Source organism: Streptomyces sp. NPDC002580, from assembly GCF_042889485.1.
In the GTDB taxonomy this organism is placed as follows: domain Bacteria; phylum Actinomycetota; class Actinomycetes; order Streptomycetales; family Streptomycetaceae; genus Streptomyces.
Genome location: NZ_JBIAQZ010000002.1, coordinates 1 through 226,936, shown reverse-complemented (window position 1 = coordinate 226,936; position 226,936 = coordinate 1). Strand labels below are relative to the sequence as shown.

The following is a 226,936-nucleotide window of genomic DNA, read 5'->3' as shown; positions in this document are numbered from 1 at the left end:
GGCTTGGCGGCCGGCCTCGGCGTGGTCGCGGAACGGGTCGCCGAGGGCGGCGAGGTGCTGCCGGTCATCGGCGTCGCGACGAGCGTCGTGGCGGCGACCTGGTTGACCGCCACCCCCTCGTCGGTGTCGCTGACATCGGTCAGCTGCCAGGTGCCCTCGCGGTCGGCCTTGAACTTCAGCTCGTGGTGCGCCACGAAACCGGTCGTCTTCGGCTCGTCGCCCTTGGCCTCGTCGTACGTCAGCGTCGTCGTCTCGGTGACGACGGCGGTGGCGTGACGGCCCTTCACCTTCGTGCTGTCCAGCGACACCGTCGTGTTGGCCGCGCTGTACTTCTCGCCGAGCGACGCCAGACGGGCCTTGCGGCTCTCCAACTGGGAGAGCGCGGCCTTCTCGGTGCGCGTCTGCGTGGAGGACAGCCGCACGTCGCCGGAGAACCGGGAGGTCTTCCGCTTGCCGTCGGCGTCGTCCACCAGGGCGTCGGTACGGTCGGTGAAGACCGCGTCCGCCAGCCGCTGGAAGGTGGCCTTCGTCGACGCGTCCACCTTGGGTTCGGCGACATTCGCCGCACCAGCGGACCAGTTGGGCAGCAGAGCTGCGCCGGCGACGACCGACGCGGCCGCCGCCGTGACTATGGTCGTGCGTTGCCGCTTACGGCTCAGTTTCCTTGATTTCAATGGTGTTCCCCTCTACGCCGGTATTCGCTACCGGAGCCGCATCCTCGCACGGCGTGTGTGGCTCCTGTGAAGGGGGTTGGCAACTGCTGCGCGTTGACTGCGTTTGTGCGTTTTCCGGTCCGTTCGCGTGAGTGCCTCGGTGGAGTGCGGCCCGGGTGCCGCCTCGGCTGGGGCGCCGCTCGCGCGTCGCAGGGGATGACCTCCGTGGGGCGGCGTCCCCCTATGAGTTGGTGACCCGAGCACGTCGGTGACCTCCGCGCCTCGGCGGCCTCCGCGGGTGGGTGGCTTCCGTGAGGCGGCGGTCGGCGCGGGCGGGCGCGGTGACGGGGGCCGTCGGCGCCGTCGACGACCATGACCGGCGGCCCCCACGTACCCTGGTCACCGTGGCAGCAACCCCCTTGCACCGCGTGGCCGTGCTCGTGCTCGAGGGTGCGAAACCGCTCGATGTCGGTATCGCCGCGCAGGTGTTCACGACCCGCGCGAGCATGCCGTACGAAGTGCGGGTGTGCGGCGCGGAACCAGGTCTGGTGACCGGCGGCGACGGCCTGTCGTACCACGTCGCCCACGGCCTCGAACAGCTCGCCCGGGCCGACATGGTCTTCGTCCCCGGCTACCGGGCACCGGACCGCGAGGACCCACCGCGCGCCGTCGTCGAGGCGCTGATCGACGCCCATGACCGTGGTGCCCGCCTTGCCGCCATCTCCACGGGCGCCTTCGCGCTCGCCGCCACGGGACTGCTCGACGGCAGGCGCGCCACCACGCACTGGCACTACACGCGGGCGCTCGCGGCGAAACATCCGCTCGTCAGGGTCGACGAGAACGTCCTCTTCGTCGACGAGGGGAGCGTGCTCACCTCGGCCGGCGCAGCCTCGGGCATCGACCTGTGCCTCCACATCCTGCGCGGGGACCTCGGTGTCGCCGCGTCGAACCACGCCGCCCGGCGGCTGGTCGCGGCCCCCTACCGCAGCGGCGGCCAGGCGCAGTACGTGCCGCGCAGCGTGCCCGAACCGCTCGGCGAGCGATTCGCCGCCACCCGCGAATGGGCCCTGCACCGGCTCGGCGAGCCCCTTTCCCTCGAAGCGCTCGCCCAGCACGCGGCGGTGTCGCCGCGCACCTTCTCGCGCCGCTTCGCCGAGGACACCGGGTACACGCCGATGCAATGGGTGATGCGCGCCCGCATCGACATGGCCCGGGAACTGCTGGAGCGCTCGCAATGGAGCGTCGAGCAGATCGCCGCGGGCGTCGGCCTCGGCACCGGTGCCAATCTGCGCCTGCACTTCCACAAGATCCTCGGCACCAGCCCGAGCGAATACCGGCGGACCTTCACCCAGGGCGAGTGACCCGCGGCCCGTGCCACACGGCGTACGACGGGGTGGCGCGATCCTTGCGGACCATGGCGATCTCGCCGCTGTCACCGCCCGCGGCCGCGCGCGAACCTGGGAGGGAACCGCAGGGACACCATTCATGACGCAGGGACACGAATCATGACTCGTATCGCCATCAACGGATTCGGCCGCATCGGACGCAACGTGCTGCGTGCGCTGCTCGAACGCGACACCGACCTGGAGGTCGTCGCGGTCAACGACCTGACCGAGCCCGCCACGCTCGCGCGGCTGCTCGCCTACGACTCGACATCGGGCCGGCTCGGCCGCCCGGTGACCGTCGACGGGGACACCCTCGTCGTCGACGGCCGGCGCATCAAGGTACTCGCCGAGCGCGAACCGGGACAGCTGCCCTGGGCCGAGCTCGGGGTCGAGGTCGTGCTGGAGGCCACCGGCCGGTTCACCTCGGCCAAGGCGGCCGGCGCCCACCTCGACGCGGGTGCGAAGAAGGTCCTCGTCAGCGCGCCGGCGGAGGGCGCCGACGTGACGCTGGCGTTCGGTGTCAACAACGACGCCTACGACCCCGCCGTCCACACGATCGTCTCGAACGCGTCCTGCACGACCAACGCCCTCGCGCCCCTGGCCGCGGTGCTCGACGAACTCGCCGGGATCGAGCACGGGTTCATGACGACGGTGCACGCGTACACCCAGGAGCAGAACCTTCAGGACGGGCCGCACCGCGACGCCCGCCGCGCGCGTGCCGCCGCCGTCAACATCGTGCCGACCACGACCGGCGCGGCCAAGGCGATCGGTCTGGTGCTGCCCGGCCTCGACGGCAAGCTGTCGGGCGACTCGATCCGCGTGCCGGTTCCGGTGGGCTCGATCGTCGAGCTCAACACGACGGTGGCCCGCGACGTGACGCGCGACGAGGTCCTGGCGGCCTACCGCACCGCGGCGGAGGGACCGCTCGCCGGGGTCCTCGAGTACTCGGAGGACGCGCTCGTGTCGTCCGACATCACGGGCAACCCGGCGTCGTCGATCTTCGACTCGGCGCTCACCCGTGTCGACGGCCGCCACATCAAGGTGGTCGCCTGGTACGACAACGAGTGGGGCTTCTCCAACCGGGTGATCGACACGCTGCAGCTCCTCACCACCGGCTGACCCGACACCACGGTGGCGCCGCGCCGGTGACCGCCGGGGACAAGAAGGGGACAGGGGACCGGGGAAAGTGGCCTGTGGACGGGCGTGCGGTCGGCGTCCGTCCACAGGCCCGTGATCCGTGGGAAACCGCTCGACAGGCCCGGCCGCGACAGGCCATGATCCACACCCGTGACCACGACCGAGAATTCCCTGATCCGGGCAGCCGCCTCGAACAACGCCGGATGGTGCGCGGTGATGAGCCGATCGCACGGCTCGGCGGGCCGGTTCGGGCCGCAGACCTGGGCCTCCCCGACCCGCACCCCGCCGTACTACCCGGACGCGGTGACGCTGGTGCCGGGTGCCGACCCGGTCGCCGTGGCGGCCGGGATCGACGCGACGCCCGGAGCGTCCGTCAAGGACAGCTTCGCCGACCTCGATCTGACGGGCGCGGGCTTCCACGTCCTGTTCGAGGCGCGGTGGATCCATCGTCCGGCGGGCGCGCCCGCCACCGTCCCGGATCTCGCCTGGGACGTCGTGGACGGCCCGGAGGCACTGCGTGCCTGGGCGCTCGCCTGGGACGACGGAGACGGCGACGCGGACCTCTTCCGGCCCGAACTGCTCGACGACCCCTCCACGTTCGTGCTCGCCGGACGGTCCGCGCACGGCCGCGTCGTCGTCGGGGCGATCGCGAGCCGCAGCGACCAAGTGGTCGGCGTCTCCAACATGTTCGCGCCGGACGGCGGCCTCGACACGGCGTGGCCGGTCGTGCTGGAGGCGGCGCACCGGTTGTTCCCCGGCGTGCCGGTGGTCGGCTACGAACACGGCGAGGCCCTCGAGGCCGCCGTCCGCCACGGCTTCGAGCCCATCGGCCCACTGCGGGTCTGGCTGCGTTCCTGACCGGCGAACCGCTGGAACGGGACGGGCGCTCGCGCCGCAGGGGCCGCTCGTGCCGTCCCGGCCGGCCGGGGGCGACAGAACGCGCCGCGTCCGTCCCGGTGCGGAACCGGATGGGGGACCGGACAGGGACCGGACGGGTGCGGTGCGTGCGCGGGGGTGGGGCCGGTGGCGAGGTCCTCGGCGGAGCGGGCGGCCGAGCCGGGACACCGGGTGGCCCCTGGGCCTTCCGCCGGCCGTCGTGCGGCAGGATGGGGGGATGAGCGTAGTCAAGATCAACGTACTGACCGTGCCGGCGGAGCAGCGCGAGACGCTGGAGAAGCGCTTCGCCTCCCGTGCCCACGCCGTGGAGAACTCCGACGGGTTCGAGTGGTTCGAACTCCTCCGCCCCGTCGAAGGCACCGACAGCTACCTCGTCTACACCAGGTGGGCCGACGAGAAGTCCTTCCAGGCGTGGATGGAGGGCCCGATGAAGGCCGCCCACCAGGGCGGTGACGCGCAGGGCGCCGAGCGTCCCAAGCCGGCGGCGAGCGGATCCACGCTGTGGTCCTTCGAGGTCGTGCAACAGGCGTCGCCGAAAGCGTCGTAGACGGATCGTCACGTGAACGGCCGCCGTCCCCTGCGGGGGCGGCGGCCGTTTCGCGTTCGCGGCCGAAGAGGCGGTGCCGAGCTGTTGACGGTGCGAGGGGTTCTCAGTTTACTGACGTAGAGTGAAACAGAGTTTCCTTTATGGAAACGTCGCTCGGTGGTTCGAGGTTCGGCCGCGGGGACCGGGGCGGGCCGCCACCGCGTACGCCGACCGGTAGGACACACGAGATCGGAGCACTCATGGCGCCTTCCCCTCGCCGCCTCGCGTCCGGCGCACGACGGGCCCTGATCGGCTTTCTCGCCTGCGCGGCGCTGCTCGCCGGGTCCGGCGGTCTGACCCGCGCCGACGCCGCGGACAGCCCGACCGTCTATCCGACGGCGGACTACTCCACCGCCGTCGGCCAGGACCCGGCGGACGTCTACTACCCCTCGGCCACCACCCAACGGCTTCCCGTGGCCCTGCTGTTGCAGGGTGCGAACGTCGACAAGTCGGCGTACGAGGGGTTCGCGCGTACGGTGGCCGCCTTCGGTTTCGTCGTGGTCGTGCCCAACCACACGAGGGCCGTGTACGGGGTGCCCGGACTGTGGGCCTCCTCCGATCAGGGGCTCGCGGCCGTCGCCTGGGCCGCCGCCGAGAACGCCCGCACCGGCAGTCCCCTGGCGGGGCGCGTCGACGCCGGAACCCTGGTCCTGCTCGGCCACTCCTTCGGCGGTGCGGCGGGGCTCGCCACCGTGCGGGGGCAGTGCGCCCCGCCGTTCTGCTTCGGGCCGCCGACGGAAACGGTCAGGCCCGCCCAGCTCAAGGCGGCCGCGTTCTTCGGCACCAACAACGCGCCCCCGGGCGGCGGAACGGTCCCGCCGGTCGACAACACGGGAGTGGCCCTGGCCCTGGTGCAGGGAGCCGCGGACGGCGTCGCCCCGCCGGCCGCCGCCCGGGCCACCTACGACGTCCTCACCGCCGCGCCCAAGGCCCTCGTCACGGTCGCGGGAGCCAATCACTACGGCGTCACCGACCTGCAGAACCCGCCCGGGGCCCTGCCCGACCCCTCGTCCCAGACCCTGGCCCAGGTCGACACCATCCGCACCTCCGCCCGGTGGTCGGCGCTCTTCCTCAGGGCGAGCCTGGGTGACGCGCTCGCGGCCTCCTACGTACGGCAGTGGGGTGACGCCGTCGACGACGGGGTGAGTGTCCAGCAGGTGTACTGACCCGCCGGCCCGGTTCGTGCCCGGTTCGTGCCGGACTGCGGGGCCTCAGCGGCCGGCGGCCCGCCGTCGGAGCCGGGCGGCGCCCCTGCGCCGTTCCTTGCGCAGTTCCCGGAGATAGGCCTGCGCGTCGACCTGGACGGTGTGCCGGGTCGACGCGACGTAGCGGCGGGTGAGCCGCGCGCGATACGACGCCGTCTCCTGGCGCATCCGCTCCGGTCCGGGCAGCGCGCACCGGCCCTCCAGCAGATCCGCCACCCAGTGTGCCTGCGCCTCCGCGAGCGGCATGATCGCGCCGAGGGGCTGGACGAGCCCGATGAAATAGAGGCCGGGACGGTCGGGCGGGACGACCCGGTGGTAGAGGTCGATGTCGTTGCCTGCCGGGTCGATCACCTCGTCCTTGAGGAAGGGGAACGCGATGTCGTAGCCCGTGCAGTGGACGATCGCGTCGAACTCCTCCGTGCTCCCGTCCTCGAACGTCACCCGGTCCCCCGCCAGCCGTACGGGAGCGGGCTTCACGGCGATGTCGCCGTGGCCGAGGCGGGACAGCAGGTCGTCGGAGATGGTGGGATGGGCGCTCAGGACCCCGTGCCGGGGCGTGGGCAGTCCGTAGTCCTCGAGCCGGCCCCGGCTGAGCCGCAGCAGGAGCCGCAGGCCCAGAGCCTGGAGGGGCAGCGGTGCCCTCGCCAGCCAGGAGCCGGTGAGATGGTCGGTGGGGACGCCGAACAGGTACTTGGGCAGGATGTGCGCGCCGCGCCGCATGGAGAGCACCGTGCGCCGGGACACCCGCGAGGTCTCCACGGCGATGTCGCACGCCGAGTTGCCGATGCCGAGGACGAGGACGCGCCGGTCGGCGAAGGGCTCCGGAGTCCGGTAGTCGTGCGAGTGCGTCTGCGCGCCGGTGAACTCCTCGGCCCCCGGCAGCGGCGGGTGCGGCGGACGGGCCTTCCAGTGATGGCCGTTGGCGACCAGGACGGCCCCGTAGGTGCGCTCCGTCTCATCGCCCGAGTCGCGCCGCCGGGTCGTGACGCTCCACAGCCCGCCGGGAACCGGTTCCACCCGCACCACTTCGGTACGGAAGGAGATCGACGGCCGCAGCCCGAAATGGTCCACGAAGCGGTCGAAGTACCGGGCGATGTGGAAGTGGCTGGGGTAGACCGGACAGTCCTGCGGCATGGGAAAGCTCGCGTACTCCATGATCTGGCGCGAGGTGTTGATGTGCAGCGAGCGGTAGGCGGACGACATCCCGTTGTCGTTCAGGTAACGCCAGTTGCCGCCGACGTCGGATCCGGTCTCGTAGCAGTCGTACGGGATGCCGCGCGCCGCGAGCACCTGGCAGGCGGCGATCCCGGACGAGCCCGCCCCGATCACACACACCCTCTCCATGTCCGCCCCTTCCTGTGACCACCCGGTCACATGACCGGGTGGTCACAGGCTGCTGCCGGATGCGGGACTCTGTCAATGCCCCTGACGTGAGTGGGAGTTCAGGCGTTCAGAAGTGAACAACCCCGCTCGTCCGCCTCGTTGACAGGGTGCGTCCCCCGCACCGACCATGACCGGGCGGTCACATGACCGCCCGGTCATCCGCAGGAGCGCTCATGCCCACATCCACCTGGACCCGACTGTCACCGGTGCGCCGCGAACGGGTCCTGGTCGCCGCGATGGACGAGTTCGGCACCCACGGCTACTCCACCGGAAGCCTCAACGTCATCGCCCGCGAGGCCGGCGTGGCCAAGGGATCGCTGTTCCAGTACTTCGAGGGCAAGCTCGACCTGTTCGCCTACGTGGCCGAGCAGACCTCCCTGCGCGTCTACGCCGCCATGCGGCCCTGGCTCGACGGGTACGACGGCTCCACGGAGTTCCCCCGGTACCTCACGGACGCCCTGGAAGCCTGGCTCGACTACTTCGCGTGCCATCCGCTGGAGCGCGGGGTCACCGCCGCCACCAACATGGAACTCGACCCCGCCGTCCGCAACGCCGTACGCGTGCCGGTGCAGGACATCTACCTGGCCGGGCTGCGCCCGCTGGTCGAGCGGGCGGTCGGGACCGGCGACCTGCGCAAGGGTGCCGACGTCGACGCCCTGCTCTCGCTGCTGCTCGTGCTCCTGCCGCACCTCGCGCTGGTGGCACACACGCCGGGCCTCGAAGGACCGGTGCGACTGGTCGGCGAACACCCGGAGATCCGCCGGGCGAACATCACGCGTCTGGTCGGTCCCCTCCTCGCCGACTTCGTGCCGAAGGAGTCCTGATGGACGCGCCCGACTACGACGTACTCGTCATCGGCTCCGGATTCGGCGGCAGCGTCACCGCTCTGCGCCTCACGGAGAAGGGGTACCGCGTCGGTGTCCTGGAGGCCGGCCGCCGCTTCGCCGACACCGACCTCCCGCGTACGTCCTGGCGCGTGCGCGACTACCTCTTCGCCCCGCGCCTCGGCTGCACGGGCATCCTGCGCATGACCCTGCTCGGCGACGTGCTGGTCCTCACGGGCGCGGGCGTCGGAGGAGGCTCCCTCGGATACGCCAACACGCTCTACGAGCCGCCCGCCACCTTCTACGAGGGCTCGCCCTGGGCGGCGATCACCGACTGGCGGAGCGAACTCGCGCCCTACTACGCGCAGGCCCGCCGCATGCTCGGCGTCACCCCCAACCCCCTGCTCACCGACGCCGACCGGCTCCTGCGGGACACCGCAGGAGATCTCGGCTGCGCCGACACCTTCAGGACCGTGCCGGTCGGCGTGCACTTCGGGCCACCCGGCACCGAACCCGGCGCCCGCGTGGCGGACCCGTACTTCGGCGGGGCAGGACCCGACCGCAACGCCTGTCTGCACTGCGGCGCCTGCATGACGGGCTGCCGGCACAACGCGAAGAACACCTTGCCGAAGAACTACCTGGGCCTGGCCGAACGCGCCGGTGCCCACGTGCTGGCGCTGCGGACCGTCACCGACGTCACCCCGGACGGAGACGGCTGGGCCGTCACCTCGGTCCGCACCGGTGGCGGGCCGCGCCGAGGAGAACGGACACTGACCGCCCGGCACGTCGTCTTCGCGGCGGGGGCCCTCGGCACCCAACGGCTGCTGCACCGGCTGAGGGAGAGCGGCTCCCTGCCGCGGGTGTCGCCCCGGCTCGGACAGCTGACCCGCACCAACTCCGAGGCCATCCTCGGTGTCCGGTCCCGGGACCGGAACGCGGACTACAGCCGGGGAGTCGCCATCACCTCCTCCGTGCACCTGGACGCGGACACCCATGTCGAAGCCGTCCGCTACGGCCGGGGAAGCAATCTGCTCGCCCTGCTCGGCGCGATGCTCGTCGACCCCGTCCCCGGCCGCCCCCGGCTGCTCGCGGGACTGGCCGCGATGGCACGCAACCTGCGCCGGCTGCCCGGTCTGCACAACCCGCGCCGCTGGTCCGAGCAGACCGTCGTCCTGCTGGTCATGCAGTCCCTCGACAACTCGGTGACGACGTACCTCCGCCGCACCCTCACCGGCCGGCGGCGGCTGACCAGCCGGCCCGGGGAGGGCGCTCCCAGCCCGACCTGGATCCCGGCGGGGCACCGCGCGGCCCGCCGGGCGGCCGAACGCGTCGGCGGACAGGCCTGCGGCACCTGGGGCGATCTGTTCGACGTCCCCACCACCGGGCACCTCATCGGCGGGTGCACCGTCGGCGAGGACCCGGAGACCGGGGTCGTCGACCCCTACCACCGGCTGCACGGGTACCCGGGTCTGCACGTCGTCGACGGTTCCACGATCTCGGCGAACCTCGGTGTGAACCCCTCCCTCACCATCACCGCCCTGGCCGAGCGGGCCGTCGCCCTGTGGCCCAACCACGGGGAGGACGACGTCCGGCCCGAACCCGGCCTGCCCTACCGCGGGGTGCGGCCGGTCCCCCCGAGGAACCCCGCCGTGCCCGCGCACGCACCGGCGGCGCTGCGGCTCGCACCCCCCACCGGAAAGGACCCCCTGTGACGCCCTACCCCGAGGAACCCTGGCACCTGGCCGGCCAGATGTACCTGTCGCTGTGGCTGGTGCCGGCCCGCGAACTGCCCCGGGTGGCGGACGGCACCCGGCCGGTCACCGTCGCCGGACGCGGTGTGGCCGGCGCCGCCTGGGTCGTCTACGAGAACGACAGCGTCCTGCACTACAGCGAACTGCTCAGGGCCGTCCTCGTACGGGACGGCCACCGCCCGCGTGTCTGCATCACCGACATCTGGGTGGACAGCGCCGCGTCGATGACGGGGGGCCGCGAACTGTGGGGCATCCCCAAGGAGATGGCGGACTTCGACATCGACCGGACCGACGGGGTGCGGGCGGGCGCGGCGACGGAGAAGGACGTCCTGACCACCGCCGCCTTCGCGCCCGGCCGCCGGATACCGGGGCGCTGGCCGCTCAGCTACCGCGTCGCCCAGACCCTCGACGGCGCGCTGAAGACGAGCCGTGTCCGCTCGCGGTCCACCGTGCGCACGGCACGGGCGAGCTGGACCGCCCACGAGAGCGGCCCGTTGCGGGAGTTGAGCCGCCGGCCGCCTCTTCTCAGCCTGGCCCTGGAGGACTTCACCCTGCGGTTCGGGGACGGCGCTCCCACGGCCGTCACCCCGTCGGCCGCACAGGACCGGGACCGCGGTCCCGGCCGGTGAGAGGTCCCTTCCCGGATCGCGGACGGCGAGGCCGCTTCGGCGGTGATGTCCGAGCAAGGGCGTGTGACCCATGGGGAAACCCTGAGGCGTGAGGGAAGGGAGCGTGCGATGGTCTCGACCGCGCTGGTGGCGACCGGAGTTGTCCAACTGCTGCTCGCCTGGGCCGCGTCACGGAGGCGAGGCGGCCCGGGGCGCTGGATCGCCGTCCTCGGCGTCGCCCTGGCGTACGACTCGCTGGTCGTGGCCACAGGGGCGGCCGTGGGGGAGGGCGCGGTTCTGGAGGCCCTCAACACGGGCCGGTTCCTGGTGCACGCCGTCCTGACCCCACTGGCCGTCGTGTGCGGGGCGCTGCTGCTCGGACCGGACCGGCGTACGGCGCGGTGGGCCTGGGGGGTCGCCGGAGCGCTCTCGGTGCTCGGGGTTCTCACCACCCTGCCCGGCCTCGAACTGGAGCCCCGCACCTGGGCGGACACCCTGCGCTACACCGACGCCGGCGACGCGGGGGCTCCCGTCGCCGCGGTCCTCGCGATCCTGGCGCTGCTGGTGATCGGTCTGGTGACATGGAGACGTCATGGGGTGCCGTGGGTCGCCCTGGGCGCCCTCGCCGTCTTCGTCGCCTCCGCGCTCGCGTTCAGGGTGCCGCCCCTGGGCAACCTCGGTGAAGCGCTCATGCTGGCCGGCCTGCTGGCCGCCCGGCGCGACCGGCGCCTCGACGTGAACGGGACTCCCGCGCCCGCGCCGGCCGCGCGCTGAGCCGCCGGGCCGCCCCGGGTGGCGGTCGGGCCGGCGGAGTCGTGCCGCAGCGGTACGCGCGGTTCCGCGGCAGACGGGTGCCCCCGCCCGGAGGGCGGGGGCACCGTGTGACGCCCGCAGGCTGCTCAGCAGGCGTTGGTCAGGAAGGAGGAGATGGCGCTGCCGGAATATCCGCAGGTGAACGGGGTGAAGCGGGTGTCGTTGTTCAGGTAACGCTTGAACCAGGACACCATCACCCGGGAGGTGGTGGTGTTGGACGCCGCGGGCGCGCCGTGCGAGGCCCTGGACATCTCGACGTACTCCTTCTGCCCGGCGAGCGTGTTGTAGAAGGGGATCGCGTGGCTGCTCGGCGCTGCGACGGTGTCCGACTGGCCGCCGACGATGGCCACCGGCTCGCTGACGTTGTTCCAGGTCTTGTCACTGTCCCAGGGGGCCAGCGGCACAGCGGCCTTGACCAGGCCGGTGGTGTCCGCCGCCAGCGCCTCCAGGCTCCCGCCGCCACCCATCGAGTGACCCATCACCCCGCGCCGGGTGCCGTCGGCCCGCGAGCGGACCGCGGTCGGCGCGGAGTTCACCGCCCAGTTCAGCGCGGCCAGCAACTGGGTTCCCCGGCTGGCGGGCTGGTCGTAGACGGAGTTGGTGTCGATGCCGACGACCACGAATCCCCAGGACGCCAGTCGGGGGCCGAGCCAGCTGATGCTGGACCAGGAGGCGGTGAAACCGGGGGAGACGGCGACGACCGGGTAGGTGCCGGCCGTGGAGGGGTAGTAGACCTGGCCCCCGCCGAAGCCGCTCTGGCCGGTGACGGCGGCGCTGGTGACAGTGAAGCTGCCGCTGCCGGTGATGTTGGAACTGGTGGGGGCCTGGCCGATCTCGTCGGCCGTCGCCGTTCCGGAGGAGCCGAACATCAGACCTGTCGCGAGGCCGAGCGACAGCGTCAGCGTCGTCAGCGCGCGCATCAGGCGGGAACGCCCGGCCCGGGCGGGCGCTTGCGGGGCGGGGGGTGTGGGGGAGGTCTGCCGATTCACAGCTCGTCACGTCCTTGGTGGAGGTGCGGGGGATGTGGGGGATCCGGAGCCTGGCGGCGGTGCTTGGCAGTGCTTGCCGGTACTTCCGGTGACTGCTGGGACTGTTCGCGCGGTGCCGTGTCCCGTCACTGTCGTCGTCGCGGCTCTTCGTCGCGGTTCGGTGACGGGGTGGTTGGCGGGTGGGGTGACGGTACGTCGGGAGGCGCGTGGGGCAGGTGTGGCGCCTGCCTTCACCGTGCCATTGTGGGACCGGGCGGGCCGGCTGGCATCGGCGAAATCACCGGTGTCCGGCGGACGGCCGTGTACGCCGGACGGCCGCGAACGACCTGATAAAGCGCCATATCCCTCTGAAGTGATGAACCGTCAGCTCGCGCTAGTGGTCCCGCAGCAGCGACCCCGCGCCCGTCACCCGGTCGGCGACGCCGTTGTCGCGCAGTGCCATCCACCAGGTGGCCGCGTTGATGGCGATCACCGGCAGCCCGAGCCAGCGCTCGGCCTCGTCGGCCAGGGTGACCATGGACAGGTTGGTCCCGCACTGCACGAGCGCGTCGACACCGTCCAGCCGGGCGAGACCGGTGAGCGCCTCGCGCAGCTCGCGTTCCTCGACATGGGCGATGGACACGGCCGTCGGACAGCGCAGGCCCCTCACGCCGACGACGTCGAAGCCGAGCTCGGTGAAGAACCGCCGGACGTTGGCGTCACCCACCGGCTGGTAGGGGGTCAGTACGGCGACGCGTCGCGCGTCGAACAGCCTCAGGGCCCGGTCGCAGGCCTCCGCGCCGGTCGCGACGCGCAGCCCGGTGGCGTCGTGGATCTGGCGGACGAAGTCACGATTGCCCTGGACACCGCCCCAGAACGTCTCGGCGGACATCCCCATCACCATGTAGTCGGGCTCGCAGGTGAGCACGCGTTCGCAGGCGGCGCCGAGTTCGGCGCGGATCTGCTCCAGCAGGCGCTCCATGCCCGCGTCGCCGGACATGTCCTGGTCCCGGATGTGGATCCGGGAGAAGTGCGAGGTGACTCCGGGCACGGCCATCCGGTGGAAGTCCGGCTCGACGATCGTGTTCGTACTGGGGGCGATGACGCCGAACTTGTGGCGCCAGCCGAGGACGTCCGTCATGGGGTCACCGTTCCGGGGAGGCGGGCCAGCCGCGGTGCGGGGCCGGGCAGCGAGCGGGCGAGCCGCACGGCGGTGACCAGCAGCGCCGCCTGGGTGAGGGTGTTGCAGGACTGCTCCACCCACTGCAGGGCGACGCTCTGGTCCGGACGTCCGGCGAGCGGACCGAGGACGTACATGCCCAGGAGCCACAGGCCCGCGGCGGAGGCCGCCCCCGTGTCTTTGGCCGCGCGGGCGAGCAGGATCAGGCGTACACCGCACACGGTGACCGCCGCGACGGTCAGCACCATGACGGGCAGGGTCGATCGCAGCACCACCGACAGCGCCGCGAACAGCGTCCAGGCCGCCGCGAACCCCCACGACGGCGGAGCGCGGCGCGTGGTCCCGCGTGGGGAGGGGACGGGGGACGGCAGCGACAGAAGGGCGTGGGCCAGTACCAGGAACCCGAGCGCGAGGAGAGGGAACAGCGCCTTGTCCATGGGCTGGACGTCCGGACCGTCCAGGGCGACGACGAGCTTCCAGACCGCCTTGGACAGGCCTCCCGCCAGGAGCAGAGCGGCTCCGGCGAGGGCGGTGGGAGCCGCCCGGGGCGCGGTCCGGGCGATCGGCCGGACCAGCAGGATCGCCCCGGCTCCCGTCAGGAGGACCGGCACGAAGTCCTGCAGGGCGAGCGACACGGGGTAGTCCACGGCCGCGCTCATCGGGGTGTCTCCTCGCCGTGCCGCGCGCCCGAGGTCCGCTCCGTGACGGCTTCCGGGCCGGCGCCCCGGCCGGGCAGGGTCGCCGGCAGCACGCCCCGGGTGCGGAAGGCCGAGGCCGCGAACCGCGCCGCGGCCTTGCGGCGGGTCAGCCAGGCGACCCGTCCGCCGTTGCGGGTACGGTCCGCCAGCACGCGGTCGGCCAGCCAGGGGGCCACGGTCCCCACCCGGTCCGCGAGGATGTCCAGCACCTTCCGGGCCGCCGCGTACTGCGCGGCGTCGTAGTCGTGCACGAGCAGGTCGGTCACGACCATGCCCGGCGACAGGCACAGCGCCCGTACGTCGTGCGGCTCGGTCGCGGCCCGCTCGTCGAGGTCCGCGGCCAGGGCGCGGGTCAGCTGGGTGACCGCGCGTTTCGTGGTGCCGTACGCGCCGAGGCCCGGCAGGACGCGGCCGTCGGAGCCGAGGCCCTCCATGTTCCACAGGCGGCCCCTTCCCCGGGCGAGGAACCCGTTCAGGGCCACCGTCGAGCCGTGGGCCGTGCCCAGCAGGTTCGCGCCGACCACGGCCTCCAGCGCGCCGTCCGGCAGGTCCCACAGGGCCCGCCGCGCGGTGGTCACCCCGGCGTTGTTGATCCAGACGTCGACGTGTCCGAAGGTGTCGTGGGCCGCGTCCCACAGCGCCCGCACCTGATCCCGGTCGGCGACGTCCGCCGCCCGCCCGAACAGTCGGTCCGCCGGGGCGTCCAGGGAGCCGACGGCCTCCCTCACCCCGCGCGTCGCACGTCCGTTCACCACGACGCGGCAGCCGCGGTCCAGGAACGCGCGGGCCAGGCCGTGGCCGAGGCCCCGGGTGCTTCCCGTGACCACCACGACGGGTGCCGGTGTCCTCACGTCGCCTCCCAGTCCAGGACCCCGTGGATCACGGCGGCCAGCACATTGCCGTCGAAGAGTTCCCAGGTGACGGCGAGTCGTCCGCCCGCGGTCATCCCGGGCGTGGCGTCGAGCGCGAACTCCCGGCCCCTGACCTTGTGCACGTCCCCGTCGGTGAAGTGCCAGACCGGGTAGTTGGCCCGGCCGAACGCCTGGGCGTTGCCCCAGGCCCGGGGGCCCTCCCAGAACTCGCGGGTGCCGTCGCGCCGGCGGACGACGGTGAACGCGCGGTCGACCCCGCCGCCCGTCCAGCGGACCCGGTGCTCGGTACGCAGCAGGTCCAGCGGGGTGAGCCGGTCCTCCACCTCGACGGTGCCCAGCGGCTTCTGGTCCGCGCCCCAGACCTCGCACGTTCCCCGGAAGGCGCCGGGGTCCTTCGTGGGCAGGATCCACGGCACGGGGCCCGCCAGGGTCTCCGCCGCGAGGTGCGCGTCGACCACGGACCGGGTGGCCGGATCGTCGGCCGTGGCGCCGGTCGTGCGGCGGTACAGGCCGTTGAAGCAGCCCACCACCGTCCAGCCCTGGTACAGCACGGACGAGTAGACCTGGGTCTCGCCGTCCGGCAGCACGTGGTTCCAGGTGTTGAGGTCGACCTGCCAGCCGGGCCCGTAGTAGTGGGCGTCCACGAAGGAGCCGTAGGGTTGGCCCGTGCCGTGGAAGTCGGGGCCGTGGTAGACGCGGTTGTCGTCGGCGTCGGTCACCGCGAACGCGAAGGGCGCGGCCAGCCGGAACCGGCCGGCGAGCGGTCCGCCGCCCTCCAGGCCGCCGTCCATCCGGTAGACCGTGCGGCCGTCGTCGAACTCGGAGGAGCGGCGGATGTCCTCGAAGCCGCACCAGGTGCCCGTCGCGTCGAACAGCGAGGGCCTGCCGTGCCATTCACCGGCGATGCGCCGCTGCCAGGCGCTCGGGGCGGGGGCGCTCATGATGCCTCCCGCGGGGTGTCTCCCGGGTGCCCGGTGATCAGAAGACCGCGCAGCGCGTCGGTGGTGGCCGGACCGAGGAGCCGGTCCACCCGCGCCCAGACCGGGTCGACCTCGCGGCTGAACAGAGCTGTCCGCAGCCGGTGGTCCCGGTCGGCGAGATCGGTGTCCTCGACTTCCTCGGCGGCCTCGGGCGGGAACGCGCCGGCGAGTGACAGCCACTGCTCCAGGTAGGTCTCGGCGAGCGGGGTCACCGCCCGCAGGGCCGCGTCGTCGGCGCGGTGCACCAGCATCCACGGGGACATGAGGGCGCGCTGGCGCGGGCCGACCGCGGCGGGGGACAGCCCGTCGATCCGTGCCGCGCTGTCGTGGGCGTCCGTCAGCGGGCCGTAGACGCTGTCGGTGTAGACGGGGTGCGAGGCGAGGTCGGCCCGTTGGACCAGGTCCAGGTGGAAGGCGTAGTCGTCCCCGGTGTGCACGGCGTCGAGCGTGAAGTGCGGCAGCGCGCTGTCCGCGGTGCCGAACGCGAACACCATGTGACTGTCGAGGCCGACGGCCGGGACGACCAGGGAGATGTGCACGACGGACGCCACGGGACCGGTTCCGGTGAAATACCGTACGGAGCCGACCGGTCCGGGGAACGCCTCACCCGTCAACAGGGCCCAGGGGGTGGGGAGTTCGACCACCCCCGTGGCGCTCGTGAGGCGGTCGAGGACGCGGGCGGACAGGGCGGCCGGAGGGGTCGGTCCCGTTCCGGCCGACGGGGGAGCGGACAGGGCGGTCGGGGGAACGGCCGCTACTTCTGGGGTGGTTGAGGGGGTCGAGGGGACCGGAGAAGTCGGGGCGGTCGGAGGAACGGTAGGGAAAATCGGGGAAGTCGGGGGTGTCTGATCCGGCATCTGGGGTTCACTCTCCGGACGGGCGCGGTTCGGGGCCGTCGTCCTTCTCGGGGCCGGGCGCCGACCGGGCGCCCTCGACCGTGGGGTGGAGGCCGTGCGCCTTCTGCTCCCAGGCGCGGGCGAACTCGGGGACCTCGCGCCGCCCGGGGGAGGCGATCACCGTCGACGTGCGCGCGGGCACGTCACCGGTGATGCGGTCGCCCTCGTCCACCATCCAGCCCTTGGCGGCGAGTTCCTGTCTTCTGCGCCGGTAGGCGACCGAGATCAGGTCGGAACGCAGATGGAGTTCGGCGCCGAGGTCGGCGGGCAGCAGTTCGGGCCGGGTGGCGTCCACCACCGGCGCGTCCTGGCCGAAGATGCGGTACACGCGTTTGCGGGTGTTCGCGTCGGCCCAGGAGCCCGTGAAGAAGTCGCGCAGGGCCACCCACTTGACCAGGGTGGTGGTCTCGTCGACCGGGATGTTCGTGTCGTAGATGATCATGTTGCCGAACGGCAGCCGGACATGCAGCTTGACCAGGTTCGGCAGCATCCAGCCCGCGGTGCTCACCACCGGGGGGCGGTCCCTGCCCTGTGAACGCCGGTCCTGGTAGAGCTTCGACCACAGGCCCCTGGCGGCCGGCGGGTGCATGGAGACGGTGGCGAACGCCGACCACTCGTCGGGCTGTTCGAGCGTGTACTCCTCGACCTCCGGACGGTCCGGGTTGCCGAAGGAGCCCGCGTGCACGAACGGCGTGTGCGCGATGTCGCAGCCGTTCTCCAGCACCCGCTCGTAGTTGGAGTTCCACAGGTACTCGCCGGTGACCGCGCGGAAGCGGCCGCCGTCCTCCGACAGCTCCTCGAACTCCGGCCACTCGGGCATGGGCGGCCGCTGTTCCTCGGGCAGATCGCCGAGGAACACCCAGACGAATCCGTAGCGTTCCCGTACCGGATACGCGTCCACCCGGGCCTTCCTCGGGATGGCGCGACCGGGCAGGTTGGCGGGGATCCGGCTGCACGCGCCGTCGGGCTCGAAGCGCCAGCCGTGGTACGGGCAGACGACGCGGTCCCCGGCGAGGGTGCCGCCGGACAGGGCGGCGCCGCGGTGCGCGCACAGGTCCGAGAGGGCCACCGCACGGCCGTCCCCGGTGCGGTACAGCACGAGGCTCTGTCCCAGACAGGTCACTTTCAGCGGCTTGCGTCCCACGCGGTCGGCGAACTCGACCGCGTACCAGAAGTTCTTGAGCATCCGTGGCGCTCCTCGGCGTCGTTCTCGCTTCCTTGGCGGGTCTGTGCCCGCGGGGCCGTGCCGGGCCGGTGCGTGGGGGTCAGCGGCGGTGGACCGCGGCCAGTCCGGGGTGGGGCGGGCGCAGCAGTCCGTCGAGCCGGGTCCGCGCGGCCGGGTCGTCGCGCAGGCGCGCGACGCAGAACGAGGTGATCAGCCTGGCCAGCAGGGCTCTGGCGGCGCCGCCGTCCCCGGGGCCGGGGCGCTCCAGGAACCCGCGGGCGCCGGTGGGGTCTTCGGGGTGGCAGGCGGTGAAGTGGTTCGCGTCCGCGAGCGTCGCCCAGACGTTGCCGCCCGCCGCTTCGGGGACGGCCTCGTGGAAGGTGCGGGACACCGGATCGGCGGATGCCGCGCCGTCCGGCCGCGTGTAGCGGTCGGCGCTCGCCGCGATCACCCCGTCGTGCTCCCCGGACAGCAGCAGCACGGGGGCGCCCCCGCCCGCGGGCAGGACGGTTCCGGCGGGCCAGCCGAGGAGATCGGCGACGACGGTGTGGGCCCCGTAGGCGAACACCCCTCGTACACCGGGGGTCAGACCGGCGGACTGGAGGGCCACCGTGCCGCCGGCCGAGTGCCCGCCGAGGACGATCCGGTCCGGATCCAGCAGCCCGGCCAGCGGCGGCCTGGTACCGAGTTCCCGTACGGCGCCCAGCATCGCCCCGATGAGCGGGCTGGTCGGCCGTGAGCCGTAGCCGGCCGGCGTCGCGGCCTCCAGGTCGACCGCCGGGGTGAGTCCGTGCGCTCCGGCGAACAACTCGCCCACGAGATCGGCGGTGACGGTGACGACGCCGGCCGAGGCGAGCTCGACGGCCAGCCAACGGTACGCGTCCTGACCGACGTTGATGCCCGGGAGGAACAGCGCGACGGGGTGGGGCGCGCCCGCGGGGTCGGCCGGGATCTCGCCGGAGAGCCGCTCGGCGTCGGAGCCGGTCGGCCGGGCCGGATAGAACACCCGCAGATGGGCGGTGTCGAAGGGCTCCTTGAGCCCCGGCACCCGGCACGCCCACCACAGGGCGCGGACGGCGGTCATACGGGCCTCGGCAGTTCCCGGTCCCCGCCCCACAGGGCCCGGACCAGGCGGTCGGTGGTCTCCTCGCCGAAGTAGCGCACGCCCATCGCGTTGGCCGGGTCGCGTTCGGCGATGTTGCGCCGGGTGGCCAGGTCGGCCGCCGCCAGCGCGTCCCGTTCGCCCGCGGGCACGGCCTGAGCCGCGTCCACCCAGCCGAGCCAGCGGTCCACGTGCGCGTGGGTCAACGAGCGGACCAGGTCGACGTGTTCCTGGTCGCGGGGCATCGAGTAGCAGTACGCGGTGGGCGACAGGCTCGCCCTGATGAATCCCGCGCGGCTGGTGAACCAGTCCAGTTCCGGGTGCCGTTCACGGTCGGAGAGCCATTGCGCGTCCAGCGGGGCGTAGTAGCGGTCGTAGTACGCGCCGTCCGCGAGCAGGTTCGCGCGGGGCACCGAGTCGAGGTAGAACCAGCCACCCGGCCAGCACAGCAGGGCGATGCCGAGATGCGGCACGCGGATGTGGGGCCCGAGCCACACGGTCAGGTGCAGGTTGGCGAAGCCGCGGGTCGGGTTGCCCAGCCAGGAGTGCACCATCCAGTCGACCTCGGGCCCGCTGTAGGCGGCGAGGGAACCCCCCGGGCTCTCGGGCGGCGCGCCGTAGGACTCCAGGGCCAGGGTCGAGGGGTCGCGGCGCAGTTCGAACCGGGCGTCGATCTTGGCCTTCAGTTCCGAGAGGAGCTGACGCCACTGCTCGAAGGTCTCGCTGACGTCGGTCACGGGCGCTTCGTCGGCCATGTCCTGGACGGCCTTGAGGGTCTCGGCCACGGTGCTGCTCCTCGGGGGTCGCGGTGCCGGCGTCGGCGGGTGGGGCGAGTCCGGCGGGGCTGGGTAAGTGAGGTGGTCGAGCGGGTCGAGCGGGTCAGGCCGGGTGCGTGGCGGGTGCGTCCGCCGTGCCGTGCGGGGCCGTCAGGGCTCCGGACAACCGCCAGGGCCGTCCGTCGACCAGGTCGGTGGAGCGGGAGACCAGTCGGCGCAGGGCCTGCGCGGGGTGGATCTCGGCCGAGGTGAGGGGCCCGGTCGCGGTGGTGGTACGGGGGTGACTGATGCGTCCGGTGAAGTGGCCCTCGCGGTTCTGCCAGAGGCCGAAGCCGGCGGGCAGCGCGTGCACCGCGCCCTGGCCGTGGCCGGCGGCGACCACGTTGAGCCGGTTCTCGGCGGAGCGCTCGGGAAGTCCCAGGGCGCTCTCCCAGGGCTCCAGGCCGGTGAAGCAGACCGCCACGGTGTCGGCCCCGGCGAGCGCGGCGAGCCGGAAGGTCTCCGGATGGACACTGTCGTCCCCGGTGACCAGGGCGATCCGGCCCCACGGGGCGTCATGGACACCGGGCGGCCCCGGCCGCAGGGTCGCCCAGTCGGCGTGCCGGGCGCTCGGGTGCAGCTGCGGCACCCGCAGGACCGGCCCGTCGGCGCCGAGCAGTACGCCCAGGTGCGCGGGCCCCTCCGGCACGGTGCAGGCCACCAGCGCGTCGGTGCCGCGCAGGGCCCCGGCCAGGGCCCGCAGCGCGGCGGCGCCCAGCTCCTGGGCCGGGCCGCCCTCCTGGTGCGCAGGGACCCGGCCGTCGGCGAAGAAGAACAGCTCGGGCAGGACCAGCAGGCGGGCGCCGCGCGCGGCCGCCTCGCCGGCCAGGCGGGCCGCGTGCTCCACGGCCGTACGTCCGGTGCCCGAGGGCCGGAGCGCCGCCGCGCTCACGCTCTCGGCGCGCCGCCCGCCGAACGCGGGTACGGGGCGCGGGGACCGGGTGATGGGCCCGTACAGGTCCGGACGGCGGGCGGTGAACACATGGGTGCCATCGGGCCGTTGCTTGTCCAGGGCGCTGCCGGGGGTGATGTCGGCCACCGCGAGGGCCTCGCCGGTGCGGGACGCCCTGGCGACCACGGTGCCGTCCGGGGCGACGATCTGGCTCTCGCCCGCGCCGTGCAGGGCCTCGGGCGGGACACCGAGACCGGCGGCGACGGCGGCGAGGTGCGTCTCGGGGATGAGGGGGCCGACCTTGTTCGCGGCGATCACCCACACCTTGTTCTCCGCGGCGCGGACCGGGACGTGCAGCGAAGCCTCGTCCAGGGCGAAGGAGTTGAGGCTGTTGAGCAGCAACTGCGCGCCCCGCAGGGACAGGGAGCGGCACACCTCGCTGATGACGCCTTCCATGCACGAGTAGAGCCCCACCGGTCCCAGGCGGGTCGCCACGACCGGGCCCACCGTCTCGGCGGGGTCCAGGTGGTCGTTCTCGCTGCCCATCAGGGTCTGTTTGTCGGCCCGGCCGGCGAGCGTGCCGTCGGGAGCGAGGAGCAGGCTCGTCGCGGCGATCCGCATGCCGTCGCCGCGGCCCGGTACCGGGCGGACGGCCGGTGTGGCGAGGGTGACGTGCAGCTTGACGTACAGCCGGTGCCGGGCGGCGGCCGACGCCACCGCGGTGAGGAACGCGTCGCCGGGGACGCAGGCCTCGCGCAGGGCGTGCCGCCTGTCCTCGTACCAGGACAGGTGGTTGCAGAACTCCGGCAGCACGACCAGGCCGGCCCCTCGTCCGGCCGCCGAGGCGACGGCCCGCAGCACGGCCGCGAGGTTCTGGTCCCTGTCGCTTCCCACGGCGAACTGGGCCGCCGCCACGCGCACGGAGACAGGGGGCATCGCATCCTCCCTTGGTTCCCCTGGTGGAACACTGTTTCCTGAACATACACTCGCCGACAGCCCCGCGACAGAGGGGAGTCGAGCGATCCGCGAGCGAGGGGACCACCGTGCTGACCCATGTCGTGCTGATGAGGTTCACCGATCCGGCCGACGCGCCCGAGGCCCGGCGCAGACTCGAACAACTCGCCCCGCTGGTGGGCGAGATCCGTTCCATGGCCGTGGGGCTCGACGTCCTCGGCACGCCTGTCTCCTACCACCTCAGCATGATCACCAGCCACGAAGGACCCGACGAACTGGCCGCCTACCAAAGACATCCGGAGCATCTGGAGCTCGCCCGCTGGCTGCGCCCACGGCTCGCGGACCGCGCCGTCGTCGACAGCGTCACGGACGCGTCGGGGCGGTAGTCGTCAAAGGTTGTCCAAGTCGAGGGCGATCAGAGTCTGGTCCAGCGGCCTACCGGCCGGTATACAAGCGATGTTGGGTCTGCCGGGCAGGAGCCGCCCGGTCTGCCGCGGCCGTGCGATCCTCGCTGCCGTCGTGGCGAACCGGTGCCCGCCCCGCAGGCCGTCATGGCTTCAGGGGAGGGGCACGATGAACCGTCACACGCGTCCGGACGACGCCGTCCCGAGAAGGCGCGGCGCCACGGCGCTGGGGGCCGCGCTGAGCAGTTGCGCGCTCGTCGCCGGTGTCGCCGCGGCGACACCCGCCGCGGCGGGGCAAGGGCACACACCGGCCGGTGTCGACTACGTCGCGCTCGGCGACTCGTACACCTCCGGGCCGCTGATCCCTCAGCAGATCGACGCGAACTGCGCCCGGTCCGACCACAATTACCCCTCCCTCGTCGCGGCCGCACGGGAGGTCGCCTCGTTCACGGACGTCAGCTGCAGCGCCGCGAAGACCGACGAGATGTGGAAGGCGCAGGGGACCAACGGACCCCAACTGGACGCGGTGAAGCGCGACACCGACCTGGTGACCGTGCAGATCGGCGGCAACGACATGGGGTTCGGCCCCATCATCGCCACCTGCGCGGGGCTCAGTTCGAAGGACCTCACCGGCAACCCCTGTCAGCAGTACTACGGAGCCTCCGGCTTCGACCAGCTCACCCTGAACATCATCGAAACGGCTCCCAAGGTCGCCCGGGTGCTGCGCGCGGTGCACAGCAGGGCGCCCCACGCGCGCGTGGTCGTCGTCGGCTACCCCGATCTCCTGCCCGACGACGGGAGCGGCTGCTACCCGACCGTTCCGTTCGCCGCGAAGGACTTCCCCTATCTGCGGGACACCGGCAAGAAGCTCAACCTGATGCTCCGCACGGTGGCGCTGCTGAACCGCGCGGAGTACGTGGACACCTACAAGCCGACCGTGGGCCACGACATGTGCAAGGCCCCCGCCGACCGCTGGATCGAGCCCCTGCGTCCGGCCGCGCCCGCCGCTCCGGCCCACCCCAACGCCAAGGGCCAGGAGGCCATGGCGAAAGCGGTGCTGGCCCGCCTCGGCAGGGGGGCCGGGCGCCACTGACCGTTCCGGTCGGGCCACCGACTCGTGAACGACCCTGTCGGCGAGCGTCCGTGCGCTCGCCGACAGGCATGACGGGGCGACCGCCCGGAGGGCTCCGCCGCCGGGGTCACGGCCCCGGCGGCGAGAACGGCGGGGCGGTCCCCGGGTAGGCCCCGGGCGCCATGCCCTCGCCTCCCTCCCGGAACGCGGCCGGCGCGTGGGTCACACAGGGCTGTACGTAGGCGAACAGGCCCTCCGCGCCGTACTCCCGTCCGTGCCCGCTGCGCTTGACCCCGCCGAACGGGGCGCGCAGGGACATCCCCGTGCGGTTGTGGGTGTTGACGAAGCAGAAGCCCGCGTCGAGACGGCGCGCCACGGCGAAGGCCCGCTCCTCGTCCGCGCTCCACACCGAGGCGGCGAGCCCGAGGTCCCCGGCGTTCGCCCGCGCGACCACCTCGTCGACCTCGTCGTAGGCGAGGACCGGGACCAGCGGTCCGAACTGCTCCTCGCGCACGAGCGGCGCCCCGTCGTCCAGGCCCAGCAGTGCCGTCGGCCGGACGAAGTGGCCGGCCGACGGATCCGTCTCGGGACACATCAGGCCGAGCGGGACCGCCCGGCCGCCGCGCCGGAGGGCGTCGTCGGTCAGGGCGCGCAGCCGGCCGGCGGACTCCGCCGAGATCACCGGTCCCACGCTCACCCCCGGGTGCAGCGGATCGCCGAGCCGCACCACCCGCGCGGCCGCCGCGGTGAAGTCGGCCACGAACCGGTCGTGCCGTGCGCGCGGCACGTAGATCCGCTTGACGGCCATGCACACCTGCCCGGCCGTGGCCATCGCCGCCAGCACCAGCCGATCCATCGCCGCGTCGTCCAGCGCGGCGTCGTCCAGGACGACGGCCGCGTCGTTCCCGCCGAGCTCCATCACCGTCGGCGTGAGCGCGGCCGCGGCGGCGGCCCCGACCGCGCGGGCGGCCGCCGCACCGCCGGTGAAGGCCACCTTGTAGACGCCCGGGTGCCCGACGAGCCGCGTGGCGGTCGGGGCGTGCCCGTTCAGGGCGTGCAGCAGCCCGGCCGGGAAGTGCGCCGCCAGCCGGCCGAGCAGCGCGCCGATCGCCAGCGGCGCGAGCGGGGAGGGCTTCACCAGCAGCGCGTTCCCCGCGACGAGCGCGGGGGCGAGTTTCAGCACGGTCAGCACCACCGGCGCGTTCCAGGGAGTGAGCGCCGCGACCGTACCGTACGGCCGCTGACGGATCGTCAACCTGCCCTGGGCGTCGTCGATCAAACGGTCCGCGAGCAGACCGGGGGCCGCGTCCGCGTACCAGCGGAGCACCGCCGCCGAGAAGGAGATCTCGCCGCGGCAGTCGGCGAGCGGCTTGCCCGACTCCCTTGCCAGCAAGGGTGCTTGCTCCGCCGAGGCGGCCTCGACGGTGGCCGCCGCCTCCCGCAGGACGGCCGCGCGGCCGGACACCGGCTGCCGCGCCCACTCGGCGGCGGCCCGCCCGGCGGCGGCCACGGACCGGTCCACCTCGTACGGCGTCGCGGTCGCCGTGCGGCCGACGACCTCGGCCGACCGCGCGGGGTTGTGGACGCCGATCACGTCGTCGACGGGCATGGCCCTCCTCGCCCGGTGCGCGCCACGCGACCGCGCGGTCGTCGGTGGTGGTGCGGTAGCGGTGGTGGCCGACGGTGTCGCCCGCGCGCGGCCCGCCTCACGCGGGCGCCCGCAGGGAGGCGATCATCGAACTGCGCAGCAGCGCCTGCCGCGCGCGCTCCGGATCGGCCGCCGTGGCCCGCAGTTCCTCGGCCAGGGCGGCGCGCAGGGCCGGATCGCGGACCCTCAGCCGCTCCCAGTTCCGGTGCGTCTGCGCCCCGACGTAGGTGAGCGCGCAGTCCCGTCGGGCCGCCGTGACCCGGGCGAGGTCCGCCCTCGCGCCGGGGCGCCCGTCGACGACGGAGCGGAGGGCGCCGCCCATCAGCACCGCGTCGTGGATGCCGCTGTTCATGCCCATGCCCCCGAGCGGGTTGTTCACATGGGCGGCGTCACCGCAGAGCAGTACCCGGCCGTGCCCGAACGTGTCGGCCACGCGCTGGTGCACCCGGTAGACGGCGGCCTGTGTGATCCGCCACGGCGGGCCGTCCGGATCGCCCGCTGTCTCGCGCAGGGCGCGCAACCGCTCCGGCAGCCGGGCCAGTTCGGCCGCGTCGGTGGTGTCGCCGGGGGTCGGCAGCAGCACCCGCCAGTGGTCGGGCGTGCGCAGCAGCACCAGCCACTCGTCGGGGTCCATGACGTACGCGACGGGTGCCAGCCCGGGGAACTCGGCGGCCAGGTCCTCCTCCACCGAGGCGACGAGGAAGCGCTCCGGATAGGTCATGCCCGTGAATCCGATGCCCAGCGAGCCGCGCACCGCGGAGTGCGCGCCGTCGGCGGCGATCAGGTGGGAGCCGCCGGCCGTCCGTCCGTCGTCCAGGACGGCGGTCACCGTCCGCTCGTCCTGGCGCACCGCGCTCACCCGGCAGCCGAAGCGCAGTTCGCTCCCGGGCAGTCGGGCCAGCGCGTCCGCGAGCAGGGGGGTCAGCTTCCCCTGTTCCAGCTGGATCCGGTACGGGTGTCTGGTGTCCTCGCGCAGCACGCCCAGGTCGAGTTCCGCGACGGGACCCGTGCGCCGGTCCCGGTACTGGAAGGTCCGTACCGTCAGGCCGCGTTCGCGCACCGGGTCGAGCACCGCCAGGTCCTCGAGCATCTCCAGGGTCGGCGGATGGAACGTCGACGCCCTCGACTCGGTGGAGAGGCCCGGACCGGCCTCCAGCACCGTGACGGGAACGCCGCGCCGGGCCAGGACGAGCGCGGCGGTCAGCCCCACCGGACCCGCTCCGGCCACCAGGACCCGGGAGGAGCCTTTCGGGGTGTCCTTCACCGGGCATCGCCCGGGGCGGTCCCCGGCCGAGGTCCGGCCGCGCTGCCGCCGGTGTGCGGCGCGAAGCCGTTCTCCACCCCGGTGACCCGGCTGCCGGTGAAATGCAGCAGCGTCTCGTCCGTGCCCTCGTCGACCAGGCCGGACAGTCCCCAGGCGGGCCTCGGCGTATCCATGTGCAGGCTCATCAAGGAGGAGCCGTTGACCTTCACCTCGCCCGCCCTGACGCGGCGGGCCACCGCGAGGGCGGCTTCCTCGTCGGTGCCGACCACATAGCCCTCCAGCCCGTACCCGGTACCGTTGGCCAGCGCCACCGCCTCGTCCTCGCCGTCGTAGGGGTGGACGGTGGCCACCGGACCGAAGATCTCCTCGCGCGCCGCCTCCGCCGGGACTCCGGTCAACAGGACGGGCGCGAAGAAGCCGCCCGCGTCCGGGACTCCGGTGAACGAGTGGGCGGTTCCGCCCGCCGCGACGAGCCCGCCGACGGCCGCCGTGACGCGTCGGCGGTGAGCCGAGTGGGCCAGCGGACCGAACCCCGTGGCGGCCTCCAGCGGATCGCCCGCCTCCAAGGCCGCCAGCAGGGCGCCCGTGTCCGCGAGCAGCTTCGGCAGCATCCGGGACGGAACGATCAGCCGGCCCAGCGCACGGCACCACTGGCCGTTGAGGGTCGTCAGCAGCTCGGCCGCGATCCGGGCGGCCGTCGCGGGGTCCGCGTCGTCCATCACGACCAGCGGGTTGTTCCCGCCGAGTTCGAGCTGTACGGGTTTCAGGCCCCGGCCGCAGACGGCGGCCACCGCTCGGCCGGTGGCCGTTCCCCCGGTGAACGACACCGCGCGGACGCGTTCGTCGGCCACCAGCCGGGCCCCGGTCCGCCCGTCGCCGTGCAGGAGCTGGAGCACGGCCGGGGGAGCCCCTGCCGAGGCCAGCCCCTCGGCGGCGGCACGGACGAGCAGCTGTGTCCCGTACGGAGCGGCCTCGGGCGCCTTCACCAGGACCGGGCAGCCCGCCGCCAGAGCGCTCGCCGCCTTGTGCGCGGCCATCGGCGCGGGCGCGTTGTAGGGCACCACGCACAGCGCGGGCCCGAGCGGCCCCCGCCGCACCTCGACGAGCCGTCCGTCCGGCCGCAGGGCACCGGAGTCGAGCACCCCCGCGCGCAGCCGGGCGGCGGCGAGCCGGAACGCGCCGCCGAGGATGACGCCCAGGCCGGTCGTCTGGGCCAGTGGAACGCCCGTGGCGAACGACTCCGCCCGGACGACGGAGGCGGCCCGTTCCTCGACGGCGGCGGCGGCCGCGTCGAGGGCGTCGGCCCGGTCCTTGGCGCCGAGTCCGGCCCACGCGCCGCAGGAGTGCAGCGCGTCGGCCGCCGCCAGCGCGTGCTCGACGCGCTCGGCCGAGCTGCCGAGGGCCGGGCGCACCGCCGCTCCGGTGACGGGGTTCTCCAGGACCGGGCCGAGGACGTCGCGGCAGGCTGCCCAGCGGCCGTCCACCAGGTCCGCGGTCTCCGCCAACTCCCTTGCTGACCAGGCTGAGTTCACTGCTCGGCCCGCACATTGGCGAAGAGGGCGCTCTCCACCGAGTCGGTGGCCATCCGCGCCACCTCCAGGCGCCCCCGCTCCGCCGGGAACGTCATCACGAGGCCCATCGCCAGGTCGCGGACCGTGCGGCCGATCGTCCCGTCCATGGTGGCCCCGGACGTGCCGCAGGCCTTGAGGGCTCCGACGGCGACGTCGAAGCAGGCCTCGGTCACCGAGCCCTTGCCCAGCCGCCACTGCGCGAAGACCGCCGGCTTGTCGCGCAGCGGCGGCTCGGACGTCTCCAGTTCCAGTTGGCGCCGGAGCCACAGGTACGCGGTCTCGAGGCGCTGGGTCATGTCGCCGATCAGGACCTGGTGCATGGGGCTGGAGGCGATGGGCCGGCCCGAGTCGGCGAAGGTCTTGCGGGTGAGCCGTTCCAGGGTGTGGTCGTACACCGCTTGCGCGGCGCCCGTGTAGACGGCGGCGATGGCCAGTTGATTGCCGACGAAGCTGCCCCGGCTCATCCGCAGCATCCGTGTGAAGGCGCCCGGGACGGTCAGGGCCAGCTCGCTCGGGACGAACGTGCCGTCCAGGTGGATTCCGTGGTTCGCGCTTCCCCGCATGCCGAGGCCGTTCCATCGCTCGCGGGAGGTGACCCCGGCGGCGGTGCGCGGCACCAGGAAGAGGGCCAGACCGTCCGCTCCCTCGGTGCCCTCCAGGCGAGCGGTGACGAGATAGGTGTCCGCGACACCGGTGGCGCAGCCGAACGACTTCTCACCGGTCAGCAGCCAGCCGCCCGGGGCCTTCTCGGCCGTCGTGGAGATCGCGATGTTCGCGGAGCTGCTCTTGACCGACTCGCTCGCGAAGTTCCCGAGCCACGCCCCGTCGGCCATGGTGGTCAGCACCCGCTCGGCGAACGCGGTGACCTCGGCCTCCTCGTCGTCGCGGAACAGCCCGGCGCGGACGGCCTCCAGCGGCAGCAGCCCCCGGGAAGCACTGGTGTTGTGGAAGAAGTAGGCCAGCGCTGTGGACGGGCACGCGGTGCCCAGGGCGAAGGTGGCCGCGGCCAGGTCGCGCAGCGTGCCGCCGAGACCGCCGTACTCCGGTGGGACGACGAGTCCCAGCAGTCCGGCGTCCCTCAGGAGGCCGACGTGACCGGCCGGGAACTCGGCCTTCGCGTCGGCCTCGGCGGCATGGGCGCGCAGTGTCGGCAGGACCGCCTCGACCCGCTCCGCGCGGGCGCGTTCGGCCGGGGTCATGGCGTCGACGAGAAGTTCTCCGGTCAGGCGGGGCGCGGTCATCGGCGGCGGCTCCTCGGATGTGGCCGGTGCGGCGGGGGATTCACTGATGGGGAACGGGTCGCGCGGGCAGCGGGCGGCCGTGACGCATCCGTTCCAGCTCGGTCACCCAGGAGCGCGGCACCTCGGGGCCGACCGGGGTTCTCACGCCCATGCGGGAACACAGCAGGACGAGGCGCTCGGTGGGCAGCAGGTCCGCGCAGCCGCCGAGGCCCGTGTCGAAGTGACGGACACCGCTCTTCATCGCGGTCAGCGCGTTCACCAGACCCAGCCCGTGATGATCGCGCAGGGCGAGCCGGACCGGCATGCCGTCGGCCTGGGGCACCACGTCCTGGAGCAGGGCGCGCAGGTGCAACGGTGACCCGTCCGACGGGTCCGGCGGGTCCGTGGTGCCGGGAGCGGGGCGGGCCTCGACGAGCGCGACCTCCGCGCAGCCGGCCGCCTTCAACGCGCCGACCGCGCGCAGGACGGCCCGCGCGCGGCCGGGGGCGAGGGCGTCGCGCAGGCGTGCGACGACGGTGGTCGCCGATCCCGCGACCGCGCGGACGACGGCGTCGGCCGTCCGGTCCGTGCCGTCCGCGGTCACCGTCACCTCCACGCACGGGTAGCCCGCCCGCGCCGCGTCGGCGGCCTCCGCGGCGGTGCGGACGTGCACGGCGGGCCGCCCGGTCGTGCCGTGGGCGGAGCCGGGGGACGGTGACGGGGGAGGGGCGAGTGCCCCGGAGAGCGCGCCGGCGCCGAGTGCGCCGGGGCCGGGCGCACGGCACGAGGCGGGCAGCGTCCCGTGCGGGACGACGACGCGGATACCCGCCGCGCGGACCGCCGCCACCAGCCGGGCGCCGCGCCGGGGGGTCGTGCCCCGCTCGTGCAGGGTGCGGGCCAGGCCGCTGTCCGTGATCCCGACGCTCAGGGGCAGCGGGTCGGCCAGCTGGCCCCAGGCGCGGGAGTGGAACAGCAGGGGCGAGGTGATGCGGGGAACGTCCGCGTCCACCACCTCGCCGACGAAGATGGTGTGGTCGCCGCCCGGGTAGCCGTTGCGTACCCGGCAGTCGACCCAGGCCGCCGCGTCGGCGAGGACCGGACTCCCGGTGACGCCCGCGAGCCAGTCCCCCTCGGCGAAACGGTCGTCGACACCGGGCTCCATCCCGGCGAACCGGCGGCCGAGGCCGATGTGGTCACGGCCCAGCACGTTGACGGCGAACACGCCGTTCCGGGCCAGGAGTTCATGGGACCGCAGTCGCCGCTCGACACAGACCAGGACCAGCGGTGGATCGAGGCTGACACTGCTGAAGGAACTCGCCGTCATACCGTGGCGGCCGCTCTCGCCGGCCGTGGTGACGATCCCGACTCCGCTCGGCCAGCGGGCCAGCACCTGGCGAAAGGCGCTTCCGTCCACGGCGGTTGTCATCGCCACCCCCGTTCTCGTCGTCGGTCGGTGATCCAGATGTTTCGCACAGTGGAACGCTGTAACGATGAGCGTAACGACGCTGCTGAGCGGGTGTCAATCCCGCGCCTGCCCGGATCGAACGGTGTTTCCCAGAGGGAAATCGCCGCCTATGCTGGGCGGTGGCCCCAGGAGCCGCCGAGGGGCTGTTCGACGCACCCGAAACGCACCGAGGACGCTGTGACCGAGGAGAACACCAGCAGGTCGATCGCCGCAGTCGAGCGCGCCATGGACGTGCTCCTGCTCTTCGGCCGCAGCGGCAGGCCCGACCTGGGCATCACCGAGATCGCTCAGCAACTGGGCATCACCAAGGCCGCCGTGCACCGCATCCTGACCGCCCTGCGCAACCGCGACCTGATCATCGCCGACCCCGTCACCCGGCGGTACGCGCTCGGCCCCGCGGCCATCTCGCTGGGCCGCGCCTATCTGGCCCGCACGGACCTGCGCATACTCGCCGCACCCGAACTGCGCCGCCTGGCGGGCGAGTGCGGGGAGACCGCCACCCTGTCGATCCGCCGGGGCGACACCCGCCTCTACGTCGACCAGGTCGTCCCCGACCGGGAGCTGCGGATGGAGGTCGCGCTCGGCATCCCGCTGCCGTTGCACGCGGGCAGTTCCTCCAAGGCCATGCTCGCCTTCCTGCCCGACGGGGAGGCCGAGGGCTACCTGGAGCGGCACGCCCTGGACCGGCTCACCGAGCGCACCATCACCGACCCCGACAAGCTGCTCAAGGAACTGGCCGCGGTCCGGCGCCGTGGCTACGCCACCTCGGTCGGCGAGCGCGAGGCGGGCTCCGCGTCGGTGGCGGCGCCGGTCCTCGGACACGACGGCCATGTGATCGCCGTGGTGAGCGTCGCCGGGCCCCAGACACGGTTCAAGCCGCGCATGGCCGAGTGCGCGCCGCTGCTGCTGGCGGCCGTGGAGCGGCTCTCGGCGGAGTTCGGCCACCGTCCCGGCGTGAACTGAGGAGCGGACGCCGCCCTCGCGGTCGTCCCCGGCGGCCTCCCTTCGGTGACGGAGGCCGCGCCGCCGGGGTCGTCCGAGGTACGGGCCGCCGAAGCCCCGGACGGGGCCGCCGGGTGCCGCTCGCCGCCCGTCCGGTCACAGGTGGGCCCCCGGCTTGAGCACGCCCAGCGCCGCGGCCGCGAGCACGCAGGACCAGATGCCCACCACGTACGGCACGCAGCCGTTCACTGCGGAGCGCAGGGCGCGTTCCGTCGCGGGCGTCGAGCCGTCCGCGGCCAGCGCGGCGAACGCGGGACCGAACGGCCGCAGCCTGACCCGGATGCCGAGGCCGCACGCGATGGCCAGCGCGTACAGCGCCACCTTGGCCCCCAGCCAGCGCGGACGGGTGTCCACACCGAACGGCTGCGCCGCCACGAGGGTGTAGGCGGCCGTGGCCAGCAGCGCGGCCGTGAGCGCGATCCGCACGGTCCAGTCCGCCCGCCGGACCCAGGTCCGGTGGCCGGGCCGGTGGTGATCCGTCACCGTGAGCCAGAGCCAGCAGCCGGCTCCCGCCCAAGCGGCCCCCGCCGTCCAGCCGTTGAGCAGGTCCGGGGCCCCGTGCGGGTCCAGTGCCATCAGGGTGATGCCGCTCGGCAGGAACAGCACCAGGCAGATCTTGGGGCCGAGATCCAGTACCCCCATGATCCGCAGCGCGGTCCGCCGGGCCGCGAACGGCAGGTCCGCCGCGAGGACGTACCGGCTGGAGACGTACACCCCCAGGTCCCCGCCCAGCCAGAAGACGAACAGCACCAGATGGAGCAGGATCCACCAGCCGTGCGGATGAGCGCCCATGGCGTCCGCCCTCCCTCTCGCCCCGGGAGATCCCCGTGCGGGCATTCTGTCGCGATGATTCCTCTGGCGAAACAGTGTTTCCCGAATTTAGACTGTGGTCATGACTGGACCTCCGTCCGGCATCCGGGTGCCGGACGACGGACCGATCGGCCGGCTCACGACGGAAGGCGTGATCCGACATGACCTCCGATCCCCGCACGGACGACCGCCTCACCGACGACTACCTCGCGGCCGGGTTCGGGCGCCGCGTCGGCTGGGGCGAGCGGCCGGCGCTCCTCCTGGTGGACCCCGTACGGGCCTACGCGGATCCCGCGGCGGACCTCTTCCTGGACACGGCGGCCGAAGCCCTCGCCGCGATGCGACGCCTCGCGGTGACGGCCCGCGACGCCCGGCTGCCCGTCGTCTTCACGGCCGTGCGCTACGCGGGCGAACCCGCCCACGACGCACCGCACTTCTTCCGCAAGGTGCCCGGCCTCGACGCCTTCCGGGCAGGCGGCCCGCACGCCGGCTTCACCTCGGTGTGCCCGCCGGGCGACGGTGACGACGTCGTGTTCAAGCACTACCCGAGCGCGTTCTTCGGCACCGGCCTGCACCTTCTGCTGCGCTCCGCGGGCGTGGACACCGTCGTGCTCGGCGGCTTCTCGACCAGCGGCTGTGTGCGCGCGAGCGCGCTGGACGCCCTGCAGTACGGATTCCGGCCGTTGGTGGTGCGGGAGGCGGTGGCGGACCGGGATCCCGGACCGCACCAGGCGAACCTCTTCGACCTGGACTCCAAGTACGCGGACGTGGTCACGCTCGACGACGCCTGCCTGCTCCTCGCCGGGTACGCGGCAGGGTGACGGTACCGGCCGCGTACCGGGCCGGACACCGGGCCCGGGCCCGTGAGTCGGACCCGCCCGCGTACCAGGCCGGTTGGCTCCGCCCGGCCCGGCGGCGCCCCCCCACCCCCACCCCACCCCCGCCTTCTCCTGCCGTCTCCGGACCGGCGTGCGGGGCCGGCTCAGGCCCGACCGCCCCGCCGACGTCGTACGAGAAGCAGGGACGAGGCGCCGCCCATCAGGAGTGTGCCGCCGACCAGCAGCCCCACGGCTACGCCGTCCACGGAACCGGTCTGCGGAAGGCTCCCCGGCTCCGAACCGGAACCGCCCGACGAGGAACCGGAGGACGTTCCGCCCGGCGAACCGGCCGAAGCCGACGCCGAGGGACCGGTGGACGCGCTGGGCGAGGCCGAACCCGCGGCGCTCACCGTCAGCGGGGCCTGGACGAGTTCCTTGCTGGCGGAGATGAAGACGGCGACCACGCAGGCACCCGCCTTGGCGGTGCAGTCCGCCCCGCCCGCCTCGGCGAGGATCTTCAGCGTGCCGGAGGTGGCGTTGCCGGCCGACACGTGCCAGACGCCGGCGCTGTCGGTCTTGCCCACGAGAGCGGTCGCCGTGTCGCAGTCGGTGGGGCCGGCCGGGTCCGGTTTGCACAGGCCGAGGGGAACGAACGCCTGACTCGGGCTCAGTCCCTTGGCCGAGACGGTGACGGTGTCGCCGACGGAGAGTCCGGTGGTCCTGCTCACGGTGAGGGTCGCCGCGGCCGCCGCGGGCGAGGCCGCGGAGGCGGCCGCCAGCACGGCGGTCGCGAGCACCGCCGCCGCGGTGGAGGGGCGTAGTCGGGCGCGGTTCACGAGGTACCTCCGGTGTCGGGTAGGGGAGTTGGGCTTTCGGGGCGTCGGCGACGGGCGCTGTACGCGGCCGCACCCGCACACAGCGCGGTGAGCGCGGTCGACGCGGTCCACAGGACGGTCGAGGGCCCGCTCCAGCGGGAGTCCGGCGACGCGGCGGTGCCGACGGCCGTGACCGGGACGCCGGCCCGCCCGGCGCCCGAGGGCTCGCCCCGGGTGGTGCCGCCGCGGAAGCCGACCGGGATGTCGACGGTGTTGGCCGGCCGCAGGGCCGCCGGTGTGCCGGTCGGCAGCGGGGAGATGCCCACCACGCACTGCGCGGTGTGGCAGTCGATGCCCGCGAACCGGGCGTGCACGGTGAGCGTGATCGTGGGCAGCCGGCCCGAGCCGCCGATGTTCACCAGCTTCGCGCCGCCCGCCAGGTCGCAGTCGGTGTTGCCGGTGTATCCCTTCTTGCACAACCCGACCGCCACCGAGGTGAGTCCGCCGCGGAATCCCGCCCCGGTCACGGTGATCCGCTGTCCCTCGGCGAGATCGGTGGCGGCCGACAGCCTGGCCGTCGCACCGGGCGAGTCGGCCGCCGAGGCCACGCCGGTCGAGGCCAGGGCCAGCACACAGGCCACGGTCGTCGCCGCCACCGTCGCCGCGGTCCTGTGGAGCCGGGCCGGACTGGAGGGCCACCTCATGTCGACGCCTTTCTCACGCGCGGCAGGGGTCGGGTGCGCGGTGCGCGGCGGCCGGTGGGCAGACCGACCGCCCGGCCTCCGAGGGCGGGTTCCGGCCGGGCCGCGGCGACCAGTACGGCGGTGCCCTGGGAAGTGACGCGACGCAGCAGGTCGGCGATGTCGGGGTCGGACACGAGGTGCGGCACCCCGGAACCCGTGAGGTCGAGCAGCAGCAGTCGCGGGCGGGCGACGAGGGCCAGGGCCAGACCGAGCACGCAGCGTTCGGCGGGTTCGAGCGCGGCCGGCGGGTCCTCGCCCCGAGCGTCCAGGACGGGGAACGCCGTACGGACGGCACGGCACACCTCGTCCGCCCGAGCCGGGTCCAGGGCGGCGACAGCGGTCCGCAGAGCGGCGGACACACTGATGGCGGAGGCGAGTTGGGGCAGCAGATGGCGACTCGTACCGTCCTGCGGGTCGAGCAGCGCGCACACCCCGAGCCGCCAGCGCGTCGGGGCGTCGGCACGCGTCAGATCGTGACCGAGGATCCGGTAGCGGCCGTGGGAGGGGCCCCGCACTCCGCCCAGTGCGCGCAGGGCTGCGCCCGCGCGACGGCCGGGCAACTGGTCGTGCAGGACGACGAGTTCACCGGGAGCCACGGTCAGCCGCAGCCGGGTCACCCGTGGCCGGTTCCGGTGACGGACAGTCAGGCCCGTTACATCCAGGGCGGCGAGGACTTCGTTCCCGGCCTCGTTCTCGTCCCCGGCCCCGGGAACGGTCCGGGTGCCGCTCCCCGGTCGCGCCGCACGCAGGAGCAGTGCCGCACGGGACAACGGGACCACCGACGCCAGGACGAGCGCGTCCCCGGCGCTCAGCAGACGCCCGGCCAGCGCGAGCGCCCCGATCCCCGCGAGACCTCCGAGCAGCGCGGGCAGGGCGCTGACACGGAGCCCGGCGAAGCCCAGGGCCGTCAGGCCCACGGCCGAGCAGCCCAGGGCCAGTGCCAGGGAGATCACGAGCTGCGGGGTGTCGGCCGAGGCCGCCAGTGCCGTGGTTGCCGCGGCGACCGCGAGCAGCAGCAACGGCAGCGGGCGGCGGGCCTGTCGAGCTCCGGGATCCGAGCGGCCGGTGTGCCCAGAGCACCCCGGGGGCCCTGGCCGCCCGGCGCGGAGGAGCGGCGCGACGGCCAGCACCGGTACGACCGCCGCGGCCGCCGCGACGGCGGTGAGGGCGGCGGGGTCGCCGCCGAGCAGGAGCCGCCGGAAGACCAGCAGGTCCTGCGCGGCGAAGAACGCGGCGGCGGCACCCGCTCCGAGAACGGCCGCGTCCACGCGGGCGCTCCGCGAGGTTCCCGCCCCCGGCCGACGCCCACGCCCGCCTTCGTCCGCGTGCGGCCTCGGGACAGTGCCGGTCCCGGGGCCCGTGTCCGGCTCGGGGTCCGTACCGGTTCGGGGGGCCGTGCCCGGGTTGGAGTCTGAGCCGGACACGGGGCCGGTGTCCGGCTCGGGGGACGTGTCGCTCCAAGAGCCGCTCATGTCCCGGCGGTTCGCGTCGGACCGGCGGAACGGGTCGGTTCGGCCGAACGCGTCGGCCCGGTGGAATGTCGCCGACGGCGTCAGCAGGGCCGCTCCCGCGATTCCGCAGAGGGCCAGCGCCGTACCGGGGCGTTCGGCCAGCGCGCCGCTGAGGGCACCGGCCGCGGCGAGTCCCGTGAGCGCGCCCGCACACCAGGCGGGCGTGGCGCGGAACAGGCGCAGTCCCGGCGAACCGAGCAGCGCGCCCCCGAGCACGGCCCCGCAGAACACCGGGACCGAAGGCCACAGCCCCGCGCCCGCGCCGAGCAGACAGGCGGTCAGCGCGCATCGCGCGGCGGTGCGCGGGGTGACGGGACGCCGCCTGAACAGCGCGCGGGTGACCACCGTCCCGAGGACGCACGACAGCGCGGCGGTGAGCAGCACGTAGCGCACCGCCGCGCCCGGCATTCCCACGACGGCGCCCAGCAGCGGGGCGCCGAGCACCAGACCACCGGGGAGCACGCCGGTCGCGGCCCCTTGGAACACGTCGTGCGCCCATGGCGCACGGATCGACGGCATGTCCTCACCTCACCTCTTGCGAACGGGTGGGTCGGGGCGAGGCGGTGCTCGCCCCGGTGTCGTCCCGGGGGCGCGTGGGCAAGGGGGGAGCAAGCAGTCGTACGAGCTCGTCCAGGCCTTGACGGTCGATCAGCTCCGGTCGGCCCGCCGCCTGCCGCAGGAGGGTGTGCAGGGAGACCGCGCGGGTGCCGTCGTCGTTCTCCGCCCGCGCCAGGAACGTACGGAGTCCGGCGAGTGACAGGGCGGGCTCCTCCGCGCGCGGCGGCACGAGGGGGTCGGGGGCCGGACGGGCCGGGCGCCCGCGGCGGACCGCGACGCCGAGTGCGAAGACCAGCAGCAGGGCCGACAGGCCGGTGATCGCGACGAGTCCCCAGGGGTAGACGTCGGTCGCCGAGGAGAACCTGGCGGGACCGTATCGGCCACCCACCGAGTACCTGCCGAAGGCGGCGGCCGGCAGGGTGACCCGGACGCGGTAGGTGCGGGTGGCGCCGGCGGGCAGGGCGGTGGTCAGCGGGGCCGCGACCGGGATGTCCGCCGTGCCGCCGGTGCCCCAGGCGACGATGAGCGGGGCCCGGCCCAGGGCGGTCGTTCCGGGGTTGCGGACCGTGACGACGAGGGTGCGGTGGGGGGAGGCTCCGAAGAGCTCGGCGAGACCGGGGGAGCCGGAGAGCTCGGCGCGGAGCACGTCGACGCGCGGGGCGGGTGCGAGCGAGGGCAGCTCGGCCTCGCGGTGTCCGGTCAGGTCGACGTCGAGGGTCGCGCTGCCCGGACGGGGCCGGCTCGTCACCCGGATCACGCACGGGCAGTCCGAGGGCGGGGTGCCCGCGACGAGCGTCACCCGGAAGGTGCCGTCGGCGGCCACGAGGGCCACCGCCGCGCGCAGTGTGTCGCAGTCGGCGCTGCCGCGCAGCGCGTGCGCGCCGCACACCTCCGCCTGCGCGGTCGCCCCGGAGGGCCAACCGGTGCCGGTCACCGTCACCGGACGGCCCGGTACCAGTCGTGTGGTGCCGGCGCTGACGGTGGGCCGCGGCGCGTCGGAGCGCCGGGCGGCGGAATGCCGGGCGCCGGATCGTGAGGCGTCGGCCTCGGTGGGCGGGGCGGCCAGCACCAGAATGCTCAGGAACGCGGCCGTGAGCGCGGTCGCGGCCGCGGCCGGACGGCCGCTCACGGGATGTCCGCCCGCAGGACGCGCCGCCGCCTGCGCACCCGCGAGAGTGCCAGGGCGAGCAGCGCGAGAGCCGCCAGCAGCGCGGCCAGCGTGGCCCACGCCAGCAGGACCGAGCCGGATTCCGCGGACGCGCCGGGCACACCCTTCGCGTTCACTCGTACGGACGTGTCGGCGAAGTCCAGCGGGGGCGGGTCGCTCCACGCGACGGTCATGACCGTGCTCTGGCCGGGCAGCAGGACCGGCAGCCGGGCGGCGCGGAACGTCTTGAGCGTGCGGCCGAACAGGCCCGTGACCCGGGGCCGGGCGGTCGGCCGGACGACGGTGTTGCCGGTGTTGACGACGGTGTAGCGCAGGGTGGCACGGCCGGAGCGGAACGGTACGCCGGAGGGCCGGTGGGCCAGGCGTACGTCGCGCACCGTCACGCCGGGAGTGAGCGGACCGGCCACCGTCAGCTGCACGCGTACCGCGATGGCCCGCTGGATGCCCAGGTCGACGCCCGCGTCCCGTCCGGCCTGCTCCACGGCGTTGTTGAGGGCGACGATGCCGCCGACGTGCGCGCCGGGTGTCGCGTCCGAGGGCACCGTGAGGGTGAAGGGGATCTCGGCGCTGTGCCCGGCGGGGACGATCAGGGCGTTGGTCCGCAGTTTCACCCAGCGTCCGACGCCCCGCTGGACCTGCCCCGCCTCCCGGTAGGCGAGCGCTCCGTCGCGGGGCGTGTTGTAGGCGTCCGTCCCGTACACCTGGAAGGAGAGCGGGAGCTTCGACAGGTTGCTGATGAGCACCGCGTCCTTGATCCTCGTGCCCGGCGCGGCGTCCAGCGCGTAGGCGGGGCGCCGCACGCCGTCGGCGGCCGCGCCCGCGGGACGTACGGACCAGGCGCTCGGACCGCTCGCGGCCGCGGCGGCCGGCACCGGAAGCACGACGAGGGCCAGGAACAGCGCGAGCAGCACGTGGGCCACCGTGGCGTGGGACGTCCGTGGTGTGCCGCGGCGTCGGATGTGCATGGCGGGTGCTCCTGCTCCGACGGGTGGTGGGTGGGTGCGCCGGAGCCCTGGGGCGGGCCCCGGCGACGAGCGGGTGGTGCCGAGCCGGTGGTGCTGAGCGTGTACGGGCCGAGCCGTGGTGCCGGGCACGTCGTGCCGGGAGTGTCGTGCCGGACCCGCGCGGGCGAGGTTCGGGACCGGCGGTTCGACGTGCCGTCAGGAGAGCGTCAGGCGCAGGACCGCCTCGTAGGAGCCGCTCTGGGTGATGGCGGGCACGTCGAGGGTGAGCCCGGCGCCCGCGTCGAAGTGGCCGCCGGTCACGGACGCCGGATCGGTGCTCGCGGACTGGGTGCACAGGGGGGCGGCGGTCGTCGCGCTGAGCGGCCCGGGCGTGCCGGGGGTGACCGTCGAGGCGGCCGCCGCTCCGGAGTGGACGCCGCAGGTCGGTGTCCACGACAGCTTCCCGGCGGGGACGGTCGCTCCCGAGGCGGTGCGGAAGTCGGTGACCGTGCCCACCAGCGACCAGCCCTGGGTGCCGCCGCGGAAGTCCTTGACCTGCACCGAGCGCAGGGATCCGGTGGAGGTGTGGTCGGTGCCGTCGACCGTGACGGGTTCGAAGGTCACCTCGCCGGGCTCCTGGGCCATGGTCAGCGCACCGCCCGCGACGACGATCTTGAGGTTCTGCTCGCCGGATCCACCGTTCGCCGAGGCCGACCACGGGGCCTCGGCGGAGTCCGCCGCGCCGCCCTCCTTCTCGGCGGCGACGATCTTCACCGTGCCCGCCGCGGGGACGAGCGTCGCCGTGAAGGAGCCCCGGGCGTCGACCGGTGCCGTCACCGCGAGGTCGGTGGTGGCCTCTCCCTGGTCGTCGACCGGAGTGACGGTGACCTCGTCGCCGGGGTCGAAGCTCGCGCCCGTGACGGTGGTGGACGTGTTCGGTCCGCCGCCTGCCGGGCTCAACTGGACGGTCCGGGTGCCGAGTACGCCGAGGACCAGGGTGGCCGTCGTCGCGCCCTGGGTGATCTTGAGGGTGTGTGGTCCGGGTGCCGCGGAGGCTCCGATCCGCACCGTTCCGCCGAGCTTTCCCGCGCTGTCCACGGCGAGGTCGGGGGTGAGGTCCGCGCCGGAACAGCCCGTGCCGGTGAGCGTGCACAGTTCCACGGCCGTCACGGCGGCGGACGGGGTCCAGCCGGTGCCGCCGAGGGTGACCGTGTCGCCCGGCCGGGCGCCCGTGGTGTCGGTGGCGGGCCGGCCGGAGATCTTGGAGACGGCCGCGTTCCCGGATCCGCCTCCGGCGGTGACGGTCATGGTGTGCAGCACGGGGGCGTCACCCTGGAGGGTGCAGGAGAGCGACAGACCGTAACTGGCGATGTCGAGGGTGATCTGACCGGGCGTCAGCGTCACGCTGCCGGGCTGCGCCACGGTCAGCTTCCCGCTCAGGTCGGGGATCGGGATCGTGCCCTTCGCGGGGATGGCGGCGTGCGACGCGGGCGCGCCGAGCGTGACGGGGTCCTGCCCGGAGACGAGCAGCTGGGCCGAGGCCGCCACGCTGTTGGCGGGCAGCGGGACGGGGCCGTTCGCGGGCCCCTTGTCGTCCAGGTCGAGGGTGACGTCGACGGTCTCTCCCGCGGTCGCCGTGGCCGGCGCCGTGAGCGTGGCCGTCGTGGTGAACTGCGAGTGGGACGTGCTGAAGAGGCAGTCGTAGGACACGGAGGCGCTGTCGGCCGCCGCGGGGGCCGATCCGCCGAGTACGAGGGAACCGGCCGCCGTCACGACGAGGGCGGCCAGGGCCGCCCCGCCGCGTGTCGGGCCGGGGCCGGGATGCGGAAGTCTCATCGGGCGCTCCTTTCGTGGAGCGGTGGGCGCGGGCGCGTTCGGTGGTGCCGGGCGGCGCGTCGGCCGGGGCGGAGGCGGTGCGGGGCATCCGCCCCGGGGCGGATGCCTGCCGGGTGTGCCGTCGCCGGAGCGGGGCGCCCGGTCCTGCGAGGCGTCCGGCGAGCGACCATCCGGTTCGTTTCGCTGTGTGAAACGACGTTTCGAAAGAGTCGCTCAAATACAGCGCTCGGCCTGTCTTCGTGTCAAGGGGTGTACGGCTTCCCTCGCGTAAAACCGGTGTTGCGCCCATGGGTCGCGCTCTCTCCGGACGGGTCGGGCGACGCCCTCCGTCCAGGTGTGCCGCCGGAGTTCGCCGCCGCCTCCCAGGGGTCTCCATTCAGGGAAACAATGGAACGCATGGGGAAACAAGGCCCTTGACGGTCTCTCTTTCGCGCTCCTAGGGTTGGGCCCGGCGCGAGCCCCGACACCCCTTCCGTCGAGCGGAGTCGAGGGTCGGCCACGGTCACCGAGTCCGGGCCCGCAGCCGGCCCAGGGGAGGATCCGTATGAGCCCGATGTCGGGCACCGGCCGGTCCGCCGGCACCGTTCGGCCCGGCTGGCGCGGGCGCTTCTACGAGGACTTCGCGGTGGGAGACGTCTATGAGCACCCGCTGGGACGGACCGTCGGCGAGGCCGACAACACCTGGTTCACGCTGCTGACGATGAACACCAGCGAGATGCACTTCAACGAGGTGTACGCCGGGCACAGCGAGTTCGGCAGACCGCTCGTCGTCTCCACCCTGACCCTGGCGGTCGCGGTCGGCCAGAGCGTCGCCGACCTCACCCAGAACGCCTTCGCCAATCTCGGCTGGGACGACGTCAGGATGACCGCCCCGGTGTTCGCCGGAGACACCCTGTGGTCCGAGTCGATCGTCCTCAGGACCCGTGAATCCGCGTCCCGTCCGGCGGCCGGCATCGTCACCGTCCGCACCCGCACGCTCAACCAGCGCGCGGAGCAGGTCTGTTCGTTCCGCCGGGCCTTCTACGTCCACAAGCGCGGAGCGCTCCCCGCGCAGGGCGTCCGCCCCCGGGCCACCGCCCCGCTCACGCTGGAGGACCTGGAGAACCTGGAGAACCCGGAGAACCCGGAAGACCCGAAGGGCACCTCGTGAGCGCCGGCCGACGGCTGCCGCGTATCGGCTACGCCCCCTGGGGGGAGACCCTCGACGAACTCGTGGCCGCCGGACGCGCGGCCCGCGAGGCGGGCGCGGACACGCTGTGGGCCGGGGAACTCCACCGCAGCGCCACGATCACGGCGGCCGCGCTCACCTCCGTCGCGGACACGGCCCGGATCGGGACCGCCGTCGCGCTCGCCTTCGTACGCAGTCCGGTCACCACCGCGCTGGAGGCGCTCGACCTCGACGAACTCAGCCGCGGCCGATTCGTCCTCGGCCTCGGCAGCGGCGTCCGGCGCCTCAACGAGGACTGGCACCGCGCGGCCTTCGACCCTCCCGTCCGACGTCTGCGGGAAACGGTCGCCTGCGTCCGCGCCTTCACCGCCCGGTGCGCCGAAGGCGGCACCATCGAGGCGGGCGGCCCCGTCACCGGGATCAGCCTCCGTGGCTACCGTCGTCCGTTCGCGCCGGTCCGTCCGCGCGTTCCCGTCCACCTCGCCGCCGTCGGGCCCGCCATGATCCGGCTGGCCGGTGAGATCGCGGACGGCTGGATCGGTCATGAACTGGGCTCGCCCGCCCATCTCCAGGACACCGTCCTGCCCCTGCTCGCCGAGGGCCGGGCCCGCGCCGACGGCGCGCCGGGACGGCCCGGTGGGCGCGGCGGGCCGGAGTCCGTCGCGCCCGGTCGGTCCGACCCGCCGGAGACCACCGCACCCGCCGAACCGGCGACAGGACCGCCTTCGTCCTCTTCACGGGCGTCCGAGGTATCGATGGCCACCCCGCCCGCCCCGCCCGACGTGTCGGAACCCACCGCACCCGCCTCGCCCGAGGCCTTCGAGGTCACCGCGTCCGCGTGCTGCGCGATCCACCCCGATCCGCGCGCCGCCCACCGGCTGGCGGCCGGCGGCGTCGGCTTCTACGCGTCGGTGCGCACCTACAGCCCCCTCTTCGCCGAGCACGGGCTCGCCGCCGCCCAGGAGCGCGTCATGGAGGAGTTCCGCCGCCCGGGAGCGCGCGCGGACCGCCTCGGCGCCGTCGTCGATCCGGCCATGACCCGTGCCCTGACCCTGTGCGGCAGCCCCGACCAGGTGGCGCGGCGGCTGACCGAGTACGCGGCCGTGGCCGACTCCGTCAAACTCACCCCGCCCGTCCACGGGCTGGGGCCCGAGGAGATCCGTGCGGCCCAGGCTGCGGTCATCGCCCTCATCAAGGAGCTGCACGCGTGAGGACCTCCGCCGGCACCGGCGAGCCCGCCCCGCGCCCACTGGCGGACGTGCGTGTCCTCGCGGTCGAGCAGTACGGGGCGGGCCCGTTCGGGTCGCTGCACCTCGCCGACCTCGGCGCCGACGTCATCAAGATCGAGGACCCGGGAGCCGGCGGCGACGTCGGCCGCTATGTGCCGCCCCACCAGCACGGCGAGGACTCGCTGTTCTTCGAGGCGTTCAACCGCAACAAGCGCAGCGTCTCCCTCGACCTCGGTCATCCCGCCGGTCGGGCCGTGTTCGAGGACCTCGTGCGGCACAGCGACGCGGTGTACTCCAACCTGCGCGGCGACGTCCCCGCGCGGATCGGCATCACGTACGACGCCCTCGGTCGTCTCAACCCGGCGATCGTCTGCTGTTCCCTCACCGGCTTCGGCATGACGGGACCGCGCGCCGCCCAGCCCGGATACGACTACATCCTGCAGGGACTGGCCGGCTGGATGGACCTCACCGGCGAGCCCGGGGGCCCGCCCGCCAAGTCGGGCCTCTCCCTGGTCGACTACTCGGGCGGCTTCGTCGCCGCGCTCGCCCTGCTGGCCGGCCTGCACGCCGCCCGCCGTGACGGCCGCGGCCTGGACTGCGACGTCTCCCTCTACGACACGGCGCTGAGCCTGCTCACCTACCCGGGCGTCTGGCACCTCAACGCGGGCTTCACCCCGACCAGGACCCGGCATTCCGCACACCCCTCGCTGGTCCCGTTCCAGGCCTTCCGGGCCAGCGACGCCTGGATCGTCGTGGGGTGCGCCAAGGAGAAGTTCTGGCGGCGTCTCGCACGGCTGCTCGACCACCCCGAATGGGCCGAGGAGAAGCACTCCTACGGCTCCTTCGAGGGCCGCCGGACCCATCGCGACAACCTGGTCCCCGAGCTGGAGAAGCTCTTCGCCGGCCGGCCCGCCGCCACCTGGATACGACGGCTCACCGAGGCCGGTGTGCCCTGCGGCCCCGTCAACTCCGTCGCCGAGGCGCTCGCCGACCCGCACACCGCGGCCCGCGGACTCGTCGCGGAGACCAGCCACCCGTACTTCGGCACCGTGCAGAACCTCGTCAGCCCGGTACGCACGGGCCCGCCCGCCGCCGCCCACCGGCGGGCACCGCGACGCGGCGAACACACCGCCGTGGTCCTGGCCGAGATCCTCGGCTACGACGAACGGCGCATCGCCGAACTCCGGAGCGGAGGAGCCTTCGGTGACTGACACCGGCACCGGCGCACACGGCCGCCACCACGACCACCCGCGTGACCCGCACGGTGCGCGTGACCCGCAGCACCCGCACGGTCCGCGGGACCCGCAGGAGCCGGGTGGTCCGCGCGATCCGCAGCACCCGCACGAGCACGGGGACCCGTCCGTCGACCGCCCTCCGGCCGCCACCCGACTCGCCGACTGGGCCTGCCGATTGACCGTGGAACAGGTGCCCAGCGTGGTACGCCGAGCGGTGCGCAGGCAGCTCCTGGACGGCGTCGGCTGCCTGCTCGCCGCCCTGCGTACCGGCGCCGCCCGTCCCGCGCTCGCGGCCGCCCGGGGACTCGGCGGCCCACCGGAGGCCGCGGTGCCGGGCACCACGGAACGGATCGGCGTGCCCGCCGCCGCGCTCGCCACCGGCGCGCTCGTGCACGCCCTCGACTTCGACGACACCCACCCCGGCGCGCTCGTGCACGCGACGGCCGCCGTCCTGCCCGCACTGCTGGTCACCGGACAGCACACCGCCGCATCCGGCGCGCGCGTCCTCACCGCCGCGGCCGCGGGATACGAGACCGCCGTCCGCGTGGGCCTGGCCGCCCCCTACCGGTTCCACACCAGGGGCCTGCACGCCACCCAGGTCGCGAGCGTCTTCGCCGCCCCCGTCGCCGCCGCCGTCCTGGGCGGCACGTCCGCCCCCGTGCTCACCCACGCGCTGGGCCTGGCGGGCAGCAGCGCGGGCGGACTGCTCGAATTCCTGGACGCGGGCAGCGACACCAAGACGCTCCACCCCGGTCTCGCGGCCCACGCCGGCCTCGTCGCCCTCCGCCTCGCGGAGGCCGGGGCCGAGGGCCCGGCCACCGTCCTCGAAGGACGCTACGGGGTGTACGCCGCACTGGCCGGGCACCCGGTCACCGCCGCCGACGTCGTCGGCGACCTCGGCGAGATGTGGCACGCTCCCGCGGTCGCCGCCAAGCGCCACCCCTGCTGCCGGCTCATGCACCCCGCCCTCGACGCCGCACGCCTCCTGCACGGCCGCCTCGACGGCGCCGAGGTGACCTCGGGCACCGTCGACCTGCCCCCCGGCGCGGTGCCGGTGGTGTGCGTGCCCCGGGACCAACGCGTGGCGCCCCGCACCGCCTACGGGGCGAGGTTCGCCCTGCCGTACAGCACCGCCCTGATGCTCCTGGACGGCCGGGTCACGCTCGACTCCTACCGCCTCCCCGCCGCGGCGCGCCCCGACGCCACCGCGCTGGCCGCCCGCATCACCCATCGCGAACACCCCTGGCCCGGCCCCGACGCGGAGGCGCCCGGCCGGGTACGCGTGCGCACCGGCGACGGCCGCGAGCTGACGGCGGAGGTACCCGGCGGCCCGCTGCCCGCGCCCCCGACCGAGGAGGTGCTGACGAAGTTCCACGCCAACGCGGGCGGAGAGAGCGTCCGCACCCGTGAACTCGCCGACCGCGTCCTGCGCATCGACCGCGAGCCGTCGCTCGACAGGATCCTGGAACTGCTCGTCGACGTCCGCGCCGACTTCGAGGGGCGGACGTCATGAGCGCCCCCGTCCCGCCCGCCATGCACCTCACCACCACGGCGGCGCCCGCCGACCGGGGCACGTCCGCCGAAGCCCGTTCCGTGTGCGCACGGTTGGAGGCGCTCCTGCGGCAACACGGCCGCGCGCCGGGGGACATCCTTCACCTCACCGAGTACATCGACGTCACGGCTCTCGGCCTCCGTGACGAACTCGCCGTCATGGCAGCGGAGTTGCTGGGACCACACCTGCCGGCCCGCACCACCGTCGTCGCCGAGGCCCTGCCCGCCGGAGCCCGCGTCGCACTCGCCGTCCGCCTCGACCCCGGGGGCGGCGACGCCCTCCCCGCCGGTCTGCGCGAAGCCCGCGACGGCACGGTGGTCCTGCCCACCGTGCTGCCCCTGGACCGGCACGGGGACATCACCCACCCGGGCGACTTCCCGCGCCAGTACGCCCAGTGCCTGCGCAGCGCCGACGCGCTCCTGCGGGGCGTCGGCCTCACCCTGGACCACGCCGTCACCACCTACGACTACTCCACCCCCGCGACCCGCCGCGCCTACCCGCTCTGCGCGGGGCCACGACGTGAACTGCTGGGCGGCGCGGGGGTGTTCCCCGGCGCCGGCGGCATCCTCGTGTCGCGGCTGCACGCCCCGGGAGTCCTGGTCGCGCTCGACGTCACGGCCTCCCGTCATCCCCTCGCCGCGGTCAACCCCGGCTGGCGCCGCTACGACACCCTCACCTACAGCCCCGGCGTGCGCGCGGGCCGCACCCTCCACATGTCCGGCTTCGCCGCCCTGGACATGGAGACGCAGCAGGCCCTCCACCCGGGGGACGCGGCCGCCCAGACCACCGAGGTCTACCGCGCGGTGCGCACCGTGATCGAGGCCGCCGGCGGTGGGCCCGAAGACCTCGTGCACACCCAGGAGTTCCTCTGCCCGCCGGTCCTCGGGTCACTCGACGCCGGTGCGAACGACCGCCTCGCCGAGGCCCGCGCCGGGGCACTCGGACCGAGGGCCCGCCCGGTCGTCGGTTCGGCGGGCTGCGCGGCCCTGCTGCGCCGGGAGTTCCTCATCGAGGTGTTCCCCACCGCCGTGCTGCCCGCCCGGACTCCCGCCGGCGCCCCTGCCTCCGCCCCCGGCAACCCGCACGAAGGAGACGCATGACGGGTCCCCTGCTCACCGACGAACTGCGTGCGCTCATCGGCCGTACCGTCGTCTACACGGCACCCGAACCCCTCGGCCGTGCCGCCCTGCGCTACTTCGCGAACGCGGTCGGCGACACCAACCCCCTGTGGACGGACTCCGCCTACGCCCGCGCGCAGGGACACCCCGACGTGATCGCCCCGCCCACCCTGATCTGCGAGACCAATCAGTACACGGGGCTGCCGCCCGACGAGGACGGCTACGCGGGCCACACCTGGGGCATCCGTGTCCCGGGCACCCAGACCGTCCGCGGTTCGCACGCCTACACCTTCCACCGGCCGGTCGGCCCCGACGTACGGGTCACGGCCACCTGGACCCTCGTCTCCCTCGACGAACGCGTCACCTCAGGCGGCCGCCCCCTGCTCGTGGTCGGCTCGCGCTGCCGCTACACGGACCAGCACGGCACGCTGCTCGCCGAGAACGAGGAGACCGTCCTGCACGTGGCACTGCCGTCCGAGGAGCCCCGATGACCGGACCCCAACTGCTGCCCGGCGCCGTCGTACCGCCCCTGGAGCGGTCGTTCCCGCTCACCCGGCTCGTCGCCTACGCCGGCGCCACCTGGGACTGGCACAGGCTGCACTACGACGCCGGCTACGCCGCGGGAAAGGACCTGGCCGCCCCCGTCGTGGACGGCCAGGTCCTCGGCGCCCTCCTCGCCGAGCAGCTGCTCGACTGGCTCGGGCCCACCTGTGTTTTGCGCGGCCTGCACTTCCGGTTCGCACAACCGGTGTTCGCCGGGGAGCGCGTGCGCTGCACCGGCCGCGTCACCGCCGTCGACGGCCCGCTCGTGACGGTCGAACAGCGCGTCGAGGTGCTCGGTCCGCGTGCCCGTACCGCCGTCACCCCCGCGGGCGCCACCCTGGAACTCCGTGATCCGGAGGGCCCGCCGTGACCACCGGTGCGGCCGTCGTGGGAGCCGCCGAGTCCGACCTCGGGATCAGCGATCTGCCCGCCCTGGCCCTCCTCGCCCAGGCAGTCGTCCGGGCCCTGGCCGACGCGGGCCTCACCCTCGCGGACGTGGACGGCCTCGCGACCGCCGGTACCGGCCGCTTCCCCGCGACCCAGGCCGCCGACTACCTCGGTATCACCCCGGCCTGGACCGATTCCACCTCCGCCGGAGGCAGCGTCTTCGAGATGTACGTGGCGCGCGGCGCCCAGGCCATCGCGGCCGGCCAGTGCACGACGGTCGTCATCGCCTACGGCTCCGACCAGCGTTCCGCCCGTTCCCGCAGCCTCACCGGACCCGTCGACCCCACCGTGCCGGAGGCCCAGTTCGAGGCACCGGCCGGTCCTCTGTACCCGCTGTCCCACTACGCCATGGCCGCGCGGCGCTACCTCCACGTCCACAGCCGTACCCGGCACGCCCTCGCCGAGGTCGCGGTCGCCGCCCGGGCCTGGGCCCTGCTCAACCCCGTGGCCCACCGCTACGGCGCGGGACCCCTGACGGCCGACGAGGTGCTGGCCGCGCCCATGGTCTCCAGTCCCCTCACCAAGGCCGACTGCTGCCTCGTCACCGACGGCGGGGGCGCGGTCGTCCTCACCTCCCTCGACCGGGCCAGGGACCTGCGCCGCCCTCCGGTCCGCGTCCTCGGCTACGGCGAGGCCACCACCCACACCGGCTCGGCCGGACCGGACGACCTGGCCACCAACCCCGGCGCGTACGCGAGCGCGGCCCGCGCCTACGCGCGCGCCGGGCTCACCCCCGCCGACATCGACGTCGTCCAGGTCTACGACTCCTTCACGATCACCACGTTGCTGTCCCTCGAGGCGCTCGGGTTCTGCGCGCCCGGAGAGGCCGCCGACCTCGTGGCCGACGGCCGCATCCGCCCCGGTGGCGCCTTCCCCCTCAACACCAGCGGCGGCGGCCTGTCGTACGGGCATCCCGGGATGTTCGGACTCTTCCTCCTCATCGAGGCCGTACGGCAGTTGCGCGGTGACTGCGGTGCCCGTCAGGTGCCGGGCGCGCGGACCGCGATCGCCCACGGGACCGGCGGCATCCTGTCCACCCACGCGACGGTCGTCCTCGCCCGCGACGACGCGGCCGCCCCAGGCCGCCCGCCGCCCACGCCCGACCCCGGCCCACGACCGCACGAACCGGCACCCGCACGGAATCCCGCTGCTGCTGCTCCTGCACCCGTATCCGTACCTGTGCCCGGACCCGTGCCCGGACTTGGACCCGTGCCGGAACCTGGACCTGAGCCCGGACCCGCACCCGAGGTTCCATCGTCCGAGAGGGGACACGGTGCCGCTCCCGCATCCGCACCGGACCCCCGCCCGCCCGGCACCCCGGGAGCACCGGTGGCCCCGCCCACCTGGCACGGGGCCCTCCCCGCGCCCGCCGACGCCGTCACCCGGCCCTGGTGGGACGCCACCCGCGCCGGACGTCTCACCGTGCAGCGCTGCGGGACCTGCGCCCACGCCCAGCATCCGCCGCGCGTGCTGTGCACCGGGTGCGGGGCCACCCAGGGGCTGCGCCTCGTCCCGGTGACCGGCGACGCCGTCCTCGACACGTTCACCGTCGTCCACCGCGCCACCCCGGGCCGGCGTTCGCCCTACGCCCTCGGCCGGGTCCGTCTCGCCGAGGGCCCGGTGCTGCTGGCTCCCCTGGTCGGGGACCCCGCCGCCCTCCGCTGCGACCAACTCCTGCTGCCGGTCTGGTTCTCGCTGCCGGACGGCAGGAGACTGCCCGCGTTCCGCCCCGTCGAGGAGGAACCACCGGCCCCCGACGCCGTCCCGCACCCCGCCGCGCATCCGCCGCCCGCCGAACCGGAGCTCTGAGCCGTGGACTTCACCCTGTCGCCCGAGCAGCAGCTGTTCCGCCGCACCCTGCGCGACTTCGTCGCCAAGGAGATCCAGCCCGTGGCCCAGGAATGGGAGGACTCCGGACGCTACCCGACCGAAATCGTCGCCAGGATGCGGGAGATGGGACTGTTCGGCCTGAGCGTTCCGGCCCGGTACGGCGGACTCGAGGCCGACATGGTCTCCTTCGCCCTCGTCTTCGAGGAGATCTCCCGCGGCTGGATGGGCATCGCGGGCATCCTCGGCTCGCACGGCCTGGCCTGCCTGCTCCTGGCGCGGCACGGCACCCAGGAGCAGAAGGACCACTACCTGCCCCGGATGGCCGACGGCGAGTGGCGCAGCGGCATCGCCCTGACCGAACCCGACGCCGGAACCGATCTCCAGGGCATCCGGACCACCGCCCGCCGGGAGGGCGACGACTACGTGATCCAGGGGGCCAAGACCTGGATCACCAACGCGCGCCACGCCCACATGCTTCCCGTGCTCGTGAAGACCGACCCGGCCACCGAGCCCGCCCACCGGGGGATGAGCATCCTGCTCGTGGACACCGCGACACCGGGCTTCACGGTGGAACGCGACCTCCCCAAACTCGGCTACAAGGGCACCGAGTCCTGTGAACTGCGCCTGGACGGCGTGCGGGTGCCGGCCGGCGCCCTGCTCGGCGGTGTGGAGGGCCGGGGCATGCAACAGGCGTTGTCGGGTCTGGAGACGGGCCGTATCAACGTCGCCGCCCGCTCCGTGGGCATCGCCCAGGCCGCCTACGACGCGGCGCTCGCGTACACCGCGCAGCGGCACGCCTTCGGCCGCCCCGTGCACGACTTCCAGGCGGTGCAGCTGCGCCTCGCGGACATGGCCACCGAACTCCAGGCCGCACGGCTCCTGGTGTACTGGGCGGCCGCGCGGGCCGATTCGGGTGAACGCGTCGACACGGAGGCGGGCATGGCCAAGCTGTTCGCCTCGGAGACCGCGATCCGCGCCTCGCTCGACGCCATGCGCCTGCACGGCGGCTACGGATACTCCAAGGAGTTCGTCGTCGAACGGCTCTACCGCGACGCGGCCCTGATGGCGATCGGCGAGGGCACCAACGACATCATGCGTACGGTCATCGCCCGCGGTCTGTCCGCGCACACCACCACGATCGGCTGACCCCGCCGTGACCGGCCCGCCCCGATCCCCCGACCGCCCGCCGAGGTCCTCCGACCGCCCGGCGCGGTCCCCGTACCGTCTGCCCCGTTCCTATCTGTACGTTCCGGGCGACCGCCCCCGCATGCTCGCCAAAGCCCTCGACCGGGGCGCCGACGCGCTCATCGTGGACCTGGAGGACGCGGTCGCCCCGGGCGCCAAGGAGACCGCGCTCCGTGGCGTACGCGACTGGCTGGAGGGGCTGCCGCCCCGCCCGGGGACCGGCATCTGGGTCCGCGTGAACCCGGGACCCGACGGACTGCGGGAGGCCGCGCGACTCGTCGGCCCCGCCGCGCTGAGCGGCCTGTGTCTGGCCAAATGCCCGGGCCCACAGGCCGTTCAGGCGTTCCACGACGTCCTCACCGAACGCGAGGCACACCTCGGCCTGCCGCCGGGAGGTGTCGCGCTCTCCCCGCTGCTCGAGTCCGCGGGCGCCGTGCTCGACGCGCCCGCCCTGGCCGCCGCCCCCAGGGTCGCGCACCTCCAGGCGGGCGAGGCCGACCTGTGCGCCGAACTCGGCATGGAGCCCCGCTCCGAGGACCGGCCGGAACTGCTCGTGGTCCGCACCACCCTGGTACTCGCCTGCGCGGCGGCGGGCATCGCGCCGCCCGTCGGACCGGTGAGCACCGTGTTCCGTGACCCGGCGGCCCTGCGGTCCTCCACCCGCGCGCTGCGCCGCCTGGGCTATCGGTCCCGGGCCTGCATCCACCCGGACCAACTCGCCGTCGTGCACGAGGTGTTCACTCCGTCCGCCGGGGAGGTGGCGGCGGCCCGCGACCTGGTCGACCGGTTCGAGGCGGCCGCGCGCGAGGGCCGGGGCGTCGTCACCGGGCCCGACGGACGCATGGTCGACGAGGCCGTGGTCCGGATCGCGCGCCGGGTTCTGGCGGGCGCACCGGAGGAAGAGGAAGTGTCCCGGGGCCACCGGTGACCGTCCCGCGCGGTGCCGGATCAGACCCTCGTCAGGTGCAGCAGGTCCCTCACACCCTCCGGTCCGGCGCCCGGCAGCGCGTCGGCCGCCACCGCCAGCGCGCGTGCCCGCCGTGCGCCCAGCACCGGCTCCGCCGCCACCCGGAACTTCTCGGCCAACTGCGCCCGGGACAGCGGGTTTCCCGGACCGCCCAGTGACGAGGCGACCCGGTGTTCCAGCCGGGCGCCGCCGTGCGTCCGTACCCGCAGCACGGCGCCGAAGGCCAGCGGGAACTCGGCGTCGCACCGCGCGTCGGACACCACCTCCACCCGCGCGGCGAGGGCCTGCCGACGGGGGTCGGTGAACGCCTCGGGCGTGAAGTCGCCCAGTCGCACGCCCGGTCCGTGGTCCCAGGCGGAGAGCAGCGCGGACGCGACGGTGTACGGGCCCGAGAACTTCGCGTGGTACGGGGACCCCGGGCGGATCTTCTGCTCGCGGGGCTCACCGATGGTGCGCAGCGGCGCCGCGGCCACGCCGAGTTCCGCCGCCACCACGTCGGAGGGATCGAGCCCCGCGGCGCGCAGGGCCAGCGCGCAGTCGATGCCGGGGTGCGTGAAGTGGTTGGAGGGATAGGGCTTGTAGACGGTGCGCGGATACTCCCAGTGCGCGGGGTCGTCCATGGCGTCCAGCCCGGCCAGCAGGGGCGCCGGGTCCCAGCGGTCGCCGAGGAAGGCGGTGAGGAAACCGAACCGGCCCTCCAGGACGGTGGGCGGACCGCTGACGCCGCCGGCGGCCAGCTGGGCGGCGTTGACTCCGCAGTGCGCGGCCCAGCCGCAGTGGATGCGCTTGACGGTGCCGCCGGTCCGGTTGGCCTCGATGACACCCGCGCCCATGGAACAGGCGATGCCGATCGCGTCCGCCAGCCGCGGCGCGTCCAGGCCGTACGCGAGTCCCGCGGCGACGGCCGCGCCCACGGTTCCGCAGATGGACGTGGCGTGCAGACCCTTGTCGAAGAAGACCGAGTTGCGCAGCCTCGGGTCGTAGGAGGCCATGCCGAGCCGGACGCAGATCTCACCGCCCGCGGCCAGGGCCGCCACCGTGAGCGCGCCGTCCGCGCCGGCCGCCTCCGCCGCCGCGAGGGCGGCGGGCAGGACGGCGGCGGTGGGATGGAGCACGGACGGCAGGTGGGTGTCGTCGAAGTCCAGCGCGTGCGCGAGGGTTCCGTTCACGAGGGCCGCGCGGTCGGCGGGCAGTCGGACGCCGCCGCCGACGATCCCCGCCTCCGGCGTGCCGCCCGCGAGGCGGGCCGCGCGCAGGGCCGCCTCGTGCGGACCGCCCGAGGTCCCGCCCCGCGCGTACGGTCCCAGTGCGGCGAGGCAGTTGCCCAGCGCGTCGGAGATCCGGGCCGAGGCGTCCTCGGCAACCGTTCTCGGGATCCCGGTGCGGCAGGCCGCGGCGAAGGCGGCGAGCCGCGCGGCGAACCCGGAGCCGCTCACCGCCACCGTCCGGTGCCCGGCATCGCCGGTCACGCCGGGTCGTCCGGCGTCACGACGGCCAACGGCCGCACCGGGGAGCCGGTGGCGCCCACCAGCGGAAGCGGGGCGAGGACCAGCAGGAACTCCGTGACCCCCGCCTCGGCGAGCGCGGCCAGCCGCATGGTCTCCACGATGTGGACGCCGGCCTCGACGAGCAGGCGGCGGTGGACGGGCAGCACGGCGTGTCCCCGCCCGGCCGGAATGTGCTCGAAGGCGAGCGTCTCCCCGCCGACGAGCCGCAGCCCCCGCGCCGCGAGCCACTCCCCGGCCTCCGCACCCGGTCCGGGCACTCCGTGCCGGTCCCCGGTGAACGTCGGCGGGTCCTCCCAGTGGCGCGACCACCCGGTGCCGATCAGCGCGGCCTCGCCCCGCCGCAGGTCGGTCCGCGTCTCCTCGAGCGTGGCCTCCAGCTCCGCGGCGGTGATCTCGTGGGCGGGAGGCAGGACGGGGACGCCGTGCAGCCGCGCGACGTCCAGGAGGACGGCCCGCCCGACATAGGGGGTGAACTCCTCGATGCCCAGGCGGGAGAAGCCGGCCGCCGACTGGGCGGTCGCGGCGTCGGTCCCGTCGTGCAGCCGGCCGTCCTGCGACACATGGGCCAACGCGTCGATGTGCGTCCCCACGTGCCCGCCGGTGATGACGACCTCGTTGGCCGCCGATCCCCCGTCGGACCGGATCAGGTCACCGTGGCGGCGCTCCAGGAGCATGCGGTACGGGGGATGGTTCGGGGACTGCGGCATCCCCCGGCGCATCGGCTGGGCCAGATCGAACACCCGGGCGCCGGACAGGACGTCCCACGGCTGATGGGGAGTCATATGACGCGCTCTCCTCGCAATGCGTCGAGTTCGTGCTCGGTGAGCCCCAGCCGCTCGGTGTAGACGCGGTCGGTGTCCTGGCCGTGGGGCCGGCCGGTCCACCGGATGCCGCCGGGGGTCGAGGACAGCCGGAAGAGGACGTTCTGCATGCGCAGCGGACCCAGCTCCGGGTCCTCGACGGTGGTGAGGGTGTCGAGGGCCCGGTACTGCGGGTCGGCGAAGACGTCGGCGATGTCGTACACCGGTGAGACGGCGGCCTCGGCCTCCTCGAACGCCTTGAGCACCTCGGCCCGGTCCCGTTCGCCGATCCATCCGGCGACCTGGGAGTCGAGCAGGTCGGCGTGGGCGGCCCGTCCCGATCCGGAGGCGAACCAGGGTTCGGTCACCACCTCGCCGTGTCCCACGAGCCGCATCACCCGCTCGGCGACGCGCTGGGCCGACGTACTGACCGCCACCCAACTTCCGTCGCGGGTCGCGTAGATGTTGCGCGGGGCGTTGTGCGAGGAGCGGTTTCCGGTGCGGCGCTGCACGGTCCCGAGCTGGTCGTAGGCGAGCGGCCCCGGGCCGAGCAGGGTGAGCAGCGGCTCGATGATGGCGAGGTCCACGACCTGTCCGCCGCCGCCGTGCACGTCACGGTGGTAGAGGGCGGTCTGCACCGCGCCGGCGGCCACCAGGGCGGTGACGCCGTCGGCCAGTCCGAACGGGGGGAGGGTCGGCGGGCCGTCGGGCGAACCCGTGACGGCGGCCAGCCCGCTCATCGACTCGGCGAGGGTGCCGAAGCCGGGGCGCCGGGCGTAGGGGCCGAACTGGCCGAACCCGGTGACGCGGGCGACGACCAGGCCGGGGTTGGCCTCGTGCAGGGTCGCGGGGGCCAGGCCCCAGCGCTCCAGGGTGCCGGGCCGGAAGTTCTCGATCAGGACGTCCGCGTCGCGGACCAGACGCAGCAGGAGTTGTGCGCCCCGGGGGTGGGAGAGGTCGAGCGTGACGGTGTGCTTGTTGCGGCCGAGCATCTTCCACCACAGTCCCGTTCCGTCGCGGGCGGGGCCGTGGGTGCGCGAGGGGTCGGGCCGCACGGGGTGCTCGATCTTCACCACGTCCGCGCCGTAGTCGCCGAGGACGGTGGCGGCCAGCGGCCCGGCGAACAGCGTCGCGCAGTCCAGGACGGTGATCCCGTGGAGGGGGCCGGGCGGCGCCACGTCGTGGTCGATGGAGGGGGACGGCACAGTGGCTCACGCCCTTCGGGTCGGCCGATGTTTCTCCTTGTGGAACGCCGTTTCGAAAAGTTAGCATGCGACCCACATGCGCGAAAGAGAAACAGTGTTTCCTTCACGGGGACACTTCTATCCGGGAGAGGGGGTGCGGGCGGCTCCCGGGCGCCCGGGGAGCGCGGGCGGGCAGGCGCGCCCCACGGGTACGGTCCGGCGTGGACGCCGTCCGGCCGGCATGGCACGCTACGACCTGATCGTGAAGAACGGAATCCTCGTCCAGCCCCATGTGGGGGAGATCCGCGCCGACTTGGCGGTCCGCGACGGGGTGATCGCGGCACTCGCCGACGACCTTCCCGCCGCCGAGGCGGCCGAGGTGCTCGACGCCGAGGGGCAGGTGGTGCTGCCGGGCGCGGTCGACGCCCACTTCCACCTCGGCATCTACCGCCCGCTGGAGCAGGACGCGAGGGACGAGACCCGGTCGTCGCTCGTCGGAGGCGCCACCACGGTGCTGTCGTACTTCAGGACCGGGGAGCACTACCTGAACCGGACGGGTCCGTACGCCGAGATCTTCCCCGAGGTCCTCAAGGCCGTGGAGGGACACTGCTACACCGACTACGGATTCCATCTCGCGCCGATGGACACGGCGCAGGTGCGGGAGATCCCCGGCCTGCTGGCCGGTCACGGTGTCAGTTCCTTCAAGTACTACATGTTCTACAAGGGGTTCAACCTCTCCGCCGACTCGCGTGACGCGCGCGGCTTCCGGATGACCGGCGAGGGCGAGGAGTACGACCTCGGGCACCTCTACCAGCTCATGGAAGCCGTCGCCGCCGCCGGGGCCGCCCGCCCGGACGGCCGGGTGTCGCTGTCCCTGCACTGTGAACAGGCCGAGCTGATGCGCCTGTTCATCGACCGGGTGCGTGGAGCCGGCGACCCCCAGACCCTGCGCGCGTACCACGAGGCGCGCCCGCCGCTCACCGAGGAGGTCGCCATCGCCGAGGCCGCGGCCCTCGCCCGGGCGACGGGCTGCCCGGTGAACCTGCTGCACCTGTCCAGCGCGGCAGCCCTGGACGCGGCGCGGGCGGCACGTGCCGCCACGCCCGGCCTCGACCTGCGGACCGAGGTGACCCTCCATCATCTCTGCCTGGACCACGAGAGCCTGGACGCCGCGGGACGCGGCCTGGGCGCCAAGGTCAACCCGCCGATCCGTACCCGCGCCGACAACGACGCCCTGTGGGCGGGCGTTCAGGACGGCACCGTCGACTGGGTCGCCTCGGACCACGCCTGCTGCATGGAGGAGGACAAGGGCGACGCCCTGTGGCCGGCCCTGCCGGGCTTCGGCGGCACGGCGCTCCTCTACCCGGTGCTGCTGTCGGAGGGCCACCACCGCCGCGGCATCCCGCTGCGCCGGATCGCCGAACTGGCCTCGGCGGGTCCGGCCGCCGCGTACGGGCTGTCGCGCAAGGGGTCGTTGATGGTCGGCGCCGACGCGGACCTCGTCGTGGCCGACCTGGACGCGACGCGGACCGTGAGTGCCGAACTGCTGCTGTCGGGACAGGACCACTGCCCCTTCGACGGGGTCGAACTGCGCGGCTGGCCGCGGGTCACGGTCGTCGGAGGCCGGATCGCCTACCGCGACGGGCGCGTCGAGGGACCGCCGTCCGGCCGCCATCTCGCACGATGAGGACGCCGGAGGGGCCGCACCCGGAACCCTCCGGGCGCGGCCCCTCCGGCCCGTTCACATGCCGTCCTCGTCCCAACCGCCGCGCGAGCGCGACCGTATGGGCAGGGTGGACGGAACCGGCGCCTGGTGGGGCTCGTAGTTCTCCGCCTCGCCTCCCCAGCGGATCCACTCCTCCGTCGTGTACCAGTTGATGAGCTCGCCGTCGGAGCGGATGATCCAGGTCGTGTCCTGTTCGGCCACGAAATGGCCGTGCTTCACGAAGGGCGGCCGGAAGCAGTAGGTGCCCGGATCGATGTCTCCGAAGTTGTACGTCATTCGCCCGGACAGCGTGTAGAACTCCTCGTAGCAGGGGTGGTGCGCGAGGCGGTGGTCCGTCCAGCCCTTCGGGGCGAGGATCAGCCGGGTGTAGAAGCCGGTCTTCTCGTCGCGGTGCAGCAACTTGATGTACAGCGGGGTCAACGGGCCGTTCGTCGGTGCCGCGGTCCACTCCATCGCCCCGGAGTCCAGCACGGTCACCTCACCGGAGGCGTCCGGCCGTCGCGCGGCGGCGGGCTCGAAGTCCGCGGTGCCGTACTCCCGCCAGTGCAGCACGCGGCTGCCCGCGTCGATCGTCAACTCGCCCATGGGTACGCCCTTGGGCACGTGCAGATAGCCGCCAGGACCCAGTTCGTCGCCGCCGTGCCGCAGCCGCCCTTCGAGGACGAAGAACTCCGTGTCCGCGGCCGGCACCCCCGCGCCGCGCCGCGCCCGTGTGTCGAACACCAGGGAGAGGGCCGTCGAACCGTCCTCCTCGTCACTGCTGAGCCGTCGCTCGCGCACCTCGCCGACCAGGTGCGGGAGTTCGGCCGTGTGCCAGACGTAGTCGTCCTCGTGGATCAGCTCGACGTGCGGGCGCACCGCGCCACCGCCTTTCGGTTGTCGCCGCCGGGGGTGTGCCCGGCGGGGGAGAGGGGAGTCCGTGCGGGAAGGCCGGAGGTGTCCGGTGCCTGTCTACGGCGGCGGGGCCGAGGGCTCCCGCAGTTCGCGCCTGAGCACCTTGCCCGCGGAGTTGCGGGGCAGCGCCGGAACGGTCCGCACCTGCCGGGGCAGCTTGTAGCCGGAGAGCGATTCCCGCAGGAACGCGGTGAGTTCGCCGGCGCCGAGGGGGGCCCTGCCGGGCCGGGGGACGACGTACGCCGTGACCACCTCGCCCCAGTGCGGGTCGGGCAGGCCGACCACCGCGCACTCGGCCACGTCGGGGTGCGCGAGGGCGGCTTCCTCCACCTCGCGCGGATACACGTTGAGTCCGCCCGAGATGATCACGTCCTTCTTGCGGTCGACGATGCGCACGTACCCCTCGTCGTCGATCGTCGCCACGTCGCCGACGCTCAGGAAGCCGTCGGCCGTGCGGCAGGCCGCGCTCGCCTCGGCGTCGTCCAGGTACCCCTTCATCAGGAACGGCGAGCTGCTGAACAGTTCACCGGGTTCGCCCGGGGCGGCCCGCGTACCGTCGTCGCGCACGATCCTGAGCCGCGTGCGGTACCAGGCCCGGCCGACTGAGCCGGCCCTGCGACGGGCGTCCGGCGGACGCAGGTTCGTGACCACGCCGCCCTCGGTCGACCCGTACAACTCGTGCACGCCACAGCCGGGGAACGTCTCCAGGACCCATTCCTTGAGCGGGACGGGCAGCGCCGACGCGTTGAAGTACAGCGTGTCCAGAGCCGTCAGGTCCCGGCCGCGGAGCGCGTCCGCCCCCAGGTCGCGGACGGCCTGAGCGTGGGTCGGCACCAGGAAGACGGACTGGGCGCGCTCGCGCGAGGCGAGGTCGAGCAGGCGATCGGGGTCCCAGCTCGGCAGCATGACCACGGTCCCGCCGGTGAGCACCGGGGCGTATCCGAACATGAAGCCGGCGCCGTGACTCATGGGCGCGACCGCCACGCTGACCCGGCCATCGCCCAACCCCCACTCGTGCGCGGCCAGTTCCGCGGTCAGCGTGCGTCCCGCCTGGCCGAGCAGCGCGCCCTTGGGCCGCCCGGTCGTGCCCGACGTGTACTGCACGCAGAACGTGTCGTCCCCGGTGACCGGAACCTCCGGATCGACGTCACGCCCCCCGGCGAGGAGGTCCTCGTAGTCCAGGCCCGGTCCCGGTCCGCCGACGCGCAAGAGGACGTCCGGGGCGACGGGGGCGAGCTCCTCCGCGCGATCGTGCCGTACGACGAGGGCGCGGGCCCCGCTGTGGGCGAGGACGAACTCGATCTCCGGCACGGTCTGCCGGACACCGATGGGCACCATGGGCAGCCCCGCCTTGCCGAGTGCGGCCGCCACCTCGGGGTGTTCCAGCCGGTTGCCGAGCAGCACGGCCACGCGGTCGCCGGGGCGCAGCCCCGCGGCGAGCAGCCGGCCCGCCAGCCTGTTGGAACGGCTGTGCAGCGCGGCGAAGGTCAGGCGCCCGTCACCGTCCACGACGGCCGTGCGGCCGGGCGCGGCGCGTGCCCAGGAGCGCAGTCCGGAGACCATGGAGCGGGCCGTGGGCCGCTGCCGGGCGGCGGACCGAAGGTGTTCCGGGAGATCTTCCACAACCTGTCCTCCGAAGCCGCGCGTCGAGCGGGTTCCCGACTCCCTTGATAGTGCTCCCGTTTCCTTGCTGTCAACATTGTTCCGCAAAGCGAAACGTGGGCAAGGGGCCCGCGGTGCTCGCGGACGGTTCGGGGGTTGTCATGTACGCGATTCTCTGCTCTGTTGGGGAAACATAGTTTCCCCAACCCCCCACCGAGAAGGTGAACTCGTGTTCCGTGGACTCCTACGGGCCGTGCCGGCTCTGCTGCTGACCGTGGCGGCCGCTTTCACTGTCGCGCCGACCGCCTCCGCCTCGGCGGCCGCATCCCCGGCCGCCGCGACCGATCCCTCGACCGCCGGTTCCTACGCCGTCGCCTACACCGACCTGACGGTGTCCGCGTCGGGCCGTTCGTTCAGCGCACGCGTCTGGTACCCGGGAACCACCTCCGGGGCCAACGCCTCCGTGGCCGCCGGGGCGCACCCCGCCCTCGCGTTCGGGCACGGCTTCTTCCAGGACGTCTCCAAGTACGAGACGCTGCTCAAGCACTACGCGTCCTGGGGATTCATCACCGTCACCCCGAAGTCGCAGGGCGGCCTCTTCCCCAGCCACTCCGGCTTCGCGGACGACCTCAACGCGTCCCTCACCTGGCTGACGGCGCAGAACACCACCAGCGGCTCCCGCTTCGCCGACAAGGTGGACGTGGCGCACCTCGGCCTCTCCGGACACTCGATGGGCGGCGGTGCCGCGCTGCTGGCCGCGGGCCGGAACACGGCCGTCAAGAGCGTGTCCACCCTGGCGGCGGCGGAGACCAACCCGTCCGCGGTCACCGCGTCCGGCACCCTCGCCATTCCCGCGCAGTACGTCGGCGGCAGCCAGGACGGCATCGCGGGTGTCGCGGGGAACCAGCAGAAGATGTACGACGCGAAGCGCGCCCCCACCCAACTGCGCGTCATCACCGGCGGATTCCACTGCGGATTCGTCGACAGCAACGGCATCGGCTGCGACAGCGGATCGATCACCCGGGCCGCTCAGCAGAAGCTGACGCAGGGCATCACCACCGCCTACCTGCTCCACACGCTGGGCGGTGACAGTTCGATGTACGACCAGGTGTGGGGTTCCGCCGCGCAGAACCTGGCCGGCGTCGTGTACAGCGCCAAACCCTGAGCATCCGGGGGACCGGGCGGGTTCACGGACGGTGCCCGGTCCCCGGTGCGTCCGGCGTGCGGGCGGACGGTGTCAGAGCGTGCCGCGCATCTGCTGGGTGAGACGGTCGCGCTGCTCGTTGAAGGCGGTGCGGGCGTGTTGCAACTCCTCCGACTCGGAGGTCAGGCCGCGTGTGACGGTGTCGCGGTAGGCGCGCAGCGTCGTGACGGTGAGGGTTGCCTGCCGGACGACATGATCGTCGGCCACCAGGGACAGTTCCAGCCGGCGCGGCAGTACGCCGCTGTCGCGCAGCACGGTCCCCGCCCGGGAGAGCGCCGTGTCGTCGCGGTCGTGGCCGCGGGCGATGCTGATGAGGATCTCGCTCGCGTCCGCGGTGGCGTTGAGGAACGCGACGTAGGCGGCACGGCGGTCGTCCCGGGTGCGCTGCCCGAGCTCCCGCTTCCAACGGCGCCGTTCCGTCGACGTGGACGCGACGAGGGCGATGAGCGCACCCGCGGTGGTGCTGAGAAGGCTGGTCCATTCCACCTTCCTACTCTGCTCCGGACGTGCCTCGTCCAACCCGTGTGCCGCACGGGTTGTCGGTAACCCACCGGGAAGGGTGGCCCGTTGGCGCGATCCGGCGTTCCTTGGTCGTCCCGGGCCCGTGTCCGGTCGTGGACCGCCGGAGGCCGGCCGCCCGGTCGACGGGAGCCGGCCTCCGGTTTCGAGGCCGAACCGCCGGTTCCCGGTGCGGCCTCGAAGCCGTCCTTCCGAAGCGTCAGGTGGCCGGCACCTCGTCCACGAACGCGGTGCCGGCGCCGCGGTACGCGGCCACCTTCGCGGCGACCTGGGCCGGGGAGAGGACCTGGTCCTTGACGTGCAGGACGTAGTCGACCTGCTCGTTGTAGGCGCGCGCCGTGGTCGAGGTCTGTCCGGCGAGGTCGATCAGCCACTGGTTGAAGTTGATCGACATGGGCCGCTCGGGCAGGTACTGGGCGTCGTGGGTGCCGAAGAGCTGTCCGTCGATGTAGTACTTGATGCTGCCGCTGTCGATGGTGAGGACCAGATCGTGCCATCCGGCGTAGCTCTGGCGCGCCTCCGTGTGCTGGTTGACGGCCTGCCAGGGGTCGGGGTTGTACGTCTCCCATGAGGTCGTGTAGAGGATGTTGCCCGTCTCGCCCCAGCCGCCGTTGGGCAGGTACTCGAAGTCGTACTCGGCGTAGTCGTCGGCCATCGGCGCCTTGAGGTCGTTGATGGTGAAGAACGTCTGCACCAGGTGATCGCCGTCCGGGCCGGACTGGGGGGCGTCGTTGAACCTCACCCGTGCCGCGTAGGTGCCGTTCTTGAACTTCACGCTCTTGGAGACGACTTCGGTCTGCCGGGTGGACGCGGCGGTGCCCGCCGTGGAGGTCTCCAGGTTCATCACCGAGTTGCCGGACACGGTGGGGAAGGTGACCTTGGAGGGATCCCAAGTCGCGCCGGGAACCCCGGGGCCACCGGAGTTGGAGCGGACGTTCCAGCCGTGCGCGGAGATCGCCGGATCGGTGTACGACGAGTAGGAGAAGTCGTCGAACAGGGCCTGGCCGCCACCGGGGGGATCGGTGGGGTCGGTGGGGTCGGTCGGATCCGTGGGGTCGTTGCCCTCCGGTGCCACGCCCCACACGGTGGTGCCGGCGAGCTGGGCGGTGACCTTGTTCCAGTCCGCGTACGAGGTCTGGGCGGCGTTGAAGGAGTAGTCGTCCGACTGCTTCACGCTCTGCCAGTTGGCCTGGTAGAAGCGCAGTTGGAGGTCACCGGTGTCGGTTCCCGGCGCCAGAGTGCCGGCCCCCGAGGTGAAGCCGATCTCCAGGTACCGGTCCGCCGTCGCGGTGGGGTGGGTCAACGCGCCGAACGTGCCGGTGACGTTCGCGCACCCCTTGACCGCCCAGGAGCAGGCGAAGCGATAGGTGGTGCTCGCCGAGTCCGCCTTGAAGTAGTAGCGGAGCTTCACCTGCCCCAACTGCACGGGTGCGGTGCCGGTGTTGCGCACCTTGAACCACGGTTCGCTCTGATCGGCGGTGGCCCCGCTCGCGCTGGTGCGGTACTGGACGGTGAGGCCTCCGGCCGCGGCGGCCGGGGCGGACATGGGGACGGCCACCAGGGCGCTGCCGCCCAGGAGGGCGGCCAGGGCGAGGGCCACGCGGCGGCGGCCGGCGGGGGGACGGTTTCTCATGTGGGTTCCTTTCGGGGACTCCCGCCGGTCGCGGGAGAGTGGGGGTGCTCAGGAACACGAGGAGACATTCCGTGCTTGACCAGTTGGCCGGTCTGGCTTACCAGTTGACGTCGCCTGAAAAGTGGCATAGACCATTGCGGGCGTCAACCCCCTTGTAAACAAGGGGATTTGCTCGGATCAAGGTGTGTCCGGTCGCTGTCTCGACCCGACCGAACGGTTCCAACCCGCTTGACCAGCGGACCAGTTATGGTCGGAGGGCGTACCAGCAGACCGGTGTCGACGACGAACGAGAGTCCCGCATGGAGATCGATCCCGCCGCTTCCCGGGCTGTGCTCAAGCGTGAGAGGGTCCGCGACACGATCCTCGAACTCATCGAGGAGCGCCGCCCGGGTGACGCCATACCCTCCGAGCGCGCGCTCTGCGCGGAACTCGGCGTCTCCCGGCCGACGTTGCGAGCGGCGGTGGACCAACTCGTCGTCGCCGGACTTCTGGTGCGCGAGCACGGCCGGGGCATGTTCGTGGCCGCGGCGAAGATCACGCAGGAACTGGTCCCGGACCGGCGGACCTTCAGCCTGCCCCGGGCCGCCGGCACGTGGACCAGCAGGCTCCTGGAGTTCAGCACCATGCCGGCCGGTGCCCGGGTGGGCCGCAGGCTGCGGATCTCGCCCTCGGCCGGCATCCGGTACGTGGCACGGCTCCGCCTCGTCGACGGCTCGCCCATGGCCATCGAGTACCTGCACGTCCCCGCCGACCTCGTACCCGATCTGACCAGTGACGAACTGGAGAGCGGGGACCTGTACGAGCACCTCGGCGAACGGCACGGGATCCAGGTCGGTGAGGCGGTCCAGTCGATCGAGCCCACGGTGGTGACGCGCGAGGAGGCGGATCTGCTCGACGTGCCGGAGCTGTCCCCGGCCCTCCTCTTCGAACGGCTCACCTCGGACGCCCGGGACCGCCCCGTCGAGTACGTCCACTCGATCTACCGCGGGGACCGCTACCGCATCGTGTCCCGGCTCGCTCTCGGGCCGCGGTCCGCGGGGGCCGCGCCACGCGACGGGCACCACCCCGGTATCCCTCCGGGAGACTTCCTGCCGGGTGAACCCGTCACCTTCTCGACCCGTGGGGTGGTGGCCGGCGACCTCTTCGGGCCCGACGGCGGACGAGGCGGCGGACCCGCGACCACGTGACGCCGACGCCGTGGCGGCCGTGCGAGGGCGGTGGCACGGGGGCGGTGGCGGCCGAGGCCGGGAGCAGGGCCTCGTCCCGTGTCCACGTGCCGGACGGGCCGGGTGCGGTGGTCTCCCGCCGTGCCGAGGCGTCGCCCCCCGGTTAGAGTGAGTCGGGCGACGTGCTCATACCGGTCGTTTCACCGCCGACCGCCCCGTCGCCCCGTCCGTCGCCGGTTCCTGGCGCGGCATGCGGCGTTCCGATCCCGGCGCGGGCACCCGAGCGCGTGAAGCGTGGAATTCCGGACCAGTTTCGAGAGGAACCCCACATGCCCTTCGCCACCGCCAAGGACGGCACACAGATCTTCTACAAGGACTGGGGATCGGGCCGCCCCGTCGTCTTCTCCCACGGCTGGCCACTGACCGCGGACGCCTGGGACCCCCAGATGAAGGTGATGGCGGACAACGGCTTCCGCGCCGTCGCCCACGACCGGCGCGGTGGCGGACGCTCCGGCCAGCCCTGGGAGGGCAACGACCTCGACACGTACGCCGACGACCTGGCGGCGGTCATCGAGGCCCTGGACCTCCAGGACGTCGTCCTGGTCGGCCACTCGACCGGCGGCGGCGAGGTCACGCGCTACATCGGCCGGCACGGCTCCGGCCGGGTGGCCAAGGCGGTCCTGGTCGGCGCGATCCCGCCGCTCATGCTCAAGACCGAGGCCAACCCCGAAGGACTGCCGATCGACGTCTTCGACGAGATCCGCAGGGGGGTGGAGACGGACCGTTCGCAGTTCTACCGGGACCTCAGCGCCCCGTTCTACGGCGCCAACCGCGACGGATCGACGGTCACCCAGGGCACCCGGGACGAGTTCTGGCTCTGGGGCATGACCGTGGGCGTCAAGGGCGCCTACGACTGCGTCAAGGCGTTCTCCGAGACCGACCTCACCGAGGACCTCAAGAAGATCGACGTACCCACGCTCATCGTGCACGGCGACGACGACCAGATCGTTCCCATCGTGGCCTCCGGCGACAAGTCCTCGAAACTCGTCAAGGACGCGGTCTACAAGGTGTACCCCGGCGCGCCCCACGGCCTGGCCATGGTGCCCAGGTACGCCGAGATCTTCAACGCCGACCTCCTGGAGTTCGCGCGGAGTTGACCCGGCGGCTCCCGCGGGCCGTCGACCGGCCCACTCGGTAGCATGCGGGGCATGGCCATCAGACTTGAGAACGTCGGCATCGCCGTCCGCGACCTCGAGGCGACGATCGCCTTCTTCACCGACCTCGGCCTCACGGTCGTCGGCCGCGACACGGTCAGCGGTGAGTGGACCGACACCGCCGTCGGCCTCGACGGCAACCACGCCAAGATCGCGATGCTCCGGACGCCGGACGGTCACGGACGCCTCGAACTCTTCGAGTACATCCACCCCGAGGCGATCGAGTCGCAGCCCACCCGTCCCAACGACATCGGCATGCACCGCGTCGCCTTCTCCGTCGACGACATCGACGGAGCCCTTGAGATCGCCGCACGGCACGGATGCCGTCCGCTCCGCGGCGTGGCGACCTACGAGGACGTCTACAAACTCACGTACCTCCGCGGTCCCAGCGGCATCCTCGTGATGCTCGCCGAGGAACTCAAGAAGAACTGACGGCTGATCGGGTCTCGCGTGCGGGAAACGGAAGGCGCCATCCGTAGTGCCCCGAGGCATGGTCGCCAGGCTCCTCCGGAGGAACACCCATGCGAACGGGGGGCGTTCATGGCGCGTCGAGGACCGGTCCGGCCGGGACGCGGATCATTTGAAGGGCGCCCCCGGGTCCTGGGCCGCTACGACCGGCTCGGGAAGTCCTGAGACGCTGCCCCGGACCGGTCGGCGGCGGGTCGGTCCTCCGGACCGGGAAGGGCCTGTTCGGTCCAGATGGCCTTGCCCCGCGTGGTGTACCGGCTGCCCCAGCGTTCGCACAGGGCGTTGACGAGCTGGAGTCCCCGGCCCCCCTCGTCCGTCTCCGAGGCGCGCCGGATGCGGGGCATGGTCGGGCTCGCGTCGGACACCTCGCAGACGAGCGATCCGCTGCACAGCAGCCTCAGCCCGATGGGGCCCCTGGCATGCCGGACGACGTTCCCGACGAGCTCGCTGGCCAGCAGCTCCGTCGTCATGACCAGGTCGTCCAGCTGCCAGCGGGCGAGTTGTTCCCGTACGTGGCGACGGGCCTCGCCCGCCGCCCTGGGTCCGTCCGGCAGGTCCCAGGAGGCCATCTGTCGGTCGGCCACGGTGTGCAGACGCGCGATCAGGAGGGCGGCGTCGTCGGAGGTGGGCTGTCCCCCCGGCAGCAGGCCCCTGGTGACCCTGTCGCACAGGTCCTCCAGATCCGGGCAGCAGGCGGTACGGGGGAGCAGATCGGCGAGCCGGGCCATGCCCTGGTCGATGTCCTGGTGCGGTGACTCCACGAGTCCGTCGGTGAAGAGGACCAGGAGACTGTCCGCCGACAGCCGCAGCCTCGTCGCCTCGAACGGAGGGGCCGCGGCCCCCAGCGGAGGATTGACCGCGACCTCGGGGAAGTAGGCGCTGCCGTCGGGCCGGACGACGAGCGGCGGCGGATGTCCCGCCCGTACCACGGTGCACGACCCGTCGGTCGAGTCGTAGAGCGCGTACAGGCACGTCGCGTACGCGTGGTCGCCGAGGCCGCCGACGATGTCGTTGAGGTGGCCCATGATCTCGTCGGGCGGCAGTTCCAGGGCGGCCAGCGTGTGCAGCGCCGTGCGCAGCCGTCCCATGGTCGCGGCCTCGGGCAGGCCGTGGCCCATCACGTCGCCGACGACCAGGGCCACCTGGCCGGCGGACAGCGGAATCAGGTCGTACCAGTCACCGCCCACGTCGGAGGTCTCCCCGGCCGGCAGGTACCGCGCGGCCGCGGTGACCTCTGGCACGGTGGGCAGCCGCCGGGGCAGCAGGGCCCGCTGGAGTTCGCGGGAACGGGTGAGTTCGGCTTCGTGGAGCCGGGCCCGCTCCAGGGCGTGCGCCACGAGCGCGCTGATCGTGATGAGGAGCGTACGTTCCTCGGACGACAGGCGCCGCGCGGTGTCGAAGGAGATGACGCACACGCCGAAGGTGTGGCCGGAGGCCGTCAACGGGAGGAAGGCCCACGCCTCCTTGTCGGTCGGCGGCCGGGCAGCGCCCTCGGGGAAGGCCGAGACCCATTCCTCGCGTGACGAGCAGAAACGCGGCTCGCCCGTCAGGACCGCCTGCCCGGCGGGATCGGTGTCGGACAGCACCCTGCCGTGCGCTCCGCCCATGTGCCGGAGAAAGGAGCCCGGGTATCCGACGGACCCGAGGTGCACCAGCCGCTGCTCCTCGATGACCAGCACCAGCAGTCCCTGGGCGTCGAACGGCGGCAGGACCCGCTGGGCCACCGCCCGCACGACGTCCTGCGACGTGGTCGCCGCCGCGAGCTGCGTGGTCAGTTCCGCGGTCCGGCTCGCCCGTTCGGCCGCGGAGCGGATCGCCGCCACCTGCTCGGCCTCACGGCGGCGCCGGTCGGTGACGTCGGTGAAGTACAGGGTGAGCCCGCTGGGCACGGGGACGAGCCGCAGGTCGTAACAGCGACCGGTGTCGGCCAGCGTGACGTCGAAGCCGACGGCGACGGACCCCTCGGCGCCGCGTCGGCACCGCTCCTCCAGACCGGGCGTCCGGCGCAGCGCGGGAAGGCCCCACAGGTCGCGTCCGAAGAGCTGATCTCCCTCCGAACCGAGAACGTGCTCCGCCTCCAGATTGGCGAACGTGATGCGCCAGCCGTCGTCCACGGACAGGAAGGCGTCACTCATGTGCCGCAGCGCGCCGCTCAGCGCGTCGCGGGTGGAGCGCGCGGCCTCGCTCGCCCACCCCTTGCCGATGATGCGGGTCACCTGGCCCTGGTCGTCGAGGACGACATGACCGGACGCCCGTGTCCAGGTGTAGCTCCCGTCGTCGCCCCTGACCCGGTACTCGGCCTCGAAGGGCGCGTGCGTCCGAATGGTGCGTTCGGCCGCCGCCAGGACGCTCGGCAGGTCGTCGGGGTGCACCACCTTCATCCAGCTCTCGACGGCGGGCACGAACGCGGCCGGATCGGTCTGGTAGACCTTCATGGCCGCCTCGTCCCACAGCAGTTCGCCGGTGCGCACGTCCCACTCCCAGGAGCCGACCGGAGTGGCTTCGAGGTCGGTGCGCAGCCGCGCGGGAGCCGGAATCCTCCGCAGGCGGTCCATGGTCCATCCGGCGACCGAGGTGAGGAACGTCCACTGCGCGGGCGTCGGCTCCTCGTTGCCCCCGGCGAGACAGGCGATCGCACCGATGGCGCGGTTCCCGTCGATCAGGGGTACGGCGATCCAGCCGGACCGCGCGTGCACCGGCGAGGCGGGTTCGGCCAGGTCCGAGGGCAGCGCGGCCACCCACACGGGCTCGCCCGAGCGCACGGCGCGGGCCGTCGCCGTGGGCCCCTCCTGGTCGACGATCTCCCAGGCCCGCGTGAGCGACGACGGCAGCCCGGTGGAGGAGACCAGGCGCAGGGCCGACATGGGGCCCCGCAGGTAGACGGCACCCCCGGCGCAGCCCAGCTCCGCGACGGAGTGCTGGAGAGCGAGCCGGAGGACCTCGCTCTCCGTGATGTCGTCCTCAGCGGTGTCGAGTAGATCAAGCCGCTTGATCACAGGGTCAATATAGGATGAAACATCGCACATGACACCAACGGCGCTGCCTGCTGAGGGACGTGCGCCGCCGTTACCGGAGAGGTCCCGGCCGATCGGCCGAAGGTGTCACCGGGTTGCGGGGGCCGGTGCGCGACACCACGCTGACCAGGACGCCCGTGTGATCGGCGGCCCGGACCCGGTGGCCCGTCCCCACGGCGTCGCACGACGGTCCCCTCCGGGGACGACACGGCGAGCGGTACGACGGCGGGAGGACGGTGGCACACAGGTGAACGCCGGATCACGTCGCTCCCGCCGACGGCAGGGCCTGCCCGGCGCCGGTCGCGGCGGACGACGGATGCGGTACGTCGTGGGGAACCGTTCCGCGCGTGGCGCCTGGGCGGTGGCGCGGGCGCGTACGGCGGGCGCCCCCGGGAGCCGTGACGCCGGACACCACGAGAACGCGACGGTGGGGCACGGGCTGCGGGTGTCGGCCGCGTACGCGTGGCGGCTGCTCGTCGTCGGCGTGGCCGTGTACGTCGTCTTCGCCTTCCTGGGCAGGTTGCAACTGGTCGCCGTGGCCCTGTTCCTCGCGCTCGTCGTGACGGCGGTGCTGCGCCCGTTCGCCGATCTGCTGGCACGTCACATGCCGAGGACCGTGGCCGTGGTGGTGAGCGTCATGGCCAGCCTGCTGCTGGTTCTCGGCGTGATGGCCCTGGTCGGCCGCGTTGTGGCGGGCGAGTCGGGGAGCCTCGGCCATGAGTTCGCCGGGGGACTGGGGCGGATCGAGCGATGGCTGGAGGGCTCCCCCTTCCATCTGAGCCACGCCGTGCTGTCCGGTCTCCAGGGCAAGGCGGTCGCCTTCGTCTCCGACCACCGGTCCGTACTCATCAGCAGCGCCCTCAGCGGTGCCGGCCGGGCGGTGGAGTTCGTCACCGGCCTGGTGCTCGCCCTGTTCTGCTCACTGTTCTTCATCCGCTCCGGGGACAGGTTCTGGCGCTGGTTCCAGGCGTTGACGCCCCTGGGCGCGCGGGACCCGCTGGACCGCGCCGGGAGAGTGGCCTGGCGGACCTTCGCCGGGTACACGCGCGGCATCATCATCGTGGCGGCCACCAACGCCGTCCTCGTCGGGATCGCCCTCTCGGTGCTGCGCGTCCCGCTGGCGTTGCCGCTCACCCTGCTGGAGTTCTTCGCGGCGTTCATCCCCCTGGTGGGCTCGCCCGTCGCGCTGGGCGTGGCCACCGTCGTCGCGCTGGCCACCCGGGGGCCCGTCATCGCGCTCGTGGTGCTGGCGCTGATCGTCGTCATCGGCCAACTGGAGGGGCACGTACTGCATCCGCTCGTCATGAGCTGGGCGGTGCGCCTGCATCCCGTGGTCGTGGCCCTCTCCGTCATCGCGGGCAGCATCCTGGCCGGGGTGGTCGGTGCCGTCGTCGCCGTACCGATGGTGTCGGTCGTCTGGTCCGTGATCCGCGAACTGCGTCCCGACCCCGAACCGGAGCCCTCCGGCCCCTCACCGCCTCACCTGCGCGCTCCACCGGCCCACCCCGCCGAGCCGTCCGCACCGTCCGGGGCGAAGGAGCCGTAGGGGTGGCCGCCCCGCGTGTCCACCGTGACGGAGCGGTGGTGATCCGGGGGGCCCGAACGGGCCGTGCGGTGTTCGGAGTTCACCGCACGCGACGAGGGATCGGCGAGGAAGCCGGATCACCCTTGGACTACTGTTGCTCCCCATGTCCCCTGCCGAGAGCGAGATCACGGCGGAGCTGGTCCGGGACCTGCTGCGTGACCAGCACCCCGACCTGGCCGATCATCCCGTGGAACTCGGCGCGCGCGGCTGGGACAACCAACTGTGGCGGCTCGGCGACGACCTCGCCGTCCGGCTGCCCTGGGCGACACCCTCGGCGGACGCGCTGCTGCGCAAGGAGTACGCCTGGCTGCCGGCGCTCGCTCCGCACCTTCCGCTCCCGGTTCCCGTCCCGCAGCGCATCGGCGAGCCCTCCGAGCGGTTTCCGCGGCCGTGGATCGTCACCACCTGGGTACCGGGCGAACCCGCCGACCGCGTCCCCGTCACACGCGCCGAGGAAGCGGCCGAGACCCTGGCCGACTTCCTGACGGCGCTCCACCGGCCCGCTCCCACCGGGGCGCCCGCCGGCCGCCACCGCGGGGGGCCGCCGGCCGAGCACGCCGAGGCGTTCGCCAGGATGCTCGCCGAGGTCACCGAACTGGAGCTGATCCCCGACCCGGACGCCGTCCGGGCGGTCTGGGAGGACGCCGCGGCCGCACCCGACTGGGCGGGCCCGCCGGTGTGGCTCCACGGCGACCTGCATCCCGCCAACATCCTCGTCGCGGACGGCACCTTCTGCGGTGTGATCGACTTCGGCGACCTGTGCGCGGGTGATCCCGCCGGTGACCTCGCCGCCGCCTGGACCCTGTTGCCGGACGGCGCCTCCGGCCGCTTCCATGAGGTCTACCGACCCACCCCGGACGCCGCGACCCTGCGGCGAGCCCGCGGCTGGGCCGCGCTGCGCGCCCTCGCCTGCATCCTCGTCGGAGACGCCGGCGTCCATGGCCGCCCCGGCGGCAAACCCACCTGGGGCCCACCCGCCCGGGCGGCACTGGAACGCCTGACCGCGACGGTCCGCCGCTGACCAGCCCGCTTGATGACATGTCATATCGGTTGCGAGAAAGACATGTTGGATCGGGAAGGTCTCGAAGACCGGACGCGAGGGTTCGCCGTGCCACCGGCGTATGTCATGTGTGACCCCGGTCCGCGACGACGGGATGAAATCCATGTCCCCGGGCGCGGCACGCGCCACTATGGTGGAGCGATGGCATCGATCAAGAAATTCCAAGTCACCTTCGACTGTGGGGAACCCGAGCGCGTCGCTCGCTTCTGGTGCGAGATCCTGGGGTACGTCATACCGCCACCGCCGGAGGGGTTCGCCACTTGGGACGACTACACCCGGTCGCTGCCGCCCGAGCGACAGGGCGCGGGGTTCGTCGCGGTCGATCCCTCGGGTGAGGGTCCGCGGCTGTATTTTCAGCGGGTTCCCGAGGGCAAGGTCGTCAAGAACCGGGTGCACCTCGATGTGCGGGTCGGCACCGGGCTCGTGGGTGACGAGCGCCTCGCCACGCTCGAGGCCGAGTGCGCACGTCTGGTCGCGCTCGGCGCCGTACACCAGCGGACCCTGCTCGCCGATGAGGAGAACGAGTCCTGCATCGTGATGCAGGACATCGAGGGCAACGAGTTCTGCATCGACTGACGGACGCGAACGTGACCCCCTGGCGCGACCGCCCTGGGCCCGGCGCCCAGGGCGGAGACGCACGGACCGCCCGGGGCGGAAGCCGTACAGGTGAGGCGTGGAGGCGGCCCCCGACGGCCGGGCGCGACGGTGCCGGGGGCGACGGGCAGGCGCCCGGGCCCCTCAGGAAGCCTCGACGGCTGCCTTGATCCGTCCGCCGAAGGCGTCCGCGTCCTTCCGGGCGGCGCTCAGCGCGAAGCCCACCAGGAGCTTGCCGATGCCGTGACCGGACAGGACGTTGAAGATCCTGACGCGGGTGGAGCTGGCGCCGGTCGACTCGAGGTCGTAGCCGCCCTCGTCGGCCGTCACGATGTTCTTGGAGACCTCCGCCCAGCGGATCCGGTGGGGCGGCTCGAACTCGGTGATCCGGAACTTCCGGCCCGACTTCATGCCGGCGTCCTTGACCGTGCTGGTGAAGATCGTGCCCACGGCCGTCGGACCGTCCGGCGTCTTCGCGATCGACTGCACCCTGGGGCTGAACTTCGGGTCGTTCGTGCCGGCGGCGAGGAAGGCGAAGACTTCCTCGACGGGGCGGTTGATCTCGGTTGTCGCCTCGAACTGACCGGACAAGGTTCCTCCTGTGTGCGATCCCGGACCGCCCGCTGAGGGCGCGTGGGCTTGCCGCGCATTGCTCAGACTTTAGAGGGCGCGAGGTCCGGCGGCGCGGCACAGGACGCCATTCGTCCGATGACTGTCACAGGGCCGACACGGGGGACGGCGGCCGTTCACACTCCGCGCGGCGTCGCCGTGCTCAGTGGTCGAGGGACTCGGTCAGGCGCACGGTGTAGCCCTCCTCCTCCATCAGGACGACGGTGACCCCGAAGACGTTGGGGTGGTCCAGGTCCATCGGGGTGAAGGCGTAGTCGACGGCGGCCCTGATGGGAGGCGGGAGTTCACCGTCCGGCCGGGGCTCGGGAGCGGGCTCCCAGTCGACGACGGCCTTGCCCCCGGAGTCGCCCGCCGGGGACTCCACGCGGTAGGGGAACCGGTGCAGCACATGACCGTCCGGGGTGGCGTGGACCATGTTCAGACAGGGGGCGGGACCGACGGCGGGCAGCCGGCCCGTGGTGGCCACCTCATGCGTCTCCCAGGCGAGCACGACCTCGTCCGCGCAGGCCGCCGCGGCGATGTTCGACAGCGCCGCGATGCCGGTGAGGGTGTCCGCGCCGGGCTCGGTCGGGCGGACCCAGACCAGTCCGACCAGTTCACCCCGGACCAGCGGCATGATGACCGGCCGGGGCACCGCGCCCTCACCCACGCCGTGGGCGTAGGCGCTCTTCATCGAGCCGACCAGCGTGGCCCACGTTCCTGCGTCCACGGGAGTCCCCTTCGCCGCCGCCGTCCCCGATCACCGCCGACCCTGTCACGCGGGGTGCGGCCGTGTCAGCGGGATGCCCGGAGTACGGCCCGATCGATGGCCTCCGTCGCCGCGCGCGGACGGCGCGGCACCACGAGGCGTACGCCCTCGCCGGTGGTCCACGGTCCGGCGCGGACGCCTCCGTGACGGCGGAGGCGGTACCCCGCGAAGCGCTCACCCGGGCGGCGTCCGGCCGGCCCCGCGGCGGTATTCAACCGATCGGTTGACAACGACGCGAGTCCGGCCGTACGGTTATTCAACCTACTGGTTGAATACGTGAGGTGAGAGGTGTCCGACGACCGGCTGTCCCGGGTGTTCTCCGCTCTGGCCGACCCGACCCGGCGCGACATCGTGGCCCGGCTGGCCACGGGGGACGCCACGGTCAACGAACTGGCCGAGCCCTACGAAGTGACCGTTCAGGCGGTGTCCAAGCACATCAGGGTGCTGGAGGACGCCGGACTGGTCAGCCGCACCAGGGACGCGCAACGCCGGCCCTGTCACCTCGAGGGTGAGGTCCTCGACCTGATGACGCGATGGATCGAGCGCTACCGCCGCGAGGCCGAGGACCGTTTCCTCCGGCTCGACGCCGTCCTCGATCGGATGAAGGAACAGTCGGTGCCAGACACCGCGACGAAGAGGACGGCATCATGAGCACCGCGAGGGCGGACCGTCGCGACGAGACACGGATCGTCGCCGACCCGGCACTGCCCACCATCGTCATCACCCGGGAGTTCGAGGCCTCCCCGGAGCGCGTGTTCAGGGCCTACACCGACCCCGAACTCGTCGTCCAGTGGCTCGGCCCGCGCCGCCTGACCATGCGGATCGACGCGTACGAGGCGCACAGCGGCGGCTCGTACCGCTATGTGCATCGCGAGGACGACGGGACCGAGTACGGCTTCCGCGGGGTCTTCCACGAGGTGCGGCGGGACGAGCGCATCGTGCAGACCTTCGCCTTCGACGGCCACCCGGACGGCGTCAGCCTGGAGACGACCCTCTTCGAGGACCTCGGCGGTCGCACCCGGGTCACCACCACATCCCTCATGTACTCCATCGAGGCCCGCGACTCGATGATCAGAAGCGGTATGCGACGCGGTGTCAGCGAAGGCCACGAGCGGCTCGACGAACTGCTCGACAGCGCCACCGCGGCAGCGCGGACCGACCAGTCACCGACACGGAAGGCTTGAGACCATGACGAGCGCAGCCGATGAACACCGCACCGTCGCCGGGATCTTCACGGACCGGGTGCGCGGAGTGCGCACCGGTGCCTGGGACGACCCCGCGCCGTGCGAAGGGTGGGTCGCCCGCGATGTCGTGCGCCATCTCGTCGAGTGGTTCCCGGACTTCCTGAAGGCCGGAGCCGGAGTCGAACTGCCGAAGGGGCCGTCGGTGGACGACGATCCCGTCGCGGCGTGGACGGTGCACAGCGACGGAGTGCAGGCCCTCCTGGACGATCCGGACACGGCGCGCAAGACACTGTCGAACCCGCACATCGGTGAGGTCCCGCTGGACCAGGCGGTCGACCGCTTCTACACCGCCGACGTCTTCATGCACACCTGGGACCTGGCGCGGGCCAGCGGCCAGGAGGAGGGTCTCGACCCCGACCGGTGCGCCCGGATGCTCGACGGGATGCTGCCGCTCGACGAGGTGCTGCGGAAGAGCGGGCAGTACGGGCCCCGGGTCGAGGTCGCGGAGAGCGCCGACGTGCAGACCCGGCTGCTCGCCTTCATCGGGCGTCAGCCCTGACCGACGCCGTCGGACCGGGTCCCGGGCCGGACTGCCGGTTCTCCGGCCGCCGACCCCGGTCCGGCCCGTCGCCGCGCGACGGGCCGGACCGGGCTTCGCGCCGGGAGGAGCGTGGTGCGGGCCGCGGCGTCGAGCCACGGCCCGCACCGGCTCGGCGGGACCGTGCGGCGCGTCGTGCGCCGCGTGACCGGTCAGTGAGCCTTGTTCAGTTCCGCGACGGCCTTCGCGAGGCCGTTGACCCAGAGCTGGTTGACGCGGGAGCGCTCGGTCGCGTTCGGGTAGCGGTTGGTGCAGGACGTGCCCGGGCCGCCGCCCGACATCAACTCGCTGCACGGGCCGCTGTAGTGGTCCGGCAGACCCAGCACGTGACCGGTCTCGTGCGCGGTCACACGGACCGAGTCGTACTGCCGGTTCTGCGCGTAGTCGAGGAAGATGTAGCCCCTGCCGTGGCCGTTCGTGGAGGCGAAGGACCCGCGTGAGTCGTTGCCCTCGCGGTAGGTGAAGTCCGCGCTGCCCGTTGTCGCCTGGAGCTTGACGTTCGACACCGAGCTGTTCCAGATCGAGGTGGAACTCGATATCTGCGAGCGGAAGGTCGGCGCCTGGGAGGCGTTGTAGTAGACCGTCACCGACGCCAGCGACGGGTTGGCCGCCTGCTTCTTGGCGACCGACTTCAGTACGGCGTCGAAGAACGCCGCGTTGCCGGCGGCCTCTTCCGCCGAGCCCGTGAACCGGGCGGCCGCGGCGGTGGTCGAACCGGCCGCTGCGGTGTCGGCCGACTTGGCGCTCGCCGGAACCGCGGTGCCCAGCGCGGCGGAGGCCAGACCGAGGCCGAGCGTGAGGGCCAGGAGTCTCCTGGAGGCCTTCGACTTCGTACGGGAGGACAGCATGTGTGGGGCTCCTACTCGTTCGTGTGGGGTGGTGAACGATCGGTTCAGCAGGAGTCTCGGGCAGGCCGTGGGGGCGGCGGATGATGGCAATCGGGGATAGCGCGGAGCTATCAGGAGGCCGACTCGTCAGGCTTCGTCGCGAATTGAACATCTGGTGCGCCGCTCCGCGTCCCCCTACCCTTCCCGCATGGAGCTCGAGGTGAGGCACTTACGTGCCCTGTGCGCCATCGCCGACACGGGCAGTCTGCACAAGGCTGCCCGTGAACTCGGCGTGGCGCAGCCCTCGTTGAGCACCCAGCTGCGCCGCATCGAGCAGTCCCTCGGTGGCCAGCTCTTCGTCCGCGCGGGGACGGGCTGCCGACCCACACCGCTGGGCCACGCCGTTCTCAGCCGCGCCAGACCGCTCGTCGCCGAACTCGCCGCGATCGTCACGGAGACGAGGGCCGCGGTGGCCCGGGCGGCGGACGGGAGCAGCCTGCGCATCGGCGCCACGGCCAGCCGTGCCCTGCCCGGCTGGCTGCGCCGGCTGCGCTCCCGTGTTCCCCGGACCGAACCCACCCTGAGGATGGACGTGTCGGCGAACTCCCTGCTGCGCATGGTCGCCGGGGGCTGGCTGGAACTCGCCTTCGTGCACGAGGTGGAGGGCAGCCCCCTGTGCGTCCCCTCCGGGCTGTCCCTGCGGGTGCTGGTCGAACGCGAACCGCAGTTCGTCACGCTCGCCGCCGACCATCCGGCGGCGGAACGGGACGAGGTACGGCTCGCCGACCTGGCCGACGACCACTGGATGGTGGACTCCACGGTCGACGGCGAATGGGAAGCCCTGGGCCGGGTCCTGCGCGAGGCGGGACTCGAACCCGACATGTTGCACGGCGACTACCTCACCGCGTACTCCCTCGCCGCCACCGGCGAGGTGGTCACGGTCAGCCAGCCCACCGCCCGCCCGCGGTCCGATGTCGTCGTCCGCCCCCTGCAGGGCGACCCCATCGGGGTGCGCCTGCTGCTCGCCGCTCGTACGGAGGCCGAACTCGACCTCGGATACGACGAGTTGGAGGCGGCCTACTGGGAGGCGGCTCGGCAGGCTCCGGCCTACCGGGAGTGGCTGAGGCGTTCGGGTACGCCGGAGGGCACGCGGGGCAGGAGGGAACGCGGCCAGCCGCCGCACCTTCGGCCCGTCCCTCAAGAACGCTGAACAGCCCCCGCCCATGAGGCGGCCGCTGCCACCGGACCGCCGCCGACATGACGGGGGGCGGCGCCCTCTACTTGCTGATCCGTCCGGAGGATCTCGCCGAACGGCGTTTCGGCCGGGCCATGTTCACCTGGCAGTGCGGCGGAGTCCCTCGGCCTGCCCGTGAAGTGTCCGGGAGACTCCCCGTTCGCCCGCCCTCGGCGGAGGGAACGCGCGGACGGGGATCAGCGATGATCGCGTGAGGGTCCGCCCTCGGACGGACGCGGATCGGAGTCCGGCGCGTCCGGCGTGTCCGGACGGCGTGAACCGGCCGGTGGCGCGGTGTCCGAACGCGGGTGGCCGCCGGTGTCCGTGCCGCGTCTCTCGGCCGGGAGCGGCTCGTCCGGACCGCTCCCGCTCCCGGCGATCGCCGTCAGCTCGGCGGCCAGGCTCTGGAGCCAGCCGTCGATGTCGACCAGCACGGGCCGCAGACCGGCCGGACTGGTCGCGACGACCTCGGGCGGAAGGGGCGCCGGGCGTGCCCGCACACCGCCGGACGGGAACGCCGCCGCCCGGTCCATCGCCGCGGCCAGCTGCCCGGCCGACTCCCGCGCCCACCGGACGGCGTCGGGCGGCGCCGGACGGTACTCCCACCGGGGCAGCCAGTGCGATCCGACCACCACGTGATGGGCGCAGACGAGTGCCGAGTGCCAGTCCGGTCCGCCGTCGGGGAGGGCCCCGCCACCCTCCGTCCGGTACTGGGCGTAGGCGGCCTCCGCGATGCGGAGCCGGTGCCGGGTCACCCGCAGGGCCTCCTCGGCGGCGGCGCGCCCGGGCCCCGGATCGCCGTGAGCGCGCACCGTGGCCAGCACGGTGAGCCGCGCCAGGGGTGCCACCGCGCGCAACAGCTCCGCCACACCGCGTCGGACCTCGGCGCGGGCACCGGCGGGCCAGGCGAGCACGCCGCACACCAACCCGATCGCGCAGCCCGTCAGGACGTCGAGCAGCCGAGCTTCCGCCAGCCGCCAGCCGGCCGGAGCGAGCTGACTGAAGGCGGCGGAGACCACCAGGGTGAACAGCCCCTGCGCCCAGGCCGGACCCGCGACCGGGCCCACGGAGAAGGCCACGAACATGGCCGGCACCAGCACGGCGGCGTACACGTCGACCGCACCGCCCGCCTCGAACAGCAGCACTCCGGCGGCCAGCGAACCCACAAGGGTGCCGACCGCCGCCGAACGCACCGTGGCCCAGGTCGCGCCCGCCCTCGTACGCGCCAGCGTCAGCACGGCCAGCAGGACCCAGAAGCCGTGCGAGAGGTCCAGGGCTCCGGCCACGAGGCGGGCCGCGCCGAGCCCGAGAGCGGTGCGGACGGCGTTCTGGAACAGGACCGAGCGCAGGGTGAGGTTGCCGGTCAGCCGCAGCGCCAGGAGCCGTGCCGCGGACGGCTCCGCGTACCAGAACTGCTCGCGGGGCAGGCCCGGCACGGCACGGCGACCACCGAGCGCCACGGCGACCGCCGTCTGGACGGTCACGGCCGACGCGGCCGCGGCCAGGACGCCGGACCGGTACTCCAACAGCGCCTGGGACACCTCCGCACGTGTACCGGCCGGATGTCCGCGTACGGCCATGAAGTCGGCGGTCATCTCCTCCAGGGCCTCGGGTCCCGGAACGGCACGCGCACCCCGCAGGGCGTCCGCCGTCGCGGCGCACCCGGCCGCCACCCCTCGCAGCAGTTCCGCGGAGGGCGGATCGGCGGCCCGCGCGGCATGCGGCTGCTCGGCCATCCGGGCGAGCTGCTCCAGCACACGCCGCGTCGCGGCTCCGCCCTGGGCCAGCCCGCGCGCGGTGCGGCCCGCCCCGGTGGGACGCGAAGCCGGCGGCGCCCGCGACAGACGCAGGTCCTGTCCCTCCTCGCGCAACCGCCGCGCGGTCTCGGGCGCGTGGTGGTGTCCTCGCGCCGCCGAGAGTGCCGAGGCGGCCGCGAGGTCCAGGGCCTCGGCGACCCGCGCGCGGTAGGACGGGGTGGACGGGGTGGGCAGGATCAGCAGCTCGCACAGGATCAGCAGGGCACCCCCGGCGAGCAGCCCGCAGAGCCGCTGCGGCAAGGTGTCCGGCGCGTACGGCGGGAAGCACGCCAGCACGTAGAAGAGCAGCAGTCCGGGGACCACGCTCGCCGGAGCCGGTCCGTACGCGGCGGCGAAGGAGACGCCGAACCCGACCAGCAGCGTCCCCGCCACCGCGGAGCCGGTCGTCACGGCGAGAGCGGTGCCGAGCGCTGTCAGCGCGGCGGCGACCGGCAGCGCGAACAGGACGGTGCGAGCCCGGTCCCGGCCGCCCCCGGGGACGGGGGAGAGGACACCGAGCGAGATCGGCGCGAAGAGGGCGTAGATCGCGACGACCGGCCGGTCCAGGAGGTACAGGGCCGGATAGAAGCCCGCCGCCGCCGCGGCCGTGACCCGCGCCGACTGCCGCGCGGCCCGTGCGCGACCGGGGGACAGGGGCCGCTTCGGCATGCGCGTTCCTTCCCCGGCGCCTCCCCGGGGCCGTCCCCGCCGTACGTCCATTGTCGGCCGGGACCCGGCCACGGGCAGCACGACGCTCGTGGACCCGCCCCTCCTCGCCCTGTGGAGGGGACGAACACACTCGCGGGTGGCGGCGACGCGAGCGGGCGCCGCCACCCCGGGGCCCGCTCGCGCGGTGTCCGGCATCGGGCGCCGCAGGACCGGGCGCACCACCGCTGGGCAGGGGTTTTCTCTACCCAGGAGGCAGGACAGGGCATAGCATCCGGACGGGAAGTCACCCAAAGGGCCTACCGGGGCCCGCGACTGATCCGCGACGACCCGTCACATCGCTGACTGCTCAGGCACTCAGTCCGCACGAAGGAACCATCTGTGAGCGAAAACGGCTCCTCCGGAAGAGTCCAGCCGGCTCATGCCGGCGACCCCTCCCGCATAGGTCCGTATCGGATCATCGGTCGCCTCGGCGCCGGGGGCATGGGTACCGTCCACGCCGGAGTCGCCTCCGACGGAATGCGTGTGGCGGTGAAGGTGATTCATCCCGCGCAGGCCCAAGTACCGGAGTTCAGGGCCCGTTTCAAGCGCGAGGTGGAACTGTCCTCCCGCGTCACCGGTCCCTACCTGGTCCCGCTGCTCACAGCCGACGCGAACGCGGTGAACCCGTGGCTGGCCACCGCGTACGTCCCCGGGCCGACGCTCAACGAACACGTGCTGGCCCACGGCCCGCTCACCGGAGCGAGTCTGTACGCCTTCGCGGCGGCCACCGCGCAGGCGCTGGCCGCCGTCCACACGGTCGGCGTGGCGCACCGTGACGTGAAGCCGCAGAACGTCATCCTCACGCCCACCGGCCCCCACGTCCTCGACTTCGGGATCGCGCACGCCGCCGACGGCACCAGCGTCACCCGTACCGGCGTCATGACCGGGACCCCGGGCTGGATCAGTCCCGAGCAGTACCGCACGGGGGCCACCGGACCCGAGGGCGACCTGTTCGCCTGGGGCGCGCTCGTGGCCTACGCGGCCACCGGCAGGACGCCGTTCGGCACCGGAGCGCCCGACGTGGTCGCCTTCCGTGTGATGTCGGGCGATCCGGACCTCGACGGCGTGCCCGCGCCCCTGCGCGAGATCGTCCTGCGGGCCCTGGCCAAGGAACCCGGGGACCGCCCGTACGCCGCCGACGCCGCCCAGGAGTGCGTGGAACTCCTGGCCGCCGAGGTCACCCAAGTGGTGCGGGCGGAAACGCTGTTCACGCGGGCCGAGGACATGGTCACGGCCGTCTGGTCCATCCCCACCGGGAACGACCCCGTGTGGCCGGCGCCGACGAGCCGCCCGCGACGCCCCTGGGCGGGCGTGGTGGTCGTCGCGGCGGCGGTCATCGGGGGCCTGGCCGGTGGAGTGGTGGCTCTGATGCCGAACAAACCGGACGGCGACAGACATCGGACCTCCGCCACGGCCTCCACCAGCCTCTCCTCCTCGGCCACGTCCGGGAGGTCGTCCGCGCCGAGCACGAAGGCGAGTGCGGTGGCGAAGCGGGACCGGGCCGCGAGCGACGCCGGGGCCGGCCCGGAGAGCTGGGCCGAGGCACGGACGGCGCAGGGCGAGGGGGAGCACGACGTCGCCCGCGCCGTGCTGCACGACCAGAACGTCCTCGTCCAGGAACTCGGCGACGGCGTCGTCCTCTCCCCGAAGACGGTGAGGTTCCACCCGTCGCGCCGGGAGGTCTACCTCTCGTACCGGCTGTCCTCCGACGAGCAGGGGGTGATGTACGCGGAGACGGAGGTCGCCGGTCTGATGTGCCGGACGCTGAGGGACGTCGTGCTGGGCGTGCACCCGGAACTCCCCTACCGCACCTATGTCCTGGTGCGGGAGACGACGGCCGGCGGCCCCCAGGTGACCTGGGACGACGACTTCCGCACCGACACGCGGTGCACGTCGTCCGCCGACGAGGACACGGACGCGGTTGACACCGAACAGGACTGGGAGCCGGACGAGGAAGGGCTCGGCCAGGCCATGGTCCCCAGCACCGACGGCGACGAGATCAGGGTCGCGGACCGTGCCGCCAGGAAGATCATCGAGCGGACCAACGGCATGCGCGCGACCCTCGGCACCGATCGGCTCCTCGGCAACGAGGAGCTCAAGGTGGGCTTCGATCCCGGTGGTTCGACGATGTACGTGTGGTCGGACTACGTCGCGTGGAACCAGGGGCAGGCCGAGACCTGGGCGGCCATGACTGCGGGCGAGGCCTGCCGGGCCCTCGTGAAGCAGAAGGACAGCGCGGGAGGCGCCTGGCCGTACTCCCGGTACGCGGTGGCGGAGGTGGGCGCCTCCGGCTACCTGATGATGCGCTGGGGCACGGTCGGCAGAACGGCCGACTGCCCGGCCTGACCGGGACCGCGGGCACGCGGATCCGTCCGGGACGTCATGAGGACCTGCCCGGGACCGGCGCGGCGGGTCGCCGGGGACCGGCGGAGGAGCGGACGGGAGGGCCGGACCCACCGAGGTTGACCCTCGACCTGGTCGAGGGCCCAGGGTTCCGGGTGTGGAGAGCGAGATGCGCAGCATCGGTGAAATGGCCCGGGACAGCGGCCTGGGTGTGAGTGCCCTGCGGTTCTACGATCGTGCGGGGGTGCTGGTGCCCGCCTGGGTGGATCCGGTGAGCGGCTACCGCTGGTACGACCCCGGGCAGCTCGAGGAAGCCCGGCTGCTGGCCCGGTTGCGCCGGGCCGGCATGCCGTTGGCGGACATCCGGCTGGTGCTCGCGGGCTGGTCCAGCGCGGACACCGGCCTCGTACGGAAGCTCCTTCAGGCGCATGTGCGCCGTCTCGAGGCGGGCCTCTCCGATGCCCGCGGCGAGTTCTCCACGCTCCGAGCCCTTCTCGAACGCAGGGAGAAACCCATGTCATCGCCCCGTACCGCCGACACCCGCCTGGCCGTCTCCGCACCGGAGCTCGCCGCGGCGCTGGACGCGGTCCGCTTCGCCGCCGGCACCGACCCGGAGCTGCCGATGCTCGGCGGAGTCCTGTTCGACATCGACGGCGGGACACTTCACGTCGTGGCCACCGACCGGTACCGGATGGCCGTGGCGCGGGCCGGCGCCGACGGGCATGCCGGGCCCCGCGCCCAGGTCATCGTGCCGTCCCCGCTGGCCGACGCGATGCGGGCCCTGCTCGGCGACGAGGAAACCGTCCGACTCGCCGTGGACGGTGACCGCGTGACGCTGGAGAGCGGCGACCGGCAGGCGGCCGGCAGTCGCGTCGACCACGACTTCCCCGACTACCGTCGTCTCGTCCAGCTGCCGGCCGGCCGGCGTGCCCTCGTCGACGTGGCGGTGTTCCGGAAGGCGGTGGAGAACGGTCCCGTCCGCACGAGCGAGGTACGCGGACAGGGCGAGGCGGGCCCCGCTCTCAGCGTGCTCAAGGTGACGGCCGACGGCGCCGTGACTCTCTGCGAGGACGGTGACGGTGACCAGGACCAGGTCGCCGTCAACCGCGAGTTCCTGCTGCACGCGCTCGCCGCAGGAGCCCGGGAGCGACTCGTCCTGGAGGTCGGCGCCCCCACCGCGCCCGTCGCGATCCGGCGCCCCGACGACGAGAGCACGTTCTCCCTGCTGATGCCGGTCCGGCTGGACACCTGAGCGGAGACCCGCGCGGGACCCGCTCGACGACACCCCTCCCGGCGGCGCGGTCGCTCCTGGGCCCCGCGCCGTGCGGGTCCGGCCGCGGCGAGGAGGGCCATCTCGCCGCGGCCGGGTTCCGGACCGGTTCCGAAGAGGGGGCCAGGCGGTGGAGCCCCCATGCCCTTCTCGCTCCTGAGGCGTTGTCAGGGAGAACCGAAGGGGCGTGACGCCGCCCCGGATGGTCGTGACGGACCGGAAGGGTGTTACTCACTTTCGGGTGAAGGAGGCCTGAGGTGCGGGGATCCGCGAGATGCCCGAATATCGTCTGGAAGCTTCAGGAGTAAGGGAGTTGGCGCCGACAAATCACCCGTCGTCGGCTTGCTCATGTTAAAGGCCCATTACAGGCGTCTGTAACCGAAATGTTCTCAATCGGTAACAGCGCTCGGGTGTCGCTCGTACCGGGCCGGGACGAGGAGGAACTTATGAGTCCTCGGCCACCGGGCCGGGACTCGCACAGGGTCGCACCGTGCGGTTCCCCGTAGAGGGCACTGTCGCGGTGCGTGCCGCCTCTCGAACTTTGAGGAGCATTCATGTCCGTTTCCACGTCTGTCACGGTCCGCCGGCTGGTGGCCGCGGCGCTCGCGGCCGGCACGCTGGTCGGCACGGCCGCCGTGTCCGCCTCCGCCGCGGAGCCGCGCTTCGAGCGCACGCACGTCGACATCAGCAGGGTGCAGAGCGACGCGCCGGGCTTTGACGACCGCTCCCGCCGTTCCCTGAACGCGGAGTGGGTGGAAATCACCAACACGGCCCGTGAGGGTGTGAACCTGAACGGCTGGACACTGTCCGACGAGGACGGCAACCGCTACACCTTCAACCACTACCGGCTCGCCGGCCGGTCCACGGTCCGTGTCCACACCGGCTACGGCCGTGACACCGACCGTGACCTCTTCCAGGACCGCCGCGCCGAGGTGTGGGACAACCGCTCCGACACCGCCACGCTGACGACCGCGCGCGGCCGCTTCGTCGACAGCGTCTCCTGGGGCCGGCACTACGACGACCACCGTGGCCACGACCGCGGTGACCACCGTGGCCACGACCGCGGCGACCACCGCGGTGACCACCGCGGTGACCACCGCGGTGACCACCGTGGTGACCACCGCGGTGACCACCGCGGCGACCACCGTGGTGACCACCGTGGTCCGGGCGACCACCGCGTTCAGCTCCCCATCCACCGCGGCCAGGGTGACCACCGTGTCCAGCTCCCCATCAACCGCGGCCAGGGCGACCACCACCGCGCCCAGAGCCCCTTCCAGCGCTGAACAACGCCTGGGAGCAAACCCGTTCAGCGCGTACGCGGGTGGCATCCGGTCAGGACGTGGAGGTGACCGGATGCAGCGCCGGGACCGATCGGACCCGGCGATAGCCACGGACGCGCAGGACGGCATCGCCACGGAAGACCCGCACCGCACGGTGCGGGTCTTCCGCGTCCGGGCACGCCCTCGGGCCGCACCGCGCGCCTCACAGCACCCGGCGTCTGCGTCCCAGCCAGGTCTGCGCGATGACCACGACCGCCAGGAAGGCTCCGCTGACGACCTGTTGGTAGGCCGAGTCGAGTGAGCCGATCTGGTTGATGACGTTCTGGATGACCTTCAGCAGCAGCACCCCCACCAACGAGCCGCTGATGAAGCCGAACCCGCCGGTGAGCAGGGTGCCGCCGATGACGACCGCGGAGATCGCCTCCAGTTCCATGCCGGAACCGAGGATCGTCACGCCCGACCCCAGCCAGGCCGCGTTGAGCGCTCCGGCGAGCCCGGCGCACAGTCCGGAGAGGGTGTAGACGCCGATCTTCGTACGGGCCACGGGGGCACCCATCAGCGCCGCCGCGTCCTCGTTCCCGCCGACCGCGTACACGTACTGGCCGAACCGGGTGCGCCGGAGCACGACCGCGCCGAGCACGAACAGCGCGACGGTGATCCAGACGGGCACGCCGATACCGAGCAGCGCGCCCTGGCCGAGCTTCGCGAACGGCGACCCCTTGTCCACGAGATAGGTCTTCGAGCCCTCGTCGGTGATGGACAGCAGGATGCCCCGGGCGCCCAGCATCGCGGCCAGGGTGACGATGAACGGCGCCAGTCGCGAACGGGCGATCAGCAGGCCGTTGACCAGTCCGATCACCCCGCAGACGGCCAGCGGCAGCAGGAGCGCGACGACCGTTCCGTACTGGGATCCCCAGGCCGCCAGTACGCCGCCGAGCGCGAAGAGCGAGCCCACCGACAGATCGATGCCGCCGGTGACGATCACGAAGGTCATGCCGAGCGCGACCACGGCGAGGAACGCCGAGGAGAGCGCCATGTTCTCCAGGTTGTCGCCGGTGAGGAAGGTGTCGAAGCCGATCGACGCTGCGATCATCGCGACGATCAGGGTGACCAGGGCGCCGTGCTGCTGGGCGAGCGCGCTGATCCGCTCGGAGCGGCCGGTGCCGGACGGTTCCTCCTCGGCCGTCTTCTTCGGGCGCACCGGAGTGTCCACGTGGGTCGTCATCGCTTTCCCCGTTCCCGTGCCGCGTAGACGGCGAGGACGATCACCACGGCCTGGGCGATCTGGGTCCACGACGGCGGCAGATCGTGCTTGATGAGCGTGGTGGTGAGCAACTGGATGAGGACGGCGCCGGCGACCGTGCCGCCGATGCGGACCCGGCCGCCGCTGAGCGGGGTGCCGCCGACGACGACCGCGGTGATCGCGGACAGTTCCATCAGGTTGCCGAGCGAGGACGAGTCGCTCGCGCTGAGGCGGGCGGTGGCCAGCACGCCCGCGACGGCCGCGAGGACGCCCGAGCAGACGTACACCAGGACGAGGACGCGGCGTACCGGCAGTCCGGCGAGCCGGGCCGCCGGGCGGCTGTCCCCGATGGCCAGGAGCTGCCGTCCGAAGGTGGTGCGGCGCACGACGAAGGCGACGAGCAGCGCGAGGGCGACGGCGATCAGTACGAGATACGGGATGCCCAGGACGGCGCCGGAGCCGAGGTCCGCCATGGCGGGGTCGCGGACGTCCTTGAGCTGGGGGAGGAGCACCAGGGCGAGTCCCCGTCCGGCGACCATCAGGGCGAGCGTGGCGACGATCGGCTGGACGCCGACGAACGCGATCAGCGATCCGCCCGCGACACCGATCACGGCGCCGCCGACCAGGGCGATGAGGATCGCGACGCCGGGCCCGTAGCCGAGGTAGAGGGCCAGCAGCGAGGTGGACAGGGCCATGACCGAGCCCACCGCGAGGTCGACGCCCTCGCTGCCGATCGCCAGGGCCATGCCGAGCGCCACGATCAGGACCGGGGAGACCTGGACCGCCTGGGTGCGGAAGTTCTCGGTGGACAGGAAGTGCGGGGTCAGGACGGTGTTCACCAGCAGGAGGACCACGACGCCCAGATAGACGCCGTACTCCTGGAGCAGGTGCAGCAGACGGTCGCGGTCGGCGGTCACCCGGCCCAGCGTCAGGTCAGTCATCGTGGCCTCCCGGGCCGGCTTCCGTGCCCTCGGGTTTCGCGGTGGGTGCGGCCGCGGCGATGGCCCGCATCAGCCGGTCCTCGGTGACGGCGTCGCCGGTCAGCTCCTCGACGACCGCGCCGTCCTTGAGGACGATCACCCGGTCGCTGCCCTCGATCAGTTCCTCGGGGTCCGAGGAGATGAGGAGGACACCGAGTCCGTCGTCGGCCAGTTCGTCGATCAGTTTCTGCACCTCCGCCTTGGCGCCGACGTCGATGCCCCGGGTCGGCTCGTCGAGGAGCAGGACCTTGGGGCGCATGGCCAGCCAGCGGGCCAGCAGGACCTTCTGCTGGTTGCCGCCGGACAGTTCGCCCACCTTCTGATGCGGACCGGCGGCCTTGATCCGCAGCCGCTCCATGAAGGTCTCCACGATCCGGTCGATCCGTGACTCGTCTACCAGGCCGAAGCGGGAGAGGCCGGGCAGCGCGGCGAGCGCGATGTTCTCGCGGACCGAGAGGCCCGGCACGATGCCCTCGGCCTTGCGGTCCTCGGGCAGCAGGCTGATGCCGGCCCGGATCGCGGCCGGGGTCGAGCCGGTGCGCACGCGGACGCCCGCCACCGTCACCCGCCCCGAGTCGGTGGGCAGCGCGCCCGCGATGGCCTTGGCCGTCTCGGTGCGGCCCGAGCCGAGCAGCCCGCCGAGCCCCACCACCTCGCCGGGACGCACGGACACCGACACCCTGTCCAGTTGGTGACGTATCGTCAGTTCCTCTGCCAGCAGCACGGGTTCGGCCGTGGTCTCATGGCCGCCCGAGAACCTGGTCAGACCGTCCTGTCGTACGTCCGCGATCTCCCGTCCCAGCATCAGCGCCACGAGCCTGAGCCGGTCGAGGTCGGCGATGCGGCCCGTGTGCACCACCTTGCCGTCGCGCAGCACGGTGACGGCGTCGCAGATCTCGTACAGCTCGTCGAGCCGGTGGCTGACGTAGATCACCGCGATGCCCCGCTCGCGCAGCATCCGGATCACCCCGAACAGGGTCCGCACCTCGCGCGGTTCGAGCGAGGAGGTCGGTTCGTCCATGACGACCACACGGGCGTCGACCGAGACGGCACGGGCCAGGGCCACCATCTGCTGGGCGCCGACGCCCAGTTCGCGCAGCGGACGGCGGACGTCGACGCGCAGGCCGAGTTCGCGCAGGGCCTCGTCGGCCTCCCGGTGCATGCGCCGGAAGTCGATCAGGCCGAAGCGGTTGCGGGGTTCGCGGCCGAGGAAGAGGTTGCGGGCCACGCTCATCAGCGGAACGAGGTTGACCTCCTGGTAGATGGTGGAGATTCCCGCGTGCTGCGCCTGGAGCGGTGTGGCGAAACTGACCGGGGCGCCGTCGTACGTCACCTCGCCCTCGTCGGGCCGGTAGACGCCGGTGAGGACCTTGATGAGGGTCGACTTGCCCGCGCCGTTCTCCCCGATGAGTGCGTGCACCTCCCCGGCGCGGGCCGTGAAGTCCACGAGGGACAGGGCCTTCACGCCGGGGAAGCTCTTCGACAGGCCGGTCACCGACAACATGTCAGTAGGCCTTGCCCAGGCCGGACTTGGCGTCGTCCTTGGTGTAAGCGCTGTCCTGGATCACGATGTCCTGGGCGACCTTCTCGCCCTTCGTGAAGGTGTCCAGGGTCTGGAAGGCGAGCGGTCCGAACCTCGGGTTGGACTCGATGACGCCCTCGATCCAGCCGTCGACGATGCCCTGGACGGCGTTGCGGGTGCCGTCGATCGTCACGATCTTCACCGCGCCCGGCTGCTTGCCGGCCCCCTTGAGGGCGTTGACCGCGCCGAGCCCCATCTCGTCGTTCTCGGCGTAGATCCCGGTGATGCCGGGCTTGGACTGGATGAGGTTCTCGGTGACCGACTGGCCCTTCTCCCGGGCGAATTCACCGGTCTGCTTGAAGACGATCTTGAGGCCGGGGGCCTTCTCCTTGACGCGGTCCTCGAAGCCCTTGGTGCGTTCGGTGGTCACGTTGTTGCCCGCGGCGCCGAGCAGGATGGCGATGTCGCCCTTGCCGCCGGTCGCCTCGATCATCCGGTCCGCGGCGCGCTTGCCCTGCTCCACGAAGTCGGAGCCGATGAAGCTCACGTAGTCCTTGCAGGCGGTGGCGTTGATCTTGCGGTCGATGGTGATGATCGGGATGTGCTTGGCGGAGGCCGAGCGCAGCACCGGTTCCCAGCCGTCGGAGTTCAGCGGCGCGATGACGAGGAGGTCGGCGCCCTTGGCGATGAGGTCCTGGACGTCGCTGATCTGCTTGGAGAACTGCGACTGCGCGTTGGCGGTGAGCAGTTTCACGCCCCGCTTCTCCGCCTCGGCCTTGATCGACGCGGTCTCCGCGATCCGGAAGGGGTTGGCCTCCTTCTCGGACTGGGAGAAGCCGACGGTGGCGGTCTTCAGGTCGAGCTTCTTGGCGCCGTAGGCGTCGATGGCGCAGGTCGGTCCCGAGCCCGTGGACGGTGAGGCGACGACCTGTCCCTGGTCGCCCTGCCCGGTCGACTTCTTGTCCTTCCCCGCGGCGTCGTCCTCCGACTTCGCGCATCCGGAGACGAGCGCGAGGCTCGTGATGAGGCCGGTGGCGAGGAGGGTCCTGGCGGTGGTGCGATGACGTGGTGCGATCGGCTTCATGGAGTCCCCAAACGGCGCGGCCCCGGCGCTGAGAGCGCTCCCGGGGATGATCGGCTCTTGCGGTCAACTCGGTGTACACGACGTTCCGGGGAGGTTTTTACATCGTTGGAAGAGGCCTGTAAAGCCCTCCGTCCGAAATCTCGTCAGCGCCGCCCCAGGGTGCTCTCACGCTCAACGAGTCTGAAATCAGCGGTCAGTTCACGCCCGCCGGGCTCGCTCCGGCCCGAAAGGCTGCGCAGCAGGGAGGCCACCGCCATCCGCGCGATGGCCTGTTTGTCGGGCGAGATTGTTGTCAGCGTGACCGCGCCGAACCGCCCCTCCTCGATGTCGTCGAACCCGACCACCGCCACGTCCCACGGCACCCGCAAGCCGCGTTCGTGCAGCACCCGCATCGCACCGATCGCCACCAGGTCGTTGTACGCGAACACGGCGTCCGGACGCACCCCGGAGTCCAGCAGCCGGGCCATCGCCCGAGCGCCCTCGTCGCGGTCCCAGCCGCCGACCGGCGCCACCAGTTCGTCGGGCGCCGGAACCCCGGCCTCCGCCAGCTCCTCGCGCCAGCCCGCCAGCCGCAGATGCGCGGGCCGGTTGGCCGAATCCGTACGGGCCCCCACGTAGGCGATCCGCGAGCGTCCCCGGCTCAGCAGATGCCGTACCGCGCTGCGCGCCGCCGCCACGTTGTCGATCGCGATGTGGTCGTAGGGAAGTTCGTACTGCCGCTCGCCGAGCAGCACGAGCGGCACGTCGTCGGTTCGGGAGCGCAGGTCCTCGGCCTCCAGCTCCAGCGGGCTGAGGATCAGACCGTCGATGACGTTGGCCCGGAAACCCTGGCTGACCAGGACCTCCTGCTCGCGGTCGCCGCGCGTGTGGTCCAGGAGCACGGTGAACTCGTGCTCGGCGGCGGCGTCGATGACGGCCCCCGCCAGCTCCGCGAAGTACGGGTTGCCCAGCTCGGGGATGGCGAGGGCGATGATGCCGGTGCGTCCCTTGCGCAGGTGGCGAGCCGTGAGGTTCGGGCGGTAACCCAGCTCGTCGATGGCCTCCTGGACCCGGGCCCGCATGGCCGGAGTGACGTGCGGATAGTTGTTCACGACGTTCGAAACCGTCTTGATCGAGACGCCGGCGTGCTCGGCGACATCCTTCAGGCTGACCCGCAAGGGATCTCCTCTTCATCGATGTGCGCCTCTGTCACCTGGGTGTTTGTCATGACCCTGGACAGAGGCCGGGACCCGTGCTGTGATGCCAACTCCCGTTCCTTCCAACGTTGTACAGACAGAAGCAACGAGCCGCCACCCTTCCTCAGCCAAGGAGGATCCGTGCGCATCAGAATCCCCGGAAACATCAGAACCCACATGGCACTCCTGCTCGTCGCCGTTCTCGGCGCAGCGGGATTAACCGCCGCCCCGGCCGCCACCGCCGCGGACGACCCCGTGGAGGTCCACGGTCTGAAGGGTGAGTACTACACCCAGTCCGCCCCGGGCGCCTTCGACTTCGACGAGTTGAAGGCCACCGGACTGGACACCAACCTCGACTTCGACAACCTCGAACCACGCCTGTCCTTCGCCACCGGGCGGTCGGACGACGTCAACGTCCGCTGGACCGGCCGGATCGTCCCGGAGAAGACCGGCGCCCACACCTTCTCGATCACCGGTGACAACGGCTTCCGGCTGTGGGTGGACGGACGCCTGGCCATCGACCACTGGGTCGACGACTGGGACCGCGAACAGAATTCCCAGCCCCTCGACCTGACGGCCGGAGTGGCCTACGACATCAAGGTCGAGTACTTCGAGCACTACGGCGGCTCCAACCTCCATCTGCGCTGGACCCCGCCCGGCGGCTCCAAGGCCGCGGTTCCGCGGTCGGCCCTCCGGCTGCCCGACGGATACGCCTACGACGGAGCCGTCGCGACCACCGTCCAGAAGGACGGCCGCACCCTGCGTCTGGACTTTGCCCAGGCACTGACCGCGCCCCCGGCGGGTCTCACCGACCACGTCGAAGCCGTCATCGGCGGCGCCAAGTGGCCCCTGACCGCGGCGAAACTGGACCCGGCCGACCCCAAGTCCCTCCTCGTCGAACTCAAGGAACCCGTCGTCGGCAACAAGGCCGGCACGGCACGGGGCACCGCCGACCTCCGCTACGACGGCAAGGGCGGCCTTTCCGGAACCAACGGCAACGTTGTCAACGCCTTCTGGAGCAGCGGTCCCAACCACTCCACCCACCAGCTGCGCACGAAGTGGGCGGACGAGGTCGGGCCGGACAACGCCCTCCCCGAATACCCCCGTCCGCAGCTCACCCGGGACAAGTGGCAGAACCTCAACGGCTCGTGGCAGTTCGCCGCGGCCAAGGAGGGCGACCAGCCGCCGGTCGGCAAGACCCTCGCCGAGAAGATCCTCGTGCCCTACCCCGTGGAGTCCCAGCTCTCCGGCGTCGAACGGCACGAGGACCGCATGTGGTACCGGCGGACCTTCACCGTCCCGTCCGACTGGAGGGTCGGCCTCGGAAAGCGACTCCAGCTGAACTTCGGCGCCGTCGACTGGCGGGCCGAGGTCTATGTCAACGGCACCAAGGTCGTCGAACACCAGGGCGGCTACGACAAGTTCAGCGCCGACGTCACCGCCGCGCTCAAGCCCGGCCGCACCCAGGAACTGATCGTCGGCGTCTACGACCCGACCGACGCGCAGGACGGCGAGAACCCGCCGGTCGGCAAGCAGCGCCTCGACCCCAGCGGCATCTGGTACACCCCGTCCTCCGGCATCTGGCAGACGGTGTGGATGGAGCCGGTGTCCGCCGACCACGTCGACTCCCTCAAGCTGACCCCCGACGTCCAGAACGGCCGGCTCACAGTCGAGCCGAAGGGCGTCCGCGCCGGACTGCCGGTCACCGCCACCGCGTACGCCGGAGACCGCAGGGTCGCCACCGTGACCGGCCGCACCGGACAACCCCTCACCCTGAAGATCACGAACCCGCACCTCTGGTCACCCGACGACCCGTTCCTCTACGACCTGGCGGTGACCGTCGGCGCCGACCGTGTCGGCAGCTACTTCGGGATGCGCTCCATCGCCGTGGAGAAGGTGGACGGAACCCCGCGCACCGTTCTCAACGGCAAGCCCGTCTTCATGATGGCCACCCTCGACCAGGGCTTCTGGCCCGACGGCCTGCACACCGCGCCGACCGACGAGGCACTGGCGTACGACCTGAAGGCGCACAAGGAGATGGGCTTCAACTCCGTCCGCAAGCACATCAAGGTCGAACCCGACCGCTGGTTCTACTGGGCCGACCGGCTCGGCCTGATGGTCTGGCAGGACATGCCCGCCATGACCGCCGGCGTCAAGCCGAACGCTGCGTCCCGCGCCGAGTACGAACGCGAGATGAAGCAGATGATCGACGAGCACGTCAGCAGCCCGTCGGTCGTCATGTGGGTGACCTTCAACGAGGGCTGGGGCCAGTACGAGGAAGCCCGCATCGCCGACCAGGCCAAGGCCTGGGACCCGACGCGCCTCGTCAACTCCATGTCGGGCATCAACCTCGGCGTCGACGGCGGCACCGGCGACATCATCGACGAGCACGGCTACCCGAGCCCCGCGCTGCCACCGGTACCCGACGGGAAACGGGCGCTGGTCAGCGGCGAGTACGGCGGTCTCGGGCTCGCGGTGCCCGGCCACGCCTGGTCCGTCCAGCAGTCCTACGTCGACGTCGACCCCGCGACGTACACCGACGACTACCTCGCCCGGCTGGCCGAGGTGCACCAGCTCGCCTGCAAGGGCGGCAACGGCGCCGTCTACACCCAGATCTCGGACGTGGAAGGAGAGCTGAACGGACTGGTCACGTACGACCGCCAGGTGGTCAAGCCGGACGTGAAGCGGCTGAAGGCCGCGCATGAAGCGTTGATCCACGACGCGTCGCAGCCGGCGCCGGCGAACTGCTCCTGACGGCGAGGCGCCCGGTGCACGCCTCCCCGCCGCACCGTGCGCGCCTCGCCCCGGCCCACTGACGGGTCGTCGGCACGGTCCGCCCTCCTCGTGACAGGAGGGCGGACCGTGCCCCCCGTCACGCACCCGCGGGGGAGGGGGCGTCGCGGAGCGATCCCGGGCGGCCGCCTCCCCGCGCCCCCGGCACGTCGGCCCGGGACGCCGGGGCACGCGCGGTTACTGTCGGGCCATGGACGGTGATCGCCGAGGGTGGCGCCAGTGCTTGCTCAGCGGGGCGGTGTTCGCCGTCTGCATGGCCGGCACCACGCTGCCGACGCCCCTCTACACCCTCTACCAGGAGAAGTTCGGATTCTCCGAGCTGACGGTCACCGTCGTGTACGCCGTGTACGCCTTCGGGGTCATCGGCGTCCTGCTTCTCGCGGGCAACGCCTCGGACTCGGTGGGCAGGCGTCCGGTGCTGCTGTGCGGCCTCGGATTCTCGGCGGCCAGTGCCCTCTGCTTCCTCGCCGCCACCGGACTGGGCTGGCTGTACGCGGGACGGCTGATGTCGGGCCTGTCCGCGGGCCTGTTCACCGGGGCCGCCACCGCGTACGTGATGGAACTGGCACCCCCGGGCGGCGCGGGCCGGGCCACCTTCGTGGCGACGGCCGCCAACATGGGCGGACTGGGCTGCGGACCCCTGCTCGCCGGGCTGCTCGCGCAGTACGCGCCCTGGCCGCTGTACCTGCCGTTCGCCGTGCACCTCGCCCTGGTCGCCTGCTCCGCCGCCGTCCTGCTGCGACTCCCGGAGACCGTACGGGAACGGCGGCCGCCGAGCACCGTACGACCACAACGGCCCGGCCTGCCCCCACAGGTGCGGCCGGTGTTCGGGCCGCCCGCGATCGCCGCGTTCGTGGGGTTCGCGCTGTTCGGGGTGTTCACGGCGGTCAGCCCCGCGTTCCTCGCCGAGTCCCTGGACGTGCACAACCACGCGGTGGGCGGGCTGATCGTCGCACTCGCCTTCTTCTCCTCGACCGTCGGGCAGCTCGCCGTCGGGCGGATCGGAGTGGGGCGGTCGCTGCCCTTCGGCTGCTTCGCGCTGCTGGCCGGGCTGGCCCTGCTCGCGGGCGCGCTGCGCTGGGACCTGCTGATCCTGGTGGCGCTGAGCGCGATCGTCGGCGGCGGCGGACAGGGCCTGGCGCTCCGCGCGGCGCTGGCCACCGTCGCACAGGCCTCCCCCGAGCACCAGCGCGCGGCGGTCATCTCCACCCTGTTCGTCGTGGGCTACGCGGGCATCTCGGTGCCGGTGATCGGCGTCGGCGTACTGGTGGGGCCGATGGGCCTGGAGGGCGCCGGCCTGGTGTTCATCGCGGTCATGGCCGTACTGGTCTCGGCCGCGGGCGTCTATCTGCTCCGGCGGCCGGTTCCGGTCAAGCCGTAGGAAGTCCCCGCCCTCGTGCTCCGCCGCCGGGCGGCAGCCGCAGAGGCGTTCACGACGTACGCGCTCGTGCCGCCCGACGCCGGTGGGTCTAGGACCCGGCCCGGTACGGACCGCCGCGGAAGAGCAGGCTGCCGTGGTGGCGCGGAGGGTCGCCGCGTTCGTGGGCCGCTGTGTTGGTCATCCGGACAGTCCGGCCTCCGGGCGGCCGGCCCCCGTCCGATGCGAGCGCGGAGTCCACCCGGATCCCTACCTTCGGACCCGCTTCGTAGACCTTCGGCGGACGGCGGGAGGGCCGGCGGCTTCCCAGACTGGGTGCGAGGCGAGAGACGCCGGTGCGGGAGTCGGGAGGCGCGATGCAGGGGACGCCGGGAATCAGCCGGGCGCGGTTTCTGGGAGTGGCCGCGGCCTTCGGCGGCGCGGTGGCGCTGCCCCTCGGGTCGGCGGGTCGGGCTCCGGCCTCGGACGGGCGCGTGACGCACGGGCGGCGCGGGCTGACCCACCGGGGCGTGGTGTACGAGGTCGGCGCCGGGGAGACGCCCTCGACGGCGTGGAACGTCCGCCGTATGCGCGGGGACGTGCGGGCCATCGCCCGTGATCTGCACGCCGATTCGGTCAAGGTCACCGGGGACGGTGTCGAACGGCTCACCGCGACCGCGGCCGAGGCGGCGGAACGCGGATTGAACGTCTGGCTCGAACCGGCCCTCGGGGACGTGCCCGAGCGGGAGATCCTGGACCATCTCGCGGAGACCGGCCGGTACGCCGAGAGACTGCGGCGGCAGGGTGCCGGGGTCCATCTGAGCGTCGGCTGCGAATTCGTGCTGTACGTCCCCGGCATCGTGCCCGGCGCGAACGTCCAGGAGCGCGTCGAGAACCTGCTCAAGGGTGACTTCGACCCGGTTGTCACGGCCCGGCGGCTGCGCCGGTTCACCACGAAGGCCGCGAAGGTCGGCCGGTCGGTCTTCCACGGGCGCCTGACGTACTCCGCGGCGCAGGACGAGGACGTCGACTGGGGGCTCTTCGACCTCGTGGGCATCGACTACTACTCGTACTTCCCGCGTCTTTCGGACTACCTCCGAGATCTCGCCCCCTACCGCCGCTTCGGGAAGCCGGTCGCCGTCATGGAGTTCGGCTGCTGCACCTTCCAGGGCGCGCCGGAGCGGGGAGGCATGGGCTGGGACGTCGTCGACTACACGAAGGAACCTCCGGAGATCGAGGCCGGTGTCGTGCGCAGCGAGCACGCTCAGGCCGCGTACCTGACCAACGTCCTGGCGGCGTTCGAGGCGATGGGGCTGTACTCGGCGATGGCGTACACCTTCGTCGCCCGCGACGCCCCGCACCGCCTCCATGACCCGCGCCACGACCTCGACATGGGGAGCTACAGCATCGTGAAGACGATCGAGGACCGTCCCGGCGACCCGGGTTCCGGCGTTCACTGGGAGCCGAAGGATGCCTTCCACGCATTGGCCCGCCAGTACGGGCGCACCCGCCGCGAATGACCTCCGGTGATCATGCCGCCCCGTCGCTTGGCGGAGGGGCGTCAGGTCAGTACCGCCAGGCGAAGGCGGCACTCTCCCGGATGTCGCCTGGGCAGACGATGTCGGCGACCCTGTACGCGAAGCGCCGGTAGGCGGCCTCCTGCTCGGTCGTCAGCGTCCGCGAGGCCGGTTCGGCGGCGTCCGTCCGCGCGGGCGGTACGAGCAGCGGCCGCAGGAGAGCCAGGTCCTCCGGCGCCGGTTCGGGACGCAGTGTGTCCACCAGAATCCGCAGGTTGCCGCACAGACTCAAGGCGGTGGACGGGCCGAGCGGGTACGGATGGAGTTCGGCGATCCGGTCCAGCAGTGCGGCGCCTTGCAGCCGTCCCTTCAGAACCTGCGTCAGGCGGTCCAGGACGGCTGCGAGCGTGTCCAGGTCGCGCTCCGCGATCTCCACAAGGTGCACGGGTATGTGTTCGCGTCCGTCGGGTCCCCACAGACCGCTGCCCCGGGCGACCCGGTCGCGTTCTTCCGCGGCCTGCCGGCAGACGTGGTCGACCACCGATTCCGCCGGATCCGCGGGCTCCGCGGGCTCCGCGGGCTCCGCGGGCTCGGCGAAGCCGACGGGCTCGGCGACGTGGGTGCGCAGCGCTTCGGGAAGGGTGGCGCGCACGGCCTCCCACGCGGCCAGGGCCGCCACCGGGTCGACGCCGTCCGGCAGTTGCGCCGGCTGCTCCTCGGCCGCGGACGCGAGGGGGGTCAGGAGCATGGTCTGCGCCCGGTGGAAGTGCCAGAGCCACGCGGGGTCGCCCGGTACGAGCCGTTCGCAGCGCACGTCCACCGTGCCGGGGGTGTCATCGACGGGTGTCACAGGATCCTCCGAAGGACGGTTTCAGGGCAGCGCGGACGGGCGTACGTACGGGGCTGCCCGACGGACCCTCACCATATCGTCATGTTGACGATATGGGAGAGGTTTCCTGGACTTCCGCGGCTCCGGCCCACGTCGGCCCTCCGTCGTGGCGGGCGGGCTGCTCGCCCTTTGCGGTTTCGCCCGCGCCGCTCTGGGGGTGGACGGGAGGAAGGTGCCTCCGAATGCCCCGGCGGGCACGGCATCGAGTCCGGTGAATTCTTCGTCGGTGGTCGGGCTCCGCACGCGCGGGGACACGGTCGGCGAAGGGGAGCGTCAGCGTTTCGGGCGCGCAGGCGAGATGCTGACGCCTGGTGTCGCGCTGGTCGACGACAGGCTGACGACAGGCGCGGTGAACATCCACGCGGCGCAGGCGAGTTGCGGATTTCGCGGGGTGTGGGCAACCGATTATGATCTTGGTCATGTCTGTGCAGAACTCGAACCCCGACAGAGCCCTGTCGCGCAAGCAGCGACTTCAGGAGAAGCAGCGCCGTCAGTTGGCGGTGGTCGACGCCGTGGACAAGGCCGAGGCCAAGGTCCGCAAGGCCGAGGTCGAGGTGGCCATGGCGGTCACCGAGGCGGTGCAGGTGTTCGGCGGCGTGCAGGAGGCTTCCGAGGGGCTCGACATGCCGGTCCAGACGGTTCAGCGCTTCCTCGGCATCGCGCGGGACGAGGCAGCCGACACCGGCACCGTCGTCGAGCCCCTCGGCGTGGCCTCCAGCGGCGTGTCCTGAGGTCGGCCTTCGTGACGGGCCCTCGCGGACGGCGCGGGCCCGGACCCGATAGAAGGGCCCGGATCAGGTGGGGGATGGTCTGCGAAAGACCGTTCGGTCCGGGCCGCACCCCGACCGGCCCCGACCCGGTCGTTCGCACGCCCCTGTGCGCGAGCGGCATGGGACGGCGCCGGGCGGCGAGACTCCGAAGCCGCCCAGTACGAACCGCCGGCCAAGGGCATGGTCCTGGTCCTGGCGTGGACCTCCGCTCGAGCCGGCCCGCGCCGGTCCGCCGAGGAACCGTACGAAAGCCGTCTCCGTCACCTGTCCCCGCGGAAGCACCGTCTCCGGCAGGACCGCGGTGGATGCGGCGGCGCGACGCGCGTGTGGCAGCCGTCGCCCTCGGCGAGCCGCCTGATCGTCACCCCCGACCGGATGGACTTCCGTCGGCCCCCGGCGAGGCCTGCGCTCCCTCGCGGATTTCGTGCAGGGCCTCGCCGAACATGACGCGGGCCCGGGTGAACCAGTCCGCCAGCACGGCGATCTCATCCGGTCCGTAGTCGGCGAAGAGGGACGCCAATCGCTGGTAGACGGGGCCGTAGATCTCGAGAACGCGTTCTTGAGCGGTCTCCTCCATGACCACGTACACGCGTCGGCGGTCGTCCGGGTCCGCGGTGCGCCGGATGTAGCCCGCCTTCTCCAGGCGGTTCAGCACGCCCGTGACCGCTCCGGTGGTCAGCCTGGCCCGTTCCGCGAGATCGCCCGCGACCAGTGACTCCCCGGCCATGGACGCCTCCATGAGAAACCCCAGGCAGGTGAGGTCCGTGACGTTCAGGCCCATCCGGCGGGCGATGTCCTGCTGCCCGAACTGCGCGGTGGCGATCATCCGGTCCATGGCGTAGAGAGCCTGGTCCGCCGTGGCGGCCGGGCGCTCCTTGTGATCACTCACGAGTCCTCTTAGTATCTAAGATAATTAGCTCGCGAGGTAAGGAATCTCGCGAGGGCTCAGCCCTACCATCTTCACAGCTCTCAAGGAGCGAGATCATGTTCATCCACGGCGATGACGACCACGACCTGGGCCACACCGTTGCCGGTTGGAGCGGTGCGGGCATCGCGACGCTGGGGTCCGGGCTGTGCGGCTTCGCCGTGGTCAGGGCGTCTGCGCCGCTCGCGCTCGCGGGAGTGTCCGTGCTGGCCCTGGCGCTGCTGAGCACGTGGGCGCTGCACCTGGCGGGCTGGGGCAAACCGAGCGGTACCCGCCCGGCCGCCCAGTGGGACTGGCGCGTCAGGGACGTCACCACCCGCGACGGCCACGACGGCTGCCTCGGCTGCCGCCTCGCAGGGCGAGGGGCGCCTCGTCGGCGCGTCGCGGAACGCCCCGCCGAGGCGGCCGTCGCCGATGACTGAGCTCCGTGGTGACGGTCGGGCGCGGCGCTGTCTTGATATCCCGTCAAGGGTGCCCTCGGACGTGATCCGGCATCGATCTCGGTCCGGACGCAGCCCGGCCTTTCGCGATCCAGTCAACTACGCGCAGCATCCTTCGAGTTGCAGCCGGGCGAGGTTCCGTAGCACCTTGAAGTGAGGGGCCCTGGGCTTCTCGGGCAGCGGTATTGAGGGTTCTGCCTATTGATCCGAAACGTTGAGCGTTCTGGGCCGTTGAATGCCGCGTGAGTGAACTGGTGGGGGATGCACGGTAGTTGTCACCGTCGGTGCAGGAAGCGTTGCGGCTACGGGCGGTGGCCGTGCCGGCCAGGGCCGGGACCGCGAGGACGTCGCGGCGGTGTTCAAGGTCTTGCTCGAGGCGGTGGGCGCGGGCGGTCGCCACATGGCCGGCCACGCCGACGGGATCGAGCTGCACTTCCTGCCCTCGTGCTCGCCCGAACCGAACCCCGACGAACTCGTCAACGCCGACCTCGGACGCAGCCTGCCCATGAGCAGCAGGGCCCGCAGCCAGGCGCAACTCGCAGCCGAGACCCGCAGGTTCCTCCACCGCCGCCGGCGCCAGCCGCACCTCGTCCGCGGCTGCTTCGGCGGCCCCCACGTCCGCTGCACCCTCGAAGAGAACCATTTGAGTTTCTGACCGATATGGGGACCGCTGTCCGAGAACCTCGGGGCGCTTCATACCGCAGGATGGCCGGGGAAACCTGGAAGGGCGGGTGCTGGAGACGCTGTTGGCCAGTGGCGCCGTCGGAGCAGCCGATTTCGTCGGATGCCGGTGGCGGAGTGAACAGCTCACGTCCCGTTGAGCGTTGCTGCGGCGACCCTGCACCGCTCACTGCGGCAGGCGCCCGTCACGCGGCCGAAGGAACACTTCATCAACGTAGCACCAGGCCCATGCTTCGCCGCCTGGCTCGGCGGACCGGACGAGGGGGTGCCCGCTCGATTCGTAGTGAGCGGTGGCATGGGCGCCCGGCGCGCTGTCGCTGCATCCCACATGGCCGCAGGTCAGGCAGAGCCGCAGACGCTTCTCCTCGCGTCCCTGGGCGGAGCACTCGAGGCACACGCGGCTCTGGGGCGCCGGCGCCGAGCCCGTGTCGGCGGCATGGGGACAGCCGCGGCCCTGCGGACGGCCACCGTCCGGCCGCACCACCCACTCGGTCATGGTGTCGCCTCTCGACTGCCGGCATTCGCTGTCGGAATGTAACCGTTCTTTCGCGCGCGCAGGCAGCGGCGGATGCACGGCGGCGGAAGTCGGCTTTCCTGGCCGGCCGGCACTGACGGGGCACGATCACCCCGGGTGGATCGGTGTGCCGGGGATAGTCGAAGACCTCGGTGGCCCAGGGCTTCCTGCCGACTGCAACCGGATGTTCGTGCGCGACCCGGACAGGGACCTGTTTGTCCGCGAGTTCGCCCTCGGCCGGGCGGTGTTCCTCGCGATTCGGGAGACCACCGGGCAGCCCGGCCCGTACCGCCTGGTCGATGTCGGTTGCGGTCGGGGCCCTGCTGGTCGGCGCGACCGCGGGCGCCGCTGTGCTGTGCGTCGAACCCGCGGTACACCGACGCTGGTACCGCCACGTGCGGTGGAGGGGCCGGGTGAGCCGTGCCGTTGTCACCGCCGGCGCCCATGGGGTTGAGCCGGCGTTCTGTACCGCAGAGGGCCGGCGGTCGCAGCAGCGGACCAGGTGCCGGCATCCTGAGAGCACCCACGGCCCTCACGTCCGCCTCGCCGCGGATCCCTCCACCCAGCCGTGCCGGACGGCATGGCCGCCGAGTTGCATCCGGGTCCGTACTCCGGCCAGGTCCATGAGACGGCGCAATCGTCGGTGCATCGTGCGCGGTGACAGACCAAGCTGCGTTGCCGCGGTCAAGTCGGTCGCGCCGGCCAGCAGGAGCGCGAGGATCCTTTGGTCGAGGGTCGTCGGGCCCTCCGTTTCCAGTTCGACGACCGGGTCGGCTCCTTCCTCGTCGGAGGGCAGCGCCAGCGGGTGGGCGGTGCGCCACACCGTCTCGAACAGTGTGTCCATCGCGTCCAGCAGACCGCTGCGGTGCAGCAGCACCGCTCCAGGCTCTCCGGCCGGTGTGGTCGCGAGCGGGACGAGGCCGAGTTCGGTGTCGGCCAGCATGAGTTTCATGGGCAGATGGTCGGCGATACGCAACTGCACACCGTTGCGCAGGGAATCGATGGCGTCGTGGATGATGCCCGGCTCCTCCAGGACGGCCCGGTCCAGGACCGCCCGGAACCTCACGCCACGACCGAGAGCCACGGGTTCGGCTGTGTTCTCGCCGGGATGCAGGGCCACGAACGGTGCGGTGATGAACGTGCGGACCTGCGTCCGGGCCGCCTGTTGTACCTGGAGATAGCGGTGCCGGACGGCGTCGACGCCGGTGACCACCTCGATCAGATCGCCGATACCGTTCGCGACGGTGGCGGCCCGGTGTTCCTCGGCCAAGGTGACCAGCGCGTGCTCGGCCGCGCGCAGCCCTTCCCGGCGTTGGCTGATGAGGGCGCCGAGCGCCATGGCGGGCGGCGCGGCGGTGAACCGGTCGTCAGCCGATCCGGTCACCAGTCCCCATGTGACCAGCCGGGACAGGGCGTTGTCGGCCTGAGCCTGCGTCAGGGAGAGCAGGTCCGACAAGGTCATCGCGGTGGAGCCAGGCCGTCCGAGGAGTGCCCGGTAGACGCGCTCATCATCTGGTTCGAGGCCCAGAACATCCAGCATCGGCGACCGACCCTCCTCCGCTTGTCGCAGCGGGGAGAGTATGCGCCATGGCGGCAGACTCGGAATAGTCCCTGGTGGAAGCGGGTGCGGTACGAGGGGCCCCGGGGAGTCGCCTCCCCGGGGCCGAACAGCGCGGTTCATCGCAGGCCGTACGCCCGGATGATCTCGTTCCTGACACCGAAACCGCTGCTCGTCTCGGCGCTCGCGCGGACCGAGACGAAGCCGCCGGGCTTCTTGGCCGTCTTGAACGAACCGGTCCAGGAGCCGCCTGTGCCCCTGGTCACGGGAACCTTCTGCCAGGTGGCGCCGTCGTCGTACGAGACATCCAGTTTCACCGTGGTGACCTTGCCGGGCACGGTCCCGCCGTCCATCGACACCGGGTCGAGCACCATCTTGTGAGCCGAACCGGCCCTGACGTCGCCGTGCAGGTCCGAGTCCAGCTTGTAGTTCAGGTTCAGCACCGAGAAGGGTTCGAAGGAGTCCGAGTCCACGGTGTCGGACATGAACGTCCACTGCGTGTGGGTGCGCGTCGACAGCCTGAAGACGTCACCGGGCCTCTCTACGTCGAGGACGGCACGGTAGGGCAGCTTGCCGGCAGGTACCTCCTGCCACTGCATGTCGCCGCTCACGGGATTGTCGTAGATCTGGGTGTCGCCCTGGAAGATCTTCAGGTGGGAGGGGGTCTCACCCCATGGCAGATAGCCGCCCAGCCGCATGGTGTCGGCGGCGGAAGCCCAAGCCTGCACGTTCCAGGTCATGTAGTTCTGCCAGCGGGAGTTGTACACACCGAAGGACTCGCTCTGGCCGGGCCGGGTCGCCGGAGCGAACCAGTCCAGACGGGTGGTGCTGCCCTTGGCGTACGTGTTGTCGCCCGACACCATCGTCCACGGCAGAGCTTGGTCGACGCCCTGTGTGTGGAACTCCCTCCAGTCCTGACCCGGGGTCACCCACTCGGTGCGGGTGCCCGGGTGCCGCTCCACATCGGGAAAGTTGAAGGACGGGCTGAGGGTGAAATCGGACCGGTAGCCTTCCGCCGCCTTGGCGTCCGTGGCCGAGTAGTAGCGGGCGTCGATCCGGGCCAGGTCGCCCTTGGCCGGCTTGTAGACCAGGGCCCTGTTCGGGACCTGGCCGGGGTAGTCCCGGGTCAGGTCGTAGACGAACGGCGTGTACTCGGTCTGCTTCACGGTCAGCTTCACCATGCCGGCCTTGGCCATGGAGACGAGGGCCTTGCCTTGGTCGCGGTGCACGGTGGCGACCGGGACCGCCGACTCGCCGACGTACTCCATCAGGGAGCCGGCACCGTCGTTGACCACGAGGAGCACCTTCGCCCCGGCCGTCACCGCCGCCCCGGCGCGCTCCTCCGCGGAGACCTCGTCACTGCGCCTGACGACGACGACCTTGCCCTTGGCCCTGACCTTCTCGTACTCGGCCGCCGAACCGTTGCCCGCGTAGACGACGCCCAGCGTGTCCGTTGCGGTCCCCACGGAGCTGCCCGCCTGCACCAGTGCGTCGAAGCGCAGGTGACCGTGCGACGTGCTCAGGCTGAGCGGCGGCTCACCCTTGCGCCAGCGGGTGGTCAGGATGAACTCGCCCTGCTTCATCGGCTTCGTCGGAGCCACGTAGACGTCGTCGTACGTCGACGGCAGCACATACGCGCTGCGGTAGTCCGTGTACGGGTCGAAGCCCTTGTAGTGGACGTTGAAGTCGACCTTGCGCTGGCGGTCCTCCGTGCGCTGCGGCGCCTCGGTCTGCAGGAGGCGTGCCTTGCTCGCGTCCAGCACCACGTCTGCGGAGCCGTCCTTGAGCACGGTCTCCGGGTCGACCAGCACGGCCAGACCCGAGCGGTCCGCCTTCTCGCCGGCCACGTCGAGGTAGCCCGCGACGGTGTACGTGCCCGGTGCCATGCGCATGGTGGTCGAGCCGTCGACGTAGACGTTCCACGGCCAGACGTCGCCGGCCAGGTTGATCCCGACCCAGCCTGCGGCCGGTTTGCCGTCCCGTCCGACCAGCTTGATGTTCAGGTCGTAGCGCTCGTCCTCCTTGAGAAGCGCCACGGACGTTCGCGTCACGGGCTTCCCGGTGGCCGCGTCGGTGGTTGTCACGTAGCCGACGTGCCGGCCCGCCGAGGCGGCCTGCGGGTCCCCGGTCACCGGGACGGCGGCGGTGCCGCCGGCCGGGACGGTCACCTCGGTGGCTCCGAGCGTGAACGGGCCGCCGTCGTCGGCCAGCACCAGCTTCAGGGTGACGTCGGCGGAGCCGGTGTTGGTGAAGGTCAGGTCCTTGGTGACGGCGACGTCGCTCGGCTTCTGCGGCCACGTGTAGCTGCCGAAGAAGAGCGATCCGGTGGCGCGGACCGTGGTGCGCACGGCGGCGGCCACGTCGACACGGCCGGTGCCCACCTCGTACGGCGAGTACCCGGCGTCCAGGCCCTTCGAGGTGCTCATCAGGTGTTCCTTGAGCTGCGCGCCGGTCCAGTCCGGGTGCCGCTGGGCCAGGATCGCCGCCGCGCCGACCACGTGCGGAGTGGCCATGGAGGTACCGCTCAGGGTGCGGTAAAGGCCCTCCCCGCCGTCGGCCATGTCCTGCGAGCGGGCCGCTGTGATGTCCACGCCGGGCGCCGAGATGTCCGGCTTCATGCCACCGGAGTGGGCCAGCGGGCCGGTGCTGGAGAAGGACGCGAGTCCGTCCTGCTTGTCCGTGGCGGCCACCGTCAGCGCCGAGGCGGCCGCGCCCGGGGCGGAGATGCTCTCCGGGCCCGCGTTGCCGGCGGCGATGACGAACAGAGTGCCGTACTTCGCCGACAGCGCGTCGACCGTCTGCGACATCGGGTCGCTGCCGTCGGTCGGATACGAGTCGCCGAGGCTCATGTTGACCACGTCCGCGCCGGACTCCGCCGCCCACTGCATGCCGGCCATGACCCATGAGTCCTGGCCGTAGCCCTCCGCGCCGCCAAGCACCTTGCCGACGTACAGATCGGCGCCAGGGGCCACGCCCTTGTAGTCGCCTCCAGAGCCGGCACCGGAACCGGCGATGGTGCCGGCCACATGCGTGCCGTGCCCGTTGAGGTCGGTGATGGCCTCACCCGGCACGAAGCTGGCCGTGCCGTCGATCACGCCGGCGAAGTCGGGGTGGTTGACGTCGATTCCGGTGTCGAGCACCGCGACCTTGACGCCCTTTCCCGTGTAGCCGGCCGCCCATGCCTCGGGCGCGCCGATCAGCGGCACGCTCTCCTTCAGGTCGGCCTTCACACGACCGTCGAGCCACAGCTTCGACATGCCCGCGCCCAACTTCGTGCCGCCCTGCGGCGCGACGCTGGTCCAGAAGGTGCGGGACTGCCGCTTCCGAGTGCTGAGCACGGCACCGCGGATGCCCTTCAGCGCGCGGGTCAGCTTGCTGCCCCGGGGAACCGTCGGCTCAGCGGCTGAGCGGGACTTGGACTCGGCGTACGTCGCGATCAGTGGCACCGTGGAGGTCTTCGCGTCGTCGTAGCCCATCTTGATCAGGGCGGTGACGTCGAACAGTCGCCGGTCCAGCTTGCCCGCGCCGAGCAGTGGCGCCGCCTCGTCCGGGACGACGAACAGATCACCGTTGATCGTCTGCATTTTCACGCCGCCGACGGCACTGCCCGGCCGGTCGACATCAGCGATCTGTTTGCCGTCGGCGGTCGTGGTGACCGTGACGATGTCGCCGGTGACCAGGGTGACCTTGTGGGTCGCCGTGGACGCGGCGGGACGGGTGGGCTTGCGCGGAGCGGCTTGTGCGGGCTCTTGCAGGACCGCGAGCCCCGACGCCAGCAACGACGCCACGGCGGCAGCCGAGACCAGCGGCCATCGCCTGTACCAGGAGGCGGAAGACTGGGAGGGAGAGAACATGCCCCGGGTCTATCGGCCGGATCCTGCCGACGAGAAGGCAAAATCACGGCAAGTCCCCGCCATGGCAAGGACTTGCCAGTGACAAACCAGCGGCAACCGGGCCTGGTCGTGCCTTATGGCTCAGTGGCGGCCGGGACCCCTCGTCCGGCGAAGGTGCGGCAGGGGCCGGCCCCGACTCGCGGACTGCCGGGCTCGTCCCCCGGGTCCTCGGGGCGGCGTACATCCCCGTACACGGCAGCACGTGGAAGGCTTGAGGCATGGCCTTTCGATCACGGCTGGACCTGCGGCGTTCCTGGCGGCCGGGCCACGCGCCCGCACTGGTCGCGATCCCGGTAGGGCTGATCGTCACGGTCTGCGTGGTGGATGTGCTGTCTCCGCCGCACATCCACCTCGGTCCGCTCCTGGTGGCGGCGCCCGCGATCACGGTGGCGTTCGCCGGGGCCCGCGCCACGGCGCTGATGGGAGCACTCGCGGTGGCGGCCCAAGTGTTGATCGGCGCGATCAGAGGGGTCCTGTTCACCGCCAACATCCAGGCCCAGATCGCAGCCTTGATCATCGTCTCCGTCGTCTGTGTCACCGTCTGCGTGGTACGTGACCGCAGCGAGAGACGGTTGCACCAAGTGCGGTCGGTGGCCGAGGCCGCGCAGAGTGTGCTCTTGCAGCCACTGCCGACGCACGCAGGCCCGCTGCGGATCGCCGGCCTGTACATGCCCGCCGACGAAGAGGCCGACCTGGGCGGAGACCTGTACGCGGCCGCACGCACTGTCGACCACAGCACCCGGCTCCTCATCGGCGATGTACGCGGCAACGGCCTGGCCGCGATCAACAACGCCGCCCTGCTCCTCGGCGCCTTCCGCGCAGCCGCCCACCGGCAGGCCACCCTCCCTCGCCTCGCCGTCCACCTGGACGCCGCGTTCCGCTGGGACACCAGCCAGTGGCGGTCACCGGCGGACCAGGACACCGACGAGGACTTCGCCACCGCGACCCTGCTCGACATCCCCGACCACGAGCCGGTCGTTCACCTCATCACCTGCGGCCACCCGCCCCCGCTCGTGCTGCGCGGCAATGACCTCACCGTACTCACGGCCGAGGCGAGCCATCTCCCGATCGGACTCGGCGGAGTCTTCGGCGTCGCAGGGTACGACGTCCAGACGTTCCCCTTCGAGGTCGGCGACCTTTTGCTGCTCTACACGGACGGCGTCATCGAAGCCCGCGACGCCGACGGATTCTTCTACCCCTTCACCGAACGGGCGCCGCAGTGGACGAAGGACGACCCGGACGAACTCCTGCGCCGTCTCCGGAACGACTTGCTGGTCCACGTCCACGGCCGTCTCGACGACGACGCGGCTGTCGTGGCGATCCGCCGTCTGGCGGTCTGAATCCGCCGCAGGGAAGACCTCGGCGGCAGGTGACAGGGCCGATGAGACCCATCGATGTACGCCGGTGGGCACTGGCCCGGGGAGCGAGTCGCGAGCCGTGAAGGGCACTCCACTCGCGGGGCGACTACGCCGCGTCAGCGGCTCCGACTCCCGGGGAGGACAGTTCGCCCCTGCGGCGACCGAAGTCGGTGACGAACTGGCTGTCGCCTGTCTGCCCGACCAGCCCGCGGGTGCCGTGGTGGTCGCCGAAAGAGGGCTGACGGCCCTCGTCGCGTTGCTGCAGATCCTTGCCGGCTTCTGCGTCTTCCTCACCGTGATGGCGGGCATCGCGTTCATCGGAGTGCTGATCATTCAGGGTTACGCATCGGAAGCCGTCCGTCCGGACTCGTTGATCGCACCGTGAGGCGCGCAGACCCGTCAGGGCGGGCAAGGTTGTTCGGGGGCGGACCGGAAGGCTTCGGAGATGCCCTCGTCCTAGCCGATGAGAGTCGCCTTCGGGCGTACCACGCAGAACTCGTTCCCCTCGGGGTCGGTCAGCACGGTCCACGATTCCTCGCCCGTCTGGCCCACGTCCGCCCTGCGGGCCCCGAGTGCGAGGACCCGCTCGATCTCCGCCTCCCGGTCCCCGGCCGCGGACGTCAGGTCCAGGTGCAGACGGTTCTTGACAGCCTTCCGGTCCGTGACCGGCATGAAGCAGATGCCCACCGGTGACGTCTCGTCCGGGCCGATCACGACCTCCCGCTCCCGCTCGGAGAGGATCCGCCAGCCCAGCACCTCGGCCCAGAACCGGGCCAGTGAGGGGAGGTCGTGCGCGTCGATGACGATGTGATGCAAGGAGAGGGGCATGTCTGCCAATGTGCCACCTCGGTTCGCCCGGAGGGCAGCCCCGTGAGGGCGCCGGGCCGCCATCCGGTGGGCGGTTTCGGAATGGTCCCTGAGACCTGCCGGCGTCACCGGGACCGGGACCGGGGCTGGTCCCGGTCCCGTACCGGACTCGGGTCCGTGTACGGCAGACGGCTCCGAGCGGCTGCTACTGTCCGCCGGTCCGGAAGTAGTGACCCTGGTCGAGGTCCTCGATCAGGCCCGGCTCGGTCGGGTGCCAGCCCAGCAGTTCGCGGGTCCGCTCGCTGGAGGCGGGGCTGTCGAGGCCGAGGAATCCCGACAGCCAGGTGAAGTGCTCGGCGGCCTCCTCGGCGGGGACGGAGCGGGTGGGTACGCCGAGGTGACGGCCGATGACCTCGGCGACCGAACGCAGCGGCACCCCGTCCTCGGCGCTCGCGTGGAGGACCGATCCCGCCGGTGCGCCCTCCAGGGCGAGGCGGAAGAGGCGGGCGGCGTCGTCGCGGTGCGTGGCCGGCCAACGCTGGGTGCCGTCACCGATGTACCCGGACACGCCCCGGTCGCGGGCGATGCCGATGAGGGCGGCCACGAACCCCTGGTCGCCGTCGCCGTGCACGGTCGGGGGGAGTCGTACGACGGACGAGCGGACGTTCCGGTCGGCGAGGGAGATGGCCACGTGGGCGGTGCCCATCCGGGTCCGCGGACCGCCCGGCAGGTGTGCGGACAGGTCGTCCGGCGTCCGGCCGTCCGCTTCCGTGGCCGGACGGCCCGGGGCCAGGCCGATCAGGCCCGACGCGATGAGCAGCGGTCGCCCGGAACCCGCGAGCGACTCGCCGAGGAGCCCGACGGTACGGCGGTCCGCGTCGGCCGCGTCCTGGAAACGGCCGGAGAACGCGAGGTCGTGCTTGAACGCGAGGTGGATCACGCCGTCCGACGACTCGGCCGCCCCGCGCAGGACGTCGAGGTCGTCGAGGGTGCCGGGGACCGCGTCCGCCCCGGCCTTCGCCAGGGCCGCGGCCGAGGCGTCGGAGCGGGCGAGCCCGACGACCTGGTGCCCCGCCCCGATGAGCTCGGGGACGAGTGCGGAGCCGATCCATCCGGATGCCCCGGTGACGAGTACGCGCATGAGAAGGCCTCCAGCCTGGGTGGTCGCCGTCGCGCCGGGAGGGCGCGTGCGTGGGGCGACCGAGCGATGTCAGTGACTGTCATCAAACGTAACACCTGATGTCAGTGACTGTCGTCAGATCGTGGAGGATCGATGTCAGGGACTGTCGTCGAGTACGATTCCGGGCATGGGTCGATGGCAGCCGGACGCGCGTGGCCGCTTGTCGCGGGCGGCACTGGAGCTCTATGTCGAGCGCGGCTTCGACCGCACCTCGGTGGCGGAGATCGCCGAACGGGCGGGGCTGACGGAGCGGACGTTCTTCCGGCACTACGCGGACAAGCGCGAGGTGCTGTTCGCGGGTTCGGACGAGCTGCGGGAGGTGCTCGCGCGTGCCGTCGCGCAGGCTCCCGGGTCCGCCACCCCGATGGATGCCGTGGCCGCGGCCCTCGAAGATGCCGCCGCCGTACTGGAGGCGCGCCAGGAGCACGCCCGGCAGCGACAGTCCGTCATCGACGCCAACTCCGAACTCCAGGAACGCGAGTTGATCAAACTCGCGTCGCTGTCCTCGGCGCTCGCGGACGCGCTGCGTCTGCGTGGAGTCGACGAGGCCTCCGCGGGTCTTGCCGCGGAGGTGGGGATCGTCGTCTTCAAGTCCGCCTTCCGGCGCTGGGTCGAGCGGACCGAGGAGAAGGAACTGGCCCGGTTCATCCGGGAGTCGTTGGCCGGCCTGCGGGCGGTTGCCGCGGACGCGTGACCTCGGATCCCGCGGGACGACTGGAAGTCGCGCCCGTCGGACGACGGTTGCCCGGCCCTTCGCGTCGGACCGGGGGCGACTGCCGACAACTACCGGCGGAAAAAACCGGGTTCGAGCGTCACGTCGGCGCCGGTGGACGGTCCGCGGTCTCCGGCCGCCCGGGGACGGGGCCGGAGCGGGATCCTGACCGCCGGGCTCAGGGGCGGAGCACGATCTTGCCGTGGGTCCGCCGCAGTTCCAGCTCGCGGAACGCGTCCCGCACCCGCTCCAGGGGGTAGGTGCGGGCGATCGGCACCTCCAGTTCCCCGCGCGCGGCCAGCCGGGCCAGTTCGCCCACCACCACCGCGCACGCCGCCGCGCCTTCGCCGTACGTGTGCGCGCCCACCCTGGCCGCCGCCTCCCAGTCGCGGATGGTGTTGATCCGCTCGGGGCGCACGCCCAGTTCCACGGCCAGATCCACGTAGCCGTCGCCGAACGTGTCGACGAACGCGTCGACCGTCCCGCCCGAGGCCCGCCGAACGCGTTCGGCCGCGCCCTCGCCGTAGTGGACCGGGACGACACCCCGTTCCTTCAGCCAGGCGTGGTTCCGCTCGCTCGCCAGCCCGATCACGGTGGCGCCGCTCCGCCGTGCGAGCTGTACGGCGAGAGATCCGACGCCGCCCGCCGCACCGGACACCACGACCGTGTCGGCCGGTCCCGGATCCACCGCGAAAACGGCGGCGTACGCGGTCGTACCGGCCACGTACAACGAGCCGGCCACCTCCCAGGAAAGGCCCTCGGGGCGCGAGACCAGCTTCACGTCCTCCACCACGACGAACTCCGCGTGGCTCGCCCTGCCGTGCGTGAAGCCCAGGACCTCGTCGCCCACCGCGAAGCCCCGCACCTGCGGGCCGGTCCCCACCACGACACCGGCCAGATCACTGCCCTGGCCGGAGGGGAAGACCGCGGGCCAGCGTCCGTGCCGGGCTCCCTCGCGGATCATCGCCTCGCCGGGCTGGATTCCGGCGGCGCGGACTTCGACCAGCACCTCCCCGGGGCCGGGCGTCGGGCGCTCGACCTCCTCCACCCGCAGCACATCGATCCCGCCGTACTCGTGGAACCGGACCGCCTTCATGCCGTGATCACCGCACTTCCCTCGATCGGACAAGCCTCGGGCAGCGGCCCCCCGAGGGCCGTACCGCGACCGCTACGTCGAACTCAACCGCTCCGTACGGCAGTTGTGTTCCACGGCGAAGCTCGGGCCCCAGGTTCGGTGAAGGGGGGCCATAGGTTGCTCTCGGCCTGCCATGCTGACCGCGGGCACAGCGAGAGGACTTCATGCCGACGGACCCGGACGTCACCCTGTTCACCGAGCGGCCTTGGTTCGCGGCGAACGAACTCCTGGCCTTCGTGGTCGAACTCGTCGCGCTGGCCTGTCTGAGCTGGTGGGGATTCACCGTCGGCCAAGGCCGGCTGCTCCACGTCCTGTTCGGCGTGGGCACGCCTCTCCTCGCCGTCGTGCTCTGGGCGCTGTTCGCGGCGCCGAAGGCGCGCCTGCGGCCCGGGTCGCCCGTCGTGCTCCTCGTCAAGGCGGTGGTCCTGGGCGGCGGCGCCGCGGCGGTCCACGGAGTCGGGCATCCCGTCGCCGCGGTGGTCATGGCGATCGTCGTGGTCGCGAACACGGCGATCGCCGAAATTTGTCGCCGTACCGTGCTCGTCCGGCCCGAAGCGACACACGGCGGTGCGAGCGGCCCGGCGGCGGGGCCGGAAGGCGCGACCGGCCCGACGGCGACGGCGCCCGACTGAGGATCGCCGCGGCGGGCTCACGCCGAGGGGCGGATCACGCCTCGAACTCGGTGAGGTCGATGGCGTGAACGGTCAGGGGGTAGCCGTGCACCGGGTGGGTCGTCTCCCTCTCCGGCTCCATGCCGAGCTTGCGGACGACGTTCAGCGAGGCCTCGTTGCTGATCTGGTTGACGCTGATCACACGGTCGAGGCCACGGTCCTGGAGGGCGAACTCCAGTGTGGCGTGGGCGGCTTCGGACGCGTAGCCCTGGCCCCAGAACGATGAGCCGAACCGCCAGCTGATCTCCACGGCGGGCAGCACCTCGGGCAGGTACTCGGGGACCGACAACCCCGCGAAGCCGGCCAGTTCGCCCGAGGCGAGCAGTTCGACGGCGAAGATGCCGAAACCCTCCTCGTCCCACTCGTCCTCCCACCGCTCGATCTCCTCGGCCGTGGCGTCGAGGTCGAGGACCGAACCGTCGTCGACCCAGCGCATGACATCGGGGTCCGCGTTGATGTCCGCCATGGCGGCGAGGTCGTGGTCGTGCCAGCGACGGAGGAGAAGACGGGGGGTGTGGATCTCGGTCATGCACCCATCCTGCCCTACGGGCGGGGCCCCGGCCGCCGTCCGGGGCCGCAGCCGTACTGTCCCGCGGCACAGCCCGGAAGGGGACGCCCGCCCGGCCGCGTCCCGCCTCGCGCGCGTCCTGCCCGTCCACTCGGTGCCGGCCCGTTCGCCGGCACGGATCCCGGTCCGCGTGGTTCCCGTCCCGGACCGGTCGCACCCGGGCCCACGACCGGCCGCCGCTCCGTCCTCCCAGGCCACGAGGGCCGCGGTTTTGGACGGGGGGACGGGGGCAACCGGCCGTCATGGAGACCCATGACGGCAGTGAAGAAGCGATCGAGACCCAGGGCGACGAGCACCACGTCGTCCTCAGCGCCGACACCAACGGTGACGGAAGGACCGACGTGTGGATGACCGACACCACGGGTGACGGCAAGGCCGATCTCTACCAGTTCGACACCACCGGCGACGGGAAGGTCGACCTGACGATGGTGGAACGGGCCGACGAGCCGGGCGCCGACCGGATCGTGGTCGAGGGCGACGGCGGCCACCCGGTGGAGACCTGAGCCTCCGGCACGCCCCGCGCGGGAGTCCGCTGGTCCGCCGGGCCCGGCCGCCGCACCACCCGTCCTACGCGGTGCCCGTCAGCGGCCGCAGTACGGCCGCGCCGACGCGCAGGACCGCGGACACGGGTGGTTCCACCCACCGGACCAGCTCGCGCGGCAACGCGGGGTCGAACTCGATCGTCACCCGGACGTACCGCGTGTGCAGCCGGGCGACCTTGGCGTGACGGGGTGCGGCGGCGTCGGGTTCGCGCTGCAAGGCGGCCCGGTAGGTGTCCCTGCGCTGATTCACATCGTTTCCTGACGCTTGATGAGTTCGTCCGCGAGATCCATGTACGCCGATCCCTTGACCTCGACAGGGCTGCCGAACGACTGGGAGTACAGGTCGAGCCGGGGAATGTGGGTGGACAACACGTCGAAGCCGCGCTCGGTGAGCGCTTCGCGTGCGTCGGCGTCGGGACCGGTGCGAGTGGCGTCAGGACGGTTCGTACGGTTCAGCAGTACGGCGGCCCGGGCGGGCCGGGGCCGCAGGGACTGGACGTCGCCCATCTCACCGCCGATCGGTGCCATGCGGTCCAGTTCGATGGGGGACGGGGTGACCGGCACGATCCACTCGCCCGCGTACCGCATGACGCTCCGGGCGATGTGGGCGTGATCCTCCATCTGAGGGGCGTCGAACACGACGGCCCGCCGGTCGCCGAGGAAGTCGTTCACCCGCCGGTGCACGTCGCCCACGGGGAGGGAGAACACGGGGAAGGGGAAGCCCCCCGCCAGTTCGCTCCACCGCAGCGCCGAGGAGGCGGGGTCGCTGTCCACCAGCAGCGGTGAGAAGCCCGACTCGTGCAGTGCGTGAGCCAACCACACCGCGCTCGTCGTCTTGCCCACTCCGGGTTTCAGGTTCACAAACGCGTAGCTCATCGACACAGGGAGCCACGCTAGTGATCGTGGGACCCCGCGGTCGCCGGTAAGGGGCGTACCCCCTTGTCGTTCACCCAGCGGGCACCGGTGAATCATTCCTATGGACCAACGCGGCGCCCGTGCGACCGGGGGAGGGGCGACGGCACCCGGCACCATGACGCCCGGACCCGGGACGCCGGTGGTACCCGTTCTTGCGCCCGCACTTGTCCTCGCGCCTGTACCGGTCCCTGTGCGTGTCCCCGTATCCGCACCTGTGCCCCCGACCGTCCGGCTCGGGCCAACCGTCGCACGGACACGTGTGGTTGTGCCCCCGCACAAGCTCACCCCGAGACCGCTGTGCGCCCGCCGCTTCAACTCGCCGTCCCCTGTACGCGGTACCGGGCGGCTGATGCCATGCCCGGCATGTCTCCCGCATCTCCTCCCCCGCCGACCCCGGGCGCACCGACGTACCCGCACGCACCGACGGCCCCGGAGCGGCACCCGTGAGCGCCGGCGACGGACAGTCGCTCGCCGTCGTGGTGTTCCTCGGCTTCGTGGCCGTGTCCCTGTTGCTGTGCGGGCTGGCGGCGGCGGACATCGACGACCCCGAGCACTTCTACGCCGGCGGCAGCGCGGCCTTCGGCCCGATGGGCGGCGGGCTCGCCATCGCCGGTGACTACATCTCCGCGGCGACCCTGCTCAGCACCACCGGCGCCGTGGCCCTCGACGGGGCGGACGGCGTCCTGTTCGCCTGTGCCACCGTCGTCTCCCTCTTCCTGGTCATGCGGATCCTGGGTGAACCCCTGCGCCGCAAAGGCGTGTTCACCCTGGGGGACTTCGTCGCCGACCGGCTCGGCACCCCTTCGGCGCGCCGGGCCCTCGGCGTCGCCGGCCTCGTGGTCCTCGCCCCGCTGCTCCTGGTGCAGCTCTCCACCGCCGGACGCATCATGGCGGCCATGTTCGGCCTCCCCGACGGCGCGCTCACCGGATGCACCGTCGCCGGAGGCACCCTGATGGTCTGCTACGCCGCGTTCGGCGGGATGCGCGGTGTCGGATACGTCCAGATCCTGAAGGTCGGTGTGACGCTCGCCGTCATGGTGCTGCTCGCCGGGATCGTCCTCGCCCGCTACGGATGGTCACCACCGGCGCTGTTCGACGCCGCCCGGGACCGTTCCGGAGCGGGTGCCGGATACGCGCGCCCCGGACTCCACTTCGGCCACTCCGTCGCCGGGCGCCTCGACCTGATCGGCTTCGCCGCGACCCTCCTGGTAGGCGCCGCGTGCCTGCCGCACATCACCATGAGGCTGCACCCGGTCCGTGACGCCCGTACCGCGCGACGGGCCGTCGGCTGGGCGGTGGGTCCCGTCGCGGTGGTGTGCGCCGGGGTCGTGGTGGCCGGACTGGGTGCCTGCGCCCTCATCGGCCGGGCCCCGCTGAGAGCAGCCGACCCCGGGGGAGCGACAGCCCTGCTGATGGTCACGGGTGCCCTCGACCCGGCCGCCGGGGGCGCCCGCGACAGCATGCTCTTCGCCGTCGTGGCGTGCGCCGTCTTCGCGACCACCCTCGCGGCCGTCGCGGGCATCACCCTGGCCGCCGCGTCCAGTCTCGCCCGCGACTTCGGCGGCCGGCCCGCCCACGGGTCCGGGGGCCGCTCACCGGCCGGGGAGATCCGCCGGGCACGGTACGCGATCGTCCTGGTCGGAGCCGCCGCGGTCGTCCTGTCGGCGTTCCTCGGGGACCGCGGCAGACTCACGTTGATCTCGCTGTCGTTCAGCGTCGCCGCCTCGGTCCTCGCCCCGGTCCTGCTGTACGCCCTCTTCCTGCCGGGCCACACCGTCAAGGGAGTCCGCTGGACCGTCTACGGAGGCCTTCCGCTCATAGTGCTGCTGCTGGTGGGGTCCCCGGCGGTGTCCGGGGGCCCGACCGCGGTCTTCCCCGACCAGGACTTCCACTGGTTCCCGCTCCAGACCCCGGGGCTGGTCACCATCCCGGCGGGTTTCCTGCTCGGGCTCGTCGGCCGCGCCCGCGCCCGCTCCGACTCCGGCGCTTCCTGGCGACGGCAGGACAGGACCGGACCGATGACGACACCCCGCTCCCGCCGCCCCGACCCCGCGGCACGTCGCTGAAGCCCGGTCCGGGGCCCGTCGACGCCGCGGTGCGTCCCGGTCTCCCGGGTACGGGTGCTCCTCGTCGGTGAAGGTGAAGGTGTCCTCGGTGGACCGGTGCCGCGCCGCGTCGTCAACACCGGGACCCTTCACCGGAGTCGGCGACGCGGCCGCAGGCCGTTCCCGCCCGGTGGCCGCCGGAGGTCGGTGGCCACCGGTCAGTTCGCGTCGCGGATCATCGACATCAGCAGCGCGTGGGTCTCGGCGTCGGCGGCCGCCACGAGGCCGCGGCCGGTCTCGCCGAGCGGGGCGCCGTCGATCCCGGTGACCACACAGCCCGCGGCCCGGCACAGGGCGATGCCCGCGGCGAAGTGGACGCTGTCGGACAGGTCGCCGCCGTCGGTCACGTACGCGGCCCGCCTGCCCGCCGCGACCCAGGCGAGCGCCAGCGTCGTGGACACGACCCGTGGCCTGAACCGGGCCACGAACCCGGGGTGGGCGAGCAGTTCCACGGCGCGGAAACCGGGGGCGCTCGGAAACGGCGGGTCCAGGTTGACGTCCACCAACTGGGTGGCGGAGGTGGGCGCGAGACGCGTGTCGATCCCGGCACGCCGTAGCCAGGCGGTCTCTCCGTCGGTGAAGACGACCTCGTCCCCGAACGGGTCGGCCACCGCGGCCGCCCCGTCGCGCAGCGCCACGTTGACCGCCACCAGCATGCTCCCGGACGCGTAGTTCAGGGTGCCGCACAACGGATCCACCAGCCACTGGCGAGCGGCGTCCGCGGCTCCTCGCCGTCCGCCCTCTTCGCCGAGCACGGCGTCATCGGGCCGCGCGGCGCGGATGACGTCCAGGATCGCCTCCTCCGCCCGGACGTCGGCGGTGGTGGCGAAGTCTCCGCCGCCCTTGTCGACACGGTCGAGCCGTCGGCCGTACAACCCCCGCACGACGTCCGCGCCGGAGCGCGCCGCCTCCGTCGCGACGGTCGCGTCGTCCCAGGAAACGTGTGAATCGATCATGGTGGCCAGCGTAGGCGGGCGAGGCACGGCCCAGGGCGGGGTCCGGGAACCTGATCGACCTCCATGGGGCCATGGCCCCATGGAGGTCGCCTCCGACGGGCGGAGGACACCGGTCGCGATCCCCGACGTCCCCAACACCGCTGTGTGCGCGACCCCTTGACGTCGTTGGTGCAGACCTTTAGCGTCACGGCACACCACGGTTCACAGGTGAATCCATTGTTCATGTATATGAACTAGTTCTGCTTCACCTCTGCCCCTGGCGGAACGTCTTTCCCTCCCCCACGATCGAAGAAGGACGCCAACATGACCCGTTCCAGGCTTCTGACGACGGCCACCCTCGCGGGCGTCGTCGTCGCGGCGACCGTGCTCGGAACCGCTGACGCCGGTGCCGCCGACCCGAAGGTCGCGCCCGGTGGGAACTTCGACCTGTCGGTCTGGCAGCTGCAGGAGCCCGTCGGCTCCCCGGGCTCGCCGACCACCATCTCCTCCGCCCGGCTACAGGGGGCGAACGGCTACCAGGACGCGTACTTCTTCACCGACACCCGCGACGGCGCGATGACCTTCTGGGCGCCCGAGAAGGGCGTCACGACGCCGAACTCCTCCTACGCCCGCTCCGAGCTGCGGGAGATGAAGCGGGGCGGGGGCGCGGCGGACTGGTCGCTGAGCGGCAGCCACCGGCTGAGCGCGACGCTGCGGGTGGTGTCGGTCACCGCGAACGTGTGCGTGGGGCAGATCCACCTCGGCTCCGGTGGATCGTCCACCAAGCCGCTGGTGGAGCTGTACTACCGCGCGAGCGGTGACATCGTCGTCGGCACCGAGAACTCGCCCTCGGGCGGGCAGACGACGCGCACCGTGGGGCATGTGGCGGTCGGCAGGACGTGGACCTACACGATCGCCGTCTCCGGCGGGAACACCATCGACCTGACCGTCAACGGCAGCACCACGCACTACGCGATCCCGTCGTCGTTCTTCCCGTACAAGCAGTACTTCAAGGCGGGCTCGTACAACCAGTCGTCCTCCGACAGCACCACGAAGGGCGCACGTGTCGCCTTCTACGGACTGAACGTCTCGCACGGCTGACGGCTGACGGCTGGCGCCTGACGGGCGTCGGACACGGGGAAGGGGTGAGCCCGGCGCGATGCCAGACTCACCCCTTCCCCGTCGGGACGTCCGCTCGGTGCGGCGTCATGACGTGTCAGAGCGACGTCATGACGTGCTTGATCCGGGTGTAGTCCTCGAAGCCGTACGCGGAGAGGTCCTTGCCGTAGCCGGACTTCTTGAACCCGCCGTGGGGCATCTCGGCGACGAGGGCCATGTGGGTGTTGATCCACACACAGCCGAAGTCGAGGTTCTTCGACATCCGCATCGCCCGCGCGTGGTCCTTGGTCCACACCGAGGAGGCCAGCGCGTAGTCGACGCCGTTGGCGTACGCCACGGCCTGGGCCTCGTCCGTGAAGGACTGGACGGTCATGACCGGGCCGAAGACCTCGTTCTGGACGATCTCGTCGTCCTGCTTCAGGCCGGAGACCACGGTCGGGGCGTAGAAGTAGCCCTTGTCGCCCACCCGGTGACCGCCCGCCTCGACCTTCGCGTGTTCCGGCAGGCGCTCGACGAAGCCGCTGACCTGGGCGAGCTGGCCCGCGTTGTTGAGCGGTCCGTACAGCACGTCCTCGTCGTCCGGCTGCCCGGTCCTCGTCCCGGCGGCGGCCTTGGCGAGGGCGGCGACGAACTCGTCGTGGACCGACTCGTGGACCAGGACGCGGGTCGCGGCCGTGCAGTCCTGGCCGGCGTTGAAGAAGCCGCCGACGACCAGGTCCTCGACCGCCTTCGTCAGGTCGGCGTCCTCGAAGACCACGGCCGGGGCCTTGCCTCCGAGTTCCAGGTGGACCCGCTTGACGTCCTTGGCCGCGCTCTGGGCGACCTGGATGCCCGCGCGGACCGAACCGGTGATGGAGGCCATCGCCGGGGTCGGGTGCTCGACCATCAGCCGCCCGGTCTCACGGTCGCCGCAGACCACGTTGAAGACACCCTTGGGAAGCCCCAGCTCCTCCAGGACTCCGCCGATGATCTCCGCGATCAGCACCGTGGAGGCCGGGGTGGTGTCCGAGGGCTTCAGGACCACGGCGTTGCCCGCCGCGAGCGCCGGGGCGAACTTCCACACCGCCATCAGCAGGGGGTAGTTCCACGGCGCGACCTGGGCACACACGCCGACCGGCTCGCGTCGGACGATCGAGGTCATGCCCTCCATGTACTCGCCGGCCGAGCGGCCCTCCAGCATCCGGGCCGCGCCCGCGAAGAAGCGGACCTGGTCGATCGCGGGGGCGAGTTCCTCGCTGAGGGTGAGGTGCAGCGGCTTGCCGGTGTCCCGGCTCTCCGCGGCGACCAGTTCCCCGGCCCGCGCCTCCATGACATCGGCGATCTTCAGCAGCGCGCGCTGCCGCACGGACGGGGTCGCGTCGCGCCAGACGGGGAACGCCGCGGCCGCCGCCGCCATCGCCGCGTCGACGTCGGCCGCTCCCGACAGCGGGGAGGTCGCGTAGACGTCACCGGTGGTGGGGTCCACGACGTCGAGGGTCCGGCCGTCCGCGGCGTCCGCGAACGCACCGTCGATGTAGTTGCGGAACGTGCTGCTCATGGAACGTATCTCCTGGTCGGGCGGCGGTACGGGCGGAGGAGGTTTTCTCAGTGTGGGGCCCCCGGTGACCTGCGACAATGGTGCTCATCACAGATACGTACGATGTCTTTTGTGGCCGGCAACAAACTCACCGTCGCGGATCTGCTCTCCGCCCCCGCGCTCCAGCTCTCCCTGAAGGCCGGCGGCGGCGGTCTGGGCCGGTCCGTCTCCTGGGCGCACGCCAGCGAGCTCGCCGACCCGACGCCCTGGCTGCTGGGCGCCGAGGTGATCATGACGGCGGGCCTGGCGATCCCCCGTACCGCCGAGGAACAGCGCACCTACCTGGAGCGGCTGGACGACGCCGGGGCCTCCGCCCTGGCACTCTCCGCGCAGCTGCACATGCCCCCGCTGCACGACGCGTTCTTCCGGGCGGCGGAGGAGCGGGGCTTCCCGGTTCTCGAAGTGCCGCTCGCGGTCCCGTTCATCGCCGTCGCCCAGGAGGTCGCCGCCTCCGCCCAGGAGGAGGCGTGGCACCGGCTGGGCGCGCAGCTCCAGGTCTTCGGCGCGCTGCGCTGGCTCGTCACCGAGGACCTCGACACACCGACACTCCTGCGCCGTCTCGAAGGGCTGTCGGGCTATGACGTCTTCCTCTGCACGCCGCAGGGGCGCCCCCTGCTGCCCGGAGTCCCCGTGCCGGACCCCGGCGTCCTGCCCGCGTCCGTCGACGCCCCGCCGGCGATCCCCGGCGGATTCGTGCTGCCGGTGCCCGCGCCCGGCGGCCCGGCGGGCTTCCTCGTCGCGTACGAGCGCCCGGGCGCGAGGCCCGCGGGCCTCGCCGTGGTGCAGCACATCGCGACGGTGGCGGCGCTGCGGCTGGCGATGGTCCGCAACGAGCGCGAGACGCTGCGCCGCGAGGGCGCGGAGACGCTCGCCGAACTGCTGCAGGAGGTCCTCGACCCGGAGGTGGCGCGCCGGCGGCTCGCCCGGCACGCGATCGAGGGCGACATGGTGCTGCTCGTCGTGCGGGACACCACCGACGAGGCGCTGCTGCGCTGCCTGGCGGACAGCCCGCACCTGCTGCTCACCCGGGGCGAGGACCGTTACGTCCTCGGGGCGCCGGAGCTGGCGGCGGCCGTCGGCGGACTTCCTGCCGTGGTCGCCGGGGTCAGCCGTCCCTTCCCGCCGGGCGCCGCTCTGCGGGTCGCCCAGCGTGAGGCGCTCTGGGCGGTCGCCCGAGCCGTCGAGTCGGGCCGCTCCGTCGTCCGCTACGGCGACGACGGGGCGGGACGCTGGCTCCCCGACGATCCCGCCGTCCTGGCGGCACTGGTCGAGCACGTGCTCGGAGCGGTGCTGCGCTACGACGCGAGCCACGACTCGCAGTTGCTGGTCTCCGCCCGCACCTGGATGGAGCGCGACCGCCGCACCGAGACGGCCGCGGCGGCGCTCCACATCCACCCCAACACCCTCGCCTACCGGCTGCGCCGTTTCGGGGCTCTCGCCGAACGGGATCTGACCTCGACGGGTGCCCTGGCCGAGGTCTGGCTCGCGATCCAGGCGGCGGGAGCGCTGGGCCTCACCGACTGAGCGCACCCGTGCGCCCTCCGGGCCGTCCGCGGGGGTCGCCCGCCGCGGCGGACGGGACCGCCGCCGGGGTGTGCCGGAGGGCCGGTGGTCAACCGGTTCGGCGCAGGCCCGCGACGAGGAGTTCGACCAGCCGTCGCGCGTCGTAGCGGGGGTCGTTCTCGGCGCCGATGCAGAGGTTGCCGACGCCGCGCATCAGTTCGTAGGCCGTGAGGCCGGGGCGGATCTCGCCCGACTCGGCGGCGGCGTCGAGGAGTCGCGTGCACACGGGGAGGAGGCGGTCGACGAAGTAGGTGTGCAGCGCGTCGAAGGCGGTGTCGTCGCGCTGGAGAACGGCGGCGAGTCCGTGTTTCGTGACGAGGAAGTCCACGAACAGGTCGATCCATTCGGCCAGTGCCGCGTGGGGGGACGCGCAGTCCCTCAGCAGGGCCGGTCCGGCCTCGGCGCAGGCTTCGACCTGGTGCCGGTAGACGGCGACGATCAGGTCCGCCCGGGTCGGGAAGTGGCGGTAGATCGTGGCGGTGCCGACGCCGGCCTCGGCCGCGATGTCGCGCACGGGGGCCTCGACGCCCGACCTGGCGAAGACCGCGGCGGCCGCGTCGAGCAGCGTCTCCTGGTTGCGCCGGGCATCGGCTCGCTTGGGCCGCACCACCCGTCCGGCCGTCTCGTCGCTCTCGTTCATGCGCCCTTCCCTCTGTGACCGGACCGCCAAACGGAACACGGTTCCGTATTCGCTTGCTAACCGGAACCGTGTTCCGTATCGTCAAACGGGACGGCGTTCCGCTTGCTCATGATGGCAGACGACCGGAGCCGGCGACCAATCCGCGCATCGCCGGCGCGCTTCACCCGCAATGGAGGAGACAGGCATGCAGTACCGCACTCTGGGCCGCACCGGCGTACAGGTCAGCTCCCTCGCGCTCGGCGCGATGAACTTCGGAAGCATCGGACGCACCACCCAGGAGGAGGCCACCGCCATCGTCGACGCCGCCCTCGAAGGCGGTGTCAATCTGATCGACACCGCCGACATGTACGGCGACGGGCAGTCGGAGGAGATGGTCGGCAAGGCCATCGCGGGCCGCCGTGACGACATCGTGCTGGCCACCAAGGCGGGCATGCCGATGGGGGAGGAGCGCAACCACCGGGGCGCCTCGCGCCGCTGGCTGGTCACGGAACTGGACGACAGCCTGCGCCGTCTCGGTGTCGACCACGTCGATCTCTACCAGATCCATCGGTGGGACCCGGACACCGACGACGAGGAGACGCTGTCCGCCCTGACCGACCTGCGACGCGCGGGAAAGATCCGCTACTTCGGTTCCTCGACCTTCCCCGCGTACCGGCTCGTCCAGGCGCAGTGGGCCGCCCGTGAGCACCGACTGGGCCGCTACGTCACCGAACAGCCCAGCTACTCCATCCTGCAGCGGGGGATCGAGACCCATGTGCTGCCCGTGACCGAGGAGTACGGGCTCGGGGTGCTGGCGTGGAGCCCGCTGGCCTCGGGATGGCTGTCGGGCGCGGTGCGCGAGGGCCGGGACGTCACGACCAGCCGCTCGAAGCTCCTGCCGCAGCGCTTCGACCTCGCGGTGCCCGCCAACCGGGCCAGGCTCGACGCGGTCGAGCGGCTGGCCCGCGTGGCCGACGGGGCCGGCCTGACCATGATCCAGCTGGCGCTCGGATTCGTGACGGCGCATCCGGCCGTGACGAGCGCGCTGATCGGCCCCCGCACACCGGACCATCTGCACGCGCAGCTCGCCGCCGCGGACACCGTGCTCTCCGCCGACGTACTGGACGCGATCGACGCGATCGTCGCCCCCGGTACCGACCTCGCCCCGGACGAGAAGTACGACACTCCGCCCGCGCTGCTCGACGCGTCCCGGCGCCGCCGCTGACGATCCTCGGCCGCTCCCTCGCCCCGGTCCAACCGTGGAGCGGGCGGCCCCGGCCCGGAACGGATCTTCCGGGCCGGGGCCGCCAGGACCGCGGAGTCACGGTGCAGCGCTCAGCCGCTGTAGGCCTCCAGCTCGGACAACTGACCCGCCGGCCAGCCGGTGTTGCCCGTGACGAGGACGCGCAGATAGCGGGTGGGGGTGCCGGACAGGGTGAGGGTCACGGTGTTTCCGCTCGACGGATCGAACCTGTACCCCGCCGACGACTTGAGTGTGGTGAAGGTGCCGTTGTCGGTGCTGCCCTGGACGCTCAGCGTCTGGGTGCGCGCGGCCCACGCGGTCGCCGGGGGAAGTTTGAGGACGACACGCTTGACGGCCTTGGCGGCGCCGAGGTCGACGGTCAGGGACTGCGGGAAGGCGTTGTTGGCGCTCTCCCAGTAGCTGTTGGCGTTGCCGTCCACGGCGTTGGCCCCGGGGTAGACGTCCGTGTGGCTCGTCTCGGCGACCGGCCGGTTCCTGGCGAGGTTCACGGTGGGATCGGTCGGCGGGTCCGTCGGGGGATCGGTGGGCGGGTCGGTCGGGGGCGGGGTGCCTCCGCCCGGTACGCCGCCGTTGGTCCACTTCGGGTCCGGCCAGGTGCCCGTGCAGGCCGGCGGATCGGCGTACCAGCCGCTGTTGCCCGCGACGCGGGTGATCTCGAACCCGGAGCCGACGCAGTTGTGGATCGGGTTGGACTGGCCCAGGTGCGTGGCCGTGACGTTGGTGAAGGAGGCCGAACCCGGCGCCTGGATCTGCAGGGCGTAGGTGCCGGCTCCGTCGATCCGTACGTTGCTGAAGCGCAGTCCCCTGGTCGCTCCCTCGATGTTCATGATCGCGGAGTAGGAGCTGTCGAGGATCTCGCTGTCGGTGATGTCGACGGTCGCGTTCAGGGGTTCGTTGAGGCCGCTGAACCAGACCGCGCCGACTCCGAACTGCCAGTTGTAGTCGCTGTTCCCGGTCCGTATCAGGGTGTTGCGGGCGGCCGTGGTGGTGCCGGAGACGGCCGTTCCCTGCCCGGAGTTGACCCCGGGGTAGCGGTTCGCGACGTGCAGGCCACCGCCGTTGGTGACGGTGTCCGCCATGACGTTGTCGGAGAGCGTGATGTCCTTGCCGCCGTACGTGACGACGTTGTTCGCGAGGATCGGCAGGATCACCGTGTTGAAGGTGAACTTGTTCCTGACGTTCGGGACGCTCTCCGCCCACATCGCGAGGCCGTCGTCCCCCGTGTTGCGTACGAAGGTGTTCGTGACGGTGGAGTCGGTCACCCCCATGTGGAAGTTCACGCCGTCCGCGGTCTGGTCGAGGATGCGGCTGTTTTTGATCGTGAAGTTGTCCATCGGCCCGTCCATCCAGGCCCCGCACTTGGTGTGCTGCATCCATACGTTGTCGACCGTGGAGTCGGACATCGCGCCGCCGATGGCGTTGACCTGGTCGTCGTCCACCCGTTCACGGATGTCGCCCAGGATCGCGAAGTCCTTGAGGGTGACGTTCCTGCTCCCGCCCTGGTTCGCGTACTTCCCGTAGACGCCCACGGCCTTGGACCGGTTCACCGGGTCGCGGCCGGTGAGGACGCTGTACCAGGGGCCCGCCCCGGCCAGCGTCACCTGGTCGACGACGATGTGGTCGCGCACCTGGAAGGTGCCCTGCGGAATGTAGACGGTCCTGCCCTGTGCCCTGCCCGCGTCGACGGCGGCCTGGATCTTGGCGGTGGAGTCCGCGGCCCCGGTCGGGTCGGCGCCGAAGTCGGCGACGACGTCGAGGGCTCCGGAGGGCCTGCCGACGGGCGCGCCCACCCGCTCGAAGTCGGCGAGGTCGATGGTGAACGTGGGGGAGGCACTTGTGGACGACACCTGGAGCCGCACCTTGGTTCCGGCGGGCAGCGTGGAGCCGAACAAGGTGCGCGTCTCGTCGTAGAAGTGATGGGGGTTGGTGTCGCCGGGGTTGTTGTTGAACGGATAACCGCCGTAGTACCAGCCGTACTTGGAGGTCACCGGAACGGTCTTCAGTTGGCTGCCGTCGACCTTGAGATCGAGGCTGGCGTCACGGCCGGTGCCGCCGGCGTTGTCCGGCAGCGAGTAGCGGAACGACATGGCGTCGGCCGGTGCGGTCAGCGTGAACTCGACGTACTCGCCCGCCGCGTCCAGTGTCACCGCCTGCCGGCCGGAGGCCTCGGAGGGGAGATGGCCGTAGAGGCGGTCCGGACCGATGAGGGTGCCGTTGGTGGCGGCGTACTCCGCCTCCTGTTCCTTGAACGGGACGGCGGCGCCCCGGCCGGAGATGCCGACGGGGGAGGGGGCGGGCACTCCCGCCGCGACCGCGGCGGGGGCGAGTGCCACCGCCGCGACCGTTCCGGCCGCGGCGAGCGCCAACGACACGGATGCCGCCAGGCCGCGGCGCAGGGGTCTGCCTTGGGGAGAGGAAGTCACAGGGGTGCGTCCTTAGAGCTCGTGGGGTGAGCGGACGCAAGAAGGCTAGGAGTGACGGCAAGAGAAGTCCATGAACATGCGCAAGATTGATACGAGTACTCGCAAATACTCGACGATGCGAACTCCGATATGGCCTCCGCAGGCGGTTCGCCGGCGCCCCGGGCGCGGTGGACGGGGCCGGTCGGCGGGCCGGTGAGGGCACGTTCCGAGCGGAACAATCACCGGCGCGGACCGTGTCGATGATGGAACAGTGGTCCCCGCCACACCGAGCGCACCATCACCCACATCAGATCCTCAAGGGGACAACCGCCATGAGCAGCAACGGAAGCGGCAAGCACGAGGGGTTCACAGCCGAGGAGCGGGCCGCGATGAAGGACCACGCCCAAGAGCTGAAGACGGAGGCCCGCCGCAGTTCGCGCGCGGACAAGGCCGCCGAGGCCGAGCGGGACGTCGTCGCGAAGATCGCCGAGATGGGGGACTCCGACCGGATCATGGCCGAGCGCGTCCACGCCGTCGTCAAGGCCAACGCGCCGGTCCTCGCGCCGAAGCTCTGGTACGGCATGCCCGCCTACGCGCTGGACGGCAAGGTCGTCTGCTTCTTCCAGAGCGCGGAGAAGTTCAAGGCGCGCTACGCGACGCTCGGGTTCAGCGATCAGGCGAAGCTGGACGAGGGCCCGATGTGGGCCAGCGCCTTCGCCCTGACCGAGATGACGGACGAGGTGGCCGAGCGGATCGGCGCGCTGGTGAAGCAGGCGGTGAGCTGAGGCGTCCCGGAGAGGCCCCGGGCGCGGCCCGGCTGGGCCAGGCGCCGTCATGGCCGTGGTGCTGACACACTCGCAGCGGGCGTGAACCGCTCCCCGGCCCGGCGACTCGTCCCGGCCGGACGCCCGCGCTCACCGCCGATGGCACGGACCGCCGATGGCGCGATGCGCCGTGCCGTCCCCGGCGGGGGACGGCACGCTCGGCGTCAGCGGCCCTTGCGCACCCGGGCCGCCGCGCGGGCCTCGGCGGCCTTGCGGGCGTCCGCGGTCTTCCGCGACTCCTTGCCCGCGCGCCCGGGACGGGTGCCCATGCCGCGGAAGGGAGCGTTGCCCGTACTGGACTTCGTCTCCGTCGGCGGGCGCCTGGCTCCCGTGATGGCGGACAGGGAGGCCTCGCCCGAGCGCACCTGGGTGACGGTCGGCCGGACCCCGGCTTCGGACATCAGGCGGTTCACGTCGCGCCGCTGGTTGGGGGTGACCAGGGTGACCACGCTCCCGGACTCCCCGGCGCGCGCGGTACGCCCGCCCCGGTGGAGGTAGTCCTTGGCGTCGGCGGGCGGGTCGACGTTGACGACGAGGTCGAGCGCCTCGATGTGGATGCCCCGCGCGGCGACGTTGGTGGCGACCAGCACGTTGATCTCGCCGTTCTTGAACTGGGCGAGCGTGTGGGTGCGTTGCGGCTGCGACTTCCCGCTGTGCAGGGCGGAGGCCCGGATGCCGCTGGCCCGCAGATGACGGGTGAACTGGTCCACGCCGACCTTGGTGTCGAGGAACATTAGCACCCGGCCGTCCCGCGCGGCGATCTCGGTCGCCGTCGCGTACTTGTCGGCGCCGTGGATGTTCAGCACGTGGTGCTCCATCGTGGTCACCGAGCCCGCCACACGGTCGACCGAGGCGGTCACCGGGTCGTGCAGGTAGTTCTGTACGAGCTGGTCGACGTTGCGGTCGAGCGTGGCCGAGAACAGCAGCCGCTGCCCGTCGGGACGGACCTGGTCCAGAAGGTCCGAGACCTGCGGCAGGAAGCCCAGGTCGCACATCTGGTCCGCCTCGTCCAGAACCGTGATCCGCACCTGGTTCAGGAGGCAGTCCCGACGTGAGACCAGGTCGGTCAGCCGCCCCGGCGTGGCGATGAGCACCTCGACGCCGGTCCGCAGCAGCGCCTGCTGCCGGTTGATCGACAGACCGCCGACCACCGTCGCCATGCGTACGTTCAGGGTCCGGGCGTACGGCTCCAGCGCGTCGCCCACCTGCTGTGCCAGCTCCCGGGTCGGCACCAGCACCAGCGCCAGCGGCCGCTTCGGCTCCGCTTTCCGTCCCGCCGTCCGGGCGAGCAGCGCGAGGCCGAACGCCAGCGTCTTGCCGGAGCCGGTCCGCGCACGGCCGAGGACGTCGTGCCCGGCCAGCGCGTTGGGCAGCGTCGCGGCCTGGATCGGGAAGGGCTCCTTGACTCCGAGCCCGGTCATCTGTTCCACCAGCCGCGGCGGCAGCCCCAGGGTGTCGAAGGACGCGGCAGGCGGCAGCCCCGTGCCGGGCGGCAGCGGTGCGGAGACCTCGCCCCGCGGCACGGTCGTCGGCTCGTGCTCGCCGGCGGGGGAGTCGTCGGGGGCCGGCGGCTTCGCGTTCATGGGGAACCTTCCTCAGTCTGACGCCCGGAACGCCCCGGGGCCCGTACCCCTCGGCACGGGCCCCGGTGACACGAAGCGTGCGCACATTTTACCAGCGGACCGCCGGGTGCCGGGCGGTCGGACATCGGGGGTGCGGGACGCGAACCCGGCACCGGGTCCGGGGGCCCGGCCTGCGCCGACGCGCTCGCCGGGGTCCTGTACGGACGTCTCCGTGGCGGAACCCGGTTGGCGCCCGCTCGCTTCGAATGTGACCTTGTCCATTGCGGTGGGTGGGCGGGTGAGGCCAATGTCTCCCGCAACGAGTCTCCGAAGAACTGTTATCCGCGGTTCTCCGGGCGGTCTCCCAGGCAACGGCAGGATCGTTCGGAGTCGAGGACAGGGAATTTCATGACGAGACAGCACGGGGTGGATCCGGCGGCACTGGTGACCGCCGCCCGAGCGGGCGATACGGAAGCCCAGGACGCCCTGGTCGGCGCGTTCCTCCCCCTGGTCTACAACATTGTGGGGCGAGCCCTGAACGGCTCGGTCGATGTCGACGACGTCGTGCAGAACACCATGCTCCGAGCGCTGGACGGGCTGGACGGACTGCGCGATCCGGCGAGCTTCCGCTCCTGGCTCGTGGCGATCGCGATGAACCAGGTCCGGGCGCACCGGCAGGACCGCCGGCTCGTCCCGGGCGGCGTGGAGGAGGCCGAGGACCTCGCCGACCCCGGTTCGGACTTCGTGGACCTGACCATGGTGCGGCTGCAACTGTCGGGTCAGCGCCGGGAGACCGCGCTCGCGACCCGCTGGCTCGAACCCGACGACCGGGGAGTGCTCTCCCTGTGGTGGCTGGAATGCGCCGGTGAACTGACCCGGACCGAGGTCGCCGAGGCGCTGGAGCTGTCGCCTTCGCACACGGCGGTCCAAGTACAGCGGATGAAGGCGCAGTTGGAGACGGCCCGGGTGGTGGTACGGGCCCTCGGCGCGCGGCCGGCCTGCGAGGAACTGCGCGGAGTGCTCGCCTCCTGGGACGGCCGGCCCTCGGCCCTCTGGCGCAAGCGGATCGCCCGGCACGCCCGCGACTGCGCACGCTGCTGCGGCCTGTGGAGCGGATTGGTGCCCGCGGAGGGACTGCTGGCCGGACTGGCGCTGGTCGCCGCGTCACCGGGGCTGCTCGCGGCCCTGCGCGCCCCTTCGGACGCAACGGCTGTCGCCGGATCGGCGACCCGGGTCACGCCCGCCGGGGGCCGGGGGGAAGAGGGCTCGGCCGCGGGGCACCGCGTGACCCGCCGTGGCACCACCTCCCGCACCGAGGCCCGACGGCGCCGACGCGTCCGGCGCAGGGCCGTGGGCGCCGTCATCGTGGCCGGCTGTGTGGCCGGCGGGGGCCTTTGGTACTTCGGTACGGGGCCCGGAAGCCGAACCGACGAGGCGAGCCCCGCCCGGACGGCGGGCGACGCGGTGCAGGACCTCTCGGCAACCGGCGCCGCCGGCCCCTCCCGGCCCGGCACGCCGTCGGCGTCCGCGTCCCCTTCGGCGTCACCGTCCGCGTCGAAGACGCCGAAGGCGTCCAAGACACCCCGCCCGGCGAAGCCGAGCACTTCGGCGGCCACGTCCTCAGCCCCGCCGACCCGCCGGGTGTCCGGCACGCCCCAGGCGCAGTCGGCTCCCACGGGCACCGTCGCACAGGTCGTGGCGCTGGTGAACAAGGAGCGGGCGGCCGCCGGCTGCGGTCCGCTCACGGAGGACCCGGAGCTGGAGGACGCCGCGCTGGACCACTCCGAGGACATGGACGCCCGGGACTTCTTCGACCACAACAACCCCGACGGCGTCGACCCCGGTGAGCGGATCACCGCCGCGGGCTACCGGTGGTCCACCTACGGCGAGAACATAGCCATGGGTCAGTCGACCCCGCAGGCGGTGATGGAGTCCTGGATGAACAGCCCCGGGCACCGCGCGAACATCCTCAACTGCTCGTTCAAGAACATCGGGGTCGGCGTGCACAAGGGCTCGGGCGGCCCTTGGTGGACCCAGGATTTCGGGGCCAAGCTCTGACGCCCGTAAGCCTTCCCCGAGCGAGGGGGCGGGTCGTAGTCCGGCCCCCTATAGGCCCGGGGAGCCGGGGCCCCCTTCGGACGTCTCTAGATGACGACCTCCCAGCCGGGTTCGAGCCGGTCGAGGAGGGTGTGGAAGGCCGCGTCGATCCCGCTCCGGTCGTCGGTGGCCAGTGAGGCGACGAGCAGGCCGAACGTCGCGCCGACCAGGACCGTCGCCTCGGTACGGGCCCGGTCCCCGGACATCCCGAGGCCGCGGAAGGCGGAGGTGAGCAGGTCGGCCCATTCGCCCAGCAGGTCGCGCATGACGGGCCCGTAGCGGTCGGAGTGGAGCAGGCTGGCGGTCATGATCTCCAGGTAGAGCGGGAGCGCGGGGCGCAGGTCGGGGGCGCGGAACTGCCGCCAGGTGTCCTCCATGAACCGGCGCATCCCCGCCGGGTCCTGGGGGGAGCCGTCGGCTTCGAGCAGGTCCCGGGCCCGCACCAGGGGCCGTCTCTCGTCCAGGGCGAGTGCCTCGGCGACCATGTGCTCCTTGGTGCCGAAGTAGTAGAGGAGCATGCGGTCGCTGGTGCCGAGTTCCCGCGCGAGCGGACGCAGGGAGAGGTCCGCGAGGCCGTGGCGAATCATGTACGCGCGGACCCGGTCGATCAGATCGCGGCGTTTGGCCTGGTCGACCGGGCGTGGCATGGAGGCTCCCGATGGGCTGCGGTGCGGCGCCACGGCACCGAACGTTCCCCATATGTCCGAGTATGTACAGTATGTAATTATATTTACCGTAGCGAGTGCTACATGTATATTTGTTATTGTGACGGGCGTTACGCGAACGCGTGATCTGACACGGCCGAACCGGTCATCGACGGTTCCACTCCGCCCCTGGCGGTCGTGGTCGCCCGCAGCGCAGAAGGGACTGATTCCCATGGCCCCGGTGGCCATAGGCTTCCTGGCGATGTCTCGGCGGGGAAGCCTCGCCGGGTTTTACCGCCGACCGGAGTTTTCGGCGCGCGAGAGCGCGGCGGACGGCGTCCGGCGGACGAGTCGGTCCCCGAAGGTCGCGCGCACCTCGTGGATCACCCGGCACCAGGCACTCTGGGCGCGCACCCTCGAGCCCGTACGACCGCTCGACGCGCCCCGCGCCCGTGTCACCCCCTGGGACGCCTCCTGGCCCCTGACCCGGGAACTGACCTCGGCGCGCCGGGCCCGTCGCCTGGTCACCGCGCAACTGGACGACTGGGGCCTGGAGGGCCTGGCCGACACGGCCGAGCTGCTGGTCAGCGAGCTGGTGACCAACGCCTTGCGGCACACGCGGGGCCCTCTGCGGCTCAACCTGTGCGTGCGTGGGTCCCGGCTGCGGTGCGAGGTGGAGGACACGGACCCGGCCGGTCCCGTACGCCGCGTGGTCGACGCGGACGCGGAGGGCGGACGCGGCACCGAGCTGCTGGACCTGCTCGCCGAGACCTGGGGCAGCACGCGCATGCCCACCGGCAAGACGATGTGGTTCGAGATGCCGAAACAGACGCCCGCGTGACTCCCGTAGCGGCGACTCCCGCCGCGAGCGGCCCGGTCGCGGAGCGACCCGCGACGCCGCACGATGGGCCACTGTTCTCCCCTGCTGACCTTGACCCACTGACCTGCTTGCCCCAGTGATCTGACCCGGCGGCCCGGGCGACTGACGCCCGCGTTCCCGCCCCCGTCACCAAGGGCGAGGCAGGGCGGTGCCGGTTACGTACCGGTGACCACCTGGGTGGCGAGGAAGTCCAGCAGCACGGCGTTGAACCGGTCGGGCTGCTCGGCGCCAGGGAGATGGCCGGCGCCTCCGATGACGGCCAGGGCGGCGTGCGGGACCAGGTCGTGGATGGCCTCGGCGTCGGAGATCGGCGTGAACACGTCGTCGGCGCCGACGACGATCAGCACGGGGGATCGCACGGAGGCCAGGGTGTCCCGGTAGTCAGGACGTTCGGCCCGCCCGCGCAGGGCCGCGGCCGCGCCGCGCGGGTCGGTGCCGCGCATCATGCCCAGCACGTGCGCGGCGACGTCCGGCATCGCGGTGACGTTGTACGCGGCGAGCATCTTGCCGATGACCTCGTCCGCGTATCCGTCCATGCCCTCAGACAGGAGACGGTCGGCCAGCCGGTTGCGGAACGCCCTGCCCTCGTCCGTCTCGGCCGGCGCGGACGTGTCCGACAGGACCAGGGCGCGTACGCGACGGGCGTGGCGGCGCTGGACTTCCATGGCGATCTGGCCGCCCATCGACACACCGCCGACCACGGCCCGGTCGATGCCCAGATGATCGAGGAGCGCGACGACGTCGTCGGCGAGGTCGGCGAGGTACACGGTGCCGGGCTCCACCTCGCTGTCGCCGTAGCCGCGCAGGTCCGGAGTGATGACACGGTGCCCCGCCGCGACGAGTGCCGCGACCTGCGGGGCCCACAGGGTCCGGTTGAACGGATGCCCGTGGATCAGCAGGACGGGCAGCCCGGCGGAGGGACCGGTGTCGTCGTGATGGAGCGTGATGCCGCGCAGGACCATGGACGTCATGGCGGGCACCCTAGTCTCAAGATCGCCCCGCGGGCAGGGGGCACGGTGTGATGCCGCCACCGCCCCGGCCCCGAGAGGTGCGTGACCTGTCGATGCCCGTCCCGCGCGGGGCCGGGGCTGTCGGGCGCCCATGGAGCCGGCGCCGGACGGGGCGCGGCGGTGCAGCGCGGGACAGGGCGGAGGGGGACGGCAGGATCTCCGTCCCCCTCCGGCGGGCGGGGGCATCGCCCGGGAGCAGGAAGGTCTAAGCCTCTGTCCGCGGGTCGGTGTAGGTGTCCCCGGCGCCCGTGTCGCCGTAGCGGGGGGCGTTCTCGTCGAGATCCGGCCACTGGGACGACGACGGCGACCACGACCAGTTGTCGGCCGGCCGGCCCGGGACCGTGGAGGCCGTGACGTGCTGCGCCGGCTCGGGGGCGTGGGTCACCGGCGCCGGGGAGCGTCGTTCGTCCTGCTTCTCCCAGTTGTTGTCCCCGAGGATCAGGACCGGGTCGAACATGACGACGGCCGCGGCGATGATGAGGAAGAGGACCGGGCCCAGCAGCATGGGCAGCAGGAGGGAGGAGCCGGTCTGACCGCTGACGGCCTCGCGCACATCCGTGTGGACGTGGACGCTGACGGCGGCCATGCCGGTGTAGTGCATGCCCGTGACGGCCAGGCCCATGACGAGGCTCGCCCCGAGGGTGCGAAGGATGCCCTGCACGGACACGGCGGCCCACAGCGCGGCGGTCGCCGCGACGAGGGCGACGACCAGTGACATCGCAACGGTGAACACGTTGTAGTCGATGTCGCCGTTCAGCTGCATCGCGAACATGCCGAGGTAGTGCATCATCGCGACGCCCACGCCGGTGATGCCGCCCGCCACCGTGAGGGTCGCCGGTGTGGCACCGCGGTGGCCGACGATGAACACGCCGGCCGACACCACGACGATCGCCACGGCCAGGCTGAGCACCGTCAGCGGGACGTCGTACGTGATGGCGGTCTGCTCCACCGAGAAGCCGGTCATGGCGATGAAGTGCATGGTCCAGATGCCACAGCCGAGGGAGCTCGCGCCGAGGGTGAGCCAGCCCAGCCTCCAGCCGGGCTCGTGGTGCACCGTGCGCACCACGCAGCGCAGCCCCAGGGCTGAGCCCACGCAGGCCATGATGTAGGCCGCTATGGGGGTGACCAGTCCATAGCTGAACCCGTCGATCGTGCCGTTCATCCGCTCCCTAACCCTTTTCTGCTGACATGGCAAGGACATTGAGCCCTTTTGCAGCTAGCGATAGCAAATTCTCAAGGCGGTGATCGTTGAAACTTGCAGGATCGTTATCGGTGTCGTGCGGAAGGCCGTCCCGGGCGGACGGTCGAAGGCCCGGCCGCCCCAGGTCCCGACGCCGGAACGGCTCCTCGGGCTCCGGCGCGGGAGCGGGAATTCCACGGGCCTCTTCGGACTTGTGCAGATCGGTGCCGCGTCGCCGCGACGACGGGGGAGGACGGACCGCCCGGGAACGCGTACGGCGGCGTGTGTGCCAGTCTGTCGAGAACGAGGAAGAAGGGTGCGTGCGATGAGCCGGAACGAGGAGAAGGCGCTGCTGGCGGGTGGCTGCTTCTGGGGCATGCAGGATCTGATCAGGACGTTCCCGGGCGTGCTGGACACGCGGGTGGGCTACAGCGGTGGCGACGTGGCCGACGCGACCTACCGCAACCACGGCACGCACGCCGAGGCGATCGAGATCACCTTCGATCCCGCGAAGACCGATTACCGGACGATCCTGGAGTACTTCTTCCAGATCCACGATCCGACGACGAAGGACCGCCAGGGCAACGACATCGGTCTGAGCTACCGGTCCGCCATCTTCTACGTCGACGACGAGCAGAAGAAGGTCGCCGAGGACACCATCGCCGATGTCGACGCCTCGGGGCTGTGGCCGGGGAAGGTCGTGACCGAGGTCGCGCCGGCCGGTCCGTTCTGGCAGGCGGAGCCGGAACACCAGGACTACCTGCAGCGCTACCCGGACGGCTACACCTGCCACTTCGTCCGCCCGAACTGGCGGCTGCCGAAGCGCGCGGGAGCCTGAGCAGGGCCTGACGGCCCGCGCCCGCGGGCCGTCCCTTCACATGTACGGGCGGCTGCCTGTCCTCCACCTGAGGGCGGGCAGCCGCCCGCACGTGCACTCCGGTGGTCGCCCACGTTCGCACCGCCGTTGCCGTTGCCGACCGGGACTCGGACCTACGCCTGGGCCGAGGGGGAGGCGGCGGGTGAACCGATGGTCGTGGCCAGTGCGGTCAGGCCCTGTGTGTAGATGCCGTGGAACAGGGCGACGGCGTCGTCGTCGCCGATGCCCTCGGGGACGAAGGTGCCGGACCACTCCACGCGGGCGGAGCCCTCGACGGGTGCCGCGTGCACCGTGAGAGTGGAGCGGTAACCGCTCACGGGGAACGGGGCCTGGAGGATCGAGTAGCTGTAGCTGCGGGCCTCGTCGTCGAAGGCTTCGAGCCGCTCGATGATCACCTCGCCCCCTTCGTTCTCCAGACGGCGCAGCCGTCCGCCGTCACCGAGTTCGCTGGCGGGGATGTACGGGAGCCAGTCGGGCAGTGAGCCGAAGCCGCCGATGAGCTGCCAGACGCGGTCGGGGGACGCGGCGATGTCGATGGACGCGGTGGTCGTGGCCACGGGATTCTCCTGGGGGGTGCGGGATCGGAGGGGTCAGGCGGTGAGGGCGGCAGGGACCGGCGCGTCCGGAGCGATCAGCCGCTCCTCGCGCAGATCGGTCCAGAACGCGGCCGGGATCCGCTCGCCGAGGGCGGTCACGTCCTCGGCGATACGACTCGGCCTGGTGGCGCCGGGGATCGCGGCCGCCGTCGCCGGATGGGCGAGGGAGAACTGCAGCGCGGCGGACTTGATGCCGACGCCGTGCCGCTCGGCGAGCGCCTTGATCCGTCCCACCTTGTCGATGATGTGGGCGGGCGCCTTCTGGTACTCGAAGTGCGTTCCTCCGGCGAGGATGCCCGAGCTGTACGGTCCGCCGACCACGATGTCGACGTCCTGGGCCGCGGCGGCCGGCAGCAGGCGCTGCAGGGCGCGGTCGTGGTCGAGCAGGGTGTAGCGGCCGGCGAGGAGGAAGGCGTCGGGCTTCGGCTCCTCGAGCTCCAGCGTGAGTTCCAGCGGCTCGACACGGTTCACGCCCAGTCCCCATGCCTTGATGACCCCCTCCTCGCGCAGCTTCTGCAGGACGCGGAAGGCGCCCGTACGGGCGCTCTCGTAGGCGGCCAGCCACTCGTCGCCGTAGAAGTCCTGCGCGACGTCGTGCACCCACACGATGTCGAGGCGGTCCGTCCGCAGGCGTTCGAGACTGTCCTCGATGGAGCGCAGGGTGGCATCGGCGGTGTAGTCGTTGACCATCCTGTTCGGCCGGCCGTGTTCGAAGAGGCCGCCCTTCTCGCCGAGGTCACGGGCGGCCGGGTCCTCCGTCTCGTCGAGAACGACGCGACCGACCTTCGTGCTGAGGACGTACTCCTCGCGCGGATGCCGCGCCAGGACCTCGCCGAGCCGGATCTCGGAGAGGCCCGCGCCGTAGAAGGGCGCGGTGTCGAAGTAGCGGATGCCCTGGTTCCAGGCCGCCTCGACGGTGGCCGCGGCCTCCTCGTCGGGGATGGCGCGGAACATGTTGCCGAGGGGGGCGGTGCCGAAGCCGAGCGCGCCGGGCAGGAGGGACTTGATGCTCATGGAAGGGGTCCTCGCGGTGGTGGTTCGGACGGATCCAGCACCGAATGTGCGATCCGTCGGCCTTGCGTGTTCGAGGCTAGGATCCCTACATGAGACTGTCCAAGACTTGCTCGGACATAGTTGAGTCCTCAGAGGTCCTACATGCTTGACCTGCGCCAACTCCGCTACTTCGTCGCCGTCGCCGAGGCCGAACACGTCGGCCGCGCCGCCGAGCGGCTGCACATCTCCCAGTCCCCCCTCAGCCGGCAGATCGCCCAGCTCGAGAAGAACCTGGGACTCACCCTGTTCGAACGCAGCCAGCAACGCATCCGGCTGACCTCCGACGGCCGGGTCTTCCTGACCGAGGCGCACGCGCTGCTGCGCCACGCCGACCGGCTGGAGAACCTCGGCCGACGGCTCGGCAGGGGGGAGGAGGGCGGCCTGTGCATCGGATACGTGGCCGACGCCATGCACACCGGCGTCCTGCCCTCGGCCCTGCGTACCCTGCGCGACCAGCGCCCGGGCATTCACGTCGCGCTGTACGACCAGGAGTCGGCCGAGCAGTTCGAGGGGCTGCGCCAGCGCAGCCTGGACATCGCCCTGGTGCGCACGCCCCCGCCCGAGGGCGACCCGGACCTGGACGCGGCGTCACTGCTGAGCGATCCGCTGCTGCTCGTGCTGCCGGAGAAGCATCCGCTCGCCCGGAGCGAGGAGCCGACGACCCCCGCCGAGCTCGACGGGCAGCCCTGGATCGCGGTCGGTGACGCCCAGGATCCGACCTGGCGGGACAGGTTCGTCGCGTCGTGCGTCGCCTCCGGCTTCACCCCGGACATCCGGCTGGACGCGGCGGACCCCCTCACCGCGCTCGGCCTGGTCGCGTCCGGGCTGGGCCTCGCACTCATCCAGAAGAGCATGGTGCGCGGCACGTCCGAGGGCATCGCCGTACGGGAACTGCCTTGGTACGAAGGGTCCGTGCGGCTGTGGGCCGCCTGGCACCGGGTCGACCTGCGGCCCGTGGTGGCCGCGTTCCGCGAGACGGTCCTCGCGGGCCGGGCCGTGGCGTGACATGAGCCGAGGCGGCGGCCCCGGACGGACGAACCGGGCGTCGAGGCGGTGGCCCGCCTGCGCACGCGAACCGCTCCCGGGGTGCCGCCGGTGCCGCCCGCGACCTCAGCGCTAGTCGTTCTCCTTGAGTTCGACGACCCACGCCCGGCGTTCGCGGATCTTTCCGTCGCGCATGCGGAACACCTCGGCCATCGACATGCGCATCACCTCGCCCGTGTCGCGCTTCACCGTGCCGGTGAGTTCGGCCATGACCACGTCGTCCTCCTCGACCATGCGTACGACCTCCAACCGCGGAGGCGGTACGAAGCCGGGCCCCTCGATGGCGGCGTCGTACGCCTCCTTCCCCGTCAGGCGGAATCCGCCGAAGACGGTCCACTCGATGTCGTCGGTCAGGCAGCTCAGGATCCGTGCGTGATCGTTCTCGCGGAATCCGTCCAGATAGGTCTCGACGGTCTGCTTGTTCCGGGACATGACCCTCCTCGTCCTGTCGCTTGCGCGTGCGATCTCGCGGACGCCGTCCCTCACGTCCGGCCTTTCCCGAGAAGTCCAACTGGCCCTCGAACCGGACCGCAAGCCGATGAGGGGCCTCTTTAGCGCTGTTGTGTGCAACTGGCAAGCGGCACTCACCCGAAGGTGTGGTCACGTACGGCAGATAGAGTGGCGGTCTTCGAAAGGCGTAGTGTCATATGCCTGTTGCTCCGGGCAAGGGGGCAACTCGCAGGCGCGGGCCAGGGGAGAGGACGGCATCACGAGATGACGAGCACCGACTGGGGCGACCGAGGGCTGTGCCGGACGGCCGACCCCGACGACCTGTTCGTCGAGGGCGCCGCACAGAACCGGGCCAAAGTGCTGTGCAGCGGCTGCCCCGTACTGACCGAATGCCTCGCCTATGCGCTGGACCAGCGCATCGAGCACGGTGTTTGGGGAGGCATGACCGAGCGCGAGCGCCGGGCGCTGCTGCGTCGCCGGCCCACCGTCACCTCCTGGCGGGTCCTCCTGGAGACGGCCCGCGGCGAGCACGAGCGCGGACGCGAGGCCACGGCCGTCGTGGGCAGGGCGAGTTGACCGCGGAGCGGTGATCGGGCCGCCGACCGACCGGCCGGGCAAGGTGATTCGGGTCCCTCGAGGAGGACCCGACGGGTGTCCTCCGAGCGCGGCCCGCGGCGGGAGTCCGCCGCGCGTGGTCGCGGACGGCGAGGGCCGGCCGACACCGGCGGAGGCGACGAAACCCTCTCGACGTGTCACAAGATCAGATAGTGTGCGCGGCCATGGGTGAGCTGATAGTGATCAGACACGGCCAGACCGAGTGGAGCCTGTCGGGCCGGCACGCCGGCCGGACAGACGTCCCGCTGACCGACACGGGCGAGGCCACGGCCAGGGCCCTTGCTCCGAGGCTGGCCCGCCGCCGTCCGGTCGCCGTGTTCAGCAGTCCGCTGAGCCGGGCGATGCGCACGGCCGAGCTGGCCGGGCTGACCGACGCTCAGCCCGATCCCGACCTGGTGGAGTGGGACTACGGCGGCTACGAAGGCCTGACCGCCGAGCAGATCCGCGCGTCGAGGCCGGGTTGGGACCTGTGGCGCGACGGCGTCGTTCCCTGCGACGCCGGCCACCCCGGCGAGCGGCTCTCCGAGGTGGCCGCGCGCACGGACGCGGTGCTGGACCGCATCCGTCCGCTGCTGGGCGAAGGCGATGTCGCCGTCGTCGCGCACGGCCACCTGGCGCGCGTGCTCGCCGTGCGCTGGCTCGGCCTCGACGCGTCCGCGAGCCGACTGCTGGGCCACCCGCATCCCGGCACGCTCAGTTTCCTGGCCGCGGAGGCGGGACAGCCCTTCATCTCCGCCTGGAACGTCCCGTAGGTGTCGAGCGCCACGCGTGACCGGAACCATCGCCCGGGCCCGGGCTTCCCGCTAGGCTCTGATCGCTTCCTGCGACGGCCGGGGACGAAGTCGCCTTGGCGCGGCCGATGTTCCGGTGACGGCCCCCTGTCCCCGGGGGCAGAGACCCTCCACGAGTGCTTCGCCGCGACCCGTACACCGAAACTGCGTCCGGATCCGGCAGACCGGCGGCGGCCCGCACAAGAACCGACCCTGCTCGTCAGGGCCGGAACGCCCGGCACGACGCACAGCACCGCGCACTCGGGGCCGCCTCGCAGTGACACTCACACCCGCGCACCACCACCCACTCACAGAGGTCCGATGCCCACCCTCAGATTTGGCAAGTACCTGACAGTGTTGGCGGCTGCTCTCCTGCTGCTTCCCCTGGCGCCCGGAGCGGTCGCCGCCGACGCGGAACCTGTGAACGGAACGACCACGGCCGCCGTCGGCACCTCGGCGACCGATACGTGGCAACCACCACTGTCCACGCGTGGGCGGTACGTCGTCGACGCCGCGGGCAACCGTTTCCGGCTGAAGTCGGCCAACTGGGACGGCGCGCAGGGCTCCTGGGACGGCAGCGGCAGCACCGCCGATCCGGCCAACCACCACGCCGGCCAGAACTCGTACGGCATTCCCCTGGGTCTGGACCGGGTCCCGCTGTCCCAACTGCTCGCGGATTTCCACCGGCTCGGCATCAACAGCGTCCGGCTGCCGTTCTCGAACGAGATGATCCACACGACGACGCCGGTTCCGGACGTCGCCGTCACGGCCAACCCGGAACTGCGCGGCAGGACACCCTTGCAGGTCTACGACGCCGTGGTGGCCGCCCTCGCCCGGGAGGGATTCGCGGTCATCCTCAACAACCACACCAACACCTCACGATGGTGCTGCGGCGTCGACGGCAACGAGCGCTGGAACAGCGGACAGTCGACCCAACAGTGGTCGGACGACTGGGTGTTCATGGCGCGCCGCTACGCGGGTGAGCCGCGTGTGGTCGGCGCGGACCTCTACAACGAGGTGCGGCGCGACGTACTGGACGACCCCAACTGGGGCCTGGGTGACGCCCACGACTGGTACGCCGCCGCCCAACTGGCCGGGGACCGCATCCTCGCCGAGGCCAACCCGAACCTCCTCATCGTCATCGAGGGGATCAACTGGACCGGGCTCCCGGTGGACGGGCTGCCGCACGGCCGCCCCACCCTCACCCCCGCGCGTACGCTCTCGCACACCCTCGTCGCCACGCACAAGCTCGTCTACTCGGCCCACTTCTACGGGTACACCGGCCCCAACCACAGCGGCGCCACCGGGATCGGCGAGACGCACGACGCCCGCTACCAGGACCTCACACGCGACCAGCTCCACCAAGTTCTCGAGGACCAGGCCTTCTTCGTCTCCTCGACGGCCGACCAGCACTTCACCGCACCCGTGTGGATAAGCGAGTTCGGGATCGGCTCGGGCGAGTCCGGAACCGCCGCCCGAACCTGGTTCGGCAACATCACCGACTACTTCGCCGACCATGACGCCGACTTCGCCTACTGGCCGCTCGTCGGGTGGGAGGGACACGACGACTGGTCCCTGCTGCGCTACGACGTCTCGGGCCACCGGTACGGGATCCTCGACGAGTCCGACTGGCGCGGGACCGCGTGGAACCGGCTCATGGCGGCCCCGACACGCACCGGCGCCGTTTCGCCCGTCCCCAGCCGGCAGATGCTGGCCACCGACCACGGCGACGCCGTGCAGTCGCTGCGGGTACGGGCGGGCGGCGACTGGAACTCGGGCGCCTCCAAGGCCACGTGTCCCGACGGCCAGCGGCTCATCGGCCTCGGCCACAGCGGCGTTCGCGGCCTGTGCACCGACGTTTCCACCGGTGACCTGCGGGCCGCGGGTACCGCCCAGACGGTCGTCACCGACGAACGCCATGTGCCCTCGGGCGGCGACTGGGCCTCCGGGTACACCAAGTTGCAGTGTCCCGCCGGGAACTTCCTCATCGGCTACAGCCGCCGCGGCGGCCGCACCTCGGCGGGCCTGTGCGTTCCCGCCGACCGCGCACTGGCGGGCGCGGGCCGAACCGTGTGGTTCGACCGGTCCGACAACCGGCCCTCCGGCGCCGCGGGTGGCGACTTCGCCTACGGCGACTACAAGGGCCAGTGCGCCGACGACGAGTACGCCGCCGGGATCGCCTACACCACCCGCTTCGGCGCCGCTCAGGGCCCGGCCGCCCTGCTGTGCCGCAAGCTGAACTGACCGCCACTCCTTCGGCGTTGACGCCGCCCGCGCTCCAGGCGAGTAAGAGGCGCGTGGAACAGGCCCGAGAAGTCGCGGGCGGGGTCCAGCCGGGCGGACGTCGTCGACGCGGGGATCCGGTCGGGCGGGGCTCGGTCGGCCAGGGCCCGTACAGCGGCCGACCGGATCCGTCCGTCCCCCGCTCCCCTGGGAGGGGCGGACGGACGTCGGCATGTGCCGTGGCGGACGGGCACCTCCTTCCACCGGCACCGACCCTGCCCGGGTGGTTCCCTTCCTGGCGAGGAACGGGTGCGCGGGCGGCGGCGCAGCGGGAAATCGGTCGCGCCCCACGGCGGAGGTCGTTAACTTCCCCGTGAGTGACGTGAGTTACACGGCGCGGGCACGAGGGGAACCGGACATGACGATCGAGGACGCGCGGACCGGACGTCTGGATCTGCTGCTCGAACAGTTCGACCGCGCCGCGGAGATGGCGCGGGTGCGGCTGGCCGGCCTCGGCGACGAGGAGTACCTGTGGGAGCCGGTGCCCGGTTCCTGGTCCCTCCGGCGCCGGGACCTGGCGGTGACGCCCAGGGCGTTCGGGCCGGGCGAGTGGGTGCTCGATCTGGGCGCCTCCGACATCCCGGCGAACGAGTACGCGGAGGTGGCCCGGCAGGCCGCCGACGGCATGACCGCCGCCAAGATCGCCGACGACTGGAGCGTGAGCGTCGAGCGGGTCGAACAGGTCCTCGCCCACACCGGACCCGTCGAGCCCGACCGGACGCCGGTCACGACCATCGCGTGGCGACTGGCGCATCTGCACTTCCACTTCGCGGGCGGATGGGAGTGGACGTTCGGTGAGCGGCGGCGGGAGCCGAAACTCCTGGTCGACTTCACGCCTTCCGCGGACCTGGCGCTCGAACGGTTCTGGGAGCTGATCGACCGCTGGCGCGACAGCGTCGCCACCGTCACCGACGAGCAGCTCGACACGGTCGGCTTCTCGCGGTACCCGTACGGTTCCGATCCCGACGACCCCTTCGTGGACGTGCTGGCGGGGGCGAACCTCGAACTCATCCACCACATGGCCGAGATCGCGTTGCTCCGCGATCTGTGGCGGGCCCGCTCCACCACCTCCGGGTAGCCCCGGAGTGGCCCGGCCGGGGAGCGGACGGCAGACAGGGAGCCGTGTGTCCGTGATGGAGTGAGGGCCCGAGACCGGGCAGGGATTCGGGCCCTCACGTATCGCGCATTCGTCGGGGGCGTATGCGCGATGACCTCTTCAACGACTTTCACCACGAAGGGATACGATCCGCCGCGCGATCTTCGGAAAACGGCCCCGCCGACGAGGTGAGAGCCCCGCGCGGGCGGCGGGTCCGCCCTTCTCGGGGAGCGGATCGCGGACCGACTGACGCGGCGGCCGGGTCAGAGTGGCGACGGAGCCGACGGGCCGGCCTTCGAGGGCGCGTACGCGATGAGCCGGTCGACGAGGGCGACCGGGTGGGACAGCGCGGCCAGGTGCCCGCCCGGAACGGTCTCGGCCTCGATCCCGAGCCGCTCGTGGGCGACTCGACGCTGGAACTCCAGCGGGAAGAACCGGTCCTCGGCGGCGGCGAGCACGTGGGTGGTCACCTCGGGCCACTCCCGGATGGCACAGGGCTGGCCGAAGGCGATCTCCGCTTCGGGCCCCTGGTGATCCGCGCCGGCGGCGGCCACGTCGGCCGGTACGTCGTGCAGGAAGTAGACGTCCAGGTCGACTTCGGCCGTGTATCCGCCCGCCGCGGCGGCCGCGAGGCGGGCCGGCTCCGATCCGGTGTCGCCCCACCACTGTCCGGGCGTCTCGCCCGGCAGCGGGATCATCGCGTTGAGGAGCACCAGCACGTCCACGGGGGTGCGGGCGCAGACCATCGGGGCGGTGAAGCCGCCCATCGACTGGGCCACCAGCACGACGCCGGGATGACCGCCGACCGCTGAGGCGACCGTGTCGGCGTACTCCGGCAGCCCCGCGGACGGGTCGGCGCCGGGCAGGTCGACGGCGACCGCCTCGTGCCCCCTGGTCCGCAGCTCCGCCACCACGCGATGCCAGTACCAGGCCGAACCCCCGGCCCCGGGAACCAAGACGAACCTGCTCATCCTTTGTCTCCATCCGTTGCGTCTTCGGGAGTACCGACCGCCGGGAGCGACGGAAGTCATCGGTCGTGACCCCGTACGGGACGGCGACGACGGGGTGCCGGGTCGGCATGTGTCCCCGGGAAACCGGTGTCCTACGCACACCCGATCATGCGCTAATATGGATCTTGAGCCGATCGGCGGAGTCCACGCCGATCAGTCGTGCGTCGGTGGTCCAAGGAAAGACGCCCCGCTTCCTGCGGGGAAATGCAGGTGCAAGGCCTGCCCGGCGCTCCGTCAAGACCCTGTCCCGCCTTGTGCGGGACAGGGTCTTTTTGACTTCCGGAGCCGGTGCCGGCCCGTCAGGTGGCGGGCCGTTTCGCGCTTTCGGCGGCGGCCGGATGCCCGCCGGGGCGCCGGCGCGGTCCTCGCCCCCACCCGGACATGCGTCGCCCCTCGGCCACGTCACGGTCAACGGGTCCGCAACCACGGCCGGTTGTACGGCGTGTGATCCGGTAGGGCGGCCTTGGTCCGTCCCGATCCGAGGCGAGGGGGAACCTCATGGCGCCGGACAGGTCAGGGGACGGAACGTCGCGGACACCCGCGGACACCGGGCGGCGGACAGGGGCGCCGCCTGTCCGGGTGAACGCCGGGCGGCGGACCGGGACCCCGTGGGTCCGAGCGGTGCGCGCGCTCTTCCGCCTCTGCATGGCGGCTCTGATCGTGCTGCTCGCCGTACGCACGTACGAGGAGACCGCCGTGGCACTCGCGCGGTCGAACGGATCGCTGCGCACGGCCGGGGCCACCGTCACCCGGCTGACCTCTCACACCGAGACCGGGACGGACGGCGGAGGCCAGGACGGCGGCAGCGGTGAGCGGTTCGTCCACACCGAGCACACGATCGAACTGCGGGTCGGCGACGACCTGAAGACCGTGGAGGGCGTCCAGGACGACTCGGCGGGTGCCCTCCGGGTGGGGCAGCGGGTCGAAGCGGGCCTGTGGCACGGGCGGGTCGTGGAGATCGACGGGCGTGACGTGTGGCGCGGCTGGCACCCCGGAGCGTGGGACATCACCCTGTTCGCGTTGTACCCGCTGATCACGGGTTATCTGATGGCGCTCGCCCTGTCCGCCGCCGGGTTCCTGGCGAGCCGCGACGGTCGGGTGCGGCTGGAGCGGCGGGACCGGTCCGGCCCGTGGCTGCTCGGATTCCTCGTCGCGGTCGTGGCGATCGTCGTGCTCATGGCGTGCGCGGCGTTCGGGGCCCGCCCCGCTTTCTGGCCGCTCGTTCCCGTCGGCGCCGGGACGCTGGTCGCGCTGATGAGGCTGCGGACGGTGGTCCGGCGGCTCCGGACCACCCGCATCCCGGACGGCCCGGGTGCCGAGGGATCGCCGCCGGCCTGACGCCGTGGAAGGTCGCCCTCCGTCGTGCCGTCCGCGACCGGCGGGGATTCCCTGCGGTCACGGGGACACCCCGGGTCGGCGCGCCGCCGGTTCGGAAGGAGCCGGGGACGGGCCGTTCTGCCGAGCCGGTCCCGTCCCCGGACGGTCAAGGAGAGCGGGACCCGTTTCACAACCGGGTGCCGTTCACCACCAGCGCGACCTCGATGTTGTCCCGGGTGGCGTTGGAGTACGGGCAGACCTGATGGGCCGTCCCGGCCAACGCCACCGCCTGCTCCTCGGTGAGGGACGGCAGCGAGACGCGCAGTTCGACGCCGAGCCGGAAGCGGCCGCCGTCGGCCGGGACCAGGGAGACCGACGCGTCGATCTCCGCGTCGTCCGCCTCGAGCCCGCCGCTCCGCCCGATCAGGGCGAGCGTCGTGCCGAAGCACGCGGCGTAGCCGATCGCGAAGAGCTGCTCGGGATTCGCCCCCTCACCGTCCCCGCCCAGCTCCTTGGGCTGTCGTAGGTCCAGGTCCAGCCGTCCGTCGCTCGTACGCCCGTGGCCGTTCCTGCCTCCGGTGACGTGCGCGTGGGCCGTGTACAACGCCTTGGCCATCCCAACTCCCCTTCATTGCTACCTAAATATGAATCTGACACTTCAAAAACAAGAAGTCAACGACCTATCATCGGAGCCCTCACGGCGATCGGGGAACCGTTATGACGGAGTTGAAGGTCGGCTACCTGCTGCCGACGCGCGACCAGTCCGTTCTCGGCGAGCACGAACCGGGGCGGCTCATCGCCCAGGCCCGACGTGCGGAGCAACTGGGCCTGGACTCGGTCTGGGCCGGGGACAGCCCGGTGACCAGGCCGCGCGCGGACCCGCTCGTCCTGTTGGCCGCCGCGGCCCAGACCACCGAACGGGTCGCGCTGGGCACGGCCGTACTGCTCCCCGCGCTGCGCCATCCGATCCTGCTCGCGCACCAGTTGGCCACCCTCGACCGCCTGTCGCGAGGACGGCTGATCGTGGGCATGGGCGGCGGGTTCCCGAACCCGAACACCCGGGCCCAGTTCACGGCGGTGGGTGTCGGGTTCGCCCGTCGTACCAGCCGCATGGAGGAGTCGATCGAGGTCATGCGGCGGCTCTGGTCGGGGGAGGCGGTGACCTTCGAGGGCGAGCACTTCACCTTCGACGACGTACGGATCGAGCCGCCGCCGTCCCGTCCCGGCGGGCCGCCGATCTGGCTGGCGGCTAGCGGCGGACCGGCGTTGCGCCGGGTGGCCCGCCTCGCCGACGGCTGGCTTCCCTACCCGACCGAGGCGACGACGTACGCGGCCGAGCGCCAGATCGTCGAGGAGGCCATGGGGCGAGCGGCGGCGCCCCGTTCGGTCACCCCGGCCCTGTACGCGACGCTCTGCCTCGACGAGGACCCGGAGAACGCGCGACGGCGCCTGCGGACGAGCGTCGAGCGCTACTACAACGCGCCGCTCGAGGTCATCGCCTCCATCCAGGCCATGTTCGCCGGGTCCGCCCGCGGGGCCGCGGACTGGCTGAACGGCTACGTCGCGGCCGGCGCCCGCCACCTCGTCATCCGCCTGGCGACCGACGACAGCGACGCGGGGCTGGAAGAGTTCGCGGACCGGGTGCTGCCGCTGCTTCGCGAGGAGGGTCCTCGATGACCACGTTCGTTCTCGTCCACGGCGCCTGGCACGGTCCCTGGGCCTGGGACCGGGTCGTCCCGCTGCTGCGCGCGGCAGGGGCGCGCACCGTCACCCCGGACCTCGGCGCCGTCCCGGACCTCGGTCTCCACGACCACGCCCGGACGGTGGTCGCCGCCCTCGACGGCGTGCGCGGGGAGGGCGGGCTCGTGCTGGTCGGACACAGCTACGCGGGACTGGTCGTACGGGAGGCCGCCGACGCACGGCCCGACGCCGTCGGACACATCGTTCTCGTGGACGGATGGGCGGGGCCGGACGGCGCCAGCATGTTCACGCTTGCCCCCGCTTCCTTCGCCGACGCCGTCCGTACGGCGGCCGAGACGGCCGGGGACGGACGGCGGGTCCCCGCCCCGCCCCCGGCCGCCTTCGGTGTCGCCGACCCGGACGACGCGGCCTGGCTGGCCGCCCGCACGCGGGCGCAGTCGCTGCGCTCGTTCACCGAGCGCACCCGCTTGACCGGGGCCGTCGAGCGGATTCCCGGGACCGCCGTCCACTGTCGGCCGCAGGTCTACCCGTTCGACCGGTTCGGCGCCGCCCTCGGCTACCGGACACGCGCGCTGGACGGCCCGCACGACGTGATGCTCACCGATCCGGAGGCACTCGCCCGGGTGCTCCTCGGCATCGGCGTCATTCAAGAAGGGGAAGCGTGAAGTTTAGAATGACGTAGTGGAACAGCGAACGTACAACCAGTACTGCGCGACAGCGCGCACCCTCGACCTCGTCGGCGAGCGCTGGACGCTGTTGCTGATCCGCGAGCTGCTGACCGGCCCCAAGCGGTTCGGTGACCTGCAGGCCAGCCTCCGCGGCCTCGGCACCGGACTGCTGGCCGCCCGCCTCAAACATCTGGAACGCGAGGGGCTGGCGCACAAGATCACGCTCCCCGCGCCCGCCCGGACGCCCGCCTACGCCCTCACCGAGGCGGGCGAGGAACTCGGTCCGGCGATCCTGGAGTTGGCCCGGTGGGGCCTGAAGTGGGCGATGGGCGAACGCCGCGAGAGCGAGACGTTCCATCCCGGCTGGGCCGTGCTCGGCCTGCGCGCCTGCTTCGACACCGAGGCCGCCGCGGGCCTCCACGCGGTGTACGAGTTCCGCGTCGACGACGAGTTGTTCCACGCCCGGATCGACGACGGGGCGATCGAGGCACTGCACGGCCCGGCCCAGTACCCGGACGCGACCGTCACGATCAGCCAGGAGGCGTTCCTCCGCCTGACCGGCCAGGGCCTCTCCTTCGCCGAGGCGGTGGAAACCGGTGAGGCCTCGGCGTCCGGCGACAGCGAGGCCCTGCTCAGGCTCGGAAGCCTGTTCCGCCTGCCGCCGCCCCGTCCCCGGAAGTCCGACGAGGACCCGGCCACGCCCTGATCCACCCCTGTCAGCGGCGGCTCCCGTGCGGGGCCGGCGCGATCCGGTCCGTCAGTTCCTCGGGCGGGCGCCCGGTGTGTGGCCGAACGTGCGGCGGAAGACGTCTTCGGCGTCCTCACCGACCGCCGGTCCGTGCCCCGACTGCTGCCGGTCGGCACACCGCTCGGTGACCTGGGCATCGCGCTGAGCGGGCTGACCGGCTCGTACGCGCTGACCCTCGACTGCGTCGCGGTGTCGGGAGTCGGCGTGGCCGCGTACCACCCCGAGTCCGCGCGTGCGGCCCGCCTCGTCGGCCGGGGCGGCAACAAGGCGATGGGCTGGTTCGCGCCGGGCGGCACCCCGGGTTCGCGGCGGCCCCGCTCCTGGTCGCCACCGGCGGGCTGCGGCTGACCCGGCCGCTGTACGCGTTCTTGGCGCTCACGTCGGTCGGCCTGTACGTCCCGTTCTCGCTCCAGGTCACGCTCGGGCAGGACTGTCTGCCCTCGCGCGTCGGGACCGCCGGCGGATCACGCTGGGGCTGACCGTCAGCGTCGGCGGTCTGGCGAGTCCCGCCGTCGGCGCCCTCGCCGACGCGACGTCCCTGCGGACAGCCCTGGCACCGCTGGTGCTCACGCCCGCGCTGAGCTGGCTGCTGTTCCGCGTCCTTCCCGAGCCCACGGGTCCGCGGTCCGAGCCCACCGCGGTACGGCCCGGCGCTTCGGCGGTCCCCGCGCGGGGAGGGGAGGCCGGCGCCGCACCCGTTCACGCTCGGCCCGATCGAGGTTGCCCGGCCGGTGTCGAGAGTGGCCCGTGCCGGTCTGATAATATTGATCTTGAGCTGGTCGGAGGAAGTCGCTCCGGCTCGCGATGCGTTGGTGGTCCAAGGAAAGACGTCCCGCTTCCTGCGGGGAGATGCAGGTGCAAGGCCTGCCCGGCGCTCCACGAAGACCCCGCCCCGAACTCCTGGGCGGGGTCTTTCCCGTCTCCGCCCTTCGTGGACCCGGGAACACCGTCGGCACCCCGCGTCCGCTCCGGATCGCGGAAATCCCATGGATCGGTAGGTTCCGATCGTGCAAGGTTGTCCCCCATCGAAGGGGGTGAAAGCTGCTGCAGATTTTCTAGTCACGCATAGTCACCTCTAGTCGTATATTTCGAATATGTTGGTCTGGTGAAGCTTTCGGTGTGGGCGCGCCGGCAGGGGCTGAGTTACCAGACCGCCTGGCGGTGGGTGAAGGACGGGAAGATGCCTGTCCCGGTCCGTCAGGCGCCGTCCGGGACGTGGCTGCTCGACGAGGCTGTTGTCCGGCCGTCGGGGCGGGTGGTGGCGTACTGCCGTGTCTCCTCGGCCGACCAGAAGACCGACCTTGAGCGGCAGGCCGCCCGGGTGGTGGACGGCACGCACGGGCACGGCCTGACGGTCGCGGAGGTCGTCACCGAGGTCGGCTCGGGGCTGGACGGGCGGCGCCGCGAGCTGCACCGTCTGCTGGCCGATCCGCAGGCGGCGGTGATCGTGGCCGAGCACCGCGACCGCCTGGCCCGGTTCGGTGTCGAGCATCTGGAAACCGCACTGTCCGCGACCGGCCGACGTCTGATCGTCCTCGTCCCGACCGAGACCGCTGACGACCTGGTGCGGGACATCACCGAGGTGCTGACCTCGATGTGTACCTGGCGGTATGGGCGGCGGGCGGCGAAGGACCGGGTGACCCGCGCGGTGGCCGTGGCGACCGCCGAGGAGACGGGGTGAAGAAGTTCCGGGCGCAGCCGGGTTTCGTGGTGCGGGCGTACCGCTTCGCGTTGGATCCCAACGCCGGTCAGGAGCATGCGTTGCGCTCGCATTGCGGTGGGGCGCGTGCCGCGTACAACTGGGCGGTGGGCTGGGTTGAGGCGTCGTGGTGGCAGCGCCGCGCGGAGGAGTCCTACGGCATCGGTGAGGCGGAGCTGACGGGCTGGCGGCCGTGGTCGCTGCCCGCTCTGCGGAAGGCGTTCAACGAGGCCAAGCACACCGACCCCAGGTTCGCCGCTTGGTGGGCGGACAACTCGAAGGAGGCGTACTCCACCGGGCTGGCGAACGCATCGGCCGCGTTCGACAACTACGCGAAGTCCAAGCGCGGCAAGCGTAAAGGCCGGGCGGTGGGGATACCGCGGTTCAAGTCGAAGCGGAAGGCGCGTCTGGCCTGCCGGTTCACCACCGGCACGATCCGCGTCGAAGCGGGCGGCCGACACGTCACCCTGCCCCGACTCGGCACACTCCGCACGCATGAGCCGACCGTCAAGCTCCTCGCCCGCGTCCAGGCCGGGACCGCCCGGATCCTGTCGGCGACCGTCCGGCACGAGCGCGGGCGCTGGTTCGTGTCCTTGCAGACCGAGGTGAAACGCGACCTCGTCCGTGTCGCCCGACCCGATACCGCGGTCGGCATCGATCTCGGGATCAAGACCCTCGCGGTGATGGCCGACAGTGCGGGCGAGATCCGCGAGGTCGCCAACCCGCGCCACCTGAGCACCGCCCTGGCCGAGCTGCGCCGCGCGTCGCGCGTGGTGGCGCGCCGTCGGGGCCCCGACCGCCGGACCGGGCAGAAGCCGTCCCGCCGGTGGGAGAAGGCCGACACGGCCCGCAGCCGGGTCCACCACCGGGTGGCGAACCTCCGCCAGGACGCCCTGCACAAGCTCACCAGTACGGTGGCCGCCGAGTACGGCACCGTCGTCGTCGAAGACCTCAACGTCGCCGGCATGCTCCGTAACCGGCGGCTGGCCCGGCACATCGCCGACGCCGGGTTCGGTGAGATCCGCCGCCAGCTCGACTACAAGGTGAAGCGCAACGGCTGCCGCGTCGTGGCCGCCGACCGCTGGTTCCCCTCCTCCAAGACCTGTTCCGGGTGCGGCGTGGTGAAAGCCAAACTGCCGCTGCACATCCGGACCTACCGCTGCGACGCATGCGGCCTGGTCATCGACCGGGACGCCAACGCCGCACGCAACCTCGCCGCCCTCGCGGCAGCCGCAGCAACTGGTACCGGAGTGGCCGGAGACCAGGGAGCGCAAGCTCCGAAGCCTCGTGGAGCCGACCAGAAGACCCGCACCACCTTGCCCAGCCGCAAGGCCAGGCAGGGGCGGGCAGGTGGCGCAACCCTGCCGCACCAGCGGCAGCAGGAAACGAGAGACCGTACTCAAACCGAAGCTCTCACGCCTTGGTGACGAGACGGATCTTCCGGGCCGAAATGCCCGGAATGCTGAGAGCTGACTACGCTCGAAGCAACGGCGTAGCTCAGAGGCCAGAGCGCCGGTCTCCAAAACCGGATGCCGCAGGTTCGACTCCTGCCGTCCCTGCTGCCGATCTCCGTGCTCGCCGGACGCGGATCATGGCCCGGAGTACGCGAGGCCGTTCCGGAAGCGTGTCCTCCGAGCCTCGGCCGCGCGCCGGAACGGTCCCGAGCCGACCCGGGAGTCGTCCCCGCCGTCCCGCCGGAGGTGAGGCGGATCCGTCTCCGGGGCGCCCTTGTCAGCCGCCGAACGGTGTGAGGCCCCTCCTGGATCAGGAGGGGCCTCACACCGTGCCTCACACCAGTTCGGGCTGAGGTTCCGTTCTGGGGTGCGGCAGCCGCACCGGCGCGGCCTTCGGATCCCAGAGCCTCGTGGTCCGTACGTAGGCGTGGATCACCGAGGCCGTCGTCAGCAGGAGAAGCGGTCCGAACAGCCAGGCGTGTTCGGCCATCGTCAGCGGCAGATAGCGATAGGCCAGCAAGAGCGAGGTGAAGGCGACCGCGCCGTGAGCGACGAGCCGGATTCCCGATCGGTCCCAGCCGCGTTCGTGCGCGCGCAGGGCTCCCTCGATCGTCAGCGTGAACACCACGCCCGCGATGATGTCCGCGCCGTAGTGGTAGCCGAACCCCAGCGTCGCGCCGAGGGTGGCCACCAGCCAGAAGGCGCCCGCGAAGCGCAGAGCTCGGGGGCCCCTGCGGGAATGGATGAAGATCGCGGTGGCCCACGCGGTGTGCAGACTGGGCATGCAGTTGCGCGGGGTGAAGTGGTTGAACGGCATGTGGTGCGGGGCGTGGACCGGCGGCGGGACGTTCGGCCACAGGTCGGCCGTGGCCCAGTGCCCGCCGTCGGCGCCGTAGGCGAAGATGGGTCCGACCACGGGGAAGATCATGTAGATGCCCGGCCCGAGCAGGCCGATGACCAGGAACGTACGCACCAGGTGATGGCTGGGGAAGCGGCGCTCGGCCGCGACGTTGCGCAGCTGGTACAGCGTGACGATGACCGCGGCCACCGCGAGCTGGATGTAGACGTAGTCGAGGACGTGGGCGCCGATCGAGCCGGTGGCCTCGACGAGGCGGCCGGCCAGCCACGACGGGTTGCCGAGCGCGTGATCGGCGGTCGCCACGTACTGGTCGAGCACCGCGGGGCGGGTCTTCGACGTGATGAGGAGCCAGGCGTCACCGGTCTTGCGGCCGGCCACCAGCAGCAGGGCCAGACCGATGCCCTTGAGCAGCAGGACGCGTTCCCGGCCGGTGCGGCGTGTCATGGCGATCACCGCATAGCCCAGAATCACCCACAGCGCGCCGTTGCCCATCATCATCTTGGCGTCGACCGCCCAGCGGACCAGGAAGAAGACAAGATCGATGCCGATCGCGACACCGGTCGCGACGAGCCGCTGCCGCCAGGTGAGCACCACCATCATCAACGCCATGCTGGCGTACAGCAGCGGACCCGATTTGGGCGCGAATATCACCTCGCGGGCCTGATTGGTGATGGGGCCCGGCATGCCGTAGTGACGTGCGGCGATCTCCAGCGCGATGAGGAATCCGAGGGACACGACACCGGTCGCGGCCCACAGTATCGTCCGTGGCCGCCGCCACGCGGCGGACGTGATTCCGTTGTTTATTCGCGAAAACACCCGCGATGCTATAGGTATCAAGTCTTTGGCCGATGTGTTAGGTGTTGGTGAATAGGTCGCTCTTTGTGCTCGTTGGCACGGTATTCAGGTGAACTTCAGGCGATACAGGTATGGCCGTGAGGTCGATCATGCTATCGGAGAGCTGTGAGTCCGCTTCCCTGGCTACGGGTGATGTGAAATTCCCTCCATCCGGCGGCCGTCGTTCCGCACCCTCGGGGCGATCGTGAGAGGCCGATGTCCAGTGGGGAGGACGATCTCCGCGCCCCGCGGGTTGCCACACTTCCGCACATCGGGCGCGAGGGGGATCCCCTGTCGGTCCGCGGGCGGCCACGGCCACTCCGCGTGCGCGCTCGCGGTGCCACCCGCACGCTGAACACATGGCCAGTGATCAGCCCGTCGTCGTCTACCCGCCCACCGCGGACGGCGGCCGCAGGGTCCGGGTCGGCGCACGGTTCGTCGGCATGGCCTACACCCTCGTCGACATCGCCGAGTTCCTCGGCCGCGCGGGACCGGACGACGTGGAGGCGTCCGAGGTCAGGACCGCGGACTGGATCGAATGGCGCGGTGGCGGTCCCGGTGTGTGGGACCACTGACCGTGGCGGTGCGGCGGGCCCGTGCGATCCCGTCAGTGAGGCCGGTGGTCGTTGAGCCGGGCGGCCTGGCGCATCAGGTGGTCGCGCTCGGCGAGGCTGGGTGCCTGCCGGGCCGCCTCGGCGTACAGCCGAGCCGCAGTCGCCGGGGCGCCGTCCCGTTCGTGGAGGTAGGCGGCGACCGCGGCGTGACGGGGCAGCGAGTCGCTGAGCGCCGCGAGCGCCTTCAGACCGGCGCGCGGTCCGTCGGCCTCGCCCACGGCCACCACGCGGTTGAGACGGACGACCGGGCTGTCGGTCAGCCGCGTGAGCTCGTCGTACCACTCGACGATCTGCACCCAGTCGGTCTCCTCCGCGGTGGGCGCGTCGGCGTGGAGCGCCGCGATCGCGGCCTGGGCCTGGAACTCGCCCAGCCGGTCACGGGAGAGGGCGGCCTGCAGGATCCCGACGCCCTCGGCGATGGACCGGGTGTCCCACCGGCTCCGGTCCTGCTCGGCGAGCGGCACCAGGGCGCCGTCGGGCGCGGTCCGGGCGGTGCGCCGGGCGTGGTGCAGCAGCATGAGGGCGAGCAGGCCGGCCACCTCGGGATGGTCGATCGTGGCGGCGAGCTGCCGGGTGAGCCGGATGGCCTCCTCGGCGAGATCGACGTCACCGGAGTAGCCCTCGTTGAAGACCAGGTAGAGGACGCGCAGCACGGTGGCGACATCGCCGGGCCGGTCGAACCGGACACCCGAGACGGTGCGCTTGGCCCGGCTGATGCGCTGCGCCATGGTCGTCTCGGGCACGAGGTAGGCCCGGGCGATCTGGCGTGTGGTCAGCCCGCCGACGGCGCGCAGGGTGAGCGCGACTGCGGACGACGGCGTCAGCGACGGGTGGGCGCACAGGAAGTAGAGCTGGAGCGTGTCGTCCACCGCGGGCCGGGGCCCGGGCGCGGGCTCCTCGTCCACGAGGTCCTCACGCCGGCGGCGGGCCGTGTCGGCCCGGGTCGCGTCGAGGAACCGGCGCCAGGCCACGGTGACCAGCCAGCCCTTCGGATCGAGCGGAGGGCCGGCCGGCCAGACGCGGACCGCCTCGACCAGGGCGTCCTGTACGGCGTCCTCGGCCGCCGCGAAGTCGGCTCCGCGGCGGACGAGGATTCCGAGCACGCCCGGCGTGAGGCTCCGGAGCAGTGCCTCGTCCATCGGAGAGGTCACTCCGTGATGGTGTGGGGCGCGGTGAGGAACGGGCGCAGTTCGAGCCACTCGTGGATCGGCTTGCCGCCGGCCCCGGGGGCGGCCGACAGTTCCCCGGCCAGTTCGACGGCCCGCTCGTAGCTGTCGACGTCGATCACCATCCAGCCGGCGATGAGGTCCTTGGTCTCGGCGAACGGTCCGTCGGTGACCGGGGGGCGCCCCTCGCCGTCGTACTGGACGAACGTCCCCTCGGGCGCGAGGGCCTGTCCGTCGACGAACTCGCCGGTCCCCTCGAGCCGGGCCGCGAAGTCGTTCATGTACTGGATGTGGGCCGTGATCTCCTCGGGCGTCCACTGATCCATGGGCACGTCGTTGACCGGAGCCGGGGCGCCACGGTAGTGCTTCAGAAGCAGGTACTTGGCCATCGTTCTTCTCCTCGGTGCTGGTGCGACCAATCTTGTCGCGGTTCACAGCTGGGACGGAGCGGGCCACGGGTTCTCGACATCGGCGTCCGAACTTTTTCGGCTCATCGTGCACGGGCCCGGCCGGGTGGTTCCGCGGACAGCGCCGCCCGTGGGGACGACGGGGAGGAGCGCGCGGTCCGGCGTCTCGCGCGGAACGCGTTCCAGGACGCCGCCCGCGAAGACGTCGTACAGCGGGAGCGTCTCCATGTGCACATAGCCGATGTGGCAGTCGCACACGGTCAGGGGGCAGGGGCGCGGCGCGAGCGCGGCCCGGTAGGAACCGTCGTAGAGCCGCCCCAGTTCGGTGCGTACGAAATGACAGCGGCGGACCGTTCCGTCGCCGTCCACCGAGATGACGGACTCGCCGGTACGGCAGGGCAGGCCCGCCGACCGGTGCGGGTGGCGGCTGAACGGGAAGAGCGGGTCGAGCGCGGTCCACTCGGCGGCCTGCTCGTCGGTGTACGTGTGCCCCTCGGCGGCGTTCACCCACAGATACACGTGGTCCGGGAGCTCGGCGCGGAGCCTGTGGGCCGGCTCCAGGTGCTCCGGCAGGCCGACGACGCCGACACTGAAACGGACACCCAGGGCGGCGAGTCGCCGGGTCTTGGCGACGAACCGCTCGTGCGGTGTCTGCCCGGGGTGATATGTGCACCACAGGGCGACCGTGTCGAGGTCCGCCTCACGCAGCCAGTCGGTACGGCAGCTGAGGTTCGTCTGGATGGCGACGCGCCGGACGTGCGGCCGGTGCGACAGTTCCACGAGGGCGCGCCGGTACCAGGAGCGGACCAGACCCTCGCCCCACGGGGTGAAGAGCACCGAGAGCCGGTCCTCGCGCTGTTCGCCCGCCCACGCGGTGAACCGCTCCAGTGCCGCGCGGTCGGCCCGCAGTTGTGCGGTGCTGTCGCGGCGCTTCGCGAACGGGCAGTACGGACAGTCGTAGTCGCAGGAGGCGAGCGGGCCGCGGTACAGGATCGTCAGGTCCACGGGAACCTCACTTCGTCTCGTAGGCGGCCATCGCGTCCCGCACGGCCGGGGAGAAGAACTCGGGGCCGATCGCGTCCGAGTGGGCCAGCCCCTCGGCGGAGAGGCGGAGCCGCTCGCCGCCGCCGTGCGCCAGCCAGCCCCGTGCCGCGAGTACGGCCAGCTCGGCCGGGAAGTCCTCGTGCGGATCGCGTCCGAAGCGCAGACGGTAGTCGGCCACGGGCAGGCCCTCGGCCTGGAGCAGGGACTGGAGGAGATGCCGGCGCCGCGCCTCGTCCTCGTCGACACCGCGGCCGTGCAGCGCGTGCGAGAAGTCCTCGGTGGCGGTGTAGTCGTCGATGATGCCGCGGATCTCCCGCATCGCCACGGCGTAGTCGAAGGAGTAGTGCAGCGTCGAGGTGTACGAACGGGCACCGCAGCCGAGGCCGATCATGCCGTCGGTCTGGCACGCGTAGTCGTCCGGTCCCTGCGGCGGAGCGTCCGCGCGCCGGAACATGCGCATCGACACCTGCTCGTAGCCGTGCGCCAGGAGATGGTCGCGGCCCTCCCGGTACCGGCGCAGGCGCCGCTCGTCCCATTCCCGGTCGGCCGTCAGGGGGTCGGCGTGCCGGCCGAGGCCGGTGAGGGGACGGATGTACAGGGGGTACAGGTAGATCTCCTCGGGACGCCAGGCCAGGGCCGCGTCCAGGGAGTGCCGCCAACTGGCGGCCGTCTGACCGTCGATGCCGTAGATCAGGTCGATGTTCAGGACGGGGACGCCCGCCTCGCGGATCCGCCCGAGCGCCGCCTCGACGTCGGAGCGTCGCTGCGGCCGGACGGCGGCACGGGCCTCCTCCTCGACGAAGCTCTGCACCCCGAGACTGAGCCGGGTGGTGCCCCGCGCGACCAGCACGGCCAGCCGGTCGGCCGTGGCCGTGGCGGGTGACGCCTCGACGGACAGCGGGATCGCGCGGAGATCGGCCCCCATCTCCCGCTCGGCGATGTCGCAGAGCAGATCCAGCTCGGCGGCCTCCAGGAACGTCGGTGTGCCACCGCCGAACGCCGCGTTGGCGAAACGCGGCGGCTCCCCGTCGCCGAGGGCCTCGCGCACCGCGGCGGCCTGGCGCCGCACCGCGTCCAGATACCGTCCCGTCAGGTCTCCGGGCGCGCCGATCCGGGTGAACAGGTTGCAGAAACCGCAGCGGACCTCGCAGAACGGGATGTGCACGTACAGCGAGAGCGCGTTCCGGGACTCGCCCGCCCACAGGTCCTTCAACGCGGGCCGGGGGGAGAGGGGCCGGTAGGCGGTCTTGTGCGGGTAGGCGTACGTGTAGCTCTGGTACGGGCGCGGCGGCCCGGTCGGGGCGGTCGCCATCGTGAGGGTCATGCGGTCGGCTCCAGGAAGAAGTGGCTGTAGGGCACGGTCCACACGGAGTCGTGACCGAGACGGTGGCCGGTGTAGCCGTCGTCCCCATAGGCGGTGCCGTGGTCGGAGCAGACGACGGCGAAGCAGCGGCGCCGTGAGCTCATCGCACGGAACAGCCGCCCGACGTGACGGTCGATGTACTCCAGGGCCGCCGCGTGGGTGGCCCGGCTGTCGCCCGTCTCGCGGGTGGCACCGGGCAGGTGGAACCAGTTCGGCTGGTGCAGCGCGGAGGCGTTCAGGAACAGGAACAGGCGCTGGTCCGCGGGGAGTTCGGCCACGGTCCGCTCGGCACGTGTCACCTGGGCCTCGAACGAGGTCGGCGAGGCCACCGAGAACTCCGGCTCCCAGTGGCTCTCCTGGAAGAGGCCGGGCAGTACGCCGCCCAGGGCGCCCTGCTTGTTGAAGAAGCCGACGCCGCCGATGCACACCGTGCGGTAGCCCTCGGCGGCGAGCGCGGACACGAGGTCCGGGGTGTCGAAGACGAACGTGCCGTCCGCCGTCGTCTCGCTGCCCGCGAAACGGGCCGCGAACAACCGCGGATGCGGTCCCGGCGCCGCGGGAGTGGGCAGGAACCCCGCGAACATCGCCTGGTGGGAGGCGTAGGTGAAGCTGCCCGGCGCGTGCCGTCGCTCCCAGGTCCCGCCCGGCAGACGCGCGGTCAGGTTCGGCAGGCGGCCGGCTGCCGCGAGTTCGACGGCCACATCGTGGCGCAGGGTGTCGAGAGTGAGCAGGAGCAGGTCGTCCCGGCCCACGACCTCGTTCATGTCGGGGGTCGCCGCTCCGGAGGCGGAGGGCGTCGCGTGCGACGCGCGGTCGGGTTCAGGCTGGTGCATGTGCTGTCCTCGGCAGGGGGTCGGGCGATGGCGCGGTCCGTACGGGGAACCGGTCGGGGGAGAGGGACCGGAACGCCGCCACCTGTGCCCCGTACGTGTCCAGGCCCTCCGCGCCGCTGCCCGGCAGGCCGGTCAGGCGAGGGAGGAGATCGCCGAAGGCGTTGACCTCCCCGACCGCGAACCGGCGCCAGCCCATGGCGGGCAGCACGTCGACGCCCACGCACAGGGTGCCGGGGAAGCACGCGGCGGCCCGCTCGGCGACGGCCAGGGCCTCCGCCCACCGGTCACCGGCCAGCGTGCGCACGGCCGCGAGGTCACCGCGTGTCCCGCCGAGATGCAGATTGGTCAGGGGCGAGCGGCTGGTGCGGACCACGACGTGGGTGGCCCGGCCGGCCACGACCACGACCCGCAGGTCCGCCGACCGGTCGTCGAGCGAGGCCTTCGGCAGCCAGCGCTCGATGTGCAGCCCGTCCGGGGCGAGGGTGTCCACGATCGCGGCGATCTCCGCCTCGTCCGTGTAGCGGCGGATCCGCAGGGAGTTGTGGAGACGGCCGTCCGCCGTGCGCTCCACCGAGGTGGTGGCGCGGATCCGGCCGGAGGCGGTCGTCTCGACGGCCAGCACACCCGACGCGGACGAGCCGTGCGCGAGCTTGACGAAGACCCGCCGCATGCCGGTCTCCCGCATGCGGTCGCGCACCCCGCTCCAGCCCTCCACCGCCGGGCGGGAACCGGAGGTGGGGGACCGCGGAACCGGCACCCCGGCGGCGTCGAGGCGGGCGTGGCACAGCCGCTTGTCGAAGAGCACGGCCAGGTCCGCCGGGTCGTCGAGCCGTCTGCCCCCGCGCAGTGACCCCACACAGTCCAGGAAACCCGCGTACCAGCGTGCGGAACCCTCCACCCGGGTGGGCTCCCCGGCACCCCGCAGCAGCCGGTCCACCTCAGCGTTCTCGCCGGGGGAGTCCAGCCGGACCACCTCGTCGTCGGCGAAGTCGTGGCCGCCGTCCCCCAGCACGTCCCGCCACTCGACGACCCGCGGTGTGCCGCAGCCCGCCTTCTCGGCCGCGGCGCGGAACAGGCCGGCCCGGCGGTTCTCCCCGTTGGCAACGACAGCCCACCTCACCGGCGCACCCCCCGGCCCCATCTCGTCCACCCCGACTCCTCGTCCCCCGCTCCGTACTTCCGGCTGCTACTCGCCCACCGCCACGAAGCGCCAGACCGTCCCGTCCTCCTCCTCGTCGGACTCCGCGTCGTCCTGGTCGGCGTCGACCAGGACACCGGCGGGCTCCAGCGTCTCCAGCAGGCGCGTCCGCAGGGCCGTGCTGAGGTAGTTGTGGTGCAGGTCGAGCTTCTTGAGGTGCGTCAGCGGCTGGCCCGACAGCAGGGCCGTCACGCCGTCGTCGGTGAGCACGCCCATGGAGACGTCGAGGACTTCAAGGCGCGCCACGACCGGGGCCGAGGCCAGCGCGGCGCAGATGTCGTCCTGGATCTCGCTGTTGCGCAGGCCCAGACGGATCAGACCGGGCAGACGGGTACCCGCGAAGAACGGCTCCAGGTCGGCGACACCGGCGTCCCCACCGTACTCGGAGGTGCCGAGCCACAGGTCGAGCTTCTCCAGCGCGGGCAGATCGCTGCCGGCGACGCCGCGCACCGCTTCGACGGGCATGCCGCCGGTCTCGACGGTCAGGCTGCGCAGCCGCTCGTGCCGGACGGCGGGGAAGACGAGCTGGTTGCCGCCCCGGACCCCGAACTCCTCCAGAGCGGGGAAGGCGTTCAGCAGCGGGGACACGTCACCCTGGACGATCCACGAGATCTCGCACTCCTCCATCACGATGTCGCCGAAGAACAGTCCGCGCAGCGCGGGCAGCCGCTCACGCGCGGCCACCAGGGCCTCGATCACCGCGCCGGGAGCCGAGTCGTACGCCTCGCTCCACGCGCCGACGATCAGGGCCCGCACCCGCTCGGTGTCCACGGCGGCCAGGAAGCGCGCGAAGGCGTCCTCCCACTCCTCCTCGCTGTCGTAGGCGTCCACGCCGACGCGCCAGGCAACCGATTCGGGTTCGGGAAGGGACGTCGCCCTGGGCGACTTGTCGTCGGCGTCCGGGAAGGTGAAGGCCGGCAGGCCGTGGAACTCCTTGAGATGGCTGTTGACGGTCATGCGCGCCCGCTCCTTCGTCCTGGTTCCGGTGCATCGACGTTCGTGGTGGTGCGTCCGGAGCGCGACCGCACCCGGGTACACGAGTTCTACCAAGCCCCACCGACATCGGGGCGAACTGGGGTGCCGCCTGTGGACGGCACGACGCGGAAGAGCGGCCGGACGACCGCTCCGAGTGGTCCCGGCCGGGGCATGACGCCACGTCACCGTGGGTACGGCGACCCGGCTCGGCGGCCGATTGTCAGTGGTCGCCCCTACGGTCGTTCTCATGGCACACGGCGTGCCGTGTCGGGAGGGAGCCCCATGTTCCGCCAAGGAGACGTGCTGATCGTGCCGATGGACGAGAAGGCGGTACCGGACCACGCCCTCCGGGCGTCGTCCGAGCCGCGTGACGGCCGCGGACGGCTGGTGCTCGCCCTCGGTGAAGTCACCGGGCACGCCCACGCGGTGGTCGGTCCGGGTCGGCTGATCCGGGAGGCCGGGGTGTTCGGCCCGATGCTGCTGCACGTTCCTGACGGCGCGCGTGTCGTCCATGAGGAACACGGGGCGATCTCGCTCCGCAAGGGCTGGTACCGGGTGGTCCGCCAGCGGGAGTACGTGCCGGGCTCGGTCCGGATCGTCGCGGACTGACGCGACCGCGGGTGGTTCCCGCCCCGCTTCGGGAGGGGTGAGCGGGGGCGGGGCGCGGGGACGGCACTCTCGGAGGCAGGACCGGTGGCGGCGCGGTGCCGAGTCGCCGGCCACAGAAGACGACAGGGGAGGAACGGCGTGATGGATCAGGGCAGTTGGCGTGCCATCGCCACGCGGACGGGCGCGGGCGACCGGGCGGCGGCCGAGGAGGGCGTCCGGCTCGCCTACCGGCGGGCCGGACTCGAGGAGCCCGCGCGTATCGTCTGGGCGCGCTCTCCCCACGAGGCCGTACGCATCCTCAGGGGGACCGCGCCCGCGGACGGCGCGGCACTCGGGGAGACCGGTGCGAGTGTCCGTGGCGCCGTCGTCGGCGGACCATGGGCGGCGGAACGCGAACGCGCGCACGCGCGTCTGGGACCGGATGGATGGAGCGGGCACTGGCGGGCCACGGGAGCGGCCTTGTGGGAGTCAGCCCGCGCGCTGGCCGACCGGGTGCGGTCGGGGATCGTCGAGGACCTCGCCACCGACCGCCACGAGGAGAGCCGGGTCCGACTGCTGCTCCTGGACGCGACCCTGGGCCAGCTCGACGCGGCCTGGCTGTGCGCTTTCGAACCCGACGACGCGAGCCCACTGGCCGGGGTCGCCGCGGTCGCGCGCGAGGCGGGCTGGTGGTGGCCGTACGAGAAGGTGGCGGTCATCAGTGAACGGCCCCTGAGCCTGCATCGCGACGAGGCCGGACGGCTGGACCGGGGGGACGGCCCGGCGATCGCCTACGCGGACGGCTTTGAGCTCCACGCATGGCGCGGGATGCCGGTGCCGGGCACCTTCCTCGACGAACTCACCGCGCTGACACCCGAGCGGATCCGCGGCGAGGAGAACGCCGAACTGCGGCGCGTGATGCTCGAGTTCTACGGCTACGACCGCTATCTGGAGGAGTCGGGCGCGGTCCCCGTCCACCGCGACGAGACAGGCGTGCTGTGGCGGGTCGAACTGGTCGGCGACGAGGACGTGGTGATGGTCGAGGTCGTCAACTCCACACCGGAGCCCGACGGTACGAGCCGGACGTACTGGCTGCGCGTCCCGCCCACGACCCGTACCGCCCGTGAAGGGGTGGCATGGACGTTCGGCCTCGGCGCCGAGACGTACGAGCCGTCACAGCAGACCTGAGGACGACGCGGGACCTCCGGCGACCCCACCGACGACGGGCGCTCTCGGGAGCCCACGGGCCGGGGGGGGCGGGGCCGAGGGAGGCACGCGGGTGTCACGCCGCCCGCCCGTGGAACCGGTGACCCCGTGGAACCGGTGACCCCGCGGCCCACGGTGTCGAAGGCCGCACAGCGCGGAAGCCGCCCATCGTCGGCCATCCGGTGGCCCGCTGTCCGGCCGGGCCGACCGGACAGCGGCTCAGAGGCGCTGTCCCCAGGCCATCGCCATCCCGGGGCCGAGTTCCGCGAGCCCGGGAGAGGCCAGGTAGGCGACCGCCTCGTCGATGCCGGCCGCGTCCACCAGCCCGGTCTCCTTCAGCGCGGGCCGCATCCGGTTCCAGGTCTCGGACCAGAAGCGAGCGAGGGGGCCGCCCGCGACCAGCGGCGGACAGTGGAGCTCCGCGCCCACGTTCTGGAGGCCCTCCTCCCGCAGGAAGTGCGGATACGCGGGCACGCCGGACGTGTCGGTGCCGATCGTCGACCTCAGCGCCTGCCACATGGCGTCCATGGTCCGCCGGTAGGCCGACGAGGTGTCCAGGGGGTCCGGCATGTCCACGGCGTCACCGAGCACCAGCCAGCCGCCCGGGTTCAGCCATCCCGCGAGGCGGGAGACCAGCCGACGGCGTTCGGGCAGGTGCATCAGGACGAACCTGGCGTGAATCAGGTCGAAGCCGCCCAGGTCCAGGCTCTCGTCCGTGAGATCGGCGGTGACCACCCGGACCCGCGGACCCGCGAGGGCGCCCAGGGCGCCGGTGTCCCGGTCCAGGGCGACCACCTCCGCGGCGCCGGACTCCTCCACCAGCCAGCGGACCACGGTCCCGGTCCCGGCACCCACCTCCAGGCATCGGCCGCCGGCCCCTGAGCCCAGGGCGCGCAGCCGGCCCGTGGTGACGGGGTCGTACACCAGCGCCGCGGCGTCGATGCGTTCGGCCTCCTCGGGGTGTTCCGGCTCGAACAGGTCCTCGCCGTAGTGGCCCCCGGACGCCGAAGGGCCGGTCATGACCCGGTCTCCGACGTCCGGCCTCCAGTACCTCTCCTGCCGGTCCGTGCCATGAGAGCTCCCTCAGCGGTGATCACCGGATGCAGCCAGCGTGACAGCATTCGGGCCCGCCCGCAGACCGGTGCCACGGCCCGTCACGAGGTGACGGGCCCCGTCCGGGTGACCTCGTCGACCGCGGCGCGTGCGGGGTTCCTGGGACCCCGGACGAGGACTGCCCTACGCCGTCGGTGCCGACGGCGGCCCGTGCGAGATCCTGGGCATCTTCGACCGTGACGCCCGCCGGGGGCACCGAACCGATCAGGACGCCTCGGGGAAGCAACCCACCACGATCGCGGGTTCGCGCCGACGGCGGAACGCGCGGGCGCGTGAGTTCGGGAAAAGGTCCGCCGAACGGACTCCGGCCCCCCGCGACATGAGTCGCGGGGGGCCGGATGTTCGTAGCGGGGGCGGGATTTGAACCACGCGACCTCTGGGTTATGAGCCCAGCGAGCTACCGAGCTGCTCCACCCCGCGTCGGTAGCACCACTCTACGTCAACTCGGCCACCGGGGCGGCGAATTACCGGACGGGGCCGGGGCCAGGACCTGATCATGTGACCTCTGCCCGTCGGACGTCCCGGGCACGAGGGCGTTTCATCGCTTCCCGTCCCGGGCGGAGCAGCGAGAACACGGCGAGGCCGTGGGTTTCCCCGGCCGGTGCCGCAGCGCCCGGACCTGGCCGGCGACGAGCGGAGCGAGACGGGCCGACGACGCGTCCCGTGGTGCGCACCACCGGTCGGCGCGTCACCCGCCGACGAGGGTCACCGTTTCCTCCAGGCCGGCCCGCCCGGTACGCAGTCGTGGCACGCCCGTCTTCTCGAACCCCACCGCGACACCGCAGAACAGGACGAGCCCGTCATCGGCTCCGACGATCTCGCCGACCGTCCTGCGATACGTCGTCCACATGACCTGGGGACAACTGTGCAGCCCTTCCGCCCGCAGCAGCAGCATGACCGTCTGCAGGTACATGCCCGCGTCCCCCCACTGTCCGGGGCCCATCGTCCGGTCCAGGTAGCAGAACAGGACCACCGGCGCCCCGAACGCCTCCGAGTTCAGGACGCCGATCCTCGTGGGTCTGTCCGGGGCGTCGCGCTCGATCCCCAGCGCTTCGTACCGCTGGGTCGCCGCCGCGGCGAAGCGGTCCCCGTACGGCGAGGCCAGTCCGGCCGGATACATCGGATACTCCCGCTCGTCACCCGGGTCTCCCGCCCGCGCCCGCCCCGTCGCGCGCCTCTTCAGCTCGGCCAAGGGCTCACCGGCGACGACATACACATGCCACGGCTGAAGGTTCCCGCTCGACGGCGCCCGCGCCGCCGCGGCCAGTACGCGATCGAGCACCTCTCTGGCCACCGGCGCGTCGCTGAACGCCCGCACGGCGCGGCGACTGTCCACGGCTTCGTACACATCCACGTCCCTCGTCCTCTCACTCAACGGCAGGCGGAGAAGTCACGAGGACGACTGTCGCACCGGGCGAGCGGACGGGCGGAGGCGTGGTGGCGGCGAACCGGTCCCACGACCCGGCTGTCCCGGCTGCGGACCCGGTCCCGGCCCGTCCGGCGTCAGGCATAGCGGTCCAAGAGGGCTTGGAGGTATCCCTCCAGACGGCCGGCCAGCAGGTCCGGCGTCAGATCGGTACGGCCCGTCTCGCGCCAGGTGGCGGCGGCCTTCTCGGCGTCGGGAACGAAGGCCAGCGTGTCCAGCAGTCGCCAGTAGAGATGGGCCGAGCGCTCCTCGGCCGGCCTCCCTCCCGCCGCGACGTACTGGTCGGCGAAACGCATGCCCGCCGGGACTCCGTGCAGGAGCGCGAGGGAGGTCGAGCAGTGGGCCACGTCCAGGTCGGCCGGCCCCCATGAGGTCTCCACCCAGTCGACCACGCCACCGATCCGCGCGTCGCCGCCGTGCCCAGTGAACAGGACGTTGCCGGGATGGAAGTCACGATGGAGGAAACAGGGCCGGTACTCCGGGGGTTCACGGCGGATCACGTCCACGGCCCGTCGCCACAGCTCGGGCCGAGAGGTCGCGACGAGCGGGCGAACCTGGTCCGCGGAAGTCCACGCCTCATAGTCACGGGGGCGAGCCTCGACGGTCACGCTCAGCCGGTGGATGCGCAGCAACTCGCGGGCCATCGACTCGGCACGCTGAGCGGCGCCTTCGTCGTCCAGCAGTACGGTCCCGGGCAGCAAGGACATCAGCAGGGAAGGGTGATCGCAGTACCGGGCGGTCGCGTCCACGGCCACCAGTGCGGGCGCGGGGACGTCCGTGCCGTCGAGCAGGCGCAGCGTGGCCGCCTCACGGGTCAGGAGGCCCTCCGCGTGCGGAACGACGAAGGGTTCGACGAACGACCTTAGGACGAGAGGGCGTTGACCGGCCGGCCCGTCGATGTCCAGACGTCGCATCTCCGAGGTCCAGCCACCCCGCAACCGGGTGACCGCCGTGACGCGTTCCGCCTCGGACAGCTCCCGCTCCACCCAGGCCCGCGTCGCGCCCCGGCCCCGGTCCGCGAGTCGGGCGGTTCCGGGTCCGGATTCTCCGCTCGTCACCATGGTGGCAGGCTGCCCGGTTCGCCGACAGCTCTACCGCGCCGTACCGCCGGCACCCACCGCGTCTCGCCGAGCCGACCGCCGAACGGTCACCCGCGCGGGGACGCTTCCGGATCCCGTCCCAGGAACGCCACGAGCCGGTCCACCGCGGACGCGTCCTGACCCGTGGGCACGATCTCGCCGAAGGGCATGTTCTCGCCCCGGTACTGCGGTGGGAGGGTGGCCTCGGCGCGGATCAGGGTTTCCGTCGCCTCCTGGTCGGTGAAGGGGATCGGCTGGGCGGTGGCGCGCGCCAGGTCCCAGCCATGGGTCAGGTATTCCATGACGGTCATGTTGAACACGCTCTCGGCCGGCAGCCTGTTGTCGCCGGTGACGGCGACCTCACGGTCGAAGCCGTACTTCTCCCACCCGGCGACGAGGCTCGCCGCCGCGGCACGGAACTCGGCGGCCGGGTCGGGACCGCACCGGTGGGCAGTGGCGTCGCCGTCGTGGGTCCTGCCGTGACAGCCGGCCTCGAACAGCAGGAGCCAACCGACGATGTGGTTGATCAGGGTCTCGACGTCGTAGTCGTCGCACGGGGTCGGGAGGCCGAGCTGGTCGACGCCGACGCCCTCGATGAGGTCGCCGGTCTTGGACAGGACACCGGTGAGGAGCTCGACTCTTTCCATGACCGGAGTCTAGGAGCGGCCGGGGACCGTGACAGTGAGGAAACACGGACCACGGCCGCCTTCGCCGCGGTCCGTTCCCGCCGGCCCGCGGCCCGCGAGCGTCACTTCCTCGTGAACGTCGTCGGTGCGCCGAGTCCCTGGGAACCGGGGCCGAGCCGGAGGGTCCCGTCGATCATGCTGACCTCGTAGGTGTTGCCGGGGACGCAGATCAGGTCGCTGGCCGGGTCCGTGGTGCGCGGTGACTTCGCGGCGAACCTGATGGTGCCCGCGTCGATCGAGCGCAGCTCCAGTGACTCCGTGCAGCCGTCGTTCGCGCCGGTGTCCTGATCGTGGACGTCGCTCACCTGCTTCCCGACCAGCCGGCCGACGCGGCCGGCGCGGAGGGTGAGGGTGACTTCGTAGCGGTCGGTGTGCAGCGCCATGCTGTAGTTGCCGTTCGGATTGCCGGGGCCGGTACCGACCCAGGTGCCCACCCAGGAGGCGGGCAGCGCGTCCGGGGGCGTGCTCGGGGTGCGGGACGGTGTGCTGGTCGAGCCGGTACCGCCGTCGCTCGAACCGGTGTCGCCCGAGCCGGAGTCCAGCAGGTTGTGCACCAGCAGTCCGGCGACGACCAGGGCGGCCAGGGCACCGGCCGTGACACCCGGAACACCGGCCCGCCCGGTCCGCGGCGCCTTCTCCCGTGGGATGACCGGGTCCACCGTGGCCGGGCCGGTCTCGTGGTCCCGCGGCTCGGGTTCCGGCAACGGACCGGGTCCGGGCGCCGGGGCAGGTGTGGGGGCCGGGGCCGGGGTGGGTATCGGGCTCGGAGCGGGGACTTGTGCGTTCGGGCGGGCCGGAAGGTCGCGCGCCGTCCGCGTCATGGCGTACGGGGACGGCGCCGCCGAACCCGCGGACATGCTCACGCGCGGATCGGACGGGGCCGTCGCGGCGGCTGTGGCACCGCCGTTCGGTGAACGCTCGGCTGCCCGGCCCCCCAGCGCGGCGCGGGTGTCGGTCTCACGCCCGGCCAGTTCCGCGGCGAGGCCGGACGGCTGTCGTCGTGCCCAGTTCCCGGACGCTCGGTCCGGTTCCGGCAGCAGCGCGGCCGCCTCCCGGGCCGTCGGACGGTCCTCGGGCCGCTTGGCCAGACAGGCGCGCAGCAGCGGCAGCAGGGCTTCGGGCACTCCGTCCAGGTCGGGCTCCTCGTGGACCACGCGGTAGAGCAGAGCCGGTGTGGACGGTCGCTCGCCGAGCCGGTCGAACGGACCGCGCCCGGTGGCCGCGTACACGAGGACCGCGCCGAGCGCGAAGACGTCGCCCGCTTCCGCCGAGACGCCCGCGGTGGCCTGTTCGGGCGCCATGTAGCCCGGTGAGCCGACGACCCCGCCGGTCCGGGTGTAACGGGAGTCCTCCGCGGCGCGAGCGATGCCGAAGTCGATCAGGTGCGGCCGGGTGCCCGCCAGCAGCACGTTGGACGGCTTGACGTCCCGGTGCGCCAGACCCGCCTGGGCCACCGCGTGCAGCGCCTCGCACAACTCGGCGGCCAGCGCGGTCAGGCTCGGTGCCGGCAACGGCCCGTGCCCCCGCACCCATTCGGCCAGCGACGGCGCCGCCACGTACTCGGTGGCCAGCCACTGCGGGTGGGAACCGGCCGGAGAGAAGTCGACCACGGTCACGGTCCAGGGGGAGCGCACCCGGTCGGCATGCCGGATCTCCCGGGCGAAGCGCTCCCCGAAGGCGGGGTCGAGCCCGAATTCCGGCCGTACCGTCTTCAACGCGAGCGGCCGGCCGGCCGGGGTCCGGGCCAGATACACCTGGCCCATCCCGCCGGCCCCCAGCCTCGCGAGCAGCGGATATCCCCCGACCGATACGGGATCGGCCTCGCCCAGACTCTCCATGCCCGAAGAGTACGATGCCGGGCTCCAGTGATCCGGACGAGGGAGGGGACGTCTTCTCGGCAGCGCTCGGGCTCCACGAGGTCCGGTGAACAGCCTGCCGACCGGAGCGCGGAACCTTGGCGCGGGATGGGCGGCCCGGCACTATTCGCTACCGGAGATACCCCCTTGCACCGCTCCGATAGCATGATCGGACTCACAGTGATCACCTGATCACCCGTCCTTCGGTGCGGAAATTCGCTATGCGGTACAAGGGTGGGCGATCGGGCCAGAATCTAACAAATCGGCCAGACAATTGATATCTACACTATGGCGAACAAGTAGCACCATGATGTCCGCTCTGCGGCGCGGGCCCCGGGTGTTGCTGTGGGTCGTGGCAGGTGCGGCGACCCTCGGATTCCTCGTCGCGCTCGAAGTAGTCTCGCGCGGCTACGGCGTGCCGGGAGTGATCACCGACCAGTCGCGCGAGGTGGTGTTCGCCCCCGATTCGGGGCCCCTGCTGTACGCCGGTCTGGCGTTGACGATGGTGGTGCTGACCTGGCGGCAACGGTTCGTCGCGGTCGGGGTCGCGATCGGCATCGATCTCGTCTTCTTCCTGGTCCGCTGGGTTGCCGACGCCAGGATGAACTTCGGCAACGGCGCGCTGTGGGTGATTCTGGGCTGTGCCGTCATCGCCGTGACGCGCCGAACCGGCCGGGAACGCGCCCTGCTGCTGAAGGGTGTCGGGCTCGGTCTGCTGCTGGTGACCGGCCACAAGGCGGGCGACACCTGGCTCCTCATCACCTCCAGGACCCGCCCCGCGGTGCTCGACCAGTACGTGGCGACCGCCGATCACGCGCTCGGCAACCCGTCGTGGCTGGCCGGCCGCCTCGTCGAGGCCACCGGTCCGGTCGGCACCCATGTCCTCGGCGCCGTCTACGGACAGCTTCCGCTGGCGGCTGCCGTCTTCGGGCTGTACCAGCTGCGCAACGTCGCGGCCGAGCGCCGCTTCCCCGGCCATCACCTGGTGCGTACGTTCCTGGTCATCGGGCTGCTCGGGCCGGTCGTCTACATGATCTTCCCGGTGGTCGGTCCTGTCTTCGCCTACGGCGCCGACGGCGGGCACTGGGCGACGGCCGACCTGTGGCCGAACATCCCGCCGCCGGTCGACACCCCGCAGCCGATGCCGTTCGACCAGGTCACCCCGCGCAACTGCATGCCCAGCCTGCACACGGCCTGGGCCACCACCCTCTTCATCCATTCCCGCAAAGGTCCGCGGTTCCTGCGCTTCGCGGGCGCCTTCTGGCTGGTGGCCACGCTCGTCGCGACGCTGGGATTCGGTTACCACTACGGAGTGGACCTCGTCGCCGGGGTGGTGTTCGCGCTCATGGTCGAAGGGGCGATGCGCGCGTTCGACCGGGGCTGGGACCGATCGGCGGTCCGGCTCGTCACCCACGCCGTGACGGTTCTGGTCGCCCTTCTGGTGTCCTATCGCTATCTGCCGACGGAAATGGCCGGACATCCGTGGGTGTGGGGACCCCTCCTCCTTCTGGCCATGCTCTCGGTGATCCACGCCTATGTACGGACCGTCCGCCGTTGGGACGTGAAGGCCGCACCGGCGGCGCAGCCGGAACCGCAACTCATGCGGGCCTGACCGAGGTCCGCCCTTCGCCCCGCCCCCGCCCCCGCTTCTGTGCCTCGGCGCCGGCGGGCGAGCCCTGCCGCGATTCCGCCCGTCCCCGTCGCCCAGTGCCGGCGAGGCGCGACGGAGGCTTCTCGAACCGCGCGGCCCCCGGCGGTGTGCCTGCCGCCGCCGGCTTCGACCGGGCGGTCTCCGTACTCCGCTTGACCTAGGCGAATTGAGGCTGGAAAGGGCTCAATGAGCAAGCGGGTCAAAAAAGGGTGAACCCTTCAAAGGCTCGCTCCCGGCAACTTTTATCGGACACGGGTGGCGACGGAATTCGGCCAGTTGTGGGGCCCGGGATTGTGCGGGTGGGTGCGAACTGTCACCGTCGTCGCGGAATAGCAGCTCGATCAAGCCATTCGGACGCCTCGACCACCTGGCCGTGCGTGGCCATTACTTATTCGCAAATGCGGTGACGCGGCCCAAAAGCCGATTCTCCGTCACCTGACGCTTTTGGGTCCGAGGCAGGCGAACGCGTCGCATGCGACTCCTTCCACGGACGAAGAATTCCGGCCCTGTGCGGCTCGGGCCGGCGATCCCGGTCCGTCCGGTCACCCGCAGACAGTTGAAGGAGATGCTTCGCAGTCATGGGAAACAGCGTATTTCACGTTCCCGCCGACAAAGCCCGTTCTGAGAGTCGGCGCCACTCGGGCACGGGTCCGGGATGGAGATCCCGGATCGGGGTGTTCGCCGCCACCGCGGCGATGCTCTCGGCGGGCACCCTGCTCGGTGCCAGTCCCGCGACGGCGGCGCCGGCGGCGATCAGGCTGACCTCCTCGTCCTGCCCCGCCGAGATCCTGCAGGGCCAGGTGAGCGGTTGTGTCACGGAGCTGCAGAACCTGCTCAACGCCCATGGTGCCGGTCTGGTGGTGGACGGCGAGTTCGGGGCGAAGACGCTCTACGCGGTGCGCGAGTACCAGGCGGCCACCGCGATCGCCGTGGACGGGCGGGTGGGACCCCGGACGAAGAGCAAGCTGTATGCGACCGGGGGCTCGGCTCCCGCGCCGATCAACCTCAACTCCTCCTCGTGCCCCGCGAACGTCGTTCAAGGGGACAAGGGCGGCTGCGTCACCGAACTGCAGCGGCTGCTCCGGCACCACGGCTACGCCGTCGACGTGGACGGGGACTTCGGGTCGGCGACGAACAGCGCGGTCCGCGGCTTCCAGTCCGCACACGGACTGTCGGTCGACGGTCAGGTCGGCACGAACACCAAGAGGGAGCTGTACGACACCGACGAGTCGCCGTCGACGGGTCTGGACCTGCGGTCGGCGTCCTGCCCGTCGGTGATCGTGGAGGGGCAGGGCGGCGGCTGCGTCGCGACGCTGCAGGCACTGCTGAACGGCAAGGGCCAACACCTCGACGTCGATGGCGAGTTCGGCCCCCTGACCCTGTCGGCCGTGAGGTCGTTCCAGTCCGCGAACGGCCTGTCGGTCGACGGTGAGGTGGGCCCGAACACCAAGGCCGCCCTGTACAAGAACATCGGTGGTGGCGGCGGCAGCGGCGCTCCGGCGCCGATCAACCTGAACTCCGCGTCGTGCCCCGGCGAGATCGTGAGGGGCCAGCGCAGCGGCTGCGTCACCGAGTTGCAGAGCCTGCTCAACCACCACGGCGCCGATCTCGCCGTCGACGGCGACTTCGGACCGGCGACGGACAGTGCCGTCCGGGACTTCCAGGCCGAGAAGGGCCTCTCGGTCGACGGCCAGGTGGGCCCGAACACCAAGGCCGCCCTGTACGGCGCGGTCACCCCGCCGCCTTCGACCCCGCCCGGCGGCGGGTACAGCAAGATCCTCGACGTGGCCGCGGCCGAGGCCGGTACGGTCGAGGGCAGTGCCCGGGCGAACAGCTACGGGGCGTCCGTCGGACTTTCGCTGTCCACCAACAACTACGCCTGGTGCGCGACGTTCGTGAGCTGGGTGGCCAAGCAGACGGGGGCCAGTTCCTACCGCAACAGCTATGTCTCGGGCTGGGTCAAGCAGGCACGGGCCGGCAACTACCACCTGTCGGTGACCTCGAACCCGCAGCCGGGCGACATCGTGGCCTTCGACTGGAACGGCGGCAGCGACTTCACCGGAGGGCACGAGCACATAGGCATCGTGAGAACGGTGAGCGGCGGCTCCAGCTTCACCACCGTCGAGGGCAACACCAGCAACCCCAACGGTGGGAAGGACGGCGTCTACGTCAAGACCCGCGGCAAGAACAGCGGTTACGACGTGGTCTTCATCCGCGTCCGCTGACCGGGGTACCCGCCTGAGGGCCTACGGCCCGCCGCCTCCCACGTGGTCGGTGTCCGGGCCCGTGGCGCGGGGCCGCCGCCGGGACAGGTGACGTGTCCCTCGTGGTGGCGCGGGCCGCGCGCGGCCGTGATCCATCCATGCCTGACGACCGGATGGATCACGGCCACGGAACCTCACCGCTTCCCCGGCCCCCCGAACACACCCGTCACGAGGAACGCCCTTCACCTTGCGGCGCACCGCTTCCGACGCCGCGCGCTGGTCCACCGCGGATCTCGGGACAACCCATAGGCTGCCTCGCGGTACCGGCCCCCACCGCAGGAGCGCACCTCATGACCGACCCCGTTCGGAAGCCCCCGTACCCCGATGCGTCGAGCCCGGACCAGGCACCCGCGCCGCACCCGCTGCTCGCCCCGCTCCTCGGTTTCCTCGGCACCTGGGCCGGCCGCGGCAGGGGAACGTACCCGACGCTCGCCGAGGAGTTCTCCTACGCGCAGGAGGTCACCTTCAGCCACGACGGGCGGCCCTTCCTCCACCTCGAGACGCGGGCCTGGCTGCTGGACGCGGACGGCGCCCCGTTGCGGCCGTCCGCCCGGGAGAGCGGCTGGTGGCGGCTTCAGAACGACGGGAACGTGGAGGCGCTGATCACCCAGCCCACCGGAATCGCCGAGATCCTGGTCGGGCGGGCGGTGGACGGCGCGGTCGACCTCACCGCGCGGCAGGTGGCGCTCACCCCGACCGCCAAGCAGGTCGACGCCACCCGCCGTCGCTACACCCTCGCGGACGAGGACACCCTGGACTTCGTCCATGACCTCGCGGCGGTCGGCCAGCCCCTGCAGCACCACCTCGCGGCCCGCCTTCGACGGGTGAACGGAGGCTGAGACACGGGGCCGAGACGCCTCGCCCCCGCGGTGCGGTTCCTGAGTTGCCTTCGAGTGCACTTCAGGGTGTTGGCTGGAGGGCGGAACTCCGGAACGTCATGCCTGGGCGGGTGACGGGCCGCACGTGGACGACGAGTCGTACGAGGAGCACGCCATGTCACAGAAGATCTGGTTCATCACCGGTGCCTCACGTGGTTTCGGCCGGGAATGGGCCGTCGCGGCGCTGGAACGCGGTGACTCGGTCGCCGCGACGGCGCGCGACCTGTCCACATTGGGCGATCTTCGCGAGACCTATGGGGAACGACTGCTGCCGCTGCGACTCGACGTCACGGACCGCGACGCCGACTTCGACGCGGTGCGGCAGGCGCACGAGAGGTTCGGCCGGCTCGACGTGATCGTCAACAACGCCGGCTACGGCCACTTCGGGATGGTCGAGGAACTCACCGAGGACGAGGCCCGTGCCCAGTTGGAGACCAACCTGTTCGGGGCGCTGTGGGTCACCCAGGCGGCACTGCCCTTCCTGCGGGAGCAGGGCGGCGGCCACATTCTGCAGGTCTCCTCCATCGGTGGGATCAGCGCGTTCCCGCTGGTCGGCATCTATCACGCGTCGAAGTGGGCGCTGGAAGGGATGAGCCAGGCGCTGGCCCAGGAAGTGGCGCCCTTCGGCATCAAGGTGACGCTGATCGAGCCCGGTGGGTTCGCCACCGACTGGGCCGGTTCCTCGTCGAGCACGTCCGAACCGTTGCCGGCCTACGCCGACTTCCACAAGGAGGTGCAGGAGCAGCGGCGCAAGCGCGTCGGCACCCCGGGCGACCCGAAGGCGTCCGCGGCGGCCGTGATGGAGATCGTGGACGCCGACGAGCCGCCGCTGCGCTGCTTCTTCGGAGTGGCTCCGCTGGGCATCGCCAAGGCCGACTACGAGCAGCGTCTGGCGCTGTGGGAGAAGTGGCAGCCGGTGGCGGAGCTGGCCCAGGGCTGAGCCGGGGCGGGACGACTCCCGTCGCGGGAGGGGCGGGGTCGATCGGCGGTGGTCCGGCGGCCCCCTCGCGCCACGGGGACGTACGGCTGAACGACGGGTGTCGCGGGGCCCGTGGTCAGTGCGCGATGGAGTCGATCAGCTCGCGCGCGCCCTGACGCAGCAGGGCGACGGCGACCGCGGTGCCGAGGGTGGCGGGGTCGAGGGGCCCCGCCCACTCGTGGGCGTTGATGACGGTCTTGCCGTCGGGGGTGAACACGCACGCGCGCAGGGACAGGTCACCGTTGCGGGTGGCCTTCGCGTACCCGGCGATGGGGGAGTTGCAGTGCCCCTGCAGGACGTGCAGGAACATGCGCTCGGCGGTGGCCTCCCGGTGGGTGTCGGGGTGGCCGAGGGCACTGACGGTGTCGATGACACCGGCGTCGCCCTCGCGGCACTGGAGGGCGAGGATGCCCGCGCCGATCGGCGGCATCATCACCTCCGTCGGAAGGATCTCGCTGATCACGTCCGGGCGCTCGATGCGGTGAAGGCCGGACAGGGCCAGGAGGAGGGCGTCGGCCTCGCCCGCGGCGAGTTTGTCGAGACGGCGGTTGGCGTTGCCGCGCATCGGGACGCACCGCAGCTGGGGGTGCGAGGCGGCGAGTTGGGCGACCCGTCGCACGGAGGAGGTGCCGATACGGGTACCCGCGGGGAGTTCGTCGAGGGTGAGCCCGCCCGCGTGCACGAGGGCGTCGCGGATGTCGTCGCGTTCGAGGAACGCCGCGAAGACCGTTCCGGCCGGGAGCGGTCGGTCGGCGGGGACGTCCTTGACGCAGTGCACGGCCAGATCCGCCTCGCCCGCGAGCAGGGCGGCGTCGACCTCCTTGGTGAAGGCGCCCTTGCCCTCCACCTGGGAGAGATCGCCCATCCACTTGTCGCCGGTCGTCTTGACGGGGACGACCTCGGTGCGGATACCGGGGTGGAGGGCGGCCAGTTCGGCGCGTACCCGCTCCACCTGGGCCAGGGCCATCGGCGAGTCGCGGGAGACGATGCGGATCAGTTCAGGGGCGGACATGACGACCACGATAGGGCCTCGGTCACGGCCGCCGACGGGTATCCAGGGTGCCCATGTCGGTTGCACGGCAAGCAGGTTGGGGTTGTCGTGCGGGTGTGCGAAGGGTGAATCGACGCGTCACGGTTGACGCTGTCGCCGGGTGGCCTGCGGCAGCGGGGCCGCCGGCGTCCCGCGCGGAGGTGGGCGCCCGCCCGGGGCACCGTCCGGCCGGGCGGCGGAAATCGACCCGGGCGGCGCTGCGCGATCGGGCAGCGCGTTGCGATCGGCGGACCCGACGGCGGGACCGGTGCCTCCCCGGCCGGACTCCCAGGAGGGCAGGTGACGTGGCGGCGCTAGTCGCGACCGGCGGAGCCTTCGGCGGCCGGGCCGGGAGGCTGGACCGGACCCGCGCCGTTCGTGACGCCCGCGTGCTGTGCCGGGGAGGCGAGACCGCACGGGCCGCAGCCGGGCGCGGCTTCCGGGCGCAGGGGAACCCCGTTGGAGCGCAGCACGTCGCGGACGTCGAGGATGAGCGGGAACACCTCGTGGTTGCGGTCCTCGCCCTGCTCGTCCCAGGCCCGCTGTTCGGCCTCGACCGCCGTCCGGTCCTGGGCGAAGACCCGTTCGGTGAAACGGCGGATGAGCGGCCAGGCGAGGTGGAGCGCCCCGGGGACCGACGGCTTCGCGATCGTCAGCAGCCCGAAGGCGTGGTTGACGCGCTGCTCGGCGTCCTCCGGGACATAGACCGCCCAGAGCGAGAACGCCGGGAGTTCGGTGCCTTCCGGGACGTCCCGCAGGGTCTGGTACGGGTACTCGGTGCGGATGGTGATCACGTCGGGGGTGTCCCGGCCGCCGATCCCCTCCGCCGACAACAGGCCCGCCCCCCTGTCCTTGCGGCCGCCCGCGGGGACGAACAGGTAGCGGGCCTCGACGTGCCGGGGACCGGTCTCGTAGCCGAGCAGCTCGGGCTGGATCCTGCCGAGCACGCTCCGGTGCAGGAACTGGTGGTTCATGTCCAGCAGGTTCTCGTGCATGAACGAGTAGTGGCACCGCACGGTCCGGGAGAACGTCATCGTCCGGTGGGCGGCCGAATCGTACTCGGGGAGGAACGGGAACGGCGCGGCCTCCGCCAGAGCGGGGTCCCCGGGGAACACGAACACCAGGCCGTACGCCTCGCGCACCGGGTACGAGCGAACGCCGCGCGGCGGCCGCTCGCACCCCTTCGGCAGATAGGGGATCTGCGAGATGCGACCGTCGCCCCGGTAGGCCCAGGCGTGATAGCAGCAGCGCAGGATGTCGCCCTCCACGACGCCCATGCTCAGCGGAACCTGGCGGTGCGCGCAGCGGTCCTCCAGCGCGTGCACGGTGCCGCTGCGCCCTCGGTACAGCGCGATCCGCTCGCCGGCGAAGGCGGCCGCGAACGTCCGGTTGCGGCGCACGCTCCTCGACTTCGCGACCGGGTACCAGTGGTCCGGGGAGATACCGACCCGCCGCAGGTCCGGCACCGGATCGGGGAGCGCCCTGAGGCGGCCGTCCACGACGTGCGGCGGGAACGGGACCGGGTCGGGGGAGGAGTGCCGGTCCGCTCCGGGGCGGCCGGGTCGGGCCTCGGTCATCTGCTGTGCTCCCTCGTGCTCGGGGCGGGAGGTCGTGTCGTGACCCCGGGTGCTGTGCGCGCCGGGCTCACCGTGTGCCCGTACGGCCGTGGTGCGGCCCGGATCCGCTCCGTGGCCGGGAGGTCCACTCCCAGCGGGTGGCCGCCACTTCCCACAGTCGCCGGGGGCACCTCGGACGGCAACCGCGCACGCCCCCGGAGCCCGGCGGTGGGGGGCCGCTCCCCCGCGGCGGCCACGGGCCGGACCCGGCGGTGACGGGCGCCCCGGGGAGGGCGCGGCCTCCGGTCGGGGCTGACGTCGCAGGCGTCCGGTCGGATGAGTCGGAGACAGTTCCCGTCCCCGGTCCGCAGGCGGTGAGTCCATGACCGCCTGCGACGGACCTCGGTCGAAGCACCGGCCGACGGCTCCGCCCTCGCGCGGCGTCTGGGCATCACTCGTCGAGACAATTTAAGTTAGGCAAGCCTAAGTTTCTCGTGTTCCCGGAGATCCCGATGCGTCGTATTCCCGCCCGGGCCGGCGCGCCGACGGCCGCTGAGCGCGTCCGGTCGATCCTGGCCGCCGCCCTTCGATGACGGTGGTGAGCGACGGGCGGCACACCGAGGTGCGACGTCTCGACGGCTCCGGAGTCATGGGTCGTCTCCATCCGCAGGCTCCGTCCGAAGGCGCCGGCACGGACGCGGGTGACGGCGCCGGACCTTGGGCGATTCATGAGTTCCGCCGCTGAATCGCAGCGGAAAGAGCGGTTGGACTTCCCTGTGGAGGCGGCGCACAGTGAGGTCAGGGCTCTTTCGACCGGCGAAAGGGGCCAGTACCTGTCCCCGGCGGAGAACACACATGAACCACGTTCCTGATCCCAAGCGCTACGACGGCACCATGCGCTACCGGCGCACCGGCCGTTCCGGACTCGATCTTCCGGTCCTGTCCCTCGGGTACTGGCACAACTTCGGGGACGACAAGCCCTTCGAGGCGCAACGGGAGATCGCCCTCAAGGCGTTCGACCTCGGGATCACGCACCACGACCTGGCCAACAACTACGGCCCGCCGTACGGCTCGGCCGAGATCAACTTCGGCCGGCTGATGCGACAGGACCTGAAGGCCCACCGGGACGAGCTGGTCGTCTCCACGAAGGCCGGCTGGGACATGTGGCCCGGTCCCTACGGGCAGGGCGGCGGCTCCCGCAAGTACCTGCTCGCCTCGCTGGACCAGTCCCTCAGCCGTACGGGCCTGGACTACGTCGACATCTTCTACTCGCACCGGCTGGACCCCACCACGCCGCTGGAGGAGACGATGACCGCCCTGGACACGGCTGTTCGCCAGGGCAAGGCGCTGTACGTCGGCATCTCCTCCTACGACGCCGAGCGAAGCCGTCGGGCAGCCGCCATTCTGCGTGACCTGGGTACTCCGCTGCTGATCCACCAGCCCTCCTACAACATGCTCAACCGATGGATCGAGACCGACGGCCTCCTCGACGCCGCCGCCGACGAAGGCTTCGGCGTCATCGGCTTCACCGCACTGGCGCAGGGCCTGCTCACCGGCCGCTACCTCGACGGCGTGCCGCAGGACTCCCGAGCCGCCCAGGACAAGTCCTTCGACACGGAATGGCTCTCGGCCGAGACACTGCGCCGCCTGCGGGGCCTGAACGACATCGCCACCCGCCGCGGACAGAGCCTCGCCCAACTGGCACTCGCCTGGGCCCTGCGCGACGAGCGTGTCACCTCCCTCGTGATCGGCGCCTCGCGCACCGAGCAACTGGAGCAGAACGTCGCGGCGTTGGAGAACCTCGACTTCTCCGAGGAAGAGCTGAGCGAGATCGACGAGCTCACCGCCGGAGACCACGACGTCGACCTGTGGAGCGACGCGCGGCAGGGCAACCTCGGCGGCTGACACGCCACTTGGGCCCGTGGTCGTGGCTTCCGAAACGGAACCGCATCCCGCGGGCCCGAATCGCGGGCCCGCATCGCACGGCGCCCTCCGTACGGGCGGGACGGTTCCCGTGAGGGCGCCGAGCGGCGGCCCGCGCACGGCACGAGTCGCCCCGGCGCGGGCTCAAGTTCCTGGACCGCGTTGACGCCCCGGCATCGTCCACCGTTCCTCGGGGTTCCTCGCCGCGCGATGAGCGGATGGCCGCGACGTGAGCAGGGCCGGGCGGGGCGCCGCAGGGAAACGGGCAGGCCGGGGCCTCTATGGCGAGTCCGGACCTGCCGAGATGCCGCTCTTGTCCAACACCCGCACCCGTGAGCTCGACGAGCCCGCCGAGGACCACACGTCCTCGTCCATGTCCGCGATGTCAGGATCGACGGCAGCCGGACCGGAGGAGGCGTACGGGCATGGGCTCCGAGTTCCGCAGGGTCGAACTCCTGCGCTGGGTCGCCGGCGGTTGGCGAGTGACGAGTGGTCGGGAATGCGTGTGAGTACGGAGACCGTCGGGTTGGTGGAGGAGGCCACCGGATCAGGCCGATCCCTGTGGCCGTCAAGAGCCGCCGGACCCGATGCGCGGAGGAGCCCGCTCCGGTCCCTCCGGTCGGCCGACGCCGTTCCTCCGACGCCTCACCTGGCATGTGTCGAGCGTGAAGAAGTTGTAACGGTGAACAACCCTAAGGGACTTGTCACTGTCTAGTACGACATGAAAATCTCGTTCCTGATCCACAACGCATATGGGATCGGAGGCACGATCACCACCACCTTCAACCTCGCCACGGCGCTGGCGGAGCGTCATACGGTGGAGATCGTTTCGGCCTTACGAACCCGCGAGCGGCCCACGCTCGGGTTGGATCCCCGCGTGTCCCTGCGCCCCCTGGTCGACCTGAGGGACGAGAAGGAGCATCCGCTGCACCTCCGGCCGGCGCGCGTGTACCCCTCCTGCGAGTACCGGCACCGGCAGTACAGCGAGCTGACCGATCAGCGCATCGGCGGGTTCCTGGAGAAGACCGACGCGGACGTCGTCGTCGGCACCCGGCCCGGGCTCAACGTGCACCTCGCCCGGCAGGCATCGGACAGGGTCGTCCGTGTCGGGCAGGAGCACCTCACGCTCGACAGCCATTCACCACAACTGCGCGGTGTCCTGCGCGGCTCCTATCGCCGGCTCGACGCGCTCACGACGGTCACCGCCGCGGACGCGGCCGTCTACCGGCGCAAGATGCGCCTTCCGGGAGTCCGGGTCGAGGCCCTGCCCAACAGCGTCCCCGACCCCGTACTGCCCGCCGCCGACGGCACCGCCAAGGTGGTCGTCGCGGCCGGTCGCCTGGTGCCGGTGAAGCGCTACGACCTGCTCGTCGAGGCGTTCGCCCAAGTGGTCGCCGTGCATCCCGACTGGCAGCTGCGGATCTACGGCAAGGGCCAGGAACACGCCAAGCTGCGGCGGATGATCTCGGACCTGGACCTCAGCAACAACGTCTTCCTGATGGGGGCGGTCGCCCGCATGGACGGGGAGTGGGTGAAGGGGTCCATCGGAGCCGCCACCTCCAACTTCGAGTCCTTCGGCATGACCATCGTCGAGGCGATGCGCAGCGGGCTGCCCGTGGTGAGTACCGACTGCGCCTACGGCCCCGGCGAGATCATCCAGGACGGTGTCGACGGCAGACTGGTCCCCGTCCGGGACCGCGACGCGCTGGCCTCCGCCCTGCTGGAACTCGTGAGCGACGACGAACGACGACGCACCATGGGCCGTTCCGCCATGGAGAACACACGCCGGTTCGCCCCCGAACCCGTGGTGGAACAGGCCGAGCGGCTCTTCACCGAGGCGGTCGACGCGAAGCGGGCCGGGCGCTCGGCGGAAGCGGGCCGCGCGGGGGCGTACCGCACCTTCGTGGCGCAGGGTTTCGCCTTCCGTGACACCTGCAGGGTCGCGAAGAGCCGGATACGGAGGACACAGCGATGACCACGCCGAGCGGAGCGGAACCGCGTAGCGGCTGCACGGTGGACGCCGACGGCCGGATCACCTTCGGCCTGCGGCTGCCGTCGGCCGGTCATCCGCAACTGCTCCTGCGGCTGCGCACCAAGAAGGGACAGCCGGAGAAGGCGCGTCATCTCCTGGACCTGGAGCCGGGGGAGGACGGGCACCGATCGGCGGTCCTGCGCGCCGGGCAGACCCTCGAGGAGGGACGCTGGGACGTCTACCTGCTCCAGGAACCCGACGGCGAACGCCAGAGGCTGCGCCCCGGACCGGCGGACCTGAGGGCCCTCGTCGACGGCAACGGGCGCGACTGGTCCCCGCCGGTCGCCGTCCGGATCCCGTACATCACCAAGTCCGGGCATCTCGCGGTCCGGGCCTGGCTGCGGCCCGTCCATGCCGAAGCCGACCGGATCCTCGTCACGGACCGGACGATGACGGTCACGGCCCGGCTGCACGGCGCGTCGTTCGGTGCGGGGGCCGTCGTCCGCATGGTTCTCCGCGGCACGGACACGGTCCGGACGGCCGAACCGCGGACCGAAGGCGACGGGCGGGGATTCTCCTTCACCGTCGACTGCGAGGAGTTGGCCGGCCCCGCGGCGGGCGGCGGCGTCTGGGACGCCTTCGTGCGGCCCGCGGAGGAAGCGCCATCGACGAGGATCGGCCGCCTTCTCGACGACGTGGCGGACCGGAAGGAGATCTTCGTCTATCCGGCGGCCCGGATCGGGGCCTCGGAGATCCGTCCCTATTACACGGTGGACAACGACCTGTCCGTCGAGGTGACACGACCCGGCTGACGGCACCGGTGGACGGTCGAGCGGCGGCAGTTCCCGGCACCCGGGGCCCGCCTCCGGCCGCCCATCGACTCGGCCCCGGGCAGCGACGTCACACCGGACGCGCGGGGGTTCCGGTGCCGTCGTCGACGTCCTTGGGTCCAGGTTCCGGCGGCCGGGGACCGGTGGACCGGGCCGACGGTCCGCCGGACGAAGCGGGCGGTCCCCGGGGAGTCGGGTGGTCGGCGGGGAGTCGGGCTCGGCCGGGGGCGGCCCGGGACGTAGGGTCCTGCACGCACGCTGATCGATCGTCCGACGCCGGTCCGGCCCTCCGACGCCGGTGGGCCCCAGGGGCGCGGACGGCGGAACCACACGGCAGGGACGAGGCACCTTCATGACGACGACCGCGAAGCCGACCCTTCAGTACGAGGACGCGCGGGTTCGCGTCACCCGCTGGGACTTCGAGCCCGGTACCGCCACCGGCCACCACGTCCACGCACACGACTACGTGGTCGTCCCCGTGACCGACGGCCGCGTCAGCGCCCGCACCCCCGACGGGACCGGCACCGAATCCGTCCTGGAGGCGGGCCGGTCCTACGCCCGCCCGGCCGGCGGCGCCCACGACGTCGTCAACGTCGGGGACGCCCACCTGGCCTTCGTCGAGATCGAGCTCAAGCACACGTCCCCCGCGACAGGACCCGCCCAGGACGTCCGGTAGGGCGGGGGCAGGGTGCCCGGGGCCGGGGCCTGCTTTCGTGATCGCCGGGAAGCCGCCGGGGCGGACCGATGACTTCCGGCGGGCCGCGGAGTCTGTACTCCCGAACAGGCACCCGACCGCCCGGAGGAAGCATGTCCTCGACCGCGAACGCCCTGCCCCCCGTCGTCGACCCCGGCACCTGGCAGAAGGAGCTGGCAGCGCTCCGGACCCGGGAGAAGGCCGCGACCCGCGAACTCGACGCGATCGCCGCCCAGCGCCGCAGGCTGCCGATGGTCGAGATGCCGGACTACGTACTGGAGGGCGAGGACGGCCCGGTCCGGCTCGCCGAGATCTTCGGAGACCACCCGCAACTGATCGTCTACAACCACATGTGGCACGAGGGCGCCGAGTGGCAGTGCGGCGGCTGCACCGGCTTCACCTCCCAGTTCACCCGGCTCGGCGGCCTCACGAAATTCGACGCCAGGTTCGTCATCGTCACCCAGGGACCGATCAAGGACGCGCTCGCCTACAAGCGCAAGGTCGGGAACACGATGACCTGGTACTCGACGGCCGACAGCGCCTTCGGCAGCGACGTCGGCGCCCCTCCGAACGCCGGATTCGCGGTCAACGTGTTCCTGCGCGACGGCGACACCGTGTACCGGACCTGGCACACGGACGGCCGCGGGACGGAGCAACTGGGCTACCTGTTCGGTCTGGTCGACCTGCTCCCGTACGGCCGGCAGGAGGTGTGGCAGGACTCGCCGGAGGGCTGGCCGCAGTCGCCGACCTACAGCCGGTGGGCCGGTCCGGAAGAGATCGCGGCGGCCTACGGAGAGGGCAGCTGAGCCGACGCCGCCCCGGGGCCTCGGTGGGGCCGGATCCCTTACGAGGTCCGGGGCAGGGGTGAGCGGCCCACGCGTCCCCAGCGGGTCTAGGGCGCGCTCGCGATCGCCCCTGGATCACGGTCGGTGGCGTCGGCGGGCCGGTCCCCGGCCCCCTCGCTCACTCCGTGCCGTCGGTCCCCAAGGCCTTCTCCATGAGCGTGAACGACTTCGGCGGACCGCCCGGCTGCGGCTTGCCCGCCTTGTGCCCGACGACCCGGTAACCGGCGTCCTTGTAGTAGGCGTTCAGGCGCGCGTTGTCGGCCAGGCAGTCCAGACGGACGAACCTCCGCCCCGTCGCGGCGACCCGGCGCTCGGCGGCTCGCAGCAGGATCAGTCCCGTCCCCGGCCCGGCGTTTCCGCGATCCACCATCAGCCTATGGACGTAGCCGGCCACCGACGGCTGCGGCCCCCAGGCGTCCTCGTCCTCCCACCACAGCTCCCAGGCCCCGGCCACCCGGCCGTCCGCCTCGGCGAGCCAGACCTCACCGCCGGCCATGCTCCTGCGGAAGTGCTCCTCGTCGAGCTGGCCCGGCTGCCACTGACGGGTGATGCCCCGGGCGAGCATCCAGCGGGCGGCGTCGTCGCGCAGCCGGACGAGGGTGGCGAGGTCGGTCTCGCCGGCGGGGCGTATATGAAGATCATTCACGTCGGAATCCTCGCACGGGCGCCCGTGAGAACGCCCGCATGGGCGGCTCGAGGGGTCCCTCAGGACGAGGTGGGGGCCGACGAGGCGGCTTCCCGGGCGAACCCGTCCGGGTCGGTGAAGGACCCGGCGGAGCTGCCGAGGACGACCCGGTGCGATCCGGTGCCGTCGTCGGCGACACCGAGGTCCTTGGTCAAGCCGGCGCGCTTGTACAGCGCCGGCTTGACCGGGCTCGACGCGTCCGCGGTGAACTCGGCGTACTTGCCGCCGAAGCTCTTCCCGACGGTCAGGCCCCGCTCGACGTAGAACCGCTTGCTCGCCTTCACGTCCTCGACGCCGAGCAGGAGCACCATCTCGTCGATCCTCCCGGTGGCCGGGCCGGTGTCCTTCTTCGCGGAGGTCGCGACCTTCAAGATCGTCCCGTCCGGGGCCCGCACGACGCCGCCGTAGCCCCACAGCGACTTCGTGACGGGCTTCAGCTCGGTGGCGCCCGCCTCCAGGGCGGCCGCGATGAGGCTGCTGACGTCGGCCGGCTGGGACACCGCGAGCGCCAGGGTGTGAACCCGCGGAACCCGGTGGTGGGCGTCTCGGAGGCCCGCAGGCGCACCTGGGAGCCGAGTCCGAAGGCGCTGGTGCAGAAGGTCCGGGCGGCAGGGCGCCCCACCAGGCGGAACGCGGGGCTCCGGCCGGCTGGCGCGCGCCGCCCGCTTCCTGGATCGGGACCGGGCGTCGAGCGGGTCCTCGTCGGGTCAGTCGGACCGGAGGTTCTCCAGCGTGGACCGGGTGTCGGTCCGCACCCACCGTGCCACCTCGTCGGTCTCGGGCGGGGTCGTCGTCTCGTAGGAGGACGTGTAGGCGCTCCAGCTCATCTGGTACGTCATCCAGCCGTCGCGCACCGCGAGGATCACCGACCGGCTGCCACTGGTTCCCGTGCCCGACGTGGTGTCCTCGGTCGCGAGATAGGCCTCGTCACCGAAACCGGACACCCTCTCCACCTCGTAGTCCTTGAACCGCTGGTCGTACTCGGACCACAGAGCGGTGAACTCGGGGGAGGGGTCGGTCGACTTGTGGAGATCCATCTCCACGGAGAGGTACGCGTCGGCGTAGGAGGAACTGGAGGACGTCTTCAGGGAGATGCTGCACGCGCTCTGGTCGATGGCCTCGTGCGTCAGAGAGGTGTGCGTGGGAGCGCTGTCCCGCTCGGCGTACTCGGTCCGCAGGGCCGTGTAGTCGACCGAGGAGCAGAGATCGGTCCGCGCCCGGTATCCCGCCAGGTCCGGGTCGTCGCCGAGTGGCCCCAGAAGGAAGATCCCACCGGCCCACAGGGCCGAGGCGACCACCGCGCCGACCGCCGCCCACAGCACCGCGCGCCCGCCGCCGCCCCTGCCGCCGGAAGGCGGAGGGAAACCGGACGGTTGCCCGTAGGCGTACGGAGGGGCAGGGGCGTAGGCGGGAGGGGGCCCGTAACCGCCCGCCGGCACCGGGCCCGGATAGGGGCCCGGTGCGGATTCGGGTCTCGGCAGGGGGGACGGTTGATGGTGTGCCTGCGACTGGTTCGGTACGGTCGGCGCGGGCGGAGCGGTGGAGCCGGGTCGCGGCGGCTCCGCCTGGGGCTGCGTCGGCTGCGCGGGTACGTCCTCGGACCGATCCTGCATTCCTGTACTCCCTATCCGAAGTCGTGGGCCTTGCGGTCGAGGTGGCGGAACGGACGCCGGGCCCGACGCCGACCTCCCGCGTCGGAGGCGACAGCCGACCGGCCTGGCAGAGAGGCCGAACAGAAGGGGCGAACAGAGAGGGCGAGCAGAGGAGAATTGGGGCAACAGGTCCATTCTAAAGGGGAGTTCGACGGGTGGGACCTTGTCGTACCGGCCGCGCCCGGCCGGTGACGGCCCGTCGGGGACGGGCCCTCGTCGACGGCCCCGTCCCTAACCCGTACCTCAGCCGCGTGCGTCTTCCAGGACGTCACGCAGTTCCCAGTAGGCCGGTTTCGCCTCGTAAGCCGTGTCCCAGGGAAGGGCGTTACCGGGAGCCGGTGGGTACTGCCGGATGTCCGCCGTGGAGCCGTACCGGTCGGTGAAGCCCCAGGTGGAGAAGGAGGTGCAGTTGGGTTCCTGGCGGCAGACGGCGAGCTTCCCCGCCAACTGGCTCGCCTGGACGTCCTCTTCGTCGTCGTCGACCAGAACGTCCGCCTCCGAGACCCGGGCCTTCAGGCCGAGCGCGGCCAAGGCCCGGACCTTGCGCCGGAAGACCTCCGGATCGGTACGATCGCCGACGGCGTATTCGTGGTCCTGGAAGCCGACACCGTCGATCGGGACGCCCCGCTGCCTGAGCCGGATCAGCAACGCGTAGAGGGCGTCCCATCGCGGACCGTCCTCCTCCACCCCGTACTCGTTGAGATAGAGCACCGCGCGCGGGTCGGCCTCGTGGGCGGTACGGAAGGCGATGTCGATGTACCGCTCGCCCATCGCCTCGAACCACAGGTGGGGCCGCACACCGAGGTTGCCGTTGGCGTAGTCCTCGTCCTCGTCGGACATGGGCTCGTTCACCACGTCCCACTCGGCCACCTCGCCGCGGAAGTGGCCCGCTACCGCCCGTATGTGCTCGGTCATGACGCGCCGGCGTTCCTCGCGCGTCATGGCGGCGCGCATCCACGCGGGAAGGGCTTCGAACCAGACGAGCGTGTGGGCGTGCACCTTCATCCTGTTGGCCTCGGCGAAGTCCACCAGGGTGTCGCCCTCCTCGAACGCGAACACTCCGCGTCGCGGCTGGACGAACTGCGCCTTGAAGTCGTTCTCCGGCGTCAGGACGGAGAACTCCTCACCCGCCGTCCGGCGGTACGCGCCGTCGGTCAGCAAGGGGCCCGCGGCCAACGCCGTTCCCATCCTGATCGGGCGGGGCAGGTCCGCCGCGAGATCACGCAGCGCGTCGGTGGACCGGGGTACGCGCAGGCCGGGTGCGTCCACGACGGACATCCGGCCCCGGCCCAGTGATCGCGCGCGGAGCCCGGTCAGGGTCCAGCCCTTTCCACGGGCTCCCGCGTCGGCGCCGAACCAGATGCGGCCGTGGCCGAACACGTTCCGAGCCGGAAGGGTCCCCACGACGACTCCGTCGGCCTCCAGCACGAGTTCGCGTCCGCGCACCTCGACGGCGAGCGCGACCTCGCGTCCGAGCCCCCGGCCGAACCTCCGGGTCACGGCGGGTCCGTCCGAGTCGCCGTCCCAGCGGTCGATCCGGATGCTCCCGCCGACCACGCCGATCCGCACGCTGCGCCGTTCGTGGCGCCACTCGTCATAGACGACCGGCGTCTCGCCGTACAGATGCAGGAAGGCATCGGTACCGTCGCCGCGCCCGAGGCTCGCCTCGATCCGGACGTCCCCCCGGAACAGCAGATGGGGGCCCCGGAGGTTCACCGGTGGATCGGGCTGCCCGCCGGTGCCGTCCTGGCGGGTGATGCGCCGGTCGAGGCGCGTGACGCGAACGCCCGCCCGGGTGGGCTCAGCCCCGGCGAAGTGGGCCCAGTCCCTGCCGTGCAGGAGGTCCACCGCCGGTCCCCGTCGCGGCGCGCGGGGGCCGCCATGATCCGCCGGGACGGCCAGGAGCGAGGCGAGCACGACCAGAGCGACAGCGCTCCTTCGTAACGACATGAACAGCACTGCTCCATACGTCTGGTCCGTTCCGCGACGGCGTCCCCACCGTCCCGGTCACATCGTCACCGTCTGGGCCGCCGCGTCACCCGGCGCCGTCCTCCCCGGCCGCGGCGAAGAACGCCGACGGCCGACCGCGCGGCGCCTGCCCGTTCCTGGCCGGTCGCCATTGTCTCAGGCGCCGCCGATCAGAGGCCTGCGGCCTTCCGTTCGCTCTCCGTCAGCGGAGGGCCGTCCAGCAGGGGCGCCTTCCGGCCGAGGAAGACGCGGAAGAGCATGCCGGGCGCGAGGAGCCGGGCCGGTGACCGCTCCATGCTCATGACGTCCAGGAGGGCCCGCAACGCGTACGGGTCACGCGCCCCGGCGTCGACCGCGCGGTCGATGAACGCGGCCCCGGCACGCTCCAGTCGGCCGGGTTCCTCGGCGCTCGCGCCCGGGTAGAAGGCGTCCTGGCCGACGGCGAGATCCCAAGCCTGCCCCACCGGGCGCGCCGCGCCGCGTTGGATGCGCCGAGCCGTTCCCGGGGCGCCGAGAGCGTGCTGGGCGAGAACCTTCCTGAGCGCGAGGACGCTCTGCGCGGCGGCGGTCAGACCGTGTCCGTAGACGGGGTTGTACCCGGCGACGGCGTCTCCGAGAACGGCGAATCCGGCCGGCCATTTCGGCGTCTTCTCGTAATAGCGCCGCCTGTTGGCGGTGCTGCGGGTGGTGACGACGTCGGTGAGCGGCTCCGCGTTGGCGAGCAGGTCCCCGATGACGGGGTGGGCGAGCGAACGCGCGAAGGGGACGAACTCGTCGTTGTCGCGGCCGGGTCGGCCTCCTCGGGTACCGGAGAGGGTGACGAGCCACTGGCCGTCCTCGATGGGGAGGATGATGCCGCCCCGGCCCGGTGGACGCGTGGGATCCGCCTGCACGTTGATGATCGGGAAGTCCTCGCCCGCGGCGGCGGGGGCCCGGTAGACGCGGCTGGCATAGCCGACACCCGCGTCGACGACCCGCTCCCGCACGGGCGGAAGCCCGAGCGCTCGCAGCCACTGCGGTGCGCGACTGCCGCGTCCGCCGGCGTCGACGACCAGGGCCGTGGACAGGGTCTCGTCTCCCGCCGCTCCCCGTACGCGCACTCCGGTGACGCGGTCGGCGTCGCCCTCGAGGGAGACGAGTTCGGTCTGTTCGCGCACCGTTATACCGGGCCGGCGGAGGACCTCGTCACGGATGGTGGCGTCCAACAGGTCGCGGCTGCACACGATGTTGATGTGGTGGGCCTCGTCGAACCGTCTGAACCACTGTCCGGAGGGCGCCTTGCTGACCATGCCGGACATGATCGGTACCCGCCGGGCGCCGCGCGCGACCAACCGCTCCGTGATACCGGGCAGGAGGAGCTCCAGGGTCCGCGCGCCACCGGACCACAGGAGGTGGGCGTGGCGTGCCTGCGGCAGTCCCTTGCGCGGGCCGGGCCGTTCGGGCAGGACGTCGGACTCGACGACCGTGACGTCCGCGTGCTCGCGGAGAGCGGCGGCGGTGAGCATCCCGGTCGTCCCTCCTCCGATGACCAGCGCGACGGGCCGGGGGCCGGACGTTCTCTCAGGCATTGGCGGAAGCACCCTCTCTGGTGGCCGTCCGGCCGTGGTCACCGCTGACAGGCAACTGCTGCCAGGTGAACTGGACTTCGGTCTGGAGGAGCGGGCGTGACGTCACCCCGGTGGCCGGGGTGCGCGAAGGTCGCGGCGACGCCGTGGCCCTGTTCCCGACGGGCGATCTCCGACGCCGGGGCCCGCACGGTCGTCCGAACGGGTCGCACACTGCCCCCTGTTGTGGCGACGGCCGGCCGGGCGACGGGCGTCGGCTCTGTTCAAGCGTCCCCCTCTTCTCGGTCCGCAACCGTTCGGGATCAGGCCAAGGAGCTCCCCGCACCTCGAACTCCCCACTCACTTCCCGTACTTGGTGTCGCCTCGTGATGGCGGCACCAGAACATTACGTGAGAAGCCGGGAGGTTGGCCTGGCCAGTGAGAACACGAGATGCACGACACCACCGACGCCGCGACGCTCCCCGGCCCGGTGAACCGGTTCGGACCGGCGGAACCGACGAAACCAGCCAGTCGGCATGGCCCCCCGGTCGGTGGGCGTGGCCGGGCGCGGGCGCCGCGAGTGGCCCCGACGCTTCCACCGAGGTCCGCCCGCCGTCGGCGAACCCGTTGCGGAAAGGCGAAGGAGCCCGAACGACGTCCTCGGGGCTCTGTCGGGCGTCGCCCACGTCGTGCGGGCGCCGCGGCGGCCGTGGCAGGACGCGTTTCCGCGGCCCGCTGCCGCCGGCCACCGGGGCCGGGGAATCCGCCGCGTCGCGACGGGCGATTCCGAAGACGTCCCCGGACCGCTTCGGGCCGGTGGAGTCGGCGGTCCGACGCACAACTTGGCTGCAGGGCCGGGAAGCCAGGTGTGCGGGCCGGTGGTCGACGGTCGGCCCGGCCCGGCGGGTACCCGCCCGGCGTACGCGGACGGCGTGAACGCCGACCGGGAAGGTTCTGGACCCCACCGGCCGGGCCCGATTCCTGCCGCGTGCGTCCGGCCCTTCGACCCGCTGACGGACGTACGGTCGTCATGCCGGACAGCGGGCGCGCGAAGTGGCCGATCGACGTGATCGCCGTGCCGGGGAGAGCAGTTGGACCCGCCGGGTGTCTCCTCGGCAGGAGACGACAGCACATCGCCGCTGATCGCTTCCTGGTGCTCGCCCGCGGAGGCAGGGTGGCGGGTGAGCTCAAGTGGGGGATTTCTCGCCATCCTTGATGTGCGGGACGTGTCCGACGTGTTCGACGAGAGACAGGACCGACATCGGGGGGTCGGTGGGGTCGGCGGCGAAGCGTGAGGTGCGCAGGGCGCGTGACACGTCGGCCAGGGCGGTCCGCAGGACCGGGACGGCGGTGTCTCCGGGAACGCGCGGCGTCCGGGTCCGGCCCTGGCGTGTGGCCAGCGCGGCGGCACGGACCATCGCCGCCGTACCGATGGCAAGGGCGTCCCGACTGCTGTGCCCCGCGGCCTCGGCGGCCGACCGCGCGCGTGCGCGGACCTCGTCGTCGAGCTGCGGCCGTACGAGGCTCAGCCCGTCCTGAATGCCGGCCTCGCGCCGGGTCAGACGGACTTGGGGCGAGGCGTACCAGGGGATCGGCGCGGCGAGGGACGTACCGGGGGCCGCCCTGCCGAGCTCACGCCACAGGGGTCCGAGCCGTCGGTGGACGGCCAGCGTCCGCCCCGTGGTGACGGCCCAGGGGCCGATGAGCGGCAGCAGGAATCCGACGATGGCGAAAGGGGCGGCCAGGGCCGAGAAGAACGGGGAGAAGGTGGTGCTGAGCATGTCCCAGTCCCGGCCGCTCCAGCGGGCGGCGACCGCGGCGAGCTTGAGGGAGCTGAAGGAGAGGTTCAGCAGCCAGCCGGCGCACAGGATCCACAGGCCGGCCCGCAGCCAGCCGTGGACCTGGAGCGCCCAGCGCCAGCACAGGGCGGTGGTGACGAGGGCCGCGGTCATGTGGGCCACCAGGTACAGCGTGATCATCTCGCCGATGAAGGGCGCCGACGCGTAGTACGTGTCGAAGTCGGTGCGGCGTTCCACCGGTGCGTCACCGAGGGCGAACAGGACGATGAGGGCGGTGATGACGAGCAGGTATCCGAGCCGCCAACGCCGGGAGACCCGCCGCACGTGCTCGGGCGGGCCCCCGCGCCAGTGAACGATCAACAGCAGACAGGCGGCACTGAAGGTGCTGATGATGACGTACACCAGGAGGCTGGACGCGTTCGCGATCCCGCTGACCTCGTTCACCGCGGCGATCGTCGGGGGCGCCGCGAAGAAGAAGCCGGCGCCTCCCACGGCGATCACCACGCAGACCGACCGCACCAGGGGGTCGCGCCAGGCCCTGCGGAGATCCGGGAGCCTCACGCCGAGGCAGATCCACAGAGCGGTGGCGGGGATGTAGTAGTCGGAGGAGTTCACGGCTCAGACCCGTCTGCGGCGGTTTCCCAGTGACGCGCCGATGCGTCCGGCGACCTCATCGAGATCGGCCGGTGCTCCGCCCGGCTCGCCCTCCAGCCAGACACGGAACTGGGTGACCGCCAGCAGCCCGAACATCTCGGCGGCCGCTTCCTCGCTGTGCTTGAACTCGGTGCGCGCGGCCACGCGGCGCACGGTCTCCTCGAGCCGGGGCAGATCGGGGCGGGTGGACAGCATCCGCGTCGCCACGGACTGGCCCAGGGGATGGTTGCCGCAGGCCCCTTCGAGCATGTGCCAGACCTCGTGGAAGAAGATCGCCAGCTGGTGGAGGGGCGTGGTCCGTCTGTCGATGACGATGATGTCGCGGTCGGGCAGGTCGAGCCAGAGACCACTGGCCGTCCGATGGGGGAACTCCTCCTGGAGGAGCACGAGTTCCCGCCCCGTCTTCGCGCTGACCAGGCGGATCAGGGCGTCGAACAGCGCGGCCGGCTCCGTGGGCACCGGCAGTGCGACGTCGGCGACCAGTTCACCGACGAGGCGACGCATGACCCTTACCTTGCGCACTGTTCACCCCAATGAGTGCGAGAAGCCTGCGGCTTGGTGTCCGCGTCCTTCGTTCCGTCTCGGTCGGGCCGTGCGCGCACGGCCTCGTCGACGATCCGCCCGACCGCCTGTCGGCGTTCTGGGCGGGTAGGTGTCGATCGGAGGCGGTGACGCGGTCGGCCTTCGGACGCAATATGCCAAAGCGGCGACGGCTGTGCACGGGCCGTCGTCCGGAGCGGGCTTCCCGTTGGGACGCATAATGCCGATCAAGTCCGACAAAGGCGGACTCCTGGACCACCGTGCGGCTGACTGGAATTCACCGTTGTCGGGGGCGGCCGTCACCCGAGGACCAGGGTGGTGGCCGGCCGCCGAGGATCGCGGTGGTGGCCGGACGGGCGGGCCGCGGGGGCGGTGCGGTGGGGGTACCCGGAGATGGGACGACTTCCGAAGTCCCGGGGCTGGAACGGCTCGTGCGCGCGGTCCTGGTGGCACCGCGTCCGGGTGGTCCGGGCCGCTGCCGCCGCGGTGACGGCGGCAGCGGGCGTCGTCGGCACCGCGGTTCTGGCGTGGTGAGCGTCCGGCGAAGGCGCCTCGTGCCCACCAGCAGGCGGGCGGCGGCGTGTTACGCGGTCTGCCCGGCCGTCTGCTGGACGGAGTCCTCGGTCCGCCCTCTGCGCTGGATCAGAGCGGACAGGGACAGGGCGCCGGGGCCGAAGAAGACCAGGAGCAGGAACCCCCAGCAGAACAACGCGGGGGACAGTCCGCCGTTCTGCAGCGGGAAGAGGCCGTTCTTCTGGTGCTCGGTGAAGTAGGCGAAGGCCATGGCCCCCGAACTGAGGAACGCGGCACCACGGGTCGCGGCGCCGAACAGGACGAGGAGGCCGCAGACCAGTTCTATGACACCGGCGTACCAGAACGGCCAGTCGCCCACGGGGCTGCTCTGTCGGTCCAGGACCCCGAAGATCGTGGCGGCGCCCTCGCTGGCGAAGAGCAGGCCGAGGACGATGCGGAAGAGACCGAGGACAAGAGGCTGGTGACTCGACAGACGGTCGCTCAGAGAGGCGGTGCTCATGGGTGCGTACTCCTTGGATCGGTCAACTGCGTCCCCGCGGGACATGGGAGGCCGGACCGACGTGCGGGAGTCCGTCCCTCTTCCTTGACGTGCGCGCCGGATGGCCGGTTCAACCACAGGCCCACGGGCCGGATCGCGATCATCGTGCAGGACGACGCCGGTGGCAAGGGAGTCACGGACGCGAGCACCGTCGAACGGCACCGGCCGGGTGACGTGTCGCGGCACCGTCACGGCACCCGCGTCACGTCACCCGGCCGGAAGCGGTGACGCCGACCGACTCACCAGGTGTGGGCGACGTCGACCACCAGACGGTCGGGGAGCTGGAACACCCGGAACGGCAGCCGGGCCCGCAGGCCGAGACCCACCTGCGTGGTCCCTTCGAAGCTCGCTCCGTACTTCGCGTCGCGGAAGGTCCGGTAGCCGGTCAGGTCGACGCCCGGCAGCGGCCGGCCGCCCTGACCGGGGTAGGTCGCGGCGTGGGTCTCCGGGTCGTAGGCGGGGGCGGACACGATGATCTCGAGGATCGCCCCGCCCGAGACCGGAATGCGAATGCCGCTCGGGTCCTGGATGAAGGCGTCGACGTAGTGCACGGTGTACCCGATGGTGTCGGTGCCCGCAGTGGGGACGTCGAACACCATGCGGTCGTAGCAGTCCTGCCTGCCGGTCCTGATGTCGGTCAGCGATCCGAAGTCGGCGTCCGCCGCGGACTTCGGGAGGCTGCCCCAGCCGGTCGGGCACGTGACGGCCGTGGTGGCCGCGCTCGCCGTGGCGGGCGCCGTGACGGCCACGCCCACACCGGCCATCGTCAGGGCGGCCAGCGCCGCTCCGTATCGTCTCGTACGCATGGTTTCCCCTTGTGTCGCGGCTCTCGATTCCCTGCCATGTACGACATGCCGGTCACCGTTTTGGTTGTACCGGGCGCCCCGGAACTTGCCTGCGTCTCGTGCTGCTCGCGCGGCCCGTTCTCAACCGGTGGGGGCGGGACCGTACGCGGATCAGGCTCCAGGCGGCGTCCGGTCGGGGCTCACGGCTGCACCGGCCCACCGCCGCCTCGGCGTCCGGCAGTTCACGAGGCGATCGGGACGGGCCCTCCGCAGAGGCCGCGTTTCGGCAGGGCGGTGTGATCCCTCGGTCGGTCTCGTCGCGGGTGGTACTGGGCGGGCTCGAACTCGGCCGGCCCGAGGAACGCGCGGCCGCAAGGGGCGCTTCCTGACCGCTCGGACGGTTGCCGGCACGGTCGGGTTCGCCATCGGCGCGCCGGCTCAGGGCACGGCACCGCCGGCCGTCGCGTCGAACACCCCGGGCCCGACGTGGCCGGTCAGGTGGCGATCTTCATGGGTGTTCTTCGGTACCAGGTGTTCCGCCGCCTTCCTCGCGGGCTTCCTCACGGGCGGCGAGAACGCTGCGATGGAGCGTCAGGACGGTGCCGCCGGTGGGCGGGAAGGTGTAGTCGACGCTGTCCATGTAATGGCGCATCAGGAGCAGGCCCCGGCCGGTGGGAAGGTGGAGGCGTTCGGGCGTACGGGGGTCGGGGTAGGCGGCCGGGTCGAATCCGGGGCCGTCGTCGGTGACGGCCGCCGTGACCTGGTCGCCCGAGACGTCGAGGTCGACCAGGACGGGCCGCCCGCCGCCACCTGGCCGACGACCGTGCCGCAGGGCATTGGCCACCGCTTCCAGGAGGGCGACGAGTACCTCGTCACGGACGCCCGCCTCCGCCCTGAGGGGCGCCAGGGCGCTGGAGAGCGTGTGCGCGAGGGTGGAGAGGTCCGGGGAGTCCCGGTCGATGGACAGCCTCACGGGCGGCAACGCCCACGGCGCGGTTGCCCGGACGGCCGGAACGGGAGCGCGCGCGGCGCGCGGGAGGTCCGGGGGTGTGTGCGGGACAAGGTGTGGTCTCCCGTCGCGGGCGGTCCGCCTCCGGATCGCCGGCGGGCAGAGTCATCGTGTTCCAGGACCGGCGGTTCATCCGCAGGCAACCCCGTTCATGCCTCGGACGAGCGAACGCCACGCGGCAGGCGGACCAGCACCGGAGCGGGGATCAGGGCGACTGCGCGGGATGGCGAGCCCGGGGACCCGGTGGCCGACCCCGTCGGCCCGGCCCGGCCCGAACCCCGCCCCGCACACGCGAGCCGTCCGCCCGGGCTCGTCGACCGGGCCCAGGACATGACCGGCCCGAGGGACACACGGCCGATGGTCACACGGCCCGACGGTCACCCGGTTCGTGCTTCCGGCCACTGAGTACAATTTGGATTCGAATGACGTTCGCGACGCGACGTCCTCCCTTCGAAGGAGAGTGCCCGTGCCGGGACAGCGATCCATCAGCGAAGCCGAGAAGCTGACTCAGGCCAAGCTCGGAGGCGCTCCCGTCCACCACGAACAGATGGCCGTCGTCGCCAACATCTACCGGGCGGCCTCCGCGGTGCGCCAGCATCTGGAGAACTCGGTGCTGCGCGGCGAGGATCTGACGTGGACGGCGTTCGTCGTGCTCTGGGTGGTGTGGATCTGGGGGGAGTCGGAGACACGGCACGTGGCCGAGGAGGCGGGGATCTCGAAGGGGACCTTGACCGGAGTCGTGCGGACCCTGGAGGGGCGCGGACTGGTCAGGCGGGCGGGTCACCCCTCCGACGGGCGCCTCGTCCTGCTCAGCCTCACGGACGACGGCGAGACGCTGATGCGGCGGCTGTTCCCGCAGTTCAACGAGGAAGAGGCGTTCGTGACCTCGCGTCTCGGCGACGAGCAGTGCCGGAGCGTCGCGGACGGGCTGCGCCAAGTCGTGCTTCAGGTCGAGGAGTTCGGTGAGGCGCGTCGGCTCGCCCTCCTCGACGGCGCCGAACCGGCACCGCGCCGCAGCGGACGGCGCCCGAAGGCCTGACCGGCACGGCCTCGGTCCGTGCCGTTCAACTCCGTCGGCGCGCAGGGGATTTCGTGCCCCCGGTCGAGGGGGAGCGAGGTGTCAGCGGCTCCCTCCGCCGGCTGCCGCCCTCACGAAGGCTTCGAACAGGCTGTGTTGCTGGGGATCCTCGTGCGCGGTGTCCTCCGGGTGCCACTGCACGCCGGTGAACCACCCGGGTGAGCCGAGGAGTTCCAGCCCCTCCACGGTGCCGTCGGCGGCCCGTGCCGTGACGGCCAGTCCGGTGCCCAGGCGGTCCACCCGTTGGTGGTGGTAGCAGGAGACTTCGGCCTTGTCGGCGCCGACGGCCCGCTCGAGCAGCGAGTCGCGTCGCAGCGTCACCGGGTGGACGACGTGCCGGTGCTCCTTCTCGGGTCCGCCCATGTCCTGTTCCAGGGTGCCGCCGAGGGCGACGTTGACGACCTGCATCCCGCGGCAGACCGCCAGCAGGGGCAACCCCTCGGCCAGTGCCCGGCGGGCGGCCTCCAGATCGAAGGAGTCCTGGACCTCGTCGACGTCGTACACCGTGTCGTGGGTGTCGGTGGCGCCGTAGGTGTGCGGAGAGAGGTCTCCGCCGCCGGGCAGCAGGACACCGTCGAAGCGGGCCAGGCGGGCCGCGACGTCGTCGGCGGCGGGGTGGACGCTCACCGGCTCGCCGCCGGCCCGCCAGACGGCCTCGACCAGGGCGCGGGCGTTGACCTCGGCGGCGTAGCGGAGTGCGGACGTCGTGGCGGCGAATCGGGCGGGGATCGCGATGAGCGGTCGCGGCGGAACGGTCACAACTGGATCCAGGTCGTCTTGAGTTCGGTGTACTTCTCCAGGGCGTGGGCGGACTTGTCGCGTCCGTTGCCGGACTGCTTCATGCCGCCGAAGGGGACGGTGAGGTCGCCCTCCTCGTAGCAGTTGACCCAGACGGTGCCGGCCTTCAGGGCCCGGGAGACCTTGTGCGCGGTGGACAGGTCGGAGGTCCACAGACCCGCCGCGAGCCCGTACTCGGTGGCGTTGGCCAGTGCCACCGCCTCGTCGAGGTCGTCGAAGGCCAGGACCGACAGGACGGGTCCGAAGATCTCCTCGCGGGACAGCCGCATGCCGGGGTCCACACGGTCGAAGACGGTGGGCCGCACATAGCTGCCGCCGGTCCCGGTCAGTGTGCGTTCGCCGCCGGCGCGGAGCCGGGCGCCCTCGTCCAGCCCCGAGCCGATGTGGCCGAGGACCCGGCCGAGGTGGCTCTCGCCCACGAGTGCGCCCATCTCGGTGGCGGGGTCGAGGGGGTCGCCGACGCGCAGTTCGTTCGCGCGCGCCACGATGGCGTCGGTGACCTGATCGGCGATGGAGGAGTGGACCAGCAGCCGGGAGGGCGCGGTGCACATCTCGCCCTGGTTGAAGAAGATGCCCCAGGCCGCGGTGGCGGCGGCCCGTTCCAGATCAGGGGCGTCGGGCAGGATGATGTTCGGTGACTTGCCGCCCAGCTCCAGCCAGACGCGCTTGAGGTTCGAATCGGCCGCGTAGTGCAGGAACGCGCGGCCCACTGCGGTGGAGCCCGTGAAGGCGAGCACGTCGACATCGGGGTGCAGCCCGAGGGCGCGCCCGGCCACCGGCCCGTTCCCGGCCACGACGTTGAGCGCGCCCGGCGGCAGCCCGGCCTCGGTGGCGATCCGGCCCAGCAGCAGGGCGGACAGGGGCGAGTTCTCGGAGGGCTTGAGGACCACCGTGCAGCCCGCGGCGAGCGCCGGGGCGACCTTCCAGCCGGCCAGCGTCAGCGGGAAGTTCCAGGGCACGACCGCGCCGACGACACCGGCCGGCTCCCGCGTGACGAGCGCGAGGGCGTCCCCCGGGGTGTGCGGGGACTCGTCGGTGAGTTTGTCGGCGAGCTGCCCGTACCAGCGGAACGTGGCGATGAGCGCGCGCAGTTCGATGGCGTACGCGTCCTTGACCGGCTTGCCCATCTCCAGGCTCACGGTGAGCGCCAGTTCCTCGCGCCGCTCCTCGATCAGGTCGGCGATCCGCATCAGCGTCCGGCCGCGTTCGGCGGGCGTCAGGCGGGGCCACGGTCCGGTGTCGAAGGCGTGCCGGGCGGCGGCGACGGCCGCGTCCACCTCGGCCGTACCGCCGTCGGCGACCTCGGCCAGCACCCGGCCGTCCCGCGGGGAGACGACCGTGAACGTCGCTCCGGCTCCGGGTTCGTCCACGCCGTCGACGTGGTGGACGCCCGGGACCTTCAGGGACTCGGCGCGGCGCAGCCACTCCTCGTGGGTGATGTCCGGCATACGGAACCTCCGCAATCTAGTTTGGATTCAAACGATACGATCCGTGGAGGAGCCGCCGCAAGGGTGTGGCCACGGCTCGTCGGATCGGACCGGCCGAGTGCCGGATGGGATGAAGGAGCGTTCACGGTGCGCGCACTCGTCGTTCTGCACGACCACGTGACGGATCCCGGGCCGGTCGGGGCCCGGCTCGTCGAGCGGGGGTACGAACTCACCACGGTGACGGTGGTCCCGCGGGACCGGCACCACTCGCCCGATGTGCGGTTCGACTTCCCCCGGGCGGGCGGCCACGACCTGATCGTCTCGCTGGGCGCCCCCTGGTCGGTCTACGACGAAGCCGCCGTGGGCGGCTGGATCGGCGGCGAGCTCGCCCTGCTGCGCGAGGCCCACCACCTGGACGTCCCCGTTCTCGGCGTCTGTTTCGGCGCCCAGGCGCTCACCACGGCGCTCGGCGGCTCGGTGGCCGCGGCCGCCCGTCCGGAGATCGGCTGGGTGGAGATCGAAACGGACGATCCCTCCTTGGTCCCGTCCGGTCCGTGGTTCCAGTGGCACTTCGACCACTGCCTCCCGCCGGACGGCGTCGAGGTGCTGGCCCGCAACTCCGTGTGCGTACAGGCTTTCCGTGTCGGACGCTCCCTCGGTGTCCAGTTCCACCCGGAGATCACCACGTCGACGGTGAGCGGTTGGCTCGACCTCGGCGGACGGGAACAGTGCCTGCGCGAGGGAGTCGACCCGGACGCGCTGCTCGCCCGCAGCCGTGCCATGGAACCGCGGGCACGCGCGAACGCCCGTCACCTCGTCGACGCCTTCCTGGACCGGGTGGTGGGCGCCACGGCCTGACGGCCCCGTCCCTCCGGACGCACCGGACGCACCGGAGGCGACGGCCCCGCACCGCGACACTCTCGCCGTGCGGGGCCGTCGCCGTTCGTGGCGCGGGCCGCCGGGAACAGGCCGCCGGTAACGGTCTGTTGTACGGCTTCGCCGGGGAACCGGCGGAGCCCGCGAGGTCCGGGAGTCGGTGGGGAGTCGGCCTCCGTCACCTCCCCACCGGCCTGGCGTCCCGTACGAGGAGCGCCTTCGGTAAGGCCGGCGATCCACGCCGCGTGCGGGAACGGCGGAACCCCGGTACGGCCCACGGGAGTCGGGCCGCACCAGGGCGTGGATCCGGGGCGAGGGTCAGGCCGCCGTCACCGGGGTGTCGCGCCTGTCCCGCGTCACCCGGGCGGCGACGACCCCGGCCGCCAGGATCACGGGGACGGCCGCCTCGAGCCAGAGGGCGGTGGTCGCGTCGCCGCCGATGAGTGTCGTGAAGTTGGCGACGATCAGCCAGATGCCGCCGGCGATGCCTAGTGCGCCCAGGGAGGGTGCGATCAGCGTGTTCCACGGTCGGGTGTCGGCGCCCGTGCGACGGAAGTAGACGACCACGGAGACCGATGTCAGGAAGTACAGCAGCATCATCCCCAGCACGGCGACACCGCTGAACCAGGAGAACAGCGTCAGCACCGGGTCCTTGCCCATCAGGGCGAAGGGCATGACCAGCAGGACCGCCAGCGCGGTCTGGGTGAGACCGGCCACCCAGGGGGAGTGGCGCTTGTTGAGCGCGGTCAGTCCGCGGGGCAGCAGACCTTCACGACCGAGGGAGAACAGGTACCGGTTCGCCGAGTTGTGGAAGGCCAGGATGCCCGCGAAGAGCGAGGTGGCCAGGAGGACCGGCAGGACGTCGCCCGTCCAGGCGCCGAACAGGGCCGTGATGGGCGCGAAGACGAAGGTGGTGGCGTCACCCGATTCCAGCGCCTTGCCGACGTCCGCGGTGGCCGACGAGGCTCCGTGCGCGGAGATGAGCATCCAGGACGTGAAGGCGAAGAACCCGGTGACCACCGCGACCGAGAGGTAGGTGGCCCGGGGGACGGTTCGGCGCGGTTCGCGGGCCTCCTCGCCGTAGATCGCGGTCGCCTCGAAGCCGAACATCGACGCGATGGCGAACATCACCGCCACACCGGGTGCCCCCTGGAGCGCCGCGCCGGGGGAGAAGCTCTTGGTGAAGCCGAGCCCCTCGGGGCCGCCGCCCTTGAAGAAGGTCACGAGGGCGAAGGCGATCAGGATGCTGAATTCGGCGAGCACGAAGACGGCCAGCACCTTGGCGCCCATCTCGATGCCGGCCGCGCCGAGGATCTGGACGACGACCATGGTGACCAGCGCCCAGATCCACCAGGCGACATGGGTGCCCGTGTAGTTCTCGACGAGACCGCTCATCGTCGCCCCGTAGAGGCCGTACATGGCGGCCTGGATGGCGCAGTAGGCGAAGAGCGCGACCCCCGCGCTGCCGGAGCCGGTCGGGCGGCCCAGTCCTTTGCCGATGTAGGTGTAGAAGGCGCCCGTGTCCACGACGTGCCGGCCCATGGCGACGAAGCCGACGGAGAAGAGCAGGACGACGGCGCCGGCCCCGAGGTAGGCGGCGGGGGCTCCGGCGCCGTTTCCTAGGGCGACCGCGATGGGTACGGCGCCGGCGATGCCGGTCAGCGGCGCCTGGGCGGAAAGGACGAAGAAGACGATGCCCAGAACGCCGAGGGAGTTGGGCTTGAGACCGCCGGCCTTGGTGGGCTCCTGCGCGGTCGGCGTCGAGACCGCTGTTTGACTGTCCACTCGAAATCACCTACTGAGAACGGGAAGGGGTGTTTCGTTTCAGGCCAAACGAGTTGCCTCATCCTGGGCTCGGGCGATGCGTTTGGCAAGAGATTCGGCGACTGATTTTCGGCCCGCCGCGCCGTGTGCACGGACCTGTGGTCCGGGTCGGGAGAACGGTCGGCGAGGTGCGGTCGGCGGCACCCGCGCGGGCGGCCGCGCCGAGGCCCGTCCGGGGACGCAACGACCGTCTCCTGGAAGGCCGTTGCGGCCGATCGGGTCACCTGCCTCGCGGCCGGTACGGTCGCGGACGTCGAGCGAGTCGAGCGCGACGGGTCGGCTGTGGCGGGCGTGGGTCGTCGGAGGCGGGATCCGGCCAACGGCGGTGCCACGGCGCCGGGTCGGGGAGCTCGCGGCCGACGGGTCGGGGCGCGTCCGCTTGCCGGATGCGGGACGCGCGGCCGCCCGTACGAGGACGCCCGTACGAGGACGTCCGTACGAGGACGTCCGTACAGAGTGGTGCCCACGGGGTGTCTCGTGGCTCTGGTGATCGCCCGACGCGGTCCGGCGTCGGTGGTTCGGGTACCTCGCCGGTGTCCGTCGCGATCGGTGCGGCGCGGTGTCCGCCGCACCCGCAGCGGTCCGTCGGGCGCGACGGGCGAGCCGACCGCGGTGGTGCTCGGGCGAGGCGGGCCGGGTCCGGGAATTCAGCAGGGGGTGACGTTCGCGCGGGTCAGCGGGTCACCCATCGGCCGCATCGGCGGCGAGGGCGCTCGCGAGCAGTTTCAGCAGCGTCCGCAGCTGCTCCAGCGCGGCGTCGGTGACCTCGGGTTCACCGAGGACGAGCTGGTGCAGGACGAGGCCGTCCAGGGCGGCGAAGACCAGCCGGGTCAGCGCCGGATCGGCCTCGACGGGCAGGATGCGGTCGAGCTCCCGCCGTGTCGCCTGGAAGTACTCGTCGTACAGGGTGCGGATCTGCGGTACCAGTTCCGGCCTGCGGCGGGACTCGAGCAGCAGCTCGTACTGGAAGGACTGCGTGCCCGGATCGGCCTCGACCATGTCGGACAGTCCGACGGAGAAGTCGTCGACCCTGCCGGTCCCGGGTTCCAGGGCGCTGGTGTTCAGGGACGTGCGGATCGTGTGGGCGAGCGTCTCCTCGATGAGCGCGTCGCGCGAGCCGAAGTGGTGCACCACGAGCCCGTGGGTGACACCTGCCTCTTGGGCGACCGCCCGGTAGGTGAGCCCGCGGAGCCCGCCCTGGGCCACCACCCGAGCGGCGGCGTTCAGCAGGGCCGCACGCCCCTGGCCGTAGTGCACGCGCTTGCGCGGTCTGCCGGCAGGGGTGTCAGCGGAGTCGGTCATGGATGTGACCCTATCGGCCGTGGTCGGAGGGGAGGCGTCGCGGATCGGCGGCCGTGTCCCGGGCCGTCCCGCGGTCGGGGCAGGGGGCCGGGGGCTGCCGCCGGGCGACGGACGAGGTGCCGGGGCGCCGCGCCGGGAGCTTCTCCTCTCCCCGACGCGGCGCTGTCCATGGGCCGTTCAGTCCCTGCGGGGCGCCCGGACGCCGCGGAACTCCCAGTCGCCGCCGAGTGCGGTCGACAGGACCTCCTCGGACTCGGTGGGCTGGGCGCCGACGTCGCCGCGGATGGCGGTCGGGCCGGTGACGATGTGGTTGGTGAGGCGGCCGAGGCCCTCGACCTCGACCTCGACGACGTCGCCGGGCCGCACGGGCCGGGAGTTGGCCGGGGTGCCGGAGAGCAGGACGTCTCCGGGGTACAGGGTGATGGTGCGGGCGATGTCGGCGACGAGGTAGTGCATGTCCCACTGCATCTCGTCCGTGGAACCGTCCTGGACGACCTCGCCGTTGACGTACGTCCGCAGGCTCTTGCCGCGGAAGTCCCAGTCGGTGACCAGGCCGGGACCGAGCGGGCAGAGCGTGTCGGAGCCCTTGACGCGGAGCATGGAGCCGGCGTCGGTGTCGCGGAAGTCGTGCAGGCCGTAGTCGTTGGCGACCGTGTAGCCCGCGATGTACTCCCCGGCCTCGGCGGGCGAGATGTTGCGCGCGGTCCGCCCGATGACGATGGCGACCTCGCCCTCGTAGTTGAGCCACTTGCAGCCCTCGGGGCGGACGACGGCGCCCTTGTGGGAGTTCAGGGCCGAGGTCGGCTTGTGGAAGTACGTGGGCGTGTCGGGGAGCGTGATCCCGAACTCGTCGACACGGCTGCGGTGGTTGAGGTGGACGGCGATCACCTTGGAGGGGACCACGGGAGGCAGGTGCTGGGCCTCCTCCGTCTTGACGCGGCGGCCGTCACCGGCGACGAGTTCGTCGCCCTCGACGGTGACCTGGACGGCGGCGCCGTCGAGCAGGATGCGGCGGTACTCGGGCATGTCGGTGCTCCTCAGACGCGGCTGTGCGGGGTGCGCGGGGACGGGGAAGGGGGCGGAGTCGGGGACGGGACCGGGCGTGCTGCCGTGCCGGTCCAGCCGTCGGCCGGACGGTCGAACCACAGGTGGACCTGGCCGGTGCCGATGGAGTTCTCGTACGCGCCGTACTGGCGGGCCGTGGCGACGCAGGCCTGCTCGCCGAGGGCGCCGGCCATCATCAGGTAGTGGAAGAACTTCGCCTCGGGCTTGTACTTCCAGAACTCGTCCATGGTGTCGAGGACCTTGTCGTGGCGGCCCTCCTTGAACCAGGCGATGCGCTCCTCGTCCGCCGCGCGGGCCTCGGCGGTGAAGATGTGCGCCGGGTCGCTGGACTCGTGGTCCCGCAGCTGACGCAGCGGCCAGAACGTGTGCGAGAGGGCGCCGGAGGCGATCACCAGGACGCGGCGGCCGGGCGTGGCGGCGATGCCGTCGGCCAGGGCGCGGCCGAGGCGCAGGTGGTCCTCCATGTCGCCGGTCTGGCAGACGCCGATGGTCACCCACCGCTTGTCCGGCAGGCCTTCGCCGAGGAACTTCCAGAGGTTGATCGTGGCGTAGTAGACCGGCAGGTGGTCGTCGTCGATCGCGGTGATCCAGGTGCCGTGCCGGTCGGCGGATTTCGCGATGTTGTGGGCGAGTTCGGGGTCGCCCGGGTAGTCGTACGGCATACGGCACATGCCGCGCGGCAGCTCCTCGGAGGTGAAGAGACCGGCCCGGCGGTGCTGGGCGGTGGCGACGAACTCGACGGTGGTCGCCCAGTGGGAGTCGAGGACGACGACGGTGTCGTAGTCGTCGCGCTCGAAGACCTCCTCGCGCAGCTCCCGCAGGCCGGTGACGAGGGTGATCTCCTTGCCCTCGTTGAGCTCCAGCCGGACCTCCTCGGGCAGCACGATGGTGGGGACGTGGGCGAGCAGGCCCGCCCCGACGATCTCACCCATGGCTCTTCCATCCCTTCGGCGCGGTGACGGTGTTCTTGACGTCGCAGTAGAAGTCGAAGCTCCAGGTGCCGCCCTCGCGGCCGACACCGGAGTGCCGGGAGCCGCCGAAGGGCGCCTGGAGGTCCCGTACGAAGAAGCAGTTGACCCAGACGGTGCCGGCGACCAGCCGGGCGGTGACGCGCTCGGCGCGCGCCGGGTCGCCGGTGGCGAGGGTGGCGGCGAGACCGAAGCGGGTGTCGTTGGCCAGGCGGACGGCCTCGTCCTCGGTGGTGAAGGTCTGGAGCGTGAGGACCGGGCCGAAGACCTCCTCCTGGACGATCTCGGAGTCCTGGGCCACGTCGGTGATCAGGGTCGGCGCGTAGTACTGGCCGTCCCCCCGGTGCCCGCCGATGACGGCACGGGCCCCGGCGGCGAGCGCCCGCCGCACGAACCCGTCGATCTTCTCCAGCTGACGCGGGTGGATGTTGGGCCCGATGTCGGTGGCCTCGTCGCGCGGGTCGCCCTGGGTCAGTCCGTTCGCCTTCTCGACGAACCGGCGGGTGAACTCCTCGGCGACCGTCTCCTCGACCAGGAAGCGGGTGGCGGCCAGGCAGACCTGTCCGGCGTTGTCGTACTGCTCGACCGCCAGGTCGACGGCGAGGTCCAGGTCGGCGTCGGCGAAGACCAGCAGGGGTGACTTGCCGCCGAGTTCGAGGCTGAGCGGGGTGAGCCGGGCCGCCGCCGACTCGGAGATCCGCCGGGCGGTCGGGACCGAGCCGGTGAAGCTGATGCGGCGTACGTCCGGATGGGAGGTGAGGGCGTCGCCGATCTCGGAACCGAGGCCTTGGACGACGTTCAGCACTCCGGCGGGAAGCCCGGCCTCGGCGGCGATGTCGGCCAGCAGGGAGGCGGTCAGCGGGGTCCACTCGGCGGGCTTGAGGATCACGGTGTTGCCGGCCGCGAGCGCCGGGGCGATCTTCCAGGTGGCCAGCATCAGCGGGGCGTTCCACGGAGTGATCAGCACCGACGGGCCGGCGGGGTCCCAGGAGACGTGGTTGGTGTGGCCGCGGGTCTCGAAGTCCTCGTGCTCCAGCTTCAGCAGCCAGTCGGCGAAGAAGCGGAAGTTGTGGGCGACGCGCGGCATCACACCGCGCCGGTGCGAACGGAGCAGGGCGCCGTTGTCGTGGGTCTCGACGATCGCCAGGTCTTCGATGCGCTTCTCCACCCCGTCGGCGACGGCGTGCAGGATCCGGGCGCGCTCGGCGCGGGGCGTGGCGGCCCAGCCGGGGAAGGCGGCCTTGGCGGCGGCCACGGCCGCGGCGGCCTCGGTGGCGGTGCCGCGGGAGATCTCACCGAGGGTGCCGCCGTCGATCGGCGAGACATCGGTGAAGGTGGCGGCGGAGGCGACGCGTTCGCCCCCGATCCAGTGCCGGGTGTCGACGGCGACGCCGGCCACGGTGGTGATGTGCTCGGTCATGTCCGGTCTCCAGGTCCTGTGCTGATGCGTACGGGGGTCATGCGGTCTCGGAGACGCCGGACGCCAGCAGCCGGCCGCCGTCCCACACCACGCCGACCTGCCGGTAGTACGCGGCGATCGGCTCGCGGATCTCCAGGCGGGCCAGTTCCTCGGTGGGCGCCTCGAACAGCTCCAGCTCGGCGTCCCCGGTCCAGGCCTGCCCGGCCTCGAAGGACGCGGCACCGGTCTCGATCAGCTCGTCGAGCGCGAGGCCGTTGCCCTTCTCGATGGACGGCAGCCAGCGGTGGTGGGCCATCGGGTGCGCGTTGACGAAGCCGTTGGTGTCCGACGGCTCGCGCAGCGTCACCACCGTCTGGGCGAGGCGCCGGTCGGCGGCGGCGAGCGTGGCGCCGAAGCGGGCGCCGGCCTCGATGCGCGGGGCGGGCCCGTACGCATGGGGGCGCGTCTGGTGGATCGAGCCGAGCTTCTTCGGGTAGCCCTGGTGCAGGCCCCGGGCGATCGCGAAGTCCTTGTCGACCCAGATGTACACGCAGCGGGAGAACGTCCGCCCCTGGTACTTGCACCGGACGACCGCGAACGCCTCCTTGTACTGGGACAGCACCGGGTCCAGCAGCTCCTCGCCGGACGCCGAGCAGGACTGCCAGTCGGCCCAGATCAGCGCGACCGCGCCGGGATCCTCGTCGGCGAGCTCCAGCGGCTCGGGCAGCACTTCCCGCACCCGCGCGGGGTCGGTGCGGTACTCGACGGTCAGCAGGTCGCCGGAGTAGTGCCACGGCGGGTTCGGGATCAGCGACGACGCGCCGCTCGTGGTCTTGGGGTGGAAGAAGCCGCGGACAGGGGACATGGCGGGGGTTCCTTAAGCGGTCGGGGCGGGCTGCTTCATGAGCTGGGCGCGGTAGCGGGCGGCGCCCATGGCGGCCTTCTGGCCGCCGAGCGCGACGACACCGATCAGGCGGTCGTCGGTGTGGTAGCCGACCAGGACGTCACCGTCCGGGTCGCCGTCCAGGACCCGTACGTCGTCCTTGCCGAGGGCCGGGGCGCCGAAGGACTGGAGCCGGAACTCGTGCTGGTCGCTCCAGAAGGTGGGCAGCGGGGCGAAGGGCGCGGTCTCGGGCTCGGCACTGGTGAGACGGGCGACGAGGGTTCTCGCCGCGTACTTCGCGGTGTCCGTGGGGATGGACCAGTGCTCGACGCGGCGCGGAACGCCGTCGTAGCGGTCGTTGGGGAAGCGGGCCACGTCGCCGACCGCCACCACGTCGGGCCAGCCGCCGACGCGCAGCCGCTCGTCGGTGAGGACCCCGTCGGAGAGGTCGAGGCCGTTGCCGTCCAGCCATTCGACGTTGGCGACGGAGCCGACCGACTCCACGACGACATCGGCCGGAAGGACCCTCCCGTCGGAGAGGACGACACCGGTCACCCGCTCGTCGCCCTCGAATCCGGCGACTCCCGTGCCGAGCGCGAAGCGCACCCCGCGCTCCTCGTGCCGGGTGAGCAGAGCGGAGGCCAGCAGCTCGCCGAGCGGCCCGACCATGGGCAGCGGCAGGGGGTCCACGACGGTCACCTCGGTGACACCGAGCCCGACCGCGGTGGCGGCCACCTCGCAGCCGATGAATCCGCCGCCGACCACGACCACGCGGGCGCCGGGCCGGGTCAGCTCGTCCCGCAGTGCCTGGGCGTCGTCGATCGTACGGACGGTGTGGCGTCCGGCCGACGGGCCCGGACAGCGCAGCCGTCGCGGCCGCATGCCGGTGGCGACGACCAGTCCGTCGTAGGTGAGGGAGGAACCGTCGTCGAGGTCGACGGTCCGCTCGGCGAGACGGGCGGCGACCGCCTTCGTGCCCAGCCGCCACTCCACGTCCGCCGCGGCGGCCTTCGGTGTGAAGGCCAGCGACTCGAACGGCGCCTTGCCGGCCAGGACCTCCTTGGAGAGCGGAGGCCGGTTGTAGGGCATGTGGGGCTCGTCGCCCACCACGGTGATCGTCCCGGTCCAGCCGGCGGCGCGCAGCTGCTCGGCGGCGCGCAGGCCGCTCATCGAGGCCCCCACGACGACGATGCGTCCGCTCATGGGGCTCAGCCCTCGATCCGGATGGCCTGCAGGGGGCAGACGTCCGCGGCTTCCTCGACCTCGTCGCGCAGGGCGTCGTCCGGGTCGGAGACGAACAGCAGGCGGCCGTCGTCGTCCATCGAGAAGACGTCGGGCGCGGCGAAGACGCACTGGCCGTGGTCCTGGCACTTGTTCATGTCGACGACGACCTTCATGGCCGGTCCTCCAGTGGGTGAGGGCGTCGGGGAAAGGGGGTGAAGGGGAGTGTGAGGGGCCCGGCCTGTGACGACCGGACCCCTCGGCCAAAGGGATGCGGTGGAACCGCGTCCCCTACTCGTTTGGCTTCAAACAACATAGGAAGCCGACCGCCCCCGGTCAATAGCTGTCCAGGTGGATAATTTTTTACGTGTCCCCTCTTGCGGGAGTCCGACTCTCCTTCATACCGTTCGGACTCAAACGAGCCGCCTGGAGCGGTCGTCGCCCGTCAACTCCCTGTCCGGCGACCGCCTCTTCCACCGTCCATCCGCACACTCCTCAGGAGACATCGGTGAGCGCCCAAGACACTCCAGACATCCGCCGGCACATGGACCGACTCGCCGCCGAGGGCATCGACGTGGTCCGGGTGAGCTACCCCGACCTGATCGGCACCGACCGTGCCCGCGACGTGCTGGTGGACCACCTGCCCTCGGCCTGCGAGCACGGCCTGGCCTTCTGCCGGGCCGTCTACCACACCACCCCGCAGGGCGACGTCGTCCCGGTCGCCGGCGGCCTCGACGCGGGCCTGCCGGACGTGTCCGTACGCCCCGACCTGTCCACACTGACCGCGCTGCCCTGGGAACCCGGGGTCGCCGTCTGCCTCGGCGAGGTGAACGACCCCGCCACCGGCGTCCCCGTCCCCGAATCACCGCGCGATCTGCTGCGGACGGTCCTGGAACGGTGCGCCGAACACGGACTGCGGCCCGTCGTGGGTCCCGAACTGGAGTACTTCCTGCTGGAACCGGCCCCCGGAACGCCCACCGGCTGGCGCAGGTCGCCCGAGACCACGGGAGCCGTGTACACCGCCGGACTGCGCGCCGACCCCGACAACCACCTGCTGCGCACCCTGCGGCAACTGCGCGACCTGGGCATCGGCGTCATCACCGGCAACCACGAGTTCGACGGCGGACAGTACGAGATCAACCTGACCCACTCCGCGGCGCTGGACGCCGCCGACCGCGCCTTCCGCTTCAAGGCGGCGGTGAAGGAACTGGCCCGCGGGGAAGGCAACCTGGCCACCTTCATGGCCAAGCCCTTCGGCGACGCCGGCGGCTCGGGCTTCCACCTCCACCTCTCCTGCGAGGACGCCGGGGGACGCAACGCCTACGACGACCCGGCGGGCGAGTACGGACTCTCCGCCACCGCCCGGCACGCCATCGCCGGAATCCTCGCCCACGCGCCCGCGCTCGCCGCGCTGGCCAACCCGACGGTCAACTCGTACAAGCGCTTCGGCCCCGACACGCTCGCTCCCTGGCTGATCGACTGGGGCCTGGACAACCGCAGCGCCATGCTCCGCGTCCCCCCGGAGCGCGGCTCGGGCGCCCGGCTCGAACTCCGCCTCGGTGACGCCAGCGCCAACCCCTACCTGCTGATCGCGGGCACGATCGCCGCCGCACTGCTCGGCATCCAGGCGGGCGAGGAACCACCCGCCCCGCTGGAGGGCTACGGCTACGACACCGCCCGCTCCGCCACCCTGCCCATGAGCCTGCCCGCCGCGCTCGACGCGTTGGAGGCGGACACCGACCTCACCGATGTCCTCGGCAAGGACTTCACCGCCTCCTTCCTCTCCTACAAGCGCGACGAGGTCGAGCGCTTCGGCCGGCACGTCACCGACTGGGAGTTCTCCGAGTACGCCTACCACCTCTAAACCACCACGCCCCCGCCCAGGAGATCGACCACCATGACCAGTCCCACTGTCCCCGCCGTCCCCACCACCCGTGACGAACTGCGCGCCGCCCTCGACGAGCCCCTGCCGCTCGACCAGGTGAACCTCGCCGACCTGGACAACTACGCGGACGGCATCAAGCCCTGGCGCATGTTCCACACCCTGCGCCACGAGGACCCGGTGCACTGGCAGCCCGAGGAGGCCCCCAACTCCGGCTTCTGGGCAGTGACCCGGCACGCGGACATCGCCCGCGTCGACCGTGACTCCGACACCTTCACGTCGACGCGGTTCGTCAACCTCGAAGAGGTCGACGACGACCAGATCAAGAAGCGCGCCTCCATCCTGGAGATGGACGGCGTCCGCCACCGCGCGCTGCGCAGCGTCATCCAGCGCCAGTTCGGCGCGGGCGTCATCAACAGCTACGCCGACTTCCTGCGCGGTCTGACCGCCACCACGCTGGACAGGGCCCTCGCCAAGGGCACCTTCGACTTCGTCGAGGAGGTCTCCGCGGACTTCCCCATCAACGTCCTGGCCGGGCTGCTCGGCGTACCGCCGGAGGACAACCAGCAGCTCATCGACTGGGGCAACCGGATCATCGGCAACACCGACCCGGACTACGCCGACGTCCTGCTGCACAGCGCGGAGAGCGAGAAGTACCGCGACCTGCCCTTCCGTTCCCCCGCCTCGATCGAAGTCTTCGAGTACGGAAGGGAGTTGGCCCGCCAGCGCCGCGGTGGCGACGGCACCGACCTGATCTCCCGGCTCGTCAACACGACCCCCCGCGACGGAATTCCGCTGTCCCCGCAGGACTTCGACAACTACTTCCTGCTCCTGGTGGTGGCCGGCAACGAGACCACCCGCCACACCATCAGCCACTCCATGCTGGCCCTGCTCCAGCACCCCGAGCAGCTCGCCCGCCTCCGGGACGACCCCTCCCTGATCCCGACGGCCGTCGAGGAGTTCTTGCGCTGGGCCTCACCCGTCTACCACTTCCGCCGCACCGCCACCCGCGACACCGAACTCGGCGGCAAGCGGGTCAAGGAGGGCGACAAGGTCGTCATGTGGTTCGCCTCCGGCAACCGCGACGAGGAGGTCTTCGGCAACCCGTACGACTTCGACGTCGCCCGGCAGAACAACGACCACGTCACCTTCGGCAAGGGCAGCCCCCACCTGTGCCTGGGCAACCTGCTCGCCCGCACCGAGATCCGCATCATGTTCGAGGAACTGATCCCGCGCCTCGCCGACATCAAGCTGGCCGGGGACGTGCCCCGGGTCCGCTCCAACTTCGTCAACGGCATCAAGCACCTCCCGGTCGAGGTCACCCTCGCCTGACAGCGCTCCGCCCCGCGAACTCGGCCTCCCCGGGCCCGCGTCAGCGGCCGACAGCGCGCCCTCCGCCGGGAACCCGGTTGGAGGGCGCGCGAGTTGTTCGACCACCGGATCCCCGGCCATGTGGTCCGGCACGGCACCCACGGTCGACAGGTCAGCGGTCCCGGCCCCGGCCTGGGCGGCAACGCTTCGAAAGGTGACCACAGTTGGCCCGAAGCGATCCCTGGCCGTGACCGGCGCTTCGCGGTAACGGGACCCGGCCGCGATGCCGCCCAGGGCGGGTGATCTGCGTCCGCTGACACGGCGGCGGGGAGTGTCAGATCCATCATGCCTGCTCGGTGGCGGTTTTCGGTAGGACGGAGCGCACGTCCGTTCGACCTTGTCGTAGGCGGTGGTCCGCCCGCAGACTCGTCGTCATCCACTCTCCGACGTCCGTGTCGGCATCCGTCCAAGGCTGCCGACGCGTTCGCCGTGCTGTCCCGTCATGGGACGGACGCGGGGCCGGGGGGTGCTGGGACGAAGGGGGATCCATGGATCAGGAGATGGTCATGCGGGCGAGGGTCGCGCTGCTCAGCGCGAACCAGCGGGTCGTGCGCGGCGCGGAGGGGCTGCGGATCTACCGCCTGCTGACGCAGGTCGAGCCGGAGGTGTACGGGTCGAAGCTGGTGTACGTCCTCGTGGAGGCCGGCGCTTCGCCGCGGGTGAGGGACTTGCCGGAGCAGCGGCGGGCGTTGCTGGAGGAGGCGGTGAAGGTGGCGTCGGCACTCAGTGACGCGAACCCCTACCGGGAGAAGATGCTGTCGAGGGCCCTGGCCGCCGAGCGGGCACTCGGCGAGGGCCGGACGGTGTAACGGGAACGGCGGTGGCCGGGGGCAGGGCCGGGGACTTTCCCCGGTGCGCCCCCGGCCGGTCCTGCCGCGGTTCGCCCCAGGTCTTGCTCCCGCACCACCTCGCGCCATGGAGCGGGCGGGCCGTCCCGACTTGCCGAGATGGCCGCGCCCGGCTGCGGCCGTCCGCCGCATACCGAGCGCGTCGTCGCGCTACCGAGCGGGACAAAAGGTTACGTTTCCGGCATGATCGACAGTCCAGCCGTCACAGCGCCTTCTCTGGCCACGCCGACCCAGCCCGAGCCGCGAGTGCTGTACACGGCATGCCCTCTCTGCTCCGCCCCGGAGATCTCCCCACTTCGGACAGGGGACTGCTCACAACATCTTCTGTACAAGCCGGTGGTCGGGCCGATCATGACGTGGATGCGCTGCGCCGCTTGCGGACATGTCTTCACCGACGGCTACTTCTCGGATGAGGTGTGCGCGGAGGTCTTCTCCTCGACCAATCCGGACCAGCAGCCGGGCGCGTCGTTCGAGCAGTACCGGTACGTATCGGCGCGCATCGTGGAGCGCGTGGCACGGTACGTCCCGGACGGCCGCTGGCTGGATGTCGGCTTCGGCAACGGCTCGCTGCTGTTCACGGCGCAGGAGTGGGGTTTTGAGCCCGAGGGGCTCGATCTGCGCCCCTCGACCGCCGAGGGAATGCGCCGGCTCGGGGTCGAGGCCCGCTGCGCCGACCTGACGACCCTCGATGAGCCGGGCCGGTACTCCGTCATCAGCATGGCCGACGTGTTGGAGCACATGCCCTACCCCGGCAAGGGCCTGGTCGCCGCTCACCGGCTGCTGCGCGAGGGCGGAGTGGTCTTCGCGTCGATGCCCCACTACGACTGTGCCACCTGGCGACTGCTCGACGCAGGCGACGTCAACCCTTACTGGGGAGAACTGGAGCACTTCCACAACTTCAGCCGCCGGCGCCTCTACGACCTCCTGGGTGAACACGGTTTCGAGCCCCTGCACTACTCGGTCAGCGAGCGCTACCGCGTGTGCATGGAGGTGATCGCGCGCCGCGTCTGAAGGGTGCCGCGGAGGCGCCTGCGGCCGGGATGCCGCCACCGAACGACAACTGCAGGAGATCGCAGCCGAGACCCTCAAGGACCTCTGTTTCCAGGACGCCGTCGGCCCTGCGAAGGCAACTGGCCTGCATCCGAAGTCAGTTGGTGCATCTCCTCAGACGGTGTGCCGACCCGCGCTTCGACCACGCGCTCACCGGCAACCCGCGGGTGGGCGTCGAACGGTGTGTCGGGCCGGGCGACTTGGTGCTGCTGGTGCCGGCCGTGCGGAGCCTCGCACGATCGGCCGGAACCGGCACATCCCGGCCGTCGGCGTGATGCCCGACGTGGTCCGGCGCGGTCCGTTCGGTGGGATCGCCTTGGTCAGTCGACCGGCCACGTGTGCACCGGTGCGTTCAGGTGCATGTAGTCGATGTACTGCCGGGTCATCTGCCGGAGCGCCTCGTGGCGGTCGCAATGGGCGGAGGCCTCCAGGTGGTGCACCATTTCCTTCTGCCAGACGGCTCCGTTGCGCGCGGTGACGCACCGCTGCTCGATGATCCCGAGGAGCGGTTCCCGCCAGGCCGCGTCCATGCCCGAGCGCTCCAGCCCCCGGTGTGCCAGCGGGAGGAGCCGGCGCAGGACGAGTTCGGGTACCGGCAGTTCGCCCGTTCCCGGCCAGTACAGGTGGGCGTCGATGCCGTGCCGTGCCGCCGCGTGGAGGTTGTCCTCGGCGGCGGAGAAGGACATCCGTGACCATACGGGCCGGTCCTCCTCCACCAGGGCGCGCGTGAGCCCGTAGTAGAAGGCGCCGTTGGCGAGGGTGTCGGCGACCGTCGGGCCGGCGGGCAGCACCCGGTTCTCCACCCTCAGGTGCGGCTTGCCGTCGGCGACGGCGTAGACCGGGCGGTTCCAGCGGTAGATCGTGCCGTTGTGCAGGGTGAGTTCGGACAGTTCGGGGATGTCCCCGCGAGCCAGTGTCCGCGTCGGGTCCTGCTCCTCGCACAACGGCAGCAGTGCCGGGAAGTAGCGCAGGTTCTCCTCGAAGAGGTCGAAGACACTGGTGATCCAGTGTTCTCCGAACCACACCCGGGGCCGTACTCCCTGCACCTTGATCTCCTGCGGGCGGGTGTCCGTGGCCTGCTCGAAGAGCGGGATCCGGGTCTCGTGCGCGAGCTCCTTGTCGAACAGGAAGGGGGAGTTGGCCGCCAGGGCGACCTGGACACCGGCGATGGCCTGCGCGGCGTTCCAGTAGTCGGCGAACTCCTCGGGGGACACCTGGAGGTGGAACTGGGTGCTGGTGCACGCGGCCTCGGGAGTGATGGTCTCCGCGTACGTCCGCAGCCGCTCGACTCCGTCCAGCTCGATGAGCAGGTCCTCGCCCCTCGCCGCGAAGACCTGCTCGTTGATGAGGTGGTACCGGGCGTTCTCCGACAGCGCCGCCGGTCCCACGTCCCGCTCCCGCAGGGTCGGCAGGATACCGATCATGATCAGGTGCACGCCGACGGATCCGGCCCGCTCGTCGGCGTGGTTCAGGGCCGCGCGGATCTCCGACTCCCAGGCGTCGGGGCCGCCCGCGGTCAGCCGCCGCGGCGGAATGTTGATCTCCAGGTTGAACCGGCCCAGCTCGGTGTCCCAGGCGGGGTCCGCGATCGCGTCGAGCACGTCGCTGTTGCGCATCGTCGGCTCGGCGTCGCCGTCGGTGAGGTTCAGCTCGATCTCCAGGCCGACCTGGGGCCGCTCCGCGTCGAACCGCGCCTCGCGCAGCATCTGTGCGAAGGCGTCGAGGCACTCCTGCATCTTGATCCGGTACCGGCGGCGGTCCTCGCGGGTGAAGACCTGCGCCGGGACATCGCGTCCCATCGGCCCTCCCAGGTCACCCCCACGGATACCTTTCCCCTCCAGCGTCGCACCAACGGGGGTGTCTGACCACGCGAGACGGGGGCCGCCGGCCTCCGGCGGGCGTCGCGGGCCGACGAGCCGGTCGACGAGATCTGCGAGTCCTTCATCGGTCCGTCGGTCGAGAAGCCCATCCGGGAGAGGCCTCGGCCCCCTCCCCGACCGCGCCGGCCGACGGATGCGCGACCGTCCCCATCGCGGCGGGACCGGCCCATCGGCGGTACCGGCCGGCGGCGATGACGCCCGGCCACCAGCACCTCGATCCAACACCATGACGGATGCCGGGCCGCGTGCTTCCGCACCGTCGTCGCCATCGCCTCGGCCTTGACCCACCACCCTCGCCTCACGCATGTGACGGCGCCTTATGCTGCACCGAACGATCAAGAAGGACCAGGGGAGGACGCGGTATGTTCGGCAAGCTGTTCGGTGGGGGCGCGGAGAGACCGACGGCGGATCCGCACGCCCTTCCCGTCCCGCGCAGGCAGAAGCACGGGATGTACAAGCTGCGGGCGCTCGGGGACACCAGAGTGCTCGCCCTGGTGGAGGCGGCCGACGCGGGTGACTGGGAAGCGGTCAAGGCGGCACTGACCCCCTTCGACCTCGGCACCGACCACGACGTTCTCGCCGAACTGGCCGAGATGGACGGCGTGCAGGACTGGATCGGCAAGGCCGTCGAGGAGGACAAGGAGCACCGGGCGACGGCGCTGCTCATATCCGGGACGCGGTACATCAGCTGGGGCTGGGAGGCACGCACCTCCGCCCGCGCCTCGCATGTCACACAGGAGCAGTGGCGGATCTTCCGCGAACGGCTCCTCGTCGCCGAGGACCACCTGCTCGAAGCGGCCGAGCTGCGGCCGGACTGGGTCACCCCCTGGCGCCGCCTGCTCACCTCCGGCCGCGGCATGTCGCTGGGGCGCGACGTCAACGAGGCCCGCCTCGACGCCGCCCTGCGCCGTGACCCGCTGGACCTGGCGACCCACATCGAGTGGGTGTCGCAGTTGCAGCCCCGCTGGAGCGGCGAGCCCGGCGAGTCCCTGGCGTTCGCCCGCGAAGCGTTCGCCCGTGCTCCGCAGGGGCACCCGCTCGGCGCTGTGATCGCCATGGCGCACATCGAGGAATGGGTCGAGTCGGACCGCGGGGACTGCCTCGAAACCTCCGAGATCCAGGCAGAGTTGAGGAACGCGGCCGAACACAGCATCCTCAGCGCCGCCTATGTGCGCCGCCTGGGCTGGCAGCACGACTTCAACATCTTCGCCATGGCCCTGGCGCTCGCCGGCGAGCGCCACACGGCCAAGCGCGTCTTCCAGGAGCTCGACGGCGCTTACACCAGCTGGCCCTGGGTCTACTTCGGGAACCCCGAGAAGGAGTTCACCCGCCACCACCGCCGGGCCTGAGCGGGACACTCCCGCCCGGACCGCCGTACGCACCGCCACCCCGTCGCCACTCCTACGCCGGACTGCCTCATGACTCTGCCCGACATCACCGCCGATCCGAGCGCCGCCGACCGCACCTTCCAGGTGGACCTGCGCGGCCTCGTCGATCTCCTCTCCCACCACCTGTACTCCAGCCCCCGGGTCTACCTGCGCGAACTCCTGCAGAACGCGGTGGACGCGCTGACCGCCCGGCACGGCCTCGAACCGGCCGCCCCCGCCGACGCCTTCGGCATACGCCTCTACGCCGACGGCTCGGTCGTCCGCGTAGAGGACGACGGTGTCGGCCTCACCGAGGCCGACGTCCACACCTTCCTCGCCACGATCGGCCGCAGCAGCAAGCGCGCCGAGAAGATAGCCGAGCAACGCGGCGACTTCATAGGCCAGTTCGGCATCGGCCTGCTCTCCTGCTTCCTGGTCGCGGACGAGATCCACGTGGTGAGCCGCTCCGCCCGGACCCCCGACGCACCCGCCGTGGAATGGCGGGGACGCGGCGACGGCAGCTACACCATCCGGACCCTGCCCGCCTCCGCCCGCCCCCGGCCCGGCACCACCGTCACCCTGACGCCGCGCGCCGACGCCGGTGAGTGGACCAGGCCGACCCAGGTGCACGCCCTGGCCCGGCACTTCGGTTCCCTGCTGCGCCACCCCGTGACCTTCGACGACGGCACGAGCGGCCCGGCCGCACCCGTCAACCCCGAGGCCGCACCCTGGGCGCGCGCCCATCCCACGCCGGGTGCCCGGTCCCGCGCGCTGGCCGCCTACGGCGAGGACGTGCTCGGGTTCAAGCCGCTGGACACCATCGAGCTGGACCTGCCGGCCGTCGGTCTGAAGGGCATCGCCTGCGTGCTGCCCGAGGCGGTGCCGGCCGGACGCCGCCACGGCCACCGCGTACACGTCAAGGGCATGCTGCTGTCCGAGCGGGCCGAGGAGATCCTGCCCGAGTGGGCGTTCTTCGTCCGCTGCGTCGTCGACGCCGAGAGCCTGCGCCCCACGGCGTCCCGCGAGTCGCTGTACGAGGACGACACCCTCGCAGCCGTCCGCGACGCCCTCGCCGAGCGGCTGCGGGCGTGGATGGCCCGGGCCGCCGCCAGCGACCCGGACCTGCTCGCCCGGTTCCTCCAGGTCCACCACCTGGCCGTCAAGTCGCTCGCGGTGCACGACGACGAGATCCTGCGGATGCTGCTGCCCTGGCTCCCGTTCGAGACCACCGACGGGCACGCCACCCTCGACGAGTTCGCCCGCACCCACCGCACCGTGCTCGTGACCTCGAGCGTGGAGGAGTTCCGGCAGGTCGCCGCGATCGCCTCGGCCGCCGGACTCGGCGTCGTCAACGGCGGCTACACGTACGACCGCGAACTGGTCCACCGGCTGCCCGAGATCAGGCCCGGGGCCACCGTCGCCGACCTCGACCCTGCGACCCTCACCGCTCACCTCGACCCCGTCGACCGGGAGACGGAACTGGCCGCCGCGGCCTACCTCGCCCAGGCCCGCGACGCCCTCGCCGTCTTCGACTGCGACGTCGCACTGCGCGCCTTCCAGCCCGCGTCCGCGCCCGCCCTGCTCGTCGACAGCCGTGAGGCCCGGCACGAGCGCACCCGATCCCACCTCGCCCGTGAGCAGGAGGGCGGCCTGTGGGGTGACATCCTCGGCGCCCTGCGCCAGGAGGCGCCGCGCGCCCAGCTGATCCTCAACCAGCTCAACCCGCTGGTCCGCACCGCCGTCACCATCGACGAGCCCGAGCTGGCCCGCACCAGCGCCGAAGCCCTCTACGGGCAGGCCGCGATGCTGTCCCGGCGCCCGCTCAGGCCCGCCGAGTCGAGCCTCATCAACCGCTCCTTCCTCGACCTTCTCGCCCACGCCCTCCGCAAGGACAGCTGACGATGCCGACCGCACCCCAGAACACAGACGAGCTGAACCAGGCGCTCCAGGAGAACGACCGGCGCCCCTACGGCCGCACCCGCACCGTCACCGCCGAGGAACTCGTCGAGGCAGCCGAGCAGTTCGCGGAACCCGTCCCGCTCATCAACGCGCTCTTCGAACTCCAGGAGGCGTACACCTACGGCTCCGAACCCCGGAAGTCCCCCGTCGTCTTCGCCCGGCTGCTGAACCTGTTCGACGAGCAGCCCGACGTCTTCGACGCACGCATGCGCCACCTCCTGTTCTGGCGCTTCAAGTGGGTGGCCAACGCCCTGCGCGCGCTCCCCGAGGTGCCGCTGAACAGCCTGCGCCAGTGGCTGACGGAGATGCGCGACCGCTACGAGAAGGCCGGCCTCGGCCTCCAGCCCTACTACGGGCAGGCCTACCAGCACGCCGCACACGTGGGCGAGGACACCACCCTCGCCTACGAACTGTGGGCGAGCCGCAGCCGCACCAGACTCAGCGACTGCGAGGCCTGCGAGATCTGCGAACGCGCCCTGTTCCACCTCGCGGCGGGCGACGACGAGCGGGCGCTGCGCAGCTGGGAGCCCGTCCTGGCCGGCAAGGAGTCCTGCCAGGAGGAGCCGGCCCGCTCCATCTCGTACGCACTGCTGCCCCTGCTGCGCACCGGCCGTGTCGACCGGGCCGTCGAACTGCACCTCACCGGCTACCGCGGCTGCCGCCGCAACCCCTCGATGGCGGGGGAGATCGGCCGGCACCTCGAGTTCTGCGCCCTCACCGGCAACGAGGCACGAGGCCTGGAACTGCTCGCCGAGAACCGGAGCCTGTTCGAGGACGTGGAGTCCCCGCGCGACCTCCTCGACTTCCTCACCGGCGTGGAGGTCCTCCTCCAGCGCGTCGAACTCCTCGGCCACGGCGAACTGACCACCGCCGGATACGCGGGCCGCACCTGGACAGTGGCCGGCCTGCGCGCCGAGGTACGGGGCCGCGCCGACGACCTCGCCGCCCGCTTCGACGCCCGCAACGGAACCCCGCTCCACACCGACCGCCGCAAGGCACGCCTCGACCGTGCCCCGCTGCTGGACGCGCTGGAGCTGACCCTGCGCACCCGCAGCCTCGACGACGTGGCCGCGCCCACGCCGGTCGCCGCACCCACCCCCCGCACGACCGCCGAGGTCCCCGACTCGCTGCCCGAACTCATCCTCCAGGCGCGGGCGTTGGACAAGCAGGGGCACCCGGACGCACAGGCCTGCTGGGAGCGGCTCCGCACGCTCGCCGCCGCCCGCGACTACACCCACCCCGACGACCCGGCCGTCGGCCCGCTCGTACAGCTGCGCGCCGACCTGCTGGCCGACGAGGCGAGCCGGGCGGGCGAGAAGGACGAGTTCGCCGACGCCGCCGCCCTCCACGAGGAGGCCGCGGGCCTGTACGAGGACGCCGGTGCACCGGGACACGCGGCGATCTCCCGCGCCTGCGCCCTGCTCGCCGCGGCCCAGGCGCCCGCCCACACCCCGGCGGACGGCGCCGGGGAAGGGGAATCGGAAGCCGAGCCCCAGGACGGAGCCGCAAGGGCGGCCGAGGCCATGGCGGCCGCGCTGACCGCCGCCCACGCGTCCATGGTCCGACTGTCCGAGGAGACGGCAGGCCTGGCCCCGGACCAGGAGGCCCGCCTGCTGCGGTTGCGGTCCACCGTGCTCGGCCTGCGCCTGCAGACATCGGGGAGCGAGGAGCACGTCGCGCCGGTACTCGCCGAGGTGGAACTGCTGCACGCGTTCGCCACCCGGCACGACCTCGCCGTACAGATCTCCGGTGCCCTGCTGCTGCGGGCCAGTACCCACGCCATCACCGGCGACCTGCCCGCCGCGGTCACCGGGATCGACGGCCTCCTCGACCGGCTCAGGGCGACCGGCCCGGCCTGGCACCTGCCCCGCACCCTCGCGCTGCGCGGCCGGCTCCAGCTCGGCCTGCAGGACCCGCGAGCCGCGCACGCGGACCTCGCCGAGGCGCTGCGACTCGCCGCCGACTGGTCGTCCGACGTGGCCGACACCGCCCGCCTCCACGCCGATCTGGCCGGCGCCTGTATGCACCTGGGCCGCCACGACGAGGCACTGCGGCACCTGACGCGCTCGGCCGAGATCGACCTTCGCGGCGGCAGCCGGACGGAGGCGTTCTGCACCTACAGCAACGCGGCCCAACTCAGCCTCGACCTCGGCCGCGTCGAGGACTGCATCGCCCTGCTCGACTCCCTGCTGACCGAACCGGACATCGCCTCCGGAGAACTGGACGACCGGCTCGCGGCTCAACTGCGCCTGACCCGGGCCCGGGCGCTGCACGCCGGGGAGGATCTCAAGGCCGCTACGGCGGAGTTCGTCGCCCTCGCCGCCGAATCGGCCGGCTGGGACGACGACCCCGGAAGCCACGCCATGATCGCCGCGGAGACGGCCGTACTCCTCGGTGAATCCGGCCAGTTCGGCCGGGCCCGCGAGGTCGCCGACCAGGCACTCGCGGCGCACGCCAAGGACCCGCGCTACGCGCAGCTCAGCAGCTGCCTGCGCGAACTCGCCCGCGTCCAGGCCCAGCGGCAGGGCCCCGACGGCCTGGCCGACGCCCTCGTCTTCCTCACCGACGCCGGCCGCGTCGCCGACGAGGCCCGCGCCGCCGGGTACGAGTCCCGCGACCGCTCTCTGGACACCGCCCTGGCCTACGAGTACGGGCGGGTCAACGCCTACGCCGGCGAGTACGAGGACGCCCTGGCCGCACTGGAGAAGGCACTCGCCCTGCTCGGGGAGCCGGGACCGGAGGAGGACAGCGCCGGCGAGTGGGCCGAGTGCGTCCGCCTCACGGGCGCGGTGGAGGGCATCTACCTGGAACGCACCGCGCCCGCCCTGGCCCGCCTCGACGCGGCGATCTCCCGTCTCACCGCCCTGGGCCACACCGCCGAGACCGAGCCGCTGACAGCCTTGGCGGCCCGCCTGCGCGACGAGGGGTGAGACAAGGGCTCCGGTGCCGGGGCGGACGACACCGCCCCGGCACCGGAGCCCTCCTCTCCGCGCTGCTCCTGCTTCGCGGGAGGGCATGGCGTTGAGGGGGGCGGGACCCTACTCTCAAGGTCCGGTGTCCGTGCCGGGGGAGGGCCGATGCCGCCTCGCGGACCGCGCCGCCCGTCCCGGATGGGCGCCTTGAGGCTGTTGCTGTCTGCGATGCCGGTGTTCGGGCAGGACAACCGGCTTCCCGGCGACCGCCACCCGGAGGAGCGGGGCCACGCCGGCCCCCACGAGACCTGGGCGGAGGGGGCGAGCCGGTCGGCGAGCACCAGCAGACCGGCACCGAGCAGCATCGGCGCGACCCAGATGCGCAGATGACTTCGTCCGTGGCCTTCCCCCGGCAAATGTGCTTGCCGGCTCGGGGAACGTTGGTACATCAACCGCCGTGGAAGGCAAGGGGGTTCAAGGCGAGTCGGTGACCGCCTCGCAGGGGCGACGCGCGCGGGGCGGACGGTCTCCGCCATCGCGCGCACAGCGAGGCGTGTCAGACGCCCAACGGCGGCAAGTGGCCTTCTTCCTAAGACAGTTCGTCATCCTGAGTGTGGTCGCGGACCCAGTTCTTGTGGGCGTTCGATCCCTCGCGTCCGGGGGAGATCTTCAACACGGCTTCGCCATCGATGTAGTCGAGGCCGGTGATCACATAAGGGGAACCGGTCTTCACCGCGATGCGCAGGCTGCCGTTGCCGAACTCCGTCACCCTGAGCGTTCGACCGCCGGAGAGCGGGATGTCCCGACTGTCGATCCTCGTCGGCTTCTCGTCGTCCGTGGCCATGATCGCCTCCTGTGTCCCATGGGTCGCCGGACGCCAGAATAAGCCCGCCGCACCGACGTCCCCGCCCTGCGGGGCGGCCACCCGAGAACCGTCCCTTCACGGGTTCACCGCATGCCCGCCGCCGGGTCGCCGTCGCCGAGGCCGATCCACCAGTGTCCGCCGTCCTTGACCAGGAGGAGTTCCTGTCGCTGACCCGTCTGCTCATAGGCCACCGTCACCGGGTTGAAGTAGTCGACGACTCCCTCCAGAACGGTGACTTCGACATGTCCGCCCGCGGCTTCGCCGTACTTGCGCACGTAGGTGCGCGCGGCCGGCTCGGGCTTCTTGTAGGCGGGACCCGCGAGTTCGGCAACTCCCTTCGCGTCGCCGGCCTTGAGCCGCTGGACGTAGACCCGGACGACGGTCTCGACGTCCGCCGCCGTCTCCCGTACGTCGGCGTACCCGGACTTCTGCGCGTGCACACGCACGTCGACCTCGGGAGCGTCGGCCAAGGCGTACGGTGCCCGGGACACGTTCCACAGTTCGGCCGCGATGATCCCGGCGGCGACCATGCCGCCGCTCAGCAAGATGAACCGATTCCTCACATGCGCCTTCCCGTCCGTACCTCTTGGTCCTGACACGAAAGAGCACGTGACCGGTTCCCTCGCGGGGCCTGTCCGTTCAAGATCAGCGGTACTCCCCACGCGGTCCCGTCGGAGCGCCGCGGAGCACCGTGCGCCGCGCACGTCATCCCCGCGACGGTGAGGCGGAAAAGGGCAGCCGCCCATGCGAGACCGCGAAAGCCTGACGCATGGCCCCGCAACGGCCCGACACCGGTCTCGGGACGCATCTGCCGTTCCTCAGAACGGTGCAGGCGATGCCGTGAACCGCTCCGAGACATCCCCGACGAGGTCGATCCCCTCGGGGCGCAGCGTCATGACGGGAGTGCCGGGCGAGAGGTCGAACCGGTCGAGCTCGGCCCGCAGGAGGTTCGGGCTGGTCGACAGTTCGAAGAAGTACCTCCGGCTGGTGAGGTCGCAGATGGTGCGGTACTCGGTGTCGTAGGTGGAGAACCTTCCCTTGCGATACGGCGCTCCGAACGGAACCGACGCGTTGCGGGTGAGGGCCAGGATGCCCGCCACCGACTCACGGCCGTCCGCGGGCTCCGGCAGCAGCGCGCTGAAGTACGCGGCACGCTGGAAACGGTCGACCGCGTCGACGTTCCCGGGCAGGGGGACTTCGCTGTCGGGCTCGTCATGGCCGAGCCCCTGCACCGTGCGTACGTGCTCCCGCAACAGTCGAGCAGGGCAAGAGCCTCTTCCACGGTGCGGGCGCTGTCCGACAGGTACTGGATCCACAGCGCGATCTGGAGACCTGGACGGCCAGGGTCTCGGGGGCCGAGATCGGTGCTGTCCAGGTACAGCAGGTGTGCCGCGAGGCCGGCTTCGTTGAGCCCATCGGCCGTTCCGGCACCGTAGACGGTCGTCACGATGCTGCCGAGCCCGCTCGTCCACAGCAGAGGGGTGTCGTCCACGACGGTGGTGCCGTGGCGTTCGAGCCCTCGGGGGAACACGGTCAGGACCGGCTCCGTCGATTCCGGCCAGTCCATCGTCCGCCCGGCGAGAACGGCGTGGTCGTTCGTGTTCCACAGAATGCGCGTGCTCAGGGGTGAATCCCCCCTGAGTGAGCCGCACGCAGCAGCTCGTGGGCGAGGCGGTTGCCCGCTCGCGGCCCCCACGGCATGTCGCGGCATCACCACCGACACCTCCTCACCAGGACCGCCACCGGTGAGGAGGACCCGCTACCTCGCCCGCTCGAAAGAACCTGATCGGCCCGCGTTCGGCCGCGAAGTCGTGCCGGACGAACATCTGCCGCGCACCGGGACCGCGCGACTCGGCGACGTCGAGGAGCGCGCCCGTCCGAACGAGTCGACGAACACCCAGCCGTCGTGAACGACGGCAGACACCCCCGAGGGGGTGTCTGCCGGAGGGGCGGTGCGGCTTGAAGCGCCGGGCGATGAGTTCGGGCAGCGGATCAGGTCTGCCCTGGTATGACGCGAATCATTGCTGACATCTCGGTCTCCCTCGACGGCTTCGTCACCGGACGCGACCCCGGACCGGACAACGGTCTGGGCACCGGCGGAGAGGCCCTGCACACCTGGGCGTTCTCCGACGACCCCGACGACCGCCGAGTCCTGCGCGAGGGGACCGCCCGCTCGGGCGCCGTCGTCCTCGGCCGCCGACTGTTCGACCTGGTCGACGGGCCGGACGGCTGGGGCGACGAGTCCGGCTACGGCGCCGGCGAGGTCGGCAAGCCCGCGTTCTTCGTCGTGACGAGCTCCCCGTTGAGTTCGGTGCGGCTCACCGACCTCGACTGGACGTTCGTCACCACCGGTCTGTCCGACGCCGTAGCCGCCGCGCGCGAGCGCGCCGAAGCGGCGTCGTCGGCCAGCGGGCACGACCTCGACGTCGTTCTCATGGGTGGTGGCGCCACGATCGGCTCGGCGCTCGACGCCGGGCTGGTCGACGTGCTATCCCTGCACCTCGCGCCCGTCATGCTGGGCGCCGGGACTCCCTTGTACACCTGCGGGGAGCCGCGCACCCTGGCGCAGCGGAGTGTGACCTCGACGACGACCGCGACGCACCTGACGTACGACGTCCTCTGACGACGTCGCTACGGACCTTCACACCGAGCAGTCCGCGCCGCGCCGGTCTTCGGCCCACTTGCCGAACCACTGCTCGGCACCGTAGGCCTCGAACCGCTCCACCTCGACGAACCCCAGCTTCGCCGCGAGGCGCATCGAGCGGACGTTGGCCGTCTGGGTGGCGAGCACCACGGGTTCGCCGGGAAGCGCGTGGGCGAACCAGTCGAGGACCGCCGCACACGCTTCGGCGGCGTACCCGCGTCCCCACACTTCCGGCAGGAACAGATAGCCGAGCTCGGTCTCCCCGGCAGCCTGACGAATGTGCCCCGTCGCTCTGGTGAGAGTGATCTTCCCGATCGACGCTCCGTCGAGCTCGACCATGAAGAGGCCGGGACGTCCGGGGGGTGTCCCGGGCATCCCGCGCTCGAGTGCGTCACGCGGTTGAGCGCCACCGAGATAGGTGCCCACCTCCGGCGAGGCCAGCAGCTCGATCGCCGCCGCACGGTCCCGGGCCTCGGGCTCACGGAGCACGAGCCGCTCGGTCCTGATCGGGGCAGGGGGCCAGGCGACGGGGCCGAGTTCAGTCATGCCGGCCAGCCAATCAGCACGTTCGGCAGTGATCAAGGCTCAGCACCGGTCGACCCATCGGCCCAGCCCGCACCATGAGCAAGGCGACCGGGCCCTACGGGCATCATGTGCGGGGCGAACCCTTCGCCCCGCCGGAAACAGTCACCCGTCACCCGTCACCCGTCGCCCATCAGCGGCCGCGCCGGGCGACCTCCTCGGCACCACCCTCGTCGGAACCCCGCCGGACGGGCTCCATGGCCCACTGCGGCTCGGGATGCAGCTTGCGTTCCCGCAGGTCCGCGACCGCCAGCAACAGGGCGACCAGGCTGAACCCGACCGCGGTGAGCAGCCCCAGCTGAATGGCCGTGACGGAGTGCCCGTGATTGGCCTGATGCGCGAAGTACACCGCGCCCACCACGGCGATCCCGGCCGCCGAACCGATGCGTTGGCCCGTCTGCAGCACCCCACCGGCCGCACCGGCACGGTGCACGGGAACACGGGTGAGCGTGAGTGTCGTGTTGGGGGAGACCGTGAGGCCGGAACCGATCCCGCCGATGACCATGGGCAGGGCCGTGGCCCACCCGACGTTCTCCAGAGGGACCAGCTGCACGGCCACGACCGCTCCGAGCAGCCCGACCGCCACCGCGCAGAGGCCGATGACGACCAGCATGCGCCCGTGGCGCATCACCAGCCGGCCGCCGATCATGGCGCCCGCGGCCGAGGCCACCGCGAAGGGCAGCACCGAGACGCCGGCCGCGAGGGCGCTGTATCCGGCCGTGTTCTGAAGGAACAGCGAGTAGACGAAGAAGACCGTGGTGAAGCCCGCGAAGTAGGTCAGGCTGATCAGCGAGCCGAACGTGAACGAGCGCAACGAGAACAGGTCCAGGTCGACAAGAGGTGCCTGCCCGCGCAGCCCCTGGCGCCGTTCCCACATCCAGAACGCGGCCAGCAGCAGCGCGCCCACCGGCAGCAGCGCCCATTTCAGCCGCCCGGTCCATTGTTGCTCCTGCACGAGAGGCAGCATGAGCGCGAGCACCGCTGAGCCGAGAAGCAGTACACCGAGCAGGTCGAATTCCTCGCGCTTGCCCGTCGACGCGGGGAATCGCGGCAGCAAGCGCAGTCCCGCGGCGAGCGCGGCCAGCCCGATGGGCAGATTGACGAAGAACACCCAGCGCCATCCGTCGTCGGTGCCGACGGTGTTGATCAGCAGGCCGCCCGCGAGCGGGCCCAGCGCCGTCGAGATACCGATGACGCTGCCGAGCAGGCCGAAGGCCTTGGCTCGTTCGCCACCGTGGAACATCTGCTGGATCAGTCCCGAGGTCTGCGGGGCGACCACACCCGCCGCCGCGCCCTGGACCAGCCGGAACAACACCAGCCAGGAGGCGGTGGGTGCGAGGCCGCACGCCACCGAGGCCAGCGTGAACACGGCCAGCCCCCACAGAAAGGCCTGGCGCCGCCCGTGCATGTCGCCCAGTCGGCCCGCCGGGACGAGTACCAGCCCGAAGGTCAGGGCATATCCGGAGACCACCCAGGACTGGGCCGCTTCGGAAGCGGCCAGCCCGTGCTCCATCGAGGGCAACGCCACGTTCACGATCGAGGTGTCGAGCAGCGAGATGAAGCCCGCCGTCAGACAGACCGCGAGCGCCTTCCACCGCCGTTTGTCAGCGGGGGGCGTGGTCTGGACTGTGGTCATGAGGTCACGCTAAGCAGCAACCCCGCGCAACACGGGGAGGAAGCCTGCCCGCGCGCGTCGTAGCCGTCGTGCGGCCGCTTCGGACCGCCCGCGCAGGAGTTGACATGGCTCCTGCCCGTACGTAGTGTCCTGCGAGTTGTCCGACGTGAGCGTCGACTCCGGTCGGTCCCCGGGCAGCCATTCCGCACCACCATTCAACGATCGACGACTCGTCGTCGGCTCGTTTTCATGCGTGTTTGCGAAATGAGGATTCCGCGTTCGAAAGAGCGCCACCCCGATTAGCTCGGGAGCCGGGAATCCGCTAATGTCTCACTCGTCGGAACGGCCCAACGGCCGCGAGGACAAGCCCCGCTGACTGGGGGTCAGGCCCGAAAGGTTCTGATAGAGTCGGACTCGCCGGAAAGGGAAACGCGGAAGCGGGAACCTGGAAAGCACCGAGGAAATCGGATACGGAAA

The 226,936-nt window shown here is 72.1% G+C and carries 198 protein-coding genes, 3 tRNA genes and 5 pseudogenes (1 of these 206 cut by a window edge); 98 read left to right on the top strand and 108 right to left on the bottom strand.

Going from position 1 to position 226,936, the window contains the following annotated elements; translation table 11 throughout:
* Positions 1-674, bottom strand: the 5' portion of a protein-coding gene (locus ACFYW7_RS07475) for an amidase domain-containing protein (protein WP_389499034.1). Its footprint begins 496 nt before the window's first position; the window shows 674 of its 1,170 coding nt (coding positions 1-674); it begins with the start codon at positions 672-674; its stop codon lies off the left edge, out of view.
* Positions 675-1,057: 383 nt separating this feature from the next.
* Between ACFYW7_RS07475 and ACFYW7_RS07470 the strand changes: the two genes are divergently transcribed.
* From ACFYW7_RS07470 to ACFYW7_RS07450, 5 genes are all read left to right on the top strand, one after another.
* Entirely contained in the window at positions 1,058-2,014 is a 957-nt protein-coding gene (locus tag ACFYW7_RS07470) for a GlxA family transcriptional regulator (protein ID WP_389499031.1), read from the top strand.
* A gap of 144 nt (positions 2,015-2,158) precedes the next feature.
* Positions 2,159-3,157 carry a type I glyceraldehyde-3-phosphate dehydrogenase gene (gene gap, locus ACFYW7_RS07465; RefSeq protein ID WP_389499028.1) on the top strand — a complete coding sequence of 333 codons (999 nt, stop codon included), beginning with the start codon at positions 2,159-2,161 and terminating at the stop codon, positions 3,155-3,157.
* Between the two features lie 168 nt (positions 3,158-3,325).
* Positions 3,326-4,033 (top strand): hypothetical protein, encoded by a 708-nt coding sequence (locus ACFYW7_RS07460; RefSeq protein WP_389499026.1) that lies wholly within the window; start codon positions 3,326-3,328, stop codon positions 4,031-4,033.
* Positions 4,034-4,289: 256 nt separating this feature from the next.
* Entirely contained in the window at positions 4,290-4,619 is a 330-nt protein-coding gene (locus tag ACFYW7_RS07455) for an antibiotic biosynthesis monooxygenase family protein (RefSeq protein WP_389499024.1), read from the top strand.
* Positions 4,620-4,858: 239 nt separating this feature from the next.
* A complete protein-coding gene (locus tag ACFYW7_RS07450) occupies positions 4,859-5,824 on the top strand; it encodes a hypothetical protein (RefSeq protein WP_389499022.1) in 966 nt (321 codons plus the stop codon).
* 45 nt (positions 5,825-5,869) lie between these two features.
* On the opposite strand, the gene ACFYW7_RS07445 is transcribed toward ACFYW7_RS07450, so the two are convergent.
* Complete coding sequence (locus tag ACFYW7_RS07445; RefSeq protein ID WP_389499019.1) at positions 5,870-7,207, bottom strand: flavin-containing monooxygenase; 1,338 nt, start codon at positions 7,205-7,207, stop codon at positions 5,870-5,872.
* 212 nt (positions 7,208-7,419) lie between these two features.
* On the opposite strand from ACFYW7_RS07445, the gene ACFYW7_RS07440 reads away from it, so the two are divergent.
* The 4 genes from ACFYW7_RS07440 to ACFYW7_RS07425 all read left to right on the top strand — a co-directional run bounded on the left by ACFYW7_RS07440 (position 7,420) and on the right by ACFYW7_RS07425 (position 11,203).
* Complete coding sequence (locus ACFYW7_RS07440) at positions 7,420-8,070, top strand: TetR/AcrR family transcriptional regulator (protein WP_389499016.1); 651 nt, start codon at positions 7,420-7,422, stop codon at positions 8,068-8,070.
* On the top strand, positions 8,070-9,782 hold the full coding sequence (locus ACFYW7_RS07435) for a GMC oxidoreductase (RefSeq protein ID WP_389499014.1): 1,713 nt from the start codon (positions 8,070-8,072) through the stop codon (positions 9,780-9,782). The genes ACFYW7_RS07440 and ACFYW7_RS07435 overlap by 1 nt, the downstream gene beginning before the upstream one ends.
* A complete protein-coding gene (locus tag ACFYW7_RS07430; protein WP_389499012.1) occupies positions 9,779-10,450 on the top strand; it encodes an acetoacetate decarboxylase family protein in 672 nt (223 codons plus the stop codon). The genes ACFYW7_RS07435 and ACFYW7_RS07430 overlap by 4 nt, the downstream gene beginning before the upstream one ends.
* Positions 10,451-10,558: 108 nt before the next feature.
* A complete protein-coding gene (locus ACFYW7_RS07425) occupies positions 10,559-11,203 on the top strand; it encodes a hypothetical protein (protein ID WP_389499010.1) in 645 nt (214 codons plus the stop codon).
* Between the two features lie 125 nt (positions 11,204-11,328).
* Here the strand turns inward: ACFYW7_RS07425 and ACFYW7_RS07420 are convergent, their stop codons facing one another.
* The 10 genes from ACFYW7_RS07420 to ACFYW7_RS07375 form a co-directional block, all read right to left on the bottom strand.
* Positions 11,329-12,231: an alpha/beta hydrolase gene (locus tag ACFYW7_RS07420; RefSeq protein WP_389499008.1), complete on the bottom strand. Its 903-nt coding sequence runs from the start codon at positions 12,229-12,231 to the stop codon at positions 11,329-11,331.
* A 373-nt stretch (positions 12,232-12,604) separates the two neighbouring features.
* On the bottom strand, positions 12,605-13,351 hold the full coding sequence (locus ACFYW7_RS07415) for an arylmalonate decarboxylase (RefSeq protein ID WP_389499006.1): 747 nt from the start codon (positions 13,349-13,351) through the stop codon (positions 12,605-12,607).
* On the bottom strand, positions 13,348-14,049 hold the full coding sequence (locus ACFYW7_RS07410; RefSeq protein WP_389499004.1) for a hypothetical protein: 702 nt from the start codon (positions 14,047-14,049) through the stop codon (positions 13,348-13,350). The genes ACFYW7_RS07415 and ACFYW7_RS07410 overlap by 4 nt, the downstream gene beginning before the upstream one ends.
* On the bottom strand, positions 14,046-14,939 hold the full coding sequence (locus tag ACFYW7_RS07405; RefSeq protein WP_389499002.1) for an SDR family NAD(P)-dependent oxidoreductase: 894 nt from the start codon (positions 14,937-14,939) through the stop codon (positions 14,046-14,048). The genes ACFYW7_RS07410 and ACFYW7_RS07405 overlap by 4 nt, the downstream gene beginning before the upstream one ends.
* Positions 14,936-15,901 carry a hypothetical protein gene (locus ACFYW7_RS07400; RefSeq protein ID WP_389499000.1) on the bottom strand — a complete coding sequence of 322 codons (966 nt, stop codon included), beginning with the start codon at positions 15,899-15,901 and terminating at the stop codon, positions 14,936-14,938. Before ACFYW7_RS07400 ends, ACFYW7_RS07405 begins: the two co-directional genes overlap by 4 nt.
* Complete coding sequence (locus ACFYW7_RS07395; RefSeq protein ID WP_389498998.1) at positions 15,898-16,584, bottom strand: hypothetical protein; 687 nt, start codon at positions 16,582-16,584, stop codon at positions 15,898-15,900. The genes ACFYW7_RS07400 and ACFYW7_RS07395 overlap by 4 nt, the downstream gene beginning before the upstream one ends.
* Positions 16,585-16,804: 220 nt before the next feature.
* Positions 16,805-18,022 (bottom strand): Rieske 2Fe-2S domain-containing protein, encoded by a 1,218-nt coding sequence (locus ACFYW7_RS07390; RefSeq protein WP_389498996.1) that lies wholly within the window; start codon positions 18,020-18,022, stop codon positions 16,805-16,807.
* Positions 18,023-18,101: 79 nt separating this feature from the next.
* Positions 18,102-19,085, bottom strand: coding sequence for a hypothetical protein (locus ACFYW7_RS07385; RefSeq protein WP_389498994.1), 984 nt, complete (start codon positions 19,083-19,085; stop codon positions 18,102-18,104).
* On the bottom strand, positions 19,082-19,888 hold the full coding sequence (locus ACFYW7_RS07380; protein WP_389498992.1) for a hypothetical protein: 807 nt from the start codon (positions 19,886-19,888) through the stop codon (positions 19,082-19,084). The genes ACFYW7_RS07385 and ACFYW7_RS07380 overlap by 4 nt, the downstream gene beginning before the upstream one ends.
* 94 nt (positions 19,889-19,982) lie before the next feature.
* The gene (locus ACFYW7_RS07375; protein WP_389498990.1) at positions 19,983-21,746 is read right to left on the bottom strand and encodes a nitrilase-related carbon-nitrogen hydrolase; all 1,764 of its coding nucleotides are present in this window, start codon (positions 21,744-21,746) and stop codon (positions 19,983-19,985) included.
* A gap of 107 nt (positions 21,747-21,853) precedes the next feature.
* Between ACFYW7_RS07375 and ACFYW7_RS07370 the strand changes: the two genes are divergently transcribed.
* Positions 21,854-22,150: a Dabb family protein gene (locus tag ACFYW7_RS07370; protein ID WP_389498988.1), complete on the top strand. Its 297-nt coding sequence runs from the start codon at positions 21,854-21,856 to the stop codon at positions 22,148-22,150.
* 187 nt (positions 22,151-22,337) lie between these two features.
* Entirely contained in the window at positions 22,338-23,261 is a 924-nt protein-coding gene (locus tag ACFYW7_RS07365; protein WP_389498986.1) for an SGNH/GDSL hydrolase family protein, read from the top strand.
* A gap of 106 nt (positions 23,262-23,367) precedes the next feature.
* Here the strand turns inward: ACFYW7_RS07365 and ACFYW7_RS07360 are convergent, their stop codons facing one another.
* The 5 genes from ACFYW7_RS07360 to ACFYW7_RS07340 all read right to left on the bottom strand — a co-directional run bounded on the left by ACFYW7_RS07360 (position 23,368) and on the right by ACFYW7_RS07340 (position 30,369).
* Entirely contained in the window at positions 23,368-24,849 is a 1,482-nt protein-coding gene (locus tag ACFYW7_RS07360; RefSeq protein ID WP_389498984.1) for an aldehyde dehydrogenase family protein, read from the bottom strand.
* A gap of 97 nt (positions 24,850-24,946) precedes the next feature.
* Entirely contained in the window at positions 24,947-26,152 is a 1,206-nt protein-coding gene (locus ACFYW7_RS07355; protein WP_389498982.1) for an FAD-dependent oxidoreductase, read from the bottom strand.
* Positions 26,149-27,684 (bottom strand): aldehyde dehydrogenase family protein, encoded by a 1,536-nt coding sequence (locus ACFYW7_RS07350; RefSeq protein WP_389498980.1) that lies wholly within the window; start codon positions 27,682-27,684, stop codon positions 26,149-26,151. Before ACFYW7_RS07350 ends, ACFYW7_RS07355 begins: the two co-directional genes overlap by 4 nt.
* On the bottom strand, positions 27,681-28,964 hold the full coding sequence (locus ACFYW7_RS07345; protein WP_389498978.1) for an acyl-CoA dehydrogenase family protein: 1,284 nt from the start codon (positions 28,962-28,964) through the stop codon (positions 27,681-27,683). The genes ACFYW7_RS07350 and ACFYW7_RS07345 overlap by 4 nt, the downstream gene beginning before the upstream one ends.
* 40 nt (positions 28,965-29,004) lie before the next feature.
* Entirely contained in the window at positions 29,005-30,369 is a 1,365-nt protein-coding gene (locus ACFYW7_RS07340) for a flavin reductase (RefSeq protein WP_389498975.1), read from the bottom strand.
* 216 nt (positions 30,370-30,585) lie between these two features.
* On the opposite strand from ACFYW7_RS07340, the gene ACFYW7_RS07335 reads away from it, so the two are divergent.
* Positions 30,586-31,371 (top strand): IclR family transcriptional regulator, encoded by a 786-nt coding sequence (locus ACFYW7_RS07335; RefSeq protein ID WP_389498973.1) that lies wholly within the window; start codon positions 30,586-30,588, stop codon positions 31,369-31,371.
* Between the two features lie 135 nt (positions 31,372-31,506).
* On the opposite strand, the gene ACFYW7_RS07330 is transcribed toward ACFYW7_RS07335, so the two are convergent.
* Entirely contained in the window at positions 31,507-32,202 is a 696-nt protein-coding gene (locus ACFYW7_RS07330) for a hypothetical protein (protein WP_389498971.1), read from the bottom strand.
* A 179-nt stretch (positions 32,203-32,381) separates the two neighbouring features.
* Between ACFYW7_RS07330 and ACFYW7_RS07325 the strand changes: the two genes are divergently transcribed.
* Positions 32,382-33,041 (top strand): isochorismatase family protein, encoded by a 660-nt coding sequence (locus tag ACFYW7_RS07325; RefSeq protein ID WP_389498969.1) that lies wholly within the window; start codon positions 32,382-32,384, stop codon positions 33,039-33,041.
* A gap of 161 nt (positions 33,042-33,202) precedes the next feature.
* Here the strand turns inward: ACFYW7_RS07325 and ACFYW7_RS07320 are convergent, their stop codons facing one another.
* The 6 genes from ACFYW7_RS07320 to ACFYW7_RS07295 all read right to left on the bottom strand — a co-directional run bounded on the left by ACFYW7_RS07320 (position 33,203) and on the right by ACFYW7_RS07295 (position 40,613).
* The gene (locus tag ACFYW7_RS07320; RefSeq protein ID WP_389498967.1) at positions 33,203-33,874 is read right to left on the bottom strand and encodes a neocarzinostatin apoprotein domain-containing protein; all 672 of its coding nucleotides are present in this window, start codon (positions 33,872-33,874) and stop codon (positions 33,203-33,205) included.
* Entirely contained in the window at positions 33,871-34,557 is a 687-nt protein-coding gene (locus ACFYW7_RS07315) for a neocarzinostatin apoprotein domain-containing protein (RefSeq protein WP_389498965.1), read from the bottom strand. The genes ACFYW7_RS07320 and ACFYW7_RS07315 overlap by 4 nt, the downstream gene beginning before the upstream one ends.
* Positions 34,554-36,626 carry a hypothetical protein gene (locus ACFYW7_RS07310; protein ID WP_389498963.1) on the bottom strand — a complete coding sequence of 691 codons (2,073 nt, stop codon included), beginning with the start codon at positions 36,624-36,626 and terminating at the stop codon, positions 34,554-34,556. Before ACFYW7_RS07310 ends, ACFYW7_RS07315 begins: the two co-directional genes overlap by 4 nt.
* 4 nt (positions 36,627-36,630) lie before the next feature.
* Positions 36,631-37,794: a hypothetical protein gene (locus ACFYW7_RS07305; RefSeq protein WP_389498961.1), complete on the bottom strand. Its 1,164-nt coding sequence runs from the start codon at positions 37,792-37,794 to the stop codon at positions 36,631-36,633.
* The gene (locus tag ACFYW7_RS07300; RefSeq protein WP_389498959.1) at positions 37,791-38,798 is read right to left on the bottom strand and encodes a WxL protein peptidoglycan domain-containing protein; all 1,008 of its coding nucleotides are present in this window, start codon (positions 38,796-38,798) and stop codon (positions 37,791-37,793) included. The genes ACFYW7_RS07305 and ACFYW7_RS07300 overlap by 4 nt, the downstream gene beginning before the upstream one ends.
* A 195-nt stretch (positions 38,799-38,993) precedes the next feature.
* Complete coding sequence (locus tag ACFYW7_RS07295) at positions 38,994-40,613, bottom strand: hypothetical protein (RefSeq protein WP_389498957.1); 1,620 nt, start codon at positions 40,611-40,613, stop codon at positions 38,994-38,996.
* Between the two features lie 544 nt (positions 40,614-41,157).
* Between ACFYW7_RS07295 and ACFYW7_RS07290 the strand changes: the two genes are divergently transcribed.
* From ACFYW7_RS07290 to ACFYW7_RS07245, 10 genes are all read left to right on the top strand, one after another.
* Positions 41,158-41,763: a MaoC family dehydratase gene (locus tag ACFYW7_RS07290; RefSeq protein WP_389498954.1), complete on the top strand. Its 606-nt coding sequence runs from the start codon at positions 41,158-41,160 to the stop codon at positions 41,761-41,763.
* Entirely contained in the window at positions 41,760-42,992 is a 1,233-nt protein-coding gene (locus tag ACFYW7_RS07285; protein ID WP_389498952.1) for an LLM class flavin-dependent oxidoreductase, read from the top strand. The genes ACFYW7_RS07290 and ACFYW7_RS07285 overlap by 4 nt, the downstream gene beginning before the upstream one ends.
* A complete protein-coding gene (locus ACFYW7_RS07280; protein WP_389498949.1) occupies positions 42,989-44,221 on the top strand; it encodes a CaiB/BaiF CoA transferase family protein in 1,233 nt (410 codons plus the stop codon). Before ACFYW7_RS07285 ends, ACFYW7_RS07280 begins: the two co-directional genes overlap by 4 nt.
* Positions 44,214-45,758, top strand: coding sequence for an MmgE/PrpD family protein (locus ACFYW7_RS07275; protein ID WP_389498946.1), 1,545 nt, complete (start codon positions 44,214-44,216; stop codon positions 45,756-45,758). Before ACFYW7_RS07280 ends, ACFYW7_RS07275 begins: the two co-directional genes overlap by 8 nt.
* Entirely contained in the window at positions 45,755-46,897 is a 1,143-nt protein-coding gene (locus ACFYW7_RS07270; RefSeq protein ID WP_389498944.1) for a RidA family protein, read from the top strand. The genes ACFYW7_RS07275 and ACFYW7_RS07270 overlap by 4 nt, the downstream gene beginning before the upstream one ends.
* On the top strand, positions 46,894-47,406 hold the full coding sequence (locus ACFYW7_RS07265) for a MaoC family dehydratase (protein ID WP_389498942.1): 513 nt from the start codon (positions 46,894-46,896) through the stop codon (positions 47,404-47,406). The genes ACFYW7_RS07270 and ACFYW7_RS07265 overlap by 4 nt, the downstream gene beginning before the upstream one ends.
* Positions 47,403-47,828, top strand: a complete 426-nt coding sequence (locus tag ACFYW7_RS07260) for a MaoC/PaaZ C-terminal domain-containing protein (protein ID WP_389498940.1) — start codon at positions 47,403-47,405, stop codon at positions 47,826-47,828. The genes ACFYW7_RS07265 and ACFYW7_RS07260 overlap by 4 nt, the downstream gene beginning before the upstream one ends.
* A complete protein-coding gene (locus tag ACFYW7_RS07255; protein ID WP_389498938.1) occupies positions 47,825-49,714 on the top strand; it encodes an acetyl-CoA acetyltransferase in 1,890 nt (629 codons plus the stop codon). Before ACFYW7_RS07260 ends, ACFYW7_RS07255 begins: the two co-directional genes overlap by 4 nt.
* Before the next feature lie 3 nt (positions 49,715-49,717).
* On the top strand, positions 49,718-50,881 hold the full coding sequence (locus tag ACFYW7_RS07250; protein WP_389498936.1) for an acyl-CoA dehydrogenase family protein: 1,164 nt from the start codon (positions 49,718-49,720) through the stop codon (positions 50,879-50,881).
* Positions 50,882-50,960: 79 nt separating this feature from the next.
* Entirely contained in the window at positions 50,961-51,848 is an 888-nt protein-coding gene (locus ACFYW7_RS07245) for an HpcH/HpaI aldolase/citrate lyase family protein (RefSeq protein WP_389500378.1), read from the top strand.
* A gap of 20 nt (positions 51,849-51,868) precedes the next feature.
* On the opposite strand, the gene ACFYW7_RS07240 is transcribed toward ACFYW7_RS07245, so the two are convergent.
* From ACFYW7_RS07240 to ACFYW7_RS07230, 3 genes are read right to left on the bottom strand one after another with little or no spacing between them, the layout of a single operon-like run.
* Positions 51,869-53,356 (bottom strand): MmgE/PrpD family protein, encoded by a 1,488-nt coding sequence (locus ACFYW7_RS07240; RefSeq protein ID WP_389498934.1) that lies wholly within the window; start codon positions 53,354-53,356, stop codon positions 51,869-51,871.
* Positions 53,353-54,177, bottom strand: a complete 825-nt coding sequence (locus ACFYW7_RS07235) for a cyclase family protein (RefSeq protein WP_389498932.1) — start codon at positions 54,175-54,177, stop codon at positions 53,353-53,355. Before ACFYW7_RS07235 ends, ACFYW7_RS07240 begins: the two co-directional genes overlap by 4 nt.
* On the bottom strand, positions 54,174-55,400 hold the full coding sequence (locus ACFYW7_RS07230) for a CaiB/BaiF CoA transferase family protein (protein ID WP_389498930.1): 1,227 nt from the start codon (positions 55,398-55,400) through the stop codon (positions 54,174-54,176). The genes ACFYW7_RS07235 and ACFYW7_RS07230 overlap by 4 nt, the downstream gene beginning before the upstream one ends.
* A gap of 220 nt (positions 55,401-55,620) precedes the next feature.
* Here ACFYW7_RS07230 and ACFYW7_RS07225 point away from each other — a divergent pair, with 220 nt between their 5' ends.
* A complete protein-coding gene (locus ACFYW7_RS07225) occupies positions 55,621-57,066 on the top strand; it encodes a dihydroorotase family protein (protein WP_389498928.1) in 1,446 nt (481 codons plus the stop codon).
* 54 nt (positions 57,067-57,120) lie between these two features.
* Here ACFYW7_RS07225 and ACFYW7_RS07220 read toward each other — a convergent pair whose 3' ends face one another.
* On the bottom strand, positions 57,121-57,963 hold the full coding sequence (locus tag ACFYW7_RS07220; protein ID WP_389498926.1) for a DUF4437 domain-containing protein: 843 nt from the start codon (positions 57,961-57,963) through the stop codon (positions 57,121-57,123).
* A 93-nt stretch (positions 57,964-58,056) separates the two neighbouring features.
* The gene (locus ACFYW7_RS07215; RefSeq protein WP_389498924.1) at positions 58,057-59,622 is read right to left on the bottom strand and encodes a class I adenylate-forming enzyme family protein; all 1,566 of its coding nucleotides are present in this window, start codon (positions 59,620-59,622) and stop codon (positions 58,057-58,059) included.
* A 208-nt stretch (positions 59,623-59,830) separates the two neighbouring features.
* On the opposite strand from ACFYW7_RS07215, the gene ACFYW7_RS07210 reads away from it, so the two are divergent.
* Positions 59,831-60,766, top strand: coding sequence for an alpha/beta hydrolase family protein (locus tag ACFYW7_RS07210; RefSeq protein WP_389498922.1), 936 nt, complete (start codon positions 59,831-59,833; stop codon positions 60,764-60,766).
* Positions 60,767-60,838: 72 nt separating this feature from the next.
* Here the strand turns inward: ACFYW7_RS07210 and ACFYW7_RS07205 are convergent, their stop codons facing one another.
* Complete coding sequence (locus ACFYW7_RS07205) at positions 60,839-61,291, bottom strand: hypothetical protein (RefSeq protein WP_389498920.1); 453 nt, start codon at positions 61,289-61,291, stop codon at positions 60,839-60,841.
* A 232-nt stretch (positions 61,292-61,523) separates the two neighbouring features.
* A complete protein-coding gene (locus ACFYW7_RS07200) occupies positions 61,524-62,957 on the bottom strand; it encodes a cellulose binding domain-containing protein (protein WP_389498918.1) in 1,434 nt (477 codons plus the stop codon).
* Between the two features lie 299 nt (positions 62,958-63,256).
* Between ACFYW7_RS07200 and ACFYW7_RS07195 the strand changes: the two genes are divergently transcribed.
* The 3 genes from ACFYW7_RS07195 to ACFYW7_RS07185 all read left to right on the top strand — a co-directional run bounded on the left by ACFYW7_RS07195 (position 63,257) and on the right by ACFYW7_RS07185 (position 65,769).
* On the top strand, positions 63,257-64,144 hold the full coding sequence (locus ACFYW7_RS07195; RefSeq protein ID WP_389498916.1) for a GntR family transcriptional regulator: 888 nt from the start codon (positions 63,257-63,259) through the stop codon (positions 64,142-64,144).
* Between the two features lie 308 nt (positions 64,145-64,452).
* Positions 64,453-65,280, top strand: a complete 828-nt coding sequence (locus ACFYW7_RS07190; protein WP_389498914.1) for an alpha/beta fold hydrolase — start codon at positions 64,453-64,455, stop codon at positions 65,278-65,280.
* A 51-nt stretch (positions 65,281-65,331) separates the two neighbouring features.
* Complete coding sequence (locus ACFYW7_RS07185; RefSeq protein ID WP_389498912.1) at positions 65,332-65,769, top strand: VOC family protein; 438 nt, start codon at positions 65,332-65,334, stop codon at positions 65,767-65,769.
* Positions 65,770-65,945: 176 nt separating this feature from the next.
* Here ACFYW7_RS07185 and ACFYW7_RS07180 read toward each other — a convergent pair whose 3' ends face one another.
* A complete protein-coding gene (locus ACFYW7_RS07180; RefSeq protein WP_389498910.1) occupies positions 65,946-68,801 on the bottom strand; it encodes a SpoIIE family protein phosphatase in 2,856 nt (951 codons plus the stop codon).
* Positions 68,802-69,135: 334 nt separating this feature from the next.
* Here ACFYW7_RS07180 and ACFYW7_RS07175 point away from each other — a divergent pair, with 334 nt between their 5' ends.
* The 3 genes from ACFYW7_RS07175 to ACFYW7_RS07165 all read left to right on the top strand — a co-directional run bounded on the left by ACFYW7_RS07175 (position 69,136) and on the right by ACFYW7_RS07165 (position 72,040).
* On the top strand, positions 69,136-70,365 hold the full coding sequence (locus ACFYW7_RS07175) for an AI-2E family transporter (protein ID WP_389498908.1): 1,230 nt from the start codon (positions 69,136-69,138) through the stop codon (positions 70,363-70,365).
* A 142-nt stretch (positions 70,366-70,507) separates the two neighbouring features.
* Positions 70,508-71,425, top strand: coding sequence for an aminoglycoside phosphotransferase family protein (locus ACFYW7_RS07170; RefSeq protein ID WP_389498906.1), 918 nt, complete (start codon positions 70,508-70,510; stop codon positions 71,423-71,425).
* A 180-nt stretch (positions 71,426-71,605) separates the two neighbouring features.
* Positions 71,606-72,040: a VOC family protein gene (locus tag ACFYW7_RS07165; RefSeq protein WP_389498904.1), complete on the top strand. Its 435-nt coding sequence runs from the start codon at positions 71,606-71,608 to the stop codon at positions 72,038-72,040.
* A gap of 162 nt (positions 72,041-72,202) precedes the next feature.
* Here the strand turns inward: ACFYW7_RS07165 and ACFYW7_RS07160 are convergent, their stop codons facing one another.
* Together ACFYW7_RS07160 and ACFYW7_RS07155 are read right to left on the bottom strand one after the other, a co-directional pair.
* A complete protein-coding gene (locus ACFYW7_RS07160; protein ID WP_389498902.1) occupies positions 72,203-72,649 on the bottom strand; it encodes an SRPBCC family protein in 447 nt (148 codons plus the stop codon).
* A 181-nt stretch (positions 72,650-72,830) separates the two neighbouring features.
* Positions 72,831-73,397: a hypothetical protein gene (locus ACFYW7_RS07155; protein WP_389498900.1), complete on the bottom strand. Its 567-nt coding sequence runs from the start codon at positions 73,395-73,397 to the stop codon at positions 72,831-72,833.
* 327 nt (positions 73,398-73,724) lie between these two features.
* Between ACFYW7_RS07155 and ACFYW7_RS07150 the strand changes: the two genes are divergently transcribed.
* The 3 genes from ACFYW7_RS07150 to ACFYW7_RS07140 are packed head-to-tail and all read left to right on the top strand — an operon-like array spanning position 73,725 to position 75,179.
* A complete protein-coding gene (locus tag ACFYW7_RS07150; protein ID WP_389498898.1) occupies positions 73,725-74,087 on the top strand; it encodes an ArsR/SmtB family transcription factor in 363 nt (120 codons plus the stop codon).
* Positions 74,084-74,620, top strand: a complete 537-nt coding sequence (locus ACFYW7_RS07145; protein WP_389498896.1) for an SRPBCC family protein — start codon at positions 74,084-74,086, stop codon at positions 74,618-74,620. The genes ACFYW7_RS07150 and ACFYW7_RS07145 overlap by 4 nt, the downstream gene beginning before the upstream one ends.
* A gap of 4 nt (positions 74,621-74,624) precedes the next feature.
* Positions 74,625-75,179 (top strand): TIGR03086 family metal-binding protein, encoded by a 555-nt coding sequence (locus ACFYW7_RS07140; protein ID WP_389498894.1) that lies wholly within the window; start codon positions 74,625-74,627, stop codon positions 75,177-75,179.
* 191 nt (positions 75,180-75,370) lie between these two features.
* Here ACFYW7_RS07140 and snpA read toward each other — a convergent pair whose 3' ends face one another.
* Positions 75,371-76,066, bottom strand: coding sequence for a snapalysin (snpA, locus tag ACFYW7_RS07135; RefSeq protein WP_389498892.1), 696 nt, complete (start codon positions 76,064-76,066; stop codon positions 75,371-75,373).
* A gap of 187 nt (positions 76,067-76,253) precedes the next feature.
* Between snpA and ACFYW7_RS07130 the strand changes: the two genes are divergently transcribed.
* Positions 76,254-77,255, top strand: a complete 1,002-nt coding sequence (locus tag ACFYW7_RS07130; RefSeq protein ID WP_389498890.1) for a LysR family transcriptional regulator — start codon at positions 76,254-76,256, stop codon at positions 77,253-77,255.
* 47 nt (positions 77,256-77,302) lie between these two features.
* Entirely contained in the window at positions 77,303-77,494 is a 192-nt protein-coding gene (locus ACFYW7_RS07125) for a DUF1963 domain-containing protein (RefSeq protein ID WP_389498888.1), read from the top strand.
* Here ACFYW7_RS07125 and ACFYW7_RS07120 read toward each other — a convergent pair.
* Positions 77,477-79,744, bottom strand: coding sequence for an FUSC family protein (locus tag ACFYW7_RS07120; protein ID WP_389498886.1), 2,268 nt, complete (start codon positions 79,742-79,744; stop codon positions 77,477-77,479). The two genes, ACFYW7_RS07125 and ACFYW7_RS07120, sit on opposite strands and share 18 nt — an antisense overlap.
* 480 nt (positions 79,745-80,224) lie before the next feature.
* Here ACFYW7_RS07120 and ACFYW7_RS07115 point away from each other — a divergent pair, with 480 nt between their 5' ends.
* The 3 genes from ACFYW7_RS07115 to ACFYW7_RS07105 all read left to right on the top strand — a co-directional run bounded on the left by ACFYW7_RS07115 (position 80,225) and on the right by ACFYW7_RS07105 (position 84,679).
* Positions 80,225-82,129, top strand: a complete 1,905-nt coding sequence (locus tag ACFYW7_RS07115; RefSeq protein ID WP_389498884.1) for a serine/threonine-protein kinase — start codon at positions 80,225-80,227, stop codon at positions 82,127-82,129.
* Positions 82,130-82,295: 166 nt separating this feature from the next.
* Positions 82,296-83,378, top strand: coding sequence for a MerR family transcriptional regulator (locus ACFYW7_RS07110; RefSeq protein ID WP_389498882.1), 1,083 nt, complete (start codon positions 82,296-82,298; stop codon positions 83,376-83,378).
* A 572-nt stretch (positions 83,379-83,950) separates the two neighbouring features.
* Positions 83,951-84,679 (top strand): lamin tail domain-containing protein, encoded by a 729-nt coding sequence (locus tag ACFYW7_RS07105; RefSeq protein WP_389498880.1) that lies wholly within the window; start codon positions 83,951-83,953, stop codon positions 84,677-84,679.
* Between the two features lie 199 nt (positions 84,680-84,878).
* Here the strand turns inward: ACFYW7_RS07105 and ACFYW7_RS07100 are convergent, their stop codons facing one another.
* The 5 genes from ACFYW7_RS07100 to ACFYW7_RS07080 form a co-directional block, all read right to left on the bottom strand.
* Complete coding sequence (locus tag ACFYW7_RS07100) at positions 84,879-85,901, bottom strand: ABC transporter permease (RefSeq protein ID WP_389498878.1); 1,023 nt, start codon at positions 85,899-85,901, stop codon at positions 84,879-84,881.
* Positions 85,898-86,860: an ABC transporter permease gene (locus ACFYW7_RS07095; protein ID WP_389498876.1), complete on the bottom strand. Its 963-nt coding sequence runs from the start codon at positions 86,858-86,860 to the stop codon at positions 85,898-85,900. Before ACFYW7_RS07095 ends, ACFYW7_RS07100 begins: the two co-directional genes overlap by 4 nt.
* A complete protein-coding gene (locus tag ACFYW7_RS07090) occupies positions 86,853-88,403 on the bottom strand; it encodes a sugar ABC transporter ATP-binding protein (protein ID WP_389498874.1) in 1,551 nt (516 codons plus the stop codon). The genes ACFYW7_RS07095 and ACFYW7_RS07090 overlap by 8 nt, the downstream gene beginning before the upstream one ends.
* Before the next feature lies 1 nt (position 88,404).
* Positions 88,405-89,505 carry an ABC transporter substrate-binding protein gene (locus tag ACFYW7_RS07085; protein ID WP_389498872.1) on the bottom strand — a complete coding sequence of 367 codons (1,101 nt, stop codon included), beginning with the start codon at positions 89,503-89,505 and terminating at the stop codon, positions 88,405-88,407.
* 143 nt (positions 89,506-89,648) lie between these two features.
* Positions 89,649-90,662 (bottom strand): LacI family DNA-binding transcriptional regulator, encoded by a 1,014-nt coding sequence (locus ACFYW7_RS07080; RefSeq protein WP_389498870.1) that lies wholly within the window; start codon positions 90,660-90,662, stop codon positions 89,649-89,651.
* Positions 90,663-90,857: 195 nt separating this feature from the next.
* Between ACFYW7_RS07080 and ACFYW7_RS07075 the strand changes: the two genes are divergently transcribed.
* From ACFYW7_RS07075 to ACFYW7_RS07065, 3 genes are all read left to right on the top strand, one after another.
* Positions 90,858-93,434 (top strand): PA14 domain-containing protein, encoded by a 2,577-nt coding sequence (locus ACFYW7_RS07075; protein ID WP_389500376.1) that lies wholly within the window; start codon positions 90,858-90,860, stop codon positions 93,432-93,434.
* 229 nt (positions 93,435-93,663) lie between these two features.
* A complete protein-coding gene (locus ACFYW7_RS07070) occupies positions 93,664-94,854 on the top strand; it encodes an MFS transporter (protein ID WP_389498867.1) in 1,191 nt (396 codons plus the stop codon).
* Positions 94,855-95,207: 353 nt separating this feature from the next.
* On the top strand, positions 95,208-96,350 hold the full coding sequence (locus tag ACFYW7_RS07065; protein ID WP_389498864.1) for an abortive phage infection protein: 1,143 nt from the start codon (positions 95,208-95,210) through the stop codon (positions 96,348-96,350).
* A gap of 46 nt (positions 96,351-96,396) precedes the next feature.
* On the opposite strand, the gene ACFYW7_RS07060 is transcribed toward ACFYW7_RS07065, so the two are convergent.
* On the bottom strand, positions 96,397-97,197 hold the full coding sequence (locus ACFYW7_RS07060; RefSeq protein ID WP_389498861.1) for a hypothetical protein: 801 nt from the start codon (positions 97,195-97,197) through the stop codon (positions 96,397-96,399).
* A 458-nt stretch (positions 97,198-97,655) separates the two neighbouring features.
* Between ACFYW7_RS07060 and ACFYW7_RS07055 the strand changes: the two genes are divergently transcribed.
* Entirely contained in the window at positions 97,656-97,967 is a 312-nt protein-coding gene (locus ACFYW7_RS07055; RefSeq protein ID WP_389498859.1) for a hypothetical protein, read from the top strand.
* 400 nt (positions 97,968-98,367) lie between these two features.
* Here ACFYW7_RS07055 and ACFYW7_RS07050 read toward each other — a convergent pair whose 3' ends face one another.
* Positions 98,368-98,841 carry a MarR family winged helix-turn-helix transcriptional regulator gene (locus ACFYW7_RS07050; protein ID WP_389500374.1) on the bottom strand — a complete coding sequence of 158 codons (474 nt, stop codon included), beginning with the start codon at positions 98,839-98,841 and terminating at the stop codon, positions 98,368-98,370.
* 149 nt (positions 98,842-98,990) lie between these two features.
* Here ACFYW7_RS07050 and ACFYW7_RS07045 point away from each other — a divergent pair, with 149 nt between their 5' ends.
* The gene (locus ACFYW7_RS07045) at positions 98,991-99,353 is read left to right on the top strand and encodes an HGxxPAAW family protein (protein ID WP_389498857.1); all 363 of its coding nucleotides are present in this window, start codon (positions 98,991-98,993) and stop codon (positions 99,351-99,353) included.
* A 373-nt stretch (positions 99,354-99,726) separates the two neighbouring features.
* Positions 99,727-100,026, top strand: coding sequence for a transposase (locus tag ACFYW7_RS07040; RefSeq protein ID WP_389498855.1), 300 nt, complete (start codon positions 99,727-99,729; stop codon positions 100,024-100,026).
* Positions 100,027-100,218: 192 nt separating this feature from the next.
* Here the strand turns inward: ACFYW7_RS07040 and ACFYW7_RS07035 are convergent, their stop codons facing one another.
* The 3 genes from ACFYW7_RS07035 to ACFYW7_RS07025 form a co-directional block, all read right to left on the bottom strand.
* The gene (locus ACFYW7_RS07035) at positions 100,219-100,548 is read right to left on the bottom strand and encodes a UBP-type zinc finger domain-containing protein (protein ID WP_389498853.1); all 330 of its coding nucleotides are present in this window, start codon (positions 100,546-100,548) and stop codon (positions 100,219-100,221) included.
* Between the two features lie 550 nt (positions 100,549-101,098).
* The gene (locus ACFYW7_RS07030; RefSeq protein ID WP_389498851.1) at positions 101,099-102,106 is read right to left on the bottom strand and encodes a helix-turn-helix domain-containing protein; all 1,008 of its coding nucleotides are present in this window, start codon (positions 102,104-102,106) and stop codon (positions 101,099-101,101) included.
* A gap of 137 nt (positions 102,107-102,243) precedes the next feature.
* A complete protein-coding gene (locus ACFYW7_RS07025; protein ID WP_389498849.1) occupies positions 102,244-105,978 on the bottom strand; it encodes a S8 family serine peptidase in 3,735 nt (1,244 codons plus the stop codon).
* Positions 105,979-106,235: 257 nt separating this feature from the next.
* Between ACFYW7_RS07025 and ACFYW7_RS07020 the strand changes: the two genes are divergently transcribed.
* Together ACFYW7_RS07020 and ACFYW7_RS07015 are read left to right on the top strand one after the other, a co-directional pair.
* Positions 106,236-107,357, top strand: a complete 1,122-nt coding sequence (locus ACFYW7_RS07020) for a PP2C family protein-serine/threonine phosphatase (protein WP_389498847.1) — start codon at positions 106,236-106,238, stop codon at positions 107,355-107,357.
* 97 nt (positions 107,358-107,454) lie between these two features.
* Positions 107,455-107,760, top strand: a complete 306-nt coding sequence (locus ACFYW7_RS07015) for a hypothetical protein (RefSeq protein ID WP_389498845.1) — start codon at positions 107,455-107,457, stop codon at positions 107,758-107,760.
* Positions 107,761-107,831: 71 nt separating this feature from the next.
* Here ACFYW7_RS07015 and ACFYW7_RS07010 read toward each other — a convergent pair whose 3' ends face one another.
* Complete coding sequence (locus ACFYW7_RS07010) at positions 107,832-108,203, bottom strand: VOC family protein (protein WP_389498843.1); 372 nt, start codon at positions 108,201-108,203, stop codon at positions 107,832-107,834.
* A gap of 184 nt (positions 108,204-108,387) precedes the next feature.
* On the bottom strand, positions 108,388-109,323 hold the full coding sequence (locus tag ACFYW7_RS07005) for an SDR family oxidoreductase (protein ID WP_389498841.1): 936 nt from the start codon (positions 109,321-109,323) through the stop codon (positions 108,388-108,390).
* Positions 109,324-109,489: 166 nt separating this feature from the next.
* On the opposite strand from ACFYW7_RS07005, the gene ACFYW7_RS07000 reads away from it, so the two are divergent.
* Entirely contained in the window at positions 109,490-110,056 is a 567-nt protein-coding gene (locus ACFYW7_RS07000; RefSeq protein WP_389498839.1) for a TetR family transcriptional regulator, read from the top strand.
* A 196-nt stretch (positions 110,057-110,252) separates the two neighbouring features.
* Here the strand turns inward: ACFYW7_RS07000 and ACFYW7_RS06995 are convergent, their stop codons facing one another.
* Positions 110,253-111,170: an NADP-dependent oxidoreductase gene (locus ACFYW7_RS06995; RefSeq protein WP_389498837.1), complete on the bottom strand. Its 918-nt coding sequence runs from the start codon at positions 111,168-111,170 to the stop codon at positions 110,253-110,255.
* Between the two features lie 203 nt (positions 111,171-111,373).
* Between ACFYW7_RS06995 and ACFYW7_RS06990 the strand changes: the two genes are divergently transcribed.
* The gene (locus ACFYW7_RS06990) at positions 111,374-111,841 is read left to right on the top strand and encodes a YrdB family protein (protein ID WP_389498835.1); all 468 of its coding nucleotides are present in this window, start codon (positions 111,374-111,376) and stop codon (positions 111,839-111,841) included.
* 34 nt (positions 111,842-111,875) lie between these two features.
* On the opposite strand, the gene ACFYW7_RS06985 is transcribed toward ACFYW7_RS06990, so the two are convergent.
* The gene (locus ACFYW7_RS06985; RefSeq protein ID WP_389498833.1) at positions 111,876-112,409 is read right to left on the bottom strand and encodes a GNAT family N-acetyltransferase; all 534 of its coding nucleotides are present in this window, start codon (positions 112,407-112,409) and stop codon (positions 111,876-111,878) included.
* Positions 112,410-112,690: 281 nt separating this feature from the next.
* Here ACFYW7_RS06985 and ACFYW7_RS06980 point away from each other — a divergent pair, with 281 nt between their 5' ends.
* Entirely contained in the window at positions 112,691-112,951 is a 261-nt protein-coding gene (locus ACFYW7_RS06980; protein ID WP_389498831.1) for a hypothetical protein, read from the top strand.
* A 64-nt stretch (positions 112,952-113,015) separates the two neighbouring features.
* Here the strand turns inward: ACFYW7_RS06980 and ACFYW7_RS06975 are convergent, their stop codons facing one another.
* Together ACFYW7_RS06975 and ACFYW7_RS06970 are read right to left on the bottom strand one after the other, a co-directional pair.
* The gene (locus ACFYW7_RS06975; RefSeq protein ID WP_389498829.1) at positions 113,016-113,240 is read right to left on the bottom strand and encodes a hypothetical protein; all 225 of its coding nucleotides are present in this window, start codon (positions 113,238-113,240) and stop codon (positions 113,016-113,018) included.
* The gene (locus ACFYW7_RS06970) at positions 113,237-113,866 is read right to left on the bottom strand and encodes an AAA family ATPase (protein WP_389498827.1); all 630 of its coding nucleotides are present in this window, start codon (positions 113,864-113,866) and stop codon (positions 113,237-113,239) included. Before ACFYW7_RS06970 ends, ACFYW7_RS06975 begins: the two co-directional genes overlap by 4 nt.
* A 482-nt stretch (positions 113,867-114,348) precedes the next feature.
* Here ACFYW7_RS06970 and ACFYW7_RS06965 point away from each other — a divergent pair, with 482 nt between their 5' ends.
* Positions 114,349-115,971, top strand: a complete 1,623-nt coding sequence (locus tag ACFYW7_RS06965) for a cation acetate symporter (RefSeq protein ID WP_389498825.1) — start codon at positions 114,349-114,351, stop codon at positions 115,969-115,971.
* Positions 115,972-116,168: 197 nt separating this feature from the next.
* Here ACFYW7_RS06965 and ACFYW7_RS06960 read toward each other — a convergent pair whose 3' ends face one another.
* Positions 116,169-116,966, bottom strand: coding sequence for an inositol monophosphatase family protein (locus ACFYW7_RS06960; protein WP_389498823.1), 798 nt, complete (start codon positions 116,964-116,966; stop codon positions 116,169-116,171).
* 303 nt (positions 116,967-117,269) lie between these two features.
* Here ACFYW7_RS06960 and ACFYW7_RS06955 point away from each other — a divergent pair, with 303 nt between their 5' ends.
* A complete protein-coding gene (locus ACFYW7_RS06955) occupies positions 117,270-118,046 on the top strand; it encodes a polysaccharide lyase family 7 protein (protein WP_389498821.1) in 777 nt (258 codons plus the stop codon).
* Between the two features lie 115 nt (positions 118,047-118,161).
* On the opposite strand, the gene ACFYW7_RS06950 is transcribed toward ACFYW7_RS06955, so the two are convergent.
* Positions 118,162-119,601: a gamma-aminobutyraldehyde dehydrogenase gene (locus ACFYW7_RS06950; protein WP_389498819.1), complete on the bottom strand. Its 1,440-nt coding sequence runs from the start codon at positions 119,599-119,601 to the stop codon at positions 118,162-118,164.
* 111 nt (positions 119,602-119,712) lie between these two features.
* Between ACFYW7_RS06950 and ACFYW7_RS06945 the strand changes: the two genes are divergently transcribed.
* Complete coding sequence (locus tag ACFYW7_RS06945) at positions 119,713-121,164, top strand: PucR family transcriptional regulator (protein WP_389498817.1); 1,452 nt, start codon at positions 119,713-119,715, stop codon at positions 121,162-121,164.
* 88 nt (positions 121,165-121,252) lie between these two features.
* Here the strand turns inward: ACFYW7_RS06945 and ACFYW7_RS06940 are convergent, their stop codons facing one another.
* The gene (locus ACFYW7_RS06940) at positions 121,253-121,843 is read right to left on the bottom strand and encodes a TetR/AcrR family transcriptional regulator (RefSeq protein ID WP_389498815.1); all 591 of its coding nucleotides are present in this window, start codon (positions 121,841-121,843) and stop codon (positions 121,253-121,255) included.
* A 184-nt stretch (positions 121,844-122,027) separates the two neighbouring features.
* Here ACFYW7_RS06940 and ACFYW7_RS06935 point away from each other — a divergent pair, with 184 nt between their 5' ends.
* Positions 122,028-123,047, top strand: coding sequence for an aldo/keto reductase (locus tag ACFYW7_RS06935; RefSeq protein WP_389498813.1), 1,020 nt, complete (start codon positions 122,028-122,030; stop codon positions 123,045-123,047).
* Positions 123,048-123,157: 110 nt separating this feature from the next.
* Here ACFYW7_RS06935 and ACFYW7_RS06930 read toward each other — a convergent pair whose 3' ends face one another.
* Positions 123,158-125,509: a discoidin domain-containing protein gene (locus tag ACFYW7_RS06930; protein WP_389498811.1), complete on the bottom strand. Its 2,352-nt coding sequence runs from the start codon at positions 125,507-125,509 to the stop codon at positions 123,158-123,160.
* A gap of 311 nt (positions 125,510-125,820) precedes the next feature.
* Here ACFYW7_RS06930 and ACFYW7_RS06925 point away from each other — a divergent pair, with 311 nt between their 5' ends.
* Positions 125,821-126,273 (top strand): iron chaperone, encoded by a 453-nt coding sequence (locus ACFYW7_RS06925; RefSeq protein ID WP_389498809.1) that lies wholly within the window; start codon positions 125,821-125,823, stop codon positions 126,271-126,273.
* Between the two features lie 203 nt (positions 126,274-126,476).
* On the opposite strand, the gene ACFYW7_RS06920 is transcribed toward ACFYW7_RS06925, so the two are convergent.
* On the bottom strand, positions 126,477-127,895 hold the full coding sequence (locus ACFYW7_RS06920; protein ID WP_389498807.1) for a DEAD/DEAH box helicase: 1,419 nt from the start codon (positions 127,893-127,895) through the stop codon (positions 126,477-126,479).
* A gap of 387 nt (positions 127,896-128,282) precedes the next feature.
* Here ACFYW7_RS06920 and ACFYW7_RS06915 point away from each other — a divergent pair, with 387 nt between their 5' ends.
* Positions 128,283-129,932: a sigma-70 family RNA polymerase sigma factor gene (locus ACFYW7_RS06915; RefSeq protein ID WP_389498805.1), complete on the top strand. Its 1,650-nt coding sequence runs from the start codon at positions 128,283-128,285 to the stop codon at positions 129,930-129,932.
* An 86-nt stretch (positions 129,933-130,018) separates the two neighbouring features.
* Here ACFYW7_RS06915 and ACFYW7_RS06910 read toward each other — a convergent pair whose 3' ends face one another.
* Positions 130,019-130,618, bottom strand: coding sequence for a TetR/AcrR family transcriptional regulator (locus ACFYW7_RS06910; protein WP_389498803.1), 600 nt, complete (start codon positions 130,616-130,618; stop codon positions 130,019-130,021).
* Positions 130,619-130,847: 229 nt separating this feature from the next.
* Here ACFYW7_RS06910 and ACFYW7_RS06905 point away from each other — a divergent pair, with 229 nt between their 5' ends.
* A complete protein-coding gene (locus tag ACFYW7_RS06905; protein ID WP_389498801.1) occupies positions 130,848-131,456 on the top strand; it encodes an ATP-binding protein in 609 nt (202 codons plus the stop codon).
* Between the two features lie 194 nt (positions 131,457-131,650).
* On the opposite strand, the gene ACFYW7_RS06900 is transcribed toward ACFYW7_RS06905, so the two are convergent.
* Together ACFYW7_RS06900 and ACFYW7_RS06895 are read right to left on the bottom strand one after the other, a co-directional pair.
* A complete protein-coding gene (locus ACFYW7_RS06900; RefSeq protein ID WP_389498799.1) occupies positions 131,651-132,466 on the bottom strand; it encodes an alpha/beta fold hydrolase in 816 nt (271 codons plus the stop codon).
* Between the two features lie 244 nt (positions 132,467-132,710).
* The gene (locus ACFYW7_RS06895; RefSeq protein WP_389498797.1) at positions 132,711-133,667 is read right to left on the bottom strand and encodes an MHYT domain-containing protein; all 957 of its coding nucleotides are present in this window, start codon (positions 133,665-133,667) and stop codon (positions 132,711-132,713) included.
* A gap of 343 nt (positions 133,668-134,010) precedes the next feature.
* Here ACFYW7_RS06895 and msrA point away from each other — a divergent pair, with 343 nt between their 5' ends.
* Positions 134,011-134,523 carry a peptide-methionine (S)-S-oxide reductase MsrA gene (gene msrA / locus ACFYW7_RS06890; protein ID WP_389498795.1) on the top strand — a complete coding sequence of 171 codons (513 nt, stop codon included), beginning with the start codon at positions 134,011-134,013 and terminating at the stop codon, positions 134,521-134,523.
* Positions 134,524-134,675: 152 nt separating this feature from the next.
* On the opposite strand, the gene ACFYW7_RS06885 is transcribed toward msrA, so the two are convergent.
* Together ACFYW7_RS06885 and ACFYW7_RS06880 are read right to left on the bottom strand one after the other, a co-directional pair.
* Positions 134,676-135,119 carry an SRPBCC family protein gene (locus tag ACFYW7_RS06885; RefSeq protein WP_389498793.1) on the bottom strand — a complete coding sequence of 148 codons (444 nt, stop codon included), beginning with the start codon at positions 135,117-135,119 and terminating at the stop codon, positions 134,676-134,678.
* 33 nt (positions 135,120-135,152) lie between these two features.
* Entirely contained in the window at positions 135,153-136,172 is a 1,020-nt protein-coding gene (locus ACFYW7_RS06880; protein WP_389498791.1) for an aldo/keto reductase, read from the bottom strand.
* Between the two features lie 141 nt (positions 136,173-136,313).
* Here ACFYW7_RS06880 and ACFYW7_RS06875 point away from each other — a divergent pair, with 141 nt between their 5' ends.
* The gene (locus tag ACFYW7_RS06875) at positions 136,314-137,216 is read left to right on the top strand and encodes a LysR substrate-binding domain-containing protein (RefSeq protein ID WP_389498789.1); all 903 of its coding nucleotides are present in this window, start codon (positions 136,314-136,316) and stop codon (positions 137,214-137,216) included.
* Positions 137,217-137,327: 111 nt separating this feature from the next.
* Here the strand turns inward: ACFYW7_RS06875 and ACFYW7_RS06870 are convergent, their stop codons facing one another.
* Complete coding sequence (locus ACFYW7_RS06870) at positions 137,328-137,687, bottom strand: nuclear transport factor 2 family protein (RefSeq protein ID WP_389498787.1); 360 nt, start codon at positions 137,685-137,687, stop codon at positions 137,328-137,330.
* A gap of 282 nt (positions 137,688-137,969) precedes the next feature.
* Between ACFYW7_RS06870 and ACFYW7_RS06865 the strand changes: the two genes are divergently transcribed.
* The 4 genes from ACFYW7_RS06865 to ACFYW7_RS06850 all read left to right on the top strand — a co-directional run bounded on the left by ACFYW7_RS06865 (position 137,970) and on the right by ACFYW7_RS06850 (position 142,451).
* Positions 137,970-138,281: a WhiB family transcriptional regulator gene (locus tag ACFYW7_RS06865; protein WP_389498784.1), complete on the top strand. Its 312-nt coding sequence runs from the start codon at positions 137,970-137,972 to the stop codon at positions 138,279-138,281.
* 203 nt (positions 138,282-138,484) lie between these two features.
* Complete coding sequence (locus tag ACFYW7_RS06860) at positions 138,485-139,072, top strand: histidine phosphatase family protein (RefSeq protein ID WP_389498781.1); 588 nt, start codon at positions 138,485-138,487, stop codon at positions 139,070-139,072.
* Positions 139,073-139,411: 339 nt separating this feature from the next.
* Entirely contained in the window at positions 139,412-141,334 is a 1,923-nt protein-coding gene (locus ACFYW7_RS06855; protein ID WP_389498779.1) for a glycoside hydrolase family 5 protein, read from the top strand.
* Positions 141,335-141,731: 397 nt separating this feature from the next.
* Positions 141,732-142,451, top strand: a complete 720-nt coding sequence (locus ACFYW7_RS06850; RefSeq protein ID WP_389498776.1) for a DinB family protein — start codon at positions 141,732-141,734, stop codon at positions 142,449-142,451.
* A gap of 281 nt (positions 142,452-142,732) precedes the next feature.
* Here the strand turns inward: ACFYW7_RS06850 and ACFYW7_RS06845 are convergent, their stop codons facing one another.
* Positions 142,733-143,440, bottom strand: coding sequence for an alpha/beta fold hydrolase (locus ACFYW7_RS06845; protein ID WP_389498774.1), 708 nt, complete (start codon positions 143,438-143,440; stop codon positions 142,733-142,735).
* 684 nt (positions 143,441-144,124) lie between these two features.
* On the opposite strand from ACFYW7_RS06845, the gene ACFYW7_RS06840 reads away from it, so the two are divergent.
* On the top strand, positions 144,125-144,817 hold the full coding sequence (locus ACFYW7_RS06840) for a hypothetical protein (RefSeq protein WP_389498772.1): 693 nt from the start codon (positions 144,125-144,127) through the stop codon (positions 144,815-144,817).
* 166 nt (positions 144,818-144,983) lie between these two features.
* Here the strand turns inward: ACFYW7_RS06840 and ACFYW7_RS06835 are convergent, their stop codons facing one another.
* A complete protein-coding gene (locus ACFYW7_RS06835; RefSeq protein ID WP_389498770.1) occupies positions 144,984-145,412 on the bottom strand; it encodes an organic hydroperoxide resistance protein in 429 nt (142 codons plus the stop codon).
* Between the two features lie 101 nt (positions 145,413-145,513).
* Here ACFYW7_RS06835 and ACFYW7_RS06830 point away from each other — a divergent pair, with 101 nt between their 5' ends.
* From ACFYW7_RS06830 to ACFYW7_RS06795, 8 genes and pseudogenes are all read left to right on the top strand, one after another.
* Positions 145,514-146,473 (top strand): LLM class flavin-dependent oxidoreductase, encoded by a 960-nt coding sequence (locus tag ACFYW7_RS06830; RefSeq protein ID WP_389498768.1) that lies wholly within the window; start codon positions 145,514-145,516, stop codon positions 146,471-146,473.
* The gene (locus ACFYW7_RS06825; protein WP_389498766.1) at positions 146,470-147,162 is read left to right on the top strand and encodes an esterase/lipase family protein; all 693 of its coding nucleotides are present in this window, start codon (positions 146,470-146,472) and stop codon (positions 147,160-147,162) included. The genes ACFYW7_RS06830 and ACFYW7_RS06825 overlap by 4 nt, the downstream gene beginning before the upstream one ends.
* 16 nt (positions 147,163-147,178) lie before the next feature.
* The gene (locus ACFYW7_RS06820) at positions 147,179-147,871 is read left to right on the top strand and encodes a winged helix-turn-helix transcriptional regulator (protein ID WP_389498764.1); all 693 of its coding nucleotides are present in this window, start codon (positions 147,179-147,181) and stop codon (positions 147,869-147,871) included.
* Between the two features lie 69 nt (positions 147,872-147,940).
* Positions 147,941-148,592 (top strand): annotated as a pseudogene (locus ACFYW7_RS06815) (hypothetical protein); the annotation flags it as partial.
* 127 nt (positions 148,593-148,719) lie between these two features.
* A tRNA-Arg gene (locus ACFYW7_RS06810) sits at positions 148,720-148,792 on the top strand.
* Positions 148,793-149,018: 226 nt separating this feature from the next.
* Positions 149,019-149,594, top strand: a complete 576-nt coding sequence (locus tag ACFYW7_RS06805) for an IS607 family transposase (RefSeq protein WP_389498762.1) — start codon at positions 149,019-149,021, stop codon at positions 149,592-149,594.
* A complete protein-coding gene (gene tnpB, locus ACFYW7_RS06800; protein WP_389498760.1) occupies positions 149,591-151,039 on the top strand; it encodes an IS607 family element RNA-guided endonuclease TnpB in 1,449 nt (482 codons plus the stop codon). The genes ACFYW7_RS06805 and tnpB overlap by 4 nt, the downstream gene beginning before the upstream one ends.
* Before the next feature lie 57 nt (positions 151,040-151,096).
* Positions 151,097-151,173, top strand: a tRNA-Trp gene (locus tag ACFYW7_RS06795).
* 227 nt (positions 151,174-151,400) lie between these two features.
* Here the strand turns inward: ACFYW7_RS06795 and ACFYW7_RS06790 are convergent.
* Positions 151,401-152,717: a phosphatase PAP2 family protein gene (locus tag ACFYW7_RS06790; protein ID WP_389500372.1), complete on the bottom strand. Its 1,317-nt coding sequence runs from the start codon at positions 152,715-152,717 to the stop codon at positions 151,401-151,403.
* A 401-nt stretch (positions 152,718-153,118) separates the two neighbouring features.
* On the opposite strand from ACFYW7_RS06790, the gene ACFYW7_RS06785 reads away from it, so the two are divergent.
* Positions 153,119-153,334: a hypothetical protein gene (locus tag ACFYW7_RS06785; protein WP_389498758.1), complete on the top strand. Its 216-nt coding sequence runs from the start codon at positions 153,119-153,121 to the stop codon at positions 153,332-153,334.
* 32 nt (positions 153,335-153,366) lie between these two features.
* Here ACFYW7_RS06785 and ACFYW7_RS06780 read toward each other — a convergent pair whose 3' ends face one another.
* The 7 genes from ACFYW7_RS06780 to ACFYW7_RS06750 are packed head-to-tail and all read right to left on the bottom strand — an operon-like array spanning position 153,367 to position 160,341.
* The gene (locus ACFYW7_RS06780; RefSeq protein ID WP_389500370.1) at positions 153,367-154,512 is read right to left on the bottom strand and encodes an RNA polymerase sigma factor; all 1,146 of its coding nucleotides are present in this window, start codon (positions 154,510-154,512) and stop codon (positions 153,367-153,369) included.
* An 8-nt stretch (positions 154,513-154,520) separates the two neighbouring features.
* The gene (locus tag ACFYW7_RS06775; protein WP_389498756.1) at positions 154,521-154,928 is read right to left on the bottom strand and encodes a YciI family protein; all 408 of its coding nucleotides are present in this window, start codon (positions 154,926-154,928) and stop codon (positions 154,521-154,523) included.
* 42 nt (positions 154,929-154,970) lie between these two features.
* Complete coding sequence (locus ACFYW7_RS06770) at positions 154,971-155,951, bottom strand: STM4011 family radical SAM protein (RefSeq protein WP_389498754.1); 981 nt, start codon at positions 155,949-155,951, stop codon at positions 154,971-154,973.
* A gap of 7 nt (positions 155,952-155,958) precedes the next feature.
* Positions 155,959-157,314 (bottom strand): STM4012 family radical SAM protein, encoded by a 1,356-nt coding sequence (locus ACFYW7_RS06765; protein ID WP_389498752.1) that lies wholly within the window; start codon positions 157,312-157,314, stop codon positions 155,959-155,961.
* Positions 157,311-158,117 (bottom strand): STM4013/SEN3800 family hydrolase, encoded by an 807-nt coding sequence (locus tag ACFYW7_RS06760; protein WP_389500367.1) that lies wholly within the window; start codon positions 158,115-158,117, stop codon positions 157,311-157,313. The genes ACFYW7_RS06765 and ACFYW7_RS06760 overlap by 4 nt, the downstream gene beginning before the upstream one ends.
* Before the next feature lie 55 nt (positions 158,118-158,172).
* Positions 158,173-159,327 carry an STM4014 family protein gene (locus ACFYW7_RS06755; RefSeq protein ID WP_389500364.1) on the bottom strand — a complete coding sequence of 385 codons (1,155 nt, stop codon included), beginning with the start codon at positions 159,325-159,327 and terminating at the stop codon, positions 158,173-158,175.
* 45 nt (positions 159,328-159,372) lie between these two features.
* Complete coding sequence (locus ACFYW7_RS06750; RefSeq protein WP_389498750.1) at positions 159,373-160,341, bottom strand: STM4015 family protein; 969 nt, start codon at positions 160,339-160,341, stop codon at positions 159,373-159,375.
* Between the two features lie 300 nt (positions 160,342-160,641).
* Here ACFYW7_RS06750 and ACFYW7_RS06745 point away from each other — a divergent pair, with 300 nt between their 5' ends.
* Together ACFYW7_RS06745 and ACFYW7_RS06740 are read left to right on the top strand one after the other, a co-directional pair.
* Positions 160,642-160,968 (top strand): hypothetical protein, encoded by a 327-nt coding sequence (locus ACFYW7_RS06745; RefSeq protein ID WP_389498748.1) that lies wholly within the window; start codon positions 160,642-160,644, stop codon positions 160,966-160,968.
* A gap of 141 nt (positions 160,969-161,109) precedes the next feature.
* Entirely contained in the window at positions 161,110-162,135 is a 1,026-nt protein-coding gene (locus ACFYW7_RS06740) for a DUF6745 domain-containing protein (protein WP_389498746.1), read from the top strand.
* A 237-nt stretch (positions 162,136-162,372) separates the two neighbouring features.
* Here the strand turns inward: ACFYW7_RS06740 and ACFYW7_RS06735 are convergent, their stop codons facing one another.
* Entirely contained in the window at positions 162,373-163,173 is an 801-nt protein-coding gene (locus tag ACFYW7_RS06735) for a class I SAM-dependent methyltransferase (protein ID WP_389498744.1), read from the bottom strand.
* Positions 163,174-163,384: 211 nt separating this feature from the next.
* Here ACFYW7_RS06735 and ACFYW7_RS06730 point away from each other — a divergent pair.
* Positions 163,385-163,486, top strand: a pseudogene (locus tag ACFYW7_RS06730) (XRE family transcriptional regulator); the annotation flags it as partial.
* 125 nt (positions 163,487-163,611) lie between these two features.
* On the opposite strand, the gene ACFYW7_RS06725 reads toward ACFYW7_RS06730, so the two are convergent.
* The 5 genes from ACFYW7_RS06725 to ACFYW7_RS06705 all read right to left on the bottom strand — a co-directional run bounded on the left by ACFYW7_RS06725 (position 163,612) and on the right by ACFYW7_RS06705 (position 168,295).
* Positions 163,612-163,686 (bottom strand) — tRNA-Met (locus ACFYW7_RS06725).
* A 268-nt stretch (positions 163,687-163,954) separates the two neighbouring features.
* A complete protein-coding gene (locus tag ACFYW7_RS06720) occupies positions 163,955-164,620 on the bottom strand; it encodes a nitroreductase (protein ID WP_389498742.1) in 666 nt (221 codons plus the stop codon).
* A 149-nt stretch (positions 164,621-164,769) separates the two neighbouring features.
* Positions 164,770-165,753 carry a phosphotransferase family protein gene (locus ACFYW7_RS06715; RefSeq protein ID WP_389498740.1) on the bottom strand — a complete coding sequence of 328 codons (984 nt, stop codon included), beginning with the start codon at positions 165,751-165,753 and terminating at the stop codon, positions 164,770-164,772.
* A gap of 86 nt (positions 165,754-165,839) precedes the next feature.
* Complete coding sequence (locus ACFYW7_RS06710; protein WP_389498738.1) at positions 165,840-166,418, bottom strand: TIGR03086 family metal-binding protein; 579 nt, start codon at positions 166,416-166,418, stop codon at positions 165,840-165,842.
* A 101-nt stretch (positions 166,419-166,519) separates the two neighbouring features.
* Entirely contained in the window at positions 166,520-168,295 is a 1,776-nt protein-coding gene (locus ACFYW7_RS06705) for a serine/threonine-protein kinase (protein ID WP_389498736.1), read from the bottom strand.
* Positions 168,296-168,620: 325 nt separating this feature from the next.
* Between ACFYW7_RS06705 and ACFYW7_RS06700 the strand changes: the two genes are divergently transcribed.
* The 4 genes from ACFYW7_RS06700 to ACFYW7_RS06685 all read left to right on the top strand — a co-directional run bounded on the left by ACFYW7_RS06700 (position 168,621) and on the right by ACFYW7_RS06685 (position 174,046).
* Positions 168,621-169,925 carry a phosphatase PAP2 family protein gene (locus tag ACFYW7_RS06700; protein WP_389498734.1) on the top strand — a complete coding sequence of 435 codons (1,305 nt, stop codon included), beginning with the start codon at positions 168,621-168,623 and terminating at the stop codon, positions 169,923-169,925.
* Positions 169,926-170,638: 713 nt separating this feature from the next.
* Positions 170,639-172,189: a peptidoglycan-binding protein gene (locus ACFYW7_RS06695; RefSeq protein WP_389498732.1), complete on the top strand. Its 1,551-nt coding sequence runs from the start codon at positions 170,639-170,641 to the stop codon at positions 172,187-172,189.
* Positions 172,190-172,518: 329 nt separating this feature from the next.
* Positions 172,519-173,067, top strand: coding sequence for an FABP family protein (locus tag ACFYW7_RS06690; RefSeq protein WP_389498730.1), 549 nt, complete (start codon positions 172,519-172,521; stop codon positions 173,065-173,067).
* Positions 173,068-173,221: 154 nt separating this feature from the next.
* Positions 173,222-174,046, top strand: coding sequence for an SDR family oxidoreductase (locus ACFYW7_RS06685; RefSeq protein WP_389498728.1), 825 nt, complete (start codon positions 173,222-173,224; stop codon positions 174,044-174,046).
* A gap of 115 nt (positions 174,047-174,161) precedes the next feature.
* Here ACFYW7_RS06685 and hemC read toward each other — a convergent pair whose 3' ends face one another.
* Both hemC and ACFYW7_RS06675 read right to left on the bottom strand, forming a co-directional pair.
* Positions 174,162-175,097, bottom strand: a complete 936-nt coding sequence (gene hemC / locus ACFYW7_RS06680; protein ID WP_389498726.1) for a hydroxymethylbilane synthase — start codon at positions 175,095-175,097, stop codon at positions 174,162-174,164.
* Positions 175,098-175,429: 332 nt separating this feature from the next.
* Positions 175,430-176,692, bottom strand: coding sequence for a Rieske 2Fe-2S domain-containing protein (locus ACFYW7_RS06675; protein WP_389498724.1), 1,263 nt, complete (start codon positions 176,690-176,692; stop codon positions 175,430-175,432).
* 491 nt (positions 176,693-177,183) lie between these two features.
* On the opposite strand from ACFYW7_RS06675, the pseudogene ACFYW7_RS06670 reads away from it, so the two are divergent.
* From ACFYW7_RS06670 to ACFYW7_RS06645, 6 genes and pseudogenes are all read left to right on the top strand, one after another.
* Positions 177,184-177,356: pseudogene (locus tag ACFYW7_RS06670) on the top strand (DUF2470 domain-containing protein); the annotation flags it as partial.
* A gap of 170 nt (positions 177,357-177,526) precedes the next feature.
* Positions 177,527-178,576, top strand: a complete 1,050-nt coding sequence (mgrA, locus tag ACFYW7_RS06665) for an L-glyceraldehyde 3-phosphate reductase (RefSeq protein ID WP_389498722.1) — start codon at positions 177,527-177,529, stop codon at positions 178,574-178,576.
* Positions 178,577-179,315: 739 nt separating this feature from the next.
* A complete protein-coding gene (locus ACFYW7_RS06660) occupies positions 179,316-180,569 on the top strand; it encodes a glycosyltransferase family 4 protein (protein ID WP_389498720.1) in 1,254 nt (417 codons plus the stop codon).
* Complete coding sequence (locus ACFYW7_RS06655; RefSeq protein ID WP_389498718.1) at positions 180,566-181,378, top strand: transferase; 813 nt, start codon at positions 180,566-180,568, stop codon at positions 181,376-181,378. The genes ACFYW7_RS06660 and ACFYW7_RS06655 overlap by 4 nt, the downstream gene beginning before the upstream one ends.
* A 370-nt stretch (positions 181,379-181,748) precedes the next feature.
* Complete coding sequence (locus tag ACFYW7_RS06650; protein ID WP_389498716.1) at positions 181,749-182,072, top strand: cupin domain-containing protein; 324 nt, start codon at positions 181,749-181,751, stop codon at positions 182,070-182,072.
* 131 nt (positions 182,073-182,203) lie between these two features.
* A complete protein-coding gene (locus ACFYW7_RS06645; protein WP_389498713.1) occupies positions 182,204-182,896 on the top strand; it encodes a DUF899 family protein in 693 nt (230 codons plus the stop codon).
* A gap of 157 nt (positions 182,897-183,053) precedes the next feature.
* Here the strand turns inward: ACFYW7_RS06645 and ACFYW7_RS06640 are convergent, their stop codons facing one another.
* From ACFYW7_RS06640 to ACFYW7_RS06610, 7 genes and pseudogenes are all read right to left on the bottom strand, one after another.
* A complete protein-coding gene (locus ACFYW7_RS06640) occupies positions 183,054-183,581 on the bottom strand; it encodes a GNAT family N-acetyltransferase (protein ID WP_389498710.1) in 528 nt (175 codons plus the stop codon).
* Between the two features lie 59 nt (positions 183,582-183,640).
* Positions 183,641-184,245 (bottom strand): annotated as a pseudogene (locus ACFYW7_RS06635) (glyoxalase).
* Between the two features lie 82 nt (positions 184,246-184,327).
* Entirely contained in the window at positions 184,328-185,233 is a 906-nt protein-coding gene (locus tag ACFYW7_RS06630) for a hypothetical protein (protein WP_389498707.1), read from the bottom strand.
* Between the two features lie 282 nt (positions 185,234-185,515).
* On the bottom strand, positions 185,516-187,222 hold the full coding sequence (locus ACFYW7_RS06625) for an endo-1,4-beta-xylanase (protein WP_389498705.1): 1,707 nt from the start codon (positions 187,220-187,222) through the stop codon (positions 185,516-185,518).
* 188 nt (positions 187,223-187,410) lie between these two features.
* Positions 187,411-188,808 carry an FAD-dependent oxidoreductase gene (locus ACFYW7_RS06620; RefSeq protein WP_389498703.1) on the bottom strand — a complete coding sequence of 466 codons (1,398 nt, stop codon included), beginning with the start codon at positions 188,806-188,808 and terminating at the stop codon, positions 187,411-187,413.
* 1,163 nt (positions 188,809-189,971) lie between these two features.
* Positions 189,972-191,198, bottom strand: a complete 1,227-nt coding sequence (locus tag ACFYW7_RS06615) for an MAB_1171c family putative transporter (RefSeq protein ID WP_389498701.1) — start codon at positions 191,196-191,198, stop codon at positions 189,972-189,974.
* A 3-nt stretch (positions 191,199-191,201) separates the two neighbouring features.
* Positions 191,202-191,741 carry a toxin-antitoxin system, toxin component gene (locus ACFYW7_RS06610; protein ID WP_389498699.1) on the bottom strand — a complete coding sequence of 180 codons (540 nt, stop codon included), beginning with the start codon at positions 191,739-191,741 and terminating at the stop codon, positions 191,202-191,204.
* A 429-nt stretch (positions 191,742-192,170) separates the two neighbouring features.
* Here ACFYW7_RS06610 and ACFYW7_RS06605 point away from each other — a divergent pair, with 429 nt between their 5' ends.
* Positions 192,171-192,311 carry a hypothetical protein gene (locus tag ACFYW7_RS06605; protein ID WP_389498697.1) on the top strand — a complete coding sequence of 47 codons (141 nt, stop codon included), beginning with the start codon at positions 192,171-192,173 and terminating at the stop codon, positions 192,309-192,311.
* A gap of 49 nt (positions 192,312-192,360) precedes the next feature.
* Here ACFYW7_RS06605 and ACFYW7_RS06600 read toward each other — a convergent pair whose 3' ends face one another.
* The 3 genes from ACFYW7_RS06600 to ACFYW7_RS06590 form a co-directional block, all read right to left on the bottom strand.
* A complete protein-coding gene (locus ACFYW7_RS06600; protein WP_389498695.1) occupies positions 192,361-192,810 on the bottom strand; it encodes a DoxX family protein in 450 nt (149 codons plus the stop codon).
* A 278-nt stretch (positions 192,811-193,088) separates the two neighbouring features.
* Complete coding sequence (locus ACFYW7_RS06595) at positions 193,089-193,655, bottom strand: hypothetical protein (protein ID WP_389498693.1); 567 nt, start codon at positions 193,653-193,655, stop codon at positions 193,089-193,091.
* A 487-nt stretch (positions 193,656-194,142) separates the two neighbouring features.
* Positions 194,143-194,607 (bottom strand): ATP-binding protein, encoded by a 465-nt coding sequence (locus tag ACFYW7_RS06590; RefSeq protein ID WP_389498691.1) that lies wholly within the window; start codon positions 194,605-194,607, stop codon positions 194,143-194,145.
* A 502-nt stretch (positions 194,608-195,109) separates the two neighbouring features.
* Between ACFYW7_RS06590 and ACFYW7_RS06585 the strand changes: the two genes are divergently transcribed.
* Positions 195,110-195,682, top strand: a complete 573-nt coding sequence (locus ACFYW7_RS06585; protein WP_389498689.1) for a MarR family winged helix-turn-helix transcriptional regulator — start codon at positions 195,110-195,112, stop codon at positions 195,680-195,682.
* Between the two features lie 81 nt (positions 195,683-195,763).
* Here ACFYW7_RS06585 and ACFYW7_RS06580 read toward each other — a convergent pair whose 3' ends face one another.
* Together ACFYW7_RS06580 and ACFYW7_RS06575 are read right to left on the bottom strand one after the other, a co-directional pair.
* Complete coding sequence (locus tag ACFYW7_RS06580) at positions 195,764-196,480, bottom strand: gamma-glutamyl-gamma-aminobutyrate hydrolase family protein (protein ID WP_389498687.1); 717 nt, start codon at positions 196,478-196,480, stop codon at positions 195,764-195,766.
* Complete coding sequence (locus ACFYW7_RS06575; protein WP_389498685.1) at positions 196,477-197,967, bottom strand: aldehyde dehydrogenase; 1,491 nt, start codon at positions 197,965-197,967, stop codon at positions 196,477-196,479. The genes ACFYW7_RS06580 and ACFYW7_RS06575 overlap by 4 nt, the downstream gene beginning before the upstream one ends.
* Positions 197,968-198,093: 126 nt before the next feature.
* Between ACFYW7_RS06575 and ACFYW7_RS06570 the strand changes: the two genes are divergently transcribed.
* On the top strand, positions 198,094-198,804 hold the full coding sequence (locus ACFYW7_RS06570; protein WP_389498683.1) for a type 1 glutamine amidotransferase: 711 nt from the start codon (positions 198,094-198,096) through the stop codon (positions 198,802-198,804).
* Positions 198,805-199,140: 336 nt separating this feature from the next.
* On the opposite strand, the gene ACFYW7_RS06565 is transcribed toward ACFYW7_RS06570, so the two are convergent.
* From ACFYW7_RS06565 to ACFYW7_RS06530, 8 genes are all read right to left on the bottom strand, one after another.
* The gene (locus ACFYW7_RS06565; protein ID WP_389498681.1) at positions 199,141-200,607 is read right to left on the bottom strand and encodes an APC family permease; all 1,467 of its coding nucleotides are present in this window, start codon (positions 200,605-200,607) and stop codon (positions 199,141-199,143) included.
* A gap of 720 nt (positions 200,608-201,327) precedes the next feature.
* On the bottom strand, positions 201,328-201,948 hold the full coding sequence (locus tag ACFYW7_RS06560; protein WP_389498679.1) for a TetR/AcrR family transcriptional regulator: 621 nt from the start codon (positions 201,946-201,948) through the stop codon (positions 201,328-201,330).
* Between the two features lie 177 nt (positions 201,949-202,125).
* Positions 202,126-202,974 carry a fumarylacetoacetate hydrolase family protein gene (locus ACFYW7_RS06555; RefSeq protein WP_389498677.1) on the bottom strand — a complete coding sequence of 283 codons (849 nt, stop codon included), beginning with the start codon at positions 202,972-202,974 and terminating at the stop codon, positions 202,126-202,128.
* Positions 202,975-202,985: 11 nt separating this feature from the next.
* On the bottom strand, positions 202,986-203,945 hold the full coding sequence (locus ACFYW7_RS06550) for a 3,4-dihydroxyphenylacetate 2,3-dioxygenase (RefSeq protein ID WP_389498675.1): 960 nt from the start codon (positions 203,943-203,945) through the stop codon (positions 202,986-202,988).
* Positions 203,938-205,401, bottom strand: a complete 1,464-nt coding sequence (locus ACFYW7_RS06545) for an aldehyde dehydrogenase (RefSeq protein ID WP_389498673.1) — start codon at positions 205,399-205,401, stop codon at positions 203,938-203,940. Before ACFYW7_RS06545 ends, ACFYW7_RS06550 begins: the two co-directional genes overlap by 8 nt.
* 37 nt (positions 205,402-205,438) lie before the next feature.
* Positions 205,439-206,245, bottom strand: a complete 807-nt coding sequence (locus tag ACFYW7_RS06540; protein WP_389498671.1) for an acetoacetate decarboxylase family protein — start codon at positions 206,243-206,245, stop codon at positions 205,439-205,441.
* 12 nt (positions 206,246-206,257) lie between these two features.
* Complete coding sequence (locus ACFYW7_RS06535) at positions 206,258-207,466, bottom strand: NAD(P)/FAD-dependent oxidoreductase (RefSeq protein WP_389498669.1); 1,209 nt, start codon at positions 207,464-207,466, stop codon at positions 206,258-206,260.
* 5 nt (positions 207,467-207,471) lie between these two features.
* A complete protein-coding gene (locus tag ACFYW7_RS06530; protein ID WP_389498667.1) occupies positions 207,472-207,660 on the bottom strand; it encodes a ferredoxin in 189 nt (62 codons plus the stop codon).
* Positions 207,661-207,992: 332 nt separating this feature from the next.
* On the opposite strand from ACFYW7_RS06530, the gene ACFYW7_RS06525 reads away from it, so the two are divergent.
* The 4 genes from ACFYW7_RS06525 to ACFYW7_RS06510 all read left to right on the top strand — a co-directional run bounded on the left by ACFYW7_RS06525 (position 207,993) and on the right by ACFYW7_RS06510 (position 212,596).
* The gene (locus ACFYW7_RS06525; RefSeq protein WP_389498665.1) at positions 207,993-209,348 is read left to right on the top strand and encodes a glutamine synthetase family protein; all 1,356 of its coding nucleotides are present in this window, start codon (positions 207,993-207,995) and stop codon (positions 209,346-209,348) included.
* Between the two features lie 33 nt (positions 209,349-209,381).
* Positions 209,382-210,698, top strand: a complete 1,317-nt coding sequence (locus ACFYW7_RS06520) for a cytochrome P450 (protein WP_389498663.1) — start codon at positions 209,382-209,384, stop codon at positions 210,696-210,698.
* Positions 210,699-211,225: 527 nt separating this feature from the next.
* Positions 211,226-211,546 (top strand): hypothetical protein, encoded by a 321-nt coding sequence (locus ACFYW7_RS06515; RefSeq protein WP_389498661.1) that lies wholly within the window; start codon positions 211,226-211,228, stop codon positions 211,544-211,546.
* 399 nt (positions 211,547-211,945) lie between these two features.
* Positions 211,946-212,596: a class I SAM-dependent methyltransferase gene (locus tag ACFYW7_RS06510; protein WP_389498659.1), complete on the top strand. Its 651-nt coding sequence runs from the start codon at positions 211,946-211,948 to the stop codon at positions 212,594-212,596.
* Positions 212,597-212,955: 359 nt separating this feature from the next.
* Here ACFYW7_RS06510 and ACFYW7_RS06505 read toward each other — a convergent pair whose 3' ends face one another.
* Entirely contained in the window at positions 212,956-214,434 is a 1,479-nt protein-coding gene (locus ACFYW7_RS06505; protein WP_389498657.1) for a glutamate--cysteine ligase, read from the bottom strand.
* Between the two features lie 443 nt (positions 214,435-214,877).
* On the opposite strand from ACFYW7_RS06505, the gene ACFYW7_RS06500 reads away from it, so the two are divergent.
* From ACFYW7_RS06500 to ACFYW7_RS06490, 3 genes are all read left to right on the top strand, one after another.
* The gene (locus ACFYW7_RS06500; RefSeq protein WP_389498655.1) at positions 214,878-215,864 is read left to right on the top strand and encodes a hypothetical protein; all 987 of its coding nucleotides are present in this window, start codon (positions 214,878-214,880) and stop codon (positions 215,862-215,864) included.
* Positions 215,865-215,933: 69 nt separating this feature from the next.
* On the top strand, positions 215,934-217,781 hold the full coding sequence (locus tag ACFYW7_RS06495) for an HSP90 family protein (protein WP_389498653.1): 1,848 nt from the start codon (positions 215,934-215,936) through the stop codon (positions 217,779-217,781).
* A gap of 2 nt (positions 217,782-217,783) precedes the next feature.
* Positions 217,784-220,771, top strand: a complete 2,988-nt coding sequence (locus ACFYW7_RS06490) for a hypothetical protein (RefSeq protein ID WP_389498651.1) — start codon at positions 217,784-217,786, stop codon at positions 220,769-220,771.
* Positions 220,772-221,342: 571 nt separating this feature from the next.
* Here the strand turns inward: ACFYW7_RS06490 and ACFYW7_RS06485 are convergent.
* From ACFYW7_RS06485 to ACFYW7_RS06470, 4 genes and pseudogenes are all read right to left on the bottom strand, one after another.
* A complete protein-coding gene (locus ACFYW7_RS06485; RefSeq protein ID WP_389498649.1) occupies positions 221,343-221,597 on the bottom strand; it encodes a hypothetical protein in 255 nt (84 codons plus the stop codon).
* Positions 221,598-221,701: 104 nt separating this feature from the next.
* Entirely contained in the window at positions 221,702-222,181 is a 480-nt protein-coding gene (locus tag ACFYW7_RS06480; protein WP_389498647.1) for a hypothetical protein, read from the bottom strand.
* A 255-nt stretch (positions 222,182-222,436) separates the two neighbouring features.
* On the bottom strand, positions 222,437-222,871 hold the full coding sequence (locus tag ACFYW7_RS06475; protein WP_389498645.1) for a linear amide C-N hydrolase: 435 nt from the start codon (positions 222,869-222,871) through the stop codon (positions 222,437-222,439).
* 65 nt (positions 222,872-222,936) lie between these two features.
* Positions 222,937-223,185, bottom strand: a pseudogene (locus tag ACFYW7_RS06470) (linear amide C-N hydrolase); the annotation flags it as partial.
* Between the two features lie 178 nt (positions 223,186-223,363).
* On the opposite strand from ACFYW7_RS06470, the gene ACFYW7_RS06465 reads away from it, so the two are divergent.
* Positions 223,364-223,528, top strand: coding sequence for a hypothetical protein (locus ACFYW7_RS06465; protein ID WP_389498643.1), 165 nt, complete (start codon positions 223,364-223,366; stop codon positions 223,526-223,528).
* A gap of 98 nt (positions 223,529-223,626) precedes the next feature.
* On the top strand, positions 223,627-224,241 hold the full coding sequence (locus ACFYW7_RS06460) for a dihydrofolate reductase family protein (protein ID WP_389498641.1): 615 nt from the start codon (positions 223,627-223,629) through the stop codon (positions 224,239-224,241).
* A gap of 18 nt (positions 224,242-224,259) precedes the next feature.
* Here the strand turns inward: ACFYW7_RS06460 and ACFYW7_RS06455 are convergent, their stop codons facing one another.
* Positions 224,260-224,808, bottom strand: coding sequence for a GNAT family N-acetyltransferase (locus ACFYW7_RS06455; RefSeq protein WP_389498639.1), 549 nt, complete (start codon positions 224,806-224,808; stop codon positions 224,260-224,262).
* Positions 224,809-224,977: 169 nt separating this feature from the next.
* Complete coding sequence (locus tag ACFYW7_RS06450; RefSeq protein ID WP_389498636.1) at positions 224,978-226,480, bottom strand: MFS transporter; 1,503 nt, start codon at positions 226,478-226,480, stop codon at positions 224,978-224,980.
* Between the last annotated feature and the right edge of the window lie 456 nt (positions 226,481-226,936).

Excerpts from the sequence above, each read along its gene's own strand:
- ACFYW7_RS07110 (WP_389498882.1), top strand. The coding sequence starts at position 82,296 with ATGCGCAGCATCGGTGAAATGGCCCGGGACAGCGGCCTGGGTGTGAGT.
- ACFYW7_RS07400 (WP_389499000.1), bottom strand. The coding sequence starts at position 15,901 with ATGAGCGCCCCCGCCCCGAGCGCCTGGCAGCGGCGCATCGCCGGTGAA.
- ACFYW7_RS06685 (WP_389498728.1), top strand. The coding sequence starts at position 173,222 with ATGTCACAGAAGATCTGGTTCATCACCGGTGCCTCACGTGGTTTCGGC.
- ACFYW7_RS06775 (WP_389498756.1), bottom strand. The coding sequence starts at position 154,928 with ATGGCCAAGTACCTGCTTCTGAAGCACTACCGTGGCGCCCCGGCTCCG.
- ACFYW7_RS06875 (WP_389498789.1), top strand. The coding sequence starts at position 136,314 with ATGCTTGACCTGCGCCAACTCCGCTACTTCGTCGCCGTCGCCGAGGCC.
- ACFYW7_RS06755 (WP_389500364.1), bottom strand. The coding sequence starts at position 159,327 with ATGGGGCCGGGGGGTGCGCCGGTGAGGTGGGCTGTCGTTGCCAACGGG.
- ACFYW7_RS06625 (WP_389498705.1), bottom strand. The coding sequence starts at position 187,222 with ATGTCGTTACGAAGGAGCGCTGTCGCTCTGGTCGTGCTCGCCTCGCTC.
- ACFYW7_RS07300 (WP_389498959.1), bottom strand. The coding sequence starts at position 38,798 with ATGCACATCCGACGCCGCGGCACACCACGGACGTCCCACGCCACGGTG.
- ACFYW7_RS06990 (WP_389498835.1), top strand. The coding sequence starts at position 111,374 with ATGCCGACGGACCCGGACGTCACCCTGTTCACCGAGCGGCCTTGGTTC.
- ACFYW7_RS07175 (WP_389498908.1), top strand. The coding sequence starts at position 69,136 with ATGCGGTACGTCGTGGGGAACCGTTCCGCGCGTGGCGCCTGGGCGGTG.
- ACFYW7_RS07130 (WP_389498890.1), top strand. The coding sequence starts at position 76,254 with ATGGAGCTCGAGGTGAGGCACTTACGTGCCCTGTGCGCCATCGCCGAC.
- ACFYW7_RS06995 (WP_389498837.1), bottom strand. The coding sequence starts at position 111,170 with ATGAAGGCGGTCCGGTTCCACGAGTACGGCGGGATCGATGTGCTGCGG.
- ACFYW7_RS06490 (WP_389498651.1), top strand. The coding sequence starts at position 217,784 with ATGCCGACCGCACCCCAGAACACAGACGAGCTGAACCAGGCGCTCCAG.
- ACFYW7_RS06915 (WP_389498805.1), top strand. The coding sequence starts at position 128,283 with ATGACGAGACAGCACGGGGTGGATCCGGCGGCACTGGTGACCGCCGCC.
- ACFYW7_RS06555 (WP_389498677.1), bottom strand. The coding sequence starts at position 202,974 with ATGCCCGAGTACCGCCGCATCCTGCTCGACGGCGCCGCCGTCCAGGTC.
- ACFYW7_RS07045 (WP_389498857.1), top strand. The coding sequence starts at position 98,991 with ATGTTCATCCACGGCGATGACGACCACGACCTGGGCCACACCGTTGCC.
- ACFYW7_RS06900 (WP_389498799.1), bottom strand. The coding sequence starts at position 132,466 with ATGACGTCCATGGTCCTGCGCGGCATCACGCTCCATCACGACGACACC.
- ACFYW7_RS07235 (WP_389498932.1), bottom strand. The coding sequence starts at position 54,177 with ATGACTCCCCATCAGCCGTGGGACGTCCTGTCCGGCGCCCGGGTGTTC.
- ACFYW7_RS06780 (WP_389500370.1), bottom strand. The coding sequence starts at position 154,512 with ATGGACGAGGCACTGCTCCGGAGCCTCACGCCGGGCGTGCTCGGAATC.
- ACFYW7_RS07200 (WP_389498918.1), bottom strand. The coding sequence starts at position 62,957 with ATGAGAAACCGTCCCCCCGCCGGCCGCCGCCGCGTGGCCCTCGCCCTG.
- ACFYW7_RS07345 (WP_389498978.1), bottom strand. The coding sequence starts at position 28,964 with ATGACCGCGCCCCGCCTGACCGGAGAACTTCTCGTCGACGCCATGACC.
- ACFYW7_RS06575 (WP_389498685.1), bottom strand. The coding sequence starts at position 197,967 with ATGCCGGACATCACCCACGAGGAGTGGCTGCGCCGCGCCGAGTCCCTG.
- ACFYW7_RS07095 (WP_389498876.1), bottom strand. The coding sequence starts at position 86,860 with ATGACTGACCTGACGCTGGGCCGGGTGACCGCCGACCGCGACCGTCTG.
- ACFYW7_RS06925 (WP_389498809.1), top strand. The coding sequence starts at position 125,821 with ATGAGCAGCAACGGAAGCGGCAAGCACGAGGGGTTCACAGCCGAGGAG.
- ACFYW7_RS06540 (WP_389498671.1), bottom strand. The coding sequence starts at position 206,245 with ATGTCCCCTGTCCGCGGCTTCTTCCACCCCAAGACCACGAGCGGCGCG.
- ACFYW7_RS06455 (WP_389498639.1), bottom strand. The coding sequence starts at position 224,808 with ATGACTGAACTCGGCCCCGTCGCCTGGCCCCCTGCCCCGATCAGGACC.
- ACFYW7_RS06940 (WP_389498815.1), bottom strand. The coding sequence starts at position 121,843 with ATGAACGAGAGCGACGAGACGGCCGGACGGGTGGTGCGGCCCAAGCGA.
- ACFYW7_RS06620 (WP_389498703.1), bottom strand. The coding sequence starts at position 188,808 with ATGCCTGAGAGAACGTCCGGCCCCCGGCCCGTCGCGCTGGTCATCGGA.
- ACFYW7_RS06880 (WP_389498791.1), bottom strand. The coding sequence starts at position 136,172 with ATGAGCATCAAGTCCCTCCTGCCCGGCGCGCTCGGCTTCGGCACCGCC.
- ACFYW7_RS07290 (WP_389498954.1), top strand. The coding sequence starts at position 41,158 with ATGAGCCCGATGTCGGGCACCGGCCGGTCCGCCGGCACCGTTCGGCCC.
- ACFYW7_RS06520 (WP_389498663.1), top strand. The coding sequence starts at position 209,382 with ATGACCAGTCCCACTGTCCCCGCCGTCCCCACCACCCGTGACGAACTG.
- ACFYW7_RS06710 (WP_389498738.1), bottom strand. The coding sequence starts at position 166,418 with ATGGAAAGAGTCGAGCTCCTCACCGGTGTCCTGTCCAAGACCGGCGAC.
- ACFYW7_RS06830 (WP_389498768.1), top strand. The coding sequence starts at position 145,514 with ATGACGGAGTTGAAGGTCGGCTACCTGCTGCCGACGCGCGACCAGTCC.
- ACFYW7_RS07325 (WP_389498969.1), top strand. The coding sequence starts at position 32,382 with ATGACCTCCGATCCCCGCACGGACGACCGCCTCACCGACGACTACCTC.
- snpA (WP_389498892.1), bottom strand. The coding sequence starts at position 76,066 with ATGCTGTCCTCCCGTACGAAGTCGAAGGCCTCCAGGAGACTCCTGGCC.
- ACFYW7_RS06550 (WP_389498675.1), bottom strand. The coding sequence starts at position 203,945 with ATGGGTGAGATCGTCGGGGCGGGCCTGCTCGCCCACGTCCCCACCATC.
- ACFYW7_RS06785 (WP_389498758.1), top strand. The coding sequence starts at position 153,119 with ATGGCCAGTGATCAGCCCGTCGTCGTCTACCCGCCCACCGCGGACGGC.
- ACFYW7_RS07030 (WP_389498851.1), bottom strand. The coding sequence starts at position 102,106 with ATGCTGGATGTTCTGGGCCTCGAACCAGATGATGAGCGCGTCTACCGG.
- ACFYW7_RS06760 (WP_389500367.1), bottom strand. The coding sequence starts at position 158,117 with ATGAACGAGGTCGTGGGCCGGGACGACCTGCTCCTGCTCACTCTCGAC.
- ACFYW7_RS06505 (WP_389498657.1), bottom strand. The coding sequence starts at position 214,434 with ATGGGACGCGATGTCCCGGCGCAGGTCTTCACCCGCGAGGACCGCCGC.
- ACFYW7_RS07005 (WP_389498841.1), bottom strand. The coding sequence starts at position 109,323 with ATGCGCGTACTCGTCACCGGGGCATCCGGATGGATCGGCTCCGCACTC.
- ACFYW7_RS07165 (WP_389498904.1), top strand. The coding sequence starts at position 71,606 with ATGGCATCGATCAAGAAATTCCAAGTCACCTTCGACTGTGGGGAACCC.
- ACFYW7_RS06850 (WP_389498776.1), top strand. The coding sequence starts at position 141,732 with ATGACGATCGAGGACGCGCGGACCGGACGTCTGGATCTGCTGCTCGAA.
- ACFYW7_RS06495 (WP_389498653.1), top strand. The coding sequence starts at position 215,934 with ATGACTCTGCCCGACATCACCGCCGATCCGAGCGCCGCCGACCGCACC.
- ACFYW7_RS07125 (WP_389498888.1), top strand. The coding sequence starts at position 77,303 with ATGACGGGGGGCGGCGCCCTCTACTTGCTGATCCGTCCGGAGGATCTC.
- ACFYW7_RS06450 (WP_389498636.1), bottom strand. The coding sequence starts at position 226,480 with ATGACCACAGTCCAGACCACGCCCCCCGCTGACAAACGGCGGTGGAAG.
- ACFYW7_RS07035 (WP_389498853.1), bottom strand. The coding sequence starts at position 100,548 with ATGACCGAGTGGGTGGTGCGGCCGGACGGTGGCCGTCCGCAGGGCCGC.
- ACFYW7_RS06865 (WP_389498784.1), top strand. The coding sequence starts at position 137,970 with ATGACGAGCACCGACTGGGGCGACCGAGGGCTGTGCCGGACGGCCGAC.
- ACFYW7_RS07170 (WP_389498906.1), top strand. The coding sequence starts at position 70,508 with ATGTCCCCTGCCGAGAGCGAGATCACGGCGGAGCTGGTCCGGGACCTG.
- ACFYW7_RS06705 (WP_389498736.1), bottom strand. The coding sequence starts at position 168,295 with ATGGAGAGTCTGGGCGAGGCCGATCCCGTATCGGTCGGGGGATATCCG.
- gap (WP_389499028.1), top strand. The coding sequence starts at position 2,159 with ATGACTCGTATCGCCATCAACGGATTCGGCCGCATCGGACGCAACGTG.
- ACFYW7_RS06500 (WP_389498655.1), top strand. The coding sequence starts at position 214,878 with ATGTTCGGCAAGCTGTTCGGTGGGGGCGCGGAGAGACCGACGGCGGAT.
- ACFYW7_RS06910 (WP_389498803.1), bottom strand. The coding sequence starts at position 130,618 with ATGCCACGCCCGGTCGACCAGGCCAAACGCCGCGATCTGATCGACCGG.
- ACFYW7_RS06675 (WP_389498724.1), bottom strand. The coding sequence starts at position 176,692 with ATGACCGAGGCCCGACCCGGCCGCCCCGGAGCGGACCGGCACTCCTCC.
- ACFYW7_RS06600 (WP_389498695.1), bottom strand. The coding sequence starts at position 192,810 with ATGAGCACCGCCTCTCTGAGCGACCGTCTGTCGAGTCACCAGCCTCTT.
- ACFYW7_RS06515 (WP_389498661.1), top strand. The coding sequence starts at position 211,226 with ATGGATCAGGAGATGGTCATGCGGGCGAGGGTCGCGCTGCTCAGCGCG.
- ACFYW7_RS07425 (WP_389499010.1), top strand. The coding sequence starts at position 10,559 with ATGGTCTCGACCGCGCTGGTGGCGACCGGAGTTGTCCAACTGCTGCTC.
- ACFYW7_RS06835 (WP_389498770.1), bottom strand. The coding sequence starts at position 145,412 with ATGGCCAAGGCGTTGTACACGGCCCACGCGCACGTCACCGGAGGCAGG.
- ACFYW7_RS06535 (WP_389498669.1), bottom strand. The coding sequence starts at position 207,466 with ATGAGCGGACGCATCGTCGTCGTGGGGGCCTCGATGAGCGGCCTGCGC.
- ACFYW7_RS07000 (WP_389498839.1), top strand. The coding sequence starts at position 109,490 with ATGGGTCGATGGCAGCCGGACGCGCGTGGCCGCTTGTCGCGGGCGGCA.
- msrA (WP_389498795.1), top strand. The coding sequence starts at position 134,011 with ATGAGCCGGAACGAGGAGAAGGCGCTGCTGGCGGGTGGCTGCTTCTGG.
- ACFYW7_RS06595 (WP_389498693.1), bottom strand. The coding sequence starts at position 193,655 with ATGCGTACGAGACGATACGGAGCGGCGCTGGCCGCCCTGACGATGGCC.
- ACFYW7_RS06605 (WP_389498697.1), top strand. The coding sequence starts at position 192,171 with ATGGGACGACTTCCGAAGTCCCGGGGCTGGAACGGCTCGTGCGCGCGG.
- ACFYW7_RS07185 (WP_389498912.1), top strand. The coding sequence starts at position 65,332 with ATGGCCATCAGACTTGAGAACGTCGGCATCGCCGTCCGCGACCTCGAG.
- ACFYW7_RS06870 (WP_389498787.1), bottom strand. The coding sequence starts at position 137,687 with ATGTCCCGGAACAAGCAGACCGTCGAGACCTATCTGGACGGATTCCGC.
- ACFYW7_RS06530 (WP_389498667.1), bottom strand. The coding sequence starts at position 207,660 with ATGAAGGTCGTCGTCGACATGAACAAGTGCCAGGACCACGGCCAGTGC.
- ACFYW7_RS07435 (WP_389499014.1), top strand. The coding sequence starts at position 8,070 with ATGGACGCGCCCGACTACGACGTACTCGTCATCGGCTCCGGATTCGGC.
- ACFYW7_RS06955 (WP_389498821.1), top strand. The coding sequence starts at position 117,270 with ATGACCCGTTCCAGGCTTCTGACGACGGCCACCCTCGCGGGCGTCGTC.
- ACFYW7_RS07105 (WP_389498880.1), top strand. The coding sequence starts at position 83,951 with ATGTCCGTTTCCACGTCTGTCACGGTCCGCCGGCTGGTGGCCGCGGCG.
- ACFYW7_RS06745 (WP_389498748.1), top strand. The coding sequence starts at position 160,642 with ATGTTCCGCCAAGGAGACGTGCTGATCGTGCCGATGGACGAGAAGGCG.
- ACFYW7_RS06985 (WP_389498833.1), bottom strand. The coding sequence starts at position 112,409 with ATGACCGAGATCCACACCCCCCGTCTTCTCCTCCGTCGCTGGCACGAC.
- ACFYW7_RS07140 (WP_389498894.1), top strand. The coding sequence starts at position 74,625 with ATGACGAGCGCAGCCGATGAACACCGCACCGTCGCCGGGATCTTCACG.
- ACFYW7_RS07445 (WP_389499019.1), bottom strand. The coding sequence starts at position 7,207 with ATGGAGAGGGTGTGTGTGATCGGGGCGGGCTCGTCCGGGATCGCCGCC.
- ACFYW7_RS07050 (WP_389500374.1), bottom strand. The coding sequence starts at position 98,841 with ATGGACCGGATGATCGCCACCGCGCAGTTCGGGCAGCAGGACATCGCC.
- ACFYW7_RS07260 (WP_389498940.1), top strand. The coding sequence starts at position 47,403 with ATGACCGGACCCCAACTGCTGCCCGGCGCCGTCGTACCGCCCCTGGAG.
- ACFYW7_RS07265 (WP_389498942.1), top strand. The coding sequence starts at position 46,894 with ATGACGGGTCCCCTGCTCACCGACGAACTGCGTGCGCTCATCGGCCGT.
- ACFYW7_RS07020 (WP_389498847.1), top strand. The coding sequence starts at position 106,236 with ATGGCCTTTCGATCACGGCTGGACCTGCGGCGTTCCTGGCGGCCGGGC.
- ACFYW7_RS06920 (WP_389498807.1), bottom strand. The coding sequence starts at position 127,895 with ATGAACGCGAAGCCGCCGGCCCCCGACGACTCCCCCGCCGGCGAGCAC.
- ACFYW7_RS06845 (WP_389498774.1), bottom strand. The coding sequence starts at position 143,440 with ATGAGCAGGTTCGTCTTGGTTCCCGGGGCCGGGGGTTCGGCCTGGTAC.
- ACFYW7_RS07055 (WP_389498859.1), top strand. The coding sequence starts at position 97,656 with ATGTCTGTGCAGAACTCGAACCCCGACAGAGCCCTGTCGCGCAAGCAG.
- ACFYW7_RS07065 (WP_389498864.1), top strand. The coding sequence starts at position 95,208 with ATGCAGGGGACGCCGGGAATCAGCCGGGCGCGGTTTCTGGGAGTGGCC.
- ACFYW7_RS07225 (WP_389498928.1), top strand. The coding sequence starts at position 55,621 with ATGGCACGCTACGACCTGATCGTGAAGAACGGAATCCTCGTCCAGCCC.
- ACFYW7_RS07450 (WP_389499022.1), top strand. The coding sequence starts at position 4,859 with ATGGCGCCTTCCCCTCGCCGCCTCGCGTCCGGCGCACGACGGGCCCTG.
- ACFYW7_RS07340 (WP_389498975.1), bottom strand. The coding sequence starts at position 30,369 with ATGACAACCGCCGTGGACGGAAGCGCCTTTCGCCAGGTGCTGGCCCGC.
- ACFYW7_RS07025 (WP_389498849.1), bottom strand. The coding sequence starts at position 105,978 with ATGTTCTCTCCCTCCCAGTCTTCCGCCTCCTGGTACAGGCGATGGCCG.
- ACFYW7_RS06660 (WP_389498720.1), top strand. The coding sequence starts at position 179,316 with ATGAAAATCTCGTTCCTGATCCACAACGCATATGGGATCGGAGGCACG.
- ACFYW7_RS07270 (WP_389498944.1), top strand. The coding sequence starts at position 45,755 with ATGAGCGCCCCCGTCCCGCCCGCCATGCACCTCACCACCACGGCGGCG.
- ACFYW7_RS06610 (WP_389498699.1), bottom strand. The coding sequence starts at position 191,741 with ATGCGTCGCCTCGTCGGTGAACTGGTCGCCGACGTCGCACTGCCGGTG.
- ACFYW7_RS06895 (WP_389498797.1), bottom strand. The coding sequence starts at position 133,667 with ATGAACGGCACGATCGACGGGTTCAGCTATGGACTGGTCACCCCCATA.
- ACFYW7_RS06460 (WP_389498641.1), top strand. The coding sequence starts at position 223,627 with ATGACGCGAATCATTGCTGACATCTCGGTCTCCCTCGACGGCTTCGTC.
- ACFYW7_RS07075 (WP_389500376.1), top strand. The coding sequence starts at position 90,858 with ATGGCACTCCTGCTCGTCGCCGTTCTCGGCGCAGCGGGATTAACCGCC.
- ACFYW7_RS06545 (WP_389498673.1), bottom strand. The coding sequence starts at position 205,401 with ATGACCGAGCACATCACCACCGTGGCCGGCGTCGCCGTCGACACCCGG.
- ACFYW7_RS07360 (WP_389498984.1), bottom strand. The coding sequence starts at position 24,849 with ATGCCCGTCGACGACGTGATCGGCGTCCACAACCCCGCGCGGTCGGCC.
- ACFYW7_RS06560 (WP_389498679.1), bottom strand. The coding sequence starts at position 201,948 with ATGACCGACTCCGCTGACACCCCTGCCGGCAGACCGCGCAAGCGCGTG.
- ACFYW7_RS06905 (WP_389498801.1), top strand. The coding sequence starts at position 130,848 with ATGGCCCCGGTGGCCATAGGCTTCCTGGCGATGTCTCGGCGGGGAAGC.
- ACFYW7_RS07315 (WP_389498965.1), bottom strand. The coding sequence starts at position 34,557 with ATGAGGTGGCCCTCCAGTCCGGCCCGGCTCCACAGGACCGCGGCGACG.
- ACFYW7_RS07390 (WP_389498996.1), bottom strand. The coding sequence starts at position 18,022 with ATGCTCAAGAACTTCTGGTACGCGGTCGAGTTCGCCGACCGCGTGGGA.
- hemC (WP_389498726.1), bottom strand. The coding sequence starts at position 175,097 with ATGTCCGCCCCTGAACTGATCCGCATCGTCTCCCGCGACTCGCCGATG.
- ACFYW7_RS07295 (WP_389498957.1), bottom strand. The coding sequence starts at position 40,613 with ATGAGACTTCCGCATCCCGGCCCCGGCCCGACACGCGGCGGGGCGGCC.
- ACFYW7_RS06715 (WP_389498740.1), bottom strand. The coding sequence starts at position 165,753 with ATGGTGACGAGCGGAGAATCCGGACCCGGAACCGCCCGACTCGCGGAC.
- ACFYW7_RS06485 (WP_389498649.1), bottom strand. The coding sequence starts at position 221,597 with ATGGCCACGGACGACGAGAAGCCGACGAGGATCGACAGTCGGGACATC.
- ACFYW7_RS07120 (WP_389498886.1), bottom strand. The coding sequence starts at position 79,744 with ATGCCGAAGCGGCCCCTGTCCCCCGGTCGCGCACGGGCCGCGCGGCAG.
- ACFYW7_RS06855 (WP_389498779.1), top strand. The coding sequence starts at position 139,412 with ATGCCCACCCTCAGATTTGGCAAGTACCTGACAGTGTTGGCGGCTGCT.
- ACFYW7_RS07410 (WP_389499004.1), bottom strand. The coding sequence starts at position 14,049 with ATGAGCGCGGCCGTGGACTACCCCGTGTCGCTCGCCCTGCAGGACTTC.
- ACFYW7_RS06690 (WP_389498730.1), top strand. The coding sequence starts at position 172,519 with ATGACCGACCCCGTTCGGAAGCCCCCGTACCCCGATGCGTCGAGCCCG.
- ACFYW7_RS07085 (WP_389498872.1), bottom strand. The coding sequence starts at position 89,505 with ATGAAGCCGATCGCACCACGTCATCGCACCACCGCCAGGACCCTCCTC.
- ACFYW7_RS06860 (WP_389498781.1), top strand. The coding sequence starts at position 138,485 with ATGGGTGAGCTGATAGTGATCAGACACGGCCAGACCGAGTGGAGCCTG.
- ACFYW7_RS07330 (WP_389498971.1), bottom strand. The coding sequence starts at position 32,202 with ATGGGCGCTCATCCGCACGGCTGGTGGATCCTGCTCCATCTGGTGCTG.
- mgrA (WP_389498722.1), top strand. The coding sequence starts at position 177,527 with ATGAACCACGTTCCTGATCCCAAGCGCTACGACGGCACCATGCGCTAC.
- ACFYW7_RS07375 (WP_389498990.1), bottom strand. The coding sequence starts at position 21,746 with ATGCCCCCTGTCTCCGTGCGCGTGGCGGCGGCCCAGTTCGCCGTGGGA.
- ACFYW7_RS07090 (WP_389498874.1), bottom strand. The coding sequence starts at position 88,403 with ATGTTGTCGGTGACCGGCCTGTCGAAGAGCTTCCCCGGCGTGAAGGCC.
- ACFYW7_RS06980 (WP_389498831.1), top strand. The coding sequence starts at position 112,691 with ATGGAGACCCATGACGGCAGTGAAGAAGCGATCGAGACCCAGGGCGAC.
- ACFYW7_RS07070 (WP_389498867.1), top strand. The coding sequence starts at position 93,664 with ATGGACGGTGATCGCCGAGGGTGGCGCCAGTGCTTGCTCAGCGGGGCG.
- ACFYW7_RS06825 (WP_389498766.1), top strand. The coding sequence starts at position 146,470 with ATGACCACGTTCGTTCTCGTCCACGGCGCCTGGCACGGTCCCTGGGCC.
- ACFYW7_RS06735 (WP_389498744.1), bottom strand. The coding sequence starts at position 163,173 with ATGACCGGCCCTTCGGCGTCCGGGGGCCACTACGGCGAGGACCTGTTC.
- ACFYW7_RS07385 (WP_389498994.1), bottom strand. The coding sequence starts at position 19,085 with ATGACCGCCGTCCGCGCCCTGTGGTGGGCGTGCCGGGTGCCGGGGCTC.
- ACFYW7_RS06750 (WP_389498750.1), bottom strand. The coding sequence starts at position 160,341 with ATGACCGTCAACAGCCATCTCAAGGAGTTCCACGGCCTGCCGGCCTTC.
- ACFYW7_RS07455 (WP_389499024.1), top strand. The coding sequence starts at position 4,290 with ATGAGCGTAGTCAAGATCAACGTACTGACCGTGCCGGCGGAGCAGCGC.
- ACFYW7_RS07010 (WP_389498843.1), bottom strand. The coding sequence starts at position 108,203 with ATGCCCCTCTCCTTGCATCACATCGTCATCGACGCGCACGACCTCCCC.
- ACFYW7_RS06970 (WP_389498827.1), bottom strand. The coding sequence starts at position 113,866 with ATGAGCTACGCGTTTGTGAACCTGAAACCCGGAGTGGGCAAGACGACG.
- ACFYW7_RS07440 (WP_389499016.1), top strand. The coding sequence starts at position 7,420 with ATGCCCACATCCACCTGGACCCGACTGTCACCGGTGCGCCGCGAACGG.
- ACFYW7_RS07195 (WP_389498916.1), top strand. The coding sequence starts at position 63,257 with ATGGAGATCGATCCCGCCGCTTCCCGGGCTGTGCTCAAGCGTGAGAGG.
- ACFYW7_RS07145 (WP_389498896.1), top strand. The coding sequence starts at position 74,084 with ATGAGCACCGCGAGGGCGGACCGTCGCGACGAGACACGGATCGTCGCC.
- ACFYW7_RS07415 (WP_389499006.1), bottom strand. The coding sequence starts at position 13,351 with ATGACGGACGTCCTCGGCTGGCGCCACAAGTTCGGCGTCATCGCCCCC.
- ACFYW7_RS06840 (WP_389498772.1), top strand. The coding sequence starts at position 144,125 with ATGGCGGCTCTGATCGTGCTGCTCGCCGTACGCACGTACGAGGAGACC.
- ACFYW7_RS07190 (WP_389498914.1), top strand. The coding sequence starts at position 64,453 with ATGCCCTTCGCCACCGCCAAGGACGGCACACAGATCTTCTACAAGGAC.
- ACFYW7_RS06510 (WP_389498659.1), top strand. The coding sequence starts at position 211,946 with ATGCGCTGCGCCGCTTGCGGACATGTCTTCACCGACGGCTACTTCTCG.
- ACFYW7_RS06650 (WP_389498716.1), top strand. The coding sequence starts at position 181,749 with ATGACGACGACCGCGAAGCCGACCCTTCAGTACGAGGACGCGCGGGTT.
- ACFYW7_RS07365 (WP_389498986.1), top strand. The coding sequence starts at position 22,338 with ATGAACCGTCACACGCGTCCGGACGACGCCGTCCCGAGAAGGCGCGGC.
- ACFYW7_RS07115 (WP_389498884.1), top strand. The coding sequence starts at position 80,225 with ATGGGTACCGTCCACGCCGGAGTCGCCTCCGACGGAATGCGTGTGGCG.
- ACFYW7_RS07100 (WP_389498878.1), bottom strand. The coding sequence starts at position 85,901 with ATGACGACCCACGTGGACACTCCGGTGCGCCCGAAGAAGACGGCCGAG.
- ACFYW7_RS06960 (WP_389498823.1), bottom strand. The coding sequence starts at position 116,966 with ATGATCGATTCACACGTTTCCTGGGACGACGCGACCGTCGCGACGGAG.
- ACFYW7_RS06645 (WP_389498713.1), top strand. The coding sequence starts at position 182,204 with ATGTCCTCGACCGCGAACGCCCTGCCCCCCGTCGTCGACCCCGGCACC.
- ACFYW7_RS06655 (WP_389498718.1), top strand. The coding sequence starts at position 180,566 with ATGACCACGCCGAGCGGAGCGGAACCGCGTAGCGGCTGCACGGTGGAC.
- ACFYW7_RS07310 (WP_389498963.1), bottom strand. The coding sequence starts at position 36,626 with ATGCCGTCGATCCGTGCGCCATGGGCGCACGACGTGTTCCAAGGGGCC.
- ACFYW7_RS06765 (WP_389498752.1), bottom strand. The coding sequence starts at position 157,314 with ATGACCCTCACGATGGCGACCGCCCCGACCGGGCCGCCGCGCCCGTAC.
- ACFYW7_RS06700 (WP_389498734.1), top strand. The coding sequence starts at position 168,621 with ATGATGTCCGCTCTGCGGCGCGGGCCCCGGGTGTTGCTGTGGGTCGTG.
- ACFYW7_RS06935 (WP_389498813.1), top strand. The coding sequence starts at position 122,028 with ATGCAGTACCGCACTCTGGGCCGCACCGGCGTACAGGTCAGCTCCCTC.
- ACFYW7_RS06950 (WP_389498819.1), bottom strand. The coding sequence starts at position 119,601 with ATGAGCAGCACGTTCCGCAACTACATCGACGGTGCGTTCGCGGACGCC.
- ACFYW7_RS06630 (WP_389498707.1), bottom strand. The coding sequence starts at position 185,233 with ATGCAGGATCGGTCCGAGGACGTACCCGCGCAGCCGACGCAGCCCCAG.
- ACFYW7_RS06740 (WP_389498746.1), top strand. The coding sequence starts at position 161,110 with ATGGATCAGGGCAGTTGGCGTGCCATCGCCACGCGGACGGGCGCGGGC.